The organism is Shinella sp. 838, from assembly GCF_029623935.1.
In the GTDB taxonomy this organism is placed as follows: Bacteria; Pseudomonadota; Alphaproteobacteria; order Rhizobiales; family Rhizobiaceae; genus Shinella.
Genome location: NZ_JARSBQ010000003.1, coordinates 108,200 through 331,478 on the forward strand (window position 1 = coordinate 108,200; position 223,279 = coordinate 331,478).

Below are 223,279 nucleotides of genomic sequence, written 5' to 3' on the forward strand. Positions count from 1 at the left end.
TCGCTCACGGAATTTTGCGAGCTTGCCGATGTGCTTGCCCCATACGAGGCTTGCCGCCTGCCGGAAGAGCGCGGAATCGCGCAGGATCGGCGGCAGCACGTCCTCGATGACGAAACGAATGCGGTTGGTGGTTTCCCTGTTCATGCTCGTCTTCCGTTCGATCAGGCCGCAAGATGCCGCGTGGCCTTGTCCGCCTTGCGGACGCTGCGGATATGCCGGCCTGCGGACTGGTTCATGTAGTGGATGCGCAACTGCTCGGCGCGGGCGCGGGCGAGGGAATCGAGGATGAGGCCGGCGGAGAAGACGAGGAACGAGATCATCATCAGGGCGAGCGAGAAAACCCAGGTCGGCATGCGCTCGACGAGGCCGGTGTGGAAATAGGCGGCCAGAACCGGCGCCATGAAGGTGAGGCTCGCCGCCATGAAGACGCCGCTGATGGCGCTGAAGAACAGGAAGGGTCGTGTCTCTTTCATCAGCATGGCGAACATCCAGAGGATCTTCGCGCCGTCCTTGAAGGTGGAGAGCTTGGAATGCGAGCCTTCCGGCCGGCGGCCGTAGTCGAGTTCCAGCTCGGCGATCGGCATGCGCAGCCGAGAGGCGTGCACGGACATTTCGGTCTCGATCTCGAAGCCGCCGGAAACGGCGGGAAAGCTCTTCGCGAAGCGACGCGAGAAGGCGCGGTAGCCGGAGAAGATATCGGAGAAATCGTTGCCGAAGAGCGAGCGGAATAGGGTGTTGAAGATACGGTTGCCGAAGGCGTGGCCCTGTCGGCCGGCATCCGCATGCACACCGCGGCGCGTGCCGACGACCATGTCGGCGCCTTCGGTGATCAGCGTGCGGATGAGTTCGGCCGCATCGGACGCGGCGTAGGTGCCGTCGCCGTCGGCCATGATGTAGATGTCGGCCTCGATGTCGGAGAACATGCGGCGCACCACGTTGCCCTTGCCCTGGCGGCGCTCGCGCACGACCGTCGCACCGGCCAGCGCCGCGCGCAATGCGGTCGAATCGGTGGAGTTGTTGTCGTAGACATAGATGCGGGCGGACGGCAGGGCGGCGCGAAAGCCGTGAACGACGTCGCCGATCGTCTGCGCCTCGTTGTAGCAGGGCAGCAGCACGGCGATCCCCAGGTCTTCCATCAGGTTTTCCGTCATGGCGGCGCGTTCTCCCGGCGCGGGCCCCTTCATGCGACCCACGGTTTTACTATTTCTTGAGAAGGTTAAGGCTAGGTTTCGGCAGGCTTCCAATGGTGGACGAAGGGGCGAAACGTGTCGAAATCCATGCCTGCTGCCCTGTCGTTTGCAACCCGGGATGCGTCCACGGGGCGCTTCGGGATGACATGGCATGTGCTTGCTCTCTACAGTCTCCTGACGATTGCGCTTCTGCTCGCACTGTCGCTGCCCTTCGCGACCGATTACGTCGGGGTCGACAACGACGACAGGATGCGCCTCGTCGTGGTGCGGGATCTCCTGGCCGGGCAGAGCTGGTTCGATACGACCCAGTATCGCCTTGGTCTTGCCGGCGGTACGCTCATGCACTGGTCGCGCTTCGTCGATCTGCCGATCGCCAACCTGATCAGCTTCTTCTCGCTCTTCGCCGGGCAGCGACAGGCCGAGGCGCTGGCGCTTGCCGTCTGGCCGTCGTTCCTCGTCCTGCCCGTGCTTTTCAGTGCGGGGCTTGCCGGTTACCGGCTCGGCGGCACCATGGCGATGCACACGACGCTGGTCCTGACGGTCATTCTTGTCGTCTCGCTCAACCGCTTCCAGCCCGGTTCGATCGACCACCACAACGTCCAGGTCGCGCTCATCGCCGGTATTGCCGCGATGCTGCTCGCCCCCGCCATGCGGGCGCGCGACCACGCCATTGCCGGCGTGCTTGCCGGTTTTGCCATTGCCATCGGCGTGGAGACGACGCCGCTCATCGGCGCGGTCTGCCTCGTCGTCGCCTTGCGCTGGGTCTGGCATGGCCGTGCCTTCCGTGATGCGGCCACCGCCTTCGGCCTTTCGCTCGCCCTGACGGTGACCGCCGCCTTCTTTGCCACCGTCGCGCCGTCGCGCTACACGCAGGTGACCTGCGACAGCCTCTCCTATGGCTTTTATGCCTTGGCGACGTTCGGCGGCGGCACGCTGTTTCTCACGGCTTCGCTGGCGAGCACCTGGTCTTTCCGCGGCCGATTGGCTGCCCTTGCGACTGCAGGGGGCATCGTTGCCGTCGCGGTGCTGCTGGTCGCGCCCGGGTGCCTCGCCAATCCGCTCGCCGCGCTTGATCCGTTGCTGAAGACCTTCTGGCTCGACATGGTCATCGAGGCCCAGTCGGCGCTGGCGCAATTCCGTCTCGATCCCACATCGATCGGCAGTTTCTACGCGACGGGTCTTCTCGCCATCGCCGTCTGCGTCGGAAGCGTCTATCGCCGCGAGGCCACCGAGGCGCATCTCATCCTGCTAGCGCTGCTGGCCGTCGCCTTTGCCGTTTCCCTCCTCCAGGTCCGTGGCTCGATCTTCGTCCATGTGCTCGCCGCCATTCCACTTGGCCGGATGATCGCCGAGCTGCGCACGGCCGCCAATGCGCAGCCGAAGAACCTGAGGCTGGGCCTTGCCTTCGCCGGTCTGACGCTTGCCTCGACGCCCGCAACCTGGGCGCTCGCCGGCGCCCTGGTGCCGGGCTATTCCGGCAATGTGTTGCGCGCCGAGCTTGCCGGCGGAGCGAAGCCGCCGGCCTGCACCGACGAGGCCGTTCTGGCGCCGCTCGCCCGCGAGCCGGCCGGTGTGGTGGCTGCCGTTTCGGATATCGGCACGTCGATCTTGCGTTTCAGCGGTCATCGCGTGCTCTCGGCGCCCTACCACCGCAATCAGGGCGGCATGCTGACGCAGCTGCATATCGGCCTGTCCAATCCCCGCCAGGCCGAGGCTTTCCTGCGCGGTGCCGGCGTGACGCTGCTTGCCTTCTGCCCCGGCAACACCGAAACGCTGCTTCTTGCGGATGCGGAGCCGGAAGGGCTCTATGCCGACCTTCTGAAAGGGGAGGTCCCGGCGTATCTCGAACCGGTCGAAGGGGCCGGAGGGGCTGTGCTGCGCCTCTACCGGGTGAAGCCGGAATAGGGTGGGAAAGCGCAAAGTGGGCTGGGGATGCTGGCGGCAGCACCCTGTCATCCGCCGGCAAACGCACTACACTTTGCCGCATGAGCTTTTTCCCCGAGACTGATTCGCCCAGCAATCTTGCCGAATATTCGGTGTCGGAGCTTTCCGGCTCCATCAAGCGCACGGTCGAACAGGCCTTCGACCAGGTGCGCGTGCGCGGCGAGATATCGGGTTATCGCGGCCCGCATTCTTCGGGCCATGCCTATTTCTCGCTGAAGGACGATCGCGCGCGCATCGATGCGGTGATCTGGAAGGGCAGCTTTTCGCGCCTGCGCTTCAAGCCGGAAGAGGGCATGGAGGTGATCGCGACCGGCAAGATCACCACCTTCCCGGGCTCCTCGAAATACCAGATCGTCATCGAGGCACTGGAGCCGGCCGGTGCCGGTGCGCTGATGGCATTGCTTGAGGAGCGTCGCCGCAAGCTCGCCGCTGAAGGCCTTTTCGATGCCGAACGCAAGAAGCCGCTGCCGTTCCTGCCCAAGGTGATCGGTGTCGTCACCTCGCCGACGGGCGCCGTCATCCGCGATATCCTGCACCGCATCGCCGACCGCTTCCCGGTCCATGTCGTCGTCTGGCCGGTCAAGGTCCAGGGCGAAGGGTCGGGGCAGGAGGTTGCCACGGCCATCGAGGGCTTCAACGCCTTCGAGCCGGCCGGCCCGATCCCGCGACCGGACGTGTTGATCGTTGCCCGGGGCGGCGGCAGTCTCGAAGACCTCTGGAGCTTCAACGACGAGATCGTCGTGCGCGCTGCCGCGGCTTCGAAAATCCCGCTGATCTCCGCCGTCGGCCACGAGACGGACTGGACGCTGATCGACCACGCCGCCGATCGCCGTGCCCCGACGCCGACGGGGGCGGCCGAAATGGCAGTGCCGGTCAAGGCCGATCTCGATGCGGAAATCGCTTCGCTCACCGCGCGCCTGCGCGGCGCCACGGCGCGCCAGATGGACAGCCGTCGGCAGGGCGTTCGCGCACTCGCTCGGGCGCTGCCCTCGCTCGACCAGCTTCTCGCCTTGCCGCGCCGCCGGTTCGACGAGGCGGCGGCGGGCCTTGGCCGCGGCCTGCAGATGAACACCGTGGGCAAGCGCCGCGCCTTCGAGCGTACGGCAGCGCATTTGCGGCCCGACATGCTGCTGACGCGCATCGCCGAGCGGCGCCAGCGTGTCGCCGACCGCCTGCAGCGCGCCGACCGCATCGTCGAGCGCCGGCTCGACCAGGTCCGTGCGCGCCTTTCCGCTTTCGATGTTTCGCTGCGCGCAACACCCGCCCGTATCGCCGCGCAAACCGGTCGCGCGCGTGACCGCCTGTCGGGTCTTGCGCTGCGTGCCGAAAGCGCGCTTGCCGGCGACCTTGCCCGCCGCCGCGCCCTTCTGCAGGCGCAGGACCGCATGCTGCAATCGCTTTCCTACCGGAATGTCCTGAAGCGTGGCTATGCGCTGGTGCGCGACGAGGAGGGGGTGCCGGTGAAGGGCGCCGCCAGCCTTGGCCCCGGCCGCGCCATTGCCATCGAGTTCGCCGACGGCACGGTGGATGCCGTCACCGGAGCCGGCGGCGGCGTGCCGCCACGCAAGAAGGGCATGAAGGGCGAGGTGGAGGAAAAGCCCGCGCCCCGCCAGGGCTCGCTGTTCTGAGGCCGGCATGCGCATCCTGCTCGTGCTCGCCCATCCGCTGGAAGAGAGTTTTGCCGCCGGCATCGCCGGAACGGTGCAGCGGAAGCTGGAGGCAAACGGCCATGTGGTCGATCTGCTCGACCTCTACCGCGAGGGCTTCGATCCGCGTCTGACGCCCTCCGAGCGGTCGCGCTATTTCGAACCGGGCTATGATCCGTCCGATGCCGAACCTTTCGTCTCCCGCCTGAAAGCGGCGGAAGGGCTCGTGCTCGTCTTTCCGCAATGGTGGTTCAATTTCCCGGCCATCCTGAAGGGGTTCTTCGACCGGGTGTTCGCCCCTGGCGTCGCCTTCGAGAACGATCCGGCCGGGGGGCGCATCCAGCCGCGGCTCGGCAACATCCGCCTCTTCTGGGCCTTCACCACGACCGGCTCACCCTGGTGGGTGGTGCATCTCTATATGGGCAACCCGGTGAAGCGGCTCCTGAAGCGCGGCATCGCCGCCTTCTGCGCCAAGGGCCTCGATTTCAGGATGGTGAGCCTGCACGACATGGACCGTGCGAGCGAGGAGAAACGCAAGGCGCATTTAGCACGCGTCGAGCGGCTCGCCGGCAGTCTCTGACCGGGAGAAATCCGGAAAAACCGCGAAACGGTTCCGCGTCGAGGAAAAGCGGAGATGCTCTACTCGAACGCGGCGAGGAACTTTCGCAAAAGGTCGTCCAGTGCCACGCGCTCGTCCGCGCTCAGCGTCTCCAGCAGGCGGTGCTGGTTTTCCACATGGGCCGTGACCGCCACATCGACCAGTGCAAATCCCGTCGGCGTCAGCGCAATGATGACGCTGCGCCGGTCTTCCGGGTTGTGCGAGCGTTCGATGAGGCCTGCCTTTTCAAGCTGGTCGAGCCGGTTGGTCATCGTGCCCGAGCTGACCATGGTGGTGGCGAGCAGATCGCCCGGCGAAAGCCGGTAGGGCGGGCCGGCGCGGCGCAGGGTCGCCAGCACGTCGAAGCTTGCCGAGTTCAGCCCGTGCGCAGCCATCGCCTTCTCGATTTCCCGCGCAAGATGGGTGCGCAGCCGCGCGAGGCGGCCGAGCAGGCCCATCGGCGCGATATCGAGGTCGGGCCGCTCCTGCCTCCATTGCATAAGAATTCTGTCGACGTGATCCATGGCCGGATTTAGCGGCCCCATCGTCTTGACGTCAAGATAAAATGATATATCTTGATTTCAAGATTCTTTGATTGGAGATAATCATGTCTCGCACCACCGATGTCCTCCTCACTGCAACCGCTCCGGCCATTTGGGGCAGTACCTATGTCGTGACGACAGAGCTTCTGCCGGCCGGCTATCCGCTCACCGTCGCCATGTTGCGCGCGCTGCCGGCGGGGCTCCTTCTTCTGCTCCTCGTTCGGCGCCTGCCGCAGGGTGTCTGGTGGCCGCGGACCTTCCTGCTCGGCGCGCTGAACTTCTCGTTCTTCTGGGCGATGCTGTTCGTCTCGGCCTATCGTCTGCCGGGCGGCGTTGCGGCAACGGTCGGCGCCATCCAGCCGCTGATCGTGCTCGGGCTTTCGCGCGCCGTCATCGGCACGACGGTGCGGCCACTCGCCGTCTTCGCCGGTCTTGCCGGTATCGGCGGGGTTGCGTTGCTGGTGCTGACGCCCTCGGCGGCCCTCGACCCGGTCGGTGTCGCCGCTGGTCTTGCCGGCGCGGTTGCCATGGCCTTTGGGACCGTGCTGTCGCACCACTGGAAACCACCGGTGCCACCGCTTACCTTCACTGCCTGGCAGCTCACCGCGGGCGGCCTGCTGCTCGTGCCTGTCGCGCTCTGGTTCGAGCCGGCCCTGCCGGTGCCGACGACGGAAAACCTGCTCGGTTTTCTCTATCTCGGCGTGATCGGCGCAGCGCTCACCTACATCGTCTGGTTCCGCGGCCTTGCACGGCTCGACCCGGCGACGATTTCGCCGCTCGGTTTCCTCAGCCCGCTCGTTGCCGTCGTGCTCGGCTGGGCGCTGCTCGGGCAGGATCTCGGCCTGTTGCAGATCGCAGGAATGCTCGTGGTGCTCGGGAGCGTCTGGCTTAGCCAGCGGGCGCAGGCTGCGCGTCCGGTATCCGACGGGATCAGTCCGCGCCGTCCTGCGCCCGCCGGCGTGCAGCCGTCAACCCGGTGAAGACCGCATGGGCGAGATCGGCGTCGATCATCGCGGAAAGGCCGGCCGCCGTGGTGCCATGGTATTCCATGAACAGTTCCACGATATCGGCCGGCGTATCGCTGACACTGGCCATCTGCGTGGCGGCGCCGAGGAAGAGCTGGCGGACCGCAAGGACCGCCGTCTCCGGGCCGATGCCCGCTTCGATCGCATGGCGGATCATCGCATCGGCCATCAGCGCCGGAAAGGCCGCGCCCGATCCTGTCAGTGCGGTGAAATAGTCGAGCTCGTGCTCGTCGGTGATGAAGTGCTGACGGCCCGAGGCTGCAAAGAAGCGCCGCGCGAAATCCGCTTCCGGGTTGCGCACGTCGTCGGTCATGCACCAGGGCGTGAAGGACAGCCGCTGCTCGGCGCAGGCATTCGGCATCGCCCGCACGATACGCCGCGCGCCGAAGCGGTCGCTGATCTCCTCCACCGTCACCCCCGCCATGACGGAGATGACGAACCGCCCGCGCAGGTCGATATCGATCTCGTCGAGATCGCCGGCTCGGACGGACAGGACGATGGTGTCGCAGGCATCGACGAGGATCGCGTTGTCCGTCGTCATATGCACGCCCGGCCAGGCTTCGTAGCCTGAAATGTTGCCCGAGCGGGAGGAAAGCACGAGGTCGGCCGGCTTGATGAGGCGGTCGGTCAGCACCGGCCGGAGCAAGGCCCCGGCCAGCCATCCGCCGCCGCCGATCACGCCGAGATGGTTCATGCCCACTCGCCGCCGCGCATGACGGGCGCGCGGCTGCCATCGGCGCGGATACCGTCGATGTCCACTTTGTCCGAGCCGATCATCCAGTCGATATGGATGAGGCTTTCATTGCCGCCCTGTGCGCGGATCTGATCCGGCGTCAGGCTCGCGCCGTCGAGGAAGCACTTCGAATAGCACTGGCCGAGCGCGATGTGGCAGGAGGCGTTCTCGTCGAACAGCGTGTTGTAGAACAGGATGCCGCTCGCCGAGATCGGCGAGGAATGCGGCACGAGGGCCACTTCGCCGAGCCGGCGCGCGCCCTCGTCGGTGTCCAGCACCTTGTTCAGCACTGCCTCGCCCTTCGACGCCTTCGCCTCGACGATCCGGCCGCCCTCGAAGCGTACCTGGATATCGTCGATCAGCGTGCCCTGGTGGGAGAGCGGCTTGGTGGAGGAGACATGGCCCTCGACGCGCAGCGCATGCGGCGTGGTGAAGACCTCTTCCGTCGGGATGTTCGGATTGCAGGTGATGCCGTTCTTGGCCATCGATGCGCCGCCGTGCCATTCGTGGCCGTCCGCCAGTCCCACGGTCAGGTCCGTGCCCGGCCCCTTGAAGTGCAGCGCGGCGAAGCGCTCGCCGTTCAACCAGGCCGAGCGCCTGGCAAGGCCCGCATTGTGCGCGGCCCAGGCGGCGACGGGGTCGGCGACATCGACGCGCGAGGCCGCGAAGATGGCATTGGCGAGCTTTTCGACCGCCACGTCTTCCGGGTCGTTCGGGAACACCTGCTTGGCCCAGGACGGGTTCGGATAGGAGACGATGTTCCAGTTGATGTCGAAATTGGCGATCTTTTCCAGCGCCGGCTTGTAGGCCATGGAATTCGCCTTGTTGGCGCGGGCGACCTTGCCCGGATCTTCACCAGAGAGCAGCATCGGATTGTCGCCGGCAATGGCAAGGCGTGCGGCGCCGTTGGCATAGGCCTTGGCCATGCCCTCATAGAGCCAGTCGCTCGCCCGGTCGAAGCTTTCGTCCGGCGCGTGGTGATAGCGGGCGAGCGTTGCCTCTTCGTCGGCATAGAAGGTGCTGACGAGACCGGCGCCGGCCATATAGGCGTGCTTGGTGATGAGCCGGGCAAGCGGCAGGGCGGCGACGGGCGCCGTCATCACGAGATCCTGCCCCTTCTGGAGCTGAAGGCCGACACGCACGGCGACTTCTGCGAGCTTGTCGAGCTTTTGCGGATCGACGGCGGAGGCGGAATTGGCGGGATAGGTCATGGCATGCCTGTCTGTTCTACTCGGATGAAGGAAACTTAGTGTGCCCGGCGCCGAAAGAGAAGGCGCAATCAGGCAATCACGGGCGCGGCGATCGCCTTCACCGCCACCAGAACGTCGCGCGGGGCAAGGCGCACCTGAAGGCCGCGCTGCCCGCCGTTCATATAGACCAGGTCATGGACCAGCGCCGCCTCCTCGATCGCGGTCGGTACCTGCTTCTTCTGGCCGAAGGGGCTGATGCCGCCGACGACGAAGCCCGTCAGCCGCTCGGCATCCGCCGGCTTCATCATGTTGGCCGACTTGCCGCTGAAGGCGCTCGCCAGCTTTTTCATGCTGACCTCCTGGTCCGAGGGCACGATGACGCAGACCGGTTTGCCGTCCACCTCCGCCATGAGCGTCTTCAGCACCCGGCCCGGATCCTCTCCCAGCGCCGCGGCTGCCTGGATGCCGACGCGGTCGGCATTCGGATCGTACTCGTAGGTATGGACGGTGAAGGAAACGCCGGCTTTGGCAAGGGCCTGGGTGGCGCGGGTGGTCTTGGACATGGCGGACCCGTCATCGATGCGAGAAGGATGACCCGCATGGGTGCAGGAGCGCGGGGGCGCTGTCAACGTTCGATTGCCGAGGGAGAGGCGGCGGCGGACTTTGCCAGCGCCAAAGCGCTGTGCCGACGGGATGCGACGATACTTCCGAGGCGCCGTTTTTGCGCGCAGCCCTTATCCGGTTTTCGCTACCTTCTCCCCGCGGGCGGGAAGAAGGGGATGTCGTAACGGCTTTCCTGCCAGTTTGCGGCGTGGGGCACATTCCCTCTCTCCGCTTGCAGGGAGAGGAGCAGGGCGAAGCCTCAGACGCGCTCGAGTGCCACCGCGATGCCTTGCCCGACGCCGATGCACATGGTGGAGAGCGAACGCTTCTTGCCGGTGAGCTGCAATTCGAGCGCCGCCGTGCCGGTGATGCGGGCGCCGGACATGCCGAGGGGATGGCCGAGTGCGATGGCGCCGCCGTTCGGATTGACGTGATCCGCATCGTCGGCGATGCCGAGCGCGCGCAGCGTCGCAAGGCCCTGCGAGGCGAAGGCCTCGTTGAGTTCGATCACGTCGAAATCGGCAGGCTTCAGGCCGAGCCGGGCGCACAGGCGCTGCGTGGCATAGACCGGGCCGATACCCATGATGCGCGGCGGAACGCCAGCCATGGCGCCGCCGAGAATGCGAGCGATGGGCGTCAGGCCGTATTTCTTGACCGCCGCCTCCGAGGCGATGACGAGCGCTGCGGCACCGTCGTTGACGCCGGAGGCATTGCCCGCCGTCACCGTGCCGCCGTCCTTCCTGAAGGGCGTGCCCAGCTTGGCGAGGGCTTCAAGCGTCGTGGCGCGCGGGTGCTCGTCCTTCTCCACCACGACCGGATCGCCCTTCCGCTGCGCGATGGTGACGGACGTGATCTCCTTCGCCAGCCGGCCGTTCGCCTGCGCCGCGGCGGCCTTGGCCTGCGAGCGCACGGCGAAGGCATCCTGATCCTCGCGGGAGACTTTGAAATCCTCGGCGACGTTTTCGCCGGTCTCCGGCATGGAATCGACACCGTACTGTTTCTTCATCAGCGGATTGACGAAGCGCCAGCCGATCGTCGTGTCGTGGATCTCCGCATGGCGGGAAAAGGCCGTCTCCGCCTTGGGCATCACGAAGGGCGCGCGGCTCATGCTCTCGACGCCGCCGGCGACGACAAGGTCCGCTTCGCCGGACTTGATGGCGCGGGCGGCGGCGATGACGGCATCCATGCCCGAGCCGCAGAGCCGGTTGATCGTCGTGCCGGACACGGCGACCGGCAGCCCGGCGAGAAGCGAGGACATGCGCGCGACATTGCGGTTGTCCTCGCCAGCCTGGTTGGCGCAGCCGAAGATCACGTCGTCGACCGCTTCCCAGTCGATGCCCGCATTCCTCGCCATCAGGGCTTTCAGCGGGATGGCGCCGAGATCGTCAGCGCGGACGGAGGAGAGCGAACCGCCGAAACGGCCGATGGGCGTGCGGATATAGTCGCAGATATAGGCGTCAGACATGATGTTCCTCTCAAGCATTCCCGGCCGAAACGGGTCGCCCTTCGGTGTTGGGCAATGCGTCAAAAACAGTATCCCGGGGCGAAACCGGCTTCGGGTTTTCCCTAGAGTTCCGGCACGACGAGATCGGCGACGGGGCCATTGACATGCAGCTTCGCGCCGGTCATCGCCTGCAGTTCGTCGATCGTCATGCCGGCAAGCCTTTCGCGCAGCACGAAGCGGCCGCCCGAAACGTCGATGACGGCATGGCTGGTATAGATGCGGGTGATGCAGCCGACGCCCGTCAGCGGAAAGGTGCAGCGCTCGACGAGCTTCGGCTCGCCGTTCTTGGTGACGTGCTCGGTGATGACGACGACCGATTTGGCCCCATGCACGAGGTCCATTGCCCCGCCGACCGCCGGCACGCCCTTGGAGCCGACACGCCAGTTGGCGAGGTCGCCGTTCTCGGCCACCTGGTAGGCGCCGAGGATCGCCACGTCGAGATGGCCGCCGCGCACCATGGCGAAGCTGTCGGCATGATGGAAGAAGGCCGAACCCGGCTTCAGCGTCACGGCCTTTTTGCCGGCGTTGATCAGGTCCCAGTCCTCTTCTCCGGCGGGTGGGGCCTCGCCGAAATCGAGGATGCCGTTCTCCGTATGGAAGATCGCCGCGCGGCCTTCCGGCTGGTAGCGGGCGACCATTTCGGGAAAGCCGATGCCGAGGTTCACATAAGCGCCGTCAAAGATGTCCTGCGCGGCGCGCCAGGCGATCTGGGCGTTGGAAAGCTTGATGTCTTCACGTGTATCGACGGTCATGCGTAGGCCACTCCTGCACGGATGAGATCTTCTTCCTGCTTCGGGTCGGAAACCTCGACGAGCTGGTCGACGAAGATGCCGGGCGTGATGACCTGTTCCGGATCGATGCCGCCGGGCTTGACCAGCTTGCTGACCTGCACGACGGTTTTTGTCGCCGCCATGCACATCAGCGGGCTGAAATTGCGGGCGGCTTTGTTGTAGGTGAGGTTGCCGTTGGTATCGCCGACATGCGCCTTGATCAGCGCGAAGTCCGCTTTCAGCCAGCGCTCCTGCACATACATGCGGCCGTCGAATTCGGCGACCGGCTTGCCCTTGGCAAGCTCCGTGCCGTAGCTCGTCGGTGTGTAGAAGGCGGGAATGCCGGCGCCGCCGGCCCGGATGCGCTCGGCGAGCGTGCCCTGCGGCACCAGCTCCAGCTCGATCTCGCCGGCGAGATAGCGGTCGGTGAAGGCGCGCGGATCGGTGGAGCGGGGGAAGGAGCAGATCATCTTCTTCACCATGCCGGCATCGATCATCGCGGCGATGCCGATGCGTCCGTTGCCGGCATTGTTGTTGATGACTGTCAGGCCCTTCGGGCCCTTGTCGATGAGTGCGTGGATCAGTTCGATCGGGGCGCCGGAGCCACCGAAGCCGCCGATCATCACAACCGCGCCGTCTCCGATGCCCGATACGGCCTCCGCAAGGCTGGGAATTGTCTTGTCCATGCAAAATCTCCCGTTGTCGCCAACAGAGGTAAATCCAAACCGGTAAACCGGCAATCCACTTTGTGCGATATTTGACATTTGTTCAATAATCGCACAAAGTGGATTGAACGCCGTGGTGGGATCAGCCGCGGCGCCGACCCCGCTCTCGACGTCATCCTCGGGCCAGACCCGAAGTGACAAAGGAGAGGGCGGAGACAGGAGGGGCAGGCGGCGGCACCCCTGCATGCTACAATGCCGTCCGGCCAGCCGATGAGGAGACAAAGGTGCGGGAAACGGATTTCATCGGCGGATTTGCCAAGGGGCTGATGGTCATCGAGGCCTTCGGTGAGGCAAAACCCCGCCTCACCATCACGGATGTTTCAAAGGAAACGGGCCTCGACCGGGCGACGGCGCGGCGCTGCCTGCTGACGCTGGCCGAACTTGGTTATGCCGCCTATGACGGCAAGTTCTTCGAACTGACGCCGAAGATTTTGCGCCTCGGTCATGCCTATCTCTCGGCGACACCCCTGCCGCGGCTGGTGCAGCCCTATCTCGACCAGCTCTCGGAAAGGGTCGGCCAGAGCGCGTCCGCTTCGGTACTGGACGGGGTCGAAATCGTCTATGTGGCGCGGGCTGCACAGAAGCGGGTGATGTCGATCAACCTCACGCCGGGTTCGCGCCTGCCGGCCTACTGCGCCTCGATGGGCCGCGTTCTCCTGGCCGCTCTCCCGGAAGCGGAGGCGCGGGCGATTGTGGAAGCTTCCGATCGCAAGGCGAACACCCCCTATACCAAGACGGCGCCGGAGGCGCTGATGGAGGAGTTGGCCGGCGTGCGGCGGAACGGTTTTGCCCTGATCGACCAGGAGCTGGAGATCGGGCTTCGCTCCATCGCCGTGCCGCTCGAAAACGCCCGCGGCCGCGTTGTCGCCGCGCTCAATATCGGTGCGCCGGCCGCCCTCGCCTCGGCGGAGGAGATGGTGACCCGCTACCTGCCGGCGATGCACGAGGTGCAGGCGGCACTGCGGCCGGTGCTCGCCTAAAGGCAATTCCGGCCCTGCCGGGTGCCGATCTTGACAGAAGCAAGGTCGCGGCCCCACCTTTTGCACCGCAGCAGGAGGCCGCCATGAGCGACGACGACAGCAAGCTCACCCGCACGAAACGCCGCTGGGCGGACGAGGGCAGGTTCCTCACGGGGCGCATTTCCCGGCCCGAGACCGACCGCCTGCCGCCCGGCCAGCATCTCGTAAAGAACTGGCCGGTGCTCGATCTCGGCCAGCAGCCGGCCATCCGCCGGGAAAGCTGGCGGCTTGACGTGAAGGGTGGCGCGGAAAACCCGCAATCCTTCAGCTGGACGGAGTTCCTGGCGCTGCCGCAGAGCCAAAGACTTTCGGATATCCATTGCGTGACCACCTGGTCGCGCTACGACAACCACTGGGAGGGTGTCGCTACCCGTGATCTGCTCGACCGTGTCATGCCGCGGTCGGAGGCGAGTTTCGTCATGTTGACGAGCTATGACGGCTATACGACAAACCTGCCGCTCGCCGATTTCGCTGTCGAGGACGCTATCCTCGCCACCCATTGGGCGGGCCAGCCGCTCTCGGCGGAACATGGCGGGCCGATGCGCCTCGTCGTGCCGCATCTCTATTTCTGGAAAAGCGCCAAATGGTTGACGCGCATCGATTTCCTGCCCGGCGATCAGGCGGGGTTCTGGGAGCGCAACGGCTATCATATGCGCGGGGACCCCTGGGCCGAGGAGCGCTATTCCGACGACTGAGCGGAAAGCCGCTCCCGTTCCCGCAGCCGCCAGGCGCGCGGTGTCTCGCCCGTCTGGCGCAGGAAGTAGCGGGAAAAATACGCGGGGTCGGCAAAACCGAAGCCAAGCGCGATCTCCTGCGCTGGCGCCTCGGTGAAGACGAGTTCGCGTTTCGCCTCGTCGATCAGCTTTCGACCGATATAGGCATGGGCCGTCAGGCCCGTCGCGGCCTTGACGATGCGGTTGAGATGCGTCGGCGAGATGCCGAGCTCGCCGGCGTAGAAGCCGGCCGGCTTCTGGCCGCGGAAATGCTGCTGGATCAGACCGTTGAGATGTTCCATGCGCCGTGCCGTCTCACCGGCGTCGCCTGCTGTTTCGTCCCGGCTCCAGAGCCGCGCGGAAAGCGTCAGGACCGAGACCAGATAGGCCTGCATCAGGTCGGTGCGTCCGCTTCGCCGCGTCGTCCATTCGGCGGCAAGCCGCCCGAGCGTCGAAAGCACGAAGGCGCCGTCCGCATCGCCGGGATCGAGCGGTGTCACGCGCGGCTCGGAAACGAAGCGTCCCGCCTCGCCGGCAAGGCGCAGATGTGAGGCGAGCAGGGTGAAAACATAGCCGTCGACATCGCGGGAAAACCGGAAGCCGTGCTCAAGCGCCGGCGGCACCGTGGCGATGGCGGGCGGGGTCAGCGTCAACCGCCGGTCTTCGAACAGCGCATCGCCCGAACCAGCGGAAATATACAGGATCTGGAAGAAGCTCTCGTGCCGATGCAGGCCGATCTCGTAGCGGTGCAGGCTGCTGCGCGAAGGGATCGTTTCGCAGTGCAGCCAGAAATCCGGACCGTTTCCGGCTCTTTCGCCGTAGAGATCGTAGGTCGGGGCCGGTCGCTTCATCGTTCTGCCACTGTCTCGCGATGTTCGATTTGTACAATTTTTTGGCCGATCCGTCCATTGCTCGGCACCACCCTTCCCGCCGACAATTTGCGAAATGCCAGTTCGGGAGGACACTATGCGCGTTCAGGTCGTCATCATCGGTTCGGGGCCTTCGGGCCTGCTGCTCGGCCAGCTGCTCGGCAATGCCGGCATCGAGACGGTGATCCTCGACCGGTCGAGCCGCGCGCATATCCTTGATCGCGTGCGGGCCGGGGTGCTGGAGGAGGGCACGACCGCACTGCTCGACCAGGCCGCCGTCGGCGCGCGCATGCATGCCGAAGGCTTGCCGCATGACGGTTTTTCGCTCGCCTTCGACGGCCGCGATCACCGCATCGACCTCTTCGATCTCACCGGCGGCAAGCGCGTCATGGTCTATGGCCAGACGGAGCTGACCCGTGATCTCATCGAACAGCGGGAAGCCGACGGCCGGCTGACGATCCACGAGGCGGTAAATGTCACGCCGCATGGCTTCGACGGCGCCACGCCCTACGTCACCTACGAGAAGGACGGTATCACGCACCGGATCGACTGCGATTTCATCGCCGGCTGCGACGGTTTCCACGGCGCCAGCCGCAAGGCCGTGCCGGAGAAGGCGATCCGCACCTTCGAAAAGGTCTATCCCTTCGGCTGGCTGGGCATTCTCGCAGAAGTGCCGCCGGTCAGCGACGAGCTGGTCTATGCCAACCATCCGCGCGGCTTTGCCCTCTGTTCCATGCGCTCGCGCACCCGCAGCCGGTATTATCTCCAGTGCGCGCTCGACGAGAAGATCGAAGCCTGGTCCGATGCGCGCTTCTGGGACGAGCTGCGCCGCCGCCTTCCCGCCCATCATGGCGAGGCACTGGTCACCGGACCGAGCTTCGAGAAATCGATCGCGCCGCTGCGTTCCTTCGTCGCCGAGCCGATGCGCTTCGGCCGGCTGTTCCTCGTCGGCGACGCCGCCCATATCGTGCCGCCGACGGGCGCCAAGGGGCTGAACCTTGCCGCAAGCGACGTACACTACCTTTTCTCCGGTCTCGTGGAACACTATCGGGAGCGCTCCGAGGCCGGCCTCGACGCCTATTCGGCAAGGGCGCTCGCCCGGGTCTGGAAGGCCGTGCGTTTCTCCTGGTCGATGACGAGCATGCTGCACCGTTTTCCCGGGGCCGGCGATTTCGACCAGAAGATCCAGGAAGCCGAGCTCGACTATCTCACCCATTCCCGCGCGGCCGAAATGGTGCTGGCGGAAAACTACGTCGGCCTGCCTTACTGACGCGCCGCCCAGGCGGCGATGGAGGCGATCATCGTCGCGTGGTGCTCCGACGCTTCGGCGAGGGCTGCAAGTTCCCAGAGCCGGTGCACGCCGGTCAGGAGATGGATGCGGGCACGATCGAGCGCCCGGCCCGTCAGCTGTTCATAGCTGTCCGCGACCCGCGCGGTGAGGTCGGGGCTGATGAAGTTCGTGTAGATGAAATCCTGGTGCAGCGGGCCGAAACCGGAATCGGCGAAATCGTAGATGCCATTGAGCCGCCCGGCGGCATGGTCGAAGGCCATGTTCCAGCCGTGGCCATCGAAGAACCCGTAGGTTTCGCCATGAGGATCCGGCGCCAGCGTGCGCCACCCGGAAAGGGTTTCGCTCGCAAAGCCGTGCAGGTCTTCCGGCAGCAGCGGCAGGGCCCTTGCCGCGATGCCATCGGCATCCAGCCAGCGCTCGACGGGCCGCGCGCCGGCGGCCTCCATCAACGGGCGGGGGAGGGCATGCAGCTGCGTGTAGAATCGGGCGAGCGTCTCACCCAACGCCCTTCGCGCCGGCTCCAGCAGCGTCTCGTAGTGAGCGGTTTCCAAGTGGTCGCCGGGGATGATTGCGTGTTCGGAAAAGAGCGGTGCGCCCTCGTGGAGGTGAAGGTCCGGAACGGGCATCGCAAGATGCGGGCGGATGGTCGCGAGGATGGAGGCTTCGCGGCGCAGCGCCTGTTCCGCCTCCTCGCCCTGCGGGAACTTGAAGACGCGACGTTCGTCCACCGCCACCGCATGCGAATGCCAACCGCCCGGCAGTAGCCGGAAGGCGGCATCTGCCAGATCGGGATGAAGCGCGACGATCGCGGTGCGGAAAGAGATACGTTCGCTTGTCATGCACCCTTCCTAGAGCAATTCCAGCAAAAGCGCGAAGCGGCTTTGCGCCCCAATTGTGGCGAACCCTCTGGCTGAGGGGCGAAGGGCTCAAGCCGCGGGCGATACCTTGCCTGCCACTTCGCGGATCGTCTGGATGAGGATCGACAGTGGCATGGACGGCACGGCGTCGGTGCGCATGGTGAGGCCGACGGGCCCCTTCGTGCCGCTCGTATCGATCGGCAGGGCCGCGAGCGCACCATCCGCGATATCCGCCGCCACCACCCCTTCGGAGATGATCCAGATCGCATCGCTTTCGCGCACGAAGGCGCGGCCGAAGGCGTCGGACACGGTCTCGATCTGGTTCGGAAGGCCGGCAATACCGTTGGTGATCAGGAAGCTTTCGACGAAGGGGCGGATGATCGAGGCGCGCGTCGGCATCAGCACGGGATAGGCGTCGAGCCCGGCAAAGGCCGATCCGCCGGCAAGCAGCGGGTGGCCGGCGCGTACGCAGAAGACCACCTTTTCCGAATAGAGGTGCTCGAAGGAGAAGCCCGTCATCTTCTCCGGTGCGGCAAGGCGCCCGACGACGAGATCGAGGTCGCCGACGCGCAGCTGCTCCAGCAGAACCGCGTTTTCGCCCGTGACGATCTTTAAGCGCGCGCCCGTCTCTTCCGCGAGAAACAGCGCCATCGCCTTCGGCATGATGCGCGTCGAGACGGTGGGCAATGCGCCGATTCGGATCGGCGGGGCATCGCCGGAAAGCGCCTGCGAGACCGAATCGAAGCCTTGCCGGAGCGCCGCCAGCACTGCGCCGGCATGCTTGAGGAAGACCTCGCCATGCCGGGTGATCTTGATGCCGCGCCCCTCGCGCTCGAAGACGGCGACGCCGAGAACCTCCTCCAGTTCACGGATCGTCTTCGTCACGGCAGGCTGGCTGACATGCAGGATTTCCGCTGCCTTCATCACGCTTCTCTGGCGGGCCACCTCGACAAAGGTCTGCAGATGGCGGAACTTGATACGGCTGTCGACCATGGTTTCCATAACCCTCAAGTTAACGAAACGGCATGAAATATCATTTTACCTAACCAGATCAAGGGGCCAATCTGAGGGTCCGGAGGAGACAGAAGTGCAGTTCGCAACCGTCAACGACGTCATCTTGCACCACCAGCTGATCGGCGGGCCGGCGGGCCGGCCGGTGATCGTCTTTGCCAATTCGCTCGGTACCGACTTCCGCATCTGGCGTGACGTCGTCGTGCGCCTTGCCGGCGACTTCCCCATCGTTACCTATGACAAGCGCGGCCATGGCCTGTCCGATCTCGGCCAGGTACCCTATTCGATCGACGACCATGTCCTCGATCTCGCCGCACTGCTCGACCGGCTGGATGTGAAGGGTGCCGTCATCTGCGGCCTTTCCGTCGGGGGCATGATCGCGCAGGGCCTTGCGGCGAAGCGGCCGGACCTCGTCCGGGCGCTGGTGCTCTGCGACACGGCGCACAAGATCGGCACGGCCGAGATGTGGAATGCGCGTATCGAAAGCGTCGAGACGAAGGGTATCGAAGGTCTCGTCGACGCCGTCATGGAGCGCTGGTTCACGCCGGCCTTCCGTCGTCCGGAGAACGCCGCCTATCACGGCTACCGCAACATGCTCACCCGCCAGTCCGCGGTCGGTTATGCCGCCACCTGCGCCGCGCTGCGCGACGCTGACCTCACCCGTTCGACGGAACGCCTTGCCGTACCGACGCTCTGCGTCGTCGGAGACCAGGACGGCTCGACCCCGCCGGATGTGGTGCTGTCCATGGCAAAGCTCATTGCCGGCGCCCGCTACGAGGTCATCAAGGATGCCGGGCACATTCCCTGCGTCGAGCAGCCGGAAATGCTGACGGAGATGATCCGCGCCTTCATCGCCACCCTACCTGCCGGAGACGAGCCCCATGGCTGATGCGCATACCTTTTCCGACCGCTACCGCCAGGGCATGGTGACCCGGCGCGCGGTGCTCGGCGACAGTCATGTCGACCGCGCCTCCTCCGGCGCCACCGCCTTCGACCAGCCCTTCCAGGAGCTGATCACCGAAGCGGCGTGGGGCACGGTCTGGTCGCGGCCCGGCTGGACGATGCGCGAGCGCTCGATGGTGACGATCGCGCTGCTCGCCGCGCTCGGTCACGATGAGGAGGTGGCGATGCATGTGCGTGCCACCGTCAACACCGGCGCCAGCCGCGAGGATATCGCCGAGGCGCTTCTGCATGTCGCGATCTATGCCGGCGTGCCGGCGGCCAACCGGGCGATCAAGATCGCCAAGCACGTCTTCGAGGACATGGACGCCGAAAAGGCGGCCTGAGGAAACCATGACGGACCTTTCCAATCGCAAGCCCGAAACAGGCGCCTTCTTCTCCCGTGATCGCCTGTGGCATCCGCCGGGCCTGACGCCAGGCTACAAGACCTCCGTGCTGCGCTCGCCGCAGAAGGCCCTTCTGTCGCTCGACGGCACGGTTTCGGAAATCACCGGCCCGGTCTTCGGTCACGCGATGCTGGGCGAGCTCGACAACGACCTGATTCACAATTTCGCAAAACCGGGCGAAAGCGCGATCGGCGAGCGCATCATCGTGCACGGCCGGGTGCTCGACGAGCGGGCGCGGCCGGTGGCGGGCGCGCTGCTTGAGTTCTGGCAGGCCAATGCCGGCGGGCGCTACCGCCACAAGAAGGAAAGCTATCTCGCGCCGCTTGATCCGAATTTCGGCGGCTGCGGGCGCACCATCACCGACGAGGATGGCTATTATGCCTTCCGCACCGTCAAGCCCGGGCCCTATCCCTGGCCAAACGGCGTCAACGACTGGCGCCCGGCGCATATTCATTTCTCCGTCTTTGGCCACGGTTTCGCCCAGCGGCTGATCACGCAGATGTATTTCGAGGGTGACCCGATGATCTGGAAATGTCCCATCGTGCAGACGATTCCGGACAAGGCGGCCATCGAGCAGCTGGTCGCCGCGCTCGATTGGGGCAACACGATCCCCATGGATGCGCGCGCCTACAAGTTCGACATCGTGCTGCGTGGCCGCCGCTCGACGCTCTTCGAAAACCGGATGGAGGGCAACTGATGGTGCAGCCGCTCGGTTATCTCAAGGAAAGCGCCTCGCAGACGGCAGGCCCCTATGTCCATATCGGTCTCACGCCGAATTTTTCCGGCATTGCCGGCGTCTATGAGAGCGATCTCGGTGCCACCATGGTGAACGACAGGACGCTCGGGCGGCGCATCACCATCACCGGGCGGGTGCTTGACGGCACCGGCACGCCACTGAAGGATGCGCTGATCGAGATCTGGCAGGCGGATGCGGCAGGTCTCTACAACAGCCCCTCGGAGCTGCGCGGCAGCGCCGATCCCAATTTTACCGGCTGGGGTCGTGCCGCCACCGACGGAGAGACCGGCGAGTACCGCTTCGAGACCATCAAGCCTGGCCGCGCCCCCTTCAAGGACGGCCGCCCGATGGCGCCGCACATTTCGTTCTGGATCGTCGCCCGCGGCATCAATCTCGGCCTCAACACGCGTCTCTACTTCGGCGATGAAGAGGCGGCCAATGCCGAGGACCCGGTGCTCGCCCGCATCGAACACCGGGTGCGCGTGTCGACGTTGATCGCAGCGGTGGACGGGGACAGCTACCGCTTCGACATTCATCTGCAGGGCGAGAAGGAAACGGTGTTCTTCGATATCTAGGCTGTGTGCTAAGCTCGGCACCGGCCGCGTGGATCCTCGGGTCAAGCCCGAGGGTGACGAAAGAAGCGAGGTTTGCAGTCAGATTGACGGCGCCGCATGCCGCATCGTTCATGAGGTCCGTGACCTCTCCTCCTCTCCGTCATTCTCGGGCTTGACCCGAGGATCCACGCGCTTCCCATCGGAAAAGAGCGACACATGACCGTTTCTCCCTTCGACCATCCCTATCTCTCCGGCCTGCTCGGCGACGCGGCGGTGGCAGCGCTGTTTTCCGTCGCTGCTGAGCTTGAGGCCATGCTCGCGTTCGAGGTGGCGCTGGCAAGGGCCGAAGCGGAGGCGGGCGTAATCCCGGCGGAAGCCGCCGGGGCGATCGAGGCTGCCGCGCACCGCTTCTCGCCGGATGTCGCAAGCCTCAGGGCCGCCACCGCCCGCGACGGTGTGGTGGTGCCCGATTTCGTTCGCCAACTCCGCGCCGCCGTCGGCGAGCCGCATGGCCGGCATGTACATGTCGGCGCGACCAGTCAGGATGTCGTCGACAGCGGGCTGATGCTGCGCCTCTCACGCGTCTTGCCTGTTCTTGAAAACCGGCTGGAAGCGCTGACCGGCGTGCTCGATGGTCTCGCCGTCACCTTCGGCGACCGGGCGTTGATGGGGCGCACCCGCATGCAGGCTGCCATCCCCATTACCGTGGCGGACCGCGTCGGCGCCTGGCGTGCGCCACTTGAGCGCCATCATACGCGCCTGAAGGGTCTGATGGAGGAGGGGCTTGTCGTGCAGTTCGGCGGCGCGGCGGGCACGCTGGAGAAACTGGGCGAGAAAGCACCGGCCGTGCGTGCCGCGCTTGCCCGCAATCTCGGTCTTGTGGATGTCCCGCAGTGGCATAGCCAGCGGGACCGCATCATGGACCTTGCCGCCCTCCTTTCCGGCATCACCGGCAGCCTTGGAAAGATCGGGCAGGATGTCGTCCTGATGGCCGACCGTGGCGACGAGATCGCGCTTGCCGGCGGCGGTTCTTCCTCCGCCATGCCGCACAAGCAGAACCCGGTCGCCGCCGAAGGGCTGGTCGCGCTCGCCCGGTTCAATGCGGCACAGCTCGGCGGTCTGGCGCAGGCGATGATGCATGAACAGGAGCGTTCCGGGGCGGCCTGGACGCTGGAATGGATGATCCTGCCACAGATGGTGGTCGCCACCGGCGCCGCCCTTTGCCTGGCCGATACGCTGCTGTCGTCCGTTCGGCATCTGGGTGCGGCCTGATGTTTTTTCATAATTCCTAAGTTATGAAATAGCCAGATTTTTTCATTTTACATTACCGTTTCATCTGTCAATCTGACAAAAATCCAGTTTTGGACAGGATCGAGCACCGGTGGGAGACCGGCCTTTCAGGGAGGAAAATATGAAACATGTCGCGATCGCCGCGCTGGCGGCTGTGCTGATGGGAAGTGCTGCCCATGCCGATGTAATCAAGGTCGGCGTCGTCGGGCCGTTCTCCGGCCCCTTCGCGCTCCAGGGCAAGAACTTCAAGGCAGGCATAGACGCCTATATGGCGCTGAACGGCAACACGGTTGGCGACGACACGATCGAGGTGATCTACCGCGACATCCCGACCGCCGATCCGGCCCAGTCCAAGGCGCTGTCGCAGGAGCTCGTCGTCAAGGAAGGCGTGCAGTACCTGGCCGGATTCTACTTCACGCCGGATGCGATGGCCGCGACCCCGCTGCTCGAACAGGCCAATGTGCCGATGGTGGTGATGAACGCGGCGACGTCAGCCATCGTCACCAAGAGCCCCTATGTGGTGCGCACCTCTTTCACCACCTGGCAGACTTCGACGCCGATCGCCAAGGTCGCCTTCGACGGTGGCACCAAGAAGGTCATTTCCGTCGTCAGCGACTATGGTCCGGGCGTCGATGCGGAAGCTGCCTTCAAGGCGGGCTTCGAGGCGGCGGGCGGCGAGATTGTCGAGGCGATCCGCATGCCGCTCCAGACCAACGACTTCTCGCCGATCATGCAGCGCATCAAGGATTCCGGCGCCGAAGGCGTCTTTGCCTTCCTGCCCTCGGGCCCGACGACGCTCGGCTTCGTCAAGGCCTTCAACGAGAACGGTCTGAAAGCCGGCGGCATCAAGTTCTTCGCGCCCGGCGACCTGACGCAGGAATCCGACCTGCCGGCGCTCGGCGAGGCGGCGCTGGGTCTCACGACCACCTTCCACTATGCCGTCTCACACGATTCAGCGGAGAACAAGACATTCGTCGAGGCCGCCGGCAAGGCGCTCGGCAATCCGGCGGAGCTCTCCTTCCCCGCGGTTGGCGCGTATGACGGCATGCATGTCATCTACAAGATGATCGAGGCAACGGGCGGCGCGCAGGATGCGGCCAAGGCGGTCGAGGCCGTGAAGGGTCTTTCCTGGGAAAGCCCGCGCGGACCGGTTTCGATCGATCCGGCAAGCCGTCATATCACGCAGAACATCTACCTGCGCGAAGTGGCCAAGGCCGATGACGGGACCTACTACAACAAGGAGGTGCAGACCTTCGAAAAGCAGGGCGACCCCGGCCTTGCGGCGGCGAAGTAACAATCGTTGCTGCCTGGCAAATGGCTTGTTCCTAACCCTCTCCCCGCAGACGGGGAGAGGGGACGTGCCCCGCACCACGGTGTAGATTTGAGGAAAACGGTGCGGCATGTCCCTTCGCCCCGCTCGCGGGGAGACGGTGACCGGCAGGCCGGATGAGGGGCTGTTCCTCCACCACAGCAGGATAGTTGGATGCAAACGGTCTTCAGCATCGGCGTCGACGCCCTCGCCTACGGCATGGTGCTCTTCGTCATCTCGATCGGCCTGTCGGTGACGATGGGGCTGATGCGGGTCGTCAACCTCGCGCATGGCGCCTTCGCGATGATCGGCGGCTACATCGCCTCCTATGCCGCGCGCGACCTCGGCCTTGCCTATGCCGTTGCCGTCATGCTTGCCGTCTTCGGCACCATCCTCATCGCCATTCCCGTCGAGCGCCTGCTCTATCGCCGCGTCTATGGCCAGCCGGAGCTGACGCAGGTGCTGATGACCATCGGCATCACCTTCTGCGTCATCGGCATCGCCAACTATGTCTTCGGGCCGACGCTGAAGACCATTCCGACGCCGGAAAGCCTGCGCGCGCCGGTCAGCCTCGGCTTCCGTACGGTTTCGGCGCATCGCCTCTTCGTCATTGCCTGCGGTGCCGCGGTCGCGCTCGGCCTCTGGTATTTCATCGAGCGCACGGCCTTCGGCGTGAAGTTGCGCGCGAGCGTCGACAACGCGGCCATGGCCGCCGCCCTCGGAGTGAAGACCGAGGTCGTCTATGCCGACAGCTTCGCCGTCGCGGTCGGCCTTGCCGCCTTCGGGGGCGTCGTCGGCGCCGAGCTGTTGCCGATCGAGCCCTACTATGCGCTGCGCTACATGGTGACCTTCCTCGTCGTCGTCTCGGTCGGTGGGGCGGGCTCCATTCCGGGTGCGCTCGCCGCCTGCCTGCTGCTTGGCGCCATCGATACGACGGGGCGCTACCTGATGCCGGAATTCGGCGAATTCTTCTTCTATCTCGCGGTCATCGCCATCGTCTGGATTTTCCCGCGCGGCCTTGCCGGAAGGATGAAGTGATGGCGCTCACCATGAACACCGACAACCTCTCCACCACCCACGACCGCCGCGCCCGCCTGACGCGCGATGCGATCGGGGTCCTCGTTATCCTTGTGGTCGCCGTCCTCGGCTATCTCCTCTTTCCCAACAACCTCGCGCTGCTGACACGCATCACGGCGATCGCGCTCTTGGTCCTCTCGCTCGATCTCGTCACCGGCTACTGCGGCGTGGCAACGCTCGGCCATGCCGCGCTGTTTGGTGCAGGGGCCTATGGGGCGGGCATCGCGGCGGCCCATTTCGGCATTACCGATCCGATCGCCATGCTCGCCGTCGGCGTGGTCGCGGGTGCGCTCGCCGGCCTTGTCTCCGGTGCCGTCGTTCTGCGGGCGCATGGCCTGCCGCAGCTTGTGCTGTCCATCGCCATCGTCCATCTGGCCCACGAGGCGGCCAACAAGGCGTCCGGCTGGACCGGCGGCAGTGATGGTCTTGCCGGCATCATGCCGGATGCCGTCTTCGGCCTCTGGCAATTCGACCTGTGGGGCCGCACGGCCTATGTCTTCGGCATCGTGCTGCTGGTCGCCGTCTTCGTCGTTCTGCGCCAGATCGTGCGCTCGCCCTTCGGCATGCTCTGCCGCGGCATCAAGCAGGACCCGCTGCGCGTGCGCGCCATGGGCGCCTCCGTGCACGGCACGCTGATCCGGATGTACGCCATATCCGGTGCCGTCGCCGGGGCGGGCGGGGCACTCAACGCCATCTCGACCCAGGTCGTCGGCCTCGACAGCCTGTCCTTCACGCTCTCGGCCGAAGCCCTCGTCATGCTCGTGCTCGGCGGCACCGGCTCGCTCTACGGCGCGCTGATCGGCACACTCTCCTTCCTGTGGTTCGAGGACGTCGTCTCGGCGGCCAATCCGTTCCACTGGCTCACCATCGTCGGCGCGCTGCTGATCGCCGTGGTGCTCTTCGCGCCGAAGGGGCTCTACGGCTCGCTCGCCGCCCTCCTCGAACGCCGCGGAAGGAAGGACCGATGAACGCGATTTTCGATGTCCGCAACCTGAAGCGGAGCTTCGGCGGCCTCGCCGTCACCAACGATGTGTCCCTGTCGATGGCACCGGGCGACCGGGTTGCGCTGATCGGCCCGAACGGCGCCGGCAAGACGACTTTCGTCAACCTCGTCACCGGCAATCTCCTGCCGAATTCCGGCACGGTCACGCTCGGCGGCGAGGATGTCACCCGCTTCGGGCCGACGGAGCGCGTGCGCCGCGGCCTCGTGCGGTCCTTCCAGGTGACGCGGCTCTTCTCCGAGATGACGTCGGAGGAACATGTCGCGCTCGCCATCCTGCAGCGCCAAGGCCGGTCCGGCCGCATGTTCGCCAGCCACCGCGCCATGCCTGACGTGATGGATGAGGTGCATGCGCTGCTTGCCCGGCTCGGCATCGCCCAGCTTGCCGGCCGCCGCGTCAGCGAGATCGCCTACGGCCAGCAACGATTGCTGGAACTCGCGCTTGCGCTTGCGCTCAAACCCAGGGTCCTGCTGCTCGACGAGCCCGCCGCCGGCGTGCCGCAGAGCGATACAGCGCGCATCGAGCAGGCGATTGCCGATCTGCCGGCGGATCTTGCCGTTCTGATGATCGAGCACGACATGGACCTTGTCTTCCGCTTCGCAAAGCGCGTCATCGTGCTGGCGGCGGGCGAGATCATCTTCGACGGATCGCCAGGCGCGGTGACGAAGGACGTTCGTGTTCGACAGGCCTATCTCGGGAGTTATGCCGATGCCCGCAGCGTCGCTTGAAATCGCCGGTCTTTCCGCTGGCTACGGCCCGACGCGGGTTCTGGAGGATATCTCCTTTGCCGCGGATGCTGGCCGCAGGCTCGCCGTGCTCGGCCGCAACGGCATGGGAAAATCCACGCTCTTCGCCACGCTCGCCGGCCAGACGAAGCGTTATGGTGGCGCTATCCGCCTCGGCGGAGAGGCGATCGAGGGTATGGGCAGCTCCGCCCGCGCGCTGAAGGGGCTCGGCTACGTGCCGCAGTCTCGCGACGTCTTCCCGACGCTGACGGTGGAGGAAAACCTCTTCGTCGGGCTGAAGGGCCGCCCGCGCACGGCTATCGATGAGGCCTATGCCATGTTCCCCCGGCTGAAGGAGCGGCGCAGAAACCTCGGCTCGCAGCTTTCCGGCGGCGAGCAGCAGATGCTCACGACGGCGCGCACCATTCTCGGCCAACCCTCCGTGCTGCTGCTCGACGAGCCGCTGGAGGGCCTTGCCCCTGTTATCTGCGAGGAACTGATGGCGGCGTTCGGTACGCTTGCGGCCTCCGGCGAGATGACCATCCTGCTTGTCGAACAGCGCATCCAGAGCGCGCTCGATTTCGCCGACGACGTGATCATCCTCGAGCGCGGCCGCATCGCCTGGACCGGTACTCCGGCGGCGCTCGCTGCCGACCGGCACACGGTTGAGGCGCTGCTCGGCGTCGGCGGGCTGCACTGAGAGCAATTCATACGGCTTTCGTTATGTATCGTGGCCGGCATTTCATTTTACATCACTGTCCTGCCTGTCAGAGTGCTGCCTGAGACCTGTGCCGTCCGGTTCGAGGAAACCGGCGGCCGCGGGCAGGCTGCCGCACGACGGGGAGGTTCCGATGGGCGAAGACGATCTTGCCGGGGCGCCGGCAATGACGGCGGGCGGTGCGCTGCTCGCCCGACTGAAGGCGGTCGGCATCGACTTTATCTTCGCCAATTCCGGCACGGATTTTCCGCCAATCATCGAGGGTCTGGCCGAGGCGGAGGCGAAGGGCATCGCCCTGCCGGAAGCGCTCGTCATGCCGCATGAATCGGCGGCGATGGGTATGGCGCACGGCTATTATCTCGCCACCGGCCGTGCCCAGGCGGTGATGGCGCATACCAATGTCGGCCTTGCCAATTGCGCCATCGGCGCCATCAACGCCGCGATGGAGCATATCCCGGTTCTCCTGTTCTCCGGCCGCACGCCGGTCACCGAGCGCGGAAGAAAGGGGTCACGCACCGTGCCGATCGGCTGGGGGCAGGAGATGCGCGACCAGGCGGCGCTGGTGCGCGAGGCCTGCAAGTGGGACGACGAGCTGCGCTTCCCCGAGCATATCCCGCAGATGGTCGACCGGGCGCATGCCATCGCCAATTCCACGCCGCGCGGGCCGGTCTATATGAGCCTGCCGCGCGAGGTGCTCTGCCAGCCTTGCCCGACAGAGGACCTTGCGGCGCCGGCAACCGTGATGCCTGCCGTCTCTACGCCATCGGCCGAAGCGGTTGCGGAGGCCGCGCGTCTTCTGGCAGCGGCGGAGAACCCGGTTATCTTCGCGCAGCACGGCGCCGGGTCGGCCGAGGGGTTTGCCGCCCTTGCGGCGCTGGCGGGTGACTGGGGCATTCCCGTCTGCCAGTACTGGGCGGTGCAGCTTGCCATGGCGACGGACCATCCGATGGCCGCACAGGCCGATCCGGGGCCTCTGCTAGAGGCAGCCGACGTGGTGCTCGTCCTCGATGCGCTGGCGCCCTGGTCGCCGGATGTCCATCTGCTCCGGCCCGGCTGCAAGGTCATCCAGCTCGCCCAGGATCCGCTCTGCCAGCGCCAGCCGGTACGCTACTTCCGCTCCGACGTGACGCTCGCCGGCGATGTCGATGCCGGCTTGCTGGCCCTGAAGGCGGCGATGGACCTGATGCTGCCCGCCCATCGCGCCACGGCGGAACGTCGTGCCACGGCGGTTGCGGAACGCAACCGCATGGCCCGCGCCGGCGTTCTTGATGCGGCCCGGCGCGGCGGCGGCTCGCCGATGACGAAGGATTTCGTCAGCCTGACGCTCTCCGAGGCGCTGGCGGGTCGGAATGCCACCGTGCTTTCCGAACTCGGCTGCCCGCTGGCACCGATGACGCTTTCTCATCATCAGGCCTGGTATCAGGAGCCGCATTCCGGCGGCCTCGGCTGGTCCTTTCCCGCCGCGCTCGGCATGCAGCTGGCGCGGCGAGAGCGGCTCATCGTCGCCACCATGGGCGACGGCTCGTACATGTTCGCCAATCCCGTCGCCTGCCATCAGATCGCCGAGGCGCTGGAACTGCCGATCCTTGTCCTTATCGTCAACAATGCCGAATGGGGTGCGGTGCGCCAGTCGGTGCTCGGCCTCTATCCGGACGGGTATGCGGCGAAGACCAACCGCATGCCGCTGACCGCGCTTTCGCCGGTGCCGGATTTCGTGAAGGTCGCCGAGGCGAGCCGGGCCTATGCAAGACGTGTCACCGACGGCGCCGCCCTTTCCGGTGCACTTGCCGAGGCGATCGACCATATCGAGACGAAGCGGACGCTCGCGCTGCTCGACATTGCCGTCCGCGCCTGAACCATCATACGAGGAGGAAATCCATGCCCGAGCTTGCAAAGAACGAATTCTGGAAGGATCTGAAGCCGATCGACACGGTGTTCCAGCCCGACGCCCAGCCGGAAGTCTATCTCCAGAATGCGCCGACCGACGACGAGCGCTATTACGTGCCCTTCACCGAGACCGTCTCCTCCCGTCCGCTGTGGATCTCCCCGACGCAGAACAAGTGGTGCGATATCCTGATGGCGAAGAAGGCGGGGCTGGTGAACCGCCACTACCACCCGCATGAGGTCTTCGCCTACACGATATCGGGCAAGTGGGGCTATCTGGAGCACGACTGGACGGCGACGGCCGGCGACTTCGTCTACGAGACGCCCGGCGAGGGCCACACGCTCGTCGCCTATGAGCACGAGCAACCGATGAAGGTGTTCTTCCAGGTCAAGGGGCCGCTGATCTGGCTCGACGACAAGGGAGAGCCCGACGGCTTCTTCGACGTGCACAACTACATTGCCCTCTGTCGTGACCACTATGAGAAGGTCGGGCTCGGGCGGGATTATGTGGAGCGGCTTTTTCGCTAGAGCCGTTCCAGCCGAAGCGAAATCGCTTCGGCGTCAGGTAAAAGGGCCTGTTTCCTGCGGAACAGCGGCGGGCGCGGCGATGTGCGACCTTCTGGTCACCGGATGAGAGAGGCTCATCCTTACCAGAGATCAGGAGAGACCCCATGCGCAAGATCATCGTTTCCGCTGCCATCGCCGCCGTCGCTGCCGTCTCCTTCGCCGCCCCCTCGCAGGCCGGCTACTACAGCTACGGCTACAAGCCGCATTGCTTCATCAAGAAGGTACAGTCCTACGACTACTACGGCAACGTCATCATCAAGAAGATCAAGGTCTGCAAGTAAGCACCTCCCCATTGACCTCCCCGAAGGCCCGGATGTTCCCTGCATCCGGGTCTTTTGCCGTGCTGCGGTCAGATGCTCATGCCGCCATCGACCATCAGCATCGTGCCGGTGACGAAGCTTGCCTGGTCAGAGGCGAGATAGAGCACCGAGCGGGCGATTTCCTCGGCGCTGGCATGGCGGCCCATCGGGATGAGCCTGTTGAAGAAATCCGTGCCGTCCATGCCGGTCGCGGCGCCGAGGCCCTGTTCCACGGCAAGCTGGAAGCCGTTGTCGACAGGCCCGGGATTGACCGTGTTGACGCGGATGCCACGTGGGGCAAGCTCCTTGGCAAGGCAGCGCATCAGGCCGGTCTGGGCGTGCTTGGCGGTGATATAGGCATAGACGCCGGGATCGCCGCGCGTCGCCGCCACGCTGGACGTGATGATGATGCTGCCGCCGTCGCGCATATGCGGCACGGCGTGTTTGGCGGCAAGGAAGGCGCCGCGCACATGCACCGCCTGCACGGCGTCGAAGATGTCGAGCGGATAGTCGGCGATGGGTGCGACCGTGCCGAAAGTGCCGGCATTGGAAAACAGCACGTCGATGCCGCCGAAGCGCTCGACGGCAAGGCCGATATAGGCCTGCGTCGAGATATTGTCGGTGACATCGGCTGCCGCGCAGGCCACACGCTCCTTCGGCAGGCCCGCAACGGCCCGTTCAAGCGCCGCGCGGTCGTTGTCGACGAGCACGATATTGGCACCCTCGGCAAGGAAAAGCCGGGCGGCGGCAAGGCCGATGCTGCCGGCCCCGCCTGTCACGATGGCGGTCTTGTTGTGGAGGAGCGCCATGGGTCAGATCGGATAATGGATGGCGCCGTCCTGCACGGTGATCCAGCGCAACTCGGTGAATTCGGCAATGCCGGCCTTGCCGCCGAAACGTCCGTAGCCGGATTCCTTGACGCCGCCGAAGGGCATCTGCGCCTCGTCGTGCACGGTCGGGCCGTTGATGTGGCAGATGCCGGATTCGATGCGGCGGGCGACCTGCATGGCGCGGTTGACGTCCCTGCCGAAGACGGCGGCGGAAAGGCCGTATTCCGTGTCGTTGGCGACGCGCACCGCCTCGTCGATCGAGCCGACGCGGATGACGCTGACGACCGGGCCGAAGCTCTCCTCGCCGTAGATGCGCATGGCGGGCGTCACCCGGTCAAGCAGGGTGGCGTCGACGATCGTGCCCCGCACGCTGCCGCCGGCCGAGAGCACCGCGCCCTTGCCGACGGCGTCGCGGATGAGCTGTTCCAGCCTCTGGGCCGCATGGGCATCGACGACCGAGCCAAGCGGTGTGTTGCCCTCGCGCGGATCGCCGGCAACCAGTGTGGCGGCTTTTTCCGCAAGGGCTGCAACGAAGCGGTCGGCGATCGTCTCATCGACGACGATGCGCTCGGTCGACATGCAGATCTGCCCCTGGTTCATATAGGCGCCGAAGGCTGCCGCGGCGACGGCTGCGTCGATATCGGCATCGTCGAGCACCACGAAGGGGGCCTTGCCGCCGAGTTCCAGCAGCGCCGGCTTCAGGTAGCGCCCGGCGGTCTCGGCGATGATACGGCCGACGCGGGTGGAGCCGGTGAAGTTGACGCGGCGCACGGCGGGATGGGCGATCATCGCCTCGACGATGGCGGCGGCATCGTCAGGCGCATTGGAGACGGCGTTGAGCACGCCTTCCGGCAGACCGGCCTCGTGCAGCGCGTCGACGATCAGCCGGTGGGTGCGCGGGCAGATTTCGGAAGTCTTCATGACCACCGTGTTGCCGCAGGCAAGCGGGGTGGCGAGCGAGCGCACGCCGAGGATGACCGGCGCGTTCCACGGCGCCATGGAGAGGACGACGCCGGCCGGCTGGCGCACGCCCATGGCGAGCGAGCCGGGGCGGTTGGAGGGGATGATCTCGCCGGTGATCTGCGTCGTCAGCGATGCGGCCTCGCGCAGCATGTCGGCGGCAAGGCCGACATTGAACATTGCCCAGCCGGCCGTCGCGCCCGTTTCGGCGGCCATGGCGGCGACGAAATCGGCGGTTCTCGCCTGCAGCTTGTCGGCGGCGGCAAGAAGCAGCTTTCGGCGCTGGCCGGGCCCGGTCGCCGCCCAGGCAGGGAAGGCCTTCGCCGCGGCATTGACGGCCTGGCGTGCATCCTCCAGCGAGGCGGCGGCGACCTCCGAGGCGACTTCGCCGGAAATCGGGTTGATGCGGGTGAAGGTGCGCCCGTCAGAGGCGGCCTGGTCGAGATTGTTGATCTTCAGTCCAAGGACGGACATGGTTTGCTCCCTGCTTGACATTCAGACGGTTGCGCCGAGGAACGCGCGTTTTACCGCGTCGTCGTTCATCAGTCCCGTTGCGGTATCCTCGCCGACGATGCGGCCTGCCTCCAGAAGGTAGCCGCGGTCGGCGATCGAAAGGCTCATCTTGACGTTCTGTTCGACGATCAAGAGCGCCAGCCCGTTCTCGCGCACCCGGCCGAGCGCGGCGAAGAGCTCGCCGACGACGACGGGGGCAAGGCCGAGGCTCGGCTCGTCGAGCATCAGGAGGTCGGGCTTCGACATCAGCGCGCGGCCGATCGCCACCATCTGCTGCTCGCCGCCCGACATGGTGTTGACGAACTGCCGGCGCCGGTCCGCGAGTTTCGGGAAGAGGCCGTAGACCAGCTCGCGGCTCGCCTTGCCATGGGCGCGGGCGCGCCTGGCATAGGCGCCGAGGGCAAGGTTCTCCTCGACCGTCAGGTCGCCGAAGACGCCGCGGCCCTCCGGCACCAGCGCGATGCCGGCTTCGAGCACCAGATGCGCGGGCCGGCCGGCAATGTCCGCGCCGACAAAGCGGATATTGGCGCCGGGATCGGGCCGGACGAGGCCGGCGGCGGCCTTGAGCAGCGATGACTTGCCCGCACCGTTGGCGCCGAGCATGACGACGGTTTCGCCTTTGCCGACGGTGACGGAGATCCGGTCGAGGGCAAGGTGCGGGCCGTAGTGGAGGGAGAGGTCGCGGATATCAAGCATGGCCGTCTCCGAGATAGGCGCGCACGACCTCCGGATCCCGCAACGTCTCGGCGGTCGGGCCGTCGGCGATCTTGCGGCCGGCATTCATCACGATGGCCCGCCCGCAGAGCGCCCGGATGGCATCCATGACATGCTCGACAAGGAGCACCGTGATGCCGCGCTCCCTCAGAGACAGGATGAGGTCGATGCCGGTGCGAAGCTCCGTCGGATTGAGGCCGGCGAGCCATTCGTCGAGCAAAAGCAGTTCCGGTTCGGCGGCGAGCGCCCGGGCAAGCTCCATGCGCTTCTGGTCGATATAGGTGAGAGAGCCGGCCGGCTGGTCGGCGCGTCCGGCAAGGCCGACGGCGGCAAGATGGGCCTGGGCTGCCTCGTGGGCTGCCTTGCCCCAGAGCTTCCGGCGGCCGAAGGCAAGCGCGGTCACGACGTTTTCGGCCACCGTCAGCGAGGGAAGCGCGCGCACCAGCTGGAAGGTGCGAGCGACACCTTTCCTCGCAATGCGGTTCGGGCCAAGGCCGGAAATCGCCTCGCCGTTGAGGGCGATCCGCCCGCCGGTCGGCGGCAGGAAGCCGGAGATCATGTTGAGCACCGTCGTCTTGCCGGAGCCGTTCGGGCCAAGCAGGCCGACGACCTCGCCGCGCTCCAGCGAGAAGGAGACGGCGTTGACGGCGGTAAGCCCGCCGAAGCGCTTGGTAAGGCCGCTCAGCGCAAGAAGTTCGCTCATCGCGCACCGCCTTTCCTTAGCCGGCTTTCAACGGCTGCCAGCACGCCCTTCGGCAGGAGGAACACGATGGCGATGAAGACAAGGCCAAGGATGATCGGATAATGGTTCGGAAAGTTGGCGGAAAGCCACTCGAAGAGCAGGAAGAGCGGAATGGTGCCGAGCAGCGGGCCCCACAGTCGGTCCGCCCCGCCGAGCAGCGCCATGATCAGCGTCAGGAAGGAGATGGTCGGGTTGAAGACGATGCTCGGCTCGATATAGGTCCAGCGCGGCGCCTGGATGGCCCCGACGAGCGTGATGATCACGGCACTGACGGCAAAGAGCGCGAGCTTGAGCTTGGTGATGTCGATGCCGCAATGGCTCGCCACCACCTCGTCGTCACCGATGACCTTCAAGGCTAGGCCCCAGCGCGTGCGGCCGATGCCCCAGGAGAAAAGGAAGGTGGCGGCGGCGAGCGCCAGCAGTTGCCAGTAGATCCCCTCCGGCGTCACGGGCAGGAAGATGTAGCGGCCAAGCGTGCCCGTCACGTTGACCTCGTACCAGGTGACGAGCTGGCGGATGAGCTCCGCAAGACCGAAGGTGAAGATCACGAAATAGACGCCGGCAAGGCGGAGCGTCGAGAGACCGACGACCAGCGCCACGGCAAGGCCGATCATCGCCGCGACGAAAAGGACGAGCGGATAGGGCAGGGTCTCGCTGAAGACGCCGACCGTATAGGCGCCGATACCGAAGAAAGCGACGGTGGCGAGCGAGACATAGCGCGTCGGGCCGGAGAACAGGCCCCAGGCGGTGGCGAGCACCACATAGCCGGTCATGCCGATCATCAATGTCACCGCATAGGGTCCGGCGAAGAAGGGCAGGGCGGCGAGCGCGGCGAGAACGAGGCCGGCGACGAGGAGGCCGAAAAGCGTGCGTGCCGTCATCGTGCGCTCCTCCCGAAGAGGCCGGCGGGGCGCCAGAGCAGGATGGCGAGGAAGATGAGGTAGGTGGCGGCGAGCGTCAGGCCCGGATCGACATAGGTCGCAACGAAGGTCTCGACGAGGCCGAGCAGCAGGCCGGAGAACAGCGCGCCGAGAATATTGCCGACCCCGCCCATGATGACGACGATCAGCGCCTTCATGGTGAAGACGACACCGGCCGTGGCGGTGAAGGTCTGGTACATGGAGATGACCACACCGCCGGCGGCCGCCAGCGCTCCGCCGATGGCGAAGGCCGTGCGGGCGGCACGCTCGACATCGATGCCGACGAGCGGCGCGGAGGTCGGCGAGGCGGCGACGGCGCGCAGCGCCGTGCCCCAGAGGGTGCGGGTGAGGAGCAGGTACAGCCCGCTGCCGAGGACGATGGCGAGCGCGAAGGCGATGAGGCGGTTGGCCGCGATGGTGGCCCCGAACACGCTGACGCCGATGTTGAGATAGCTGTAGCTCGTATAATTGCTGCCGAAGAGCACCAGCATGACGCCCTGGATGACGAAGAGCAGGCCGAAGGTGGCGAGGATGGAGTCGATCTCCAGCGTCTCCCGGTTCTTCGCACGGCGCACCAGCAGGCGCATCATCAGGCCGTAGACGAGATAGCCAAAGACAAAGCCGAGCGGCACGGCGGCTAGAAGACCGAGCACCGGATTGATGCCGAGACCGTTGAACAGCACATAGGCAAGGAAGGCCGCCGCGATGATCGTCTCGCCATAGGCAAGGTTCATGATGCGCGCGATGCCGTACTGGAGCGTCAGCCCCATCGCGACCAGCGCATAGGTTCCGCCGAGCACGAGCCCGGACAACAAGGCCGTGACGAGCATGGCCGCTCCTTACATTTGCCGGCCGATGGCATGCACCGCGCCGTTTTCAGTCGATGGCAGAATGCCCCTCATCCGGCCTGCCGGCCACCTTCTCCCCGTGAACGGGGGGAAGGAAACCTGGCTATACCGTTGCCATCCCCTCTCCCCGCTTGCGGGGAGAGGGCCGGGGTGAGGGGCAGTCGTGCCCGTTCCGGTCGTCAGCGAGGGAAAGCGCCGGTCCGCCAAAGCGCCCTTCGATCCCGCGTGACGAAGGCCGCTACTTCTTCCACGCTTGCCGCGGCAGGATCGGCTGGCTGGCGCCGGTACGGTCTGCAGGGGCGATGCCGACGAACTGGCCGTTCTGCCACTGGCCGGTCCACCAGAGCGTGCGAAGCTGGTTGTCTTCCATCTTCGTCTCGCCGAGCACGGTCTGGAATGTACCGGTCGACAGCTCCGCGGACACGGCCTCGCGGTCGAGGCCCTTGCGCTTGATCGCCTCCTGCAGCATCTGCAGCGAGGCATAGGTGATGACGCTGCCCCAATAGTCGGGACCTTGGCCGGTCACCTCCTCGTGGCGCTTGCGATAGGCGGCATTCGCCTCGTTCGCCGGATCGATGCCGCCCAGGCTCATGATGCCGGTGGCATTGTCGCCGTTGTTCTTGCCATAGACCGGAAAGCCCGTGCCGACGCCGAGATAGAGCAGCTTCGGATTGAAATCGGCGACCTGCGACTGCTGGGTCAGCGCGAACGTATCCGGCGGATAGGAGAAGGCGACGAAGCTGTCGGCGCCGCTCGCCTTCGCCTCGTTGATCATCGGCGAAAAGTCCGACGTGCCGACCGGATAGGTCTTGTCGTAGACGAGTTCGATGCCGGCTTCCGCGAAGGCCGGCCGTGCGGCGTTCACGAGATCGATGCCGAAGCCGTCGGCGACCGAGACCATGGCGACCTTGTTGTTGAGCGTGCCGTCGGTGACGGCCCTCTTGATGATGCCGGCGAGCGCGCCGGCATAGTCGTGGCCGCCGCCGAGCATCCAGAAGCTTTTCTTCCAGCGCTTGACGAAATCCGGCGCCTTGTCGGTAACGGAGGAGACGGCGAGTTGCGGGTAGCCGTAGCGGTCGAAGAGCGGCGCGGCGGCAAGGTTGAAGCCGGTGCCCCAGGGCGCGAGGATGAAGTCCGCCTCGTCCTGCGTCGCCAGGCGTTCGACGGCGCGTACCAGCTCTTCCGAGGTGGACCGGTCGTCATATTCGATTACCTCGATCGGCAGTTTCTTGCCGTCGGGCAGTTCGAGCCCGCCGGCGTCGTTCACGTCCTTCACCCAGAGCTGGTAGTTCGGCAGCGTCGTGATGCCGGCGCCGCCGGCATTGGGGCCGGTCTTGGAAATGGCGTAGCCGATCTTCACCGAGCTGCGGTCCTGTGCCAGCGCGCCCGGTGCGATGCCCGTCGCCAAGAGGGCGGAGGCAGCCGCCATCACGCGCAGGACGTGCCTGCGTTGCAGAGATTTCATCGTCGATTCCTCCCAAAAGGCCTGCTCTTCCGGCAGGCGTCGCGCCAAGGCGGGCAGCGGCCGCATTCTCCTCCGGGCCTTCTGTCGCCTCTTGACGGATGAAAGGTTAGCCGGACGCGGGGCGGGGCGGAATAGACTTTTACAAGAGATACTTGTACTTTTTACGGCAAGGAGACCGTCGCCATGCCCTTCCAGGATGCTCTTGCGCCGCAGCATCGCGCCGCCGGCAACACGCCGCCGCTGCCGACGGAGGCGCGGCTCTTCCGTGGTGCGCTGTCGCAGTCCGGCTGGACCTTCCGCGGCGGGCGCAACCGCGTCTTCCTGCTCCTCTCCGGCAGCGGGCGGGTGTCGCTCGGTCCGGCGGATCTCGGGCTTTCCGGCCCTTCCATCGTCTGGGCGCCGGCCGGCGAGCGCGGCACGGTGCTCTTCGATGCCGGCGCGGAGGGGGCGGCGCTGGCGATCCCGGAGCTGGCGCTCGGCCCCGCCATGCCGACGGGGGCGATCTTCGCCGAGGTGCGCGACGCCATCGCCCGGCCGATCCTCGGCGCCAAGCTGGCGCTGGCGGATGCGAGAAAGATGCTCCAGACGGTGGAGACGATCGAGGCGGAGCTGCGCGAGAACGCGGCGGGCATGCAGGAGGTGGTGCGTCATCACCTTGCCCTCTTGCTGATCGCCATCTGGCGCCGCGCCAATCCGGCGACGGAAAAGCCGAAACCCTCGCCGCGCGCCACCGTGCGCAGCTTCCTGCATCTCGTGGAGCTGCATATGCGCGAGCAATGGTCGCTCGCCGACTATGCCGCCGTCCTGGGCGTGACGCCGGACCGGCTGAACACGGCGGTGCGGCGCGCCACGGGGCGTTCGCCGATGGAGCTGATCCATGCCCGGCTGATGATGGAGGCGGAAATGCTGCTCGATGGGTCGAGCCTGCAGATCGCCGAGGTCGCCGAAGCGCTCGGTTTTCGCGATGCGGCCTATTTCAGCCGGTTCTTCAAGCGACTGGCCGGGGTCTCGCCGCGCGCGCGGCGGGCGGGGCTTGCCAGCCGGCAGGTGCGCGCGGAAATCTCCTATGCCGCCTGGCCGTAGATCTCAGAACAAGGTTTCGTAGATTTCCGGCTTGAAGCCCGCTGTCAGGGCGCCGTCGCGGTCGAGCATGGGGCGCTTGATCATCGAGGGCTGGGCGAGCATGAGTGCGATCGCCTTCCCGGCGTCAAGGGCCTGCTTGTCGGCATCCGGCAGAGCGCGGAAGGTGGTGCCGGCACGGTTCAGCACCGTCTCCCAGCCGAGCGCATCGACGAAGCGCGTCAGGCTTGCGGCATCGATGCCTTCCGCCTTGTAGTCGTGGAAGCGATAGGCGACGCCCTTGGTGTCGAGCCAGGTCCGGGCCTTCTTCATCGTGTCGCAGTTCTTGATGCCGTAGATCGTGACGGTCACGCCGGTCTCCTTCGTTTGATGGTCGCCGCCTTCATAGAGCGATTCCGGCAAAACTGCGCAGCGGTTTTGCGTCCGGACGTCACGTCACGCCGAGATAGCGGCCCGGACGATGGTTGATGGCGAGCGTCATGTTGACGACGACGGCACCGAGCACGGAGAGCGCGAGGCGATCGGGCGGGATGACGAAGGCGGCGGTGGCAAGGATGGCGAGATCCACGGCGAGCTGGAAGTAGCCGGCCCGGATGCCGAAACGGTCCTGCAGATAGATCGCCAGCACATTGATGCCGCCGAGGCCGGTGCGGTGGCGGAAGAGGATGAGCAGGCCTGTTCCGGACAGCGCTCCGCCCATGACGGCCGCATAGAGCGGGTCGAGGTGGGAGAAGGAAATGAGGTCAGAAGTTAGCCGGGTAAAGATCGAGACGAGCGTGACGGCCGCGAAGGTGCGCAGCGTGAAGGCCCAGCCGAGCTTTTTGACCGCAAGGACATAGAAGGGCAGGTTGATGGCGAAGAACAGCCACCAGAAGCCGACCCCGCTGGCATATTGCAGGAGCAGGGCGAGGCCCGCCGTGCTGCCGGCGAGCAGCACGGCCTTGGTATAAATCACCACGCCGAGCGCCATGAACATCGTGCCGACGACGATGGCGATGGCATCCTCGTAGGCGGAATGGCGCTCGGGCCGGGCTGCTGTTTCGACAGACATCGTTTCCTCAGAGGCTCAGGAACTTCTCGATCACCGCATCGACTTCGGCCGATTTGAGGCCGGCAATGTTGATGCGGCCAGAGGTCGGCATGTAGATCGCGTGTTCGGCGCGCAGCTTCAGGACGTCCGCCTCCTCCAGCGGCAGCAGGGAGAACATGCCCTCCTGCTCGCGGACGGCCGTCAGCACCTGCCAGCGGCCGGAGAGGCCGGCAGCGAGGCGTTCGCGGATCGCGGTGATGCGCAGCCGCATGGTCTCGATTTCCGCCATCCAGTCGGCCTTCAGCGCGTCGTCGCCGAGGATTGTCGCGACGATGGCTGCGCCGTGGTCCGGCGGCATGGAATAGCTGGTGCGGGCGAGGGCCGCGAGGTTGGTGCGCACGGACAGCGCCGTCTCCGCGCTGCCGCAGGCGGCATAGATCGCCCCGGTGCGCTCGCGGTAGAGGCCGAAGGACTTCGAGCAGGAGACTGCGACCAGCGCTTCCGGCACGGCGGCAAGCAGCGTGCGCAGCCCGGCGGCATCCTCGTCAAGGCCGCGGCCATAGCCCTGATAGGCGATGTCGACGAGCGGCAGCAGGCCGCGTGCGGCGACGAGCTCGGAGACGGCGCGCCACTGTTCCGCGGAAAGATTGGCGCCCGTCGGGTTGTGGCAGCTGGCATGCAGCAGCACCGCATCGCCCGGCGCGGCGCCCGAAAGCGCCTCCATCATACGGTCGAAGAGCACCGTCTGCGAGGGGATGTCGAAGAAGGGATAGGTGACGACCTCGAGGCCGGCCGCCTTGAAGATGCTGGCATGGTTCGGCCAGCTCGGCAGGCCGAGCCAGATGCCCTTGACGCCCATGCGGGCCATCAGGTCGGCGGCAAGGCGCAGCGCGCCGGACCCGCCCGGCGTCTGCAGCGCGGCGGTGGCGCGCCCGCGGCCGGCCTCGCCCGTCGTCAGTGCCCACAGGCGCTCCAGGAAGACCGGATCGCCCTCCGGGCCGACATAGGCCTTGGTCGGCTGCGCCTCGACGAGGCGCCGCTCCGCCGCCTTCACCGCGCGGAAGATCGGCGTCGCACCCGTTTCGTCGCGATAGACGCCGACGCCGAGGTCCACCTTGCCGGCGCGCTCGTCTGCCCGGAAAAGGCCGATCAGGGCAAGCAACGGGTCGTCGGGCTGGCGGGTGAGGGCGTCGAACATGGCCGGGTTCCTTGTGCGGTGGGTCTGCAAGCGGTGTAGGCCAAAGCTGCCGCAAAATCGACCATGATATTGCGGTGAAAGCGCAAGAAGCTTTTGTCTTCTTGCTTTCCGTTGCTAGATTGGTGCAGGTTTTTGCGTGGAGCGGGACATGGGCAGGAAGCCGGACGATGAGCTGACGCTGGACCAGACGGATCGGCGCATCATCCGCCTGCTCGTCGAGGATGCGGGGCTCTCCAACAACCAGCTTGCCGAGAAGGTCGGCCTCTCGCCGGCCCCGCTGTCGCGACGGCTGGCGCGGCTGGAGGCGAGCGGCGTCATCCGCCACACGGTGATCGTCGATCCGCGCGCCGCCGGCATCGGTTTTCAGGCCTTTCTGGAGGTGACGCTGGAGCGCACGGCCCCGCGCGTCGGCGAGCGCTTCATCGATCTCGTGCGGCGCATGCCTGAAGTGGTGGAGTGCCACACGGTCGCCGGCGATTTCGATTTCCTCCTGAAGATCGCCGTGAAGGACGTCGCCGACTATCGTCGGCTGCTTTGGAGCGAGTTCGAGCGGATCGGCGAGATCAAGACGCTGCGTTCGACCATCCTGCTCGACAGCCCGAAAATGCAGGTGAGTGCGCTTCCCTAGCCATTTTCACGGAACCTTCTTGGTCGTGAAAGGTTGCCGATCAGGGCAAAGCGCCCATATGATGGAGGCGCCACAAGGAAGGACACGTGGACAAGAAACTGAACGACAAGATGATGTCGACCGCATTGCTGTCGGCCATCCGCAACCGCCGCGGCCATCGGCCGCCGGAAAACAATCGCCCCGGCGATACCGTGATCGCGTCCTACAACGTGCACAAGTGCGTGGGCGTCGATCGGCGCTTCGATCCGGAGCGCACGGCAAGCGTGATCGCCGAGATCGACGCCGACATCATTGCCATCCAGGAGGCGGACAAGCGTTTTGGTGAGCGCTCCGGCCTGCTCAATCTCGATGTCCTCGAACGGGACTGTGGTCTCCTTCCGGTGCCGATCACGGCGCTGTCGTCGACCGGCCATGGCTGGCACGGCAACATGATCCTGATCCGCAAGGGCGCCGTTGGCGGGGTGCGTCAGCTGAAGCTGCCGGGCGTCGAGCCGCGCGGTGCGCTGGTCGTGACGCTCGACCTGCCGGTGGGCAAGCTGCGGTTGGTCGCCGCCCATTTCGGTCTCCTGAAACGCTCGCGCGAGCAGCAGGCCATGGCGATCCTCGCGTCCGTCGCAGAGGAGGAGGAGATGCCAACCCTGCTCGTCGGCGACCTGAATGAATGGCGCATCGGCCGTAGGTCCTCGCTCTCGCGCCTGCAGCCGACCTTCGACCCCGCGTCCGGCGCGGTGCCGAGCTTTCCTTCCCGTTTTCCGGTCCTCGCGCTCGACCGCGCGCTCGGCCATCCGCACGATCTCGTCACGTCCGTCGAGGTGCACGACACACCGCTTGCGCGCGTTGCGTCCGATCACCTGCCGATCAAGGCGCATATCGACCTCAAGGTCGTCTGGGAGCGCTCGTTCGACCCTACAGATAGGGTGAGCCAAGCCATGTGATGCGCTCGACGAGGCGCTGGGCGAAGGGACGCGCCCGGAGCTCATCGAGCTTGACCTCCTCGGCTTCGGACAGGGCGGCGGCGATGCGCTGGCCGATGAGATCGGCGAAGTCCGCATCGATCACCTCGATATCCACCTCGAAATTCAGCCGCAGCGAGCGCGGGTCGATGTTCGACGAGCCGATATAGGACCAGGCGCCGTCGATGACCGTGAGCTTGGAATGGTTGAACGCGCCGGAGGCCCGCCAGATTCGGCAGCCGTGTTTCAGCATCTGGTCGAATTGCGCCGTCATGGCGAGATCGACGAGCTTCAGGTTGTTGGCCGATGGTACGACGATGTCGATTTCCACACCGCGCCGCGCCGCCGTGACGATCGCGCTGATCAGCTCGCGGTCCGGCAGGAAATAGGGCGACATGATGCGGATGTGCCGCTTGGCGATAGAGAGCGCGCCCATCAGCATGCGGTGGTTGGTTTCAAGGCTCTTGTCCGGGCCTGACGGTACGACGCGGGCGAGCATGCCGCTTTCCGGTGCGTCCGGCGGCGGGGCGATCTGCCAGGCCTCGCCCGCCAGCTCGTCGCCGCCGGAAAAGCGCCAGTCCTCATAGGCGATGCGGAAAAGATCGCTGACGGCAGGGCCGGTCAGGCGGAAATGCGTGTCGAGCGCTGCCGCCTCGCCGGAGAATTCGGCGCAGAAGCCGGCGCGGATGTTGAGCCCGCCGGTAAAGGCGACGCTGCCGTCGACGATGAGGATCTTGCGGTGGGTGCGCAGGTTCGCATAGGGCAGCCGCAGGCCCATGACGATATTGCCGTTGAAAACGTCCACAGGCACGTTCGCCCGCTGCAGGTCGGAGACGATCGACGGGATCGAATAGCGCGCGCCGACCGCATCGATCAGCACGCGCACCTGTACGCCGCGCGCAACCGCGCCCGACAGTGCGGCAACGAAACGCTCGCCGGCGGGATCGCGGTCGAAGATGTAGGTTTCGAGCAGGATGGAGCGTTCGGCGGTGGCGATCGCGGCCAGCATGGCTGCATAGGCCTCGTCGCCGGTCGACAGCAGGTGGATGCGGTTGCCGGATGTCAGCTTGCAGCGGCCAACCGTATCGCCAAGGTGCTGCATGGCGGCGAGGGCCCGACCGTAGGCCACCTGCATATAGGCATTGGAAACGTCATATTCCGCCATATGGTGCCAGCCGGCGGCAAGCAGTCCCTCGCGGCTGAGATTCAGCGTCTTGCGCCGGATGCGGTTCACTCCGCCGATGGCGTAGATGAGCGGGCCGACGACCGGCGACAGCATGATGACACCGACCCAGCCGATCGCCGCACGTACCTCTTCCTTCGTCATCGTGGCATGGATGGCGGCGGGCACGCCGAGAACGATCGACAGGGCGACGAGGATGTGCGGCCAATAGGCGGAGAGCGTCTCAAACATGATGCGTGCGGATCATCCCAAGGCGGCTTCGTCTTCGCGTGTGCAGATGTCACACCCGCTTGCGGCGGTTGCGCGTCACGCTGGTCTCGCACCTATATATTGCTTCGGGTGAGGTGATTGCGAGGGGCGGGACCCGCCCTTCGCAGGTTTCTTTCCGGGCCTGCGGTTCAGTCCTCCAGCGTGCCAGGCTTGCGGTTCCTGCGGGTCGCCTCGTGGCAGGCGATCTTCATAAGGTCGTCGCCGCGCCGCGCATAGCGGGCGGAGCTGCGGGTGGCGATCAGCCCGTCGTGGCCGGCGGTCACCGCCAGCGTGCCATCCTGCGCGCCGGGCCGGGTAATCAGCGTCGCAACCAGATCGCCGGCTTTTACCGTCTCGCCGATATCGCGGTGGAAGAGCACGGTGCCGGGCTCCGGCGCCCGTACCATCTCGATATTGTCGAGCGGCACGGCGGAGCCGGCATAGGCTTCCGCTGCGTGGGTGGGATCTGCGACGACGCCGCGGCCGGCAAGGAAGCGCCACAGGCCAGCCGCATCCGCCTTCGCCATGTCGGGATAGACGTCGCGCTTGCCGCGCAGCTCCACGGTCACCGAGAGGCGGCCGGGCACGCTGCTCAGCTTTTCTCCGCCCTGGCGTTTGAAGGCGTAGCCGACCGCCTCCTCGAAGGCGGTGCTCTCGCCATCGGAAAGGAACACGGCTGCCATGTCGAGCGTCGCCGCGAGATCGGCTGCCTCCGGCCAGAAGGCCTCGTCGATATAGGCGTATTGCAGGGATTCGTCGTCGCAGTGCAGGTCCAGCACGAGGTCTGCGTCGAGCGCGGTGTGCAGCAGCGTACGCTTCAGGCGGTCGACGGCGCTGCGGCGGTCGATATCCTCGAGCAGCGTCTCCCGCTCGCCAAGCGCCACCAGCGGAAAGTCACGGTTGAAGTTGGTGCGCGTGCCGAGATCGAACCGGCCTTCCATCTCGCCGAAATGCGATTGCGCAAGACCGATCGGATTGGCCTGCGGGATGACGGTGATGTTGCCGCGGATCGCTCCGTCTTCCTCTGCCTTGCGCAGCCGCTCCAGGAGAAAGTGCAGGAGCGCGGTGCCCGGCAGTTCGTTGGCATGCAGGGCGGCCTGGATATAGACGGAGGGCGCCGCGGCATCGTTGCCCTTGAAGCGGTAAACGGGAATGCGCCATTCGATACCTGCCGTATCGCCGCCGATGATGATCTGCGAATGTTCCACGTCGTCTCCTCGCTGCTTCGCTTTTGGGAACGGGTTATGCGAATTGGCGCAGACGGGCGCAAGTCCCCGGTGACAAACCCGCCGTCGCGCAGGAAACGGGTTGAAAGCAGTCGGGCAAAGCCCGATCTTGTGACAAACGGGAACAGGAGCCGCATATGACCGGCAAAACCCACTATCTGATCTTCGACACCGCGGGTGGCCCCTGTGGTATTGCCTGGACCGCGTCCGGCGTCGTGCGCTTCCAGCTTCCGGGCGCGGATGCGGATACGACGCGCCGCTTGCTTCTGCGCCATCTGCCTGAGGCGGAAGCGGCCGAGCCGCCATCGGCCGTCGCCGGGGCGATTGCCGCCGCGCGGCACTATTTTGCCGGCGAGGAAGCGGATTTTTCCGACGTGCCGCTCGATCTTGCCGGCCAGAGCGATTTCTTCCTCGCGGTCTACGATGCCGCCCGCCGGGTGCATTGGGGCGAGACGACGACCTACGGCGCGCTTGCCCGCGAACTCGGCGCCGGGCCGGAAGCCGCGCGTGAGGTCGGTCAGGCCATGGCGAAGAACTCGGTCGCGCTCATCATCCCCTGCCACCGCGTTCTTGCCGCGGGCGGCAAGGTCGGTGGCTTTTCTGCACCGGGCGGTTCGGTGTCCAAGCTGAAGATGCTGGCGCTCGAAGGGGTTTCCTTTGCCCCACCGGAGCCGGCGCAGCAATCCTTCGGGTTCTGAGCACGGGCCAGCAACGCTCGCCCGTGCTCATTTCAGGCGTCAGGCCGCCCGGTTTTTCAAGCGGGCATGGACGCCAAGCGTGATCGTGGCCATTGAGGTGGCATAGCCGACCAGGGGCCAGGCCGTCGTGCCATCGAGCAGGATGACGAAGGCGGTGCCTGCGAGGCCGGTGATCAGGCTCTGGACGCAGAAATGCAGGGCAACCGCCGTGCCCGCCGTCTTGCCAAAGGCTCGGAGCGCACCATTGGCGGCGACCGAGGCCGTCAGCACGATACCGACGGCCATCACCCACACGGGCGGCAGGACGGTCCAGAAGGACGGTGCCGCCAGCATCTGCCCGAGCGCCAGCAGGCCGGCACCGGCCAGCAGCAAGGTCATGCCGCGCACCATGCAGCCGGGGATACCCCAGCGGCCGACAATACCCTCCGCAAACCGGGCCGTCGCGATCATCACCAGCGCCGCGCTGGCAAAGGCCAGGCTGAAGCCGAACTCGGAAAATCCGGCTTCATCCATCAGGATACGCGGCGCCGTCGAAAAGAAGACGAAGAACGTTCCCATGGCGGCGCTGAAGGCGAGCGTGTAAGTCCAGAAGGCGCCGCTTGCCAGCACGGGGCGGAAGGCGCGTGCCTGTGCCATCGCCGCGGCTGGCCGGGTTTCATGCCATTGCGGCAACGCCCAGAGCAGCATGATCACGGCGGGAATGCCGAGCGCGACGAAGAGTGCCCGCCAGCCGAAGGCACCCGCGATGAGGGCGCCGGCAATCGGCCCGAGGGCGGGAACGAAGGCTAGCATGGCGTTCATCAGGCCGTAGATGACGGCGTTTTCCGGCCGCTCGGCATAGACGTCGCGAATCGTGGCGAAGAGTGCCACCAGCGCCGCCGAAGCGCCCACCGCCTGCAGCAGCCTGAGCGACAGGAAGAGAGGCGCGGAGGTGGTTGCCGCAAGGCCGAAGGAGGCCGCAGCGAAGATTGCCGCCCCTGCAATCAGCACCGGCCGCCGGCCGATCCGGTCGGAAAGCGGGCCGAAGAGCACCTGCCCGACGCCGAGCACGATCATGTAGACCGTCAACGTCAGCTGCACCATTTCCGGCGTCGTGTGCAGGATCGCGGGCATGGCGGGCACCACCGGCAGGTAGATGTCCATGCCGAGCGAGGCAAGAATGTTGAAGGGGGCCAGCAGCAGGAGTGCCGCCGGAAGGCTTTTGGTCCACGGGCATGGATCTTGAATACGTATGACTGTTCATCCGCTAAATGAAAACATTCGGCGGCGTCTGCGCTGTCGAAAAAGATGCGTCAGCAGAACGCCGCAACAACCAGGGTGTCGTTGCGGCCTACTTCACTGCTGTCTTGGATCCCCGCATGCGGTCTCCTATTCCCACTCGATCGTGCCCGGCGGCTTCGACGTCACGTCGTAGACGACACGGTTGATGCCACGCACCTCGTTGATGATACGGGTGGCGGCGCGGCCGAGGAAGTTCATGTCGTAGTGGTAGAAATCGGCGGTCATGCCGTCGACCGACGTGACGGCGCGCAGCGCGCAGACGAACTCGTAGGTGCGCCCGTCGCCCATCACACCGACGGTCTGGACCGGAAGCAGAACGGCGAAGGCCTGCCAGATCTTGTCGTAGAGGCCTGCCTTGCGGATCTCGTCGAGATAGATGGCGTCGGCTTCGCGCAGGATCTCCAGCTTGTCGCGGGTGATGCCGCCCGGGCAACGGATGGCAAGGCCCGGCCCCGGGAAGGGGTGGCGGCCGATGAAGCTATCGGGCAGGCCCAGTTCGCGGCCGAGCACGCGCACCTCGTCCTTGAAGAGTTCGCGCAGCGGCTCGACGAGCTTCATGTTCATACGGTCGGGCAGGCCGCCGACATTGTGGTGCGACTTGATGGTGACCGAAGGACCGCCGGTGAAGGAGACGCTTTCGATGACGTCGGGGTAAAGCGTGCCCTGGGCGAGGAATTCCGCGCCGCCGAGCTTCTTGGCTTCGTCCTCGAACACTTCGATGAACAGGCGGCCGATGATCTTGCGCTTGGTCTCCGGGTCGGAAACGCCTTCCAGTTCGCCGACGAAGCGATCGACGGCGTCGACATGGATGAGGTGCAGATTGTAATGCTCGCGGAACATGGCGACAACGTCGGCCGCCTCGTTCTTGCGCATCAGGCCGTGGTCGACAAGGATGCAGGTGAGCTGCGCGCCGACGGCCTCATGGATGAGGAGCGCCGCGACGGAACTGTCGACGCCGCCCGAAAGCGCGCAGATGACGCGCTTGTCGCCGACCTGCTCGCGGATTGCCTCGACGGCTCGTGCGCGATAGGCGGACATCGACCAGTCGCCCTTGATGCCGGCGATCTTGTGCACGAAGTTGGAGAGCAGCTTCGCGCCGTCGGGCGTGTGCACCACTTCCGGATGGAACATCGTCGTGTAGTAGCGCTTCGCCTCGTCGACGCAGATGGCGAAGGGGGCGTTTTCGGAAACGCCGATGATCTCGAAACCCTCGGGCGCGACGGTGACGCGGTCGCCGTGGCTCATCCAGACCGGATATTTTTGGCCAACTTCCCAGAAACCCTCGAAAAGCGGGCTCGACTTCAGGATCTCGACATCGGCGCGGCCGAATTCGCGGGCGTGCCCGCCCTCGACGGTGCCGCCGAGCTGCGTGGCGAGCGTCTGCTGGCCATAGCAGATGCCGAGGATCGGCAGGCCCGAATCGAAGACGACCTGCGGTGCGCGCGGGCTGCCCTGGTCGAGGACCGATGCCGGGCCACCGGAGAAGATGATCGCCTTCGGCTGCATGCGGTGGAAGGCTTCTTCCGCCGACTGGAAGGGAATGATCTCGCAATAGACGCCTGCTTCGCGCACGCGCCGCCCGATGAGCTGGGTCACCTGGCTGCCGAAATCGATGATGAGAACGCTGTCGGGATGAGCTGTCTGGGTCATGGCGAGCCTTTAATGAAAATCCTGTCGCCGCGCAACGGGGAAATGCCGGATTTTCAGCCCTTCAGCACGACGGTCCCGTCGGCGATGGCCGCTTCCAGCCGGTCGACGGCCTCGGCGAGCTTCTCGTCGATGACGTGGAGATACTCCGTCCAGTCGCCGATATGGCTGAGTTCGGCCTTGCCGTCGGATATGCCGCGCAGGCCGACCAGCTTGACGCCGAAGGCCTGGCAGGCGCGCAGTTCCGCAAAGGTCTCCATCTCCACCATGTCCGCGTCGATATCGGCATAGGCGGTGCCGGAGACGATGTTGGCGCCGGTCGAAAGCCGTGCCTCGGATATGCCCGGAATGCGTACGGGAAGCTGCACTTCCACCGGCAGGTCGAGGAAGGGCGTCGCGCCGCGGGTGAAGCCCAGCGGCGAGGCATCCATGTCACGATAGGAGACGGAGGTCGCCTGGTAGACCCCGGTCTGCTCCAGCACCGCCGATCCGGCCGAGCCCAGCGAGACGACGAGATCAGGAAGATCGCCCTCCGCTTCCAGGTGGCAGAGCGCGAGCGTCAGCTGTACAGCGGCTTCCACCGGTCCGACACCCGTCATGAAGGGCGTGAAGCGGGTTTTCAGGTGGGGGCCGTATTCAGCATCGACGGCCATCACATAGAGGATGCGGTGCGGGCCGACGGTCTTGAGGGAAACGCTCATCCGGCAATGTCCTCGCGCCCGCGCACCACCATCATCGTGCCCGTCATCGAGGCGATGAGCTTTGCCGGGCCGTCCGAGATGGCATAGCCGCGCCCGTCGGCGACGATGATGTTGGAGCCCGGCTTGGTGACCTCGCCGCGGAAGAGGAAGCGCTCGCCGCGCCCCGGCGACATGAGGTTGACCTTGAACTCGATGGTGAGGATCGCGGCATCCGCGTCGATCACCGAATAGGCGGCATAGCCGCAGGCGGTGTCGAGCGCGGCGGAGATGACGCCGGCATGGAGAAAGCCGTGCTGCTGCGTCAGCTTCTCGTCGAAGGGCAGCTCGATTTCCACCGTGCCATGCTCGATACGGGTGAGCTCGGCGCCGATGAGCCGCATTGCCGGCTGCCGGGCGAAGCTTCGGGTGATGCGATCGGCGAAATCGGCCGGTGGAAAATCGGTCATGGTGCACACAGGTCTGCCGGCGTGCCGGCGGGATTGGCGAAGATGGCCGAACGTTTGCACGGGGCATGCTGCACTGCAAGCGCCTTTCCGTTCCCAGGGAAGATTGCGGCGCCCATGACCGCCCTGGGGCACGGTTAGCGGCGCGGCATCAGGCTGGCAATATGCTGGTCCCAGGCGACAGCCTCCCGGCTGCCTGCGAAGCGGCCGTCATAGGAGGAGACAGCAAAGCCCTGCGGCGCTGCGGCGATGCCCGCGGCGTCGGCGACCGTTTCCTCCCGCAGCACCTGGCCGCTTTTGGTCTCCAGAACGACAAAACGTCCGCCATTCGGCGAGGTGAGGCCGACAAGGCCTTCGCGCCGGTTGACGGCGATGGCGCCGACATAATTGGCAAGGCCGATCGTGGTTTCCTCCGGCAGCGAGAGGAAGGTCAGGTCTTCCCCTCGGCCGAAATGGCCGACGAGCGGCGGCAGGTCGTCGCGCGGCCCCTCATACTGGCAGGCGAACCAGATACGTCCCGTGACGTCGAGGTCGATATGGCGGGTGGAAAGCTGGCGCAGCTTTTCCGGCAGCGCATGACGCTCGACAAGCGCGCCCGACGTGGCGTCGATCAGGGCGAGCGAGGGCTCCATGTGGTCGAGGTTCAGCTTGGTGCGGCCGAAATCCGGATGGGTTTCGATACCGCCGTTCGCGGCGATCAGCAGGCGGCCGTCATCGCTGACGGAGAGATCGTGCGTGCCGATACCGTAGGTCGAATATTCTCCGATGCGGCGGTAGCCGTCGCCGGCATCATAGAGGCCGATCACGCCGCGATTGGCGTCGAAGTCGTTCTCGCTGGCATAAAGGATCCTGCCGTCCGGGGAAAAGCAGCCGTGGCCGAAGAAGTGCCGGTCCTCGGCAGCGGCGATGGTCACGGGTGCAGCCCGGCCGTTGCGGTCGGCGATCAGGGCGAAGGTTCCGGGGCGCCGCGCAAAGGCGACGAGATGGCCGGTTGTGGGTGAAAAGGCCATGCCGTGGCTGCGGGCCGGCAGCGGCGTCCTGTCGATGAGCGTGCCGTCTTCAGCCAGGACTGCGATGCCGAAGCTTCCATCGCGTTCCATATAGCCGGAGGCGAAAACGGCGTCGGTCTGCGACAGTGCGAAGGACGGTCGAGGTCCAAGCGCCGCAACCCAGGCGGCACCCGCCATGCGCAGGAAGGCGCGACGGTCGACAAGCGTGCTTGCGGCGCCCGCGGCCCGCATCAGTCGCCGTCCGCGAAGGAGAAGCCGGCGCCGAGCCCGATTGCCCCGCCATATTCGGTGTTGAGGCGCAGGATGAGGTCACGCGTGTTGACGAGGAGGAAAGCGATCTTCTCTTGTTCCTCCGGCGTCGAGACGGCCTTTTCGATGTCGGGATCGATGGTCGGTGCAACGCGGTGCAGTGATTTCAGCACGAAATCGATATTGCCGGCGATGGACATGAAATTGGGATCGATGAGGTCGGCCATGCCGGATGTGTCGAACAGCGCCTGCAGGCCTTCGATATTGGCGTTGATCGAGGTCCAGGTGTTGCCCGAGCGCCAGAAGACCGCCGATTTCGGCCGCGCCGTGCCGCCATTGCGGTAGAAGGTCTCGATGCGCTGGTCGCGCACCGCCTCCGCCCCGTGCACGAGAATGCCGAGGAGGGCGGTGACCGCCTCCTTGCCGGTGCGGAACACCGGGTTCTGCGGGCCGGGATGTTTCCAGTCCTGCTGCACACCGCCGGGGGCGTCCCACGCGGCAACGAGCTGGCCGGCCGTCGTCTCGATGTGGCGGGCGACGGCGGCGGCATAGCGGCAGCGGAAACCGTTCGGTGCTTGCATCAGGGTTTCCGCGCCGGTGCCGTAGAGCGCGAATTCGAGCGCGCCAAAACCCTGGATCGCAACGCTCTTGCCGGCCATGGCCGCTGCGTTCGTATCGGCTTCGTCGGCTTTTTGCAGCAGGGCCTGCACCTGTTTCAGGCCGGTGCTCTTGCGGTCGGGATAGAAGAGGATGCGCTCGAAGCGGTTGTCGTCGATGACGGGGCCGATACGGACGATTTCGATGCGGCCCCAGTCGGCGACCGCCTGCCGGAAGGCATCGTCGACGGCTGTCCGGCTGCCTTCGGAGGGCGCCTTGCAGAAGGCGGCGGTTGTTTCGGCGAGCATGCCGGCGGATGCCTGGAAACGACGGTAGCCAGGACGGATGACCTCGTCGACCGCGCGCGTCATGACGCCGACCACGCTCTCGTCCGTCAGCGCGGGCGGCACGGGCGCCTCGCCCTCCTGTGCCAGCGCCGGCAGGGTGGCGGAAAGCATCGCGAAGGCCGTGAGAACGGCGGGAAAGCGAAAGAAGGGACGGGGCCGGCTTGGCATCAGAGGCTCTCCAGGAAGGTCAGAAGGGCGTCGCGGTCCTGTTTTTCCAGCGCGGCGAAGCGGTCTCGGGCCGCCTGAGCCTCCCCGCCGTGCCACAGAATGGCCTCGGTGAGGTTGCGGGCGCGCCCGTCATGCAGGAAGAACGTATGACCGTTGACGGTTTTTGTAAGGCCGATACCCCACAGCGGTGGCGTGCGCCATTCCCGCCCGGTCGCCACGCCGACCGCCTGTCCGTCCGCAAGGCCTTCGCCCATGTCGTGCAGCAGGAAATCGGAATAGGGCCAGATGAGCTGGAAGGCATGGGCCTTGTTGCCGGCATCGCGCCGGGTGACGAATTTCGGCTGGTGGCAGCGTGTGCAGCCCGTCTCGTAGAAGACGCGCTTGCCGTTCAGCGTTTCGGCGAAACTTGCCTTGCGCCGGGCCGGCACGGCAAGGTTCTCCACGTAGAAGGTGACGAGGTCCATCACCGGTGGCGGTGCCTCGGCATCGCCAAGCCGCGTCTGCACGCCATTCGGACGTTCCAGGCAGGCGGTCTGGGCAGGCGTACAGTCGCCCTGGTGCAGTGGCACTTCCGGCGTCGAAAGGCCGATGTCGAAGGCGAAGGCGTCGGCGCTCTGCTGGCGCACGGTGGCCGATTGCGCCTTCCAGCCGAAGCGGCCGAGCGCCTTCTTGCCCGTTGCCGGATCGATGGCGACGGCGGCCTTGCCGCTGATGCCGTCGCCATCCGCGTCGTCGGGGTCGGCAAGGGCGAGGATGTCTGCTTCGTGGATTGCCTGGATAAGGCCAAGGCCGAGCATCGGCTGGGTGACGCGCGGAGAAAGCGTCGTCGTCGCGTCGAGATCGCCATATGCGAGACCGGCGACGGAATATCTTGGGCGGCGCAGCGTGACGACCTCACCTCCGGCAAGCGTTACCGGCTCCTCGGTATAGTCGATCACCATGCGGCCCTCGGCCTTGAGGCCGGGTATGGCGAGATCCTGGAGTTGCCGGCCATAGATCGGGTCCGGCAGGCTCATCTCGCGCAAATCTTTCAGCGCCGTCTCGTCCTCCGGCGTCCTGGCCGCACGGGCGAGCCGCAGGAACATCGATGTCGCCTCGGCGGCGCCTTCCGGCGGATGGCCACGGCCGTCCTTGATGTGGCAGGTCTGGCAGGAGCGCGCATTGTAGAGCGGCCCGAGCCCGTCGGAGGCCTGGGTGGAGGAGGGTGAGGAGACCCAGAGTTTCTGGAAGAGCGCGTTGCCGAGTTTGAACGTCTCTTCTTCCTCGAAGGTGATGTTCTCGGAAAAGTGGGAGAAGCTGTTGATGTTGACCGATGCGAGCGAGGTCGCCGCCCCGCCGGACATCGCCTCATATTGCTCGGCCTTGGAAAAATCCGTCGCGAGCGCCGTCACCGCGGCGACGCGCTTGCGATCCTTTTCGGAGAGATCGTCGCGCCCACGGTCGGTGGAATGCGCATTTCCCAGAACGAAAACGCCCGCCGCGACGGAAATCGCGGCAGAGACCGCGAGCAGGCGACGGGCGGGGCGTTCTGTCATTGCTGGGATCGGGCCGCCGTCTCGTGGGGAGGCGGCCCGCCTTCTATCATTGGAAGACAGCGTTAGGATTATCCAGGCTGTCTGAGCCTTCAAGCTCGATCTTGCCGAGGTCCAGCGACCCGATGACGCGCTCGATCGTCTTGGTCTGGTCGATCAGGCTGTCGACGGCGGTCTGGACGACCTTGTTGCCCTCCGCGTTGCCTTCGCCGATCATCTGGTCATAGGCTTCGCCACCTTCCGCACGGTCCACCAGCGCCTTGAAGGCGGTATGGCTGGCGTCGAGCTTGGCCTTCATCTCGGTGTCGAGCGCGGCGTCCTTCTCGGCGACGAGTTCGGAGAGCGACGGGCCGGTCAGCTTCGACCCGTCCGGGCGGGTATATTCGCCCGTATAGACCGTCTGGATGCCGACGACGTCGTAGTAGTGCGAGTTGTGCGTGTTGTCGGAGAAGCAATCGTGCTCTTCTTCCGGATCGTGCAGCAGGAGGCCGAGCTTCATGCGTTCGCCGGCCAGTTCGCCATAGGAAAGCGAGCCCATGCCGGTCAGCATGGCGGTGATGCCGGCCTTCGGATCTGACGTCACGTTCTTGGTGGCGTCGCCGTCGGCGGCCCAGGCCTTCACCATTTCTTCGAGGTCGGTGACCAGCAGCGAGGAGGCGGCCTTCAGGTAAGCGGCGCGGCGGTCGCAGTTGCCGTTGGTGCAGGCGGCCTTGTCATAGTCCGTCGCCGGGCGGTTGCCGGCCCCCTTGCCGGTCCCGTTGAGGTCCTGGCCCCACAGCAGGAATTCGATGGCGTGGTAACCGGTCGCGACGTTGGCTTCCACTTCGCCCGCCTCGTGCAGTTCCTGCAGGACCGCCGGCGTGATGGTGGCGGCGTCGATCGTCTTGCCGCCGATCTCCAGCTTCGGGTTGGCGATGACATTGCCGACGAAGAGTGCGTTCTCGTCGCTTTCCGTGCCGTAGCTGGCATCGACATAGTCGATCAGACCTTCGTCGAGCGGCCAGGCGTTGACCTTGCCTTCCCAGTCGTCGACCAGCGGGTTTCCGAAGCGGTAGGCTTCCGTCTGCTGGTAGGGCACGCGGGATTTCAGCCACGCCTCGCGCGCGGCCTTCAGCGTTTCGTCGCTCGGCTTGGCGATGAGGGCGTCGACCGCCGCGTCGAGTGCCTTTGCGGCGTCGAGCGAGTCGGAGAATTTGGCATGCGCGATTTCAGCATAGTGCTTGACGATCGCCGCCGGGTCGGCCGCCGCATGGGCGGAGCCAATGGCAAGCCCCGAAGTCGCGGCAGCGAGCGCAAAGGCGGCCGTGCGGAGGAAGAAAGTGGTCATGACGTCTCCTGGTGTCCTGTTCGATGTGTCCCCCGACACCGGACGTCACGGCTTGCCTCCCTTGGCCGCCGCCGCCCGGATGGTCCGGCGTACCGCCGGGCCCGGGATTATTCAGGCATTGCTGTCATGGACCAAATAAAAACTGGTGTCAAAGTGTATAGTTTAGAACGGTTTCAAGCTGTTCCGGCACATTTGACAGAGCGCAATCGCCTCAGGCCCTACGGCCCATCGCGCAGAAGAAGAAACCGTCCGTATCGGTCGAGGCCGGCGTCAGGGTGACGGTCTTGCCGTCGCGTGACCACGGCTGGGGCTTCTCAGCACCGAACAGCGCCTTCCAGGTGTCGGTCGCGGACAGGATCTCGAAATCCGGATTGGCTGCGCAGAAGCCGTGAACCTGCTCCTCGTTCTCTTGCGGCAGGATCGAACAGGTCACATAGAGCAGGAAGCCACCCGGACGCACGAAGGCGCTGGCATTGGCGAGCGCTTCCTGCTGCTGGGTGAGGCGCTCCTCGAGGTTCTTTTCGGTAAGGCGCCATTTGGTGTCCGGCCGGCGCCGCCAGGTGCCGGTGCCCGTGCAGGGGGCATCGACCAGCACGCGGTCGAAGCGGCCGTTCAGCGGCGAGAGGCTGGAAATGCTCTCGTGGACCTGCACGTTTCGGGTGCCGGCGCGCTTCAGCCGTTCGATGATCGGGGCGAGGCGCTTGCGGTCGGTGTCGTAGGCGTGGACCTGGCCCTTGTTATGCATGGCGGCCGCCATGGCGAGCGTCTTTCCGCCGCCGCCGGCGCAAAAGTCCAGTACCTGCTCGCCCTCCTGCGGGACGACGAGATCGGCGACGATCTGCGAACCTTCGTCCTGCACCTCGAACCAGCCCTTCTGGAAGGCGAGGTCCGCGGTGACGTTCGGCAGGCGCGAGGGGCCTTCGCCCGCGGGAATGCGGATGCCCTCGCGGGCGATAGTAGAGGCGACGGCGGCGTTGCGTTCCAGTGCCTTCAGCACCTTGTCGCGGCCGGCCTTCAGCGTGTTGGCGCGCAGGTCCAGCGTCGGCCGTCCGGCAAGCGCTTTCGCTTCCGCCAGCCATGCTTCGCCGAAATTGGCCTCGAAGGCGGGCTGGATCCATTCGGGAATGTCGCCCTGCACATGCGGCGCGGCGTCGTCGAGATTGCGGGTGCGCAAAGCGGCGAGCTTCTCGTCTGAAAAGGCTTCGGGCGCAAAGCGGTCGCCGTCGAACTCGGCGGCAAGCGCCTCGGGGGCGAGGCCCCACTGGCGCAGCAGTACAGCATAGCCGAGTGCGGCGGGGCTGTCATCGTCCATGAGATAGGCGTGCGACAGTTTCATGCGCAGCGCGTCATAGACGATATTGCCGATCGCGGCGCGGTCGCCGGAACCGGCGAACCGGTGGGAAAGGCCCCAGTCCTTGAGCGCATCGGCGACGGGGCGCCGCCGCGTCTCGATATCCGTCAGAACCTCGATGGCTCCCGAGAGCCGCCCACCCAATCGCATCCGCATACTCCGTTTTGCGTCGTGGTAGCGGCGGAATGCGCGAAGGGCAAGCCGGGAGCCGCAGAATAGCGGTCGTCAGCCGATGACTTCGTAACAGATCTTGGCGTGGCCGGAGCGGATCATGCCGATGTTGGAGGCGGCAGCCTTGGAGAGGTCGAGCACCCGGCCGCGGATGAACGGACCGCGATCATTGATGCGTACCACGACACTCTTGCCGTTGTTGGCGTTGGTGACCTTCACCTTGGTGCCGAAGCGCAGGCTGCGATGGGCGGCCGTCATGAGGTTCGGGTTCATGCGCTCACCGGAGGCGGTGCGCGAGTGCAGCGCATACCAGGAGGCGCGACCGCAACCGGCGGCCTGAGCCTCCGAGAACGTAACGAAGGATGAAGAGGCGGCAACGAGCGAAGCAAGCGCGAGGCTGGAGAGCTTGAGCATCATGTATCGGATGACCTTCCGGGAAAGTTGTGAATTTCCACTGTGTTGATCGCCGTATGAGGAAGCAAAAATGGCAAAAACGTGCCTCAACCCGCCGCAATTGCTGTCGGGGGCCGGCAGGATATACAGTCCATCGCCAGCGATGGAGTTTTAATCTTCGTTAACGTGACAGGAAAGAGTCTTGCGAATCAGTCACTAAACTGGATCGACTTGCGGACTGGAATAGTCATCCGGTAATCGCGCAAATTTTCGGAAAAAACTTTCAATATTAGCAATTTGTGCGCAGGAATTCGGCGGCAAAAATGAGGCAGATAAATTCAAGGTTGTGCAAAATCGCAAAAGCCGGCCGGCAAGGCACGACCTCTCAGCCTCGCCAGCGGCCAGACGCGTGGAGTTCGGCGAGCGACTGGCGGTAGTCCGGGAAGCGGAATTCGAAGCCGGCAGCGCGCAGCCTGGCATTCGAGACGCGCTTGTTCTCCCCATAGAAAGACCGTGCCATGGGGGAAAGTTCCGCCGCCTCGAAAGGAATATCCGGCGGCACCGGCAGGCCCATCAGCCGGGCAGCTTCCGCCACCACGTCCTGTGGCGGGCCGGGCTCGTTGTCGGTGATGTTCCAGACGCCGCCAAGGGATTTCTCCGCGAGGAAGAGAGCCGAGCGGCCGATATCCTCGACGCGGATGCGGTTGAACACCTGGTCCTTCTTGACGAGGCGCCGTGCGGTGCCCTCGTCCATGTTGCGCAGCGCGTTTCGGCCCGGGCCGTAGATGCCGGCAAGGCGCAATACGGCGACGGGCAGGTCCGAGATCCTGCCGAAGTCGAGCCAGTGGTTCTCCGCACTCACCCGCTCGATGGAGCGGGCGGAAACCGGGTTCAGCGCGGTGTCCTCGTCCACCCAGCCGCCCTTGTGGTCGCCGTAGACGCCGACGGTGGAAAGATAGCCGGCCCAGACAAGCTTCGGCATCAGGGCAGAGAGGGAGGGCATGCCCGCGCGGAACAGCGGATCGCCATCCTTGCCGGGCGCGATGGACTGCACGACATGGGTGGCGCGTGCCATATCGGCGGCGAGGGCTTCGGGAACCGGGCCACCGTCATAGAGGATCGGTGCGATGCCGAGCGCGCGAAGGTCGTCCGCCTTCTCCGCCGAGCGCGTCGTGCCGGAAACGGAAAAGCCGGCCGCCTTGAAGGTCTGGCCGATGGCCTTGCCGGAAAAACCGGCACCGAGGATCAGGAGGTGCGTCATCGACAGTCTGCCTTCGCTCTTTCATATTCCGCGCGCACATCCGCGTCCGCGTCGTCCGTCCTTCCTGCCGCAAATTTCCCGAATTCGGAAGCCGTCATCAGCCGGGAAAGCGCCCATGCGGCCATGCCACGCACCACGGCTGACGCATCGTCGGCAAGGCGGATGCATTCGGCAATCAGGCTGCGGTCGCCGGAATTGCCGGCGGCAATCAGCACGTTGCGGATGAAGCGGTCGCGGCCGATGCGCTTGACCGGCGAGCCGGAGAAATGCGCACGAAAGCCGGCATCGTCGAAGGTCAGAAGATCGGCAATCGCCGGGGCCTTCAAATCCTCGCGGGCGATGAGCTTCATCTGCGAAGCGGCAGCGGCGAACTTGTTCCAGGGGCAGGCGGCAAGACAATCGTCACAGCCATAGATGCGGTTGCCGATCCTTTCGCGGATGTCCGGGTCGATCGGTCCCTTGTGCTCGATGGTGAGGTAGGAGATGCAGCGCCGCGCATCGAGCTTGTACGGTGCCGGGAAGGCGTCGGTCGGACAGGCGTCGAGACAGGCGCGGCAGGAGCCACAATGGTCGCGCTCCGGTTCGTCGCGGACAAGCTCGGCCGTGGTGAAGAGGCTGCCGAGGAAGAGCCAGGAGCCGTGCGTGCGGCTGACGAGATTGGTGTGTTTTCCCTGCCAACCGAGCCCGGCGGCGGCCGCGAGCGGCTTTTCCATCACGGGAGCCGTATCGACGAAAACCTTCACATCCACCCCGCCGCGGGCGGCAAAGCGTGTCGCCACTTCCTTCAGCTTGCCCTTGATGAGGTCGTGATAGTCGCGGTTCTGTGCATAGACGGAGATCGCCGCCCGATCCGGCATGGCGAGCACGGCGCGCGGATCGTGCGCCGGGCCGTAGTTCATGCCGAAGAGAACGACGGAGCGCACTTCACTCCACAGGACGCGCGGATCGGCCCGTCGCGCCTCGGTCTCCGCCATCCAATCCATGGTGCCGTGATAGCCGGCGGCAAGGAAATCAGCGAGCCGGGGCGGCGCCTCCGGAATGGAATCGGGGCCGGTGATGCGGCAGAGGTCGAACCCCTTGTCCGCCGCTTCCGTCTTGAGGAAGTCGGTCAGGCGGCGCCGGATCCTGTCGTCGCCCGACATCGTCTCGTCCTCAGAAATCGAGGTCCGCGTAGTGCGAAACCGGGGTGACGCCGCGCACGCGCTCGGCGAGCAGCGGGCGGAAGGAGGGGCGGGATTTCAGCCGCTGGTACCATTCCTTGGCCTGCGGTGCATCCGTCCAGTTGATCTCGCCCATATAGTCGAGCACGGAAAGACAGGCCGCCGCGGCAAGGTCGGCATAGGAGAGGCGGTCGCCGGCAAGATAGGTGCGCGAGCCCGCGAGCCAGGAGAGATACTTCATGTGCTGGCGGATATTGGCGCGCGAATTGCGCAGGATCTTGCTGTCCGGCGGGCCGCCGCCCTGGTCCGGTGTCATCTGCAGCTTGAAGATGCGCTCGCGCACCAGCGGGCGCGTCACGTCCTGCTCCATCTTCTGCAGGAACCACTCCGTCAGGCGGCGGATTTCCGCGCGCTGGAACGGGTCTTCGGCGAGCAGCCGGCGGTCGCGCTTCAGAACGCCATGCGTCTCGTCGAGATATTCGGAGATGATGCTCGCGCCACAGAGCGCCCGCATGCTGTCGTCGACATAGACGGGCAGCGTACCGGCCGGGTTGAGGGCGAGGAAATCACGCCGGTTCTCCCAGGGCTGCTCCTCGGCAAGCTCCGTCTGAAACCCGTATTCCGCCAGGATGAGGCGGACGAAGCGGGAGGCGGCGGACATCGGGTGATGGTAGAGTGTGGGCATCAGGCTGCTTTGCTGGTCTTGCGGAAGGGGCTGTGGCCGGGTCGAGCGCGCATGCGGGCTGATTTGACCATGGCTGATTTGACGAACCTATAGAAATTTGGTGGTACAAACACAAGCGAATCGGGCTTTTTGCCGTATGTCCGCTTCATTTCGTGGCTTTCTTCCCCTTTTCCCCAAGGAACCTACATGGCAGACCAGTCCATTGTCAGCGCCCTCATTCTCGGATTGATCGAGGGCCTGACCGAATTCATCCCGGTATCCTCCACCGGTCATATCCTGCTTGCCGGGCACTTTCTTGGCTTCAAGTCGCCGGGCAACACCTTCGCCGTGCTCATTCAGCTGGGTGCGATCCTCGCCATCCTCTCGGTTTATGCGGCGAAGCTGCTGAAGATCGCCTTCGCGCTGCCGTCGAGCCCGGAGGCGCGCCGTTTCGTCATCAGCGTGCTCATTGCCTTCCTGCCGGCGGCCGTCATCGGCGCGCTGGCGCATGACTTCATCAAGACGGTGCTGTTCGAAACGCCCATGCTGATCTGCATCGTGCTGATCGTCGGCGGCGTCATCCTCTATGTAATCGACCGCCTGCCGCTGCAGCCGCGTTATACGGATGCCATGCAGTATCCGCCATCGCTGGCCTTCAAGATCGGCCTCTGCCAGTGCCTTGCCATGATCCCCGGCACCTCGCGCTCGGGCGCGACGATCGCCGGCGCCTTGCTGATGGGCACGGACAAGCGTTCGGCGGCAGAATTCTCGTTCTTCCTCGCCATGCCTACCATGGTCGGCGCCTTCACGCTGGACCTCTACAAGAACCGCGATGCGCTCTCGTCCGATGATCTTCTCGTCATCGGTGTCGGCTTTGCCGCAGCTTTCGTGGCGGGTCTCTTCGTCGTGCGCTCGCTGCTCGACTTCGTGTCGCGCCGCGGCTTCACGCTGTTCGCCATCTGGCGCATCGTCGTGGGAACACTGGGCCTGATCGGCCTTCTGATCTTTGGATGAATGTTCTTGGCCGGCTCTCGAGCCGGCCGGCCTTACTTGACCGAGGCGGTCGTGCAGGGATCGACGCCGTAGGCCGGCGAACAGCCATGCTTGCCGGCGGAGACCGTCGACGGCGCGGCAAAGGATCCGGCCACGATGATCAGAGCCGAAAATCCGAAGAAGATTGCAATTGCCTTGCCCATTGCGCCGAAAGCCTCTCAAAGTCCTGAAAATACGCCGCAGAACTGTCATCAGTACGACGCGACGGGGGCGGTGTTTATTCGCTGGCCCGAAGACAATCAATATCGCGACATGCTGAATCGCGCGTAAATGCCGCAGCGATTTTTTTAACCGCTGCATAAGTGCAACAGCCAGCCCAAAGCGCTTTCACAAAACGCGACCGGCCGCCGCGGGAAAGCCCCTGCGGCGGCCGGCTTCGTTCACGAAAAATGGCTCAGGCCGTACGGTCGATCCGCGTGAACTGGCCCTGCGGGCGGTAGCGCACGAGGTAGCTCGGCAGGATCGCTTCGGCAAGAATGGGCTCGATGCCGATCGCTTCCAGCGTGCGGCCTTCATTGCGGGCCGCATCCGAGACGATGTTGTCGGACCGCAGCAGCGTCACCTGGTCGGCCGTCAGCGGCGGCTTGATGAAGGGCACCAGCGACGCGACGGAGCCCATCAGCGAGGCGATGCCGAAGGGCAGCGAGACGAGCGGGTTCTTGCGGTCGACGATGCGCAGCATCAGCTCGAGACACTGGCGGAAGGTCAGCACTTCCGGGCCACCGAGTTCGTAGACGCGGCCGCGCTCGATCGTGCCGTCCACCGAGCGGGCGACGGCTTCCGCGACGTCGGCGACATAGACCGGCTGGAACTTCGTATGGCCGCCGCCGATCAGCGGCAGGACGGGTGCATAGCGCGCCATGGTGGCGAACTTGTTGAAGAAGCCGTCTTCCGGGCCAAAGACGATGGAGGGGCGCAGGATGACGGCGTCGGGAACGGTGCGCAGAACCGCCGCTTCGCCGCGGGCCTTGGTGCGGGCATAGGACGAGCCGGAAGCCTCGTCGGCGCCGATCGCGGAAATGTGCGTCAGCTTGGCGCCGATGGCGCGGGTCGCCTCGGCGACGGCGCGGGCGCCAAAATCCTGCACGGCGTCAAAGTTGTTGCGGCCGCTCTCGAAGAGGATGCCGACGCAGTTGATGACGTGGTCGGAGCCTTCGACGGCGCGATCGACCGACTGGCGATAGCGCAGGTTCGCCTGCACGAAGGAGATCTGGCCGACGCCGCCGATAGGCTGGAGGAAGCCGGCGAGATCCGGCCGGCGCACGGCGACGCGGATGCGGTAGCCGCGACGCGCCAGCGCGCGCACCACATGACGTCCGACGAAGCCCGAGCCGCCGAAAACGGTGACGAGCGGCGGAAGGTTGGACAAGGTCATGAGGCTGCTCCTGAAGAACATTGTAGGTAGGTAGCGCCTACATAGCCCAAACCGTTCGCAAGGTGAAGCGCGGCGAAGCGTCTCTAGCGCCGGGTTTTTCCGCGGTCTGGATCGGTCGGCTCAAAAGCCTTCGACAACCACCATTTCCGCATCCGCCACTTCCTGGCGGATGGCCGCGGCGATCTGGTATTCCGGCGAATTGTAACAGTCGACGGCCGCCTGCAGCGAGGGGAACTCGATGATCACGTTGCGCGCACGCACGCGACCTTCCAGCCGTTCGAAGGCGCCGCCGCGGGCAATGAAATTCGCGCCGTACTTTTCGAAGGCCGGCTTGGCGGCGGCAACGTAGTCCTTGTAGCGCTCGGTGTCGCGCACGTCGACCTGTGCGATCCAGTAGCCCTTGGGCATGTCTCTCTCCCTCTTTGGTGTTTATGCTGTGAGCGCGCCGTCCATTTCGGCAAGGATCGCCTTGGCTGCGGCGAGCGGATCGACCGCGTTGACGATCGGACGGGCGACGACGAGATGGCTGGAGCCGGCCTTCAGCGCATCGGAAGGCGTCATGACGCGCTTCTGGTCGCCCAGATCGGCCCCCGCCGGGCGGATGCCGGGCGTGACGATCGCCATGTCCGGGCCGACGATCTTGCGCACGGCTTTGGACTCTTCCGCAGAACAGACAATGCCGCCCATGCCGGCGATGCGGGCCTGTTCGGCGCGGCGCAGCACCAGCGTATGCGGATCGTATTCGTAGCCGGCATCGATGACATCCTTGGCGTCCATCGAGGTCAACACCGTGACGCCGAGGAGGCAGAGGTCGGAACCCTTCGCCGCGGAAACGGCGGCGGCCATAGCCTTCGGATAGGCGTGCAGCGTCAGCATGGACATGCCCATCTTCACGATGTTCTCGACGCCCTTGGCCACCGTGTTGTCGATGTCGAGCAGCTTCATGTCGAGGAAGACCTTCTTGCCGTCCTTGGCGAGGTCGCGGGCGAATTCCAGGCCGCCGGCGAAGACGAGCTGGTAGCCGATCTTGTAGAAGAGGGTGGTGCTGCCGAGTGTCCGGACCACCTTTTCCGCCTCCGCGATGGTCGGAACATCGAGGCCAACGATCAGGCGGTCGCGCGCGGACATGGTCAAAACCCTTTCCAAGATTCCATTGGCGTCCACTCGCATGCGACGGCCCGGTCCGCAAGCCGGAATGCGAAAAGATTGCCGCCGCCTGCCGGCTGGTCGCCATCCCGGCGGATGGGCGTGCCTTTGAGGTGGCATTTCAGCAGCGTGCCGACGCCGCCATGGCCGACAAAGGCGATGGGAACGTTCTGATCATGCCCAGCCAGCGCACGCTCGATGGCGCCAACGATGCGCGCCTGCGCATCCACCGCGCGCTCCCAGCCGCGAAAACTCGTCTCTGGATGGGCGAAGAACGCGTCTGCCGCCGCTTCGAAGGCATCGGGCGCGAGGTAGCCTGTGGCGGTACGGTCGTTCTCGCCCATGGCGTGGTCGGTCTCGATGGCAAGGCGGCCGCCGGCAAGAATCTCCGCCGTCTCGATCGCCTTGCGCTCGCCGCTTGCCACGAAGCGGCCGATCTGTCGCGCCCAGCCGGCGGAGGCTGCGAGCAGCGCTCGCTCGCGGCCGCGCTCGGACAAGCCCCAGTCGGGCACCGGCACGGCCGGGTCGATGGCGACCTGCGGATGGGTGATGTAGAGCGCGAACATTGCCGCCCCTCAATGGGTGCGGCGGTAGGTCCAGAGCTGCGCCGGCGGAATGTTGCGCACGACGAAATCGAGATGGGTGATCTGGTAGCGATCCGGCATGGCGACGACGGGGGAGAGCGGGCCGTAGGAGATCTGCACGACGGGGCGTCCGGCCGGAATGCGGGAGAGCAGGTCCTCGATCAGCGACACGCGCTTGTGCATCGGGAAATTGAGCAGCGGCACGGCGGAGACGACGCTGTCGAAGGTGGCATCGCGGAGGTCGCCAAGCGTCTTGTCGAGGTCGAAGGCATCGCCGTTGATGAAATTGACGCCGTCGAAACGGGCGACAAGGTGGTTGTAGAAATCCGTGGAGAATTCGACCGAGGTCAGTTTTTCCGGCGCAAGGCCGGTCTCGAGGATCGCCTTGGTGATGACGCCGGTGCCCGGACCGAGCTCCAGCACGGGAAGGCCGGAAGCAGGATTGACGACGCTCGCCATGCGGCGCGCGGTGATCGAGGAGGTGGGGATGATCGAGCCGACGGCCCGCGTATTGCTCATCCAGCCCTTGAAGAAGCGGATCTCGTCGTCGAATTTCTTGCCGAGCCGTTCCTTGACCTTCACACGCAACGTCATGCCATCCCCCTTCATGGTACGCTTCCGGCCGGCGGCAGGCTTCATTCCCGTCCGCTTCGTTCGGCCATGCCAAATATGTGACGCGGTTTGCGTCAAAAACAAGTCTGATTGCGCCGCCGCCCGCAAGTTTCCCCTGCCGGCGAAAGCACTTCCTAAAAAAGAACCCGCCGGCGGGCCGGCGGGTTCCAGAACAGTTTCCCCGATACGGGAGGCCTATACGCGCATCGGCATGAGCACGTAGAGCGCGTCGTCACCGGCGAGATCGCGCACCAGCGTCGGCGAACCGGGATCGGCCAGCATGAACACGGCTTCCGTGCCGGAAAGCTGCGACGTGATATCGAGAAGGTATTTTGCGTTGAAGCCGATTTCGAGCGGATCGCTGTCATACCCGACCGGCAGTTCTTCCGTCGCGCTGCCCGAATCCGGGTTGTTGACGGTCAGCGTCAGCTGGCCCTCGCCAAGCGCCAGCTTGACGGCGCGGCCGCGCTCGGAAGAGATGGTGGAGACGCGGTCGACGGCCTGGGCGAAAGACTGGCAGTCGATCTTCAGCTCCTTGTCGTTGTTGGTCGGGATCACACGCTGGTAATCCGGGAAGGTGCCGTCGATCAGCTTGGAGGTCAGAACGATCGAGCCGATGGTGAAGCGGATCTTTGCGTCCGAGACCTCGACGGTCACGGTCAGCTCCGGGTTGTCGACCAGCTTCTGCAGTTCCCCGACCGTCTTGCGCGGGATGATGATGCCGGGCATGCCCTCGGAACCCGAGGGCGCTTCCACGTCGGCGCGGGCAAGGCGGTGGCCGTCGGTGGCGACGGCGCGCAGCTTGAGCTGGCCGTTGCTTTCGATCGTGTGGATGAAGATGCCGTTGAGGTAGTAGCGGGTCTCCTCCGTCGAGATCGCGAACTGGGTGCGATCGATCAACATCTTGAGGTCCGTCGCCTTCAGGCGGAACGTGTGCGAGAAGCTGCCGGCGGTGAGATCCGGGAAATCGGACTGTGGCAGGCACTGCAGCGAGAATTTCGAACGGCCCGAGGTGACCGTCATCGAGGAACCGTCGGTGCTGGTGGCGAGCAGCACTTCCGAACCGTCCGAGAGCTTGCGCACGATGTCGTACAGCAGGTGTGCGGGAACGGTCGTCGCGCCGGCCTGCTCGATCTGGGCAGGCGTCGCTTCGGTGATTTCGAGGTCGAGGTCGGTCGCTTTCATGTCGAGGCTCGCGCCGTCCGCACGCAGCAGCACGTTCGAGAGGATCGGGATCGTGTTGCGCCGTTCGACCACGCGATGGACGTGGTTCAGCGACTTCAGAAGATTGGACCGCTCGAGAGTAATGCGCATGGAACTGTACCGCTTTCGACCGCTAGCACGCCGGAGGCCGGCGCGGCATTGCCTTGAAATCCCGGCGGGTGCCGGACGATGTGGACGGGCAAAATGGCAGAAACATGCGGAACTTTGCAAGTGCTAACGGAAGAGGACACAGGATAGTCAACGCCCGGACCTTGCGAGGGCCTGCCCGCTCGCCCATAAGGATGAGGACAGGCGGCCGCCCAGCGGCTGGAAAGGCGACGGGCGATGCGGGATGACGATGCGGCAAACGGCGGTGGCGGAGGCACGAAGACCTTTCGCCTGCACAATGCCGTGATACCCGCCCGGCCGCTGGAGCCGGCGCTTTATCTCGTCGCGACGCCGATCGGCAACCTCTCCGATATCACGCTGCGGGCGCTCGAGACCCTGGCGGGCGCTGATGTGCTGGCCTGTGAGGACACCCGCGTCACCCGCGTCCTGCTCGGCCGCTACGGTATTGTAAACCGGCCCTACGCCTATCACGAGCACAATGCAGACGAGGCGGGTCCGCGCCTCATCGCCGCGCTGGAGCAAGGCAAATCCGTTGCTCTCGTCTCCGATGCCGGCACGCCGCTTGTTTCCGATCCCGGATACCGGCTGGCATTGCTCGCCATTGCTGCGGGCCACCGTGTCGTGCCCATTCCCGGCGCCTCCGCCCCGCTTGCTGCGCTCGTCGGCTCGGGCCTCTCCAACGAGGCCTTCTTCTTTGCCGGCTTCCTGCCGTCCAAGGACAAGGCGCGGCGGGATCGTCTGGCCGAGCTTGCCGGCGTGCCGGCGACGTTGCTGTTCTTCGAATCCCCGCATCGCATCGCCGCGACGGTGGCGGCGGCGGCCGAGGTGCTCGGGGAGGAGCGGGCGGCCTGCGTCTGTCGTGAACTGACCAAGACCTTCGAGGAGTTTCGCCGCGGAACGCTCGGCGAGCTTTCGGTATTTTACGGCGACGGCCACACCGTCAAGGGCGAGATCGTCTTCGTCATCGGCCCGCCCGGTGAGGCCGCCGCACCGGAGGCGGAGGATGTCGACCGGTTGCTTGCCGCGCTCGTCAGGGACATGCCGGCCGGCAAGGCGGCGACCGAGGCCGCGCGGCAGACCGGCCTGCCGCGGCGCGATCTCTACCAGCGCCTCATCGACCTGAAGGGCGGCGATGGGCAATAGGCCGGCGGATCCGGGCCGGCTGAAGGCCTTTCGCCGCGGGCACGTCTCCGAATACATCGCCGCGCTCTACCTTGTCGCCAGGGGGTTTCGCATCCGTGCGATCCGCTACCGCACGAAGCTCGGCGAAATCGACATCATCGCGCGACGGGGCGATCTGGTCGTCTGTGTCGAGGTGAAGGCCCGCCGTGATGTCGACAGCGCTGTCTTTGCCGTCACAGGAACCGCGCAGCAGCGCATCCGTGCGGCAAGCGAAATCTGGTTGTCGCAGCAACCCGACGGCCACCGCCTTTCCCTCAGATATGACATCGTCGCCGTACGCCCCTGGCGGCTTCCCCGGCATCTGCCGGATGCGTTTTGATCAAAAGGAAAATGTAACGAAACTGACACGAAACCGTAACGCGCCCGTCACGGTGGCCCCTTAGTGCACCCCTCACACCAAATCCGGTGAAGAGGAGCAACCCATGTTCAAGCCGCTTTCCCTCGCAGGTTTCGCACTCGCGTTTTCCGCCTCGGCGTCGATGGCCGCCACCAATATCACCTGGTGGCACGGCATGGCCGGTCGCAACGGCGAAGTCATCAATGAAGTCGCCAAGAAGTTCAACGAGGCCCAGTCGGCCTGCGCGCTGACGCCGGTTTCGAAGGGCACCTATGAGGAAGCGCTCGCTTCCGGCATCGCCGCCTTCCGCTCGGGCGAGCAGCCGAACATCCTGCAGGTCTTCGACGCCGGCGCGGCGACGATCATCAACGCTCCGAACGCCGTCATCCCGGCCGAAGACCTGATCACCGGCGCCGGCCACAAGTTCGACCGCGAAGCCTTCATCGAGGGCGTGCGCTATTTCTACGCTGCGCCGGATGGCAAGTTCGTCGGCATGCCGTTCAACTCTTCAGCGCCGATCATGTACGTGAACACCGAAGCCCTGGAAAAGGTCGGTGTGGAAGCGCCGAAGACCTGGGAAGAGTTCGAGGCGATCGCGCCGAAGCTGAAGGAGGCCGGCTACCTGCCGCTCGTCCAGTCGCAGCTGACCTGGCAGTTCACCGAAAACTTCTTCTCGCGCCACAACATCCAGTTCGCAACGAACAACAACGGCTACGACTCGGTCGTTGACACCAAGATCAACATGACGGACCCGAACCTCGTCATGATGTTCACCAAGCTGAAGTCCTGGGCCGACGAGGGTTACTTCGGCTACTACGGCGCCGGCTGGAACGACAACCAGAAGCTTTTCGAAGAGGGCAAGGCCGCCTTCTGGATCGGCTCTTCGGGTTCCTTCGGTGGCCTGACGAAGACCGCGCAGAAGCCGTTCACCGCGACCTTCCTGCCCTATTGGCAGAGCGTCGAGGGCGCCGGCACCAACTCCTTCATCGGCGGTGCTGCGCTGTTTGCCATGTCTGGCAAGTCGGGCGAAGAGAACAAGTGCACGGCCGATTTCTTCCAGTTCCTGACCTCGCCGGAAGTGCAGAAGTTCTACCACCAGGCCACCGGCTACGTCGCCATCACCAAGGCGGCCTACGAGCTGGCGAAGTCCGAAGGCTACTATGAAAAGACCCCGGTCGCCGAAGTCGGCATCAAGCAGCTCATGCTGCCCTCGGGCGACTGGTCGAAGGGCTACCGCCTCGGCTTCTACCCGCAGATCCGCGAGATCATGGAGCGTGAATACGGTCGTATCTTCGCCGGCGAAACGTCGGTCGAAGACGCCCTGAAGACGATCGAGACCGAGGCGAACGACCTGCTCGCCCGCTTTGCCAAGACCGCCGGCTGATAGGTTCAGCTCCGGCCGGCCCCTCATCCGGCCTGCCGGCCACCTTCTCCCCGCAGGTGGGGAGAAGGGACCAAGCCGCGGCGTTTCCTCCCCCTCTCCCCGCTTGGCTAGGGAGAGGGTTGGGGTGAGGGGCAGTCGCCCGCCGCCTCCGCTCTTTCAAAGGCCACGACATGAAGCGCGTCCAGTTCTCGTCGCCCTACCTGCCCTATCTCTTTATCGCGCCGCAGATGGCGATCATCTTCGTTTTCTTCTACTGGCCGTCCGTCCAGGCGATCCAGTCGTCCTTCTATCTCGAGGATCCCTTCGGCTTCGGTTCTACCTTCGTCGGCCTGGCGAACTATTCGGATGCACTCGGCTCCACACAATACCAGGCGATTGCCCGCTTCACCGTGGTCTTCACCGCGCTCGTCACCTTCCTGTCGCTCGGCATCGGCATGCTGCTCGCCGTCAAGGCAGATGCGGTGCTGAAGGGAAGCGCGACGTACAAGACGCTGCTGATCTGGGTCTACGCCATCGCCCCGCCGGTCGCGGGCCTGATGGGCATGATGTTCTTCGACCAGCATATCGGCCCTCTGGTGAAATTCGCCGCCCTTTTCGGCTGGGACATGAAGGTCGGCCTCAATTACAACGATACCGCCATTGCCATGATCATCGTGTCGGTGTGGAAGCAGATCCCCTACAATTTCATCTTCATCCTCTCGGGGCTCCAGAGCATTCCGGCCTCCGTGCGCGAGGCGGCCGCCATCGACTGCCGCTCCGGCGTCCGGCGCTTCTGGACGATGACGCTGCCGCTGCTCGCACCCACTGCCTTCTTCCTGCTCATCATCAACATGACCTATGCCCTCTTCGACACCTTCGGCGTGATCGACGTGATGGTGAAGGACAAGGCTGCCAACAACCCGATCACGCTGGTCTACAAGGTTTACATGGACGGCTTTCGCGGCAACGACCTCGGCGGCTCCTCCGCCCAGTCCGTCATCCTGATGATCGTCGTCTTCGTGCTCACCATCTTCCAGTTCCGCTTCATCGAGCGGCGCGTGCACTACAATTGAGAGGCCGCCCGCCATGAACCGTACCCGTCTGTTCGATCATCTCATCCTCATGCTCGGCGTCTTCGTCATGGTCGCGCCCGTGGTGGTCGCCTTCATGACCTCCACGCACGATGCCGCCGACATCCACAGGAACGGCCTCTCCATCACCTGGGGCGGCAATTTCACCGAGACCTACAACACCGTTTTGACGCGCGAAGGCGGCTTTACCGGCGAGATCACCGGTGCGCGCATGATCTGGAATTCGCTGATCCTTGGTGTCGGTTTCGCCGCGGGCAAGATCATTCTGTCCATGCTCGCCGCCTATGCCATCGTCTATTTCCGCTTCAGGCTCGGCACGCTGTTCTTCTGGATGATCTTCACGACACTGCTGCTGCCGCTCGAAGTGCGCATCGTCCCCTCCTACGAGGTGATGAACAAGCTCTCGCTCACCAACACCTATACCGGTCTCATCGTGCCGCTCCTGGCATCGGCCACCGGCACCTTCTTCTTCCGCCAGTTCTTCAAGTCCGTGCCGGAGGAACTGCTGGAGGCCGCGCGCATCGACGGAGCGGGGCCGATAAAATTCTTCATCGACGTGCTCGTGCCGCTCTCGCGCACCATGATCGCCGCCATCTTCATCATCATGTTCGTCTATGGCTGGAACCAGTATCTCTGGCCGACGCTGATGACCACGGACGAGCGCTTCTTCACGCTGGTGCGTGGCATCAAGCAGATCCTGCTCGTCTGGGTCGGCTCCAACATCCCCGATTACAACGAGGCCTTTGCGCTGGCGATCCTCGCCATGCTGCCGCCGGTCATGATCGTGCTGATCTTCCAGCGGTGGTTCATCAAGGGCCTTACCGAAAGCGACAAATAGGAGGGTCGTCCCATGGCATCGATTGGTATCAAGGACGTGTCCAAGATCTACAATGGCGGCGTGACCGCCGTCAGCTCCGTCTCGATCGACATCGCCGACGGCGAGTTCATCGTGCTCGTCGGTCCCTCCGGCTGCGGAAAGTCGACGCTTTTGCGCATGGTCGCGGGGCTGGAGACGATCAGCGAGGGTGAGGTGACGATCGGCCCACGCGTCGTCAACGATGTCGATCCGGCCGACCGCGACATTGCCATGGTCTTTCAGAACTATGCGCTCTACCCGCATATGACGGTCTACGAAAACCTTGCCTACGGCCTCAAGAACCGCCGCACGCCGAAGGCCGAGATCGACGCGCGCGTGGCGGAAGCCGCCCGCATGCTCGAACTCCAACCCTATCTGGAGCGAAAGCCCCGCGCGCTCTCCGGCGGCCAGCGCCAGCGCGTCGCCATGGGCCGCGCCATCGTGCGCAAACCCTCCGCCTTCCTCTTCGACGAGCCGCTCTCCAACCTCGACGCGAAACTGCGCGTCTCCATGCGCGGCGAGATCAAGCGCCTGCAACGCCGCGTCGGCACGACCTCCATCTACGTCACTCACGATCAGCTCGAAGCCATGACGCTGGCAGACCGCCTCGTCGTGCTCTCCGGCGGCAGGATCGAGCAGATCGGTCGCCCGCTCGATGTCTATCATCGCCCGGCGACAACCTTCGTTGCCAGCTTCATTGGTTCGCCGGCTATGAATCTCGTTTCCGGCGAAATCCATGGCAACAAACTCGCCCTCGGCCCGGCCCTCATCGACCTCGGCGCCACGGTCCCGGCACAGGGCACTGTGACCGTCGGCCTGCGTGCCGAGGACCTGCGTCTCCATCCGGGCGGGGAGGGCAGCCTGCCTTTCCGGATCGATTATGTCGAGGAACTGGGCGCCCAGCGTCTTGTACATGGTTTCGTCGGCGACCAGCCGCTCGTCGCCGCGGTCTCCTCGGAAAATCTGCTGCCGGAAACCGCGTCGCTCTCCATCGCACCCTGCCGGCTGCATTTCTTCGACAGTGCCAGTGGTCGGCGGATCGACTGGTCGCGCGAGGAGCGGTCGGAAACCCATGTCGCCGGCATCCCGGCGCTGGAGCCCGCGTCATGATCCGCGCGGTCGTCGACAGGTTGACCGCTCCCACTCCGGCGGAGCGTGCGGCGATAGCCGATCTCGAAAAGTCCATTCCGGCGCACGATGCCCGGATGGCGGAGCTTGCCTGCATGAACGCCGTGGAGAAAGGCGGCCGTGCCGAGCGCGCCGAACCGTTGCCCTTTCCCTTCACCGTCGCCGCGTGGAACCTCGAGCGTTGCCTCTTTCCGCTCGAAAGCGCCGAGCATCTCGGCGCGACCGGTGCCGAGATCGTGCTGCTCTCCGAAATGGACGATGGCATGGCCCGCACGCGCCAGCGTCACACCACGGCCGAGGTCGCCGGCGATCTCGGCATGGCCTATCTCTACGGCGTCGAATTCATCGAACTCGGCCTCGGCTCCGACACGGAGCTGGAATTCTGCAAGGATCCGTTCAATCGTCGCGGTCTGCACGGCAACGGCCTCATGGCCACCGTGCCGCTGCACCAGCCTTTCCTGCTGCGGCTGGAAGGTGAGCGGTTGTGGTTCATGGGCGAGGTCGACCAGCCGCGTCTCGGCGAGCGCATGGCGATCGGCGCTGTCGTCAACACGGAGGCCGGCCCACTCGTCCTTGCCTCCACGCATTTCGAAAGCGCCACGACGGCCGCCTATCGCGAGCACCAGATGAACGGCCTGATCGACGCGCTCGACGCCGCTTTCCCCGGCCATCCCGTCCTCATCGGCGGTGACCTCAACACGGGCAACCACGCCGACGGCGATTTCGAGGCCGAGGGGCTTTTTGCCCGCGCGGCTGAACGGGGCTTCATTCGCCATGGCGGCCCGCTGGACGGGATGACGACACGCCCGAGCCTCATCACGCGCTGGCCCGAGCGGGCGATGAAGCTCGACTGGTTTCTTGCACGCGGCCTCGCCGTCTCGCAGACGCAGATCGTCTCCTCGCTCTGCCCCTCCGGACGCCCGCTTTCCGACCACGACCTCATCACCTGCCAAATCGATGGCTTAGCCTGACCCCGTGCGAGGCCCGTTGCCATCGCGCCGCCCGCACCCTAAATGTGTCGGGCATTCCTGAGGGGACTTTCCATGGCAAAGATCAAGAACGTCGCGGTCCAGATGGACCATGTGTCGACCATCAACATCGCCGGCGATTCCACGTTCGCCATGAGCCTTGAGGCGCAGAACCGCGGCTACAGGCTTTTTCACTATACGCCAGACCGTCTGAGCCTGCGCGACGGCAAGGTCTACGCCACCGCCGAGCCGATGGAATTGCGCGACGTCAAGGGCGACCACTATACGCTCGGTGACCCCGAGCGCATCGACCTCTCGACGATGGATGTGGTGCTGCTGCGCCAGGACCCGCCCTTCGACATGTCCTACATCACCTCGACGCATCTCCTGGAGCGCATCCACCCGAAGACGCTGGTCGTCAACGACCCGGCCTGGGTGCGCAACTCGCCGGAAAAGATCTTCGTCACCGAATTCGCCGACCTCATGCCGGCAACGCTCATCACCCGCGATCCCGCCGAAATCCGCCGTTTCCGTGAAGAGATGGGCGACATGATCCTGAAGCCGCTCTATGGCAATGGCGGCGCCGGCGTCTTCCATTCTACCAAGGACGACCGCAATCTCTCCTCGCTGCTCGAGATGTTCGGCCAGATGTTCCGCGAACCCTTCATCGCCCAGCAGTACCTGCCGGACGTACGCAAGGGCGACAAGCGCATCCTGCTCGTCGATGGCGAGCCGGTCGGTGCCATCAACCGCGTGCCTGCCGAACACGACGCCCGCTCCAACATGCATGCCGGCGGCCGGCCGGAGCCGACGGAGCTGACGGCGCGCGAAAAGGAGATCTGCGCCCGGATCGGCCCGGCGCTGCGCGAGCGCGGCTTCCTCTTCGTCGGCATCGACGTCATCGGCGACTATATGACAGAGATCAACGTGACCTCTCCGACAGGCATCCGGGAGGTGCGGAAGTTCGGCGGCGCAGACATCTCCGCCCTGCTTTGGGACGCCATCGAGAGCAAGCGCTGAGCCGCTTGCCACCCGCGGCAAGGACCGTTGCGGGGCGTTCCGTTCGCGAACGTCCCGCCTTCGTTCCGTCATTGCAACCGAGTACAACCGGTGCGCGGAAAATTCCCTCGCAAGTTCTGTAATTGTTCTTGTTTCATTCCGAATTCCATGCCAGATTTGCGCCTGCAACCAGAAGGGGTTGCGGCAATCGTTTTCGGCGAAAACGTGTCGCGGTGCCTTGCGCGAAATGAAGCGCGGCGCGGCGGGAGCGGGCGGGGGCAATCATGGTGGCGCGGGTCGGTACGATTGCATTTCAGGGCATCGAGGGTGTGCCCGTCGATGTGCAGGTCATGGTCGCACCCGGCAAGGTGGGCATGCAGATCGTCGGCCTGCCGGACAAGGCGGTTGCCGAAAGCCGCGAGCGGGTGCAGGCCGCCCTGCACGCGTCGGGCCTCTCCTTGCCGCCGAAGCGCGTGACGGTCAATCTCGCTCCGGCGGATCTGCCGAAGGAAGGCAGCCACTACGACCTTTCCATCGCGCTCGGCCTCATGATGGCGCTCGGTGCCGTGCCGGGGGATGCGCTGGAGGACTACGTCGTCATCGGCGAGCTGAACCTCGATGGCACGATCGCCGCGGTCGCCGGGGCGCTGCCGGCGGCCATGGGGGCGAATGCGCTCGGCAAGGGATTGATCTGCCCCGCGGAAAACGGTGCGGAAGCCGCCTGGGCCGGCGGCGATCTCGACATCCTGGCACCGCGCAGCCTTATTGCACTCGCCAACCATTTCAAGGGCACGCAGGTCCTGTCCCGGCCGGCGCCCGCCATCCGTACGGCAGCGGCGGGCCTGCCGGATCTTGCCGATATCCGTGGGCAGGAGAGTGCCAAGCGGGCGCTGGAGGTCGCGGCGGCGGGAAACCACAACCTCTTGATGGTCGGCCCGCCGGGCTCGGGAAAATCCATGCTCGCCGCGCGCCTTGCCGCCATCCTGCCGCCGCTCTCGCCGCGCGAGCTGCTGGAGGTCTCGATGATCCATTCCATCGCCGGCCAGCTTTCCGGCGGGCGGCTGTCGGATCGTCGGCCCTTTCGTGCACCGCACCATTCCGCCACCATGGCCGCGCTGGTCGGCGGCGGATCGCGGGCAAGGCCCGGCGAGGTGTCGCTCGCCCACAATGGTGTGCTCTTCCTCGACGAACTGCCGGAATTCTCGCCGCAGGCGCTCGATGCCCTGCGCCAGCCGCTTGAAACGGGGGAGTGCATCATTGCCCGGGCAAACCATCGGGTGAGCTACCCTGCCGCCATGCAGCTCGTCGCGGCGATGAACCCCTGCCGCTGTGGCATGGCGGGTGAACCCGGCCGCAGCTGCGCCCGCGGTCCGCGCTGCATGAGCGACTATCAGGCCCGCATTTCCGGTCCGCTGATGGACCGTATCGACATCCGCATCGACGTGCCGGCCGTTTCGGCGACGGACCTCATCCGCCCCATGGCTGCCGAGGCCAGCGAGACCGTCGCCCGCCGCGTTGCCCGTGCCCGCGCCCTGCAGGTCGATCGTTTTGCCCGGCTCGGCATGGCCTCCGTCACCAGCAATGCGCGTGCTTCGACCGCGCTCGTCGAAAAGGTGGCGGAGCCCGATCCCGGTGGCCTCCAGCTTCTGCGCGATGCCGCGGAAAAGATGCATTTTTCCGCGCGCGGCTATCACCGCGTCCTCAAGGTCGCCCGCACGCTCGCCGATCTCGACGAAACGCCCATCGTCGGGCGTATTCACCTTGCGGAGGCAATCTCCTACCGCATTGCGAGCGAACGGCTTTCCGCGGCGGCGTGATCCTGGAGCATTTCCAGCCGAAGCGGGATCGTTTCGGCGGCGGGCAATGCGGAAGAAACAAAGGAGATAGAGCATTTCCGGTGAACACGGATTTACCGGAAATGCTCCAGCGACATGGATACACCACAAAACCAAAGCCCCACCAGCCGAAGCGAAATCGCTTCGGTGCCGGATGGTGTTGAGAACAAGTTTTGCAGCCACTCCGGTGAGCCGGATTTCATCGGGATTGTTCTGACGGACGCGTAGACCTCCCGGTCGCCGGTGCCATTCGTCGCACCGTTGCCGATCAAGTGCCTCCCGCCTTAGAGGCCGAGGATTGTGTCGCGACCCGAGCCGTCCTTGATTTGGAGAGGATCGTGCCAGGTTGATCGGTGGCGGGCGAACGGTGCGCCTGCCGATAGAGGCTCAAACCGGGTCTTTGAAGACGGCTTCGATAGCGTGCCCGTCGGGATCGATCACGAAGGCCGCATAGTAGGCCGGACCGTAGTGGAGCCGAAGGCCGGGCGGGCCGTTGTCGCGTCCGCCGGCGGAAAGGGCGGCCTGATGGAAGGCGTCCACCGCGCTGCGGCTGGGTGCGGCGAAAGCGACGTGAAAGCCCGGTCCCGGCGGGGCGGCGACCATGCCGCGGTCCTTCAGGCAGAGCTTGTCGCCACTGCCCGGCGGCCCGTAGCCGACGGCCTGATCCGGTTCGCCGGGGCGGATATCCGACCACACCCGCCCGTAGCCGAGCGGCGCCAGGGCCGCGTCGTAGAACGCGGCTGCGCGGAGAATGTCGCGAACGCCGAGGGAGAGATGGTGGAGCATGAAGTGCCCGCCGGGAAATGGTGGCGGCCCGCCTTGCGCATGGCGCGACGGGCCGGGAGCCTCAGCCGCCGAGACCTTCGAAGAGCGCGGTGGAAAGGTAGCGCTCGGCAAAGGAGGGGATGATGACGACGATGGTCTTGCCGGCGTTTTCCGGGCGGCTGCCGACCTTGACGGCGGCGGTGAGCGCTGCGCCGGAGGAGATGCCGACCGGTACGCCTTCCAGCCGTGCCACGAGGCGGGCATTTTCGAAGGCCTCGTCGTTCGTGACGGTCACGACCTCGTCATAGACGGACGTATCAAGGACCGCCGGCGCGAAACCGGCGCCGATGCCCTGGATCTTGTGCGGGCCGGGAGTGCCGCCGGACAGGACCGGGCTGTCGGCCGGCTCGACGGCGACGACCTTGAAACCGGGCTTCCTTGCCTTGAGCACCTGGCCGGCGCCGGTGATCGTGCCGCCGGTGCCGATGCCGGAAACGAGGATATCGACCGCGCCGTCCGTGTCGTTCCAGATCTCTTCGGCGGTCGTCCGGCGGTGGATTTCGGGATTGGCCGGGTTCTCGAACTGCTGGGGGATGATCGCGCCGGGAATGGTGGCGGCCAGCTCCTCTGCCTTGGCAATCGCGCCCTTCATGCCCTTCGGGCCTTCGGTCAGCACAAGTTCGGCACCGAGCAGCGCCAGCATCTTGCGCCGCTCGATCGACATGGTCTCCGGCATGGTGAGAATGAGGCGGTAGCCCTTGGCGGCGGCAGCGAAGGCGAGGGCGATCCCCGTATTGCCCGAGGTCGGCTCCACCAGCGTCGAGCTGCCGGGCGTGATCCTGCCATCGGCTTCGAGCGCCTCGATCATCGCCACGCCGATACGGTCCTTTACCGAGGCGATCGGGTTGAAGAATTCGAGTTTTGCAAGAAGGGTGGCCGAAACGCCCTTTTCCTTCGCAAATTTGTCGAGCCGCACGATCGGCGTATCGCCGATCGTCTCGGTGATGGAGGCGTAGATACGGCCGCGGCCGGGTTTGCGGGTGTCGGTCATCGGGTGCTCCCTCGGTTCTCGTTCCGCAGAAGATAGGAGCGAATGGTGCCGGAGACGAGTCCGGATTTCGCGACAAAAGTGCCGAAAGCGGAATAATCCGTTTCCTGCCGGTGCAAAACCGGATGAACCTTCACGCCGCGCGGGTTGCGATGTAAGCGGCGGTTCCGGCGAGAATGCCGGCGGCGATCCGGTTCATCCGCTGCAGCGCCTTCGGCTGCTTCAGGAGAAGCCTCGCGCGCGAGGCAAGGGCGATATAGGGCACCAGCACGACGAGCAGCACCACGAAGGTCGCGGCAAGCAGCATGCCGTAGTCTTCAAGGCCGATCGCCTCAAGATCGATCAGCGTCGGCACCAGCGCGACATAGAAGAGCATGGTCTTCGGGTTGCCGAGCGTCACGAAGAGACCCGAGAGGAACGACATCGTCATGCTGCTCGAGGTCCGCGCCTCGATATCCTGCGGGATGAGGCCGCTCGTCCAGAGCTTCCAGGCGATATAGCCGAGATAGAGCGCGCCTGCGATCTTGATCAGCATGAAGGTCGTGGTGAAGGTCTGGGCGATGAAGGCAAGGCCCAGGATGACCGCCGTCAGATAGATCATGTCGCCGAGGATGAGGCCGAGCCCCATGAAGAAAGTGGGCCGGAACCCCGAGCCGAGCGCCCGCGCGACGATCGCCGTGATGCCGGGACCGGGAATGATGGCAGCGATGAACAAGGCGCCACAATAGGCAAGCAGGACAGCGACGGTCATGACGGAACTCCGAAGGATCCTGTTCTTCTAGCGCACTTCCAGCCCAGGAGCGAAGCGGTTTTGTAGCGCTCTAGACGGAACGGAAAACCGGGCTTTGGAAAACTGCGCTGCACACCTTTCACGCCTCCATGGCGTCGGGGGAGATGGGCACTTGCGGCGGGCTGGAAACGCGCGATATGTCTTGTTCCCGCCATGGAGGATCGTGGATGCCCGACGTCACCAGCCTTGCCGCCTTTGCCCTCATCGCGCTCGGCATGGTGCTGACGCCGGGCCCGAACATGATCTATCTCATCTCCCGCTCGATCTGTCAGGGGCCGGCAGCCGGTCTTGTCTCGCTTGGCGGCGTGGCGCTCGGTTTCGTGTTCTACCTCATCTCCGCAGCCCTTGGCATCACCGCGCTTCTGATGGCGGTGCCCTATGCCTATGATGCGCTGCGGTTTGCCGGCGCGCTCTATCTGGCCTGGCTTGCCTGGCAAGCGCTACGTCCTGGCGGGCGCTCCGCCTTCGAGGTGAAGGCGCTGCCGCGAGACAGCAACCGCAAGCTTTTTCTCATGGGCCTTTTGACAAACCTGCTGAACCCGAAGGTCGCGGTGCTCTATATCTCGCTGCTGCCGCAGTTCATCGACCCGGCAAAGGGCGATGTCTTCCTGCAGGCACTGGTCCTTGGCGGCACGCAGGTCGCCATCAGCATCAGCATCAACGCACTGATCGCTGTTTCCGCCGGCTCCGTTGCTGCCCTTTTCACGGCTCGTCCGCGCTGGATGCTGGTGCAGCGCTGGCTCATGGGCACCGTGCTCGCGGGGTTTGCGCTGCGCATGGCGATGGATGCGCGCCGCTGATCAGAACTCGGCCATCGGCGGCAGCGCGAAAGGTTGCTCCGGCGAAAGCCCATCCGACCCGCGCAGCATGAGCACCATGTCGTTTTCGTCCGGTAGACCCGCGCCCGCCCAGCCCAGATGATCGGGTGCAAAGTGCACGGTGACACGGGCAGGTGCGGTGTGCAGGCTCGCCAGGATGTCCGCAAGGCTTGGAATGCGCGCGCCGACGACATCGAGGAGATCGACGCCGCCATCCTCGCTCATCTGCCAGGCGATCGCGGTATTGGTCTCTTCCATCAGGTCGAGCCTGAGGTCTGGCATCAGCGCGGCATTGAAGAGGAACATCTCCTTCTGCCGCAGCGGCGCAAAGTGATCGGATACCGGTCGGCGTCCCTCAAGCAGGCGGCCGAGCAGCGTGACATCGGCCTCGCTGCCGATATCGAGCCGTCGAAGCGGCCCGGCCCGGCCGCCTGTCGGCGCCGGTCCTTCGAAACGATGCTGCGCCAGCACGCGAAAGCCATGGCGGCGGTAGAGATCCGGCGTATCGGTCAGAAGCATGACGGCCTCGAACCCTTCCGCATCGCAGTGCCGGAGCGCCGCTTCCATGACGTCGCGGTAGAGTCCCTTTCCACGGTATTCCGGCCGCACGGCGCCCGATTGCAGGCCCGCGGCGCGCACGAAGGTGCCGTTGACGACAAGCGGCAGGGAAAAGGCACTGATATTTGCGATGCAGCAGCCTTCGCCGTCGAACCAGGCAAAGGGGATACTGGTCGGGTCCGGTCCGCCGAGCCGGTCCATGACCGTCACATCGATGTCGAAGACATCCTCAAGCAGACCGGCGAGCGCCCGCCAGGCGGCGCTGTCGCCGAAATAGTCCGAACGGAAGGAAAGGTCTTCGCGGTGGGGCATCGACCTAGCGTACGCCAGTGGAGCCGAAACCGCCGGCTCCGCGTGTCGTCTCGCTCGCCGTCTCCGCCTCGCGCACGGCGACCTGCGTGACCGGGGCGATCACCATCTGCGCGATGCGCATGCCGCGCTCGATGACGAAAGGCTCATCGCCGAGATTGACGAGCAGCACCTTCACCTCGCCGCGATAGTCGCTGTCGATGGTGCCGGGCGTGTTGAGGCAGGTGACGCCGTTCTTGAAGGCAAGGCCGGAGCGGGGGCGGACTTGCCCCTCGTAACCGGACGGGATTTCGAAGACGAAGCCGGTCGGCACCAGGGTGCGCTTGCCGGGCAGCAGTGTCAGCGGCTGGTCTTGCGCCACGGCGGCACGCAGGTCCATGCCGGCGGCGCCGCCGGTCTCGTAGGCGGGAAGTTCTATGCCTGCGCCATGCGGCAGGCGGAGAAGGCTGAGCATGGACTGGGTGGAGGCGTGTGCGTTCATCCGCCCATAAGCCGGCCGCAGTCCCACCCCGTCAATTGCATCTTCCCGGCGGAGCCTGTAAAGACCGCGGCAACTCACAGGATATTGCAGAAAATGGCCGAAACCCTTGCAGAGGCGGTCTCCCGCCGCCGCACCTTTGCGATCATCGCGCACCCGGATGCCGGTAAGACCACCCTCACGGAAAAGCTCCTGCTTTTCGGCGGTGCCATCCAGCTCGCCGGCGAAGTGAAGGCGAAGAAGGACCGCATCCAGACCCGTTCGGACTGGATGAAGATCGAGCGTGAACGCGGCATCTCCGTCGTCACCTCGGTGATGACCTTCGAATATGGCGGCAACGTCTTCAACATTCTCGATACGCCCGGCCACGAGGACTTCGCCGACGACACCTATCGCACGCTGACGGCGGTGGATGCGGCGGTCATGGTCATCGACGCCGCCAAGGGCATCGAACCGCGCACGCTGAAGCTGTTCGAGGTCTGCCGCCTGCGCGACATCCCGATCATCACTTTCGTCAACAAGATGGACCGCGAGAGCCGCGACCCCTTCGAAATCCTCGACGAGGTGGAAGAGAAGCTGGCGCTCGACACCGCGCCCATCACCTGGCCAGTCGGCCGCTCGAAGACCTTCTGCGGCTCCTATCACCTGGCCGAGCGCACCTTCCGCGGCTCGGACACGCAGGTGCAGCCAACGAAGATCGACGACCCGGCCGTCGTGGCGAAGAACCTGCCGGAAAACGAGCGGGCCGCCTTCACCGAAGAGCTTGAACTCGCCCGCGAGGCCTGCCGGCCCTACGATCAGGAGGCCTTCCTTGAGGGGCACATGACGCCGGTCTTCTTCGGCTCGGCGCTGCGGAATTTCGGCGTGCGAGACCTCATCAACGCACTCGGCGCCTTCGCGCCGCCGCCGCGCGATCAGGTGGCGGATGTGCGCAAGGTCCACGCCTCGGAAGACAAGATGACGGCCTTCGTCTTCAAGATCCAGGCGAACATGGACCCGAACCATCGCGACCGCATCGCCTTTGCCCGCGTCTGCTCCGGCATGCTGGAGCGTGGCATGAAGGTGCGCCTTGCCCGCACGGGCAAGACGATCGGCCTTTCCGCCCCGCAGTTCTTCTTCGCCTCGCAGCGCCAGCTGGCCGATACGGCCTATGCCGGCGACGTGGTGGGTATCCCCAACCATGGCACGCTGCGCATCGGCGACACGCTGACGGAAGGCGAGGCGCTGGTCTTCGAAGGCGTGCCGAACTTCGCGCCGGAAATTCTGCGTCGCGTGCGGCTGGAAGACGCGATGAAAGCCAAGAAGCTGAAGGAGGCGCTCCAGCAGATGGCGGAGGAGGGCGTCGTGCAGCTCTTCTCGCCGGAAGACGGCTCGCCCGCCATCGTCGGCGTCGTCGGTGCGCTGCAGCTCGACGTGTTGAAGGAGCGGCTTTCGGCGGAATATGGCCTGCCGGTCTCCTTCGAAATGTCACGCTTTTCCGTCTGCCGCTGGATTTCCTCGGACAGCGCAGCGGAGCTGGACAAGTTCGTCACCCAGCGCCGCGGCGATATCGCCCGCGACCTTGACGGCGACCCGGTCTTCCTGGCGCAGGATGCCTTCTCGCTGCGCTACGAGGCAGAGCGGTATCCGGCAATCAAGATGGTTGCCATCAAGGAATACCACGTCACAAAGGCCTGATTGGGCGGGTTACCTGCCTGCGAATCCATCGGCCGCCTTCTCCCTGCGGACAGGGAGAAGGATGCATGGCGCCGGGGGCAAACGCTCCTGTACGCCACTTTCGGCGTGACAGGCGCCGCGTCATTTGCGAAAACTCGTTTAAGACAGGGGCGTCCGCCGGAAGGCGGGCTGAGAAGCACCCTTTGAACCTGAACCGGATCATGCCGGCGGAGGGAGTCGAACGGGTGCCGCATCGCAGCCACCCCGAGGCCACCCCTGCCGAAAGGAGGCGAGATGGCCGACACAATCGCAAACATTCTCTCGATCGCGGGCTCCGACCCCTCGGGCGGCGCGGGCATACAGGCGGATCTCAAGACGTTTGCCGCGCGCGGTGCTTACGGTATGGCGGCCCTGACGGCCCTGACGGCGCAGAATACGCAAGGCGTTTCCGGCGTGCATCTGGTGCCGCCCGGCTTCGTGGCGGCGCAGATCGCCGCGGTTTTCGCCGATATCCGGGTGGATGCGGTGAAGATCGGCATGATCGCCTCGGCAGAGATCGCCGAAGCCGTGGCCGCTGCCCTCTCGCCGCATCGTGATGTGCCCATCGTGCTCGACCCGGTCATGGTCGCCAAGGGCGGGGCTTCGCTCCTGGCGCAGGAGGCCGTCGCCGCACTGACGCGCCAGCTGCTGCCGCGCGCAAGCGTGCTGACGCCGAATCTGCCGGAGGCGGCTGCCCTCCTGGGCGAGGCGGAGGCCGTGGACCGGGCTGGTATGGAGGACCAGGCAAGGCGGCTGCTTGGCTTCGGGCCGAAGGCGGTGCTGCTGAAGGGCGGTCATCTGCCGGGCAGCGAGAGCCCCGACGTGCTCGCGACGCCAGACCGGCTGCACTGGTTCGAGGGTGTGCGGGTGCTGACACGCAACACGCATGGCACCGGTTGTTCCCTGTCGAGCGCAATCGCAGCCGAACTCGGCAAGGGACTGGCGCTCCCCGATGCCGTGGCGGCGGCCAAGCGCTTCATCGCCGGTGCCGTGCGCATGTCGGATGCGCTGACCGTCGGCTCCGGCCACGGCCCGCTGCATCATTTTCACGCTCTTTAGGACCGGTCGGCAGCCCGCTCAGGCCGTTACCGGTCGGCGAGTGCAAGCCTGAGGCCCATGAGGCCGAGGGCGGCGGCGAAGCTGCGCTGCATCCAGACGATGACCGCCGGCCGGCTCAGCACCTGCCGGCGCAGGCCGGCGGCAAGCGCTCCATAGCCGACGAAGACAAGGAAGGTGAGCGCCATGAAGATGCCGCCGAGGAAGAGCATCTGTCCGGTGGCATCGCCGGAAGTGCCCGCCGGGATGAACTGCGGCAGGAAGGCGAGAAAGAACAGCGAGAGCTTCGGATTGAAGATGTTGGTGAAGATGCCCTTGCGCACGATCCTTGCCGCGCCGCCGACCGGTGCCTGCTCCGGCCCGACATCCAGCGCATTGCTGTCCTTCAGCAGGCTCCAGGCGATGAACAGGAGATAGGCGACGCCGATATAGCGCAGCACCTCGAAGGCGAGCGCACTGGCATGCAGCACGGCGGCGAGGCCAACGACGCTGGCGAGGATATGCGGGATGATGCCGAGCGTGCAGCCGAAGGCGGCCAGAACAGCAGCGCGGAACCCGCCGCTGATGCCGAGCGCCAGCGTATAGATCACGCCGGTGCCGGGCAAAAGGATGACGACGAGCGAGGTAATGAGGAATTCGGAAGTCATGTCTGGTTCCATGCGGCTTGAAAGACGGCAGGGAATACCGGAAGGGCGGCGCGGGTCTTGAACGAAATTGCGGGATGCAGGCCGTTCAGGCGCGGGCGGCGAGATAGGTGCCGGGTGTGTAGCCGTAGCGGCGGGTGAAATTGCGCGTCATGTGGCTCTGGTCGGCAAAGCCGGACGCAATCGCTGCCTCGGCGAGCGGCGTGCCGGAAGCAATCAGCCGCCGGGCAAGCTCGGTGCGGCGCTGGAGCAGGTAGGCATGCGGTGTCAGGCCGGTGAGGCGGGCAAAATCGCGCACCAGCCGGAAGCGGCCGAGCCCACACTCGCTGGCAAGGTTTTCCAGCGTCACGGCCGAGGCCGGATCGCCGTCGAGCCGGTCACGGGCACGGCCGATCGCCGCGGGACCGTCCTGCCGCGGCGCCTGTTCGCGCAGCACGGCGGCAAGCAGCAGGAGAAGCTGTTCTTCGCGGCCGAGCGCGCCGGCGCTTGCGTCGAGAAGCAGGGTGAGCAGCCTCGAAACCAGGCCCGCAATGCGCCCGTCCTCCAGCACCGGCGCGTAGAATTCCTCGCGCGGTCGCCCTTCGAAAATATCTTCGGCGGCCGCTTGGACGAGCGCGGGCTGCAGGTAGAGCATGTGCCAGGCACGCGCGGCGCCGCCGATTGGCGCGCCGTCGTGCACCTCGCCCGGATTGACGGTAATCGTGTTGCCGGCCGCTGCCTCCACCAGCCCGCGCCCGCTCGCCGATTTCTGCGCGCCGCGTTCGATGAGGCCGATGCCGTAGGTCTCGTGCGTATGGCGCGCGAAGGTATGCCGGCTGTCGGCAAAGACCGCCTCGATACCGTCGAGGCCCGTTCGCACGATCTGGAAACGCTCCGTCGCCATGGTTCAATCCGTCGCGACGCCGGGAAGCGCCGTCGCTTCTCCGAACCAGTCGAGGGCCGAGCGGCACCAGATCTGGCTTTTCGGGGAAAGCGCGGCGCGCTGGTTGATGCTGCCCCAGCGGATGCCCCACGTTGCAGCATCGGTGTCCGTGCCTGTCGTGAACAGGGGCGAACCGCATTCGGGGCAGAAATACTGCAGGCGCTTGCGGCCGTTCTCGGCCGTCTTCGTGTAGAGTTTCGGCGGATTGCCGGTGAGGCGCAGGGCGTCCTTCGGAAGGCTCGCGGTGACGCGGTAGGGCGAGCCGGTCAGCCGCTGGCAATCCGTGCAATGACAGATGGAGACCGCCTCGGGGTCGATCTCGGCTTCGTAGGTGACGAAGCCGCAATGGCATTGGCCGTCGATCCGCATGGTCTATCCTTCCGCCGCGGGACAGGGCGGAAGGATAGGGTTTCGCGGCCGCGCGTCAATGCGCCGGCTTGATGAAGGTGCCGTTCTGCAGTTCGCGCATCGCCTGCTGCAGCTCCTCGCGCGTGTTCATCACGATCGGACCATGCCAAGCGACGGGCTCCTGGATCGGCTTGCCGGTAACGAGCAGGAAGCGGATGCCCTTCTCGCCAGCCTGAACCGTCACCTCGTCGCCCGTGTCGAAGACCACGAGCGTGCGGTTGCCGGAGAGATCGCGAATGTTCAGCTCCTCGCCCTGGTACTCCTTCTCCACCTTCACGCCGAACGGCTTGGAGGCATCGCGGAAGGTGCCCGAACCGGCGAAGATATAGGCGAAGGCGGAGCGGTAGGTGTCGACGGGCAGCACCTTGCGCTTGCCCGGCGGTACGGAAACGTCAAGATAGACCGGTTCGGCGGCGATGCCGTCAACCGGCCCGCTCCGGCCCCAGAAGCTGCCGCTGATGATACGCACCGCCGTGCCGTCGTCATCGACGACGACGGGGATGTCGGCGGACTTGATGTCCTGGTAGCGCGGCGCGGTCATTTTCAGCGAGGAGGGCAGGTTGGCCCACAGCTGGAAACCGTGCATCTTGCCGGCAAAGTCGCCGCGCGGCATTTCCTGATGCAGGATGCCGCTGCCAGCGGTCATCCACTGCACGTCGCCGGCACCCATGACGCCGTTGTTGCCGAGGCTGTCGCCGTGTTCCACGGTGCCGGCCAGCACATAGGTTATGGTCTCGATGCCGCGATGGGGATGCCAGGGGAAGCCGCGGATGTAGTCCGCAGGGTTGTCGTTGCGGAAATCGTCCATCATCAGGAAGGGATCGGTCATCGAGGGGTCTCCGAACCCGAAGACGCGGTGCAGCTTGACGCCGGCGCCTTCCATGGTCGGCTGGGCGATGCTTTCGTGCTTGACGGGGCGTATGGACATCGGGAGGTCCTTTCGGTCGGGTTGCTTGCAGCCCTTATACGCCCCGGTCATTGTTCACGAAATCCGGCGCCCGGGAAACGGACCGTTCACAAAACGCATGTTCCGCCGGAACTGCGCCCTTTGCTGCTGTCATCATAATGACACGCATGGTTTCGGCCCGTTTACATTCGTTAACGCAATTTTACCCATTTGCGTTGAAAATCCGGGCAGTGCCATGGTTAATGCGTCGAGTCCATCACCGGTTCGTGCCGGTCTTCGAAAGCGAGAGTAGCGTCATGTGCCGTTGGGCAGCCTATCGTGGAGAGCCGCTTTTCCTTGAGGAACTGGTGTCCTCGCCTGCCCATTCGCTGATCGAGCAATCCCACTGCGCCACCCGTGCCAAGACGGCGACCAATGGCGACGGTTTCGGCATCGCCTGGTATGGCGAGCGCGCGGAGCCCGGCCGCTACCGCGACATCCTGCCCGCCTGGTCGGATTGCAACCTGCGCAGCATTGCCAGCCAGGTGCGCTCGCCGCTGTTCCTTGCCCATGTGCGTGCCGCAACCGGCGGCGGAACGCGGCGCGACAATTGCCATCCCTTCGTCAACGGCATCTGGTCCTTCATGCACAATGGCCAGATCGCCGACTTCGAGCACCTGCGCCGGCCGCTCGAAACCATGCTCGACAACGACCTCTACATGGCCCGCACCGGCTCGACGGATTCCGAGCTGCTCTTCCTGCTCGCCCTGCAGTTCGGCCTTGCCCGCGACCCGCTCGGCGCGATGGCCGAGACGATCGCCTTCGTCGAGCGGCTCGCCGCCCATCTGGAGCGCCGCGTGCTCGTGCGCTTCACCGCCGCCTTCACCGATGGCGACCAGCTCTATGCGGTGCGGTATGCGACGGACTACGCCGCGCCGACGCTCTACGCCGCGCCAATGGGTGCGACGGGCGGCTATTGCCTGGTCTCCGAGCCGCTGAACGACGATACGGAAGCCTGGGTGGAAATCCCCGATGGCAGCGCCGTCGTGCTCGGCGAAAACGGCGTCGACGTGCGCATCTTCTCTCCCGCCGGCCGGCCGGCACAGGCGATGGAAGGGCGTCTCGCCCTCGTCAAGTAAGCCGTTCGGCAATCCAGCCGGCAAGGCGACCGGCGACGTCGTCCTTCGAAAGATCCGGCCATTGCTCGACGCCGCCGGCGGTGATCAGCTTCACGCTGTTGCGCGTGCCGCCCATGATGCCCGTTTCCGGCGAGACGTCGTTGGCGACGATGAGGTCGGCGCCCTTCTTTTGCAACTTCACGCGGCCGTTGCTCTCGACATCCTGCGTCTCGGCGGCAAAGCCGACGACGACCTTCGGGCGTTTGGCATGATGGCCGACGGTCTTCAGGATATCCGGGTTCTCGGCGAGCATCAGCGGGGGCGGCCCTTCGCCCAGCTGCTTCTTGATCTTCTCGCTGTTCGGTGTTGCCACGCGCCAGTCGGCGACGGCCGCGACCATGACGGCGATATCCGCGGGCAGTGCGCCGAGGACCGCCTGCAGCATCTCGTCCGCCCGCTCGACCTTCACCACCTTGACGCCCGGCGGATCGCTGAGCGTGACGGGGCCAGACACCAGCGTCACCTCGGCCCCGAGCCGGGCGAGCGCTGCGGCGATGGCGTGGCCCTGCCGGCCGGAGGAGCGGTTCGCGATGTAGCGCACGGGGTCGATAGGCTCATGGGTCGGCCCGGACGTAACGACGGCCTTGCGGCCGGCCAGCGGCCTTGCGCCGCCATCGAGCAGGCCTTCCACCGCTGCGACGATCTCGAGCGGTTCGGCCATGCGCCCAAGGCCGGCTTCGCCGCCCTCCGCCATCTCGCCGGCATTGGGGCCGACAAAGGCAAGCCCGTCCCCCCGCAGCGTCTCGACATTGCGCCGGGTCGCCGGATGCGACCACATTTTCGGGTTCATGGCAGGAGCCAGCAGCACCGGCCGGTCGGTGGCGAGCAGCACCGTGGAGGCAAGGTCGTCGGCGAGGCCGTTCGCCATCTTCGCCATGAGATCGGCCGTGGCGGGGGCGACGACGATGAGGTCGCAATCGCGCGCCAGCCGGATATGCCCGACATCCTGCTCGTCTTCGCGGGAAAAGAGGTCGGTATAGACATGGCCGGCCGAAAGCGCGCCGACGGCAAGCGGCGTGACGAATTGCTGCGCGCCCGCCGTCATGACCGGACGAACCTCGGCGCCGCGCTCGCGCAGCCGGCGGATCAGGTCAAGGCTCTTGTAGGCGGCGATGCCGCCGGACATGACGAGAAGGATGCGTTTTCCAGCAAGCGACATGGCGGGTCCCAAACAATTCCAGCAAAAGCGCTGAAGCGGTTTTGCGCCCGCAATCGTGTGAAAACAAGACGCTCGAGTGTTTTCGTGCTTCGAAGAAGCGCGGAAACCTCCAGCCGCCTGTAGCGCATGCCCCACGCTCGGAAGGACGACTGCTCCGTCCTGCCCGTTGCGGCAGTGTTTTCAGGTCCTGTCCGGCGGCGGTTCCCCGACCGTGGCCGGCAAGGCGCCTAGTGGCAGACCTTCACCTTCTTGATGACGAGGTTGCCGTAGTAGTCGTATTTCTTGATCTTCTTCCAGAAACACTTGGGCTTGTGCCCGTAGTAGTGCGTGGCAAGCTCGACGGCGCTTGCCGGCCGGATCGTCGCGGGGTCCGGCGTCATGCCGGCGAGCGACGGTGCGGCGGAAGCACCAAGGGACATGGCGGTAATGGCGATGGAAACAAGGATCTTGCGCATGGACGGCTCCCCTCTGGCCCTTTGGAGAATACGGTCTTGCAATGCGATATGCCGGTTATTCCGACTTTTCTAAAGTAGCATCTTTCCCGTCCTGCGGGAACAGGCGCGGCGGGCCAAGACAGGGTGATTCAGGCGTCGTCGTTCGGAATGTTCAGCACATGGCCGCAGGCCTTGCAGTGCACGGCATCGGTCTCGTGGCGCGAGAGGCCGCATTGCGGGCAAGGGAAGTTCACCTTGTAGGGCCGCACGATCGCCTGCGCGAGGCGGACGAAGAGCGAGATGCCGATGATCATCGTGACGATGGACGTGAGCTTTCCCAGCGTGCCGGGCAGGGTGATGTCGCCGAAGCCGGTGGTCGTGACGGTCGCGACGGAGAAATAGAGCGCGTCGACGAAGCCTTCGAAACCCTCGGCGCCGTAGAAGAAGTTGCTGTAGACGAAGCCGGTGACGAGGAAGAGGAAGACGAGGAAATTCACGCAGGCCTGGATGACCTCCTCCTTCTCGCCTTGCCCGATGCGGTGCAGCAGCAATGTCACCAGCTTGCTCTGGCTGATCGCCCAGATGCGCAGGACACGCAGGAAGGCGAAATTGTGCAGCTGATTGGGAAAGAGCAGTGTGCCGAGCACGACGATATCCACCCAGGTCATCGGCCGCGTTGCCCAGTAGCGCAGGTTCGGCGCGATCAGCGCCCGTGCGGCAAGCTCGAAGGCGATGATGGCGGCGATGACGTAATCGACGATGATGTAGGCCGGCCCGGTGCGCAGATACGGGCCGGCGATGAAGAAACCGAGGATCACGATGTCGACGAAGAGCATGGTGACCTGGAAACGGATCGCCTCCCGGTCGCGGCCGAAATAGAGCCCGCGCAACTGCCGCCGCACCCGTTCGAGAAAGGGCGGCGGTTCGGTCGCGATCAGAGGTTCGTCAGCCATGCCGAAAGACTAGCGTCCGCCAAAGACCGGTCAAGCGTTCCGTCAGAACCGTGCCTTCATCGTCGCGAGGAAGGTGCGGCCGGGTCCGGGCAGGCGATCTGCCATCTCGATGTCGTTGTCGAAGATGTTCAGCACGCTGAGGCCGGCCTCCAGGTGCCCGCTCTCCGATTTCCAGGTCAGTGCGACATCCGTCGTCCAGTAGCTGTCGAGCGTGCGGCCACCTGGTGCGCCGTCCTCCTCGTAATATTGCGAGCCGAGCCGCGGACCGACGAAGCTCTGGGCGAGCGTTGCCGTCCAGCGCGCGGGGTGCACATAGGTCAGGCCTGCCTGCGCCACATAGTCGGGCACCAGCGGCACGTCGAAGGAGGGGTCCCAGCCGGTCGTGGTGTCCTTGCTGGTGTTCCAGGTGAAGGAGCCGAAGGCGCCGAGACCGTCGGCGACCCAGTAGTTGGCGCTGATCTGCAGGCGGTCGATCTTGCCCGTGTCCGTCAGGAAGCTCGCCATGAAGTCTTCCGGTGTCAGCGTCAGGCCGTTGAAGCGCAGGTGCTGGTACTCGACCGCGGTGAAGAAGCGCTCGTTCCACTCGGCATCCCAGCGCACCGCTGTCGTCCGCGTCTGCCCGCCCCGGAAAAGCGGCAGCTCCATCGGGGCAAGCCCGACCGTCGTGACGGGCGAAAGCGTATAGTTGCTGGCGAATTGCGTATCCTGCCGATAGTAGGCGCGCAGCCAATGGTTGTCGTTCGGCGCGAAGGCGATGCCGAGCCGGTAGTCGACCGGTCCCCAGCGCGGGCTGTCGCCGTCGAAGCGGGATTGGAACGCGCCTGCCTGGATCTGCAGGCTATCAGAAAGTTCCAGATAGCCGTCGATATAGGCCTGTGTCGTCGAACTGCCGCCGTTGGCGACGCCGAGGTCCTCGATCTCGCCGGTCGTCAGGTTGGTCGAGGTCGCGGAAATCCGGAAATCGCTTTCTGCCGCTTCTATCCCGTAGCGCAGTGTCAGCGGCCCGATGCCCAGAAGATGACCGACGCCATAGGTGAAGATGTCCTCCCGCGACCTTTCATTGATGCGATAGACGACGGGTGGGACAACGCTGTTGTCGGTGGAGCGGGATCGGGTCAGGTCGTCCACCCGGCGGTTGACTGCGAAGGCTTGCACCACGTTGCGCTCGCCGATGACATGGCTCCACGCGACGCCAAGCTCGGTAGCATCCGTCACGCTGTCGTTGAAAGGGGCAGGATTGGAGGTCTGGCCGGGATAACCGACCTCCTGCCGGATCCTGTTGCCGAAGAGGTAGACGCTGTCGGTCAGCGTCGGCTTGATGCCGATGCGGAAAAGCCCGCCCAGAAGGTCGTTCTCGTCGTTCTCCCGGGCGCTCTCCGGTCGGAAGAGGCTACCCTGCAGATAGTAGCTGACCGGCATGGGCGTATAGCTCGTGCCCTGGAGGAGGATGTCGCTCGCCCAGCCGGTATCGGCGCCGTAGCCTGTGAGTGTTCCGCCCAGCGAGGCCTCGAAGAAGTTGCGGGTCTCGAGGCTGTTGCGCTTTTCCTCCGAAGCGATGGACAGGGGGGCGAAGAGCCGGGCCTGAAGTTCCGATGCGATGGAGGACCCGCCGGAGGCGGAACGGTCGAGGCCGGAAAGCGGCGTATTGACGAAGGGGCTGCCGCCACCCGCTGTCCCCTCGTCAATATAGGTCGTGGAGACGAAGGGGTCGTAGGACCGGTCGGCATAGAACTGGCCCCATTCGGTGAGGCCGATATTGTCGAGCGCCACGCCGAGATAGGAGGAGACCTGCCGGTTGGTGTCGTAGCCGGAGTAGTAGCCGCCGCGTGCCTGGCGGCGGCGCAACGCCTCACGGGCGTCGAGGATGGCGTCGTCGGCGCGGAACTCATCGATCGCGATGCCGGCGCGGATCAGCGCGATGCTCGGATTGTCCTTGTCGAAACGGTCGGCATTGTCGAGCGCCTGGGCGGTCTCGGCATCGGCGCCGCTCTGGTAGTTGGCGATGGCAAGGCCGATCAGCGCGTCGCCGGCCGTCGGATTGACGGCCGCGGCTTCCTGCAAGACCTTCTCGCCTTCCGCGGTCTCGCCCATGCGCAGCAGATAGCGACCCTTGGCGGCAAGCACGGCGTAGGAGGTGGGGTCGAGTGCTTCGGCGGCGTCGATCGCCGCCTTTGCCGCTGCCATCTGGTCGTTGTCCATCAGGAAACGGGCGTGGTTGGCATGCAGCGCAGCGTTTTCCGGGTTGAGGGCGATGGCGCGCCGATGGGCGGCATTGGCTTCGACGATGGCGTTGCGGTCGCTCTTGAGGATGCCGATCTCGTTCCACACCGCATCGTCGCCGGGGGCGGCCTTCACCGCCCGGTCGAGATCGGCAAGGGCACCGTCGACGTCGCTCGACACGGTGGCACGGAACCGAGCGCTGACAAGCAGGTGGGCAGGATCGTCCGGATCGATCGATCCGGCGCGGTCGAGCGCTGCGCGCACCTCGTCGCGATCGTCGAGTTCATAGGCAAGGCTGGCGCGCATGGCGGGCAGGGTCGCATCCTTCGGGAAACGCTGCTCGGCCTTGCGCAGGAACGCGATCGCCTCGACCTCGCCCTGCAGGTTGGCGATGACGGTGGCCTGGGCAAGGGCCTCGCCGGCCGATTTCGGCGTGCGGTTCAGCACGGGAGGGCGTGCGCTGGTGTCCGGATCCTCCAGCGAGAGGGCGATCCACGCGCCGTACTGCGCCATGGCGCGCCGTTCGCCAGCAAGATGCGGCATCGCCTTGCGGAAAAGCCGGATCGCTGCGTCATAGCGCGTGGCCTGGCCGGCGATCATCGCCTCGACCAGGTTGGCGCGGGCTTCCAGCGCGGCGGGAAGCGGGCGCGGCAGGCGCGCAAGGGCGGCTTCGGCTGCGGCCCTGCCGTCATAGGCGAGCGCCGTCTCGGCAAGCTTCAGCCAGTCCTCGCGGCTGCGGCCGGCTTCCGGCGTATCGAGGATGCGTCGCCGCTCGGCGCGGGCTTCGGTGCTTTGCGCACCGCTGATCGGCAGGCTCGAGAAGGTGCCGCGTACCTCGCTGTAGAGCAGGACCTGCTCGCGCTCCTTGAGATTGACGAGGATGTACTTGCGCGGTGCCTCGCCGATCCGCGCCACGGCGCCTTCACCCTGGCCGACCGTCACCGTGCCCTGCGCATTGGATAGCTCCACCGTGCCTTCGAGCACGGTCAGCGTCGTGCGGTCGCCCTCGGCACGCAGCGTCCAGTCCGTGCCGCGAATGGCCGCCGCCGCCGCGGGCGTGTCGACGGTGAGCCCGCTGCCGCCGCGGTCCGCCCGGCCCCAGATCGTGCCGCCTTCGAGATTGAGCAAACTGTCCGAGGCGCCGTCGATCTTGCGCACGCGCAAAACCGTCTCGCGCGCCATGCGCACCAGCGTGTTGTCGGCAAAGCGGATGGCAAGGCTGCCGATGGCATTGGTGCGAAGCGTATCGCCGGCAAGGAGGTCCTGGTTGACCTCGACGCCGCGCCAGTTGTCCACCGCAACGAAACGCACCTCCTCACCGGATTTGCGATCCACGACGGCGCCATCGACGGTTGCGCCGCGCGGCAGAATTTCGGCCGACGCCGGAAAAAAGCCCGCAACGATCGCGAGGGCCGAAACGCCCAGCTTCAACACACGCATGTTTCTTATTCGTCCACCCTCGAAGGCGACGATATGGATGCAATTTTTCGGTGTTGTCAACGCGCGGAGAGCAACCCGTCAGGTAAGCGTCCAGGCGATATAGATGAGTGTTGCAGCAATTATCCAGAGTGCCAGCCGGCCGGAGCGACTGTGGCGCGCCTCGGAGCGGCCGATCGCTTCGGCGGTCTCTGCATCGAAACGCAGGCCTTTTTCGGCCATGCTCGTGATATCCTGCGAAAGCTTTTCCGCCTTGGCCGCGATTTCCGGGGCCGCCTCGGCCAGCCGCAGGGCGGCATGGGCGCCGTCGCGCAGGTCCGTCAAAAGCCGCTTCGGCCCCAGATTGTCCCGGATCCAGTCCCCGACAACGCCCTCGGAGGCCTTCCACATGTTGAAGCGGGGGTTCAGCGTGCGCGAGACGCCTTCCACCACCACCATGGTCTTCTGCAGCATGACGAGTTCGGTGCGGGTCTCCATGTCGAAGAGTTCCGTCACCTCGAAAAGCAGGGTCAGGAGTTTTGCCATGGAGATGGTCTCGGCCGGTTGGCCGTGGATCGGCTCGCCGATGGCACGGATCGCCTGGGCAAAGCTGGCAGTATCATGATGCGAGGGCACGTAGCCCGCCTCGAAATGCACGTCGGCGACGCGCTGGTAGTCGCGCGTGATGAAGCCGTAGAGGATTTCGGCAAGGAAGCGGCGCTCCTTCTTGCCGAGCCGGCCGACGATGCCCATGTCGACGGCGACGATCACGCCTTCGGGATCGACGAAGAGATTGCCCTGGTGCATGTCGGCATGGAAAAAGCCGTCGCGCAGCGTGTGGCGCAGGAAGGACTGGATCAGCGTGTCGGCCAGCTTGTCGAGGTCATGGCCGGCGTTACGCAGCCCCTCGACATCGGACATCTTGATACCGTCGATCCACTCCATGGTGACGACGTCGCGCCCGGTGCGCTCCCAATCGACCTTGGGCACCCGGAAACCGGGGTCGTCCGTGGTGTTCTCGCCGAGTTCCGAAAGCGCGGCCGCTTCGAGGCGAAGATCCATCTCGACCTTCGTCGTCTGCTCCAATGTGCGCGTCACCTCGACCGGCTTCAGCCGGCGCGTGTTGGGCAGGATGCGTTCCTGGAGGTGCGCGGCCGCATACATCGCCTCGAGATCGCGGGCGAAACGCTGGCGCACGCCGGGGCGGATGACCTTGACGGCGACCTTGCGTTCGCCGGTCGCGTCGCGCACCGTCGCGGGATGGACCTGCGCGATGGAGGCAGCGGCGATCGGGTCGCCGAAATTCACATAGAGATCGTCGAGCGGCCGGCCGAGCGAGCCTTCGACAGTGGCAACGGCCGCTTCGCGCGGAAAAGTCGCCATGCGGTCCTGCAGGGCGGAGAGATCGACCGCGATCTCGGCGCCGACAACGTCGGGCCGGGTCGCCAGGAACTGGCCCATCTTCACATAGGAGGGGCCGAGACGCTCGATGGCGCGGGCGAGGCGGTCGCTGCGGTCCTCCTTCGAAGCCCGACGGCGTTCGAAGAGGCCGGCAAGCGTATGCGCGGTGCGGGCGAGCGGCGGCATGCCCTCGGTCGGCAGCGCCGAGACGACGCCCTCGCGCACGAGAACCCAGCCCACGCGGGCGAGCCGAAGATAGGCACCGAAAATACTCATGCGGAACGGTGCCGCTTGCAGGAGGACGGGGCCATGCTCAGAGCTTCCAGCCCGAATGCAGCGCCGCAATGCCGCCGGTATAGTTGGTGAAGGTGACACGGGAGAAGCCGGCGGTGCGGATCATCGCGGCAAAATCCTGCTGGTTCGGGAACTTGCGGATCGATTCCACGAGATACTGATAAGGCTCGGCATCCCCGGTGATCATCTTGCCGAACTGCGGGATCGCCTTGAACGACCAGGTCTCGTAGAACGTGTCGAGCAGCGGCATCTCCACTTCGGAGAATTCGAGCACGAGCAGGCGCCCGCCCCGTTTCAGGACGCGGTAGGCCTCCGACAGCGCCACATCGATGCGCGGCACGTTGCGGATACCGAAGGCGATCGTATAGGCATCGAAACTGCCGGTCTCGAATGGAAGCTCCTCCGCATTGGCCTCGACGAAATCGAGATTGGCGGAAAGGCCCTTCTTCGCCGCCCGGTCGGCGCCGACCGACAGCATCGAGCCGTTGATGTCGAGCACGGTGGCATGGGCCAGCTTGTCGGAAGCCTCCACGATGCGGAAGGCGATGTCGCCCGTGCCGCCGGCGACGTCCAGAACTCTGTAGGACGGATCCTTGCGCGGATTGAGGCTCGCGATCATCGCGTCCTTCCAGGCCCGGTGCAGGCCGGCGGACATGACGTCGTTCATGATGTCGTAGCGCTTGGCCACCTTGTGGAACACGTCGTTGACGAGCGCCTGCTTCTCGCCCTGCGGCACCTCGCGAAACCCGTAGGAGGTTTCCATGCCGCCGTCCGCGGATGTGCGCTGTTCCGTCATCGTCGTCTCCATGGGCCGGTCTGTCGCAGCCGGATTGCCGCAAAGACCATAGCGAATTGGCCGGGGCCGCGCTATCTCACGCACAGCACCCGTCGCTTCGCCGGGTATATAGGACATAGATTGCCGAGAGGGAAATGCCGCGCCGCGGCAAATGCGCTCAAGGTTAAATCGAAGGAGAACGTAATGCCGGAATTGCCGGAAGTGGAAACGGTGCGCCGCGGCCTTGCCCCGGTCATGGAGGGAGCGACGATCCGCCGGGCGGAGCTGCGCCGCCCAGACCTGCGCTTCCCCTTCCCGCCGGCCTTTTCCGAGGCGGTGTCCGGCCGCCGTGTCGTCTCGCTCGGCCGCCGCGCCAAGTATCTGCTCATCGATATCGACGGCGGAGACGTGGTGATCGCCCATCTTGGTATGTCCGGCTCCTTCCGGGTGGAGGGTGCCGAGCCACCCGGCGATTTCCACATTCCCCGCAGCAAGGACACGCGCCATGATCATGTCGTGTTTCATCTGGAGACGCCGGAAGGCGAGCGCCGCGTCATCTATAACGATCCCCGCCGTTTCGGCTTTATGGACCTTGCTCGGCGGGAAGATATCGCCGCCCACGCCTTCTTCCGCGATCTCGGCGCCGAGCCGACCGGCAATACATTGGATGCCGACTACATCGCCGCCAAGTTCCGCGGCCGCCAGACGCCGCTGAAGGCTGCTCTGCTCGATCAGAAGAATATTGCCGGCCTCGGCAACATCTATGTCTGCGAAGCCCTCTGGCGCGCGCATCTTTCGCCGGAAAGGCTGGCGGGCACGCTGGTAACGGCTGCGGGCAAGCCGAAGAAGGAACTCGTCTACCTGACCGAGGCGATCCGTCAGGTGATCGCCGATGCCATCGAGGCGGGTGGTTCGACCCTGCGCGACCATATCCGCGCCGACGGCTCGCTCGGCTATTTCCAGCATTCCTTTTCCGTCTATGACCGCGAGAAGGAGCCTTGCCGCACGCCGGGCTGCGCAGGCACGATTGGCCGCATCGTGCAGAGCGGCCGATCGACATTCCATTGCGCCGCCTGCCAGAAATAGAACAGAGGAGAGAACCATGACCTATGAAACCCTGCTGGTGGAGGCGCGCGGGCGCGTCGGTCTCGTCACGCTCAACCGGCCGCAGGCGCTGAACGCGCTGAACCGCAAGCTGCTCGACGAGCTGAAGGGCGTGCTTGCCGCCTTCGAGGCGGATGCCGGCATCGGCGCCATCGTCATCACCGGTTCGGAAAAGGCCTTTGCCGCCGGCGCCGACATCAAGGAGATGCAGCCCTATGGCTTCGCCGACGCCATGATGGAGGATCTTGCTGCCGGTTGGGACGATGTGGCGGCCTGCCGCAAGCCGATGATCGCCGCCGTCAGCGGCTTTGCGCTCGGCGGCGGCTGCGAGGTCGCCATGATGTGCGATTTCATCATCGCTTCGGAGACGGCGAAGTTCGGCCAGCCGGAAATCACGCTCGGCGTCATTCCCGGCATGGGCGGTACGCAGCGCCTGACACGCGCCATCGGCAAGGCCAAGGCGATGGACCTCATCCTTACCGGCCGCCTCATGGATGCGGCCGAAGCCGAACGCGCCGGCCTTGTCGCTCGTGTGGTGGCACCGGAAAAGCTGCTGGAAGAGGCGCTGGCCGCGGCGGAGAAGATCGCCGGCTACTCCCTGCCGGCCACCATGCTGGCGAAAGAGGCGGTGGGCCGCGCCTACGAGACCGTGCTGGCCGAGGGCATGCGCGCGGAGCGCCGCCTGTTCCACGCGCTGTTCGCCACGGAAGACCAGAAGGAGGGCATGGCGGCCTTCATCGAGAAGCGCAAGCCGGCCTTCCGGCATCGCTGAGACCGCGGTTGGCGTTTCTTGCAGAATCCGCGTTGACGTCGCCGTGGTTTCCCGCTATACGCCGCCCACAGTTTGGAAAGCCGAATTCCAAGGTTTTCCGATATTGCTCCCGAATTGCTTTGATGACAGGTCGCAGTGACCCGGCACGGCGAGGGTGGAGTTTGTGTCAGATTTCTGAAGAGAGGCATAAATGGCCAATACAACCTCGGCAAAGAAGGCGACCCGCAAGATCGCCGCGCGCACCGCAGTCAACAAGTCGCGCCGCTCGCGCGTCCGTAACTTCATCCGCAAGGTCGAAGAGGCCATCGCCTCCGGCGATCAGGCTTCCGCCGCTGCCGCTCTGAAGGCTGCCCAGCCGGAACTGATGCGCGCCGCCACGAAGGGTGTGCTCCATTCCAATACAGCATCCCGCAAGGTGTCGCGTCTGGCGAACCGCGTGAAGACGATGTCGGCCTGATAGTTCCATCGAGCTATGCAATATTAGAAAAAGCCCGGCGCTTGCGCCGGGCTTTTTCTTTGGTTTTTTGACCCGGCCATGGTGAATGTGCAAGGCTTGATCGTGTCAAAAGAGTGACGAAGAAAATCCTTTAAATTCAGTTACTTGCAGGAGGTTGGGTGGGGTTCTTCCGCCTTTCGTTGCGGGAGTTTGACAGCAATTTGAGTCAAGCGAATTTTTATTTTTTTCGTTTTTTGGGGGTTCCGAAAAGGACCCGAAAACAAAGCCATTGATTCCTAACAGATTCTCCTTTGGCCCCCCGATTCCGAGTCAGGAACGCGCTTGCGAGTCAACGGCTGCCCCTTAATTTTGCGTAAAATTCGTGATTGATCTTGGTGCCTGATCCTGCCTAAATGCTTTCCACAGGGGGCGCGGACACAGCCTTAAAATGATCGCTGACAAGACTGTCTCATGAAGACAGCGGTGATTGTTTGTCCCCTGTGACGGAGCGGCTCCGCTTCGTAAAATCATCCAATCGGCAACACTTGCCCCAGGTGCCTCACCGCACACTGGCGAGGGTTTTTGTGACTATTGGTTGCGCCGGTTGCAAGGGTCGTGAGGACGATCCGGATGGTGAGGGCATGCCCGCCGTACGCTCGACGAGGGAGTGAGCGGCGCGGCCACAGACGGGGCTTGATGATCCGGCATGACAACGGATCCGACGGACCCGAATTGTGTTTGGGAAACAGGTTCGTGCCGAATGTAGGGGGTCGGCATGATCGGGGCACCAGCTCCCGGACCGGGCGATGGCTCGGCACGGCCGGGGGGTGGCAAACATGAAAGGCGCCGGCAGGAATGCCGACGTGGCGAAGGACGCATGAAAGGCGGCAAGATGCAGATGAATACGGCCAGAACGGCTGGTGCATTCGCGAATGGGGAAAATGCACTGAAGGCGCTCCCGCAAGAAGGGGTGCAGGCGGCGGGGGTTCCATCCGATATGAAGCAGGACGCGATTTTCGAACGGGTCAGCGCGCGATTGAAGGCGCAGGTTGGTCCGGACGTCTTTGCGAGCTGGTTCGGGCGGTTGAAGGTCCACTCCGTTTCCAAGAGCGTCGTGCGCCTGTCGGTGCCGACGACGTTCCTCAAATCTTGGATCAACAATCGTTATCTCGATCTCATCACCAGTCTGTTCCAGCAGGAAGATGCCGAGATCCTCAAGGTCGAAATCCTGGTGCGCACTGCAACCCGCGGCGCCCGCACCGGACTTGCCGAGGATACGGCAGTCACCGAACCCGTCGCGCCCCAGGCGCAGCCGCGCCGCCCGGCAAGCGGCCCGCAGCCCGTCGCCAGCGCTGCGGTCTCTGTTGCCGCGGCCGCCCAGCCGCGCGCGCAGCAGTCCAGCCCGCTCTTCGGCTCGCCGCTCGACCAGCGTTATACGTTTGATGTCTTCGTCGAGGGCACTTCGAACCGCGTTGCCCTTGCCGCTGCCCGCACGATTGCGGAAGCAGGTGCCGGTGCCGTGCGCTTCAACCCGCTCTTCGTCCATTCCAGCGTCGGCCTCGGCAAGACGCATCTCCTGCAGGCGATCGCGCTCGGCGCCCTGTCGAGCGCCCGCAATCCGCGCGTCGTCTATCTGACGGCCGAATACTTCATGTGGCGCTTCGCAACCGCGATCCGCGACAATGATGCGCTTTCCCTGAAGGAGACGCTGCGCAATATCGATCTCCTGATCATCGACGACATGCAGTTCCTGCAGGGCAATTCGATCCAGAACGAGTTCTGCCACCTGCTCAACATGCTGCTGGATTCCGCCAAGCAGGTCGTGGTCGCTGCCGACCGCGCGCCGTGGGAGCTGGAATCGCTCGATCCGCGGGTTCGTTCCCGTCTCCAGGGCGGCGTCGCCATCGAAATGGAAGCGCCGGACTACGAAATGCGCCTCGAAATCCTCAAGCGCCGCCTCGCCGCCGCGCAGCAGGAAGATGGCTCGCTCGACATTCCGGTCGAGATCCTGAGCCACGTCGCGCGCAACATCACGGCAAGCGGCCGGGAACTGGAAGGCGCCTTCAACCAGCTGCTCTTCCGCCGTTCCTTCGAGCCGAACCTTACGATCGAGCGCGTCGACGAGCTGCTCGGCCATCTCGTCGCTGCCGGCGAGCCGCGCCGGGTGCGTATCGAGGACATCCAGCGCGTCGTGGCGAAACACTACAACGTCTCGCGCCAGGAACTGGTCTCGAACCGCCGCACGCGCGTCATCGTCAAGCCGCGGCAGATCGCCATGTATCTGTCGAAGACGCTGACGCCGCGCTCCTTCCCGGAGATCGGCCGTCGCTTCGGCGGACGCGACCACACGACCGTGCTGCACGCCGTGCGCAAGATCGAGGAGCTGATTTCGGGGGACACGAAGCTCAGCCACGAGATCGAACTCCTCAAGCGGCTGATCAACGAGTAGACCTGCTCCGCTTCGCCGTGCCAATGCCGTGCTTGCCGCTGGGTTGGCACGGCATTCTGCCTTTGAGGGGCCCGGCATGAGATTGCTTGTCACCTACATGGAACAGCGCGTTGCGCCGGCGGGCCAGCCCCTGCTGGCGCCCGTCGCGGGCCTGGAGCTTCGGCGGGAACGCATGTCCGTGCCGGATTACCTCGCCCTGTACCGGACAATCGGCACGCCGCTCGGTTGGGACTCCCGCCTGAACATGACCCGGGAGGACCTGGCGCTCTTCCTGTCTGCCGCCTCGACGGAAACCTTTGTCCTGCGGGAGGAGGGGCGGCCGATCGGTCTTTGTGAATTCGATGCCGTGGCCGCGCCCGATATCGAGCTCACCCATTTCGGTCTTGTTCCGGCGGCCTATGGCCGGCGCCTCGGCCCCTTCCTGCTGGACACTGCCCTGCGTGCCGTGTGGGCGCGCACGACGCGGCGGGTTTGGCTCCATACGGACACGAATGATCACCCGAAGGCGCAGGCGACCTACGTCCGGGCGGGTTTTGAGGCCTACAGGCAGCAAATGGAAGATTTCGACGACTGAACGGCCTTGTCTCAGTTTCCCTGCACCGCCCGGGCCTCCTCCGTCAGCCATTGCCGCAGCGCTGCGACAGCCGGCCGGTCCAGCGCGCCGGGCGGATAGACGATGTAGTAGGCAAGGCCCGTCGTCACGCCGCGTGAAAAGGGGGCGATGAGCCGGCGCTCCTGGACTTCGCGCGCCACCAGCGACAGCCGAGCCAGTGCCACGCCGTCGCCGGCCTTGGCGGCTTCGATTGCGCCATTGCTGTCGGTGAAGACCGGGCCGCGCTGCACGTCTATGCCGGCAACGCCCATTGCCTCCAGCCAGAGCCGCCAGTCCTGCCGGTGCACGTCATGTATCAGTACGTGGCCGGAGAGGTCCGCCGGCGTATCCAGCGGGGTCTTGTCCTTCAGAGCCGGCGCGATGACGGGCATCAGGTCGTCGTCGAGCAACCTTTCGCTGACAAGGCCTTCGTAGCGGCCGAAGCCGTGGCGGATCGCGATATCGACGCCGTCGCGGGCAAAATCGACGAGACGGTTCGAGGCGCTGATGCGGATGTCCGCGCCAGGCAGGCGTTCCTCGAATTTCGGCAGGCGCGGCACGAGCCACTGGGCGGCGAAGGTCGGCGTGCAGCTGATCGACAGCGTTGCCGGGGATCGTGCCCGGACCAGCAATTCGTCGGTCGCCTCGCGCATCATGCGGAAGGCCGAGCGCATCGCCTTGAAATATCCTTCGCCCTCCTCCGTCAGCCGGATTTGCCGCGGCCGCCGCTCGAAGAGTTGCACGCCAAGCGATTGCTCCAGCTCGCGGATCTGCAGGCTCACGGCACCGGGCGTGACATTGAGCTCGCCGGCGGCGAGCGTGACGCTCAGATGCCGTGCCGCCGCTTCGAAGGCGCGCAGGCCGGAGAGGGAGGGAAGGCGGCCGCTCATGATTTAGTTTTCCTCGCTGAAAAGCCGAAATATGATCGTTTGTACGGCACGGAAATCCGCGGAATTATAACGTGAAAACCGGATTTTGACATCCGGGCATCACGTTCGATTTAGAAAATTTCGCAAGGATGTTCCGATGGCCAATCGTAATATGACCGCAGGCGAATGGGGCCTGCTCGTCGCGCTCTCGCTTCTCTGGGGCGGCTCGTTCCTCTTCAACGGCATTCTCGTGCGCGAGCTGCCGACGCTCACCATCGTCACTGCCCGCGTCGGCCTTGCCGCCCTCGCGCTCTGGATGGTCGTGCGCCTCGCCGGCTATGCCATTCCGCGCAGCAGGGAGGTGTGGCTCGCCTTCCTCGGCATGGGCGTGCTCAACAATATCATTCCGTTTTCGCTGATCGTCTGGGGCCAGACGCATATTGCGAGTGGCCTTGCCTCCATCCTCAACGCCACCACACCGCTCTTTGCCGTTACCGCCGCCCATCTCCTGACGACGGACGAGAAGATGACGGGCGGGCGCCTCGTCGGTGTCATTGTCGGCTTTCTCGGCGTGGCGCTGATGATCGGCCCCTCGGTGCTCTCCGACCTCGGGGCCAATCTCCTGGCGCAGCTGGCCGTGCTCGGCGGCGCCGTCTCCTATTCGATTGCCGGTATCTTCGGTCGCCGCTTCCGCCGCATGGGCCTGCCGCCGCTGCTGCCGGCCGCAGGGCAGGTGACGGCTTCCGCCGTGCTGATGCTGCCGGTTGCGCTGATCGTCGACAAGCCATGGACGCTCGCCATGCCCTCGGCGGAGACCTGGATGGCCTTGTTCGGCCTTGCCTTCCTTGCCACCGCGCTCGCCTACGTCATCTTCTTCCGCATTCTCGCCACGGCAGGTGCGACGAACCTGATGCTCGTGACCTTCCTCATCCCCGTCAGCGCCATCCTGCTCGGCGCGCTGGTGCTCGGCGAGGTGCTGGCGCCGAAGCATTTTGCCGGCATGGCGCTGATCGCCGTCGGCCTTGCGGCCATCGACGGGCGTCTCCTGCGCATGATCACGGAAAAGCGCCGGCCGATCGGCTCTGACGCTTAGCGCATGGTTTTGCGGGGAGTACGAGTTCGGCGGACATGTGCCGAACCGGGCCTCCGGAACAATGTTGGAAAGACACTCCAGGAAGGCCGTTCCAGTGAGGGAGTTTCATTGGAACGGCCGAAGGGTCAGCAGGCGAGATCCGCCACGACGGCGTCGAGGATCAGCATGCCGGCCGGCGTGCAGCGTAGCCGCGAATTGCCAAGCCGCTCGATGAAACCGTGTTCGATGAGGAACTGTTCGCGATCCGGATCCGGATCGCGACCGGACAGCGCCTGCCAGCGGACGAGGTCGATGCCTTCCTTCAGGCGAAGCCCCATCAGCAAAAGTTCGTCCGCCTGTGCCTCGCGCTCCAAAAGCTCCTGATCGACCATGCCGTGGCCCTCCGCCTCGACAAGCTCCAGCCAGCCCTCCGGCCGCCGCTCCGTCGCGGTGGCGATTTTTGCGCCGCCTGTCGTAAGGCGACCATGTGCCCCGGGGCCGATGCCCACATAGTCTCCATAGCGCCAGTAGGTGAGGTTGTGGCGGCTTTCCGAACCGGGACGGGCATGGTTGGAGACCTCGTAGGCCGGCATGCCCTCGCGCTCGGTGATCTCCTGCGTCGCCTCGTAGAGCACGGCGGACTGCTCGCCGTCGGGGACGACCAGCTTGCCGGCCTTGTGCAGGCCATAGAAGGGTGTGCCTTCCTCGATGGTGAGCTGGTAGAGCGAGAGATGATCGACGGCGTAGGAGACGGCCTCCTTCAGCTCCCGGTCCCAGTCCTCGACGCTCTGGTTGGGGCGGGCGTAGATGAGGTCGAAGGACATGCGCGGAAAGATGTCGCGTGCCAGCCGGATCGCCTTCAGCGCATCGGCAACGTCATGCAGCCGGCCGAGAAACTTCAGGTCCCGGTCGTTCAGCGCCTGAACGCCGAGCGAGACGCGGTTGACGCCGGCCGCGCGGTAGCCGCGGAACCGATCGGCTTCGACGCTGGAGGGGTTTGCCTCCATGGTGATCTCAATGCCATCAGGCACATGCCAGTGGCGGGCGATGCCGTTGAGGATCGCATCCACCGTCTCCGGTGCCATCAGCGAGGGCGTGCCGCCGCCCATGAAGATGCTGGTGACGCTGCGCGAGCCGGTGAGGCGGCGCATCGTCGCCATCTCCTTCAGGAAGGCCTGCACGAAGCGCGGCTGATCGACCGGCTGGTGGCGTACATGGCTGTTAAAGTCGCAATAGGGGCATTTGGCGGCACAGAACGGCCAGTGCACATAAATGCCGAAGCCGGGGTCGGAAAGGTCCGCTCCCATGCTCGGCCGGATATCGAAGGGCACCGCCGTCATCGCGCCTCAAGCCTTCAGGCAGGTTTCGACGAAACGCTTGAAGGCACGGGCGCGGTGCGACAGTGCGGCCGCATCCCCCGGCTTCCAGCCGTGCTTTTCTTCTGCGCTCATCTCGCCGAAGGTCGTCTCATAGCCGTCCGGCCGGAAGACCGGATCGTAGCCGAAGCCTTGCGTTCCGCGTGGCGGCCAGACGACGTGGCCTTCCACTTCGCCGCGAAAGAGTTCGGTATGGCCATCGGGCCAGGCAAGGCACAGCACGGAAACGAAGCGCGCCGTGCGGCCCCTGGTTTCGGTGATGCCCTTGTCGGCAAGCGCCTTCTCCACCTTCTCCATAGCCATGGCGAAGTCGCGCGTGCCGTCTTCCTTTTCCGCCCAGTTTGCCGTGTAGACGCCCGGCGCGCCGTCGAGTGCGTCGATGACGAGACCGGAATCGTCCGACAGGGCGGGAAGGCCCGAGGCCTTTGCCGAGGCAAGCGCCTTGATCGTCGCGTTCTCCTCGAAGGTCGTGCCGGTTTCGTCCGGCTCCTCGAATTTCAGTTCGGCGGCGGATTTGGCAGAAAAGCCGAACGGGCCGATCAGGTCTTCGATCTCGCGGATCTTTCCGGCATTGTGGCTGGCGACGACGATCGTCTTGGTGTCGAGCTTGCGCATGAAAATCCTCAAGCGATGTTCCAGAGGCCCGGTTCGGCACATTCGAGGCTGTTGCCGGCAGGGTCGCGGAAATAGATGGAGCGGGCGCCGTTCGGCCAGCAGAAGTCCGCTTCGATGGCGATGCCGGCTTCTTCGAGCTTTTTTACCCAGAAATCAAGCGCCGGGCCGGGCACGCGGAAACAGGCATGGCCCGGGCCCTTCGCGCCATGCACCGGCACCGGAAAGGCGTGGGGCGGCGGCGGATGCACGGTTTCGGCAGGATTGAAGATCAGGAGCACACCGGCGCCGCAGCGGAAGAAGACGTGGCGGTTCGCCTGCCGCGTGATCGTTTCCAATCCCAGGATGCCGGCATAGAAGGCTTCCGCCGCGTCGAGGTCGTCCGCGTAGAGCGCGGTTTCGAGAATGCCTTCGATCGCGGCGGTCATGACGAAACCTGTCTCAGGCGACAGCCTGCTTCTGCAGGGTGACGAGATCGGCGATGCCGGCGCGGGCAAGCGCCATCAGGCTGGAGAACTCCTCTTCCGTGAACGGCTTGCCCTCGGCGGTGCCCTGGATTTCGACGATACCGCCCGAACCAGTCATGACGAAATTGGCGTCGGTCTCCGCGGCGGAATCCTCGAGATAGTCGAGGTCGATGACCGACTGGGCGGCGAAGATGCCACAGGAGATCGCGGCGACATGGTCCTTCAGGACCTTCTCCACCTTGATCATGTTGCGGGCTTCCATCCACTTCAGGCAGTCGTGAAGGGCGATCCAGGCGCCGGTAATGGACGCCGTACGCGTGCCGCCGTCAGCCTGGATGACGTCGCAGTCGACGGTGATCTGGCGCTCGCCGAGCGCTTCGAGATCGACGACGGCGCGCAGCGAGCGGCCGATGAGGCGCTGGATTTCCTGCGTGCGGCCGCCCTGTTTGCCGGCAGCGGCTTCACGCCTCATGCGGTCGCCGGTGGCGCGGGGCAGCATGCCGTATTCGGCGGTGACCCAGCCCTTGCCGCTGTTGCGCAGCCATGGCGGCGTCTTGTCTTCAAGGCTGGCCGTGACGAGCACATGCGTGTCGCCGAACTTGACGAGACAGGAGCCTTCGGCATGTTTGGAAATATTGCGCTCGAAGGAAACCTTGCGCATCTGGTCGGTTTTTCTGCCGGACGGCCGCATTGCGAACTCCTGTCTGAATTATCTGGGAAGCTGCTTTAGACCAGATCGCCGGGCGAGGGAATGGCAGCGCGGCGCAAGGCTTGTGTTTTGGCGCCTTGCGGCGGAAAATCGCGGCGGGAAAATCCGTTTTGCGCTCTCTTGCGAAATCACTATATTCCTGTCGGATAACAGGGTTTGCAGCGGAAAGATGGTTTTGAAGAAATCTCCGGGTCCTGACAGTCAGGCAGCGCTCGACGAGCGTTCGGGCGAAATCTTCCGCCGTATCGTCGAAAGCTATCTGGAAAGCGGCGAGCCTCTCGGCTCGCGCAACCTGTCGCGCATTCTGCCCATGTCGCTCTCGCCGGCCTCCGTGCGCAATGTGATGAGCGATCTTGAGGAACTCGGCCTTATCTATTCGCCCCATATCAGCGCCGGACGTCTTCCGACGCAGCTTGGCCTGCGCTTCTTCGTCGATGCCTTCATGCAGGTGGGCAACATTTCGTCGGAGGACCGCGCCTCGATCGAGCGTCATGTGCGCCCGCACGGCCAGAAGCACACGGCCGTCGAGACCATGATGAACGAGGCGAGCCAGGCGCTGTCGGGCATGTCGCGCGGGGCCGGCCTCGTCATCACCACAAAGAACGACGCCATCCTGAAACATGTCGAGTTCATCCGGCTGGAGCCGACCAAGGCGCTCGTCGTGCTGGTGGGCGATCACGACCTGGTGGAGAACCGCATCATCGAGCTTCCGGCGGGCGTCACGAGTTCGCAGCTCACCGAGGCCGCCAATTTTCTCAACGCCCACCTTGCCGGCAACACGCTGCTGGAGGCGCGCGCCCAGCTGGAGCGGTTGCGCGGAGAAATCAGCGGCGAGCTGGACAAGCTGTCGCAGGACCTCGTCGAGCGCGGGCTGATGGTCTGGTCCGGTGGTTTCGATGAGGGCAAGCCGACGCGGCTCATCGTGCGCGGCCGGGCGAACCTCCTGGAGGGGCTCGCCGGCGCCGAGGATATCGATCGCCTGCGCATGCTCTTCGACGACCTCGAGCGCAAGGACAGCCTGATCGAGCTCCTGAACCTGGCCGAGACGGGGCCGGGCGTGCGTATCTTCATCGGCTCGGAAAACAAGCTCTTCTCGTTGTCCGGTTCCTCGCTGATCGTCGCCCCCTATCGCGACGGTGACGACAAGATTGTCGGCGCCGTCGGCGTTATCGGGCCGACGCGGCTCAACTATTCCCGGATCGTGCCCATGGTGGACTACACCGCCCAGCTGATCTCGCGGCTTTCACGCTGACGGCCTGCAAACCGGGCATCAGCCCTTGATTTTTCGGGATCAAAGCTCGATATCGGGCCCAAACCCTTACAAGATGGAATTCGGAGTACGTCATGACCGACGAGAACAAGAACCATGGACCTGACGAAGCGGTAGAGAACATTCTTGCTGCCGACACGTTTGCGCCGGAAGAGGCGGGCGATCCGGCAGAGCCGGATCCGGTCGATGCGCTGCGCGCGGAAAATGCCGATCTCAGGGACAAGTACCTGCGTCTCGCCGCCGAGATGGATAACCTGCGTCGCCGCACCGAACGCGACGTGAAGGATGCCAAGTCCTACTCCGTCGCCGGCTTTGCCCGCGACATGCTGGCCGTGTCGGACAATCTGCGCCGCGCGCTGGACGCCATTCCGGCCGATGCCCAGACCACGGAAGATGCCGGTCTGAAGGCACTGGCCGAGGGCGTGGAGATGACCGAGCGTTCCATGCTCGCCGCCCTCGAACGCCACGGTGTGCGCAAGCTCGACCCGATCGGCGAGAAGTTCGACCCGAACTTCCATCAGGCCATGTTCGAAGTGCCGAACACTGATGTCGCCAACAACACGGTCGTGCAGGTCGTGCAGGACGGTTACGTCATCGGCGAACGCGTGCTGCGCCCGGCCATGGTCGGCGTTTCCAAGGGCGGCCCGAAGGCGCCTGCCGGTGATGCAAGCACCGCACAGGCCTGATCAGGACCGACAGGACAAAGAAAAACCGGCGGTCGCAAAACCGCCGGTTTTTTCGTGCCCATTCTAGAAAATGTCAGGCCGCGTTCGATGCCTGCTCCTCGCTGAGGCAGGCATAGATGGCGCTCTCGCTGTCGGAGGCGCGCAATTTGGCAACCATGGCCGGATCGCGCAGCACGCGGGCGATGCGCGAGAGGGCCTTGAGGTGATCCGCGCCGGCACCTTCCGGGGCCAGAAGCAGGAAGACGAGGTCGACCGGCTGGTCGTCCAATGCCTCGAAGTCGACGGGGGTTTCGAGCCTCGCGAAGAGGCCGGTGATCTGCGAAAGCTCCTTCAGCTTGCCGTGCGGTATGGCGATGCCATTGCCCACGCCGGTCGAACCGAGCCGCTCGCGCTGAAGGATGACGTCAAAAATCTCGCGTTCCGGAAGCCCGGTGATCTTTGCCGCTTTTGTCGCCAGTTCCTGAAGCAGCTGCTTCTTGGAGTTGGCCTTCATCGCCGGAATAATCGCACTCTGCTGCAGCAAACCTGCCAATGCCATGCTTTTGTCCTCGTGCGCTGGGTGAAGGTTTGAAGAGGCGTGGCGCCCGTCCCGGCGCCACGCTCCCGTCACTCAGCCTTTGATATTGGCTGGGTCGATCCAGCCAATATTGCCGTCGTTGCGTCGGTAGACGATATTGAGCTGCTCCGAGCCTGCGCTGCGGAAAAGAAGAACCGGATCGTCCGTCAAGTCGAGCGCCATGACGGCGCTGGCGACGGACATGGTCCGCAGTTTCTTCGTGCTTTCCGCAACGATGGTCGGCGCGTAGTCCTCGGGAAGCTCGTCGTCTTCCTCGGGGACCGAATCCATCACCGTGTATGCCACTTCTGCAAAGGCATCGTGACCATTGCCGTTGTGGTGATCCTTGAGCTTGCGCTTGTACCGACGCAGGCGCTTCTCGATCCGTTCCGAGGCCGATTGGAAGGCCGCCAGGGGATCGTTCGCTTCGCCGTTTGCCTGCAAGGCCATGCCGGTATCGAGGTGTACCTTGCAATCGGCACTGTACCGCGACCCCGCTTTTTCCACGGTAACCTGGCTCGAATATCCTCCGTCGAAATATTTGGTTACGGCCTCTCCGACCTGCTCTTCAATCCGCTGACGGAAAGTTTCGCCGATTTCCATATGTTTACCGGATACACGCACACTCATGGAGGTTTCCTCTCTTTCGTGATTTGCGTGCAACAGTCTATTCCAACCTTATCCACGTTCCAAGCGTTTCACGCATGCGCTGTTTTTTGCATCGCACACTCCAGAAAAGCGGGGATATATCTGGAATTCCGGTCTGCCTTCCCTTCGGAAGTGGGGCGCGCATTAGCCCGTCCCGTTAACGAAGTCAATTCCCGAGTTCACGCAATCTTAACGTCTGTCATACGCAAAGGCCTGATATCCCGGCTTTGCTTCACGACGCGGCGGCTTTGGCCAGCGCCCGCTTTTCCCGCCGCCGCTGCACGGAGGAGGGGATGTTCATCGCCTCGCGGTATTTTGCCACGGTGCGGCGGGCAAGGTCGACGCCGCCCTGACGCAGGACATCGACGATATCGTCGTCAGAGAGCACCGCGTCGGGCTGCTCCTGGGCGATCATGGTGCGGATGCGGTGGCGCACGCTCTCGGCCGAATGGGAATCACCGCCTTCCGCCGAGCCGATCGAGACAGTGAAGAAATATTTCAGCTCGAAGAGACCGCGCGGCGTCAGCATGTACTTGTTCGAGGTGACGCGGCTCACCGTCGATTCGTGCATCTTGATCGCCTCGGCGACCGTCTTCAGGTTCAGCGGGCGCAGGTGGTCGACCCCGTACATCAGGAAGGCATCCTGCTGGCGGACGATCTCGGCCGCCACCTTCATGATGGTGCGGGCGCGCTGGTCGAGGCTGCGCGTCAGCCAGTTGGCTGTCTGCAGGCATTCGTTGAGGAAGCCGGAATCTGCGCTGTCGCGGCGCGTACGGCTGGAGACGGAGGCGTAATAGTCGCGGTTGACGAGCACGCGCGGCAGTGTGTCGGCATTGAGCTCGACATGCCAGGTTCCGTCCGGTGCAGCGCGCACGACGATATCAGGCACCACGGCCTCCGAGGCGCTGTTCTCGTAGCGCGTGCCGGGTTTGGGATCGAGCTTGCGGATTTCCGCCAGCATGTCGATGAGGTCCTCCTCGCCGACGCCGCAGAGTTTCTTCAGTGTTGCGAAATCGCGTCGGGCGAGCAGTTCGAGGTTATCGACGAGCGCGGCCATGGCCGGATCGAGCCGGTCCTTCGCCTTCAGCTGGATGGCGAGGCATTCGCTGAGCGAGCGGGCAAAGACGCCGGGCGGATCGAGTTCCTGCAGGCGGTAGAGCACGCGGTCGATGTCAGCCACCGGTTTGCCGAGGCGCAACGCCGTCTCGGCCGTGCTGCCCTGGAGATAGCCGGCCTCGTCGAGCTGGTCGACGAGATGCTGGGCGACCAGTCGATCGACCGCATCGGGAAGGATGAAGGGAATCTGCTCGTTCAGCACATCGCGCAGCGTCTTGCGGGTCGCCACGAAGTCATCGAGGTCGTAACCTTCGCTGTCCTCGCCGCCGCCTGGCATGGATTTCCACTGGCCGATGAGCTCCGGCGCGTCGGCGGCGCGGGGGCCGGTATCGTCGGGAAAGACGTTTTCGAGGCCGCCGTCAAGCGTTTCGGGCGCGCTGCCGGCGCTGCCGCTGGTCGCGTTGTCATAAAGATCCGGCTGGAAGCCTTCTTCGCCGCTGCTGCCTTCTGCATGGCCGCGATCTTCGCTCGGCAGGGCATAATCCTCGCTGCCGCGTTCGTTTTCCCGCGCGCCCTCCTCACCGGAGCCGATCTCCAGGAGCGGATTCTTTTCGACTTCCTGCGCGATAAACTGGTTGAGCTCGACATGAGTCATTTGCAGAAGCTGGATGGACTGCATGAGCTGGGGGGTCATCACCAGCGACTGGTTCTGGCGCAGGAAAAGGCTGGCTGCGAGTGCCATGCGGACGCTCTACTCCCCGGAAAAGCAGCCTCCGACCGACAGGATCCAGGAGGCGAAATCCAACTGGCCCAAAAATTGCTTTTTTGATGGGTTTGGTCAAGCGCCAGCCGCCAACTTGGTGAAAATCGCAGCGATCACGCATGGGGTTTGCGTCAGAGGCTGAAATTATCGCCAAGATAGAGGCGGCGCACATCCGGATTGGCGACGATATCGTTCGCCCGGCCATGGGTCAGCACTTCGCCGGCATGGATGATATAGGCGCGGTCGATGAGGCCCAGCGTCTCGCGCACATTGTGGTCGGTGATGAGGACGCCGATGCCGCGCGAGGTAAGATGGCGCACCAGCGCCTGGATGTCGGCGACGGAAATCGGATCGACACCGGCAAAGGGTTCGTCGAGCAACATGAAGGTCGGGTCGGTCGCAAGAGCCCGGGCAATTTCGAGACGTCGCCGCTCGCCGCCCGACAGCGCGATGGCCGGCGACTTGCGCAGGTGCGAGATCGAGAATTCGGCAAGCAGGCTGTCGAGCTTCTGCTCACGCCGGGCCTTGTCCTTGTCGTGCACTTCCAGAACCGCCCGGATGTTCTCCTCCACCGTCAGCCCGCGAAAGATCGAGGCTTCCTGCGGCAGATAGCCGACGCCGAGACGCGCGCGCCGATACATCGGCATGGTCGTGACGTCGTTGCCGTTGATCTCGATTGAGCCTACATCGACAGGCACGAGACCGGTGATCATGTAGAAACAGGTCGTCTTGCCTGCACCGTTCGGGCCGAGCAGGCCGACGGCCTCGCCGCGGCGCACGACGAGCGACACGCCGTTGACGACACAGCGGTCGCGATAGCTCTTGGTCAGCCCGCGGGCAATGAGGGTCCCGTCGTAGCGCGAAAGATCGGCGCTGCGCTGGGGCTCCGGCGCAACCTTCCTTGGGCGGCGCGTCAGACGGGAGAGCAAAGAGGAGGACACGGTTCGGGCGCTATATCAGTTCGTGGTCTTGCGGGACTTGGGGTCGAGCTGGATCATGACACGGCCGCCGCAGGCGTCGAGCTTGGCCTCGCCCGTGCGCATGGTCACGGTCAGCTGGCAGCCGACGAAGACGTTCTTGCCCTCCGACAGAACGACCTTCTCGCCCTTGAGAAGCAGGGTCTCGTTGACGAGGTTGAACGTGCCGGTGTCGGCTGTCGCTTCCTGCGTGCCGGATTTCAGGTAGACCTTTTCCGAAACGTCGATCTTCTCGATGTCCGCATCGCCGCTGGCCACCGAACCGCCACCGCCGGCAGCGTAGTAAACGACCATCTTGCCCGCCTGCAGCGTGGTCGTACCCTGCACGACCTTCACATTGCCGGAAAACTCGGCCTTGTTCTCCTGGTCGCGGATCTCGAGCTTGTCGCTCTGGATCTGGATCGGCTTGTCGTTCGACAGCTGCATGCCCTTCATGCGGCTCGACGTCTGCTGGGCGCCCGCGGGAACCGAGATCAGCGCGAGGCTTGCGGCAAGAACGGAGATGCTGGCGGCCCGGAGCGGGGCGGAGAGAGTGGCGAACATGGCGCTCTTACTTTTCTCGGTTGCGGATGGCGGCGGGGTCGACGTCGACGACGACCTTGCCCTCGAAGACGACGATCCGGCCTTTATCCGTCATTCTCAGCGACTGCGCAACAATGGATGCTTCGCGCGAGCGGATGGAAACCGGCTCCTGCGTCGACATGTTGCCGCCGTCGATATCGAGATGGGCGGAGCGGAAGGCGGCTTCGAGGCCGGTGCTGAGGCTGATGGTGAAGGGGGCGATCATGTCGAGCAGGTTCTTGCCACGGTCGTAGACCCCGGTGGCGGCGACGACTTCGGCAATCGTGCTTTCGTTGACCGGCACCTTCGCCTTGATGTTTTCCAGCGTCAGCACGTCCGGCTGCTTCATGTCCTGAAGTGCGCGCTCGGCTTTCATGGAGTAGCTGACGCCATCCTTGTTGCGGCCGGAAATCGCCGGATTGCGCATCACGATCTTGCCGTCCTCGATGGTGGCGCTTTCCACCTGCAGGTTGGACGGAACATAGGTGCGCACGATGGAGACGATGACGAAGATGACGCCGATGACGATGGCGGCGACCGGCAGGGCGACCTTCAGGAAGCGCACGCGGGCAGAATGCCGCGTCGCGAGGCGGTAAGCCTCGGCAGAAGCGCCTATGCCCTGTGCACCCGACGGTGCTTCTGTCACGGTGTCCAGCATTGTGCCTGCAAGATAGAGTGCCGATATGGCCTTCGCTGCGAAACGAGGGGTCCTGTCGATAACGGCCCCCATATGGCGATTATTCCTCAACAAACAATGTCTGCCCAGGAAAGTTCAGCGACGAATTGCCATTTGCGTCTGGAATGCCATATCGATAGGGCCTTCGGCAAGCCACCCCGCAACCGGGCGGCCACCAGAATTAGGGACAGGGAATGGATCACTCCGCCATCGCCGACCGCCGGCAGCTCCGCCGCAAGCTGACCTTCTGGCGCATCGCCGCCATTGGGATTGCGCTTCTCGCCGTTTTCGCCGCGGCTGCGTGGCGCTGGCCGGATAGCGGCGCACGCGACCATATCGCCCGTGTCAGCATCACCGGCATCATCCAGGACGATGCCGAACTCCTGGAACGCCTCGACCGTATCGCCCGCAACGACCGGGCGAAGGCGCTGGTCGTGACGATCTCCTCGCCCGGCGGCACCACCTATGGCGGCGAGGTGATCTTCAAGGCGCTGCGCAAGGTGGCGGAAAAGAAGCCCGTCGTCTCCGACGTGCGCACGCTCGCTGCTTCCGCCGGTTACATGATCGCGACGGCCGGCGACACGATCATCGCGGGCGAAAGCTCGATCACCGGCTCGATCGGCGTGCTCTTCCAGTATCCGCAGATGAAGGAACTGATGGACAAGATCGGGGTCTCGCTCGAGGAGATCAAATCCGCACCTCTGAAGGCCGAACCCTCGCCGTTCCATCCGGCCAGCGAGGAGGCCAAGACGATGATCCGCGCCATGGTGATGGACAGCTACGACTGGTTCGTCGACCTCGTCGTCGAGCGCCGCAATTTGCCGCGCGCCGAGGTGCTGCGCCTTGCCGACGGCAGCATATTCACGGGTCGCCAGGCGCTTGCCGCCAAGCTCGTCGACCAGCTCGGTGGTCCTGAAGAGATTCGCGCCTATCTCGAAGAGCGCAAGGTATCGGCCGATCTTCCCTTCGTGGATTATCGATCGACGAACCGCTCGGGCTTCTCCTTCATGGGCGCCAGTCTGCGCGACTTTGCTCGCTCCATTCTCGGCCTGCCGCTCGACTTTCAGCCGACGATCGAAAAGCTGACCGGCGAAAAGTTGTTTCTTGACGGTCTGGTCTCGGTTTGGCAGGTTGATCGCGATTGAAAAACAAGAATTTTTGAGGGGGATACTGTGATCAAGTCGGAACTGGTTCAGATTGTCGCCGCGCGCAATCCCCACCTTTACCACCGCGACGTCGAGAACATCGTCAACGCGGTGCTCGATGAGATCACCGATGCGCTCGCCGGCGGAAACCGGGTGGAGCTGCGCGGCTTCGGCGCCTTCTCCGTCAAGAACCGCCCTTCTCGCTCGGGGCGCAACCCGCGCACGGGCGATGCGGTCTTCGTCGAGGAGAAGTGGGTTCCCTTCTTCAAGACTGGCAAGGAGCTGCGCGAGCGGCTGAACCCCGGCCAGGCCGACCAGGACGACTAAAGCGCGGGCGCCCGACCGGCGCCTTGCGCCAGAAAGGTGACGCCATGATCAAGAGAGTAGTCAACATCCTCGTGCTCATCCCGATCGGCATCGTGCTGATCGTGCTGTCGGTGGCGAACCGGCAATCGGTGACGCTGGCGCTCAATCCGTTCCGGCCGGAAGACAGCGTGCTCTCCGTCACCGCGCCGTTCTTCGTCTATCTCTTCCTCGCGGTGATCTTCGGCTTGGTGATCGGCTCGCTCGCCACCTGGTTCACCCAGGGCAAATACCGCAAGCGCGCCCGCATCGAGGCGAGCGAAGCCGTCAAGTGGCACGGCGAGGCGGAAAAGCACAAGACGCGCGCCGAGGCCATCGCCTCGCAGGCAATGCTGCCGGTTTCCGGGAAGTAGGCGCTTCCCGCGTCAGGCCGCGCCCCCGTTCAGCTTTGTGCCGAGATCGGCAAAGAATTGCGTCGCGAGCTTCTTCGACGTCGAATCGATGAGACGTGAGCCGAGCTGCGCGAGCTTGCCGCCGATCTGTGCCTTGACGTCATAGGCGAGAATCGTGCCGTCGCCGTCCTCGGTGAGCCGCACATCCGCGCCGCCCTTGGCAAAACCCGCAATGCCGCCCTTGCCTTCGCCGGAGATCGTGTAGCTCTCGGGCGGGTTAAGGTTCGACAGCGTCACTTCGCCGCTGAAGCTGGCAGAGACGGGGCCGATCTTGATCTTCACGGTGGCTTCCAGCTCGTTCGGTGATTTCATGGTGAGCGACTGACAGCCCGGGATACAGGCCCTCAGTACATCCGGATCGTTGAGTGCCGCCCAGACGGCCTCGCGCGGGGCAGCAATGCGTTCTTCGCCGGACATGTCCATGATCGATCCTCCTTCATTGAAGCAAAACTATCGCAATCGGAAAGCGCTTTGCCAAGTGGGGGAGGGATGGTATGGGGACCGCTTGTTTTCCGGCATTGCCGGCAAGAAATTCAACCGACGACGGACGATCGATCGTGAAGGACAGACACCGCCGGCCGAAGAGCGGCCCCGCCGCGCCCGCTAGGGCGCGCGTCGAGAAGGTCCCGGCCGCAAAGGCCTCCGCCCCGCCGAAGAGGGAGCCGCGCCCGGCTCCCGAGGCGCCGGCACGCCCGTTGATGCGCCGCGAAGGCGAAAAGCCGGCCGAACGCGTGCCGGTCATCCTGGAAACCGCAGGGTCCGACCAGTATCGCCTGATCGACAGCGGCGCCGGAGAAAAGCTCGAACAATACGGCCCTTACCGCATCGTGCGGCCGGAAGCGCAGGCGCTCTGGCAACGTAGCCTCCCGGGCATCTGGGACAAGGCTGACGCGCTTTTCACCGGCGATACGGACGAGGACGGCATGGGGCGCTGGAAATTCCCCAAGGCCGCGCTCGGCGAGACCTGGCCGATGCACTTGCTCGGCGTCGATTTCCACGGCCGCTTCACCGCCTTCCGCCATGTCGGCGTCTTCCCGGAACAGCTCGCCCACTGGAGCTGGATGAAGGAGAAGGTCGAAACGGCCGGCCGGCCTGTCAAGGTGCTCAACCTCTTCGGCTATACCGGCGTCGCCTCGCTGGTCGCCGCCAGCGCCGGTGCGGAAGTCACCCATGTCGATGCCTCCAAGAAGGCGATCGGCTGGGCGCGCGAGAATCAGACGCTCGGCCGCATGGAAAAGCTGCCGATCCGCTGGATCTGCGAGGATGCGATGAAGTTCATCCAGCGCGAGGAGCGCCGCGGCAGCAAATACGACATCATCCTGACCGATCCGCCGAAATTCGGCCGCGGCCCGAACGGCGAGGTCTGGCACCTCTTCGACCATCTGCCGCTGATGCTGGACGTCTGCCGGGAAATCCTGTCGCCCAAGGCGATCGGTCTCGTGCTGACGGCCTATTCGATCCGCGCGAGCTTCTACTCCATCCACGAACTGATGCGCGAGACCATGCGCGGTGCCGGCGGCACGGTGGAATCGGGCGAACTCGTCATCCGCGAGAGCGGCCCTGACGGCAGGGATGCCGGACGTGCGCTCTCCACCTCCCTCTTCAGCCGATGGGTCAGCGCATGAGCCACGATCATTCTCCCACGCGCCGTGTCGGTCAGGTGAAGGAGGTGACGAGCCTTTCGAACCCGATCGTCAAGGACATCAAGGCGCTCGCCAACAAGAAGGACCGCGACGAAACGAAGAGCTTCATGGCGGAAGGCCTGAAGCTGGTCATCGACGCGCTGGAGCTCGGCTTCGAGATCCGGACGCTGGTCTATGCCAAGAACGTCAAGGAAAAGCCCCAGGTCGTGCAGTGCGCGACGAAGACGGTGGCGCGCGGCGGACTGGTGCTGGAGGTCAGCGAGAAGGTGTTGGCCTCGATCACCAGACGAGACAATCCGCAGATGGTCGTCGGCATCTTCACCCAGCGCTGGACGCCTCTCCGGGACCTGAAGCCGCAGACCGGCGAAACCTATGTCGCGCTCGACCGGGTGCGCGATCCCGGCAATCTTGGAACGATCATCCGCACGGCAGATGCGGCGGGCGCGAGCGGCGTTATCCTCGTCGGCGAGGCGACCGATCCGTTCTCGATGGAGACCGTGCGCGCTACGATGGGCTCGGTCTTCGCCGTGCCGCTGGTCAAGACGAACGTTGCCGACTTCCTCGCCTGGAAGAAGGCGGCGGGTGTCGAGGTCGTCGCGACCCACCTTGCCGGCGCCGTCGATTACCGCATCATCGATTACAGGAAGAAACCCGTCGTTCTCCTGATGGGCAACGAGCAATCCGGCCTGCCGGACGAGCTGGCCCGGGCAGCGGATGCGCTTGCCCGCATCCCGCAGGCTGGCCGCGCCGATTCGCTCAATCTTGCCATCGCCACCGGCATCATGCTCTTCGAAGCCCGCCGTCACCTGCTGACGCTGGAAGCCCGCGCATGAGCGAACGCATTCCGCTGATGTCCCGGCCGATACCTGTCGTCGTCGTCATCCTCCTGGCGCTCGTCGTCGACCAGGTGGTGAAGTTCGCCGTCGAGATGTGGCTTCCCTTCCAGGAAGCGGTGCATGTGATGCCGATGCTGGCGCTCTACCGCACCTACAACTACGGCGTCGCCTTCTCGATGCTCTCGGGCATGGAGACCTGGTTCATCATCGCGCTGCGGCTCTTCGTCGTCGGCTTCGTCGTGTGGCTCTGGCGCCAGACGCCGAAGGCGCGGGGCGTCGCCCATGCCGGTTATGCCTTCATCATCGCAGGCGCCTTCGGCAACATCATCGACAAGGTCATCTTCGGCTACGTCATCGACTACGTGCTTTTCTATACGGAAACCTGGTCCTTCGCGGTGTTCAATCTCGCCGACACGTTCATCACCATCGGCGCCGCACTGGTCATCCTCGATGAACTCCTCCTGCTGCGCCGGCGCGATCGTTAAAATTCGAACGACTTGCTGAAGCCGATTTGAACGGTCCGCGTGTTATGCGGACGGTCATGAGCGAACCTGTGAAGCTACAAGACCGGCTCAAGGCCGAATTTGTCGAAGCGCCGCGCCCTTCCGGCCGTACACGCACACAGACGGATGCGGCGGCCGATCCGCAAGCCGTTGCGGCGACGGTGCCCGCCCCCAAGTCCGAGCCGGAAAGCCATGCGATGGTCCGCAGCATGGTCGCCGGCGTCGGCCTGCTGTTCGGTGCGCTCGTGCTGGCCACCGGCATTGCCGCCGGGTTCTACATCGCCGCTGTCGTGCTCGGCCTGGCCGGTATTGCCGGTGGGGTCTTCCTCTTGCGCGCGCATCGACCGGCATCCGGCATCGAGACGACACATGACCGCTCCTGGGAGCGTAGCGAGACCTCTGAAATCCTCTCCGCCATCCATGACGTGCTCGGCGACATCGTCGTCATGCGCGCGCTCGATGGCCGCATTCTCAGCGCCAATGCCGTTCTCAGCGACCTGACGGGTGCAAGCGAGGTCGTCGGGCGAACCTGCGAGGGGCTCGGCCTCACCTTCCGCTCACAGGCCATCGCCCATCGCTACGACGTCGATGTCGAGGGCCCGGCGGGCAAACGCATCTATTCCTGGCACGATGTCACGGTGCGCGATCCCGTATCCGGCGATCTCGTCGTGCATTCCATTGCCCGTGATGTCACCGAAGAGCGCCGTGCCGAGGGTGAGCGCGAGCGCGCCCGCCAGCGCGCCGAGGAGGCGAGCGCGGCAAAGTCCCGCCTGCTCGCCACCGTCAGCCATGAGATCCGCACGCCGTTGTCGGGCATCCTCGGCATGTCGCATCTCATCGGCCAGACACGGCTGACGGCCGAGCAGAAGAACTACCTTGCCGGCATGCGCCAGTCCGGCCACGCGCTCGTCCAGCTCGTCGATGATCTTCTCGACTTTTCCACCATCGAGGCTGGCCGCTTCCAGCTGCGCCCCTCGGAAGAGCCGGTCCGGCCGATGCTGGAAAGCGTCGTGGAAATGCTCTCCCATCGTGCCCATGAAAAGGGCATCGAGATCGGCTCCTACGTCTCGCCCGACGTGCCGGGCCTTCTCCTCTATGATGCGCCGCGCCTGCGCCAGGTGCTCTACAACGTCGTCGGCAATGCGGTGAAATTCACCCACACGGGTGGTGTCCTTCTGGAAACCACGCTCGATCGCGGCGCCGTTGTCATCCGCGTCACCGACAGCGGGCCCGGCATGAATGCCGAGGAGCAGGCACGCATCTTCCATGAGTTCGAGCAGACCGGAAGCGCCGCCCAGCGCAGTGGCGGCACCGGCCTTGGCCTTGCCATTTCTGCCCGCATCCTCAGTGAGGCCGGTGGTGCGCTGACGCTTGAAAGCACGCCCGGCAAGGGCAGTACCTTCACCATCCGCATGCCGGTCGATCGTCCGCACAAGGTCGCGGGTGCGGGCGGTGCGCGCAAGGGCGTTCTGAAGGGCAGCGTGGTCTTCCTTCTGGCGCCCGCCGGCCCGGCCTCCAGGGCGCTGGTGCGTACCATCGCTGCGCTCGGCGGCACTTGCCATCTGGCGACAGGTCTCGACGAGGCGCTCGACCTTGCCCAGGGCCTTGCCGGCAAGCGGGTCGAGTTGACCGACATCATCGTCGACAACCGCCTTGCCGGCGTCTTCCGCCGGGAGCTTGCCGACATTGCGATGTTCCGCGACAGCCGTGCGCGCCGGATCTATCTCGTCAATCCGGAGGAGCGCAGCGGCCGCGCGATCGGCAATGGCGAAGGCTACGATTCCTGGCTCATCCGACCGCTGCGCGAACGCTCGCTGGTCGAGGTGCTGCGCGGCCGCATGAAGGGCATCGAGGTGCGCGATGCGATCAACGACAATCGCCCGATCCTGAAGGATCTGCCGCCCGCCGCCGCCGAGCCGGTAGAGGCAGTCCCGACGGGTGCGCGCATCCTTCTCGCCGAAGACGATCCGGTCAATGCCATGCTGGTGCGCTCGGTGCTGGAACGGGCCGGCCATATCGTACGCCATGTGCCGGACTATCCGGCCCTTGTCTCCGCGCTTGCGGGGGCGACGGATGCAGGACCCTTTGCCGCCGATCTCATCCTCACCGATCTCGGCATGCCGGGCGGCGAGGGCAAGGAGATGATCACCCGCATCGTGCGGTGCGATTACGGCAATGCCCGCCTGCCGGTTGTCGTGCTGACTGCGGACAGCCGGACGGGGCTGCGCGAGGAGCTTCTGGCGACAGGCGCCGATGCCGTGCTGGCCAAGCCCGCCGATCCCGTTCAGTTGATTGCGGAAATCGCCCGCCTCGCCCGGCGCGCATCCGCCTGATCTTCGCCGGCTTACGGCTTTTCGCTATCCAAGCAGGCCTTGCGTCATTATCTTGTTGCAGAATCGTGGTTAAAACCGCGAAGTTTCGTTTGACGGGTACACTGCCATGACGCTCGACCTCGCCCAGACCATCGCACCGGCAGAGATTCTCCAGAAGGCGGCCCCGGCCGCGGGCCGCTCGGGTACGGATGTGCTCGGCCGCATCGGCAATCTCGAAACACGCATCGCCCGTTCGGTCACGGAAATCGACGCAGCCCAGGCCGTGCGCTACCGCGTTTTCGCCGAGGAGATGCAGGCGAAGCTTTCGCCGGACGCCGTTCGCCGCAAGCGCGATATCGATGCCTGGGACATGGTCTGCGACCATCTCCTCGTGCTCGACACCTCGATCGAGGGCGATGCGGAAGAGCAGATCGTCGGCACCTACCGCCTGCTGCGCCAGGACGTCGCCGCGGTCTCCGGCGGTTTCTATTCCCAGTCGGAATTCGACGTCGACGCGCTGATCGCGCGTCATCCGGAAAAGCGCTTCATGGAGCTCGGCCGGTCCTGCGTGCTGCCGGCCTACCGCACCAAGCGCACGGTGGAACTGCTCTGGCAAGGCAACTGGGCCTATTCGCTGAAGCACGGCATCGACGTGATGTTCGGCTGCGCCTCCTTCCACGGCATCGTGCCGGAGGAGCATGCGCTGGCGCTATCCTTCCTGCACCACAACGTGCTGGCGAAGGACGAATGGACCGTTTCGGCCCGGCCGGAACTCTTCCGCACCATGGACCTGATGCCGTCGGAAGGTATCGACACGCGCAAGGCGCTGTCGGCATTGCCGCCGCTCATCAAGGGCTATCTGCGCCTTGGCGCGACTGTCGGCAGCGGTGCCGTCGTCGATCACGGCTTCAACACGACGGACGTTCTGATCGTGCTGCCGATCGGCAAGATCTCGGGCCGCTACCTCAATTACTACGGCGCGGATGCCGGGCGTTTCGCCAGCTAAACAGTTTCATTGAAGGTCAGCATAGTCTGATTTGTCGCCCGTTCCCGACCTCCGGGACGGGCGGCTTTTTTGCGTTCGCGGCAGGGGCGAAGGCAAGGCGTTCCCGCAGCGGCGTGCGGGAACGCTCCGGCGTGTCAGACGCCGGAATTATAGGCGGCCAGCGCCGCCATGTTGACGATGTCGCTGTCCTTGGCGCCCATCGAGACGATCTGCACCGACTTGTCGAGACCGACGAGCAACGGGCCGATCACCGTCGAGCCGCCGAGTTCCTGCAGCATCTTCGTCGAGATCGATGCCGAGTGGAACGCCGGCATGACGAGCACGTTGCCCGGGGCGGAGAGGCGGCAGAACGGATACTGCTCCATGATGCGCGGGTTGAGCGCCACATCGGCCGCCATCTCGCCGTCATACTCGAAATCGACGCGGCGGCGGTCGAGGATCTTCACCGCTTCACGCACCCGTTCCGAGCGCTCGCCAGAGGGGTGGCCGAAGGTGGAGTAGGCAAGCATGGCGACGCGCGGCTCGTAACCGAGGCGGCGGGCGAGACCGGCCGCTTCCTCCGCGATGTCGGCCAGCTCCTCCGAGGAGGGCATGTCGTGCACCGCGGTGTCGGCGACCAGCACGGCACGGCCGCGGCAGAGCGCGAGAGACGCGCCGATGACCCGGTGGCCGGGCTTGGCGTCGATGCAGCGGCGCACGTCTTCCAGCGCGGTGGAATAGTTGCGGGTGAGGCCCGTCACCATGCCGTCCGCATCGCCGAGCGCCACCATGCAGGCCGCGAAATGGTTGCGGTCGTTGTGGATCAGGCGCTGGGCGTCGCGATAGAGGAAGCCCTTGCGCTGCAGGCGGGCATAGAGATAGTCGATATAGACGTTGTTGCGCTTGGAGATGCGGGCATTGACCAGCTCGATGCCGGGCCGGTCGAGATCGATGCCGGCACGTTCCGCCGTCTCGCGGATGTGTTCCTCGCGGCCGAGCAGGATGGCGGTGCCGAGCTGCTGGTTGGCATAGGACACGGCGGCGCGCATCATCTGCTCTTCCTCACCCTCCGCAAAGACGACACGCTTCGGCTGGCGGCGCACGCGGGCATAGATCTGCTGGAGCGTCGAGGCGATCGGGTCGCGGCGTGCCCTGAGGTCACGAGCGTAGGCGTCGAGGTCGGGGATGTTCTTGCGCGCGACGCCGGTTTCCATCGCGGCCTTGGCGACGGCGACGGGGATCGCCGAGATGAGGCGCGGGTCGAAGGGCACGGGAATGATGTACTGCGCGCCGAAACGCGGGCGCACGCCCTGATAGGCGGCGGCGACGTCATCCGGCACATCTTCCTTGGCGAGATGGGCAAGCGCCTCGGCCGCAGCGATCTTCATCGCGTCGTTGATCGTGGAGGCGCGCACGTCGAGCGCGCCGCGGAAGATGTAGGGGAAGCCGAGGACGTTGTTGACCTGGTTCGGGTAGTCCGAGCGGCCGGTCGCCACGATCGCGTCATCGCGGATGCGGGCGACCTCTTCCGGGGTGATTTCCGGGTCGGGATTGGCCATGGCAAAGATGATCGGCCGCGGCGCCATGGAGCGGATCATCTCCTCCGAAAGCGCGCCCTTGGCCGAAAGGCCGAAGACAACGTCGGCGCCTTCCATGGCTTCGGTGAGCGTACGGCGGTCGGTCTTGACCGCGTGGGCGGACTTCCACTGGTTCATGCCGTCTTCGCGGCCCTGGTAGATGACGCCCTTGGTGTCGCAGAGAATGACGTTTTCGGGCGAAAAGCCCATTGCCTTGATGAGTTCGATACAGGCGATGGCGGCTGCGCCCGCGCCGTTGCAGACGAGCTTCGTCGTCTTGAAGTCGCGGCCGGTCAGCGCCAGCGCGTTGATAAGGCCGGCGGCAGCGATGATGGCGGTGCCGTGCTGGTCGTCGTGGAAGACCGGGATGTCCATCAGTTCGCGCAGGCGCTGCTCGATGATGAAGCAGTCGGGTGCCTTGATGTCCTCGAGGTTGATACCGCCGAAGGAGGGGCCGAGGTAGCGCACGCAGTTGATGAACTCGTCGACATTTTCGGTATCGACCTCGAGGTCGATCGAATCGACATCGGCAAAGCGCTTGAAGAGCACCGACTTGCCTTCCATGACCGGCTTGGAGGCGAGAGCGCCGAGATTGCCGAGGCCGAGGATGGCGGTGCCGTTGGAGATGACAGCGACCATGTTGCCGCGTGTCGTATAGTCGTAGGCGGTCGCCGGATCCGCAGCGATGGCCTTCACCGGTACCGCGACGCCCGGCGAATAGGCCAGCGAAAGGTCGCGCTGTGTCGCCATCGGCTTGGTCGGCGTGATCTCGAGCTTTCCGGGGCGCCCGGACGAGTGGAAATCCAGTGCCTCCGTGTCGGTGACTGTTGCCCTCTGGCGGTCGGATTTGTCGGTTCCCGGCATGCTTCCCCCTTCACACTCCTGTGGGCGATAGGCCCATAACTCCTCGCAGGTGTTGTTTTCTATAGCGCCCCGTGGCTAGGGTGACACCTCTTTTTTAGGAAGAACTGACTCTCCGTGAACGATCAGATCGTGCGTCCGAACGATATACTGTCGACGGCAGACCTTGCCACTGACGAAAGCCGCGCATCGGCAACGCCGATGATGGAGCAGTATATCGAAATCAAGGCGGCCAACCCGGACAGCATGCTGTTCTACCGCATGGGTGATTTCTACGAGCTGTTCTTCCAGGACGCCGTGGACGCCGCCCGCGCGCTCGGTATCACACTGACGAAGCGCGGCCAGCATATGGGGCTCGATATCCCCATGTGCGGCGTGCCCGTCCACGCCGCGGACGACTATCTGCAGAGACTGATTTCGCTCGGCTTCCGTGTCGCCGTGTGCGAGCAGGTCGAAGACCCGGCGGAGGCGAAGAAGCGCGGTTCGAAATCCGTCGTGCGGCGCGATGTCGTGCGCCTCGTCACGCCGGGCACGCTGACCGAGGAGAAGCTGCTCTCGCCTTCCGACGCCAATTACCTGATGGCCGTCGCCCGCATTCGCGGTGGGGCTGAGCCCTCGATGGCTCTTGCCTGGATCGATATTTCGACCGGCATTTTCCGGCTTTCGGAAACCAGCCAGAGCCAGCTTCTTGCCGATATCCTGCGCATCGAGCCGCGCGAACTGATCGTGCCGGACACCGTGTTCTACGATCCGGAATTCCGCCCGGCACTCGACGTGCTCGGCCGCGTGGCCGTGCCGCAGCCGGCCGTGCTCTTCGACAGCGCGACGGCGGAAGGCCGCATCGCCCGCTATTTCGGCGTCTCTACGCTCGACGGTTTCGGGACCTTCTCTCGCGCGGAACTCGCCGCGGCGTCGGCGGCCGTCGCCTATGTGGAAAAGACGCAGATCGCCGAGCGCCCGCCGCTCGGCCGGCCGGAGCGGGAAAGCTCCGCCTCCACGCTCTTCATCGATCCGGCGACGCGCGCCAATCTCGAACTGGTGCGCACCCTGTCCGGCGAGCGTTCCGGCACGCTCCTGAAAGCGATCGACCGCACGGCGACAAGTGGCGGTGCGCGCCTTCTCGCCGAGCGGTTGATGTCGCCGCTGACCGATCCGGACACGATCAACGCGCGGCTCGATTCGATTGGGGCACTTGGTGACAGGCCCTCCTTCTCGGAGGATCTGCGCGCGGTGCTGAAGCGGCTGCCCGACATGCCGCGCGCCCTGTCGCGCATTGCGCTCGGCCGGGGCGGGCCGCGCGATCTCGGCGCGATCCTGCAGGGCCTTTCGATCTCCGGCGACGTCGCCCGGTTGATGGGGGGCGAGCAGCTGGACGGCGAGCTCGCCGAGGCAGCGCACGCTGTGGGTGCCCTGCCGCTCGACCTCTCACACAGGCTGGCGGTGATGCTCGCGGACGAGCTGCCGCTCCTCAAGCGCGACGGCGGGTTCATTCGCGAGGGGGCGGATGGTGAACTCGACGAGATGCGGGCACTGCGCGACCAGTCGCGCCGCGTCATTGCCGGGCTGCAGCTGCAATATGCCGAGGAAACGGGCGTCAAGTCGCTGAAGATCAAGCACAACAACGTGCTCGGCTACTTCATCGAGGTCTCCGCCGGCAATGCCTCGGCGCTGACGGACGGCGACGAGGCGAAAGCGCGCTTCATCCACCGCCAGACCATGGCGGGCGCCATGCGTTTCACCACGACGGTGCTGTCCGAGCTGGAAACGAAGATCGCCAACGCCGCCGACCGGGCGCTTGCCATCGAGCTTGCTGCGTTCAACGACCTCGTCGATGCGGTGGTGGCGGAAGCCGAGGCCATCAAGGCGGCCGCGCGGGCACTCGCCGTCGTCGATGTCTCCGCCGCGCTTGCGGCGCTTGCCGAGGAGCAGGCCTATTGCCGGCCCGTCGTCGATCGTTCCACCATGTTCGCCATCGTCGGCGGGCGGCACCCGGTCGTCGAGCAGGCGTTGCGCCGCCAGCAGGCCGCCGCCTTCGTCGCCAATTCCTGTGATCTTTCACCCTCTGATGGCAAGGGCCACGGCGCGATCTGGCTGCTCACCGGCCCGAACATGGGCGGTAAGTCGACCTTCCTGCGCCAGAACGCGCTCATTGCCATCCTTGCCCAGATGGGGGCCTATGTGCCGGCCGAAAGCGCCCATATCGGCGTCGTCGACCGGCTCTTCTCGCGCGTCGGCGCGTCGGACGACCTTGCCCGCGGCCGCTCTACCTTCATGGTGGAAATGGTCGAGACGGCGGCAATCCTCAACCAGGCGACCGACCGCTCGCTTGTCATCCTTGATGAGATCGGCCGCGGCACGGCGACCTTCGACGGTCTTTCGATCGCCTGGGCCGCCGTCGAGCACCTGCATGAAGCCAATCGCTGCCGTGGTCTCTTCGCCACGCATTTCCACGAGCTGACGGTGCTGTCGGAAAAGCTCGGCCGTCTTTCCAACGCCACAATGCGCGTCAAGGAATGGGACGGCGACGTGATCTTCCTGCACGAGGTCGGCCCGGGTGCGGCGGACCGCTCCTACGGCATCCAGGTGGCACGCCTTGCAGGCCTGCCGCCATCGGTGGTCTCGCGCGCCAAGGATGTGCTGGCCAAGCTGGAGGATGCGGACCGCAAGAATCCGGCAAGCCAGCTCATCGACGATCTGCCGCTGTTCCAGGTCGCGGTGCGCCGCGAGGAGATCCAGCGCAGCTCCGGCCCGTCGAAGGTGGAGACGCTGGTGAAGGACCTCAACCCGGACGACATGACGCCGCGCGAGGCGCTCGATGCCCTCTATGCGCTGAAGAAAGAACTTGGCAATCGCTAGCGCCTGAGGTCATTGTCCTCGCCTGCGGAAAGGGTCTATAGCGCATGCGAACCGAACGGGCGATCGACGAGAAGCGGGACGCAGGCCGGCATCCGATGGAAAAGAAGCTCCTGGCGCCGGCCGATTCCGGACTGATCGACGTGCCCGCGCTGCGCGCCAGATGCGAATTCATCGCCAGCACCAATGCCGACTACCGCGACCGCATGCGCCGCGAGTTGCTCGCCGAGTTCAAGAAGGTGAACACTGCCGGCCGCGAACGGGCGCGCGAACTGCTCTTTGCCGATGGCAGCGGCCTGCAATGTGCCGCACGCATTTCCTGGCTGCAGGACCAGCTGATCGCCGTCCTGCACGATTTTGCGCTCAACCACGTCTTCAGCGCCGGCCAGGCATCGCCCGCCGCGCGTATCACGGTGACGGCCGTCGGCGGCTACGGCCGTGGCACACTGGCGCCGGGCTCGGACATCGACCTGCTCTTTTTGCTGCCCGCAAAACCGGCCGCCTGGAGCGAGCCCGCCATCGAGTTCATGCTCTACATCCTTTGGGATCTCGGTTTCAAGGTCGGTCATGCGACGCGCAACCTGGAGGAATGCATCCAGCTTTCCAAGGGTGACATGACGATCCGAACAGCGATCCTCGAGGCGCGCTACATCTGCGGCTCGGTGGCCCTGTTCGAAGATCTCGCCGTTCGTTTCGACCGCGAGATCGTGCGGGGCACCGGCCCGGAGTTCATCGCCGCCAAGCTTGCAGAGCGCGACGAGCGCCATCGCAAGGCCGGCGATACGCGCTACCTCGTCGAACCGAACGTCAAGGAAGGCAAGGGCGGGCTGCGCGACCTGCACACGCTGTTCTGGATCGCCAAGTATTTCTATCATATCCGCGACCCCGCCGAGCTGGTGAAGCTCGGTGTCCTCTCGCGCCAGGAATACAAGCTCTTCCAGAAGGCCGACGACTTTCTCTGGGCGGTTCGCTGCCACATGCATTTCCTGACGGGAAAGGCGGAGGAGCGGCTTTCCTTCGATATCCAGCGCGAAATTGCCGAATGCCTCGGCTACCAGCCGCATCCCGGCCTTTCGGCGGTCGAGCGCTTCATGAAACACTATTTTCTGGTTGCGAAGGACGTCGGCGACCTGACGCGCATCTTCTGCGCCACGCTGGAGGACCAGCAGGCCAAGGAAGCACCCGGCATCACCGCCGTCATCAGCCGTTTCACCCGCCGCACGCGCAAGATCGCCGGCACGCTGGATTTCCTTGAGGATCGCGGGCGCATCACCATCGCCGACCCTGACGTTTTCAAGCGCGATCCCGTCAACCTGATCCGGCTCTTCCACATCGCCGACATCAACGGGCTGGAGTTCCACCCCGATGCGCTGAAGCAGGTCACGCGCTCGCTGAAACTCGTCAATGCGGCGCTACGGGAGAACGAGGAGGCCAACCGCCTCTTCCTGTCGATCCTCACCTCGCCGCGCGATCCCGCGCTCATCCTGCGCCGCATGAACGAGGCGGGCGTGCTCGGCCGGTTCATTCCAGATTTCGGCAAGATCGTCGCGATGATGCAGTTCAACATGTATCATCACTACACGGTCGACGAGCACCTGATCCGTGCCGTCGGCGTACTGGCGGATATCGACCAGGGGCGCGAGAAGGATGCCCATCCGCTGAGCTACCAGCTGATGCCCAGCATCGAGGACCGCATCTCGCTCTATGTCGCCGTGCTGCTGCACGACATCGCCAAGGGCCGGCCGGAGGACCATTCCGAGGCGGGCGCCAAGGTCGCGCGCAAGCTCTGCCCGCGCTTCGGGCTCTCGCCGAAGCAGACGGAACTCGTCGTCTGGCTGATCGAGGAGCACCTGACCATGTCGATGGTCGCGCAGACCCGCGACCTCAACGACCGCAAGACCATCGTCGACTTCGCCGAGAAGGTGCAATCGCTGGAACGGCTGAAGATGCTGCTCGTGCTGACGGTCTGCGACATCCGCGCCGTCGGCCCGGGCGTGTGGAACGGCTGGAAGGGCCAGCTGCTGCGCACGCTCTATTACGAGACCGAACTCCTGATCTCCGGCGGCTTTTCCGAGTTGTCGCGCAAGGAACGCGCCCATGCCGCGCGCGAAATCCTCTCCGGCGCGCTTCCGGCCGACTGGAGCCAGAAGGACCGGAAGACCTATACGCGCCTGCACTACGATCCCTATCTGCTGACGGTCTCGCTTGAAGATCAGGTGCGCCATGCCGCCTTCATCCGCGAGGCGGACAAGGCGGAGCAGCCACTGGCGACGACGGTGCGCACCCACTCCTTCCACGCCATCACGGAAATTACCGTGCTCTCGCCCGACCATCCGCGCCTCCTGACGGTGATCGCCGGAGCCTGCGCGGCGGCGGGGGCCAACATCGTCGATGCGCAGATCTTCACCACCTCCGATGGCCGGGCGCTCGACACGATCCTCGTCAACCGCGAGTTCCCGAACGATGCCGACGAGATGCGCCGGGCCGGCACGATCGGCCGGATGATCGAGGATGTGCTCTCCGGCCGCAAGCGCCTGCCCGAGGTGATCGCCACCCGCACGAAGAGCCGCAAGCGCAACCGGACCTTCACCGTCTCTCCGGCGGTGACAATCTCCAACACGCTGTCGAACAAGTTCACGGTTATCGAGATCGAGTGCCTTGACCGTCCCGGCCTCCTGTCCGAGGTGACGGCGGTGCTGTCGGACCTCTCGCTCGACATCGCCTCGGCCCATATCACCACCTTCGGCGAGAAGGTCATCGACACCTTCTACGTCACCGACCTCGTCGGCCAGAAGGTCACCAACGACAACCGGCAGGCCAACATCGCCGCGCGGCTGAAGGCCGTCATGGCGGACGAGGCGGACGAGCTGCGGGACCGCATGCCGCCCGGCATGATCGCACCCGTTGCCGCGACGCCGAAGAGGATCAGGACGGAACAATGAGTCTGGTGAAGAAATTCGCGACCGTGGGCGGCGCGACGCTGGGCAGCCGCGTGCTCGGCTTTGCGCGCGAAACCCTGATGGCGGCCGCGCTCGGCACCGGGCCGATGGCCGACGCCTTCTATGCCGCCTTCCGCTTCCCGAACCTCTTCCGGCGCCTCTTCGCCGAAGGCGCCTTCAACGCCGCCTTCGTGCCGCTCTTCGCCAAGGAGATCGAGGCCGGCGGCATCGACGGCGCGAAGCGCTTTTCCGAAGAAGTCTTCGGCGTCCTCTTTACCGTTCTCTTGATGCTGACCATTGCGATGGAGCTGCTGATGCCGCTCATCGTTGCCTGGATCATCGCGCCGGGCTTCGTGGGGGACGCGGAAAAATTCGACGTGACGGTGAAGCTCGCCGTCGTCATGTTCCCCTATCTCATGTGCATGTCGCTGACGGCGATGCTGTCGGGCATGCTGAATTCGCTGCATCACTATTTCGCCGCCGCCGTCGCGCCGGTCTTCCTCAACGTGGTGCTGATTGGCGCGCTTGGCTATGGGCTCTGGCAGGGCGCCTCGCCGCTGGAAACGGCCTGGTATCTCTCCTGGGGCGTGCTGGCTGCCGGTCTCCTGCAGATGGCCGTGCTCTATGCGGGCGTGCGCCATGCCGGCATGAAGATCGGCTTTCGCCGGCCGCGCATGACGCCGAACGTCAAGCGCCTGCTCTGGCTTGCCTTCCCGGCGGCCGTGACGGGCGGCATCACCCAGATCAACCAGCTGATCGGCCAGATGATCGCCTCCACCAAGGACGGTGCCATCGCCGCCTTGCAATATGCCGACCGCGTCTACCAGCTTCCGCTCGGCGTCGTCGGCATTGCCGTCGGCGTCGTGCTGCTGCCGGAACTGGCCCGCGCGCTGAAGGGCGGGCAGGAGCGGGAGGCGGGCAACCTGCAGAACCGTTCGCTGGAATTCGTGCTCTTCCTGACGCTGCCGGCCGCCGGTGCCATCTGGGTCATCTCCGACGAGATCGTGCGCGTGCTCTACGAGCGCGGTGCCTTCAGCCCAGAAACCACCTCCATCGTGGCGGGAACGCTCGCCATCTACGGGCTCGGCCTGCCGGGTTTCGTGATGATCAAGGCACTCAATCCCGGCTTCTTCGCCCGCGAGGATACCAAGACGCCGATGCGCATCACGCTGCTGTCGGTGGTCGTCAACTGCATCCTGGCAGTGTCGCTCTTTCCGCTGTTCTACGAGCGCGGCATCGCTACCGCCGAGGCGGTCTCCGGCTGGCTGACGGCGGTGCTTCTCTTCGTCACGCTGGTGCGGCGCGGCCACTGGCCACTGGAAAAGGCGCTGCTCTGGCGCGTCGCGCGCCTGCTTGCCGCGACCATCGTCATGGCCGTGGTGCTCGACTACGCTTCTCTCTATTTCGCTGATCGCCTTTCATCCGCCGCACCGCTCTACGAGCAGCTGATGGCGCTCGGCCTGCTGATCGCCCTTGCCATGGTGGTCTATTTCTCCGTTGCCTTCCTCATCGGCGGCGCGGATCTCGGCATGATCCGGCGCAATCTCAAGCGCAAGGCCAAGGCCACGCAGAGCGAGGAAAGCGCGGAATAGACGCCTCAGCGTGTCGCGAACCGGGCACGCCTGGCAAGGCGTGCCAACCCGCGACAATAGTGCCAGCTGCGTCTCGGCCCGACATCGACATGCACGATCCCGTTGCAGTAGGTGCCGATGCCGCCGATGGCCGGCGCGGATCTTGCGGCCGCGACGATCCGCTTCACCGATACGCCCGGCACGCGGATATCGGCGGCGAGGCATTTGCGATGCAGCGATCCCCTGCGCCCGGCAGAGCGATGGCCGGACGTGACGAGCGGTCTTCGACCGACCTGCCGGGCGATGTGGGACAGGATGCCCCGCAGCTTGCCGGGGAAACATCGGTGCCGCACGCGCGGCGTCTGGACGGTGTAGATCTTCGCCGCGCCCCTCTCGGTTCTTGCAGCATGTTTGTGCTTGCCACTTGCCGTGGCTTCGCTCGCGAAGAGCGAAGTCAGCGCCATCATGCAGGCAAGCAGGGTCGAACAGCTTTTTAGCATGGCACACTCCGGTTTGCGCCTTTGCGTCGAAACGCGGCTTGTCAAAACCTGTGTCCCTGATCCCCGCGGGGAGAGAAGGCCCGGAAAGTGTCATTTATGAGGAGCCTCTGATGGGCCGTTTCCCCGGCCGCGCAGGGGCGGTCTTGATCGCGGTCGCTCTGCCGTGCATAAGCGGCGCGTATTTTTTTATGCAGTTCCGGCCGGAAAGCCGCTTCGCCGTTTCCCGGAATTGCTTCACCAACGGAACCAGGCCTTCCACCCGCCTGAAGGATATCGCCATGAGCGCATTCAAGCCCCTCGTCTTCTCCGGCGTGCAGCCGACAGGAAACCTCCATCTCGGCAACTATCTCGGCGCGATCCGCAAGTTCGTCGCCCTGCAGGAAGACAACGACTGCATCTATTGCGTGGTCGACCTGCACGCGATCACCGCGCAGCTCGTGCATGAGGATATGCGCAGCCAGATCCGCTCGATTGCCGCGGCCTTCATCGCCTCCGGCATCGACCCGAAGAAGCACATCGTCTTCAACCAGTCGGCCGTGCCGCAGCACGCCGAGCTGGCCTGGATCTTCAATTGCGTGGCGCGCATCGGCTGGATGGAGCGCATGACCCAGTTCAAGGACAAGACGGGTGGCAAGAATGCCGAACAGGTCTCGCTCGGGCTGCTCGCCTATCCGAGTCTGATGGCCGCCGACATTCTCGTCTACCGTGCCACCCATGTGCCGGTCGGCGACGATCAGAAGCAGCACCTGGAGCTGACCCGCGATATCGCGCAGAAGTTCAACATCGATTTCGGCAGCCATATCCGCAAGGCCGGTACCGGTGTCGATATCGTCGTCGGCGAGGAACCCGTGCATGCCTATTTCCCGATGGTCGAGCCGCTGATCGGCGGCCCGGCACCGCGCGTCATGAGCCTGCGCGACGGCACCAAGAAGATGTCGAAGTCGGATGCATCCGATCTCTCGCGCATCAACCTCACCGATGATGCCGACACGATCTCCAAGAAGATCCGCAAGGCCAAGACGGATCCGGATGCCTTGCCGAGTGAAGCCGAGGGACTGAAGGGCCGCCCGGAAGCGGAGAACCTCGTCGGCATCTATGCCGCGCTCTCCGACAAGTCCAAGGCGGAGATTCTCGCCGAGTTCGGCGGCCAGCAGTTTTCTGTCTTCAAGCCGGCGCTTATCGACCTCGCGGTCAATGTTCTCTCGCCCATCACGGACGAAATGCGCCGCCTGATGGACGATACCAGCCATATCGACGGCATCCTGCGTGACGGTGGCGAAAGAGCGCGGGCGCGGGCCGAAAAAACCATGAAGGAAGTTCGCGACATCATCGGTTTTGTGCAGTAAGGTCGCCTCGAAACGTCCTTGAGAGAAGGGGGCCGTATGGTTTCTCGACGACTTTCCCGCCTTGAAGGCCACCGCCGGAAATTCCTGGCGGTCATCGACGACACGCCGGAATGCCAGCGCGCCGTCCACTATGCGGGAATGCGGGCGAAGAACTCCAACGGCGGCGTCGTTCTGCTCTATGTCATCGCCAACGGTGATTTCCAGCAATGGCTGGGTGTCGAGGAGATCATGCGGGCCGAAGCGCGCGAGGAGGCCGAATCCGTGCTGGCCAAGGCGGCACAGGCCCTGCGCGAATCGGTCGGCATCGAGTCGGAAACAGTGATCCGGGAAGGTGTTGCCAGCGAGCAGATCAACGCGCTGATCGAGGAAGACAGGGATGTTGCCATCCTCGTGCTCGCCGCCGGCTCCGCCAAGGAAGGGCCGGGGCCGCTGGTCTCCTCGCTCGCCAGCCGCGGCCAGGCCTTCCCGATTCCGGTGACGGTCATTCCGGATTCGCTTTCGGACGAGGAACTGGACGCGCTGAGCTGATCTCCAGCCTTGAAGAGCGGTACGGAAACGCCTATCTTCTTTTGAATAATTCTAAATATTCTGGCCGATCGGCGAGCGCCCGGCCGCACGGAGAGAAAGATGTTCATCCAGACCGAAGCGACGCCAAACCCGGCGACCCTGAAATTCCTGCCGGGCAAGGTGGTGCTGGAAACCGGCACCGCCGAATTCCGCGACGAGACGGAAGCGCGCGCGGCCTCGCCGCTGGCCGCCCGCCTGTTTGCCGTTCCCGGCGTCAAGAGCGTGTTCCTCGGCTATGACTTCATCACCGTCACCAAGGACAACGCCGACTGGCAGCACATGAAGCCGGCGATCCTCGGCAATATCATGGAACACTTCATGTCCGGCCAGCCGGTCATGGCAAGCGGCGCGCTCGGCGGCAATGAAGGCGATGAGGACGAATTCTTCGACGACGGCGACGAAACGATCGTCGCCACCATCAAGGAGCTGCTCGACAGCCGCGTGCGCCCGGCCGTGGCCCAGGACGGCGGCGACATCACCTTCAAGGGGTTCCGTGACGGCGTCGTCTATCTCAACATGAAGGGGGCCTGCTCGGGTTGCCCGTCCTCGACGGCGACGCTGAAGCACGGCGTGCAGAACCTTCTTCGTCATTTCGTACCGGAAGTGCAGGAAGTTGAAGCCGTCATGTAAGGCCTGCCCCGCAACGCGCCGGTGCCCGTCATGATCGTCCTTGCGATCGACACGGCGGGTACGGGTTGCCATGCGGCGCTCTATGACCCTGATGAAGACCGGATCCTCGGCGCCGCTGGCGCCGATATCGGCCGCGGCCACGCCGAGCGGCTGATGGAATTCGTCGACGCGGCGTTTGATGCCGCCGGCCTCACCTTCAAGGATATTGGTCGGATCGCGGTCGCCATCGGCCCCGGCTCCTTTACCGGCATCCGTGTCGGCGTGGCGGCGGCGCGCGGCCTTGCGCTGGCGCTCGGCGTCCCCGCCGTCGGTGTTTCCACCCTGTCGGCGCTTGCGGCCGACCATCGGGCCACCTCTCCACTGCTTATTGCGATGGATGCCAAACGGGGCGAGGTCTACTGGCAGCGTTTTGCCGCCGATGGTACCGCGCTGTCAGCACCGACAATCGCCGCTCTCGAAGAGGCGCGCACGCTTGCGGCAGGCCATGACGGTGTGATCGCCGGCTCGGCGTCATCGCTTCTGCGTGACGGTGCACAGCCGGGCAGCGACAGTGTCGCCATCGCCACCGTCGCCCGTCTCGGTGCCGGCCTTGACCCTGCGGATCACCCTCCGAAGCCGCTCTATCTGCGCGGTCCCGATGCCAAGCCGCAGGCGGGTTTCGCGATCAAGAGGGCATGACGGCATGTCCTTGAGCGATTACTTCACCCGCAAACCGGCCTTTGACATCTTCCCCCTGGAAACCGCTGATGCCAGCATTGCTGCGGCGCTGCATCGCGCACGTTTTCCCCAGCCTTGGAACGATGGCGAATTCCACTCGCTGCTGCTGCAGGAGCCGGTCTATGGTTTCCTGGCGCTGAAGGAAGGTGCGCTCGGCCGCATGGCCGGCGGCTTCGTGCTGGCCCGTGCCGCAGCGGGGGAGGCGGAGATCCTGACGATCGGCGTCGATGGGCGGTTTTCCCGTGCGGGCCTTGGCTGGCGGCTGATGCAGGCGGCCCTGCGCGAGGCGAAGATGCGCGGCGCCGAAGACATTTTTCTAGAGGTCGACGAAGGCAATGTCGCGGCCCGCGGGCTCTATGCCAAGCTCGGCTTTGCCAAGGTTGGCGAGCGCAAGGCCTATTATGTCGCTGCCGATGGTCACAGATCCACGGCGCTTGTCTTGCGGCGCGATCTTCGCTAGTCCCCTATCGGGGGGCCGAACGAAAGAGGGCAGGATCGCATGTCGGATGTCGAGAAATCGCTGGAAGAGCTTTGTGTCGAGCGCGGCATGCGCATGACCGAGCAGCGCCGCGTGATCGCGCGCGTGCTCGAGGCTTCGGCCGATCACCCGGATGTGGAAGAGCTTTATCGCCGTTCGTCGGCGGTCGATGCGCGCATTTCCATCTCCACCGTCTATCGCACGGTCAAGCTCTTCGAGGACGCCGGCATTATCGAGCGCCACGACTTTCGCGACGGGCGTTCGCGCTATGAGACCGTGCCGGACGAGCACCACGACCACCTCATCGACCTGAAGAGCGGCGAAGTCATCGAGTTCCACTCGCCGGAGATCGAAGCCTTGCAGGAGCGTATCGCCCGCGAACACGGCTTCAAGCTGGTCGATCACCGCCTCGAGCTCTATGGCATTCCGCTCAAGGAGGGCGAGTGAGGCGGATCCCGTTTCCCTTGACCCTCGGCCGGTGATCCCTTGATCGTCTGGCTGCGTCTTGCCTTCGCTTTTCTTGTTCTCGTCGCGGCGACAGTCATCCTGCTGCCCATCCAGCTTGTCGGCCTGCGCTTCAATCTGAAGATCCGCCGTCGCGTGCCGCGCCTCTGGCATCGCGTCGCTTGCTGGGGGCTCGGCCTCAGGGTGCGGGTGCATGGCACGCTGGAAACGAAGCGGCCCTTGCTGCTTGCCTCCAACCATGTCTCCTGGAAGGACATCATGGTGCTCGGCTCGGTGGCCGACGTCGTCTACATCGCCAAATCCGAGGTGCGCGGCTGGCCGGTCTTCGGCATTCTCGCCCGTCTCCAGGCGACGATCTTCGTCGAGCGCGAGCAGCGCCAGAAGACCGGCGACCAGGTGGACGAGATCGCGCGGCGCATGGCGGACGGCGAGATCGTCGTGCTTTTCCCGGAGGGAACCACGTCGGACGGCAACCGCCTGCTGGAGATCAAGACGTCGCTCTTCGGCGCTGCCGCGTCCGCCGTGCCTCATGCGCCTGAGGGTGTCGTGTTCATCCAGCCGGTCTCGATCGCCTATACCGGCGTGCACGGCATGGCCATGGGCCGCTTCCACCGCCCGCTTGCCGCCTGGCCGGGCGATATCGAGCTTCTGCCGCATCTCCTCGGCATTGCGCGGGAAGGAGCGGTGGATGTGGATGTCGATTTCGGCGAGCGGGTTGACTATTCCCGCAGCAGCAATCGCAAAGAGGTGAGTCGCACGGTCGAGGTGCGTATTCGCGCCATGCTGGGCGCGCGCCTGCGCGGGCGGTAGACCGGCGGGCGCAACGGGGCTTCATTTTCCGGGGCTTTTCCACTATGGAAGCGGCCATGAGCGAACAATCCGTCCTCCCGCCCGAAGCCAGCGCCACGCCGAGCGTGCGCCCGAACACCCGCAAGGTCTTCGTGAAGACCTATGGCTGTCAGATGAACGTCTATGACAGCGACCGCATGACGGATGCGCTGTCAAAGGACGGCTACCAGGCGACGGACGTGCTGGAAGAGGCCGACCTCGTCCTTCTCAACACCTGTCACATCCGCGAGAAGGCGGCGGAAAAGGTCTATTCCGAACTCGGGCGCCTGCGCGAGATGAAGAAGGCGCGCGCCAAGGACGGCCGCGAAATGGTGATTGGCGTCACCGGCTGCGTCGCCCAGGCCGAAGGCAAGGAAATCCTGCGCCGCGCACCGGCGGTGGACCTGGTGATCGGACCGCAGACCTACCATCGCCTGCCGGAGGCGCTGCGCCGCGCCGAGGGTGGCGAACGCGTCGTCGAGACGGACTATGCCATCGAGGACAAGTTCGAGCACCTTCCTGCGCCGGAAAAGGCAAGGACCCGCGCCCGTGGCGTCACAGCCTTTCTGACGGTGCAGGAAGGCTGCGACAAGTTCTGTACCTTCTGCGTGGTGCCCTATACGCGTGGTTCGGAAGTCTCCCGTCCGGTTTCGCAGATCGTCTCGGAGGCCGAGCGTCTCGTCGAAGGGGGCGTGCGGGAGATCACGCTGCTCGGCCAGAACGTCAATGCCTGGCACGGCCTCGGCCCGGATGGTGGCGAATGGGGCCTTGGCGACCTGCTTTACCGGCTGGCCGAGATCAAGGGCCTTGCGCGCCTGCGGTATACGACCAGCCATCCGCGTGACATGGACGATCGCCTGATCGAGGCCCACCGCGACCTGCCGGCGCTGATGCCTTACCTGCATCTGCCCGTCCAGTCCGGCTCCGACCGCATCCTGAAGGCGATGAATCGGCGCCACACGGCGGCCGAGTATATCGCCCTTATCGAGCGCATTCGCGCCGTCCAGCCGGAGCTGGCGATTTCCGGCGACTTCATCGTCGGCTTCCCCGGCGAGACCGATCAGGACTTCGAGGACACGATGCGCCTCATCGAGGCGGTCGGTTATGCACAGGCATTTTCGTTCAAGTATTCCATCCGCCCCGGTACGCCCGGCGCCGACATGGATGGCCATGTCGCGGAAGACGTTAAGTCGGAACGCCTTGAAAGATTGCAGGCTTTGCTGTTTCAACAGCAGCGCGAATTCGCCCGCGGCTGTGTCGGCAAGGAGATCGACCTGCTCCTGGAGAAGCCCGGCCGCATGCCCGGCCAGCTCGTCGGCCGCTCGCCCTGGCTGCAGCCTGTGAATGTTGATGCAAAACTGTCGGAAATCGGTGACATTATCCGGGTACGAATCACCGATACCGGGCCCAACAGCCTTTTCGCGGAAGCGATCGGTTGACGGGCGGATCGCAAGGAGCCTGACCGCTTGAACGGACACGAATTGACGACGTCATCGCCGCGCCAGTCGAAAAGCCAGACCGACGCCAACCAGTTCGTGCTGACCTTCGAGAACAATCGATACGCGAGCGAGCTCTTCGGTCAGTTCGACCAGAACCTGAAGCTCCTGGAGCAGCGCCTCAACATCGATGCGCGGGCGCGCGGCAATTCCGTTTCCATCTCCGGCGACGTGGTGGCCACAAACCAGGCCCGCCGGGCGCTGGATTATCTCTATGATCGTCTCCAGAAGGGCGGCTCGATCGAGCTTTCCGACGTGGAAGGCGCGATCCGCATGGCGATCGCCGCGGACGACCAGCTTTCGCTGCCGACAATGGAGCGCAAGGCCAAACTCACCATGTCGCAGATCTCCACCCGCAAGAAGACCATCGCCGCCCGCACGCCGACGCAGGATACCTATATCCGCGCGCTGGAGCGCTCCGAGCTCGTCTTCGGTGTCGGCCCGGCCGGCACGGGCAAGACCTATCTCGCCGTCGCCTATGCCGCCCAGCTTCTGGAGCGCGGCGCGGTCGACCGCATCATCCTGTCGCGTCCGGCCGTCGAGGCCGGCGAGCGCCTAGGCTTCCTGCCGGGCGACATGAAGGAGAAGGTCGATCCCTATCTGCGCCCGCTTTATGACGCGCTCTATGACATGATGCCGGGCGACAAGGTCGAACGCGCCATCACGGCCGGCGTCATCGAAATCGCGCCGCTCGCCTTCATGCGCGGCCGTACGCTCGCCAATGCCGCTGTCATCCTCGACGAGGCGCAGAACACGACTTCGATGCAGATGAAGATGTTCCTGACGCGTCTCGGCGAAAACGGCCGCATGATCGTCACGGGTGATCCAAGCCAGGTCGACCTGCCGCGCGGCGTCAAATCCGGCCTCGTCGAAGCCCTGCAGATCCTCAAGGGCGTCGAGGGCGTGTCGGTCGTGCGCTTCAAGGATGTCGACGTGGTCCGCCACCCGATGGTCGCCCGCATCGTGCGGGCCTATGAAGCCCAGACGGCAGTGCAGGACGAAAGCGAGCAGCTGGACCGCTGAGGCGGTCCTCGATCCTCATGAGCGAACTCGACATCCAGATTTCCATCGAAGAGGGCGCATGGCCCTCCGAAGAACGCTTGCTCGACATCAGCGGGCGGGTCCTTGGTGCGGCCGCAAAATTCCTTCGGCGGGAGGAAAAACAACCCTTCCCGAAGACCGGCGCACCGGAAGTCTCGCTCGTTTTCACCAACGACGAAGCCATCCGCGGCATCAATGCGGAATGGCGCAGCCAGGACAAGCCGACCAATGTCCTGTCCTTCCCGGCCTTTCCGCTGACGCCTGGAAAAGTGCCGGGCCCGATGCTCGGCGACATCATCTTCGCCGAGGAAACCCTGACCCGCGAGGCGGCCGATCTCGGCAAGTCCTTCGACGATCATCTCACACATCTGATGGTGCATGGATTTCTGCATCTCTTCGGCTATGATCATATGGACGATGAAGAAGCGGAAAAAATGGAGGGGCTGGAGACTCGCATTCTTGCCGAGCTTGGCCTATCTGACCCCTACGGGGATGACCCCGATGAATAGTTTGGACCAATGAGCGACTTTAGAAACCAGTCCGTAGCGACGGAAAAGAGCGAGGCGGAGGCCTCAAGTCAGGACGAGGCGGGCAGTAGTAGCAGCGCGCCGAAGCCGGAAAGCGGGGGCCGGACATCCTTCTGGTCCCGTGCAGCACGGCTTTGGCGCATGACAGGTGCCTCCAGTCTGCGCAAGGACCTCGCCGAGGCCCTGATGACGGAAGAGAGCGGCGGCGAGCCGACCTTCCTGCCCGAAGAGCGGGCGATGCTGCACAACATTCTTCGTTTCCGCGAGGTGCGGGTCGAGGATGTCATGGTGCCGCGGGCCGATATCGAGGCCGTCGATCAGGACATCACGATTGCCGAACTGATGGTGATCTTCGAGGATTCCGGCCGTTCGCGCATGCCGGTCTACAACGAAAGCCTCGATGATCCGCGAGGCATGGTCCATATCCGCGACCTGCTCGCCTATGTCACCAAGCAGGCTCGCAACAAGCGGCGTACCGGTGCAAAGGCCGCACCCGCCAGTGGCGAGAAGCCGGCCCGCACGCCAAAGGCCGAGTTCGACCTTGGCCGCGTCGATCTGTCGAAGACCGTCGCCGAAGCCGGTATCATCCGTCAGGTTCTTTTCGTGCCGCCTTCCATGCTTGCCGCCGACCTCATGGCACGCATGCAGGCCGACCGCACGCAGATGGCCCTCGTCATCGACGAGTACGGCGGCACGGACGGCCTTGCCTCGCTGGAAGACATCGTCGAGATGGTCGTCGGCGATATCGAGGATGAGCACGACGACGACGAAGCCATGATCCAGCGCGTGAGCGACGACGTCTTCATCGCCGATGCCCGTGTCGAACTCGAGGAACTGGCCGAGGCGATCGGCCCGGACTTCGACATCCGCGAACAACTGGAAGATGCCGATACGCTCGGCGGCCTGATCTTCGCTTCGCTTGGTCGCATTCCGGTGCGCGGCGAGGTGGTGCAGGCGGTGCCTGGTTTCGAATTCCATATCCTCGACGCCGACCCGCGTCGCGTCAAACGGGTGCGTGTCACCCGCAAGCGCGCCGGCTCCGTTCGCCGCCGCGAGCGCAAGCCCGAGGGTGAGGGACTGTCCCTTGCCGGCGAGCGGAAAAAAATGCCGGAACAGCAGAACGATGGGGCGAACGCCGAATAGTCGGGCGGCACCTTCGAAAAACGATCTGCGCCTTGTGCCGCCGTGACGCGGGACAAGGCGCTGGTTTTTTGGGAAACTGGCGCGGCTGATTCGGGGACATAAAAAGGGGACAGCATGGAGCGGCTTGCGGGCAGGGTCATGCTCCTGTCTGGGACAAGACGGGCGCTTTTGGCATTTCTTGCGGGCTTGATCGGGGTGCTGGCACTGCCATCCTTCGGCTTCTTTGCGGCGCTGTTCGTCTCCTTCACCTTGCTCGTCTGGTTGCTCGACGGTGCCAGCGCCGCGCCGGAGGCAGGCTTGCTGCGGCGCCTCGCGCCCGCCTTCCGTATCGGCTGGCTCTTCGGTTTCGGTTATTTCGTTGGCGGGCTCTGGTGGCTCGGCAACGCGCTGCTCGTCGAGGCGGACGCCTTCGCGTGGGCGTTGCCGCTCGCCGTATTTGGTCTGCCGGCCTTCCTTGCTCTCTACTACGGCTTTGCGGCGGCGCTCGCCCGCCTCCTCTGGTCGGACGGCATGGGGCGCATCGCGGCGCTCGGCTTCGCTTTCGGCATTGCGGAATGGCTGCGCGGCACGCTGTTCACCGGGTTCCCCTGGAATGCCGTCGGCTATGGAGCGATGCCCGTGCCGTTGCTCATGCAGTCGGCGGGCGTCGTCGGCATAGCCGGTATGAACGCGCTTGCCGTCTTCGTCTTCGCTGCGCCGGCACTGATCGGTACGCGGCGCGGCCGCGAGATCGGCCTGTCGCTCGCCGGTCTGCTGTTCGCTGCTCAGCTCGGTTATGGCTATTATGCCCTTTACCTCGTGCCGGCGCCCGAAGACGAGACGGCCGTCATCCGCCTCGTCCAGCCGGTCATCGACCAGGCGATGAAGCTCGACGACAGCGCGCGCGCGGAAATCTTCGAGCGGCATCTCGCCCTGAGTGTCGCCAAGCCGGCGGAGGGTGGCAAGCGACCTGACATCATCGTCTGGCCGGAGACGTCCATTCCCTTCATCCTGACGGACAATCCCGACGCGCTGGTGCGTATCGCAGCCGTGTTGGAGGATGACCAGATGCTGATCGCCGGTGCCGTGCGCACCGAAAGCGCCGGCTCCGGCAAGGCCCCGCGCTACTACAACTCCATCTATTCCATTGACGGCAAGGGACAGATAACCGGCGCAGCCGACAAGGTGCATCTCGTACCCTTCGGCGAATACATGCCCTTTGCGGAGATGTTCGAAGGTCTCGGCGTCGACGCCGTCGCAATGCCGGGCGGCTTTTCTGCCGCCCGCGAGCCGCAGCTGCTGAGCGCGCTCGGCAAGGGGTTTTATCCGCTGATCTGCTACGAGGCGATTTTCCCCTCGGAGATTACCGGGTCGGCCGATACGGCCGCTGCTCTTCTGAACGTCACCAACGATGCCTGGTTCGGAAGGACGCCCGGCCCCTACCAGCATTTCCAGCAGGCGCAGCTGCGCGCTGTCGAGCGCGGTCTCCCGCTGATTCGCGCCGCCAACAACGGCATTTCTGCCGTGGTGGATGCCAAGGGCAGGGTGGTTGCGGGTCTTGCTCATGACGTTCCGGGCTTTGTTGATGCAACCGTTCCGGGAAGGTTTGCGCCCGGTGAGTTGGCAAAGTGGCGGAATTGGTCGTTTCTGATTGTGCTTGCCGTTCTATTCGTGGCAGCAGGCATTTCTCGCATTGGTTTTGGAAACAGGACGAATTGACCGAAAACCCCTAAAATAGCATAGTGCACGCCGTCGGCGGTTTTCTTGTATTGTGGCGACCTTCAGGGTTTGCGCATACAACGTGACGTTAAGTCTCCTGAGGGCCGTCGGCAGGGTGGGGCCATTTCCGCGCGTTAGGACACATTGATGATGGAAAACAAAAAGAAGCCGAATCCGATTGATATTCACGTCGGCAGCCGGATCCGGCTTCGCAGGACCATGCTCGGCATGAGTCAGGAGAAGCTCGGCGAAAGCCTCGGCATCACCTTCCAGCAGATCCAGAAATACGAGAAGGGCACGAACCGCGTCGGCGCCAGCCGTCTGCAGAACATTTCGAGCATTCTCAACGTGCCCGTCTCCTTCTTCTTCGAGGATGCGCCGGGCGAGCAGGCGGATGCCCAGACGGGCTTTGCCGAAGCATCGAGTTCAAACTATGTGGTCGACTTCCTGTCGTCCTCCGAGGGTCTCCAGCTCAACCGGGCCTTCGTCAAGATCGGCGACCCCAAGGTGCGCCGCAAGCTCGTGGACCTCGTGAAGGCGCTCGCTGCCGAGGCCGAACTCGAGTGACCTCCCGGTGAGATTGGCAAAGAAAAGGCGGTCCTTCGGGGCCGCTTTTCGTTTGTACGGGAGCCTGCCACGTGGGCGTGACAAGCGTGCGGCAACACCTGGAATGCCGGGACATAAACATATTCTTATGTCCTTCTGTGCTTGTCTTTCCCCTGCGAACTGAATAACAACGTCGAAGTCCATTTTCTTTGAGGGGAATTCCCGCATGCGCAGCAGTTATCTCTTCACCAGCGAGTCCGTCGCCGAGGGCCACCCGGACAAGGTGTGCGACCGCATCTCCGACGAAATCGTCGATCTGGTCTACCGCGAAGCCGTGAAGTCGAAGGTCGATCCTTGGTCGGTCCGTATTGCCTGCGAAACGCTTGCGACGACCAACCGCGTCGTCATTGCTGGTGAAGTGCGCCTGCCGCCAAGCCTTCTGAAGAAGGACAAGGACGGCAACGACGTCATCAACCCCTCCAAGTTCAAGTCCGCCGCCCGCAAGGCGATCCGCGATATCGGCTACGAGCAGGACGGCTTCCACTGGAAGACGGCGAAGATCGACGTGCTCCTGCACTCGCAGTCCGCAGATATCGCCCAGGGCGTCGACAATGCCGCCGACAAGCAGGGCGACGAGGGTGCCGGCGACCAGGGCATCATGTTCGGCTACGCCTGCCGCGAAACCTCGGAGTTGATGCCGGCGCCGCTCTATTACTCGCACCGCATCCTCCAGCTTCTCGCCGACGCGCGCAAGAAGGGCGAGGGCGATGCGGGCAAGCTCGGCCCGGACGCCAAGAGCCAGGTGACCGTGCGCTATGTCGATGGCAAGCCCGCCGATGTCGCCTCGATCGTGCTTTCCACGCAGCATCTGGATGACAGCTGGGATTCCAAGAAGGTCCGTGAGGTCGTCGAGCCCTATATCCGCGAGGCGCTGCACGATATCGAGATCGCCGACGATTGCTCCTGGTACATCAACCCGACCGGCAAGTTCGTCATCGGCGGACCGGACGGCGACGCCGGCCTCACCGGCCGCAAGATCATCGTCGACACCTACGGCGGTGCAGCCCCGCATGGCGGCGGCGCCTTCTCCGGCAAGGACACCACCAAGGTCGACCGCTCCGCCGCCTATGCCGCGCGCTACCTCGCCAAGAACGTTGTTGCGGCCGGCCTTGCCGACCGCTGCACGATCCAGCTCTCCTACGCCATCGGCGTCGCCCAGCCGCTCTCGGTTTATGTCGACCTGCACGGCACCGGCAAGGTCAGCGAAGATGCTGTCGAGGAGGCGATCCGCAAGGTCATGGACCTTTCCCCGTCGGGCATTCGCCGTCACCTCGACCTCAACAAGCCGATCTACGCCAAGACGGCCGCCTATGGCCATTTCGGCCGCAAGGCCGGCCGTGACGGTTCGTTCGCCTGGGAGCGCCTCGACCTCGTCAAGGCTCTCAAGGAAGCCCTGAAGAACTGAGGCCAGCATGACGGATGCAGAGCGCCGCAGCCGCGCGAGCGAAGCCTTCTTCGGTCGTCGCAAGGGAAAACCGCTGCGGGAGCGGCAGGCGCAGCATCTTGAAACCGTGCTGCCGGTGCTGAAGGTCGACCTTTCGACCCCGGCACCGGCGGATATCACCACGCTTTACGATTTCTCCCCGAACCGGATGCGCCTCGAAATCGGATTCGGCGGCGGGGAACATCTCATCCACCGCGCGCAGGAAACGCCCGATACCGCCTTCATCGGCGTCGAGCCCTTCGTCAATTCGATGGCGAAGCTGATCGGCAGCATCGAGGAGACGGGCGCGAAGAACATCCGGCTTTATGATGACGATGCGACGGAGTTGCTGGACTGGCTTCCGGCAGCTTCGATCGATCAGATCGATCTGCTCTATCCGGATCCGTGGCCGAAAAAGAAGCACTGGAAGAGACGCTTTGTCTCGAAGGTCAATCTCGACCGCTTTGCCCGGGTGCTGAAGCCCGGCGGGCTCTTCTGCTTCGCGTCCGACATCGACACCTATGTCAACTGGACGCTTATGCACTGCGGTTCTCATCCCGCTTTCGTGTGGACCGCCGAAAACGCGGTCGACTGGCTGACGCCGTTTGCCGGCTGGCCGGGCACGCGCTACGAGGCCAAGGCCAAGCGCGAGGGCCGAAAGTCGGCCTATCTCACCTTCCGCCGTCTCTGACGGAAGGTTTTCGGGACATCAGTGCAGGCTGACGGTGCGCAGGTCGTCCTCGGCCGCCTTGTAGAAGGTGCTCGAGCGGTTGTCCGTCAGGAGGATCGGCGTGCCATCGGCGCCGAACAGGGCCCAGAGATCCAGGCTCGGGTCGATTTCCGGCGCTTCCGGGAAGACGCGCGAGACTTCATCGGCCTTCATCTTCCTGATGTAGCCGACTTCACCGGCGCCAAGATGCGCGAGGTCTGCCTTTGAAACGGTGGGGGTTACGCTCTTCAGTCCCATCTTTGCCTCCATGGCAATGCCGGCAGGGCCGGCCACCGGACGTCCACGGCCACCATGGCCCATCGGTACGTCAGGCGATCAGGTTACGCTTGAAACGTTCCGGCGGGTGTTCCCGCAGGAACGGCTCATGATCTAGTCTGATACGGAAATGTTAATTTTCTTTACCATTCGCACAGGCTCGGGCCGGATGAGGTCAACCGAGAGCAGGCCGTTCTTCAGCTCCGCTCCCGAAACGCGCATGCCGTCGGCAAGCACGAAGGTGCGTTGGAACTGACGGGCCGCAATGCCGCGGTAGAGATAATCCCGCTCGCTGCTGTCGACCTGGCGGCCGCGAATGACGAGCTGGTTTTCCTCCGTCGTCACATCGAGCTCCTCGTCGGAAAAACCTGCGACGGCAAGGGTGATGCGCAGCCGTTCCGGTGCGCCCGTCTCGCCGTTCGGCTGAAGCCGCTCGATATTGTACGGGGGGTAGCCATCATTGCCCTTGGCGATGCGCTCAAGGGTCTTTTCCATGGCGTCGAAGCCCAGGAGTAGCGGGCTCGTGAAAGGGGTCATGCGTGACATGCGTCTAGTCCTTGGCTTTCAAGCGACTTTGTGGCGGGACCCGGCCTCGGCATCCCGATGGTTGCAATATGGGGATTGCCGATGCAGGGCGCAAGACGCTTGCGAACGGCGATTTCGCAAATATAGTCGCCGCTTCGCCTGCGCAGCGCGGGCCAAGAACAGAACCAGTGAGGAAACGGAGACGGCATGTCTGAGCCACGGAAAATCATCATCGACACGGATCCCGGCCAGGACGATGCCGCCGCAATCATGCTGGCGCTCGGCAGCCCAGAACTCGATATCCTCGGTATCACCACCGTCGCCGGCAACGTGCCGCTGGCGCGCACGTCCTGCAACGCCCGCATCATCCTGGAATTCTGCTCCCGCACCGATGTGAAGGTCTATGCCGGCGCAGACAAGCCGATCGCCCGTCCGCTGATCACCGCCGAGCATGTCCATGGCAAGACCGGCCTCGATGGTCCGGAGCTGCACGAGCCTCGGATGCCGCTGGAGGCCCAGCACGCCGTGGACTTCATCATCGAGACACTCCGGCACGAACCGGCGGGCACGGTGACGCTCTGCACGCTCGGTCCGCTGACGAACATCGCGACGGCGCTGGAAAAGGCGCCGGACATTGCCGGCCGTGTGCGCGAACTGGTCATGATGGGTGGCGGCTTCTTCGAGGGCGGCAACATCACGCCGGCCGCCGAATTCAACATCTATGTCGATCCGGAAGCAGCCGCTGCCGTCTTCAAGTCCGGCATTCCGATCGTCATGATGCCGCTCGACGTCACGCACAAGGTTCTGACCCTGAAGAGCCGCGTCGCCGGGCTTCGTGCGATCGGCAGCCGCCCCGCCAAGGCCCTGGTCGAGATGCTGGATTTCTTCGAGCGTTTCGACGTTGAAAAATACGGCTCCGACGGCGGCCCGCTGCATGATCCGACCGTCATCGCCTATCTCCTGAAGCCGGAATTGTTCTCCGGCCGTAACTGCAACGTGGAGATCGAGACCGCTTCGCCGCTCACCATTGGCATGACCGTCGTCGACTGGTGGCAGGTTACCGACCGAAAGCACAATGCGCGGGTGATGAAGGATGTCGATGCCGACGGTTTCTTCGCTCTCCTCGCCGAGCGCGTCGGCCGTCTCTGATGCGTGGCCCCCGCAGCGCCGAACCGGGTGCCGAAGGCCGTTTCCACAAGGAGATGATGGCGCTCTACGATCGCTTCGCGACGCTTGGCTTCCGCCCGGTCCTGCTGCGCCGCTTCGTGCTGCTCAATGGCGGCGTGGGGGCCGCGAAGGAACTCGTGTTCAAACCCGGCACGACCGGGCTGGAGCGGCTGCTCGACGCGGGCAAGCCGGAGCTCTCCATGGAGGCGCTGATGCTGCGGCCTGAATACCGGGACCTCTTTTCCGAACTGGAGCTGAAGGAGGCCACGCAACGCCTTGCGAGCGCCAGCCGATCGCGCTCTCGCGGCCGGCTCCAGGCGCAGCCGACGGAGCGGAAGTAAGTCCCATAAACAAAAAGGCCGGCGGAGACGCCGGCCTTTTTCGTCATTCGGTCCGCCTCAGAACTCTTCCCAATCGTCCTGAGCAAGCGCCGTGTTGCCGGCGACCTGCGGCATGGCGCGGGCCGTCGTGCGCGGCGCCTGATAGGCGGTGCGCTGCGGCTGGACGTCGCGGCGGGTTGCCTGCTGTGCCGGCTGGGCGGCCATGGTGGCCGCGCCGGCGCGGAAGCGGGCGACGAGCGACTTCAGCGTCTGGGCCTCGTCGTTGAGCGCCATGGAGGCGGCGGTGGTCTCCTCGACCATCGCGGCGTTCTGCTGGGTCACCTGGTCCATCTGGTTGACGGCCGCGTTGATCTCCTTGAGGCCGACGGCCTGTTCGGAGGCGGACGAGGAGATCTGGCGGATGAGGCTGTTGATCTGGATGACCTGGTCGGCAATGTTTTCCAACGCGCTGCCGGCCTTGCCGACGAGATCGACACCCTCGCGGACCTGCACCTCGGAGGTGTTGATCAGCGTCTTGATCTCCTTGGCGGCGTTGGCCGAGCGCTGGGCGAGCTCGCGTACTTCCTGGGCGACGACGGCAAAGCCCTTGCCGGCTTCGCCCGCGCGCGCCGCTTCCACGCCGGCATTGAGCGCCAGAAGGTTTGTCTGGAAGGCGATGTCGTCGATGACCCCGATGATGTTGGAGATCTCGTGCGAGGAGTGCTCGATGCCGCGCATGGCGTCGATCGCCTTCTGCACCACTTCGCCGGACTTGCTGGCGTCGTTGCTGGCCGTTTCCACCGATTTGGCAGCGACGCGGGCATTGTCCGCGCTGGAGTTGACCTGCGAGGTGATCTGGTCGAGGGCGGCCGCCGTCTCTTCCAGGCTTGCCGCCTGCTGTTCGGTGCGGTGCGAGAGATCGGCCGCGCCCTTGGAAATCTCGCCGGTGCCACCGCCGATGTTACCGACCGAGGCATTGACCGTCTGGATCGTTTCCTCGAGGCTGGCGATCGCCGAGTTGAAATCGTTCTTGAGCTTGCCGTATTCGCCCGGGAAATCACCGGAGAGGCGGAAGGTCAGGTTGCCGGAGGAAAGCTGGGCAAGGCCGTCGCCGAGGCGGGCGACGATGTCGCGCTGGAGGGCACTCGATTCGGCGCGCTCGGCTTCCGATCGGTTGCGCTCGGTCTCGGTCAGCTGGCGCTGGTTGTCGGCTTCGGCTTCCAGGCGCTTGGTGTCTGCAAGCTGGTGGCGGAACCCTTCCAGAGCCTTGGCGACCGAGCCGGTTTCGTCCGAGCGCTCCTGGCCGGCGATCGGCTGGGTATAGACGCCGCTGCTGAGCGTTGCCACGCCGGAAACGAGGCCGGCAAGCGGCTTCTGTACGAAGACGCGAATGGCGGTGTAGAGGCCGGCAAGCACGGCGCCGAGAACGATCAGGCCACCGAGGATCATCATGCGGGTCTGGTCGTTGATCGGTGCGGCGATTGCTGCGCGCGGCACGTCGACCAGCACGATCCAGGACGTGTTGATGTCCGGCAGCGCAAAGGGGTAGACGACGCGGTCGAAGGCGGCCAGCTCGTCGAAGGAGAGGTTCTCGATGCGGCCAGTCTTGCCTGTGGCAAGGGCTTCCTTGACGATCTCGGCACCCTGGCCGTCATAATCCGTCATCAGGAGGTCGGCGTTCGGCGCAACGATCCACTTGCCGGTCTGCGACAGCAGCATGACGCGGCCCTCACCGAAGGGCTTCAGCTGGCTGAGTTTTTCGTTGAGCGTCTTCAGCGAGACATCGACGCCGGTGACGCCGATCAGCTTACCGCCCGGAGCGACCGGAAAGGCGATGGAGGCCATGGTGAAGCCTTCGCCGGTCGAGCTTTCCTTGTAGGGCTGGCTCATCGCACCCTTGCCGCTGCCGGCAGCCAGCGAATACCACTCGGCCTTGTAGTCGGATTCGAAGGTGGAAAGCGCGATGGAGCCGTCCTTGCGCTTCGTCCAGTAGGGGTTGAACGAGCCGTCCTTGAACGTGCCGGTTTCCAGCTGCTCGGCCGTCTCGCGCGATTTGCCGTCGAAGGCGTTCGGCTCTTCCGCAAACCAGCTGCCGAGCGCGAAACTGTTCTTTTCCGCATTCGCCTTGATGAGGTCGACCACTTCCTTGCGGTCGAAATGCCCGCCGGCCTGGCCTTGCTCGATCACGCCCGCCATGGAGCGCGCGGCGCTGGCCAGCTGGCCGATATCGGTCGCGATGTCGGCGGCGATCGCCTTCGCCTCGGTGTCGGCTTCGGAATAGACGAGATCGGCGACGCGGCTCTGCGTCTGGCCGATGAGTACGGTATTGGAGGCGAGCATCACCAGGGCGATCGTGCCGCCGGTAACCGCGATGAGCTTCGTCGCGAGCGACTTGGCCTGGAACTTGAACATAAAATCCTCACGATGAGAGACGTCCGCGGCGGCACCGCGGAGGAGCACATTCGTTTGCAGGGGGTCTCCATCATGGAGGTCGGGGCGCGCGACCAGCGCCGACGGCAGCCGACCGGAAGGGCCGCGCCTGAGGACTTCAGTAACCTATAAAATATTAATAAATAGCCAAATATCGCCACCACTTCTCGGCGCAACCAGCTGATTTTTCAGGCGCCGCAGCCAATGCGACGCCCGATGTGCCAATTGCGAAATCCGGCAGGCGGAGCCGCCGCATCGACGTCAGATTTCGGCGTCGACGGCGGGAGCGAAGGGGATGGAGGGCTGGGCGCCGGGCTTCAGGCAGGCGAGCGATCCGGCGACGGCTGCACGGCGCAGCGCCTCCTTGAAGCCGAGGCCGGCATCGAGCGAGGCGGCAAGATAGCCGCAGAACGTATCGCCCGCCCCCACCGTATCGATAGGCTCGATCTTGAGGCCGGCGGCGCGGAAGATCTCGTTCTTGCGGATCGCGACGACGCCATCGGCGCCAAGCGTGACGATGATCGTCTGGCCGCTGTCGGCATGCAGTGCGCGCATCGTCGTCTCGCGCGCCTCGTCGGAGAGCTCGCCCTTGCCGACGAAGAGGTCGAATTCCGTTTCATTGGCGACGAGGATATCGGCCATCGCGCCGAGGCGGCGGGCATCGGCGCTGAACGGCGCGATGTTGACGACCGAGATGGCGCCCTTCTGCTTGGCGCTGACGAGCGCGGCTTCGATGGCGGCATTGGGAATTTCGAACTGCAGCATCAGATAGTCGCCACGCGTCATGCCGCCGACGGTGCGCTTGGCGTCCTCCTCGCTGACGGTGCCGTTGGCGCCCGGTACGACGACGATGACGTTCTCACCCTCGTCGTCCACAAGGATATGGGCCGTGCCGGTCGCCTCGGCGGCGGAGCGTACGCCGTTGAGGTCCACGGCGGCGTCGGCGAGCAGGGCCAGCGCCTGGCTGCCGAGCCGATCGTCGCCGACGGCGCCGGCCATGCGTACGATCGCGCCGGCGCGACGGGCGGCGAGCGCCTGGTTGGCGCCCTTGCCGCCAGCGGCGGTGGTGAAGCTGCTGCCCATCACCGTCTCACCCGGCTTCGGCAGGCGTTCTGGCGTGGCGATGAGGTCCATGTTGATGGAGCCGAAGACGGTGATCATGAGAGGTGCCCCTTATGGTTTCCGCCGGACACTGCCCGAGGCGGTCAGTCTTCGTCAACCACCCTCAGGCGAAGCTGTCCAGTTCGGGTCTCGACAGCCGCCTCCGCCGGTGGAGAAAGCGGTGCGGTTGCCTCGAAATCCATGTCCCCGATGCGCGCGCCGCGCCGCGTGAGCTTCTCTGTCGAGGTCAGGATGAGGTCTACATCCTTCTGGGCTGCGGTGAAATGACCGGAAAGCTTGCGCACCCGGTCGTCGAGCCGCGTCAAATCGTCCATCAGCCTGGCGACCTCGCCCTGGATGACATGGGCCTGCTCGCGCATGCGCTGATCCTTCAGAAGCGCCTGCAATACCTGCACGGAGAGCATCAGCAGCGATGGCGAGACGATGACGATGCGTGCCCGGTGTGCCCGCTGCACGATAGCCTCGAAATTCTCGTGGATGCTGGCGAAGATCGATTCCGAGGGCACGAAGAGGAAGGCGGTGTCCTGCGTCTCGCCGGCCAGCAGGTACTTTTCGGCGATATCGCGGATATGGGTCTCCATGTCGCGGCGGAATTGTTGCGCGGCGAGCTTGGCGGCCTCGGGAGAACGTCCGTCCGACAGGGCATTCCATGCCTCGAGCGGAAATTTTGCATCGATGACGAGGGGCGGCTGGCCGTTCGGCATGCGGATCGTACAATCCGGTCTGACGCCGTTGGAAAGCTGCGCCTGGAACTGGTAGGCGCCCGATGGCATGGCATCGGCGATGATTGTCTCCATGCGCGACTGGCCGAAGGCGCCGCGCGTCTGCTTGTTCGACAGGATCGCCTGGAGGCCGACCACGTCTTTCGCCAGGGACTGGATGTTGCTCTGCGCATTGTCGATGACGGCAAGCCGTTCCTGCAGGCGGCGCAGGTTTTCGTGCGTCGAGCGGGTCTGTTCTGAGATCGACTGGCCGAGCCGCTGCGTCAGGCCGTCGAGCCTGGCATTGATCGCCTGGTTTGTTTCCGACTGCTTGGAGCCGAAGACCTCGGCCATGGCGGCGACGCGTCCCTGCATTTCCGTCTGCGCTTTCAGGAGTTCGGCAAAGTGCAACTCCGCCATGCCCGCAGCCTCGCGCTGGCGCGCCTGACTGCGGCGGGCCGAAAGGAGGCCGAAAACGGCGATCAGCGCGGCTGCGAGCAGCATGAGCGCCGGGCCGGGGCCGCCAAGTCGAGTGAGGAAGGAGGCAAGCAACATGTCAAAGGTCGGATCGATCATGCCGCGACCATAACACGAATTGCGGCGGAAACCAGATCATAACGTGAACAGAGATGCGCGCACTGCAGCGCCGGCGGCAGTCGAAGCCGATTGAAAGCGTCAAAAAACCGCGCTAAGGAGGCGCATGACCATCAAGCCGCTGATTATCCTTCCCGATCCGATCCTCCGCCAGGTTTCGAAGCCCATCGAGACCATCGACAGCGAGGTGAAGAAGCTCGCCGACGACATGCTGGAAACCATGTACGATGCGCCGGGCATCGGCCTTGCCGCCATCCAGATCGGTGTGGCGCGCCGCATGCTGGTGCTCGACGTCTCGAAGGAGGGCGAGGACAAGAAGCCACTCGTCTTCATCAATCCGGAAGTCGTCTCCGCTTCGGATACCCGCTCGGTCTACGAGGAGGGTTGCCTGTCGATCCCGGACTATTATGCCGAGGTCGAGCGTCCTGCCGTCATCACCGTCAAGCACCTCGACCGGGACGGCAAGGAGCAGCTGACGGAGGCCGACGGGCTGCTGGCGACCTGTCTTCAGCACGAGATCGATCACCTCAACGGCGTGCTGTTCATCGACCATATTTCGAAGCTGAAGCGCGAGATGGTGATCCGCAAATTCACCAAGGCGGCGAAGCTGCGCGGCAGCAAGGCGCTCTGAGGCGACAACCGCCCAGGTTTCCGTTTTCCCGCAATGCCGGAGGCAAAACGCTTCGCGCCTTTGCCGGTATTGCTTTCATGGAGGCTGACCGATGGCCCTTCGCATCATCTTCATGGGCACGCCGGATTTCTCCGTGCCGACGCTGGAGGCGTTGGTGAAAGCCGGCCACGAGATCGTCGCCGTCTATTCGCAGCCGCCCCGCCCGGCCGGCCGCCGTGGCCTCGAACTGGTGAAGTCGCCGGTGCACCAGGCGGCGGAAAAGCTTGGGCTTCCGGTCTTCACGCCGCTTAATTTCCGCGAGGAGGCCGATCGCGCGGCCTTTCACGCGCTGAAGGCGGACGTCGCCGTCGTCGTCGCCTATGGTCTCCTGCTGCCGGAGGCGATCCTGACCGGTACCCGGCTCGGCTGTTACAACGGCCATGCCTCGCTGCTGCCCCGCTGGCGCGGCGCGGCGCCCATCCAGCGGGCGATCATGGCGGGTGATGCGGAAACCGGCATGATGGTCATGCAGATGGAAAAGGGGCTTGATACCGGCCCGGTCGCGCTCACCCGTCGGGTGGCGATCGGCGACGGCATGACGGCCGGCGAGCTGCATGACGCCCTGATGCAGGCAGGTGGCGCCCTGATGACGGAGGCCATGGCAAAGCTGGAGGCCGGCGACCTGCCGTTGACCCCGCAAGCCGAGACGGGCGTGCTCTACGCCGCCAAGATCGACAAGGCCGAGACCCGCATCGATTTTTCCCGCCCGGCTGGCGATGTGCACAACCATATCCGCGGTCTCTCGCCCTTCCCCGGCGCCTGGTTCGAGCTGCCGGTCGGCGGCAAGCCGGAGCGGGTGAAGGTGCTGGCGAGTGCGCGGGCGAGTGAAACCACGGCGAAGGCTGCCGGCACGGTTCTCGACGACCGGCTCACGGTCGCCTGCGGTGATGGCGAAGCCGTGCGGCTCGTGCGCCTGCAGAAGGCGGGCGGCAAGCCGCTCGACGCAGCGGATTTCCTTCGCGGCACGCCGGTCGCGGCCGGCCAGGTCATCGGCTGATGCCGCGCTACCGCCTCCGCATCGAGTATGATGGCACGCCCTATGTCGGCTGGCAGAGGCAGGACAACGGGCACTCCGTGCAGGGGGCCATCGAGGCGGCCATCCTGTCGCTGACGGGCGAGACCGTCTCGATCCGCGGCGCGGGGCGCACGGATTCCGGCGTGCATGCCATGGGACAGGTGGCCCATGCGGATCTTTCACGGGTGTGGAAGGACCACACGCTGCGCAACGCGCTCAACGCCCATCTCGGCATGGCCCGCGAGCGGGTCGTGATCCTCGATGCCGCTGAGGTGCCCGATGATTTCGACGCCCGCTTCTCGGCGGTGAAGCGGCACTATCTCTATCGCATCATCTCACGCCCGGCGCCGTTGGCGCTGGAGGCGAACCGGGCATGGTTTGTCACCAGGACGCTCGACCACCAGATGATGCATGCCGCCGGGCAGTTGCTGGTCGGCAGGCATGATTTCACGACCTTCCGGGCTGCCCAATGCCAGGCGAACAGCCCGGTGCGCACCATCGACCGGCTGGACGTGACGCGCAGCGGCGACCTGATCGAGATGCGCGTTTCGGCGCAGAGCTTCCTGCACAACCAGATCCGCTCCTTCGCCGGCACGCTGAAGCTGGCGGGGGAGGGCAAGTGGACGCCGGAGGATGTGCGCAGCGCGCTTGAGGCACGCGACCGCAAGGCCTGCGGCCCCGTTGCGCCGCCGGACGGGCTCTACTTCATGGCCGTCGACTACTAACCGTTTCCGGACGCAGGAATGCCGGTCAGCCCGGCAGCGTGCCGAGAGCCTGTTGCAATTGCTGCCCGGCAATCATCGGCGGCAGCACGTAGATCGCCGTGATGGCGGAGGCGAGCAGCGTCTGCTTGCCGACACACATCCAGACGAGGCGGAATTGCAGCACGACGCTGGCGCCGAAGACCGCATAGAGCAGCAGGCCGGCAAAGGGCGCGCTCCCCGGCAGAACCAGCGTCAGCGCGAAGGGGATCGCCGCCGCATAGGCGAAGGGCACGGCGATCCAGTTGCTCGCCGTCACGACGGTTGCCAGATGCCTGCCGTAGCCGAGCGGGCGCGCAAGCGCCAGAAGCAGCACCAGCGGCAGCAGCCAGCCCGCCACGTCGATCACCAGGAGCTTGACGAAGAAGGGGAGGCCGGCAGGTGTTCCCGCCGGCATGCTGCCGAGAAAATAGAGCCGCCAGGATGCCCAGATGACGGCAAAGGCGGGAAGGCACCAGGCGAAGGCCCAGAAGGAACGGGCAAGCCCGCGCACTGTCAGGTCCAGCCAGCCGAAGCCTTCCTGCTTCTGCCGCACGAGCAGGAAGACGCCGGTGAGATAATACAGGACCTCGTCAAGCCTGGGCATCGCCGAACCAGCGCTGGATGAAGGTCTCGTAGATCACGGTCAGTGTCTCGAGATCGGCGACGGCCACGCGCTCGTCGACCATGTGCATGGTCTGTCCGACGAGGCCGAACTCCACGACCGGGCAATAGTCCTTGATGAAGCGGGCATCGGAGGTGCCCCCCGTCGTCGACAGTTTCGGCGCACGGCCGACCACGGTCTCTACGGCACCCGACAGCGAGGCGATCAGCCGGTCGTTGCGGGTGAGGAAGACGTGGCTCGGGCGTTCGGCCCAGGCGATGTCGTAGCGGAGTGGCGGGCGGCCCGGCCGCAGCCTTTCGTCGCGCGCTGCGGCATCGAGCCGGCGCACGATCTCGGCCATCACGGTCTCGGCTGTCCAGCTGTCGTTGAAGCGGATGTTGAAGCGGGCGATCGCCTGTGCCGGTACGACATTGGTCGCGGGGTTGCCGACGTCGATCGTCGTCACCTCGAGGTTCGACGGCTGGAAGTTCTCCGTTCCGGCGTCGAAGGGCGGGTGCATCAGGGCGTCGGTGAGCGCGATCACGCCGCGCACGGCGTTGTCGGCAAGATGCGGATAGGCGGCATGGCCCTGCACGCCATGCACCGTGATCGTGCCGGAGACGGAGCCACGCCGGCCGATCTTGATCATGTCGCCGAGCTGGTCCGGATTCGTCGGCTCGCCGACGAGGCAGGCATCCCAGCGTTCGCCACGCTCTGCGGCCCATTGCAGCAGCTTGATCGTGCCGTTGACGGCCGGGCCTTCCTCGTCACCGGTGATGAGGAAGGAGAGCGAACCCTTCGGCGGGCCGTTCTTTGCGATCTGGCGCGCGACGGCGGCGACGAAGCAGGCGATGCCGCCCTTCATGTCCACCGCACCGCGGCCGAACATCTCGCCGTCGGCGATCTCGGCGCCGAAGGGCGCATGCGTCCAGGCCGCCGCGTTGCCGACGGGTACGACATCCGTGTGGCCGGCGAACATCAGGTGCGGTTCCTCGGTGCCGATGCGGGCATAGAGGTTCTCGATGTCGGGCATGCCGGGCTCGCGCGCCGTCATGCGCTCCACCGTGAAGCCGAGCGGCTCCAGCATGGCGGCGAGCGCCGACAGCGCTCCGCCTTCGGCAGGGGTGACGGAGGGACAGCGGATGAGCGTTGCGAGATTGGCGATCGGATCGGCGGGGGTCATGGACATGCGGTCACGGCACGAAAGGGAGGAGTGAGAATCGAGATTTAGCCGATCGCCCGTGCGCTGTCACGCGCGCCAGAAGAGGGCCTGTCAGTCTTTCGGCCGATTGGGCAGGCTGCCATAGTCGTTCGGCCCGTTCGTTCCCGGCCAGACCATGAAGGCGAAGAGCGCGAAGAAGGAGATGGCCGGGATGAACAGGCAGATGATCAGCGGCAGCGGCAGGTTCATGTCGTGCAGCCGCTTGACCGTCAGGAGAACGGAGGAGACCGTGGAGACGAGCGCCATACCGACAAAGACGAAGGACCAGAGGAGGAAAGACGGATCCTCCTTCGGCACGATGATGATGCGGGCGAGCGCCGCCGAAAGCAGCATGAGCCAGAACGCCCAGCCGAGCGCGAAGGGCCCCCGGCTGACCCGGCCGGACCAGCCGAAGAAGAGCCAGGCGAGGCTCGGCCTCTGCTCTTCCACGACCGCCATGACTTAGTCCCGGAGCAGTTCGTTGATGCCGGTCTTCGAGCGGGTCTGCGCATCGACACGCTTGACGATGACGGCGCAGTAGAGGCTTGGCGCGGGCAGGCCGTTCGGCATGGTCTTGTCTGACGGCATGGAACCGGCGACGACGACGGAATAGGGCGGCACCTCGCCATAGGTCACTTCGCCCGTCGCGCGGTCGACGATCTTGGTCGACTTGCCGATGAAGACGCCCATGCCGAGCACGGAGCCCTCGCGCACGATGCAGCCCTCGACGACTTCCGAACGGGCGCCGATGAAGCAATTGTCCTCGATGATCGTCGGGCCGGCCTGCATCGGCTCCAGAACGCCGCCGATGCCGACGCCGCCCGAGAGGTGCACGTGCTTGCCGATCTGCGCGCAGGAGCCCACCGTCGCCCAGGTATCGACCATCGTGCCCTCGCCGACATAGGCGCCGAGATTGACGAAGGAAGGCATCAGGATGGCGTTCGGCGCGATATAGGCCGAGCGGCGCACCACGCAGTTCGGCACGGCACGGAAGCCGGCCTTCTCGAATTCGTTGACGCTCCAGCCGTCGAACTTGGAGGGCACCTTGTCCCACCAGGACGAATCGCCCGGGCCACCCTTGACGATCTCCATCGGGTTGAGGCGGAAGGAGAGCAGAACGGCCTTCTTGAGCCACTGGTTGACGGTCCAGGTGCCATCCTCGCTGCGCTGGGCAACGCGCACCTTGCCGGCGTCGAGAAGGTTGAGGGACGTCTCCACGGCATCGCGCACTTCACCGCGCGTGCCGGTGTTGATGCCGTCGCGTTCCTCGAAGGCGCGCTCGATGGTGGCGGAAAGGGTGGCGAGGTCGGACAGGCTCATCGGAATTCCTTAAACTTCGAGGCTTATTTTCGATTGTCGGGATGCCGGAAGGTTGATTTCATCGATCTGCAAAATGCTCTAGAGCAAGTGCCGGAAAAGATGAAGCCCCTTTCCGGCAGATACTGTCGCACGGGCGCAATGGTAATCCCGTGGGGCCGGAAAGCAGGCCAGCAAGCAGGAAAGTGACATGGCGAGACTGAAGAAGAAGAATCTGCGTCGCAAGGATGGCGTGTGGGATCCGTTGGCCGACAGCGCGCAGGACAAGCACCGCGCCGCGGTGGTGCCGCAGACGCCGCAGTCGGCCCATCCGGCCTATCGGCTTGCCTATGTGGATGACGATTTCCTCTGCCGCGAGGAGCTACGCCCGGTCCGCCTCCAGCTGGAACTTCTGAAGGTCGAGATGATGCTTGCCGAACGCGGCATCAAGTCGACGGTCGTGATGTTCGGCGGCGCGCGCATTCCCGCGCCCGGCCAGGAGGCTTGGGCAGCGCGCAACGAGACCCAGCGTATCAACCTCGAAGCCGCTTCGGTCTATTACGAGGAGGCGCGCAAGTTTGCGCGCATGTGCTCGGAAAAATCGGCCGAGCTCGACTTCAAGGAGTACGTCGTCGTCACCGGTGGTGGCCCAGGCGTCATGGAGGCGGGCAATCGCGGGGCGGCCGATATCGGCGCGCCGTCGATCGGCCTCAACATCGTGCTGCCGCACGAGCAGGCGCCGAACCCCTATGTCACGCCGGAGCTCAGCTTCAACTTCCACTATTTCGCGATCCGCAAGATGCACTTCCTGCTGCGCGCCAAGGCCGTGACGGTGTTTCCGGGCGGCTTCGGCACGCTGGACGAACTGTTCGAGACGGTGACGCTGATGCAGACGGGCCGCATGGCGCTGGTGCCGCTCATCCTGTTCGGCAAGGCGTTCTGGCACAAGATCATCGATTTCGAAGCGCTCGCGGCCTTTGGCACGATCGCGCCGGGTGATGTGGAGCTGATGCAGTTCGTCGAGACGGCCGACGAGGCCTGGGACATCATCGTGAAGTTTTACGAGAATCTGGAAGCCGAGCAGGCGGCTGCCGCTCAAGGCTGACACGCCGCAAGGCTGCTCCTCTGTCTTTCCCGCCCCGTATCGAGGCGAGGGAGTGGCTTCACCGACAGAAACGCCCCGGCATCGACCGGGGCGTTTTGTATCCGACGGGCTGATTACTTGTGGCGCTTGCCCATCTCGTCGGCGGTGATGAAGCCGTCGCCGTTGCGGTCGCGCTGCTTGAACATCGCCGCTGCGGCGGTTTCCATCTCCGTCTTGGTCAGCGCGCCGTTCTTGTCGGCATCGGCACGTTCGAACATGCGGCCGCCCATGCGGTCGAACCGGGCTTCGCTCAGCGCCTTGAGCGCGGCTTCCTTGGCCTCCCCATCGGTCGCCTTTACGGCGCGGTAGGCCTTGCGGGCATCACGAAAGGCTTCGCGCTTGGCATAGACCTCGGCCTTCGTCACCTCGCCGTTCTTGTCGGCGTCGAAACGCTGGAAGGTTTCTGCGGCGCGCTGTAGCAATTCGTCCTGCGAGACCTTGCCGTCGCTGTTGGCATCGAGGCGCTTCAGCATGCGCTCGGCACGCTCCTCGCCGCCCTTGCCCCCGCTTTTACCCTTGTGGGGGCGAGCATCCGCCGTGTCGATCGCGCCGTCCTTGTTGCTGTCGCGGCGTTCGAAGATCGTCTCGGCAGAGGCGAGCACCTCGGCTTCGGAGAGTGTGCCGTTCTTGTCGGTGTCGGCGCGGTCGAACATGCGGCCGGCACCGGGCAGCATGAAGGGACCGGCAGCCCGCAGCGCCTCGCGGGCTTTGTCCTTGTCGGCATCGGCAGCATCGCGCACGACCTTGCGGGCCTCGCGGAACGCGTCGTGGCGGGTCTTGATCTCGTCCTTCGTCACTTGGCCGTTGCCGTCGGCATCGAAGGTCTTGAAAGTGGCGGAGATGTTGGCCTTGAACTCGTCGAGCGAGACCTTGCCGTCCTTGTTGGTGTCGAGACGCTCGACCATCGCGGCATGGCGCGGTCCGTGCCAGCCCTCGCCCTTGGCGGCAAATGCGGGGGCGGCGGCGCCCGAAAGAAGAAGGCCGGCGGCGACGGCGCCGAGAAGAAGTTCCTTTTTGGTCATGGTCATTCCTTTCCATCCATCAGCGTCCCTTGGGAAGGCAGGATAGGGGGAATGCAGGCCGGCACCAGTTACAAATTGGTAATTCAAGCTTTTGACGGAAAAGGGTTTTTTCCGTGTCGGTAATATGTCGGGCTCTTGCCTAGAGCAGCGCGTTGAGGAAGGCCGTCAGGTTTGACGTCGCATAGTCGATATGCTTGTCGCCGTCCGTCCGCTTCTCCCAGGCATCGACGAATTCATGGTTCTCGTCGCGCGGGGTCAGCAGAACGGTCTTCATACCGAGCGTCTTCGGCACGATGAGATTGCGCGGCAGATCCTCGAACATCACGGCCTGTTTCGTGTCGACCCGGTGCAGCGCCATGAACTTGTCGTAGGTCGCGCCCGCCGGCTTCGGCACGTACTCCGCAGCCACGATATCGAAGACGTCGTCGAAATGGTGGAAGATACCGAGGGCCCTTGCCGCCATCTCGGCATGCTTGACGCTGCCGTTCGTGAAGATGAACTTGCGGCCCGGCAGCGCCTGGATCGCCTCGCCGAGCGGCAGGTCGGGTGACAGCACGTCGTAATTGATCGCATGCGCCTTTTCGAGGAAGTCCGCCGGATCGATGGCGTGATGGATCATCAGGCCCTTCAGCGTCGTGCCATGATCGAAATAATACTGCTTCTGCAGGGTGCGCGCGTCCTCACGCGACAGGCCGAGCAGGGCCGAGACGTAAGCCGTCATGTTCTTGTCGATCTGGGCGAAGAGATCGACATGATGCGGGTACAGCGTGTTGTCGAGGTCGAAGACCCAGTCACGCACATGGCTGAAATCGGCTTTGTTCGGAAGATCGCTCATGGGCGTCTTATGGCATGGGCCCGCGCCAAGGGAAATGGAATTTTCCATGCCTTTCGGATCCGGTGATGGATTCGGCAAGGCCCGCGTGTTAGCGGCAGGATATGGAAATCTGGGTTCTCATCACAGTCGCGGCGGCCTTCCTCCAGAACGTCCGTTCCGCCATGCAGAAACATCTCAAAGGCAGAATGGGGACGACGGGTGCGACTTTTGTGCGCTTCGGCTTCGGCGTGCCCTTTGCGCTCCTCTACATGGGCATCCTCGCCGTCGTGCTGGCAAGGCCGCTGCCGGTGCCGGGTGCGGCCTTCTTCCTCTGGGCCGTTCTCGGCGGGATCGGCCAGATCGCAGCGACCTTCCTCCTCGTCCACCTCTTCTCGTTCCGCAATTTCGCGGTCGGGACGGCCTATTCGCGCACGGAGCCGGCGCAAGCGGCCGTCTTCGCGCTGGTCTTCCTCGGCGAACGGGCTTCGGCCGGAACACTCGTCGCCATCGCCATCTCCGTTGCCGGCGTGATGATCATCTCGGTGGCCCGCAGCGTGGTGTCGCTGCGCACGCTCGTGACGTCGGTCTTTTCGCGGACGGCTGCGATCGGTCTGTTGTCGGGCACGTTCTTCGGCATCTCCGCCGTCGCCTACCGCTCTGCCTCGCTGGCGCTTGCACCGACACTGCCGGTGCCGGACTACATGATGCAGGCAAGCTATACGCTGGTCTTTGTGATCGTGTTGCAGACCGTGCTGATGCTCGGCTGGATCCTGCTGCGTGAGAGGAACGAACTGCCGCGCATCGCGGCCGCGTGGCGCCCAGCGCTTCTCGTCGGGTTTGTCGGCGCCACCGCCTCGTTCGGCTGGTTCATGGCGATGACGTTGCAGCAGGCTGCCGTCGTGAAGGCGCTCGCGCAGGTGGAGATGCTGTTCACCTTCGCCTCCACCGTCTTCATCTTCAAGGAGCGCATCAACCGCCTGGAAATCGCCGGTTGCGCGCTCATCGTCGTCGGGGTGCTGGCGCTGCTCGCCTACGGCTGAAGCAGCGCCGAAGCCGGATCAGGGCACGAGGAGCGTGCCGGCGCCATGCTCGGTGAAGATTTCGAGCAGCACGGAATGGGCGGTCTTGCCGTTCAGAATGACGACGCCCTGCACGCCGGCCTTGATGGCGTCGATACAGGTTTCTACCTTCGGGATCATGCCGCCGGAAATCGTGCCGTCCTTGATGAGGGCGCGGGCTTCGGCCACGGAAAGTTCCTTGATGAGCTGGCCGTTCTTGTCGAGCACGCCGGGTACGTCCGTCAGGAAGAGCAGGCGCGTCGCGTTCAGTGCGCCCGCGATGGCGCCGGCGAAGGTGTCGGCATTGATGTTGTAGGTATGGCCGTCGCGGCCTGGCGCGACGGGAGCGATGACCGGGATCATCTCGGATTTCGCAAGCAGGTCGATCAGGGTCCGGTCGACCTCCACCACCTCGCCGACGAAGCCGAGATCGAGAATACGCTCGATATTGCTGTCCGGATCGATGACGGTCTTCTTGGCCTTTTCGGCGAAGACCATGTTGCCATCCTTGCCGCAAAGGCCGATCGCCCATTCGCCGGTCTGGTTGATCAGCGCGACGATCTCCTTGTTGATCGAGCCGGCGAGCACCATCTCGACGATCTCGACCGTCTTCTGGTCGGTGACGCGCAGGCCCCCTTCGAATTTCGATTCGATGCCCATCTTGCTCAGCATCGCGCCGATCTGCGGGCCGCCGCCATGCACGACGATCGGGTTGACGCCCGACTGCTTGAGCAGTGCGATGTCGCTGGCGAAAGCCTTGCCCAGTTCCGCATTGCCCATGGCGTGGCCGCCATATTTCACCACGATGGTCTTGTTCTCGTAGCGCTGCATGAAGGGCAGGGCTTGCGCGAGAAGGCGGGCTTGGGTTTCGCTTTCGGATAGGGACATGGCGGCCTCTTGGGAACGGGTGGGCGCCTGTTTAACGCATGTTTCGTGACGATGGAATGATTTGGATACGAGATTGCGTATGGTCGGGGAAAAAGACTAGGGTTGCGGCGCGACAGGCAGGGAGCGGCGCGTGACCGGCAATGACATCTCCTACCTCATCGGCCGCGTTTCACTGAAGGACCGCAAGGCCTTCGCCGTGCTCTACGAGGCGAGTGCCCCGAAACTTTTTGCCATCTGCCTCCGTATCCTGCGCGACAGGAGCGAAGCGGAGGAGGCGTTGCAGGAGGTCTATGTCAAGATCTGGCAGCGTGCCGATCGCTACGTGGCCGGCAATGTGCACCCGATGGCCTGGCTCGCCGCGATCGCACGCAACCACGCCATTGACGTCATTCGTGCGCGAAGACCGGTGGCAACGGACATCGATGAGGCCTATGATATTGCCGACCCGCTCATGACGCCGGAGGAGGCCGTCGTGTTGCAGTCGGAGGGCCGTCGGATCGATACATGCATGGAGGAGCTGGAGCCCGGACGGGCATCGGCCGTCCGGCGTGCCTATATAGAGGGTCTGAGCTATGAAGAGCTTGCCGAAATCCACAATGTGCCACTGAACACGATGAGAACCTGGCTTCGCCGAAGCCTTCTGAAACTGAGAGAGTGCATGAGCCGATGACGGCGCCCGACAAAGACATGAGAGACCCCCGCCGCGACGAGGTGATCGCGGGCGAATACGTGCTCGGGGTGCTTTCCGCCGAAGACCGCCGCAAGGTGGAGGAGCGGCTTGCCGAGGATCGCCAGTTCGCCGCCATGGTGAACCGTTGGGAAGAAAACCTCTCCACCTTCAATGACGATTACGAGGTGCTGCAACCACCGCCCCGCACCTTCTCCGCCATCGAGCAGCGCATCCTTGGCACCTCGCCGCCGGACGCCGCCTTTTCCGGCAAGGTCTCCGGCGGCTTCTGGAATTCGCTGGCCCTCTGGCGTTCGCTTGCACTCGCCTCGCTTGCCGTTGCTGCCGGGCTTGCCTTCTCGATGAGCGCGCTTCTGGCGCCCCGCCCGCAGAGCGGCGGCCGGCTGGTCGCTGATCTTGCCGGCGAGGGAGCTGCGATCAATCTCGTTGCGCGCTACGACGAGGCGAACGGTGCGTTGCGCGTCACGCCCGTCGCAGCCGGAAAGGAAAAGGAAAAATCGCTGGAGCTTTGGCTCGTTGAGGACGGAAAATCGCCGGTCTCGCTTGGCGTCCTGCCGCAAACCGGCGAAGGTGAGCTGGCTGTGCCGGCGGTCATGCGTAGCCGCATCGTACAGGGTTCGGTCCTTGCCGTCAGCGTCGAGCCCTTTGGCGGATCGATGAGCGGTAGCGTGACTGGTCCGGTCATCGCATCAGGTGCAGCCCGCTTCGATTGATGGAACGAAGAAAACGAAGAGGGCCGCGCGTTTCGCGGCTTTTTCGTTTTCCGGACAATGGTTTGTAAGAAAGTTCGCCTGTCCTGAAACTCTTTTTTCAAGGCGCCCGTTGCTCCCAGTGATCGCCCCTCGGGCATCACAACCGGGAGGACCCGCATGCCGCGGGGCCGGAAAAAAGGACCCTATCCATGACCCGTTTCACGCTTCGCACCGCTGCCCTCGTCACGGTTTTCGCGCTTGGTGCCTTTGCGGCTCGCGCGGAAAACCCGATGGTTGGCGGCGCGCCGATGTACGACAACAAGACCATCGTCGAAAACGCCGTCAATTCGAAGGACCATACGACGCTGGTGGCTGCCGTGAAAGCCGCCGGGCTCGTCGAGACACTGTCGGGTGCCGGCCCCTTCACCGTCTTCGCGCCGACCAACGAGGCCTTCGCGGCGTTGCCGGCCGGTACGGTCGACACGCTGCTGAAGCCGGAAAACAAGGATCAGCTGGTCAAGGTGTTGACCTGCCATGTGGTGGCGGCAAATGCGCTGTCGGAAGCAATCGGCAAGATGATCGCCGATGATGGCGGCAATCACCCCGTGAAGACCGTCGGCGGTTGCATGCTTTCCGCCAAGATGGACGGCGACAAGATCACGTTGACGGATGAGACAGGCGGCACGGCGTCCGTGACCATCGCCGACGTCAAGCAGTCGAACGGCGTCATCCACGTCATCGACAAGGTTCTGCTGCCGAAGGCCTGACCTCGAAAATCCGGGCCCGCGTTCTTTCGGCTCGGATCAGCCTTCGTCAGCCCTGGGCCGCCGGTTCTGCCGGCGGCTCTTTTATCGCGTGATGGCCGTGATGATGGCGCTGCGCAATTCGTCCAGCCCGCGACCCTTTTCCGAGGAGGTGGCCAGCACCTCGGGATAGGCGGCCGGACGCTTGGCGATCTTCTGCAGCGTTTCTTCAACGAGGCGCGGCACGCCGGCATCCTTGATCTTGTCGGTCTTGGTCAGCACGATCTGGTAGGAGACGGCCGCCTTGTCAAGCAGGGCGAAAACCTCCTCGTCGTTCTTCTTGATACCGTGGCGGCTGTCGATCAGCACATAGACGCGCTTCAGCGTCGAGCGACCGCGCAGGTAGTCGAAGACGAGCTTGGTCCAGGCGTCGACCTGTTCCTTCGGCGCCTGGGCATAGCCGTAGCCGGGCATATCGACGAGCGCCATCGGCGGCAGGTCGTCCTCCGCGCCGGAAAAGCCATCCGGGACGAAGTAGTTGAGTTCCTGCGTTCGGCCGGGCGTGTTGGATGTGCGTGCCAAGCCCTTGTGGCCGACCAGTGCGTTGATCAGCGAGGATTTACCGACATTCGAGCGACCGGCGAAAGCGATCTCCGGCGGCCCCTCGGGCGGCAGGAATTTCATCGCCGGCACGCCGCGGATGAAGATCCACGGCCTGCCGAACAGCGGCTTGTCGTCCTGCGACGTCGTCTCGGTCATAAATCGTGCCCTTGTTGTCCGGCCCCCGGCTTCCGGGTTTTGGCTGCGAAAGTCAAGCGCGCCGCTGCCGCCAGAGTTCGACGCCGAGATAACACAGGAGTGCTGCCAGCACGATGATGCCGCCGACGATCGTGCGCGCACCGGGCACTTCTCCGTGGATGATCGCCACCCAGAGCGGCGCCAGCACCGTCTCGGCCGTGCCGAGCAGGGCGGCGAGCGCCGAGGGAACCAGGCGGGCGCCGGTGACGAAGAGCGCAAGGCCGAGGCCGAAATTGAGCGCGCCAAAAACGATGAGAACGGCGAGTTCCTGGCCGCTCACGGCAAAGCCGGAAGCCTGGCTTGCCGCCACCGCGCAGGCGACGAGCGTGCCGAAGAAGACGGCGGGCGTCATGCGCACATGGGCAAAGCGCCGGGTGATGATCGTTGCGGTGGCGAAGGCGAAGGCGATCAGCAGGGCGAGCGCATCGCCCATCATGGAAACGCTGCCGCCGAGCGATTCCGAGACCATGATGGCAACGCCGCCGATCACCGCCGCGATGGCGACCCAGGTGTGGACCGCGATCCTCTCGCGAAACAGCAGCCAGGCCATCAGCGCCGCGATCAGCGGCACGCCGGCCTGGATCAGCACGACATTGGCGACGGTCGTATAGGCCAGCGCGAGGATGAAGGACGTGGAGGCGGTGGCAAAGCAGAGGCCGACCGCGATGCCGGCAAGGCCCATGCCCCGGAACAGTTGCACGGTGCCGCGTGGGCCGTCCCGCAGCAGCATGAAACCGAGCAGGAAGAGGGCGGCAAAGAGTGAGCGCCAGAAGACGACAGTCCAGCCGTCCTCAATGGCGAGAAAGCGCGCCAGTGTGCCGCCGAAGCTCCAGACGACGGCCGAGCCGAGCACGAGGGCGGCGCCATAGCCTTGCCCCCTTCTGTCCGGAAGCGTGGGAGTGACCGGAAGCGTGGAGGCAGACATGATGATGCGCTCGCAAGGACAAGTCCGGCAAAAGGGCGGAAAGCGGTTCTGCGTTCGGAACGGTGTCGGGACAAAGGGATCGTCGCGAGCATGACAGGGATCCGCCCGCACCGCTTCCATGCCAGCGACGGGGCGATGTCGCAAGCGGGCCTTGCAGAAAAAACGGCAAAAGAAAACCCCGGCGCGAGGGCCGGGGTTTCCTGGAGTTCCGTTGTTCGGCCGTCAGGACGATCCGGCCTTCTTTCCGAACAATCCCTTGAGATTGTCGAAGAGCTCGATCTTCACGCCCTGGCGCTTCATGATGATCGCCTGCTGGATGATCGAGAGCGTGTTGTTCCAGGCCCAGTAGATGACGAGGCCGGCCGGGAAGGTTGCCAGCATGAAAGTGAAGATCAGCGGCATCCAGGTGAAGATCATCGCCTGGGTCGGGTCGGGCGGCGTCGGGTTCATGCGCATCTGCAGGAACATCGTGATGCCCATGATGATGGGCCAGACGCCGATCATCAGGAAGTGCGGCACGTCGTAGGGCAGAAGGCCGAACAGGTTGAACAGCGACGTCGGATCCGGCGCGGAAAGATCCTGGATCCAGCCGAAGAACGGTGCATGGCGCATTTCGATGGTGACGTAGATCACCTTGTAAAGCGCAAAGAACACCGGGATCTGCAGGAGGATCGGCCAGCAACCCGCGAGCGGATTGATCTTCTCCTCCTTGTAGAGCTGCATCATCGCCTGCTGCAGCGCCATGCGGTCGTCGCCGTGCTTGGCCTTCAGCTCCTCCATCTTCGGCTGCATCTTCTTCATGTTCGCCATGGAGGCGTACTGCTTGTTGGCAAGCGGGAAGAACAGGCCCTTGACGACGATCGTCGTGATGAGAATCGCGATGCCGAAATTGCCGAAGTAGCGGAAGAAGAAGTCCATCAGCTGGAACATCGGCTTGGTGAAGAACCAGAACCAGCCCCAGTCGATCATCAGGTCGAATTGCGGAATGGAGTAGGACGTCTCGTACTGGTCGATGATCGGCACTTCCTTGGCGCCGCCGAAGAACAGGTTCTTGACTTCGACGGACTGGCCCGGCGCAATCGAGATGTCGTCCTGGCGATAATCCGCCTGGTAGCGCGGACGGCCGTCCTTGAAATAGGAGAAGCGCGTCTCGTAGGGCGTCGTCTGCGGCGGCACGAGCGCGGTCGCCCAGTACTTGTCCGTGATGCCGAGCCAGCCGCCGGTCGCCTTGCCGGGCGAAACGGTCGTGTCGTCCTCGGTCTCGGTGTACTTCACCTCATGCAGGCCGAGTTCGCCGAGCACGCCGATAAAGCCTTCGTGCAGCACGTAGACGGACGGGTCCGTCGGCTTGAAGAAGCGCGTCGAGCGGCCGTAGGGCGAAAGCGCGATTGCCGCATCCGTCCGGTTCTCGATGCTGTCCGAGATCGTGAACATGTAGTGTTCATCGACCGAGATGGTGCGGGTGAAGGTGACGTTCTTGTCGTTGGTATAGGTGAGCTTGACCGGGGTGGTCTGCGTCAGCTTCCCGGTGCCGTCCTGCGTCCAGACGGTCTGCGGGCCCGGGACCTGGCCGGTCGCCTCGCTGCCGACATAGCCGATCTCGGCAAAGTAGCCGTGTTCGGTCTCGGCGGGGCTGAGCAGCGTGATGATCGGGCTCGTCTTGTCGACGGTCTCGTGGAAATCCTTCAGCTTCAGGTCGTCGAAGCGGGCGCCCGTCAGGCTGATGGAGCCGGAAAGCGAGGGCGTGTCGATCACGACGCGGGCGGATCGGGCCAGTGCCGTCTCGCGCGTCTCGGTCGCGGTGGTGGCTGCCGTGCCGCCGGGCAGCGTGCCGCTTGTGCCGGTCGCGGTCGTCGTGCCGCCGGAGGTGGTGGTCTGCTGGCTCTGGGCGGCCTGCTGCGCCTCGAGCGCGGCGCGGTCCTTCTCCAGCTTGGGGTTCACATAAAGGAACTGCCAGGCAACGAGGATCAGCACGGACAGCGCGATCGCCACGAAGTAATTGCGGTTTTTTTCCATCACTCTTTCCCGGGAGCAGCAGGGCGCTGCTGCTGCTTCTGTTTCTTGACCGTCGCGATCCTGTCGTTCAGACGGGCTTCAAGGGTTTTGAAGGGTGCGCTCAACACGTCCCGTCTGGCGACAACCACATAGTCGTGTCCGGGCTCCATTGCAAACCCGGCCGATAGCCGCACCGCCTCTTTCAGGCGCCGGCGCATGCGATTGCGTTCCACGGCGTTGCCGTGCTTCTTGGTGACGGTGAAGCCGACGCGGGGCGCTTCGTCCGGCATCTGCCGGTCGCGCACTTCGAGAAGGAACAGTGGTCCCTTGCGTTTCTCGCCCTCGCGCACAAAAAGAAACTGCGGACGGCTTTTCAGCCGCCCGACAGCAGATTTCTCAACAGTTTTCGTCATATGCCCGTCGCCTCTGTTCGGGCAGGCACGGCCTTAGGCCGAGAGACGTGCGCGGCCGCGGGCGCGACGTGCGGACAGGACCTTGCGGCCGCCCTTCGTTGCCATGCGGGCGCGGAAACCGTGACGACGCTTGCGAACAAGCTTGGAGGGTTGGTAGGTACGCTTCGACATTTATTTAATACCGCGGTGTGCGGCCCTTCTTGGGTTTGCGTTACGCAAGGAGCGTTGAAGTCCGGCATAGAATTGCCCTCGCGGGAAGCCATGCTTTCCGGACGTGCGCGGCTTATAGGGGCAAAAACGGTCGAAAGTCAATTGCGCAGTCGCTGGTGCGCGCGGCTGTCACAATCGTTAACGGAATAGCACTCAAAAGTTGCATGTAAATTGTGCTTTGTCATGTTTTTGTCACGTTACGTGAGGTAATTCCCCCCGGATTTCCCGGTTTCCTCTCTCGCATCAATGCATTAGCAGTTGTGAATACGCTCAATATTGGGGCGGTTGTATCAAAGTCTAATTAACCTTTAGCGTTTACCGTCCTTCGCGAAGGTGAGGTGGGTCGTGCCCTCTTGCCACCCACCGTTCTTTGGAGTGCGAACGTGAAGATACGCGGCAAGATCTATCTCATTGTGGGCTTGATGGGCCTCATCTCCGTCCTCATCGGCGGCATTGCCGTCCATGTGGTCTCGGAATACAGCAACAAGCTCCATGAATACGAGAATGCCGCAGACCGCGCCTTCCTCGGCGAGCACCTGAACCGGCAGGTCACTGCCGTCGTCATGGAAGCTCGCGGCATCTATGCCTCCAAGGACACCGACGGCGCCAAGAAATTTGCCGAAGGCATCGCCAAGGAACTCGACGGCATCGACAAGACGCTGAACGAATGGCGCCCGATCGTGCCGGAGACGCAGAAGGCCGCCTTTGACGCCGTCGTGGCGCGTGCAGCCGAATTCCGCACCTTCCGCATGGAAACGGCGAGCCTCGGCACAACGGTCTCGATCGTCGCGGCCAACGAACAGGGCAACAACGAGCTCAACCGTGCGAACCGCAAGGCCTTCCAGAAGGAGATCGACGCCGTCGTCCAGACGGACAACGAGAACCTCACCGCCATCAAGGCTGAGATCGCTGCCTTTGAAACTCTCATGCTGACTCTGGTGCTCGGCACTGTCGGCGTCGGCCTTGCTCTCGGTGGCGGTGTTGCCTTCTATATCGCGACCAACGAACTCAGCCGTCCGATCCAGAAGGTGACGGAGACGATGAACCGCCTTGCCGGCGGCGATCTCGACACGGAAGTGCCCTATGCCGGCCGCAAGGACGAGATCGGCGAAATGGCCGCAGCCGTCGCCATCTTCCGCCAGAACGCCATCACCGTGCGCGACCTCAACGCCCAGGAAGAGATCCTGCGCGAGAAGAGCGCCGACCTGCAGTCCTCGATCGCCACCGTCGTGCATGCCGCAGCGGCGGGCGATTTCTCCTCGCGCATCAGCAAGGACTACCAGAACGACGACCTCAACCGCTTTGCCCGCAGCGTCAACGAGCTGGTCGCCGGCGTGGAGGAGGGGATTGCCGAAACCCGCCGCGTCATCGGCGCGCTTGCCGAGGGCGACCTGACGCAGACCATGGACGGTTCCTTCCGCGGCGCCTTTGCCGAGTTGCAGCAGAACGTCAACGCCACGCTGGCCACCCTGCAGCGCACCATGCGCGAGGTGCGTGCCTCGACGGATGCGATCAACGCCAATTCCGGCGAGCTGCGCACGGCTTCCGACGATCTTTCCAAGCGCACCGAGCAGCAGGCCGCCGCGCTCGAGGAAACCTCCGCTGCCCTCGAAGAGATCACTGCTGCCGTCAAGAATTCGACGGAACGGGCGAACGAGGCGACATCGATGGTTGGCGAGGCGACGCAGAGCGCCAAGCAGTCGGGCGATATCGTGCGCAATGCCATCGGCGCGATGAGCCGCATCGAGCAGGCCTCGAACGAGATCAGCCAGATCATTTCCGTCATCGACGAGATCGCCTTCCAGACCAACCTTCTCGCGCTGAATGCCGGCGTCGAAGCTGCGCGTGCCGGCGAGGCGGGCAAGGGCTTCGCCGTCGTCGCGCAGGAAGTGCGCGAGCTTGCCCAACGTGCCGCCAGCGCCGCCAAGGACATCAAGGGCCTCATCACCAAGTCGGGCGACGAAGTGTCCGTTGGCGTCAGGTATGTGCAGGAGACGGGGGCGGCCCTCTCAGATATCGAAAGCCGCGTCGTCACCATCAACGACCGCATCCACGCGATCGCCACCGCCGCCCGCGAGCAGGCGACGGGCCTCCAGGAAATCAGCACCGCCATCAACCAGATGGATCAGGTCACTCAGCACAATGCCGCAATGGTCGAGGAAACCTCGGCTGCGACGCACAAGCTGAAGGGCGAAGCCGACAGCCTGGCCGACCTCGTTGCCCGCTTCCGCACGGGGGATGCCGTGCAGCGTGTGGCGGCCGTGCGCGCCGAGACCCGACCGGTCGAATCGCCCGCCCGCCGCATGATGGGCAATGTCGCCCGCGCCTTCGGTGGCAATCGCGGCGGCGCAGCGGCAGCGGTCGCACAGGAGAACTGGGAGGAGTTCTGATCGGTCATTCCCGGCGCGTTCGGGAGCGCTGCGGCATTTCGTAGCCGGATTCAGCCTTTCAACGCGGCGATCGCAGGATCGCCGCGTTTTTGTCGTTTCCGCGGCAACGTTGGAAAATTTGCCGCAATCTCCTATGATTGGCTGAAATACGTCGTCGACCTTCGGTCACGATGCGTTTGCCGCGCCGCGGCCTGCCTGGGAGTTGAAACATGGTGGACAGAGACGGGACACCGTCCTTGACCGAGAAGCCGGTGCCGGCGGTCGGCTTTCTGTCCGGTCTGTCGGGGCGGCTCCTCCTGGTCACGGCCATCTTCGTCCTGATCGCGGAAGTGCTGATCTTCGTGCCGTCGGTCGCCAACATGCGTCTTCAATGGCTGCGCGACCGCCTGAATACGGCTGCCGCCGCGAGCGTCGTCATCGAGGGCCTGCCGGATCACGAGCTGCCGCGCCCCGTGCAGGAAGAGGCGCTGATGGCGACCGGCACCAAGGCGATCATCCTGAGGCGCCAGGATGCCTCACGCATGGTTGCCGCCGTCGACATGCCGCCGAGCATCGACGCGCAATACGACCTCTCCGACGTCTCGACGCTCGCATCCGTCTATGATGCCTTTGAGACGCTGCTTTTCGGCGGCGAGCGCGTCATCCGCGTTTTCGGTCCGGTTGGGGAAACCAGCACGCGTATCGAACTCCTGCTTGACGAGCGGGCATTGCGCCGCGCCATGCTCGGGCATGCCCGCAATGTCCTGACCCTGTCGATGATCATCTCGCTGGTTACCGCAAGCCCCATCTTCTTCGCGCTCAATCGGCTGCTGATCCGCCCGATCCGCCGCATGACCGCGAACATCCAGGAGTTCGCCGCCGATCCCTCGAACCCGGCGCGTGTGCTGGAACCCTCCGGCGGTCGCGACGAGATCGCCGTTGCGGGCATCCATCTCGCGGCCATGCAGCAGACGCTGCAACGCACGCTGAAGGAGCAGAAGAACCTCGCCGATCTCGGTCTCGCCGTGTCGAAGATCAACCACGACATGCGCAACATCCTCTCCTCGGCCCAGCTGATGTCCGACCGCCTGTCCGATGTCGACGACCCTGTGGTCAAGCGCGTGGCGCCGAAGCTTCTGCGCAGCATCGACCGGGCGGTGGGCTATACCAACGAGGTGCTCTCCTACGGCCGCATGCGCGAGCCGGAGCCGCGCCGCCGCTTCGTCGCGCTGCGCCCGCTGGTGCAGGAGGTTTCCGAAGTGCTGGCGCTCGATTCGCGCAGTGACATCGATTTCGTGGCGCAGGTCGAGCCGGGCCTCCAGGTCGACGCCGACAGCGAGCAGCTCTTCCGCGTCATCCACAATCTGTGCCGCAACGCCGTCGAGGCGCTGTCGCAGGACAGCGGCGCAGAGCGGCGCACCGTGCTTGTCACAGGTCTGCGCACCGGAAGCGTCGTGTCCATCGCCATCGACGACAACGGCCCCGGCATGCCCGCAAAGGCCCGAGACAACCTCTTTGCCGCCTTCCGCGGCTCCGTGCGTTCAGGGGGCACGGGTCTTGGCCTTGCGATCGCCCGCGAGCTGGTGCTCGCCCATGGGGGGACGATCGCGCTGGTCGAAAAGCAGACGCCCGGCACGCTGTTCCGCATCGAACTGCCGGATCGTCCCGTCCCCCTCGATGCGTTCCGCCACCGCGCCTCATAATCCGGGGTTTTGCCGGTGCTGTGTGACGAGCCGATGAAAAAAGTACATTTTTTCTGCGAAAGACGCTTGCAATAGGCCGGAGGACCCTTTAGAGACCGCCTCGCAGCCGGGCAACACACCCGCAACTGCCAGCGCACCCGTAGCTCAGCTGGATAGAGCACCAGACTACGAATCTGGGGGTCAGGAGTTCGAATCTCTTCGGGTGCGCCATTCTTTTCCAAAGATCTAGATTAAGACGAAGTCTCCTCGCTTTGCAGGGGCATGTGGCTCGATGCTGTAAACTGGCACGGCGAACGAGGTTTTGTCGCGCCGCGGCCGAATGTCCGACATCATCCATGGCACTGTGATCGCGTTACGGCGGCAGGCCGATTTCGACCAGGTTGCTGCTGATTTTCCCGGCAGCGCGGAGATAAGCGTCGCTTGCATTGTCCTTGCGCAGGGCGATGTTGGTGGCCGTCGTTCCCGGTCGTAGCGCCAGTCCCTTCGCGAGCGCTTCCTTGGCCTCGGAATCCCGGCCAAGACGGTGGTAGGCGACGGCGAGAAGCATGTGAGCCCGCCCCGAGGCGGGCGTGATCGCGATCGAACGCTGCAGCCAGCCGAGCGCCTCCTCGTTGCGGTCCTGGACGATGCAGACGAGGCCCGCGCCCAGAAGCCACGTCCAGCGGGAAACATCCGGCGTATCGAAGCCGTCTGCCTCCAGGAAGGTCGCGAACGCATCCTCGAAACGGCCGAGCTGAAGTTGCGTCAGGCCGAGCTGAAAAAGGGCGGCGCCATCCCAGGGATTGAGCGAGAGGGTCTTCGTGCAGGCGACAAGGCTTTCGGCGAACTGGTTCGTCGCCGTCAGGAACCGGCAATAGGCGCCCATGGCCGATCCGGAAAGCGGCTGCGCCGCCACGGCCTCTTCAAGCAGCTTGCGTGCGTCATTCTCCGCTGCGTTGATCTGCGCAGGGCTGTACCAGGTCATCTGGATGCCGCGCAGATGCAGCGTCGCCAGTGCAACCTGCACGTCGACATTGTCCGGATCGCCGGCGAGATATGTCTCGAGTATCGTGCGCGCCGTTGCAAAGCGCTCCTTCGTCGTCTGGTTGATCGATGCGGCGGCCTGCTGGATCGCGATATCGGCCGTGCTGCTCCCAGGTGTAGGGCTGTCCTCACGCAGCCTTCCCAGCTTCAGGGCCAGCGTATATCCCACGCCGGCGGCAAGCCGGGATTGCACCCGTTGCGCATCGGGTTGCTGTGCATCGACCTTGGCCTCGACAACCGACAGGACCTCGCGGCTCGCCGTATCGATCAAGCGGGTCTGAAGAATCCAGGATTGGGCGCTCTTGCGCAGCTCGCCCTGGACCAGATGGGTCGGGGCGGTCCTGGCTGCTGTTGCCTGTCCCGCCGAGGCAATGAGCTGGAGGCCGTCGATGCGGGAGAGGCCGGCGATCAGCTGCGCCGACACACCGCGCGCGAGGGCTGCCTCGCGCGGCTCGGCCGTCGTATCGACGAACGACATGACCTCGACCACCGGGGCTGATCGATCGGAAAAAAGGCCGGATTTCACGATGGCAAAAGCCCCGAGCAGCAGGGCGGCGGTGGCGCCCCCTGCAATCATGCGTGCCGTGGTCCTGCGTGTCCGGAGAAACCGGGAGGATACGCCGGAGGCCTCGATCGGCAAGGCCTGGATGGCCGGCTTGGCGTCGGTCGCGGTGGAGACATCGACCGCGAACAGATACCCGCGGCCCGACACGAGCTTGACCATCTGCCGCTCGTGATCGCCAAGCGCAGCGCGAATTTCGCGAATGCATTGGAAGAGGCTGTCTTCCCCGACATGAACGCCGGGCCAGACCGTGTCCAGCAGGACCCGCTTGGGAAGAAGCTGGTGGCTGTGGGCCACGAGCAGCCGCAGGAGCTCGAAGGCCTTCGGGCGCAGCCGGATGACAGCGCCGTCTGGACCACGCAACTCGGCGCGGTCCGGATCCAGAACGAATCCCGAAAAAAACAACACCGGCTCCTCACGATCCCCAGTCGCGGTCCGGCGCAAAATAGAGAAGCGCCGGTGCCGCCGTCAACCGGTGGATGCCTCCGCCTGTCTGCTTGCCTGGGATTTGCATGCGTGGCGCCATCGGCCCCGTTTCAGAAAAAATCAGAAAATTTCAGAACTGCGCCCCCGCGCCGTCAGGACATTCGCGCGGCTTGAGACCTATCACACCGTGAAGGCCGGAAACCGAAGCGCCATGCGGGGGCCCGGGGAGACGTGATGCCAAGCCGTTGATGAGAGAAAACGATGAGCGGCCGGCTGTCCCGGCGGCAGGCCCACTTCGGTCTGCTCGGGCGGGAAGGCGGCCCACCATTCCGGTCCCCCTGGAGGTATCTGATATCTGCCTGCAGCCAGCAGTGCAGCAAGCGGGTTCCGCAGATAGGCTGATCGCGGAGCGGGCGTTCCCGCTGGCTCTCCGCTTCATGGCGCGGGGGTTCCTTGCCGCGCACGAGGCTGCGCCGCGTACGGCCGCGCTCTTCGCCACCCAGCAACGGTGGCTGCTCTGCCATGCAGGCCTGGCGCAGTATTTCCTGGCGGCCCGGCGCGGCGGTGCGGGGCTCACGCGGCGTGGCCTCGGCCTCCTGGCGCGCCAGCACGGCATTGCCAGCCGCAACACCGCCTACGCCTTTTTCGATGAGGCGCTGAAATACGAAGTTGTTCTCCCGGTGGGCACGGGAGAAGAGGTCGTCCCGTCCGCCCTGACCCTGTCGATCCTGACGCAGTGGTATGGCCTGCATCTTCATGTCCTCGATCTTATCGATGGCCGATGCCGGAGCGCGCGCTTCCTGGCCGAACCCGAGCGGCTGTTGACGCATCTTGCGCCACGCGTCGGGATGACCCTGGTTTCGGATGCTGATCTCTACAGGCCCGGCCCGTTCTACACCATCTTCACGTGGGCCGATGCGGGAGGGTTGCTGATGGACCGGTTCATCGCCGGTCTCGAAGAGGGGGCGGTTCCGGAAGCGGGAAACATGCTGACGGACGTGAGCCCCATCTCTTCCCTCGCGGAAGCCTTCGGTCTTTCGCGTGCCCATACCAGCCGGCAGGAGATCGCTAGCGTTTCGACCCGCTCTCGCATGGCGGCCGCCTCCGCCGTCACAGAATGAAGTCGGTTGCCTTGAGGTTGATCGTTCCGTCGAGCAGGATCGAGAAATCAGCATCCCCATCCCATCGCCGTCGAGATCGCTGAGGACCGTCGTCTTGCCGCCCTTGATCTCGTAGCGCAGTTCCCCGGCCTTGCCGGTGAATGCCCCCTTGCCGAGGAAGGTGAAGAACGGGTCTTCCCCGTTGCCGTTGCCGTTGTCGAGGCCGATCCTGCCGAGGTCGATCTTGTCGCCCAGAGAGGCTGTCGGAACCCTTGCCGTCATAGGCCTGGTCGTTTTCATCGCCGCCGCTCAGGCTGTCATTGCCCTCGCCGCCACACATCGTATCATTGCCGTTCATCGACCCGTCGATCCAGGTTGCACCGCCCTTGCGCGTTCCGTTTGCATTGAAGGCCTGCTGGTAAACATCAGTCCGCCCAGTGGACGTGTTCTCGGACGCCCAGGTAGCGACCCAGCCTCCGTCGCTGAGGCCGGCAACAGATGAGGCCCTCTCCAGAAAATCCGACTGCGTGTTTACACGCGTGATCGTGCCTCCGACCATTGCCATGAAAGCGCTCCTTGCCTGTCAATTTTTGAACAAGGTCCCTGTCCGTATCGCGGTCTCGGGCCCCGTCGTCCGGCGGCCGAATGGCCGCTCATCCCGGGTAGGCTAGGGCACGGACCTCCCGTGGTCTCCGTCCATTTTTGATCTGGGTACGATCGATTGTCGCCAGCAAGTCCATCCTCGGTCACCGGCAGGCGACGTGACCGATATGCCACGCCTTGCCGCCGTACGCCCTGCTGGGTGCTTGCCGCTCTTCAAAACCGCGCGCCGCTCGGCTAAGCAGGGGAAAGCGGTGCTGCCTGCACCGGCGAAACCAGAAAGCGGAAGGAAGCGGGGCATGATGAACCGCGAAATGCCGCGCGTATTGCGTCGCGTGATCTTCGCCGGACTGCTTGCCCTTGCGGGCTGCGCCGGCCGGCCGGAAGGTGTGCTCGTGCCGAGCGGCGAAGCGCCGGCGGGTGTCTCGACGGTCGATCTCCTCGTCGCCACCACGCGCGCGCCCTCGCACCAGCCGGGCGTGCTGTTCTCCGGCGAGCGCGGCTCCGAACTCGTGATGCGCGACATCAGGGTTTCCATTCCGCCGGATGACAAGCGCAAGGTCGGCCAGGTGCAATGGCCGGAAAAGCTGCCGGCCAATCCGCAAAAGGATTTTTCGACTGTCAGCGTGACGCCGGTCGACAGTGCCCAGAAGAGCCGTGCCTGGCTTGACGGGCACCTGCCGAAGAGCCGGCGCGTGCTCGTCTTCGTACACGGCTTCAACAATCGCTATGAGGATGCCGTTTATCGCTTCGCGCAGATCGTGCACGATTCGAAGACCGATGCCGCGCCCGTGATCTTCACCTGGCCCTCGCGCGCCAGCATTTTCGATTATTCCTACGACAAGGAAAGCACCAACTACTCACGTGACGCGCTGGAGGAACTGCTGCGCGCCGCGGTCAACTCGCCCGAGGTCGGCGAGATCACCATCATGGCGCATTCCATGGGCACCTGGCTTGCGGTGGAGACGCTGCGCCAGATGGCGATCCGCGACGGCCGCGTTCCGAAGAAGATCCAGCAGGTGATCCTTGCCTCGCCCGATCTTGATGTGGACGTCTTCGGCCAGCAGTTGCGCGCCATCGGCAAGGAGCGTCCGCAATTCACGCTGTTCGTCTCGCAAGATGATCGGGCACTGACGCTCTCGCGGCGCATTTCCGGCAATGTCGACCGGCTCGGCCAGATCGACCCCTCGCAGGAACCCTATCGCAGCATGCTGGAAAAGCAGGGCATCATCGTGCTCGACCTGACGGCGCTGAAATCGGGTGACAGCCTCAACCATGGAAAATTTGCCGAAAGCCCGGAAGTGGTGCGGCTGATCGGCAACCGCTTGATCGCCGGCCAGACCGTCACGGATTCCGAGGTCGGTCTCGGCGACCGGCTCGGTGCGGTGGCGCTCGGCACTGCCCAGACGGTGGGCAGCGTCGCCAGCATCGCCGTCTCCACGCCCATCGCGGTCTTCGATCCGGTGACGCGCAAGAACTACAACGACCAGTGGCTGCGCTTCGGCCAATCCGTGGAAGACACTGCGGTGACGGCGACCGGGCAATGAAAAGGCGGCTCTCGCAGGAGCCGCCCTCGCTTCGCAAATCCCGTGGGGTCAGCGGACCCAGATGACCTCACGGGTATTGCGGTCGACGAGAACCGGACGTTGATCGATATAGATGTAACCGTAGCTCGGGCTCTCAGGCACCTCGACGATCTCAACCGTATCCGGGATGAGCGCACCGGCCTCCACCGGGCCTTCCAGCACGACGGGCTCCAGCGGATGGCGCTCGACATAGGTGATCGTCGCTTCCGGAATGTCGGCGGAGATGCTGGCTGTCGTTTCGACCTCCGGTGCATAGATCACCTGGCGGCTATCGGTGCGCACGATCACCGGGCGATTGTCGATGTAGACATAGGCAAGGTCCGGGTGCTCGGGGATCGGCGTCAGCGTGACGGTGTCGTCAAAACGCGTGTCCGACGTCACCTGACCTTCCAGAATGACGGGCGGTGTCGGGTTTTCCAGCACGTAGACACGGGCATCGTCCGGCACGGCAGCCTCCGCGCCGATGGCAACGCCAACGGCACCGCCGACAATGGCGCCAACCGGGCCGCCGACGACGGCGCCGGCGGCCGCGCCCGCTGCGCCGCCGGCCGCACCGCCGAGGACTTCCTTGTCGCCGTCATCTGCATGGGCCGCGGTGGCGCCGATGAGCGCCAGTGCGGCGCCGGCCATCAGAAACTTACGCATGTCATTCTCCTTCGAATGTGGTTTTCCCACCCCTTCGGCAGAGACAACGTCACTTTCTGTCTTCGGTTCCGTGCAGGACGCGGTGGCGCATCACGATGTGTAACGCGCGTTAACCTGTCCCTCAGGCAATTTCCGAATCGCGCCGTGCGATTTCGTAGTCCTCGTTGTGTACCTGCAGGCCGTCTTCCGTGACGACGACGATGCCATAGGCCGCGGGCTCGTCGACCGAGAGCGACGCGTTCGGCGCGTCAAAGGGCATCGGCTGCTGGTGCACGGGGCTCTTGAGGATCGAAAATGGAATGCCGCGGTGCGAGCCACCGATCGTACGGTGCACGTGGCCGGCGAAGATGTGGCGCACATTGCCGTGTTTCAGCACGATTTCGTAGAAGGCGCCCTCGTTGGAAAGCCGGATTGCGTCCATCCCGGTAAAGCCGGTCTTGTGCGGCGGGTGGTGCATGAAGAGGAGGACGGGACGTCCGCCGGCACCGGAAAGCGTATTGTCGAGCCAGGTCAGGCGCGTTTCGCAGAGATAGCCGGCATGGCTGCGCGGATAATCGTAGGGTGGGGCGAAAAGCGTATCGAGCAGCACCACGCGGCAGTCGTCGAAATCGATCGCCTGCTGCACAAAGCCATTCTCGTCCGGCTTCACATAGGAGAAGCTTTCGAGAAAGCGCTCGCGATAATCGTGGTTGCCGATGGTGATGGCGGCCGGCGGCACGAGCAGTGACAGGAGATCGCGCAGGCGCTCGTAGGATTGCGTGTCCGCGCGGTGCGTCAGATCGCCGGTAAAGATAACCCGGTCGGCATCGGCATGGTAGCGGTTGACGTGTTCGATGCCGGCGAGCAGGCGCTTGTAGGGATCGAGGCCGATAATGGTCGACCCCTCGGGCACCATATGCAGGTCGGTAAAGACGATGAGCTTGGTCATGAAGAGGTCTCGCAGCAGGGATTATATCCGGCGATTGCCGGATGCCCTTTCGTAGCGTGTGAACCAGTCGCGTGAAAAGCTGTTGGAATGCACGGCAATCTGATATATCAGAGAGTAAACGGGGCCGAGCCTGGCCGAGACGGAGCAGACCGACATGAGATGGAAGCGCACGATCCAGTTGCTGGATGTTCATTGCGAAGGCGAAATCGGCAAGGTGGCGATCGGCGGCGTGCCGAAAATCCCCGGCAACACGATCGCCGAGCAGCTGAACCACATCAACACGGTTGACGACAGCCTGCGTCGTTTCCTCTGCCTGGAACCGCGCGCGGCGGCGACCGGCTCGGTAAACCTTCTGGTTCCCGCCAAGCGTCCGGAGGCAGATGCAGGCTTCATCATCCTCCAGGCCGACCAGGCGCATGCCTCCTCGGGCTCCAACTCGATCTGTGTCACCACGGCGCTTCTGGAATCCGGCATTGTCGAGATGAAGGAGCCGGAGACGGTGGTGGTGCTCGATACGGCCGCCGGTCTCGTCAAGGCCACGGCGACTTGCCGCGACGGGCGCTGCGAGAAGGTCAAGCTCACCATGGTGCCGTCCTTCGTCGAGGCGCTGGACGTGGAGATCGACACGCCGCACTGGGGCCGCGTGCGCTTCGACATCTCCTATGGCGGCATTTTCTATGCGCTGGTCGATGTCGACCAGATCGGCACCAAGATCGAGAAGGGCAATGCCCGTGCACTGGTCGATGCCGGCATGGCGCTGAAGGATCTGATCAACAAATCGATGACGGTCGTGCATCCCGAGATCCCCGAGATCAACGGCGTCGCCTATGTCATGTTCCGCGATCGTGATCCCGATGGCCTGGTGCGCACCGCGACAACCATGTGGCCCGGCCGTGTCGATCGCTCGCCTTGCGGCACGGGCAATTCCGCCAATCTTGCGGTCCTGCATGCCCGCGGTCTCGCCAAGGTCGGCGATACGTTCCGCTCGCGCTCGATCATCGGCTCCGAATTCGAGGTGGGGCTGGCGGCCGAAACCGTCGTTGCCGGCCGCACGGCGATCATCCCCACCATCACCGGCCGCGGCTGGACCTTTGGCCTGCACCAGATCGCGCTCGATCCGACCGATCCGCTCGCCAACGGTTTTGCCATGACGGACACCTGGGGTCCGCAGGCCGGCGAGATCGTCTGACCTCGCCGTTTACTTCGCGGCGTAGTGCTTCTCGATGGCGCCGAGGGTGATCGGGTCGATCTCGGCATTCTCGGCGCCGGCGATCAGCTTGCGCTCGGCGAGCACCTGCTTGATGGCGAGGCGGGCGTCGGCGCTGAGCTGCTCCGGTGTATCGCGCAGGATGACCTCCAGATCGACGTCGCGCATCTCGAAGGCCGCGACGAGGCTGTTCACCGCCTGCTCGACATTCTTGACGATGCCCTTGCCGCTTTGCTGCATCAGGCCGAATTTCAAGTTGCCGTAGCTGTCGCCAAGGTCGGCGGCCTGCTTGAAATAGCCGGCGGCGGATGCAAGATCCTGCGAAACGCCTTCGCCGGATTCCAGCATCAGGCCGAGATTGATCATGGCGTCGACGACGCCCTTTTCGGCGGCGAGGCGATAGAAGGCTGCGGCGCGTGCGTTGTCTTCGGCAATCAGGCTGCCGTCGTCGAAGAGCACGCCGAGATTGAAGGCGGCGGTCTCGTCGCCATTTGCCGCCGCCTTGTCGAACCAGCGCGCGGCTTCCTCGCCGTTGATGTCGGTGCCGATGCCGTCGCGATAGGCGACGCCGAGATTGTAGGCGCCGAGCATGTCGCCCATTTCGGCGGCCTTCTTGTAGTGGTTGAACTCGGCGACCGGATCGCCGCGCTTGCCGAGCATCGCGCCGTAGTTGACCATCGCCACGGTATGGCCGAGCGCGGCAGCCTCCGCATAGAGTTTCATGGCGTCGAGATCCTGGCCGGCGCGCTCCAGCGCCCGGCCGAGCTGGAAGGCCATGCGAGCGCCGCCGCCGGCATTATAGGCTTCGCGGCAGGCCGACAGCGCCGTGCCGATCCGGATGTCCTCACGGGCAACCGGCGCGAAGGCCGTGTTGCGCGTCATATCGTACTGGCTGCCGGCCGCCGCGTCGCACTGGGCTTCGATCGTGCTGGCCGACGCGCCGCCGGCGACGCCGGACAGAAGGACCGCGAAGAAAAGGGCGCGGCCAGCCGTCTTCATTCCATTGGATCGCATGAACATGATCCGTCTCCCTTCGTTGATGACCGCACCATAGAGGTCTGGCAAACCAAGGCTGTTTCCGCGGGAACAGAAAGCTGGAAGAGAGCGGAGCATAAGAATTGCAGGCGAGGTACATCCACCGCGCCCGCAAAATTCCTGTAGGACACCTTGCGGATTTGCCTTGGAAACTGCGTATAGAGAAGAGGGAGAGCATTTTCGCAGCCGGAAGGCGCAGCGGATGCTCAGGTTCAATTCCATGCCGCCGGGTTCGGCTGCGCGTGAAAGGCACGTCAATGGAAGCGCTCAAGGTTTTTCGTCCGGTCCGTCTCAGCCGCCGGCTCTTCATGGCCGGGGGCGCGCTCGCGCTGACGGGCATCGGTATCCGCGCCACCCAGGCGAACGCCGTGATCGGCAAGGCGGTGGAGATCACCGGCGAGGTCAACCGCAAGCAGGCAAACCTGCTGGAGGGTCTGAAGGCTGGCGCGAGCCTGATGGATCATGATTTCGTGACGACCGGCAAGAAGAGCTTTGCCGCGCTGGAGCTCGGCGAGGATACCAATCTTCTGCTCGGCAGCGAGACGGAGCTCCTGATCGACACCTTTATCGCCGGGCAGGGCGGCACGATCGAGCTCGGCACGGGGCAGATGATTTTCGACCGGCCGGAGGGCCTCGCCAAGATCGACCTTACCGTGCGCACCGCCTTCGGCATGATCGGCGTGCGCGGCACGAAGTTTTTCGCCGGTCCCAGCCGCGGTCCCTTCGCCGTGTTCGTCGAACACGGGCTCGTCGAGGTCTCCGGCGGCGGCGTCTCCAAGGAGGTCGGCCCCGGCCAGGGCGTCGAGATCGCTGCGCCGGGCGCAGCTCCCGGCGAGGTCACGCAATGGGGCGAGGCCCGCATCCGCGAGGCCTATGCGAGCGCCGGCGTCCGTTGATCGGGTATCAGGGAATGAGAGGGCTGCCGCATCTTCCCTTCTCTTCCCGGGGAAAAGGTGGCCCGAAGGTCGGGTAAGGGGGCGATGCAGCTGGAAACCTCGACTTCTCTAGCCTCCGGCATCCCCCTCCTCCGCCTGCCAGCCCCTTCTCCCTAAGGGGAGAAGGGGCTAAGCGGTAACGGCGTGCCATCCCTTCTGCGCTAATCCAATGTAAACAGCGCCATCGTGCCGAAGCCGCGGATCTCGTGTTCGCCGATGGCGCGTAGCGTGCGGCTGGTTTCCCCGGCCGCGCGCGGGCCGACGCAGATCTGCGTTCCCAGGAACTTGTTGGCGTCCTGAAGCCGCGCGGCAAGGTTCACCGCATCGCCATGGGCGGTATAGTCGAGCTTGCCGCCGGCGCCGACCTCGCCCAGCACAGCCATGCCCGTCTCGACGCCGATGCGCGTGCGCCCGAACTCCCGTTCGATAAAGAGGGGGCGGCGGCGCATCTCTTCGGTCAGGGCGCGGATCTCGTCGGCGCAGGCGAGCGCCTTGTCGACGTGGCGGTCAAGATCATCGGGTGCGTTGAAGAGCGCGTGCACCGCGTCGCCCACCACCTTGTCCACCATGCCGCCATGCTGCGCGACGAGCGCGTTCACCTCGGAAAAATAGATGTCGAGCAGTTTGACGAGGTCGTGCGGGCCGATTTTTTGCGCCAGCGTCGAAAACCCTTCGATATCGGTGAAGAGTGCCGTCACCTGCCGTTCCTCGCCGGCAACGCGGCCGAGGTCGGGATTGTCGATGTAGCGCGCCACGACGGATTGCGGCAGGTATTGCGCAAAGCGCTGCCGTGCCGTTGCTTCGGCGCGGCGCACATGGGCAAATTGCAGAAGGCCGGTGACCAGCGCCGCAGTAGCGACGACAAGCGCAACCCCGATCGCATCGGAGAGCAGCGCCGTGCGGGCATAAAGCAGAACCGAGGCCGTGAAGACGAGGCCGACCAGCGCGACACCGGCAAGAGCGGCGAAGAGCGGGCGGAGCCGTGCCGCCGCGAAGGCTGCCGCCGCACCGGCGAGGAAGGCGACGCCCGCCTCGAACGGCAGGAGCCCGAGATCGCGCGTCGGAATGTGGTCGGTGAGGATGGCGTTCGCGACATCCGCATGGATCTGCACGGACGGCTCGAGCGGCATGGAGGCGCTGGTCCTCAGCCCCCCGAGATTGGGCAGGCTGCTGCCAATCAGGACGACCCTGCCGGCGATCTTGTCTGCCGGCACCGCACCGGCCACGACATCACCGGCGGAAAAGGTGCGCGCGCGGATCGTCTCCGCATCGCTCGCCACAAAACGCAGGCTGCCGTCCTCGTCGAGCCGCAGGATACGGGCATCGTGCCGCAGCCAGACGGGATTGCCGCCGAGAACCGGCGTGCGCGCACCGGCCGCAAGCCGCGCTGCCTCCACGCCGAGTGCCGGATAGGCGGCATTGCCGACGATCGCGTAGGCCTGCACGCGACGCACCACGGCGTCCTCGTCGCCGACGAGGAAGGCCGCTGCCGCCGCTGACGACTTGTCCTGCAGGAAGGCGCAGGAGCTTTCCGTGCCGTCGATGAACCAGAGGTCGGGCACCGCGACAGGCCGTTGCAGCGCAAGCGCCGGCACGGGATGCGGCGCCCCGTCGGGCGTCTCGCCGATGAGGAAGCCGAGGATGGTCGGCGCCTTGGCGATTGCGCTGGCGAGCGCGGCATTTGCCGGTTCTTCCGGGGCGCAATCGGTGCTGAAGATGAAGTCGAAAGCGATGGCGGCGGGTTTGGCGGCGGCGAGGCGGTCGATGAGATCGGCCGTCTCGGTGCGCGTCCAGTCGCGGTTCGGCGCGGACTGAAACGCCTTTCGGTCGATGTCGACGACGACGATCCGGTCGCTCCCCTCAGGGGGTACGCCTTGCGTCAGCGCGTCGAAATAGAATTCACGTTGCCGCTCCAGCGCCGTCTCGCCGAGCGAAAACAGCGCCAGCGCTCCGGCAAGGCTCGCGATGAGGCCGGCGAGAAGGGGGCGGTATCGCTTGGCGATCATGATCGGCCGTTCCCGGCTGCTTAATCGTCATCCGGCTCGGCGATGTTTTGCAGCCGGCCGATATGGCAATGGATGATGCCGTCGTTGCGGCGGATGGCGCCGGCCTCCTGGAGCGCGAGGATCGAACGGTTGATCTTCGGCCGGCTGGCGCCGACGATGCTGGCGATCTCCGTCTGGCTCAGCGAAATCTGGAGATTTGCGCTTTCCGGCAGCTCCTCGCCATGGATGTTGCGCAGCGTCGCCAGGAAGAAGCGTGCGACGCGGGCGTCGAGATCGTAGAGCGCAATGGTCTCGAGCTGCTCCGTCGTCTCGCGCAGCTTGGTGCAGAGATAGTGGATGATCGCCTGCGCTGCCGTCGGGTTGCGCATCAGGATTTCCAGGAAATCCCGCTTGGAAATGACGTAGCCTTCCGTCGCGACGACGGCGGTGGCATCGGCCGAGCGTGGCTGGCCGTCGAGGATCGCCATTTCGCCGAGCACCGAGCCCGGTTCAAGCTGGCGCAGCGACAGTTCCTTGCCCTGCGGGGTGATCAGCGAAAGCTTGATGCGGCCGGTGACGAGCACGATGAGATAGGTGCCTTCATCGCCCCGCTGGAAGATCACCGTGCCGGCCGACCATTTGCGATAGGTGGCGATGCCGGCGATCTCGCCGAGCGTTTCCTTGCTGAACCCTTCGAAAATCGCAAAGGAACGCCAGAACGCGGCGCTTTTGTTGATCTCGTTCATATCCTGATGCCCCCGACCGCGCTGATGCAAAACGAAACGCGCCGCCTTGCCGAAATCTTCGCCCAGCCGCCGGACGCTTGCAACAGAAAAGAACGGAGAGTTCCGGGCAGGTCCTTGGGATTGCTGGGAGAGCGCCTACTGGCAGATACGGACGCGTTTGGTGATGGTCTTGCCATATGGGTTTTCCATGCGGATGCGCTTGGTGATGCAGGTCTGCTGATAGTGCCCGTAGTAGCCCTCACCATAGGACGTGCCGGCATGGCCGGGGGCGGTGAAAACGAAAGAGGCGGCGGCGATGGCGAGGGCGGCAAGATAGGGGCGCATGAAGGCTCCGGAAGGAGAGAGGCAGGATGTGACGCCCCCTTGTCGCATGGCGGGCGCCGCCTCTCTGTTTCGCCGGGAACAGGCACATCGTTCACAAAAAGAGAACGATCTGTAGTCTGATCGCCTGACTAGTTTGACGACCGAAAGCTGATATCTCTTTGCCAACGCAAACGCCAAGCCTCAGGAGCTTACCATGCAACAGAACGTCGTCGTCCTCGTCGGACGTATCCTTCTCGCCCTCATGTTCATCACGGCGGGCTATCCCAAGCTGATCGATCCCTCGGGCACCGCGGGCATGATCGCCGGCGCCGGCTTGCCGGCCGCGACCGCGCTCGCCTATCTCGCCGGCCTCTTCGAGCTTGTCGCCGGCCTCTTCATTCTCGTCGGTTTCCAGACTCGGATCTCTGCCTATCTTCTCGCCGCCTTCAGCGTGTTCACGGCACTCGTGTTCCACAGCGGCGCGATCAACGTTCCGGACTTTCCGGAAGGCGCAAACGGTCTTCTGACCCTCTTCAACGGCCTGATGATGTGGAAGAACATCACGATCGCCGGCGGCTTCCTCGTGCTCGCCGCCTTCGGCCCGGGCGCCTACTCGATCGACGCCCGCTCCGGCGCTGCCAGGACCGTCGCTGCTTAAGCGGAATACACCGATCCTCCAAAAGCCCTCTCCGGTTTCCGGGGAGGGTTTTTTGTTGCCGGGCTACGGGGAAAAATCCCGAACCGCTGGAAAGCGGAGGCTCTTGCTGCTATGCGCACGGGCGAACAGCCATGTGGGGAGATGCCGATGTTTTCCAATTCCTATCCGGACAAGAGCGTGATGGCGGAGCTGATGGCCCGCATGCTGTGGGAGATCAAGGCGGTGCATTTTCGCCCGGAGGAGCCCTACAAGCTCGCTTCCGGCATGGCCTCGCCGGTCTATATGGATTGCCGCAAACTGCTCTCCTATCCGCGCATCCGCTCCGCGATCATGGATTTCGCCGCCGCCACCCTCACGCGCGAGGTCGGCTTCGAGCGGATCGACGTGATTGCCGGCGGTGAGACGGCAGGTATTCCCTTCGCCGCGCTGCTCGCCGATCGCCTCGCTCTGCCGATGGTCTATGTGCGCAAGAAGCCGAAGGGCCACGGCCGCAATGCACAGATCGAAGGCGTGATGCCGGAGGGCGCCCGCGTGCTCGTCATCGAGGACCTGGTGACTGTCGGCGGCTCCATGTTCACCTTCATCGATGCGATCCGTGCCGCCGGCGGCGTGGTCGATCACGGCATGTCGCTGTTCTACTACGGCATCTTCAAGGAAGCCGAAGCGCGCTACGCCAATGGCGGCGTCAAGCTGCACCGCATCGCCACCTGGCAGGATGTACTCGCCGTGGCGCGCGCGGAAAAACTCTTCGACGACGCAACGCTCGCCTCCGTCGCCGCATTTTTCGATGCGCCGCTCGCCTGGTCCGCCGCCCATGGCGGTGTCGCGGAACTGCCGACGTCGTAAAAGCCTCTGGCGCTTTTCGCCGGGATCGTTTAAATCGATTGAAAATCTCCTGGGAGGACCGGTATGATCCTGTGTTGTGGTGAAGCGCTGATCGACATGCTGCCGCGGACGACGACGCTGGGCGAGGACGCCTATGCGCCCTATGCCGGCGGGGCGATCTTCAACACGGCGATCGCGCTCGGCCGTCTCGGCGTGCCGACGGGCTTCTTCACCGGCCTTTCCGACGACATGATGGGCGACATCCTGCGCAAGACGCTGGCGGAAAGCGGCGTGGACTACAGCTATTGCGCAACGCTGTCGCGCCCGACCACGGTCGCCTTCGTCAAGCTCGTGCATGGCCACGCTTCCTATGCCTTCTACGACGAGGGCACTGCCGGTCGCATGATCACCGAGGCCGAGCTACCGGCGCTTGGCGACGATTGCGAGGCCCTGCATTTCGGCGCGATCAGCCTGATCCCGGAACCTTGCGGCTCGACCTACGAGGCACTGCTTGCCCGTGAGCACGAAAAGCGCGTCATCTCGCTCGATCCGAACATCCGCCCCGGCTTCATCAAGGACAAGGACGCCCATATGGGGCGTATCCGCCGCATGGCTGGTATGGCCGATATCGTAAAGTTCTCCGACGAAGATCTTGCCTGGTTCGGGCTTGAAGGGGACGAGGATGCGCTGGCTCGCCATTGGCTGCACCATGGCGCAAGGCTGGTCGTTGTGACGCGTGGCGCGGAAGGCGCGGTCGGTTACACCGCCGACCACAAGGTCGTCGTGCCGAGCGAGCGCGTCACGGTGGTCGATACGGTCGGTGCGGGCGATACGTTCGATGCCGGCGTGCTGGCCTCGCTGAAGATGCAGAACCTCCTCACCAAGGATCAGGTGGCGAAGCTTTCCGAAGACCAGATCGCCAAGGTGCTGGCGCTCGGCGCGAAGGCGGCGGCTGTCACGGTGTCGCGCGCCGGGGCGAACCCGCCCTGGGCGAAGGAAATCGGGCTCGCCTGAGCCTTCATTCACCTGTCATCGCAGCATGGTCAAAGGGGCCATGCTCGACCATACCGCTCCAGATTCTCTCCCTCTTGCCCGCTCCGATGGACGGGCTCCGACCATCCTCGTCGTTACGGATGCCTGGCGGCCGCAATTGAACGGTGTGGTGCACACGCTCGAAGAGCTGGCCCGCTCGATGGCGGAAGAGGGCGTCGATGTCGTCTTCCTGACCCCGCAGGAATTCACGACGGTGCCGTTGCCGTCCTATCCGGAGATCCGGCTGGCGATCACCTCCAGGCGCCGCGTGCTCGCCGAGATGGAGAAGGTTGCGCCCGACTATATCCACATCGCCACCGAGGGGCCGCTCGGCATGGCGGCGCGTGCCGCCTGCCTCGAACGTCAGCTACCCTTCACCACGGCCTATCACACGCGTTTTCCCGAGTTCATCAGTGCACGCCTGCCCATTCCCGAAAGCGTCAGCTACTGGTGGCTGCGCCGCTTCCACAATGCCGGTGACGGCATGATGGTGGCGACCAAATCGCTCGCCGCGGAAATGGCCGCACGCGGCTTCGTGCGCATCAAGCGCTGGTCGCGCGGTGTGGATACGAAACTGTTCGATCCGGCCAAGCGCCGCGACCTCGGCCTGCCGCGGCCGATCTTCCTGAATGTCGGGCGGGTTGCGGTGGAGAAGAACCTGCCGGCCTTCCTCGGTCTCGACCTGCCGGGCAGCAAGGTCGTCGTCGGCGACGGGCCGGATCTCGCAACGCTGCGCCAGCGCTATCCGGATGTGCATTTCCTCGGCCGCAAGACCGGCGAGGACCTGGCATCGGTCTATGCCTCGGCCGACGTCTTCGTCTTCCCGAGTCGCACCGATACGTTCGGCAACGTCATGCTGGAGGCGCTGGCAAGCGGCGTTCCCGTCGCCGCCTTCCCGGTGACGGCGCCGCGCGACGTTCTGGGCGAGGGCGGCGCCCTGTCGGAAAATCTTCGCGAAGCCGCCCTCGCCGCCCTTGATGTCCCGAAGGACGCCGCGCGCGGCCGTGCCATGACCTACAGCTGGCGCGCCTGCGGTCGTGAATTTTTCAGCAATCTCACCCGCGTGCCGCGCGATGCATTCGCGGCACGCCGTCTCAGCCTTCGTTAGTTCGCCGCTTTCAGGAGCGCGGCGACGAGGCCAGCCGTCGACGAATCGTGGCCGGCAGCACTTTCCTTGCCCTCCACGACCGGCAGCAGCCCGGTCGCCAGTTCCTTGCCGAGCTCCACGCCCCACTGGTCGAAGGAGTTGATGTTGAAGAGCGCGCCTTCGACGAAGACGCGGTGCTCGTAGAGCGCGATCAGGCGGCCGAGCGCGAAGGGCGTCAGGCTGTCGTGCACCATGGTGATCGACGGCCGGTTGCCGTCGAAGACGCGGTGCGGCGCGATCCTGTCCGCCTTCGCCTCGTCCATGCCCTTGGAGGTGAGCTGCGCCTTGGCCTCCTCGAGCGTGCGGCCCTTCATCAGCGCTTCGGACTGCGCCAGGCAATTGGCGATGAGGAGCTGGTGCTGGTGGCGCAGGTTCTTTTCATGGCCGTTGGCGGCGATCATGAATTCGGCCGGGATGATCGAGGTGCCCTGATGGATGAGCTGGTAGAAGGCGTGCTGGCCATTGGTGCCGGGTTCGCCCCAGACGACCGGACCGGTCTTGTACTTGACCGGTTCGCTGTCGAGGGTCACGGACTTGCCGTTCGATTCCATGTCGAGTTGCTGGAGATAGGCCGGGAAGCGCGACAGGCGCTGGTCGTAGGGCAGAATGGCGCGCGAGGGATAGTTCAGCACATTGCGGTTGTAGAAGCCGATGAGCCCGAGCAGCATCGGAATGTTCTCGCGGATCGGCGCCTCGCGGAAATGCGTGTCGATGACATGGGCACCGGCGAGGAATTCGGCAAAGTTCTCCTTGCCGATGGCGATCATCAGCGGCAGGCCGATGGCCGACCAGATCGAATAGCGCCCGCCGACCCAGTCCCAGAAGCCAAAGACGCGGTCGGCGCCGATGCCGAAGGCCGAGACCTTGTCGAGCGCCGTGGAGACCGCGCAGAAATGGTGGCCGACAGCAGCGTCGCCGAGCGCATCGACGATGAATTTGCGGGCCGTCGCGGCATTGGTCATCGTCTCGATCGTCGTGAACGTCTTGGAGGCGACGATGAACAGCGTCGTTTCCGCGTCCAAAAGCTTCAGCGTATCGGCGATATGCGCGCCGTCGATGTTGGAAACGAAGTGCAGCCGCGGGCCGTCGTGGTAGGGCGCCAGCGCCAGCGTCGCCATGACGGGGCCGAGGTCCGAGCCGCCGATGCCGATATTGACGACGTCGGTGATCGTCTTGCCCGTCGCACCCTTCAGCGCGCCGGAACGGATGCCGTCGGCGAAAGCGCCCATGGCGTCGAGCACGGCGTTGACGTCCGGCATGACGTCCGTGCCGTCGACGAGGACGGGTGTGTTCGAACGGTTGCGCAGCGCGGTGTGCAGCACGGCGCGCTCTTCCGTGATGTTAATGATCTCACCGGAGAACATGGCGTCGCGCTTCTTTTCGACGCCGGCATCCTTCGCCAGCGCCTCCAGCGCGTCGAGCACGGCGTCGTTCACCGCGCATTTGGAATAGTCGAAGAGGAAGTCGCCGAGTGTGGTGCTGTAGCGCGAGAAGCGCTGCGGGTCGGCCGCGAAGGCGGCGCGGATGTCTGTGGCGTTGGTGTCGCGGACGATGGATTTCAGCTTTTCGACAAGCGCGTTCATCGGCGTGGTCCTTGGCTTTTGACGATGCCGCTAGCTAGTCGCTTTGTCCTATCCAAATCAAGACCGCAAAGGTCACTCTCCCGAAAAAATTAAATCGGTTTAACTCTCGCTCGATCAGCCCCGCAAATCCTTGCGCAATATCTTGCCAACATTGGATTTCGGCAGTTCGGTGCGGAACTCGATGAACTTCGGTCGCTTGTAATTGGTAAGGTTTGCCGCGCAATGGGCCTTCACGTCTGCCGCCGTCAGTGCCGGGTCCCTCTTCACGACGAAGAGTTTCACTGCTTCGCCAGAGTGCTCGTCCGGCACGCCGATCGCTGCGCATTCGAGGATGCCCGGAAGCGACATTGCGACTTCCTCCACCTCGTTGGGGAAGACGTTGAAACCAGAGACGAGGATCATGTCCTTCTTGCGGTCGACGATCTTGGTGAAGCCTTCCGGCGTCATGAAGCCGATATCGCCGGAACGGAAGAAACCATCCGGCGTCATCACCTTGGCCGTCTCGTCCGGCCGCTGCCAGTAGCCGGCCATGACCTGCGGGCCGCGAATGCAGATTTCACCGACCTCTCCGAGGCCGAGTGTCCTGCCATCGTCGTCGCGGATCTCGATGTCGGTGGAGGGGAGGGGCAGGCCGATCGTTCCCGTGAATTCCGGCTTGTCGAAGCGGTTGGCGGTCGCGACAGGCGAGGTTTCCGAAAGGCCGTAACCCTCGGTGATCGCGCAGCCCGTCATCGCCTGCCAGCGTTCGGCGACCGGCCGTTGCACCGCCATGCCGCCGCCGAGCGTCAGCACCAGTTCGGAAAAGTCGGCTTTCGAAAAATCCGGATTGTTCATCAGCGCGTTGAACAGCGTATTGAGGCCCGGGAAGATGTGCACCCGGATCTTGGCCAGCTCCTTGATGAAGGCCGGGATGTCGCGTGGATTGGCGATCAGCACGTTGTGGCCGCCGAGCGCGATGCCCATCAGCCCGTTCACCGTCAGCGCGAAGATGTGGTAGAGCGGCAGCGCGCAGATGAAGACGAGCTGGTCCGGCCGCTTCTTGGTGCGGAAGGTCGGCTCGATCCACACTTTGATCTGCTCCATGTTGGAGAGCAGGTTGGAGTGGGTCAGCGTCGCCCCCTTGGAGACGCCAGTCGTGCCGCCGGTATATTGCAGGAAGGCGGTATCGTCAGGCCCGATGCTGACCGGTTTGATGCGGCCACGCGCACCTTCCGCCATCACCTGGGTAAAGGGGATATGTCCCGGCAGCGACCAGGCCGGCACCAGCTTCTTCACCCGGCGCACGACGAGGTTGACGATCAGTCCCTTCAGCCCGAGCATGTCGCCCATCGTGGTGACGACGACGTGTTTGACCGCCGTCCGCGCGACGACCTGTGCGACGGTACTAGCGAAATTCTCCAGCACGAACAGTGCTTTGGCGCCGGCATCCTTGAGCTGGTGCTCGAGCTCGCGTGGCGTATAGAGCGGATTGACGTTCACCACCACGAGGCCGGCGCGCAGAATGCCGAAGATGATGACGGGATTTTGCAGGATGTTGGGCATCATCACCGCGACCCGGTCGCCCTTTTCCAGCCCTCGTGCCTGCAGCCAGACGGCGATCTTCGCCGAGGCCAGTTCGAAGTCCCGGAAGGTCAGTGTCTTGCCCATGCTGGTGAAGGCCGGGCGGTCGGCGTATTGCGCGCAGCAGCTTTCGACAAGCGCGCCGATGGAGGTGTGGCCGAGCGGCGCGATCTGCCCTGCCATGCCCTCCGGATAGGAGGCCAGCCAGAACCGGCCGGAGGGCTCAGTGGAAGGGGCTTCGATCGTGGCGGTCATGCATGCTCCTCCTCGTTGCGCGCAGGGCGTCATCCGTCCCGTCGGCGCGAACGGTCCTCCAACCATTCGTAGGGACAAGATGATGCTTTTGAAAGGCGCCATCAAGAGACATCGCTATATTACATTGACGTAAACGTCAATAAATGCAGGCAGCTTCCCGCTGCGCTCCCCACGATTCTGCTGTGCCTGCGGCGTCTCAGCGCGCCTTCGCCGAAAAAACCGCGTATATGTTTAACATTCTTGGGCTACACATTATCTAGGTTGCCCGGCCCCAAGCGTGGGCCTCATGGGAGTAGACGCGTTTGCTGCATCAGGAACATCGCAGAAGTGAGCCTCGGTTTCTCGGCGCGGCGCGCCCGAGCAGCGTCGCGCTCATATCGCCCATCTCGGCGGCGCGCTGGCTCCTCGTGCTCATCGTCTTCGCCGGCATCTATTTCTTCCACGGCTTTGTGGTGCCGGTGCTCGCAGCCCTCGTCATCGCCTTTGCGAGCTGGCCGCTCTATTCGCGCCTGCTCGCCCAGGTGAACGGCAACCGCACGCTCGCCGCTTCCATCGCCATCCTCCTGATCCTCGCCTTCATCGTCGGGCCGATCATGTTCGCTGCGACTTACGCTTTCCACGAGGTTCGCGAGTGGATCGGCTGGGCCGTCGAGACGAACAGCACCGGCGCGCCGACGCCGGACTGGATTCGCGCGCTGCCGGTCGTCGGCGGCTGGCTCGACATGCAGTGGACACGTTTCCTCGATCATCCCGGCGCGATCGGCGAACTGACGCAGATCGTCAGCGGCGCCAATATCGGCAATATCTACCGGGTGGCACTTGCCGCCGGCGGCAAGGCCTTCGGCCTGCTGCTCGCCATGCTCTTCATGCTGATCGCACTCTTCTTCATATATCGCGATGGCCAGTCCTTCGCCGGCCAGGTGGATCGCCTCGGCGAGCGTATCCTGCCGATGCGCTGGGAGCGCATCTCACGCATCGTGCCGGCGACGATCAGCTCCACCGTGACAGGCATGACGCTGATCGCCATCGGCGAGGGCATCGTGCTCGGCATCGCCTATTGGGTTGCCGGCGTGCCTTCGGCCGTCACGCTCGGCGTCCTGACCGGCATCATGGCGCTCTTTCCCGGCGGCGCGCCGCTCTCCTTCACGCTGGTCTCGGTCTATCTCGTCTCCAGCGGCTCGCCTGTCGCGGGCCTTGCGCTCTTCGTCTGGGGGTCGGTCGAACTCTTCATCGTCGACAAGACGCTGCGTCCTCGCCTTGTCGGCGGCCCGATCAAGCTGCCGTTCCTGCCCACCTTCTTCGGCCTCATCGGCGGGGTGAAGACCATGGGCTTCCTCGGCCTCTTCATCGGCCCGGTCCTCATGGCTCTCCTCGTCGCCATCTGGCGCGAGTGGATTCGCGAGGTCGACGCGACGGAGCCGCCCTCCGCGATCATCCTCGACCCCCATGCGGAGGTGCCGCCACGGTCCGACCCGGAGCGCAATGTCGGCTGATGCGGGCAAGGAGCCCTGCGCGCCAACGCCGCCAGATTTGTTTTGGGATTAGAAACGCCGGCGTGAAATGACGGGACGCTTGCCGCGTATTCGCTTGCAAGTTTCCCCGCCGCGGCCATAGTCTTCCTCCGCGCATATCGCGCAACTTGGGGGACTTCCACATGACATCCATGAAGCGGACAGGGCTTGCGGCCCTGGTCCTTGCGACGGCTCTTGCCGTATCCCACAGCTCGGCACTTGCCTGGGGCTGCATTGCCGTATCCGAAGAGGGGACCTACGGCTACAGCTACGACTACGACAACGAGGGCGCCGCGCGCGAACGGGCCTTGAACGAATGCGCGAACCGCACGACGGAGGAATCCGTCTGCGAAATCACCGAATGCAACGAGAGCGACTGAAGGTCTGCATCGGGGTGCAGTTCTGCAGTTCCGCCTTTCTTCCGCCCGCAAACCCATCGTGCCGATGGGTTTGCGGATGCGGTCAAAGCCCGGGCCGTCGTCTGCCGTGCGGGAATATGCTAGCCTCGCCACATGAACAAACCTTCCAGCGAAACGTTCTTCAATACGCTTCCCGTCTTCGTCGATTTCGCCGGCGTGGCGGATGGCAGGAACTATCGGCCGTTGCCATCCGACTGGGCGCTTGCGACGGCCGATATCGTCGATTCCACCGGTGCCATCGAGGCGGGGCGCTACAAGGCGGTCAACATGGCCGGCGCCAGCGTCATCTCGGCCATTCTCAACGCGGTGGGCAGCAATGACCTCCCCTTCGTCTTCGGCGGAGACGGCGCGGTCGTCGCCGTTCCGCCTTCGGGCGTGGAGAAGGCCCGCAGCGCCCTCTCGGCGGTGCAGAGCTGGGTCGGCGAAGAACTGCAGCTGACGCTGCGCGCTGCGCTCGTTCCCGTTACCGATATCGCGGCGGCGGGTGTCGAAGCCCGCGTCGCCCGTTTCCAGGTCACGCCCGACCTCTCCTATGCGATGTTTGCCGGTGGCGGATCGAGCTGGGCCGAGGCCCGCATGAGGGAGGGCCTTTATGCCGTTCCCCCGGCCTCGCCTGGCGCCCGTCCGGACCTTGCGGGGCTCTCCTGCCGCTGGAATCCGATCCGCTCCCGGCACGGTTCCATCGTCTCGATCATCGCCGTTCCCGTCGGCTCGGCCAGCGTGCCGGCCTTTCAGGCGATGGTGCTCGACATCGTCGCGCTCGCATCCGGTGAGGAAAGGGAGGGCCATCCCGTGCCGCCGGAGGGCCCGGAGATCGGCCTGTCGGCGGTGGGCCTGTCGGTGGAGACGAAAACCGCGCCGAAGGATCGGCGCATCCGGCACCGGCTTTTCATCCTCGGGCAATATTTTCTCACGGTCGGTCTGTTTCGCCTCGGCCTGACGCTCGGCCGCTTCGACCCGAAAATCTACAAGCAGGACATTGCCCGCAACGCTGATTTCCGCAAGTTCGACGACGGCCTCAAGATGACCATCGACGTTGATCCGGACCGGCTTCGCCAGATCGAAACGCGGCTGGAGCAAGCCGCAGATGCCGGCATCTGCCGGTTCGGCCTGCATCGCCAGGATTCCGCGCTGATGACCTGTTTCGTGCCGACGGCGATGCGGCGCGACCATATGCATTTCATCGACGGCGCGGCCGGCGGTTATGCCATGGCCGCCAGCCGCCTGAAGAAGCAGGGAAGCGGCACGACGCTGACGCAGGCCGAGATGTGAGCACACGATGCCGGCGAAGCGCCGCCGCTCCGTCTGCAACGCCGGCCGGCCCCGGAAAGACCAGCAACCCCTTCCCGGAGCCAGCCGGCTCCCGCCGCGATCAAAGGAGGAAATCGGCCTTGGTGAAGTCGATGGCGCTGTCGATGCGGATCGAGAAATCCGCCTTTCCATCGCCGTTCACGTCGCCATAGACATAGGTGCCGCCGTCCTTCCTCTCGTAGCGCAGTTCTCCAGCCGTCTTGCTGAACGTATCCGCGCCGATGAAGCTGAAGGCCTGGTTGCCGCCGGCTGTCGTGCTGGCGTCGATGCCCTTCAGGTCGATCCTGTCGCCTTCCTTGCGGCTGAAATCGAAGATCGTGTCACGGCCGGCTGCGGCGACGGTGCTGTCCTTGAGGGACGTGAAGATGAACATGTCGGCCCCACCGCCGCCGTGGAGCTTGTCGGCCCCGGCCCCGCCGCTCAGCTTGTCCCTGCCGCTTCCGCCGGAAAGCGCATCGCTGCCGGCCCCGCCATAGAGCGCATCGCCCCCATTGCCACCGGCCAGCACGTCGTTGCCGCTGCCGCCGAAAAGCGCATCGTCGCCATCGTTGCCAAGGAGCTTGTCGTCGCCCGCGCCGCCGGAGAGCGTATTGCTTGCGGCATTGCCGGTGATCGTGTTGGCAAGCTCGTTGCCGGTTCCGTCGATCGATGCCGTGCCGGTGAGCTTCAGGTTCTCGACATGGGCGCCGAGCGTGGAATCGACGGAGGCCTTGACGAGATCCGTGCCTTCCCCGCTCTTTTCCTCCACATAGTCATCGGCATTGTCGGCGATGTAGATATCGTCGCCGCCGTAGCCGTAGAGCGCGTCTTTCTGGCTGCCGCCGAGAAGCGTGTCATCGTCGGAGGTTCCCTTGATCGTCTTGGCCGGCGGGGTCTCCTTCTCGACGGTGAGGGTGAAGCTGGAAACAGCGGTCTCGCCCTCCATATCCGTTGCCGTCACGCGAATGCCGATCGCGCCGATATTGGTGTAGCCAGGCGTGCCGGAAAACGTGCGGGTCGCCGCATTGAAGACCAGCCAGGACGGCAGCGGGTCGCCGTTTGCGAGCGTCGCGGTGATGGTGATCTTGTCCATGGCATTGGGATCGACAAACGTGTTCGCCGCATAGGTGAATTTGAACGGCCGGGCTTCCGTCGCCGTTTGGGCGGCTATGGTCTGCACTATGGGCGCTTCATTGATCCAGAACGCCCGCTGGTGGATCTCGGCGCTGCTGGTGTTCTGCTGAGAGGCCACCCACGTGACGACCCAGCCGCCGTCCGCCAATGCCGAAATCTGGGCGTGGTTCTGTTCGCCGACGGTTTCCGTATTGACGCGGCTTTCAGCGCCGCGTGTCGTGCCATCGGCATTGTAAGCCTGCTGGTAGATGCCTGAAAGGTAACCGTCCTGCCTATCGGACCTCCAGGTGACAACCCAGCCGCCATCTGACAGCGCGACCGCCTGCTGGCAATCCTGCGTTCTAAAAGTGTAGGTGTTGACCTGTGTTTCCGCGCTGCTTGAAATGATCATAGCGTGTCCCTCTTGGCTCGCCCGGACCTGATGCGTCTGTTCTGGCGGCAGAGGTTACGAGGGCACGCTGAAGGCGTCTCCGTCCATTTTTGATCTGGACGGGCGGATCGGCCCTTCACTTGCAGCGGGTTATGGCACGCAGATGCCGGGTGATGCCCCGAGAGGAGGCTGCTCGCGGCGCAATGCAGATGAACGGCCTTCCGACCGCAGAGCGTCGATTAATACGTGCCCGTGTTATGACGGAAAGATCGGGGGGGAGAAGAAAAATGGTGCCGCTTACGTGACTCGAACACGTGACCCCGTCATTACGAATGACGTGCTCTACCAACTGAGCTAAAGCGGCCTTGCCGGGTCCCGAAGCGTGTCGGGACCGGAATGGGTGCGCTGATAACCGCAATGGGAAGAGATTTCAAGCGGGGAGTTTCAACTTCCGCATTTTTCCCGTGCAATATAGCAAAATCAGGGGGCTGAGGCCGCAAGGATGCGGTTTTTGGCGGCGCGGTACTCGTGTTCCAGCCGCGTGACGAGATCCTCGACGGGGGCGACCGCCTTGACGGCGCTGATTCCCTGGCCGCAGCCCCAGATGTCCTTCCAGGCCTTTGCGCCCGTCGTTGCCTTGTCGAAATCCATCTTGGAGGGGTCGGCTTCGGGCAGATGGTCGGGGTCGAGACCTGCCGCGATGATCGAAGGTTTCAGGTAGTTGCCGTGGATGCCGGTGAAATAGTTGGAATAGACGATGTCGGCTGCGGCGCTGTCGACGATCATCTGCTTGTAGGCTTCACTGGCGCGGGCCTCGCTCGTTGCGATGAAGGGCGAACCGATATAGGCCATGTCGGCGCCCATCGCTTCGGCCGCGAGGATCGCGCCACCCGTCGCGATCGCGCCGGACAGCAGGAGAGGGCCGTCGAACCATTCGCGGATTTCCTGGATCAGGGCGAAGGGCGAGAGCGTGCCGGCATGGCCGCCAGCGCCGGCGGCAACCGCGATGAGCCCGTCCGCACCTTTTCGGATCGCCGATTGGGCATGGCGGTTGTTGATGACGTCGTGCAGCACGATGCCGCCATAGGAATGGATCGCTGCATTCACCTCCGGCACGGCGCCGAGCGAGGAAATGACGACAGGCACCTTGTATTTGACGCACATGGCAAGGTCATGCTCGAGCCGCGTGTTGGAGCGATGGACGATCTGGTTGACGGCAAAGGGGGCGGCGGGGCGATCGGGGTTCTTCGCGTCGTGCGCGGCAAGGCCTTCCGTGATCTCTGCAAGCCACTCGTCGAGCTGGGATTCCGGGCGGGCATTCAAGGCCGGAAAGGCGCCGATGACACCGGCCTTGCATTGTGCGAGGGTCAGCGCGGGATGCGAGACGATGAAGAGCGGTGCGCCGACGACGGGCAGGCGCAGCTTGTCCTTGAGAATCGCGGGCAGGGCCATGAGGGATGTCCTGTATTTTTGACGTTTACGGAAACGTCAAAACCATAGCAGCGGGATGGTGTTCTGAAAAGGGGCGATGGCTGCCTCCCTGCCGGCGGCGACACACATGTGCGGACGGGTGCTGGAATCCCCCGGAAAGAAAAAAGGGGGCGGGGTCTCCGGCCGGGACGGCGGAAAGGTCCGGCTCGGCGGAGTGCGTGGCGTCCCGCCATCGCTTTTCCCCGGTGAAGGGCGGGCAGTTTCCGCGGGAAGGCTTGCGCAAATTCCCGGCAAACGTTACGCAAAAGCTAACGAAAGCCGGAAAGTAGGGCTCTTTCCACAGGTGTATCTTCGCCGCGTGTTGGGCGGTTCCCGCAGAAGGGTCGGATGTGAGCGGACTGGAAACGGCAATCAGAAACGCGCTGGCGCGCTCCGAGCGCGCCAATGCCGAGGTTCGGGCGCGCATCTACCAGTCGGCGCGCAATGCGCTTGAGGCGGGCCTGCGCAAGCAGGAGATCAGTGATCCCGAGACGATCACCGCCCAGCGCCACCGGCTGGAAGCGACCATTCACCAGATCGAGGCGGAAGAACGCGCCGGGCTTGCCGCCATTCCCAATCATGACGTTCACGTGGATCCGGTCGTCGAGACGCGGCCGGAGCCGGTGATGCGCGTCGAACGTGAGATAAGGCCTGAGCCGGTGCTCGATACCGGGCCGCGTGTCGAGACGGAACGGCGCGTGGAGGCCGAACAGCCCGCGACCAGCGATATCGGTGCCATCCGGCCGGAACGTGCGGATGGCTTTGGCAAGGGCGGCAAGGCGGCGAGCGCCGGCGACGTTGCGGCTGCGGCGGAAGCCACGGACTTCAAGCCTGAACGCGCCGCCAAGCCGCGCAAGCGCCGCGGTCGGCTGTTCTCCTTCCTGCTGGTGGTCGCCACACTGATTGCCGCCTTCGGCGCCCTGGCCTGGTGGGTGCAGACGAGCGGTCTGCTCGAGGAGTTGCAGAACGGCGCGGACAATTCCACGCCGCCGGCGACGGTCTCGGGCGAGGATTTTGCGGGGGAGGACCCGATCAAGAAGGCGCTCGACACGCAGAGCCGCTTTACCGCCGACTGGCGCGCGGTCTTCGCGCCGGCCGAGACGGAAAAGCTCTCGGCGGGGCCGGCCGGCCGTTTCGAGGCGGTGAGCACGAGCGAAGGTCCGGCGGTGCGCGTCACGTCCACCAATCCCGAGCGTGACGGCGCGGTCGAGATCGCGGTATCACCGGATGTTCTCGGTGAAATGGGCGGCAAGACATCGACGATCGCCATGACGCTGCAGGCGGTCGGTGACAAGCCGGTCCAGGTGACCGTCGAATGCGACTTCGGCACGATGGGGGGCTGCGGGCGCCACCGTTTCACGGTGTCGGAGCGTACCGACGTCCTGTTTCAGGTGGAGTTCGAAGGCTCGCTCTCGCCGAGCGAGCCAGGCCAGCTGCTGCTCAACAGCGACATTACCGGCGGGGATGCGAGCGTGAACCTCTATGCCGTCCGCATCCTGCCGGGCGAATGAGCCGGCTGCTGTCTATTTGACGAAGCCCGGCCCCGCGCCGACGATCTTCTTGTCGATCTCGCCGATCGCCTTCTCGTCCTTGCCCTCGTAATCGAGCGTTGTGAGGATGTGGCGGATGAGGTTGAGGCGAGCCCGGCGCTTGTCGTTGCCGCGCACCACCGTCCAGGGTGCCTGGTCCGTATGGGTTTCCTTCAGCATACGGTCGCGCTTTTCGGTGTAGTCATCCCACTTGTTGAGCGCGGCGATGTCCATCGGCGAGAGCTTCCAGACCTTGAGCGGATCGTGCCGGCGGTCGTGGAAGCGCTTCAGCTGCATTTCTCGGCCGATATTGAGCCAGAACTTGAAGAGCTGGATATCGTCGGAGACGATCATCTTCTCGAAGCGCGGTGTCGCCTTGAGGAATTTTTCGTACTGCTCCGGCGTGCAGAAGCCCATGACCGGCTCGACGCCGGCGCGGTTGTACCAGGAGCGGTCGAACAGCACGAACTCGCCCGCCGTCGGGAAGGTCGCGACATAGCGCTGGAAATACCATTGGCCACGCTCGGTTTCGGTCGGCTTGGTCAGCGCGACGATGCGGGCCGAACGCGGGTTCATGTTGGACATGGTGGCATGGATTGCGCCGCCCTTGCCCGCCGCGTCGCGTCCCTCGAAGACCGCCATGATGCGTTTGCCGGTCTTCTGCTGCCAGAACTGTACCTTGACCAGCTCGATCTGGAGCTGTTCGAGTGTTTCCTCGTATTCGTCGTCGTCGAGCTTCTTTTCGTAAGGGTAGTCGTCGGAGCCGAAGGCCTTTTTGTCGATCCATTCAGGAAGGTTCGGGTCGTCGATATCGAAGATCCGCTTCTTGCCGTCGATATCCAGTTCCACGGCCCGGCTTTCGGCATTTTCCGCCATCGTCCACTCCTTCAAATCGGGGTGCGGCGCATGCCGCGTCGCAGAAGGTGGTCACAACCGGATTGCGAATTCAAGCGCACCGTGAAAAACATGTCATGAAGCCGCGCTATCCATGGAGAATCGATGGAGGCCGCGGAGGATAGGATGCTTGCGAGGGAATGGGTGGCGGTGACGGATCAGCGGACGGGTCTCGGCTGGCTGGCGGCGCAACTGTGGGGCGAACGGGTGCTGATCGCCTCGGCCGTCTTCGTCGGCTTCATGATGTGGCTTGCGGGCCTGCATCTCGGCTGGGTGTCCTTCGCCGTGCTCCTGCTCGTCATCGCCGGCCTGCTGCGCACGGAGCGGCGCATGGTGGAGACCGGTGGCCGGACCATGGCGGCCTCCACGGTACCGGTGCCGGAGGTTCAGGTCGTCGTACCGCCCGCGGACGATCTTTCCGCCATCGCAGCGGTCCTTGGTGCGCTCGATGCGCCCGCCCTGCTGCTTTCGGGTCGGGAGACCGTCAAGCTGCAGAACCGCGCGGCCGAGGCGATCTTCGGCGCCATTCCGCTGGGTAGCGACCTCGCCGGCCGCATCCGCGCCCCCGGTATTCTCGACATGGTGCGTGACGCGATCGCCAGCGGCCAACCGCGCGAGACCGAGCACGCCGAGCGCCTGCCGTCGGAGACCGTCTATGTCGTGCGCATTGCGCCGCTTGCCGAACGGATGAGCGAACCCCTCTGGCTGCTGACCTTTCGGGATGTCTCGCAGGCGCGTCGCATCGATCGCATGCGTTCCGATTTCGTCGCCAATGCCAGCCACGAGTTGCGCACGCCGCTCGCCTCGCTGCGCGGCTTCATCGAGACCCTGCAGGGGCCGGCCAAGAACGACGTGAAGGCGCATGAACGCTTCCTCGGCATCATGCACGAACAGGCGACGCGCATGAGCCGCCTTGTCGACGATCTGCTGTCGCTCTCCCGCCTTGAACTGCGCTCGAACCTGACGCCGGACCAGACCGTCGATCTCGTGCCGCTGCTCGGCCATGTGCGCGACAGCCTGCAGCCGCTCGCCTCCGACCTCGGCGTGGAGGTCGTGCTGGACCTGCCCAAACATCCCGTCACTGTGCCGGGTGAGCGCGACGAGCTGGTCGAGGTTTTTGAAAACCTCATCGAGAATGCCTGCAAGTACGGCCAGGAAGGCAAGCGGGTCGACGTGGTTCTGTCCGGTGGCGGCGTTGTCCCGGTCGAGCTCTCCGTCACCGACTACGGCCCCGGCATACCCCCGGAACACGTGCCGCGCATCACCGAACGTTTCTACCGGGTTAACGTGGAAGCGAGCCGGTCCAAGAAGGGTACAGGCCTCGGTCTGGCCATCGTCAAGCACATCCTCACCCGCCACCGGGCACGTCTCGTGGTGAAGTCCGAGGTGGGCAAGGGCACGGTCTTTACCGTCAAGTTCTGACACAAAGGGCGACGCTTTCGTCGTGTCGATAAAAATAGACAAGCAATTTCAATTGCTTGATGTGTCACAAATGTTTCGTCAAACTGACATAAAAGAGAGGGCGAACGGGGGCTAGAGAAGAGCCGCCGGTCAACGGCAGAGAGCGCAGAACAGCGCACCACACATGTCCTCTTCGGGAGAACCCAGATGAAATCTCTTAAGCTCACTGTTGCGGCGCTTGTTGCCTCCGCCGCATTCGCAGGCGTTGCCGTCGCGCGCGACCAGGTCCAGATCGCCGGCTCCTCCACCGTTCTTCCCTATGCCAAGATTGTCGCCGAGACGTTCGGCGAGACCTTCCCCGACTTCAAGACCCCGATCGTCGAATCCGGCGGCTCCTCGGGCGGTCTGAAGGAATTCTGCAAGGGCGTCGGCCCGAACACTATCGACATCGCCAACTCCTCGCGCCCGATCAAGGACAGCGAAGTTGAGGCCTGCAAGGCGGCCGGCGTGACCGAGATCCAGGAAGTCAAGATCGGCTATGACGGCATCGTCTTCGCCACCGACAGCGGCAATGCCGACCTGAAGCTCGAGCCGAAGGATCTCTACCAGGCGCTCGCCGCCGAAGTCGTCGTCGATGGCAAGCTTGTTGCCAACCCCTACAAGAAGTGGTCGGAAGTCAACAAGGACCTGCCGGACGCCGAAATCGCCGCCTACATCCCGGGCGAAAAGCACGGCACCCGCGAAGTCTTCGAAGAGAAGATCCTCGCCAAGGGCTGCAAGGACTCGGGCGCCCAGGACGTCATCAAGGCTGCCGTTGCCGATGAAAAGGAACAGCATTCCAAGTGCGTCGCCGTTCGCAAGGACGGTCTGGCTGTCGACATCGACGGCGACTACACGGAAACGCTCGCCCGTATCGCCGCCAACAAGTCCGGTATCGGCGTGTTCGGCCTGTCCTTCTACGAAAACAACGCCGACAAGCTGAAGGTTGCCACCGTCAGCGGCATCGTTCCGTCGACCGAGACGATCGCTTCCGGCGAATACCCGGTTTCCCGTCCGCTGTTCTTCTACGTCAAGAAGGCGCATCTCGGCGTCATCCCGGGCCTGAAGGAATATGTCGAGTTCTTCACGAGCGACGACATGATCGGCCCGGACTCCCCGCTGGCTGAATACGGCCTCGTCGCCGCTCCTGATGCCGAGCGCGAAGAGATCCGCAAGGCCTTCGTCGACGGCAAGATCATGTAACTGGCTTCGGCCGGCGCGGTTTCTCCCAGGAGAGGTCGCGCCGGCCGCTCTCTTTCGGGCGGTTTTGCCCGCGTCTGTCGAAAGGTCGGGGCGGGTGGTCTCGCCGGGAGAATTTCCTCAATGAGTATTTCCCTTCTTCTGCTCGTCGTCGCCGTGATCGGCGTGGTGGGCTATCTTATTGGCAGCTGGCGCGCCAACGCGCTTGCCGGCGGCAAGCTTTCCAATCTTCATTCCCGGCCGGGTTACTACGGCTCCTTCGTCGCCATCTGGTCCATGCTTCCGGCCATCGCCCTCCTGTTGGTCTGGATCATTGCGAGCCCGATCTATATCGGCTCGACGGTTCGCGCCGGCTTTCCCGATGAGGTGAAGGCCGAGCCGCAGGCGACGCAGAACCTCAACTACAACATGATCGGCGCCATCGCCCGCGGCTTCAAGTTGCTCTCCGCCGAGGAGCGCGATGCGCTGTTCAAGGACGGTGCCGCCGCCCGCCAGGTGCTCGGCAGCAAGGGCGTGCCGCTCGCCGCGGATCCTGCGCCCTACATGCTGACGGCTGCCGACGATCTCAACCGCATGACGACGGCAAGCAGCACCTTCCTGTCGATCCTGGTCGTGGTTGCCGCACTTGCCGGCGGCGCTTTCGCCTACCGCGCGATCGCGCCGAAGTTCCGCGCCCGCAACCGCGTCGAAGGCGTCATGCTGGTCGGCCTCATCGTTGCTTCGTCGATCGCGATCCTGACGACAGTCGGCATCGTTGCCTCGATGGCGACGGAGGCGATCAGCTTCTTCAACATGGTCCCGGCCTGGGAATTCTTCTTCGGCACGACCTGGGATCCGCGTTTCGCTGCTGCCGGTGCCACGGATTCCTCCGGTCAGTTCGGCCTGATCCCGCTGCTTGCCGGCACGCTTTACATCGGCTTCGTCGCCATGCTCGTCGCCGTGCCGGTCGGTCTCTTCGCCGCCATCTACATGTCGGAATATGCCTCGCGCACGGTCCGCTCGATCGCCAAGCCGCTGCTCGAAGTGCTCGCCGGCATCCCGACCATCGTGTACGGCTTCTTTGCCCTCATCACGGTCGGCCCGTTCCTGCGCGACATCTCCGCCCAGCTGAACGGCCTCGTCACCGGCAACTATGCCAACTTCATCCAGGCGCAGAGCGTGCTGACCGCCGGCATCGTCATGGGCATCATGCTGATCCCCTATGTCTCCTCGCTGTCGGACGATATCATCACCGCCGTTCCGCGCGCCCTGCGTGACGGTTCGCTCGGCCTCGGCGCGACGCGGTCGGAGACCATCAAGCGCGTCATCCTGCCGGCCGCCCTGCCGGGCATCGTCGGCGCGCTGCTGATGACCGCCTCGCGTGCCGTCGGCGAAACCATGATCGTGGTGCTTGCCGCCGGTGTTGCCGCCCGCATGCAGCTCAACCCCTTCGAACCGATGACGACGGTGACGGTCAAGATCGTCAACCAGCTGACGGGCGACCTCGAATTCACCTCGCCTCAGACGCTGGTGGCCTTCGCGCTCGGCATCACGCTCTTCGTCATCACGCTCTGCCTTAACATCTATGCCCTCTACATCGTGCGCAAATACCGGGAGCAGTACGAATGAGCCAGGTCTCCACGAGCCCTTCGATGGCCGCCCTCGGCGTTGCCGCCAAACCCGAACGCCGCGATATCGGCCTTGGTCGCCGCTATGCCGCCGAACGCCGCTTCCGCCTCTACGGCATGGCTGCGATTGCCTTCGGTCTGCTCTTCCTGTTCCTCCTGCTGTTTTCGGTCGTCTCCAAGGGCTACACCGCGTTTCAGCAGACGATGATCACCATTCCGGTCGAGTTCTCCGAACAGGTCATCGACAAGAACAACGAGCGTGCCACCAACCCGCAGAAGCTGGTTACGGCGAACTACCCGATCGTTGCCCGCAATGCGCTCGCCAAGGTGCTGGGCGTCGACGAAAAGGACCGGGCCGGCCTGAAGGCGGTCAACGGCATGATTTCGGACAGCGTGCGCGTGCAGTTGCGCGATCTCGTCACCGCCGATCCCGCGATCATCGGCACGACGAAGACCGTGACGTTCCTTGCCCATGGTGACCTCGACTCCGCCTTCAAGGGCCAGATCGACCTCGCCGTGCCGGAAACGAACCGCAAGGTCTCCGACAAGCAGGTCGGCTGGATGAACACGCTCGCCGAAAGCGGCGCGCTCGCCAAACATTTCAACACCGGCCTCTTCACCAATGGCGCATCGAGCCGTCCGGAGGCTGCCGGCGTTGGTGTCGCAGCGATCGGCTCGCTCTACATGATGCTGATCGTGCTCGTGCTCTCCCTGCCGATCGGTGTCGCTGCCTCGATCTATCTGGAGGAGTTCGCTCCGAAGAACCGGTTCACGGACCTTATCGAGGTGAACATCAACAACCTCGCCGCCGTACCGTCCATCGTCTACGGTCTTCTCGGCCTTGCTGTCTTTGTCAACTTCGCGGGCTTCCCGCGCTCGGCGGCCCTCGTCGGCGGCCTGGTGCTGACCCTCATGACGCTGCCGACGATCATCATCGCGACCCGTGCCGCGCTGAAAGCCGTGCCGCCATCGATCCGCTCGGCTGCGCTTGGCCTCGGTGCCTCGAAGATGCAGACCGTGTTCCACCATGTCCTGCCGCTCGCGATGCCCGGCATCCTGACGGGCACGATCATCGGTCTTGCTCACGCACTCGGTGAAACTGCCCCGCTGCTTCTCATCGGCATGGTCGCCTTCGTCGCCGATGTTCCGGCAACGCCGATGGACCCTGCGACGGCGCTTCCGGTGCAGATCTACATGTGGGCCAACGAGGCGGAACGCGCCTTCGTCGAGCGCACCTCCGGAGCCATCATCGTGCTCCTCATCTTCCTCATCCTCATGAATGTTGGCGCCATCCTGTTGCGCCGCCGTTTCGAACGGCGCTGGTAGAAGGACCGGTCATATGAACATGATGTCAGAAGCAGCAGTCGAGAAAGCGCTGGACAAGAAAATGAACGACATTTCCTACAAGATGATCGGCAAGGACGTCTCGGTCTATTACGGCGAGAAGCGCGCCCTCTACGATGTGAACCTCAATGTTCGCGAAAACACGGTGACCGCCCTTATCGGCCCGTCGGGCTGCGGCAAGTCGACCTTCCTGCGCACGCTGAACCGCATGAACGACACGATCGACGGTTGCCGCGTCACCGGCCGCATCACGCTCGATACGGACGATATCTACGATCCGAACATCGACGTCGTGGAGCTGCGTGCCCGCGTCGGCATGGTCTTCCAGAAGCCGAACCCGTTCCCGAAGTCGATCTACGAGAATGTCGCTTATGGCCCGCGTATCCACGGTCTCGCCAAGGGGAAGGCCGATATGGACGCCATCGTCGAGCAGAGCCTTCAGAAGGCCGGCCTGTGGAACGAGGTGAAGGATCGCCTGCATGAAGGCGGCACGGGCCTTTCCGGCGGCCAGCAGCAGCGCCTGTGCATCGCCCGCGCCGTCGCCGTCAGCCCGGAAGTCATCCTCATGGACGAGCCCTGCTCGGCGCTCGACCCGATCGCGACCGCCAAGGTCGAGGAACTGATCCATGAACTGCGCGCGAACTTCACCATCGTCATCGTGACGCACTCGATGCAGCAGGCGGCCCGCGTCTCGCAGCGCACCGCCATGTTCCACCTCGGCAACCTCGTCGAGGAGAACGACACCGACAAGATGTTCACCAACCCGGATGACCAGCGCACGCAGGACTACATCATGGGCCGCTTCGGCTGACGCCTTCGTCGCCGAGCATCCCTGGAACCCGAGCGCATTAAGGACTGAGCCATGTCATCGAGCCACATCGTCTCCATCTACGACGAAGAACTGAAATACCTGTCCCGCCGCATCTCCGAAATGGGCGGCACCGCCGAGCAGATGGTCGCCGATTCCGTCCGCGCCCTCGTCACGACCGACGCGGCGCTGGCCCAGAAGGTGATCTCCGAGGACGTCATCCTCGATACGGCAGAGCGCCAGATCAACGACAAGGCGATCGTCACCATCGCCAAGCGCCAGCCGATGGCGGCGGACCTGCGCGAAATCATGGGCGCGATCCGTATCGCGGCCGAACTGGAGCGCGTCGGCGATCTCGGAAAGAACACCGCCAAGCGCGTCATCGCCGTCCAGAGCTCGGGCATGCCCCGCAAGCTCGCCCGCGGCCTGGAGCATCTTGCCGAGCTCGCGCTGATGCAGCTCAAGGAAGTGCTCGACGTCTATGCCACCCGCTCAATCGAGAAGGCCAAGGCGATCCGCGAGCGCGACGACGAGATCGACGCGATCTATACCTCGCTGTTCCGCGAACTCCTGACCTACATGATGGAAGACCCGCGCAACATCACGCCCTGCACGCATCTCCTGTTCTGCGCCAAGAACATCGAGCGCATCGGCGACCACGCGACCAACATCGCCGAAACCATCTACTACATGGCAACAGGCTCGCAGCCGGAAGGTGAGCGTCCGAAGGACGATACCTCGACCTCCGTCGTCGCGGCCGATGTCGCCGACGCGTCCGAGTAAAGAGCAAGGTTCAACTCCATGGTGCCCAGAATTGCCGTCGTGGAAGACGAGGAGGCCCTGAGCGTTCTCCTCCGTTACAATCTGGAAGCGGAAGGTTTCGAGGTCGATACGATCCTGAACGGTGACGAGGCCGAGATGCGCTTGCAGGAGCGCATGCCGGATCTCCTCATCCTCGACTGGATGCTTCCGGGCGTTTCCGGCATCGAGCTGTGCCGACGCCTGCGCCAGCGCCCGGAAACCGAACGCCTGCCGATCATCATGCTGACGGCGCGCGGCGAGGAGAGCGAGCGCGTGCGCGGGCTTGCCACCGGTGCGGACGACTATGTCGTCAAGCCCTTCTCGACGCCGGAACTGGTTGCCCGCGTGCGGGCGATGCTGCGCCGTGCCAAGCCCGAGGTTGTCTCGACGGTGCTGCGCTGCGGCGACATCGAGCTCGACCGCGAGACGCACCGCGTCCATCGTCGCACCCGCGAGGTCCGCCTTGGCCCGACGGAGTTCCGCCTTCTGGAGTTCCTGATGACCTCGCCCGGCCGCGTCTTCTCACGCTCGCAGCTTCTCGACGGGGTCTGGGGCCATGACATTTATGTCGACGAGCGCACCGTCGACGTGCATGTCGGGCGCCTACGGAAGGCGCTCAACTTCGCCAACATGCAGGACGTCATCCGCACGGTCCGCGGCGCCGGCTATTCGCTGGAAACCTGAGCGAACGGAATTCCTCCCAAGGACGGAAATGGGCCCTCAAGGGCCTGTTTGCGTTTTGGGGGAATAGCAGAGGCACCACCATCTCAAACGAAAACGGACCCTCTCGGGTCCGCATCGCATTTTCTGCCGTGGTAGATGTTATCGCATCCGGCGGCGCTCGGCCGAGGGCTGGTAGGCGAGGCGCTGGTGGTAGGTGCAGTAGGGCGAATTGTCGGGGGACTCGTTGCCGCAGAAGTGGAAGTCGTCGTTGAGCGGGTCTCCGATCGGCCACTTGCAGGTGCGCTCGGTGAGCTGGGTCAGCTCGAGACGACGCGACATCGGTACGACCACGTTGTTGCGGTTGGCCGGAACCGGAAGGGTCTCTGCCTGCATTTCGAAATCGGCGTCGATCTCTTCCTTGACAATGGCGTTGCCGGCCGGACGGGCGACCGGGCGGGCGGCGACGGGACGGGCAGCGAAGTTCGACGGACGCGGCGTCGCCGGAGCCGGACGCTTGGCGCGTGTCGCGGTCTGGGTGCCGCCGGCCTTGGCGCGACCGGGCAGATTCAGCCGGTGCACCTTGCCGATGACGGCATTGCGGCTGACGCCGCCGAGCTGCGCCGCGATCTGGCTCGCGCTCAGGCCCTCGCTCCAGAGCTTCTTGAGTTTCTCGACGCGCTCGTCTGTCCAGTTCATGTTTTTGTCTCCGCTCGGCGTTCAGGATGCGGGAATCCCTCGTCGTGCTCCGGACGGGTCCGGAACCTGAACGCCCTAACTCTCTTGCTGACTAGTTCCGCCGCATGCAGTCTAGTAATTGGTCTTTAACCTAGAGACCGGTGGACTCTGTGACAAGAGTCGCCGGAATCCGGGCGAATCGATTTCGGAGTTTTCCCCAACTTGCTGGTCGGGTGTGACTCGATAGAGACACCTTCCATGCGCGTCGCGAATCCTCACCTTGCGGGATGTTCAGCGCCATTTCGGGTGCGATTTTGTTGACATCCCAATATGAAATGCTGATAGTGCGGCATGCCGCCGAAAGGCGGCTTTTGGTTTTTCTGAGGCTTGGAAAAGTCAAGCTGCATTTCTGTTTTTCCGCATCTCTTTTCGGAGGGTCCACGCATGGCCGATGTCGCGCCGCTCTATGAAACCTACATGCGTGCGCCGCTCCGGTTCACGCGCGGGGAGGGCGTGTGGCTGACCACCGAAGATGGCGAGCGATATCTCGATTTTGCCGCCGGTGTTGCCGTCAACTCGCTCGGCCATGCGCATCCTCATCTCGTCGCCGCGCTGAAGGAGCAGGCCGACAAGGTCTGGCACCTGTCGAACCTCTATGAGGTTCCGGGCCAGGAAAGCCTTGGCAGCCGGCTGACGCAGGCCACGTTCGCCGACAAGGTGTTCTTCACCAATTCAGGTGCAGAGGCGCTGGAATGTGCGATCAAGACCGCCCGGCGCTACCATTTTGCCAAGGGCCATCCCGGCAAGTACCACATCATCACCTTCGAGGGTGCCTTCCACGGGCGCACGATCGCGACGATCGCCGCCGGCGGTCAGGAAAAATACATCGAGGGCTTCGGCCCCAAGGCGCCGGGCTTTCTCAAGGTCCCCTTCGGCGACATCACGGCCGTCAAGGACGCGATCACCGAGGAAACGGCCGGTATCCTGATCGAGCCGGTGCAGGGCGAGGGCGGGCTGCGCCCGGTGTCGAAGGAGTTCATGCAGGAACTGCGCCAGCTCTGTGACGAATACGGCCTGCTGCTCATCCTCGATGAGGTGCAGACCGGCGTCGGTCGCACGGGGCGGCTCTTCGCTCACGAATGGGCAGGGGTCGCGCCTGACATCATGGCGATTGCCAAGGGTATCGGCGGCGGTTTCCCGCTCGGTGCCTGCCTTGCCACGAACGAGGCGGCGGCCGGCATGGTTGCCGGTACGCACGGCTCTACCTATGGCGGCAACCCGCTTGCCATGGCCGTCGGCAACGCCGTGTTGGACGTGGTGCTGGAAGACGGCTTCCTCGAGCATGTGCGTGATGTCGCGCTCGTCTTCCGCCAGGGGCTGGCCGCGCTGAAGGATCGCTTCCCCGATGTCATCGAGGATGTCCGCGGCGAGGGACTGATGCTCGGCATCAAGGCAAAAATCCCGGTCGCCGATCTCCTGAAGGGCGTGCGGGCGGAAAACCTGCTTGCCGTGCCGGCCGGCGACAATGTGCTGCGACTGCTGCCGCCGTTGACCGTGACCGCGGAGGAAGCGCGCGAGGGGCTTGCCCGCATCGAGCGCGCTGCGGAAAAACTCACGGCTGCCAAGGCCGCATAGGCCTGCAGCGCCGTGCGTCGTGATGGCGCGCCAGGGGCGCTGCAGCCACAAAAGGATCCCGGGACAGACAGGACATATCATGGCCAAGCATTTTCTCGATCTTTCCGCCGTTTCGGAAAGCGATCTTCGCGTCATCATGGACGATGCGCACACGCGCAAGGCTGCCAGCAAGGCTGGCACGGAAGCCAAGCCGCTTGCCGGCAAGATGCTTGCGATGATCTTCGAGAAGCCCTCCACGCGAACCCGCGTCTCCTTCGACGTCGGCATGCGTCAGCTCGGCGGCGAGACGCTGTTCCTGTCTGGTACGGAAATGCAGCTTGGCCGCGCCGAGACGATCGGCGACACGGCGAAGGTCCTGTCGCGCTATGTCGATGCCATCATGATCCGCACGACGGACCATGCACGCATGCTGGAGCTTGCAGAACACGCCACCGTGCCCGTCATCAACGCGCTGACGGACATGACGCATCCCTGCCAGATCATGGCCGACATCATGACCTTCGAGGAGCATCGCGGCTCCACCAAGGGCAAGACCTTCGCCTGGACGGGCGACGGCAACAATGTGCTGCATTCCTTTGTCGAGGGTTCTGCCCGCTTCGGCTACAAGATGAAGATGGCCGTGCCGATGGGCTCCGAGCCGGACGACAAGATCCTGAACTGGGCGCGCGACAATGGCGGCGACATCCTGCTCGGCCATGATCCCGAGGCGATCGTCGACGGCGTCGACCTCGTCGTCACCGACTGCTGGGTGTCGATGAACCAGGAGCATCGCGCCCGTGGCCACAACATCTTCCAGCCCTACCAGGTCAACAAGCAGCTGATGGAGCGCGCCGGCAAGGATGCGCTCTTCATGCACTGCCTGCCCGCCCATCGCGGCGAAGAGGTGACCGACGAGGTGATCGACGGCCCGCAGTCCGTGGTCTTCGACGAGGCGGAAAACCGCCTCCATGCGCAGAAGTCGATCCTCGCCTGGTGCTTCGGCGTCGTCTGACGCTCATCTTGAAAAATGCCGCCAGCGGCACGATCTAGGGGCCATCACGGAGCGTCGCGAGGCGCTTTCTCTGGCGCATGCCTGCCCGGTGTGGAATGATCGGGCAAGAGCGAGCGCGATATCACGGTAGAACGCCTGTCGGCAGCAGGCCGGGCCCATGGCCTCGGCGGGGCCGAAGCGTGCAAGGAGCAGAATGATGATGATGGCTGAAAATGCCCTGAAACTCGGTGAGCCCGGTTTTACCGGCGATGACCATGTCCTGCCGTTCCAGGTGGATGGCCTTGATGTGCGCGGCCGCGCCGTGCAGCTTGGCCCGATGCTCGACGGCATTCTCGGTCGGCACGACTATCCCGCGCCCGTCGCCCGGCTGCTTGCCGAGGCGATCACGCTCACCGTGCTGCTCGGCACCTCGCTGAAATTCGAGGGCAAGCTGATCGTCCAGACGAAGGGCGACGGCCCTGTCGATCTGCTGGTGGCCGATTTCTCTGCTCCGGAAAATGTCCGCGCCTACGCCCGCTTCGACCAGGCGGCGCTTGATGCTGCGATTGCCGCCGGTGCAACGGAGCCGCACGAGCTTCTCGGCAAGGGTATTCTCGCCTTCACCATCGACCAGGGCGCGCATACCCAGCGCTACCAGGGCATCGTGCCGCTCGACGGACATACGCTGGAGGAGATCGCCGGCGTCTATTTCCGCCAGTCGGAGCAGATTCCGACCAAGGTGCGCCTCGGCGTTGCCGAACTCTACGACCGCGATGCCGCTGGCAAGGCGCGCCATCGCTGGCGAGCGGGCGGCATGGTCGCGCAGTTCCTGCCTCAGGCGCCGGAGCGCATGCGCCAGGCCGATCTTCCGGGCGGCGACGGCGAGGAGGCCGGGCACAAGATCGCCGATGACGACAACTGGGCCGAAGCCAAGGCCATGGTCGAAACGATCGACGCAGACGAGCTGACAGATCCCAATGTCGGCACCGAACGGCTGCTGTTCCGCCTTTTCCACGAGCGGGGCGTGCGCGTCTACCAGCCGCAGCAGGTCTTCGACCGCTGCTCCTGTTCGCGCGAGAAGCTGAAGGGTGTTCTGGCCGGTCTCAGTGCCGAGGAAATCGCGCATACCGCCGACGACAAGGGCGAGATCGCGGTCACCTGTGAGTTCTGCTCGACGACCTACCGCTTCGAGGCGGCGGAAGTCCTGCCGCAGTAGGGGGATTTTCTCCGCCCTCAGTTGAGGGTACGCGCCTGCCCGGGCGTATCCAGTGAAAAGGCGGGAATGGCGACGTCGAAGGCTTCGCCGTTCTCCGCTTCCATGCGGTAGCGGCCGAACATGATGCCCGAGGGTGTTTCGAGCGGGCAGCCGGAAGAGTACTCGTAAGTGTCGCCGGGGCGCAGCACCGGCTGCTCGCCGATGACGCCGGGGCCGTTCACTTCATCGACCTGGCCGTTCTGGTCGGTAATGTGCCAGTAGCGTGTCATCAGCCTGACGGCGACGTCGGAATGGTTTGCGATGACCACCCGGTATCCCCACACATAGCGGCTGTCGTCGGGGTCGGACTGGTCGGCCAGGTAATACGGCTCTACGGTCACTTCGATGTCGCGGGTCAGCGCACGATACATAGGCAAGCCTTGAACTGATTAGCTTCTGCTATTCTACACGAATGTGGTTTCGTCAAGGATAAGCAGAGAAAGCACCGGCCTCCTCGGCCGGTGCTTCCGTATTTGTCCATCGCTCTGGCGAAGGGCTCAGGCCTTGACCCTGGAAAGTGCCCGCGTGAAATCCTCGAGCAGGTCTTCGCTGTCCTCGATACCCGCCGAAAGGCGCACCGTGCCGGCCGAAATGCCGAGCTCGGCGCGCGCCTCGTCGGTGAGGTTCTTGTGCGTCGTCGTCGCCGGATGGGTGATGAGGCTCTTGGCGTCGCCAAGATTGTTGGAGATCTTTACGACCTCCAGCGCGTCCTGCAGTGCGAAGGCCGCGTCCTTGCCGCCCTTCAACTCGAAGCAGACGAGCGTCGAGCCGCCCGTCATCTGCTTGGCGATGATGTCGGCCTGCGGATGGTCCTTGCGGCCCGGATAGATCACGCGGGCGACCTGGCTCTGGTCGGCGAGGAAGTCCGCGATGCGGCTCGCATTCTCGGTTTGCTGCTTGACGCGAAGCGGCAGCGTTTCGATGCCCTTCAGAAGCGTCCAGGCATTGAACGGCGACATGGCCGGGCCCGTGTGGCGGAAGTAGTCGTGCAGGTTCTCGTCGATCCACTGCTTGTCCGAAAGCACCACGCCGCCAAGGCAGCGGCCCTGGCCGTCGATATGCTTGGTGGCCGAATAGACGACGACATGCGCGCCGAGCTCCAGCGGCTTCTGGAAGAGCGGTGTCGCAAAGACGTTGTCGACCACGACCTTGGCGCCGATCTGGTTGGCGAGTTTGGCGACGCCCGCAATGTCGATCACTTCGAGCGTCGGGTTGGTCGGGCTTTCGAGGAAGAACACCTTGGTGTTCTTCTGGATGGCCTTTTCCCAGTTGGAAAGGTCGCGGCCGTCGACCAGCGTGCATTCGATGCCGTATTTCGGCGCGAGCGTCTCGACCACCCAGCGGCAGGAACCGAAGAGCGCACGGGCGGCCACGATATGGTCACCGGCCTTGAGCTGGCAGAGGATTGCGGCGGTAACGGCGGCCATGCCTGACGCGGTGGCGCGCGCATCTTCGGCGCCTTCCAGCATGCACATGCGCTTTTCGAACATGTCGTTGGTCGGGCTGCCGTAGCGGGCGTAGATGAAACCGTCGGTTTCGCCCTTGAAGCGGGCTTCGGCCGCCGCCGAGGTGTCGTAGACGAAGCCTTGCGTTAGGAAGATTGCTTCTGCGGTTTCACCGTGCTGGGAACGGGTGGTTCCGCCGTGAACGAGTTGGGTGGCCGGGCGCCAGGACTTGCTCATGTGATCGTCGCCTTCAAACAAAAAAACCGGCCGCAAAAGCAGGCCGGTTTCGAACCCGGCCTTTTTAGCTACTTGTTTTACGTGGCTGCAAGCCGGCCGGCCAAATCACCACGGGATAATCTGCTAATACTGCGCCCCCGCGCTTGCGTCAATTGGCGGCATTTGGTTTTGTGCGGGCCTTCCGGGTATTGTTCCGAAACGTGGGCATCGGCTTTCGGAAGAAACGATACGAAAAGCAGGCGGCCGGAGCATCTGGCCCGCTGCTGTGACGGGACGGTATGACGATGAGTGGTTCTGCAACGCGCAGCACGGGCATTCTGGCGGACAGCGCCATTCGCGGCTTGTTCGAAAGTGGCCGGCTGAAGAGCGAGGCTGCGCTGGATGACGACCAGATCCAGCCTGCAAGTCTCGACCTGCGGCTCGGCGCAAAGGCTTTTCGCGTCCGGGCGAGTTTCCTGCCGGGGCCGTCCCACCTCGTTGCCGACAAGCTCGACCGGCTGAAGCTGCACGTCATCGACCTCACCGACGGCGCGGTGCTGGAGACGGGTTGCGTCTATATCGTGCCGCTGATGGAAAGCCTCGACCTGCCGGCGGAACTGGCGGCTTCCGCCAATCCGAAGAGCTCCACCGGCCGCCTCGACATCTTCACCCGCGTCATCACCGATCGCGCGCAGGAATTCGACAAGATTCCAGCCGGCTATTCCGGCCCGCTCTATCTCGAGATCTCGCCACGCACCTTCCCCATCGTCGTGCGTCGCGGTTCGCGTCTGTCGCAGGTACGCTTTCGCAAGGGCAATGCCCTGCTCGGTGAAAGCGAGCTGCTCGCCCTCCACGGCACGGACACGCTTGTCGCCAGCGAGACGCCGAACGTCTCCGGCGGCGGCATCGCGCTTTCCATCGACCTCAAGGGCACCGGCCCGGACGGGCTCATCGGCTATCGCGGCAAGCACCACACGTCCGTCGTCGATGTCGACCGCAAGAACCAGCATGACATCTTCGATTTCTGGGAGCCGCTGTTCAGCCGCGGCCGCAACGAACTGATCCTCGATCCCGACGAGTTCTATATCCTCGTCTCCCGCGAGGCCGTTCACGTCCCGCCGCTCTATGCCGCCGAAATGACCCCCTTCGATCCACTCGTCGGCGAATTCCGCGTCCATTATGCCGGCTTCTTCGATCCCGGCTTCGGTCATGCCCCGGCGGGCGGCTCCGGCAGCCGCGCCGTCTTGGAAGTGCGCAGCCATGAAGTGCCCTTCATCCTGGAGCACGGTCAGATCGTCGGCCGCCTCGTCTACGAGCACATGCTCGGTGCACCGGAAGGCCTCTACGGTTCCGGCCTCGGCTCAAACTATCAGGCGCAGGGCCTGAAGCTGTCGAAGCATTTCCGCGTCGGATAACGCCGCTTTCACAAGAGCTTGCGCCGGTCGTATTGTGGCCGGCCCCCTGCCGTGACCATCGGTCCGGCAGGGTGTTTCTCGCATTTCATTTTCTGCTTTACAAATTAAATTAAACGTTTTTATTATGATATAAACGTTTAACAAGGGCTGAGGAGCCCGGACGTTTCGCCGACAGGGAGGACGCCGTTGGCATCGATCCGCATCGAAAATCTCCGAAAAGGTTTTGGCGCTCTGGAGGTGCTGAAGGGTATCGACCTTGAAATCGCCGATGGTGAATTCGTCTGTTTCCTCGGCCCCTCGGGCTGCGGCAAGAGCACGTTGCTGCGCTCCATTGCCGGTCTCGAGGAGCTGGATGGCGGCGCCATCCGCCTCGGCGAGCGCGATATCACCCATGTGCCTTCCGCCAAGCGCGACATCGCCATGGTTTTCCAGAATTATGCGCTCTACCCGCATATGAACGTGCGGAAAAACCTCTCCTTCGGTCTCGCGCTGAACGGCATGAAGCGTGACGAGATCGACCGCCGCGTCGAAGGCGCCGCGGATATCCTTCGCATCAAGGAGCTGCTGGCCCGCAAGCCGCGCCAGCTCTCCGGCGGTCAGCGCCAGCGTGTCGCCATCGGTCGCGCCATCGTGCGCGAGCCGAAACTCTTCCTGCTCGACGAGCCGCTGTCGAACCTCGATGCGGGCCTGCGCGTCACCATGCGCGTCGAGCTTGCCGCGCTGCATGCCCGTCTCGGCGCAACGATGATCTATGTGACGCATGACCAGGTCGAGGCGATGACGCTCTCCGATCGTGTCGTCGTGCTCGACAAGGGCAAGGTCAGCCAGTTCGGCACGCCTCTGGAGCTGTTCTACCAGCCCGCCAACCTCTTCGTCGCCGGCTTCATCGGCTCGCCGCGCATGAATTTCGTGGAGGCGGAGGTCGCGAGGCAGGAAGGCACGCACATCACACTGTCGGGCGGCGGCCTGAAGCAGCCGGTCGTCTTCGAAGCCGACGCCACCCCGGCGATTGCCGGCAAGGTCACGCTCGGCATCCGGCCGGACAGGATCGAGATCGTCCCGGCCAGTGAAGGGGAGCTTGCCGGCACTGTGCGCCTCGTCGAGCGGCTCGGTACGGAAAGCCACGTCCATCTGAGCCTCGAGGACGGCCGCGACATGACGGCGGTGGTGCGCGGCACGCATCCGGTCGCCAACGGCGAAACGGTCCATCTCTGCCTGCCGCCGCAGCATTGCTACCTGTTCGACGCGGAAGGCCGGGCAGTGCACCGCCGCCTCGACGCGGAGACCGAGGCGCTCATCGTCAAAGAAAAAGGGGAAGCGGGTCGCCTGACCCGGTAAAGGAGGAAATGGAATGAGGAAGAACACGACAGTCATCGCCGGTTCGCTGGCTGCCTTCCTGCTGGCGGGCAGCGTGTCGGCGCATGCCGAAGACGTGCTGCGCTTCGCGACCTGGGATTCCGACGAGAGCCTTGCCATCCAGCAGGCCATCGCGAAGAAATTCGAGGAGAAGCATCCGGGCGTGAAGGTGCAGGTTGAGCCCTATGCCGATGGCTACGACCAGAAGCTCGTCGCCGCCTTCGGCGCGGGCAGCCCGCCCGACGTCATGTATATGTGGAACTTCCCGCAATACTACACGTCGCTGATGCCGCTCGACGATCTGATCGCCAGGGACGCCGCCGAGATCAAGCCGGACGACATTCCGCAAGGTCTGATGAACACGACCCGCGTCGAGGGCAAGACCTATGGCATGCCGGCGGGTTTCACGACCCAGGTCGTGTTCTACAACAAGGACATGTTCAAGGCGGCGGGTGTCGAGGAGCCGAAGGACGGCTGGACCTGGGACGATCTGCGCGCCAAGGCGGCGAAATTCCGCAACAAGGAGAACAAGGTCTACGGCTTTGCGGTCGACGCGAAGCCGGATCCCTATGATTTCGAACAGTTCCTCTGGTCGAACGGCACGAAGTACATCTCTGACGACGGCAAGACGATCGATGGCAACATGAACAGCGAAGCGGCGGTTCAGGTGCTCGACATGTTCGGCGACATGGCGAAGAAGGAAGAAGCTGCCACGCTGCATGTCGGTGACGACACGTCCGGCGATACGCTCTTCAAGGGTGGCAAGATCGCTATGTTCCAGAGTGCCATGTGGTCGAAGTCGGGTATCGATTCCGCCGGCTTCAGCTACGGTGTCGCGCCGTTGCCAAAATTCGGCGACAAGCCGGCCCATTCGGCGCTCGGTGTTTCGGCCATGTCGATCGCGAAGGATGCCAAGCAGCCGGATCTTGCCTGGGAGTTCGTCAAGTTCTTCTCCTCGCCGGAGGCGGTCGCCATGCGCACCAATGACCTTCCGGTCCGCACCAGCGTGGCGGAAGGGAAGGGCATGACCAAGGACCCGGTCTACAAGCCGTTCTTCGATATCCTCGCGACTTCCAACACCGAGACACACGCCTTCCTGAAGAACCGGAACTGGGGCAAGGTGCAGGACAACCTCGCCCGCGCCATCGAGGCGACGATGATCGACCAGGGCAACGCCAAGGCGCATCTCGACGACGCCGTGAAGCGCTCGCAACGTTTCCTGAAGTAATCCCGCCTCCTTGCTGTCCCCTTCTCTCTACCGGGAGAAGGGGCAGAAGGCGCCCTTTTCGTTCCAAAGCGAAGTCCCGGGGGAGTGAAACGTGACCATTGCTACAACCGTACCCGAGGTCGTGCAGAAACGGCGATCCGCCTTCTCGCGCCATCTGACGGCCTATTTGTTCATTTCCCCGTGGATCCTGGGTTTTTTGTTTTTCACCCTCGGTCCGCTGCTCTTCTCGCTCACCATGAGTTTTCATGACTGGCCGGTCGTCGGCGAGCGCACCTTCATCGGCTTCGACAACTACCGGACGATGCTGTTCGACGACCCGCAATTCTGGGAAAGCCTCTGGATCACGGTGAAGTTTGCCGCGATCTACGTGCCCTTCAACATCGTCATGTCCTTCCTCATCGCGCTGATGCTGCATCACGCGACCTTTGCCAGCGGCTTCTTCCGCACGGCCTTTTATCTCCCGAGCGTCATTTCCGGCGTCGCGCTGGTGACGATCTGGAGCTGGATCTACAGTCGCGAATATGGTCTCCTCAACTTCATGCTGTCGCTCGTCGGCGTGGACGGGCCGAACTGGCTCGGCGAACCCGGCCTTGCCATCGTCGCCATCATCATCGCCAGCCTCTGGGGGTTCGGCGGCACCATGCTGATCCTGCTGACGGGCCTGAAGGCCATTCCCAAGGAGCTTTACGAGGCGGCGACCGTCTCCGGCGTGCCGGGCTGGGCACAGATGCTGTTCATCACTTTGCCGATGCTCGGTCCCATGCTGCTCTTCACCTTCATCACCTCGATCATCGCCGCCTTCCAGCAACTGACGATCGCGCTTTTGATGACCAAGGGCGGCCCGCTCGGCTCCACCTATTTCTTCGCCATGTATATCTACGACAACGCCTTCAAGTATTTCGACATGGGCTATGCCGCCGCCGGCTCCTGGGTGATGTTCCTCATCGTGCTGGTGCTGAGCCTGCTCGTCATGCGCTGGTCCTCGGCCTGGGTCTATTACGAGGGCGAAGTGAAGGGAGGCGACCGCGATGCGTAAGACGCTGCTCTACTCCGCGCTGATCCTGCTGTCGGCGCTGTTCATCGCGCCCTTCTACTGGACCTTCATGACGGCCGTCAAAAGTCAGGCGGACCTTTACCAGTTCCCTCCGGTCTTCTGGCCCTCCGAATGGCACTTTGAAAACTTCTTCATCGCCTGGAACAAGCAGCCCTTTGGCACGTACCTCACGAACTCGCTGATCGTCGTCACCTTCTCCACCATCGGCCAGCTCATCTCGTCGTCGCTCGTCGCCTACGGTTTCGCGCGCTTCCGGTTCCCCGGCCGTGATCCGCTGTTCATCCTGCTGCTCGCCACCATGATGATCCCGTGGGATGTGAAGATGATCCCGCTCTACATGGAGTTCAACCTGCTCGGCTGGATCAACACGTTGAAGCCGCTCATCGTGCCCGCCTATTTCGCCGATGCCTTCTTCGTCTTCCTGCTGCGCCAGTACATCATGACGGTGCCGGTTGAAATCGACGAGGCCGCGCGCATGGACGGGGCCAATGCCTTCGATATCTATTGGCGCATTCACCTGCCGCTGATGATGCCGGCGCTGGTGTTGGTCGGCACGTTCCACTTCATGAATGCCTGGAACGACTATCTCGGCCCGCTGATCTTCCTAAACGACCAGTCCATGTACACGCTCACCCTCGGCCTCTCCATGTTCAAGGGCCTGCATGAGGTGGACGTGACATCGATCGCGGCGATCACCGTCGTGCTCTGCCTGCCGCCGCTCGCCCTGTTCTTCCTGGCGCAGCGCTACATCATGGACGGCGCCGTCGGCTCCTCGGTCAAGGGGTGACGATGCTCTTCGACATCGACCATATCCCGTTCAGCCGAAAGGGCCGTTTCCTCGCCCTGTCGATGATGGCGGTGCCGGGTGGCGAGGGTGAACGTGCCCTACACCTCCGCTTTGTCGCTGGCGGCGACGAGCGTCCCTCGCTCGGCCGCCTCTGCCGGGTGGCGTTTTTCGATGCGGCCGGCAACCCGGCGACGCCGATCTTCGAACTCGCGCCTGAAAAGCTTGTCGCGCGGATCGGCAAAGGCGAAGTCGCCTTCGTCATCGGTGAGGGCGAGCGGCTACACGTCGCCGGCGTCGCGGCCGGTGTGCGCTTCCACCTCGAAGGCTCGCGTTACGATTACGTCTACCGCACGCCGCAGGGCGAACAGTGCCTCGTCGCGGCCGTCGAAAACGTCAAATTCATCCCGCGCACCGTCACGGGTACGCTCGACGTCACCGGCGCCTGGCAGCGCGACCATTCGGAAAAGGTGAGCTTTTCCTTCTCCGGCAAAACCTTCGAGGCCAGCGTCGATTTCTTCCGCACGGTGCCGTGCACGGAGCATCCGGGACGCTATGGGGATGCGCTGGCGGGCGCATCGGCGGATTTTGCCGGCTGGCGCACGCGCATGCCAATAGCCCTCGCCGGGCAGGGGGAGGCGCACCGTCTCGCCAGTTACCTGCTCTGGGCGAATGGCGTGCCGGCCGGCGGCGTGCTGACGCGGCCGGCGATCTACATGTCCAAGAACCACATGATCAACATCTGGAGCTGGGACAACGCCTTTTCCGCGCTCGGCGTCGCGGGAGCCGATGCAAGCCTCGCCTTTGACCAGCTCGCCGTCATCTTCGACCATCAGGATGCCTCCGGCTTGCTGCCCGATTACATCAACGACCGTGACGTGCTCTTCGCCTTCACCAAGCCGCCGGTGCACGGCTGGGCCGTCTCGCTGATCGAGGCCGAACATCCCGGCTTCCTGACGCCCGAACGCAAAACCTATCTCAGGGACAAAATCGGAAAACAGGTCGACTACTGGCTCACCCACGCCCGCGCCGGCGAAGGAAACCTGCCGGGCTATTTCCACGGCAACGATAGCGGCTGGGACAACGCCACCTTCTTCACCGAGGGCGGCCCCGTCGTCTCTCCCGATCTGCCGACCTTTCTGATCCTCGCCTGCGACACGCTCTCCACCCTTCTGGAAGACGAGCCTGTCCGCGCCGCCGCCTGGCGGGCGAAGGCGGAAGGTTTGAAAAACCTGCTGATCAAAACCCTCTGGACCGGCGAAACGTTTTGCGCCCGGCTCGCCGACGATCCGCAGCGCGTGCTGCCCGACCAGAACCTCATCCAGTTCATGCCGCTTCTCCTCGGCGACCGCCT

219 protein-coding genes, 2 tRNA genes and 2 riboswitches (2 of these 223 cut by a window edge) are annotated in these 223,279 nt (G+C 64.5%); of the genes, 114 read left to right on the forward strand and 107 right to left on the reverse strand.

What is annotated here, in order from left to right; all coding sequences use genetic code 11:
- Together P9A16_RS12040 and P9A16_RS12045 are read right to left on the reverse strand one after the other, a co-directional pair.
- Positions 1-144 carry the beginning of a class I SAM-dependent methyltransferase gene (locus P9A16_RS12040; protein WP_023512451.1) on the reverse strand. It extends 564 nt beyond the left edge of the window, so 144 of the gene's 708 nt are visible here — the first part of the coding sequence; its start codon is at positions 142-144; the stop codon falls past the left edge of the window.
- 17 nt (positions 145-161) lie between these two features.
- Positions 162-1,151 carry a glycosyltransferase gene (locus tag P9A16_RS12045; protein WP_278025707.1) on the reverse strand — a complete coding sequence of 330 codons (990 nt, stop codon included), beginning with the start codon at positions 1,149-1,151 and terminating at the stop codon, positions 162-164.
- Between the two features lie 180 nt (positions 1,152-1,331).
- On the opposite strand from P9A16_RS12045, the gene P9A16_RS12050 reads away from it, so the two are divergent.
- The 3 genes from P9A16_RS12050 (at position 1,332) to P9A16_RS12060 (ending at position 5,360) form a co-directional block, all read left to right on the forward strand.
- The gene (locus P9A16_RS12050; protein WP_051758597.1) at positions 1,332-3,095 is read left to right on the forward strand and encodes a hypothetical protein; all 1,764 of its coding nucleotides are present in this window, start codon (positions 1,332-1,334) and stop codon (positions 3,093-3,095) included.
- A gap of 80 nt (positions 3,096-3,175) precedes the next feature.
- Positions 3,176-4,762, forward strand: a complete 1,587-nt coding sequence (xseA, locus tag P9A16_RS12055; RefSeq protein ID WP_024270150.1) for an exodeoxyribonuclease VII large subunit — start codon at positions 3,176-3,178, stop codon at positions 4,760-4,762.
- Positions 4,763-4,769: 7 nt separating this feature from the next.
- Positions 4,770-5,360 (forward strand): NAD(P)H-dependent oxidoreductase, encoded by a 591-nt coding sequence (locus P9A16_RS12060; protein ID WP_023512531.1) that lies wholly within the window; start codon positions 4,770-4,772, stop codon positions 5,358-5,360.
- A gap of 59 nt (positions 5,361-5,419) precedes the next feature.
- On the opposite strand, the gene P9A16_RS12065 is transcribed toward P9A16_RS12060, so the two are convergent.
- Complete coding sequence (locus P9A16_RS12065; RefSeq protein ID WP_037405637.1) at positions 5,420-5,902, reverse strand: MarR family winged helix-turn-helix transcriptional regulator; 483 nt, start codon at positions 5,900-5,902, stop codon at positions 5,420-5,422.
- An 83-nt stretch (positions 5,903-5,985) separates the two neighbouring features.
- Here P9A16_RS12065 and P9A16_RS12070 point away from each other — a divergent pair, with 83 nt between their 5' ends.
- Positions 5,986-6,900, forward strand: coding sequence for an EamA family transporter (locus P9A16_RS12070; RefSeq protein ID WP_023512533.1), 915 nt, complete (start codon positions 5,986-5,988; stop codon positions 6,898-6,900).
- Here P9A16_RS12070 and P9A16_RS12075 read toward each other — a convergent pair.
- From P9A16_RS12075 to P9A16_RS12100, 6 genes are all read right to left on the reverse strand, one after another.
- The gene (locus P9A16_RS12075) at positions 6,851-7,639 is read right to left on the reverse strand and encodes a pyrroline-5-carboxylate reductase family protein (RefSeq protein WP_023512534.1); all 789 of its coding nucleotides are present in this window, start codon (positions 7,637-7,639) and stop codon (positions 6,851-6,853) included. The two genes, P9A16_RS12070 and P9A16_RS12075, sit on opposite strands and share 50 nt — an antisense overlap.
- Positions 7,636-8,889 carry an aminopeptidase gene (locus P9A16_RS12080; protein WP_023512535.1) on the reverse strand — a complete coding sequence of 418 codons (1,254 nt, stop codon included), beginning with the start codon at positions 8,887-8,889 and terminating at the stop codon, positions 7,636-7,638. The genes P9A16_RS12075 and P9A16_RS12080 overlap by 4 nt, the downstream gene beginning before the upstream one ends.
- Positions 8,890-8,957: 68 nt before the next feature.
- Positions 8,958-9,431: a Cys-tRNA(Pro) deacylase gene (gene ybaK / locus P9A16_RS12085; RefSeq protein ID WP_023512536.1), complete on the reverse strand. Its 474-nt coding sequence runs from the start codon at positions 9,429-9,431 to the stop codon at positions 8,958-8,960.
- A gap of 299 nt (positions 9,432-9,730) precedes the next feature.
- The gene (gene pcaF / locus P9A16_RS12090; RefSeq protein ID WP_023512537.1) at positions 9,731-10,936 is read right to left on the reverse strand and encodes a 3-oxoadipyl-CoA thiolase; all 1,206 of its coding nucleotides are present in this window, start codon (positions 10,934-10,936) and stop codon (positions 9,731-9,733) included.
- 101 nt (positions 10,937-11,037) lie between these two features.
- Entirely contained in the window at positions 11,038-11,727 is a 690-nt protein-coding gene (locus P9A16_RS12095; RefSeq protein WP_278025708.1) for a CoA transferase subunit B, read from the reverse strand.
- The gene (locus P9A16_RS12100) at positions 11,724-12,431 is read right to left on the reverse strand and encodes a 3-oxoacid CoA-transferase subunit A (RefSeq protein WP_023512539.1); all 708 of its coding nucleotides are present in this window, start codon (positions 12,429-12,431) and stop codon (positions 11,724-11,726) included. The genes P9A16_RS12095 and P9A16_RS12100 overlap by 4 nt, the downstream gene beginning before the upstream one ends.
- Before the next feature lie 263 nt (positions 12,432-12,694).
- Here P9A16_RS12100 and P9A16_RS12105 point away from each other — a divergent pair, with 263 nt between their 5' ends.
- Complete coding sequence (locus P9A16_RS12105; RefSeq protein WP_023512540.1) at positions 12,695-13,450, forward strand: IclR family transcriptional regulator; 756 nt, start codon at positions 12,695-12,697, stop codon at positions 13,448-13,450.
- Positions 13,451-13,533: 83 nt separating this feature from the next.
- Positions 13,534-14,184, forward strand: a complete 651-nt coding sequence (locus tag P9A16_RS12110; protein ID WP_278025709.1) for a sulfite oxidase-like oxidoreductase — start codon at positions 13,534-13,536, stop codon at positions 14,182-14,184.
- On the opposite strand, the gene P9A16_RS12115 is transcribed toward P9A16_RS12110, so the two are convergent.
- Positions 14,169-15,053, reverse strand: coding sequence for a helix-turn-helix domain-containing protein (locus P9A16_RS12115; protein WP_023512542.1), 885 nt, complete (start codon positions 15,051-15,053; stop codon positions 14,169-14,171). The genes P9A16_RS12110 and P9A16_RS12115 overlap by 16 nt on opposite strands.
- A 115-nt stretch (positions 15,054-15,168) precedes the next feature.
- On the opposite strand from P9A16_RS12115, the gene pobA reads away from it, so the two are divergent.
- The gene (gene pobA / locus P9A16_RS12120; RefSeq protein ID WP_023512543.1) at positions 15,169-16,341 is read left to right on the forward strand and encodes a 4-hydroxybenzoate 3-monooxygenase; all 1,173 of its coding nucleotides are present in this window, start codon (positions 15,169-15,171) and stop codon (positions 16,339-16,341) included.
- On the opposite strand, the gene P9A16_RS12125 is transcribed toward pobA, so the two are convergent.
- On the reverse strand, positions 16,335-17,201 hold the full coding sequence (locus tag P9A16_RS12125; RefSeq protein ID WP_023512544.1) for a phosphotransferase family protein: 867 nt from the start codon (positions 17,199-17,201) through the stop codon (positions 16,335-16,337). The genes pobA and P9A16_RS12125 overlap by 7 nt on opposite strands.
- Before the next feature lie 87 nt (positions 17,202-17,288).
- The gene (gene pcaQ / locus P9A16_RS12130) at positions 17,289-18,212 is read right to left on the reverse strand and encodes a pca operon transcription factor PcaQ (RefSeq protein WP_023512545.1); all 924 of its coding nucleotides are present in this window, start codon (positions 18,210-18,212) and stop codon (positions 17,289-17,291) included.
- Between the two features lie 94 nt (positions 18,213-18,306).
- Between pcaQ and pcaD the strand changes: the two genes are divergently transcribed.
- From pcaD to P9A16_RS12195, 13 genes are all read left to right on the forward strand, one after another.
- Positions 18,307-19,119 (forward strand): 3-oxoadipate enol-lactonase, encoded by an 813-nt coding sequence (gene pcaD, locus P9A16_RS12135; RefSeq protein WP_023516210.1) that lies wholly within the window; start codon positions 18,307-18,309, stop codon positions 19,117-19,119.
- Positions 19,112-19,516, forward strand: coding sequence for a 4-carboxymuconolactone decarboxylase (gene pcaC, locus P9A16_RS12140; RefSeq protein WP_023516211.1), 405 nt, complete (start codon positions 19,112-19,114; stop codon positions 19,514-19,516). Before pcaD ends, pcaC begins: the two co-directional genes overlap by 8 nt.
- A gap of 7 nt (positions 19,517-19,523) precedes the next feature.
- Positions 19,524-20,273 (forward strand): protocatechuate 3,4-dioxygenase subunit beta, encoded by a 750-nt coding sequence (gene pcaH / locus P9A16_RS12145; RefSeq protein WP_023516212.1) that lies wholly within the window; start codon positions 19,524-19,526, stop codon positions 20,271-20,273.
- Positions 20,273-20,887 (forward strand): protocatechuate 3,4-dioxygenase subunit alpha, encoded by a 615-nt coding sequence (gene pcaG, locus P9A16_RS12150; protein ID WP_023516213.1) that lies wholly within the window; start codon positions 20,273-20,275, stop codon positions 20,885-20,887. The genes pcaH and pcaG overlap by 1 nt, the downstream gene beginning before the upstream one ends.
- 195 nt (positions 20,888-21,082) lie before the next feature.
- Positions 21,083-22,138: a 3-carboxy-cis,cis-muconate cycloisomerase gene (locus P9A16_RS12155; protein WP_023516214.1), complete on the forward strand. Its 1,056-nt coding sequence runs from the start codon at positions 21,083-21,085 to the stop codon at positions 22,136-22,138.
- Between the two features lie 139 nt (positions 22,139-22,277).
- Entirely contained in the window at positions 22,278-23,450 is a 1,173-nt protein-coding gene (locus P9A16_RS12160) for an ABC transporter substrate-binding protein (protein ID WP_023516215.1), read from the forward strand.
- A gap of 189 nt (positions 23,451-23,639) precedes the next feature.
- Positions 23,640-24,503: a branched-chain amino acid ABC transporter permease gene (locus P9A16_RS12165; protein ID WP_278025710.1), complete on the forward strand. Its 864-nt coding sequence runs from the start codon at positions 23,640-23,642 to the stop codon at positions 24,501-24,503.
- A complete protein-coding gene (locus tag P9A16_RS12170) occupies positions 24,503-25,510 on the forward strand; it encodes a branched-chain amino acid ABC transporter permease (RefSeq protein ID WP_023516217.1) in 1,008 nt (335 codons plus the stop codon). The genes P9A16_RS12165 and P9A16_RS12170 overlap by 1 nt, the downstream gene beginning before the upstream one ends.
- Positions 25,507-26,271 carry an ABC transporter ATP-binding protein gene (locus P9A16_RS12175; RefSeq protein WP_023516218.1) on the forward strand — a complete coding sequence of 255 codons (765 nt, stop codon included), beginning with the start codon at positions 25,507-25,509 and terminating at the stop codon, positions 26,269-26,271. Before P9A16_RS12170 ends, P9A16_RS12175 begins: the two co-directional genes overlap by 4 nt.
- Complete coding sequence (locus P9A16_RS12180) at positions 26,252-26,968, forward strand: ABC transporter ATP-binding protein (protein WP_023516219.1); 717 nt, start codon at positions 26,252-26,254, stop codon at positions 26,966-26,968. The genes P9A16_RS12175 and P9A16_RS12180 overlap by 20 nt, the downstream gene beginning before the upstream one ends.
- A 151-nt stretch (positions 26,969-27,119) precedes the next feature.
- Positions 27,120-28,841 (forward strand): thiamine pyrophosphate-requiring protein, encoded by a 1,722-nt coding sequence (locus tag P9A16_RS12185; RefSeq protein ID WP_278025711.1) that lies wholly within the window; start codon positions 27,120-27,122, stop codon positions 28,839-28,841.
- A 23-nt stretch (positions 28,842-28,864) separates the two neighbouring features.
- Entirely contained in the window at positions 28,865-29,398 is a 534-nt protein-coding gene (locus P9A16_RS12190; RefSeq protein ID WP_023516221.1) for a 2,4'-dihydroxyacetophenone dioxygenase family protein, read from the forward strand.
- Positions 29,399-29,541: 143 nt separating this feature from the next.
- Positions 29,542-29,718: a hypothetical protein gene (locus P9A16_RS12195; protein WP_023516222.1), complete on the forward strand. Its 177-nt coding sequence runs from the start codon at positions 29,542-29,544 to the stop codon at positions 29,716-29,718.
- 68 nt (positions 29,719-29,786) lie between these two features.
- Here the strand turns inward: P9A16_RS12195 and P9A16_RS12200 are convergent, their stop codons facing one another.
- The 7 genes from P9A16_RS12200 to P9A16_RS12230 all read right to left on the reverse strand — a co-directional run bounded on the left by P9A16_RS12200 (position 29,787) and on the right by P9A16_RS12230 (position 36,728).
- Positions 29,787-30,545: an SDR family NAD(P)-dependent oxidoreductase gene (locus P9A16_RS12200; protein WP_023516223.1), complete on the reverse strand. Its 759-nt coding sequence runs from the start codon at positions 30,543-30,545 to the stop codon at positions 29,787-29,789.
- Positions 30,546-30,548: 3 nt separating this feature from the next.
- A complete protein-coding gene (locus tag P9A16_RS12205; RefSeq protein ID WP_024270149.1) occupies positions 30,549-32,000 on the reverse strand; it encodes an aldehyde dehydrogenase in 1,452 nt (483 codons plus the stop codon).
- 21 nt (positions 32,001-32,021) lie between these two features.
- Positions 32,022-32,735 carry an ABC transporter ATP-binding protein gene (locus tag P9A16_RS12210; RefSeq protein WP_024270148.1) on the reverse strand — a complete coding sequence of 238 codons (714 nt, stop codon included), beginning with the start codon at positions 32,733-32,735 and terminating at the stop codon, positions 32,022-32,024.
- Positions 32,728-33,456, reverse strand: coding sequence for an ABC transporter ATP-binding protein (locus P9A16_RS12215; protein ID WP_023517471.1), 729 nt, complete (start codon positions 33,454-33,456; stop codon positions 32,728-32,730). The genes P9A16_RS12210 and P9A16_RS12215 overlap by 8 nt, the downstream gene beginning before the upstream one ends.
- A complete protein-coding gene (locus P9A16_RS12220; RefSeq protein WP_023517472.1) occupies positions 33,453-34,376 on the reverse strand; it encodes a branched-chain amino acid ABC transporter permease in 924 nt (307 codons plus the stop codon). Before P9A16_RS12220 ends, P9A16_RS12215 begins: the two co-directional genes overlap by 4 nt.
- Complete coding sequence (locus P9A16_RS12225) at positions 34,373-35,245, reverse strand: branched-chain amino acid ABC transporter permease (RefSeq protein ID WP_024270147.1); 873 nt, start codon at positions 35,243-35,245, stop codon at positions 34,373-34,375. The genes P9A16_RS12220 and P9A16_RS12225 overlap by 4 nt, the downstream gene beginning before the upstream one ends.
- 256 nt (positions 35,246-35,501) lie before the next feature.
- Positions 35,502-36,728: an amino acid ABC transporter substrate-binding protein gene (locus tag P9A16_RS12230; protein ID WP_023513940.1), complete on the reverse strand. Its 1,227-nt coding sequence runs from the start codon at positions 36,726-36,728 to the stop codon at positions 35,502-35,504.
- Between the two features lie 183 nt (positions 36,729-36,911).
- Between P9A16_RS12230 and P9A16_RS12235 the strand changes: the two genes are divergently transcribed.
- Positions 36,912-37,811 (forward strand): helix-turn-helix domain-containing protein, encoded by a 900-nt coding sequence (locus tag P9A16_RS12235; protein ID WP_023513941.1) that lies wholly within the window; start codon positions 36,912-36,914, stop codon positions 37,809-37,811.
- A gap of 3 nt (positions 37,812-37,814) precedes the next feature.
- On the opposite strand, the gene P9A16_RS12240 is transcribed toward P9A16_RS12235, so the two are convergent.
- The 3 genes from P9A16_RS12240 to P9A16_RS12250 form a co-directional block, all read right to left on the reverse strand.
- A complete protein-coding gene (locus tag P9A16_RS12240) occupies positions 37,815-38,159 on the reverse strand; it encodes an ArsC family reductase (RefSeq protein WP_023513942.1) in 345 nt (114 codons plus the stop codon).
- A 79-nt stretch (positions 38,160-38,238) separates the two neighbouring features.
- Positions 38,239-38,859 carry a YitT family protein gene (locus P9A16_RS12245; RefSeq protein WP_023513943.1) on the reverse strand — a complete coding sequence of 207 codons (621 nt, stop codon included), beginning with the start codon at positions 38,857-38,859 and terminating at the stop codon, positions 38,239-38,241.
- A gap of 7 nt (positions 38,860-38,866) precedes the next feature.
- A complete protein-coding gene (locus P9A16_RS12250) occupies positions 38,867-40,036 on the reverse strand; it encodes an amino acid aminotransferase (RefSeq protein WP_023513944.1) in 1,170 nt (389 codons plus the stop codon).
- 148 nt (positions 40,037-40,184) lie between these two features.
- Between P9A16_RS12250 and P9A16_RS12255 the strand changes: the two genes are divergently transcribed.
- The gene (locus P9A16_RS12255; protein ID WP_023513945.1) at positions 40,185-40,664 is read left to right on the forward strand and encodes an Lrp/AsnC family transcriptional regulator; all 480 of its coding nucleotides are present in this window, start codon (positions 40,185-40,187) and stop codon (positions 40,662-40,664) included.
- Positions 40,665-40,774: 110 nt separating this feature from the next.
- Positions 40,775-41,599: an endonuclease/exonuclease/phosphatase family protein gene (locus tag P9A16_RS12260; RefSeq protein ID WP_037405651.1), complete on the forward strand. Its 825-nt coding sequence runs from the start codon at positions 40,775-40,777 to the stop codon at positions 41,597-41,599.
- Here the strand turns inward: P9A16_RS12260 and P9A16_RS12265 are convergent.
- Complete coding sequence (locus P9A16_RS12265) at positions 41,571-43,031, reverse strand: phospholipase D-like domain-containing protein (protein WP_023513947.1); 1,461 nt, start codon at positions 43,029-43,031, stop codon at positions 41,571-41,573. The genes P9A16_RS12260 and P9A16_RS12265 overlap by 29 nt on opposite strands.
- Before the next feature lie 167 nt (positions 43,032-43,198).
- Entirely contained in the window at positions 43,199-44,257 is a 1,059-nt protein-coding gene (locus P9A16_RS12270; protein WP_023513948.1) for a succinylglutamate desuccinylase/aspartoacylase domain-containing protein, read from the reverse strand.
- 155 nt (positions 44,258-44,412) lie between these two features.
- Between P9A16_RS12270 and P9A16_RS12275 the strand changes: the two genes are divergently transcribed.
- The gene (locus P9A16_RS12275) at positions 44,413-44,973 is read left to right on the forward strand and encodes a methylated-DNA--[protein]-cysteine S-methyltransferase (protein WP_278025712.1); all 561 of its coding nucleotides are present in this window, start codon (positions 44,413-44,415) and stop codon (positions 44,971-44,973) included.
- A gap of 39 nt (positions 44,974-45,012) precedes the next feature.
- On the opposite strand, the gene cml is transcribed toward P9A16_RS12275, so the two are convergent.
- The 13 genes from cml to P9A16_RS12340 all read right to left on the reverse strand — a co-directional run bounded on the left by cml (position 45,013) and on the right by P9A16_RS12340 (position 59,296).
- Entirely contained in the window at positions 45,013-46,200 is a 1,188-nt protein-coding gene (gene cml, locus P9A16_RS12280) for a CmlA/FloR family chloramphenicol efflux MFS transporter (RefSeq protein WP_278025734.1), read from the reverse strand.
- A 141-nt stretch (positions 46,201-46,341) separates the two neighbouring features.
- Positions 46,342-47,904 (reverse strand): glutamine-hydrolyzing GMP synthase, encoded by a 1,563-nt coding sequence (guaA, locus tag P9A16_RS12285; protein WP_023512219.1) that lies wholly within the window; start codon positions 47,902-47,904, stop codon positions 46,342-46,344.
- A gap of 53 nt (positions 47,905-47,957) precedes the next feature.
- Positions 47,958-48,602 carry a 5'-methylthioadenosine/S-adenosylhomocysteine nucleosidase gene (locus P9A16_RS12290; RefSeq protein WP_023512218.1) on the reverse strand — a complete coding sequence of 215 codons (645 nt, stop codon included), beginning with the start codon at positions 48,600-48,602 and terminating at the stop codon, positions 47,958-47,960.
- The gene (locus P9A16_RS12295; protein ID WP_023512217.1) at positions 48,599-49,048 is read right to left on the reverse strand and encodes a PaaI family thioesterase; all 450 of its coding nucleotides are present in this window, start codon (positions 49,046-49,048) and stop codon (positions 48,599-48,601) included. Before P9A16_RS12295 ends, P9A16_RS12290 begins: the two co-directional genes overlap by 4 nt.
- Positions 49,049-49,182: 134 nt before the next feature.
- Positions 49,183-50,286 (reverse strand): DUF1513 domain-containing protein, encoded by a 1,104-nt coding sequence (locus P9A16_RS12300; RefSeq protein ID WP_023512216.1) that lies wholly within the window; start codon positions 50,284-50,286, stop codon positions 49,183-49,185.
- The gene (locus tag P9A16_RS12305) at positions 50,286-51,416 is read right to left on the reverse strand and encodes an imelysin family protein (protein ID WP_023512215.1); all 1,131 of its coding nucleotides are present in this window, start codon (positions 51,414-51,416) and stop codon (positions 50,286-50,288) included. Before P9A16_RS12305 ends, P9A16_RS12300 begins: the two co-directional genes overlap by 1 nt.
- The gene (locus P9A16_RS12310) at positions 51,416-52,951 is read right to left on the reverse strand and encodes a di-heme oxidoreductase family protein (protein WP_023512214.1); all 1,536 of its coding nucleotides are present in this window, start codon (positions 52,949-52,951) and stop codon (positions 51,416-51,418) included. The genes P9A16_RS12305 and P9A16_RS12310 overlap by 1 nt, the downstream gene beginning before the upstream one ends.
- A gap of 46 nt (positions 52,952-52,997) precedes the next feature.
- Positions 52,998-54,275 (reverse strand): imelysin family protein, encoded by a 1,278-nt coding sequence (locus P9A16_RS12315; RefSeq protein WP_023512213.1) that lies wholly within the window; start codon positions 54,273-54,275, stop codon positions 52,998-53,000.
- 211 nt (positions 54,276-54,486) lie between these two features.
- Positions 54,487-55,776 (reverse strand): RsmB/NOP family class I SAM-dependent RNA methyltransferase, encoded by a 1,290-nt coding sequence (locus P9A16_RS12320; RefSeq protein WP_024270236.1) that lies wholly within the window; start codon positions 55,774-55,776, stop codon positions 54,487-54,489.
- Between the two features lie 75 nt (positions 55,777-55,851).
- Positions 55,852-56,211, reverse strand: a complete 360-nt coding sequence (locus P9A16_RS12325) for a septal ring lytic transglycosylase RlpA family protein (protein WP_037405988.1) — start codon at positions 56,209-56,211, stop codon at positions 55,852-55,854.
- A gap of 364 nt (positions 56,212-56,575) precedes the next feature.
- Positions 56,576-57,451, reverse strand: coding sequence for an SDR family NAD(P)-dependent oxidoreductase (locus tag P9A16_RS12330; protein ID WP_023516758.1), 876 nt, complete (start codon positions 57,449-57,451; stop codon positions 56,576-56,578).
- Entirely contained in the window at positions 57,448-58,593 is a 1,146-nt protein-coding gene (queG, locus tag P9A16_RS12335; RefSeq protein WP_023516759.1) for a tRNA epoxyqueuosine(34) reductase QueG, read from the reverse strand. Before queG ends, P9A16_RS12330 begins: the two co-directional genes overlap by 4 nt.
- A 10-nt stretch (positions 58,594-58,603) precedes the next feature.
- Positions 58,604-59,296, reverse strand: coding sequence for a glutathione S-transferase family protein (locus P9A16_RS12340; protein ID WP_023516760.1), 693 nt, complete (start codon positions 59,294-59,296; stop codon positions 58,604-58,606).
- 186 nt (positions 59,297-59,482) lie between these two features.
- Here P9A16_RS12340 and P9A16_RS12345 point away from each other — a divergent pair, with 186 nt between their 5' ends.
- Both P9A16_RS12345 and P9A16_RS12350 read left to right on the forward strand, forming a co-directional pair.
- Positions 59,483-60,289 (forward strand): undecaprenyl-diphosphate phosphatase, encoded by an 807-nt coding sequence (locus tag P9A16_RS12345; RefSeq protein WP_023515689.1) that lies wholly within the window; start codon positions 59,483-59,485, stop codon positions 60,287-60,289.
- Between the two features lie 90 nt (positions 60,290-60,379).
- On the forward strand, positions 60,380-60,598 hold the full coding sequence (locus tag P9A16_RS12350; protein WP_157255817.1) for a hypothetical protein: 219 nt from the start codon (positions 60,380-60,382) through the stop codon (positions 60,596-60,598).
- Positions 60,599-60,722: 124 nt separating this feature from the next.
- Here P9A16_RS12350 and P9A16_RS12355 read toward each other — a convergent pair whose 3' ends face one another.
- The 6 genes from P9A16_RS12355 to dnaN all read right to left on the reverse strand — a co-directional run bounded on the left by P9A16_RS12355 (position 60,723) and on the right by dnaN (position 65,359).
- Positions 60,723-61,703 carry a complex I NDUFA9 subunit family protein gene (locus tag P9A16_RS12355; protein ID WP_023512751.1) on the reverse strand — a complete coding sequence of 327 codons (981 nt, stop codon included), beginning with the start codon at positions 61,701-61,703 and terminating at the stop codon, positions 60,723-60,725.
- A 120-nt stretch (positions 61,704-61,823) separates the two neighbouring features.
- On the reverse strand, positions 61,824-62,111 hold the full coding sequence (locus P9A16_RS12360; protein WP_023512752.1) for a DUF1330 domain-containing protein: 288 nt from the start codon (positions 62,109-62,111) through the stop codon (positions 61,824-61,826).
- A 21-nt stretch (positions 62,112-62,132) separates the two neighbouring features.
- Positions 62,133-62,831, reverse strand: a complete 699-nt coding sequence (gene pyrF, locus P9A16_RS12365; RefSeq protein WP_023512753.1) for an orotidine-5'-phosphate decarboxylase — start codon at positions 62,829-62,831, stop codon at positions 62,133-62,135.
- 2 nt (positions 62,832-62,833) lie between these two features.
- Positions 62,834-63,415, reverse strand: coding sequence for a histidine phosphatase family protein (locus P9A16_RS12370; protein ID WP_023512754.1), 582 nt, complete (start codon positions 63,413-63,415; stop codon positions 62,834-62,836).
- 9 nt (positions 63,416-63,424) lie between these two features.
- Entirely contained in the window at positions 63,425-64,027 is a 603-nt protein-coding gene (gene pmtA, locus P9A16_RS12375; protein ID WP_037405986.1) for a phospholipid N-methyltransferase PmtA, read from the reverse strand.
- 213 nt (positions 64,028-64,240) lie between these two features.
- Positions 64,241-65,359, reverse strand: coding sequence for a DNA polymerase III subunit beta (dnaN, locus tag P9A16_RS12380; RefSeq protein ID WP_023512756.1), 1,119 nt, complete (start codon positions 65,357-65,359; stop codon positions 64,241-64,243).
- Positions 65,360-65,593: 234 nt separating this feature from the next.
- Here dnaN and rsmI point away from each other — a divergent pair, with 234 nt between their 5' ends.
- The 9 genes from rsmI to P9A16_RS12425 all read left to right on the forward strand — a co-directional run bounded on the left by rsmI (position 65,594) and on the right by P9A16_RS12425 (position 75,118).
- Positions 65,594-66,520, forward strand: a complete 927-nt coding sequence (gene rsmI, locus P9A16_RS12385; RefSeq protein WP_278025713.1) for a 16S rRNA (cytidine(1402)-2'-O)-methyltransferase — start codon at positions 65,594-65,596, stop codon at positions 66,518-66,520.
- Entirely contained in the window at positions 66,510-66,878 is a 369-nt protein-coding gene (locus P9A16_RS12390) for a YraN family protein (RefSeq protein WP_023512758.1), read from the forward strand. Before rsmI ends, P9A16_RS12390 begins: the two co-directional genes overlap by 11 nt.
- A 103-nt stretch (positions 66,879-66,981) precedes the next feature.
- Entirely contained in the window at positions 66,982-68,280 is a 1,299-nt protein-coding gene (locus P9A16_RS12395; protein WP_023512759.1) for an extracellular solute-binding protein, read from the forward strand.
- A 170-nt stretch (positions 68,281-68,450) separates the two neighbouring features.
- Positions 68,451-69,332 (forward strand): ABC transporter permease subunit, encoded by an 882-nt coding sequence (locus tag P9A16_RS12400; RefSeq protein ID WP_024270235.1) that lies wholly within the window; start codon positions 68,451-68,453, stop codon positions 69,330-69,332.
- A 13-nt stretch (positions 69,333-69,345) separates the two neighbouring features.
- On the forward strand, positions 69,346-70,188 hold the full coding sequence (gene ugpE, locus P9A16_RS12405) for a sn-glycerol-3-phosphate ABC transporter permease UgpE (RefSeq protein ID WP_023514973.1): 843 nt from the start codon (positions 69,346-69,348) through the stop codon (positions 70,186-70,188).
- A gap of 12 nt (positions 70,189-70,200) precedes the next feature.
- Positions 70,201-71,316 (forward strand): sn-glycerol-3-phosphate import ATP-binding protein UgpC, encoded by a 1,116-nt coding sequence (locus P9A16_RS12410; protein ID WP_023511935.1) that lies wholly within the window; start codon positions 70,201-70,203, stop codon positions 71,314-71,316.
- Positions 71,313-72,305, forward strand: a complete 993-nt coding sequence (locus P9A16_RS12415) for an endonuclease/exonuclease/phosphatase family protein (RefSeq protein ID WP_023511936.1) — start codon at positions 71,313-71,315, stop codon at positions 72,303-72,305. Before P9A16_RS12410 ends, P9A16_RS12415 begins: the two co-directional genes overlap by 4 nt.
- A 72-nt stretch (positions 72,306-72,377) precedes the next feature.
- On the forward strand, positions 72,378-73,322 hold the full coding sequence (gene gshB, locus P9A16_RS12420) for a glutathione synthase (protein ID WP_023511937.1): 945 nt from the start codon (positions 72,378-72,380) through the stop codon (positions 73,320-73,322).
- A gap of 263 nt (positions 73,323-73,585) precedes the next feature.
- Positions 73,586-75,118, forward strand: a complete 1,533-nt coding sequence (locus P9A16_RS12425; RefSeq protein ID WP_278025714.1) for a YifB family Mg chelatase-like AAA ATPase — start codon at positions 73,586-73,588, stop codon at positions 75,116-75,118.
- A gap of 92 nt (positions 75,119-75,210) precedes the next feature.
- Here P9A16_RS12425 and P9A16_RS12430 read toward each other — a convergent pair whose 3' ends face one another.
- The 4 genes from P9A16_RS12430 to P9A16_RS12445 all read right to left on the reverse strand — a co-directional run bounded on the left by P9A16_RS12430 (position 75,211) and on the right by P9A16_RS12445 (position 77,700).
- On the reverse strand, positions 75,211-75,408 hold the full coding sequence (locus tag P9A16_RS12430; RefSeq protein ID WP_278025715.1) for a hypothetical protein: 198 nt from the start codon (positions 75,406-75,408) through the stop codon (positions 75,211-75,213).
- A gap of 115 nt (positions 75,409-75,523) precedes the next feature.
- Positions 75,524-75,922 (reverse strand): VOC family protein, encoded by a 399-nt coding sequence (locus tag P9A16_RS12435; protein ID WP_130516581.1) that lies wholly within the window; start codon positions 75,920-75,922, stop codon positions 75,524-75,526.
- A gap of 61 nt (positions 75,923-75,983) precedes the next feature.
- The gene (cysK, locus tag P9A16_RS12440; RefSeq protein ID WP_023511940.1) at positions 75,984-76,952 is read right to left on the reverse strand and encodes a cysteine synthase A; all 969 of its coding nucleotides are present in this window, start codon (positions 76,950-76,952) and stop codon (positions 75,984-75,986) included.
- A gap of 130 nt (positions 76,953-77,082) precedes the next feature.
- Positions 77,083-77,700: a LysE family translocator gene (locus P9A16_RS12445; RefSeq protein WP_278025716.1), complete on the reverse strand. Its 618-nt coding sequence runs from the start codon at positions 77,698-77,700 to the stop codon at positions 77,083-77,085.
- Between the two features lie 206 nt (positions 77,701-77,906).
- Between P9A16_RS12445 and P9A16_RS12450 the strand changes: the two genes are divergently transcribed.
- Positions 77,907-78,539 (forward strand): LysE family translocator, encoded by a 633-nt coding sequence (locus tag P9A16_RS12450; protein ID WP_278025717.1) that lies wholly within the window; start codon positions 77,907-77,909, stop codon positions 78,537-78,539.
- Here P9A16_RS12450 and P9A16_RS12455 read toward each other — a convergent pair whose 3' ends face one another.
- Both P9A16_RS12455 and dut read right to left on the reverse strand, forming a co-directional pair.
- Positions 78,540-79,427, reverse strand: coding sequence for a GNAT family N-acetyltransferase (locus P9A16_RS12455; protein ID WP_278025718.1), 888 nt, complete (start codon positions 79,425-79,427; stop codon positions 78,540-78,542).
- Positions 79,428-79,431: 4 nt separating this feature from the next.
- A complete protein-coding gene (gene dut, locus P9A16_RS12460) occupies positions 79,432-79,905 on the reverse strand; it encodes a dUTP diphosphatase (protein WP_278025719.1) in 474 nt (157 codons plus the stop codon).
- Positions 79,906-79,998: 93 nt separating this feature from the next.
- On the opposite strand from dut, the gene P9A16_RS12465 reads away from it, so the two are divergent.
- Positions 79,999-81,579 carry a peptide chain release factor 3 gene (locus P9A16_RS12465; protein WP_278025720.1) on the forward strand — a complete coding sequence of 527 codons (1,581 nt, stop codon included), beginning with the start codon at positions 79,999-80,001 and terminating at the stop codon, positions 81,577-81,579.
- Between the two features lie 135 nt (positions 81,580-81,714).
- Positions 81,715-81,811: riboswitch (TPP riboswitch) on the forward strand.
- Between the two features lie 41 nt (positions 81,812-81,852).
- Positions 81,853-82,656, forward strand: coding sequence for a bifunctional hydroxymethylpyrimidine kinase/phosphomethylpyrimidine kinase (thiD, locus tag P9A16_RS12470; protein WP_023511946.1), 804 nt, complete (start codon positions 81,853-81,855; stop codon positions 82,654-82,656).
- 26 nt (positions 82,657-82,682) lie between these two features.
- Here thiD and P9A16_RS12475 read toward each other — a convergent pair whose 3' ends face one another.
- From P9A16_RS12475 to P9A16_RS12490, 4 genes are all read right to left on the reverse strand, one after another.
- A complete protein-coding gene (locus tag P9A16_RS12475) occupies positions 82,683-83,300 on the reverse strand; it encodes a LysE family translocator (protein ID WP_023511947.1) in 618 nt (205 codons plus the stop codon).
- 85 nt (positions 83,301-83,385) lie between these two features.
- Positions 83,386-84,180, reverse strand: coding sequence for a helix-turn-helix transcriptional regulator (locus tag P9A16_RS12480; protein WP_024270234.1), 795 nt, complete (start codon positions 84,178-84,180; stop codon positions 83,386-83,388).
- A gap of 3 nt (positions 84,181-84,183) precedes the next feature.
- On the reverse strand, positions 84,184-84,588 hold the full coding sequence (locus tag P9A16_RS12485) for a GFA family protein (protein ID WP_023515492.1): 405 nt from the start codon (positions 84,586-84,588) through the stop codon (positions 84,184-84,186).
- A 55-nt stretch (positions 84,589-84,643) separates the two neighbouring features.
- Positions 84,644-85,555 (reverse strand): pirin family protein, encoded by a 912-nt coding sequence (locus tag P9A16_RS12490; protein ID WP_024270233.1) that lies wholly within the window; start codon positions 85,553-85,555, stop codon positions 84,644-84,646.
- A 275-nt stretch (positions 85,556-85,830) separates the two neighbouring features.
- Here P9A16_RS12490 and P9A16_RS12495 point away from each other — a divergent pair, with 275 nt between their 5' ends.
- Entirely contained in the window at positions 85,831-86,652 is an 822-nt protein-coding gene (locus P9A16_RS12495) for a class II glutamine amidotransferase (protein WP_023516246.1), read from the forward strand.
- On the opposite strand, the gene coaBC is transcribed toward P9A16_RS12495, so the two are convergent.
- From coaBC to ubiE, 6 genes are all read right to left on the reverse strand, one after another.
- Entirely contained in the window at positions 86,645-87,850 is a 1,206-nt protein-coding gene (gene coaBC, locus P9A16_RS12500) for a bifunctional phosphopantothenoylcysteine decarboxylase/phosphopantothenate--cysteine ligase CoaBC (RefSeq protein ID WP_023516245.1), read from the reverse strand. The genes P9A16_RS12495 and coaBC overlap by 8 nt on opposite strands.
- 227 nt (positions 87,851-88,077) lie before the next feature.
- Positions 88,078-88,305 carry a hypothetical protein gene (locus P9A16_RS12505; RefSeq protein WP_023516244.1) on the reverse strand — a complete coding sequence of 76 codons (228 nt, stop codon included), beginning with the start codon at positions 88,303-88,305 and terminating at the stop codon, positions 88,078-88,080.
- A gap of 128 nt (positions 88,306-88,433) precedes the next feature.
- Positions 88,434-89,237, reverse strand: a complete 804-nt coding sequence (locus tag P9A16_RS12510; protein WP_024270232.1) for a potassium channel family protein — start codon at positions 89,235-89,237, stop codon at positions 88,434-88,436.
- 42 nt (positions 89,238-89,279) lie between these two features.
- Complete coding sequence (locus P9A16_RS12515) at positions 89,280-92,897, reverse strand: FecR domain-containing protein (protein WP_278025721.1); 3,618 nt, start codon at positions 92,895-92,897, stop codon at positions 89,280-89,282.
- Between the two features lie 78 nt (positions 92,898-92,975).
- Positions 92,976-94,550, reverse strand: a complete 1,575-nt coding sequence (gene ubiB, locus P9A16_RS12520; protein ID WP_023514014.1) for a 2-polyprenylphenol 6-hydroxylase — start codon at positions 94,548-94,550, stop codon at positions 92,976-92,978.
- Between the two features lie 37 nt (positions 94,551-94,587).
- The gene (ubiE, locus tag P9A16_RS12525; RefSeq protein ID WP_023514013.1) at positions 94,588-95,364 is read right to left on the reverse strand and encodes a bifunctional demethylmenaquinone methyltransferase/2-methoxy-6-polyprenyl-1,4-benzoquinol methylase UbiE; all 777 of its coding nucleotides are present in this window, start codon (positions 95,362-95,364) and stop codon (positions 94,588-94,590) included.
- A 183-nt stretch (positions 95,365-95,547) separates the two neighbouring features.
- On the opposite strand from ubiE, the gene mutM reads away from it, so the two are divergent.
- The 5 genes from mutM (at position 95,548) to P9A16_RS12550 (ending at position 100,678) form a co-directional block, all read left to right on the forward strand.
- Complete coding sequence (mutM, locus tag P9A16_RS12530) at positions 95,548-96,429, forward strand: bifunctional DNA-formamidopyrimidine glycosylase/DNA-(apurinic or apyrimidinic site) lyase (protein WP_023514012.1); 882 nt, start codon at positions 95,548-95,550, stop codon at positions 96,427-96,429.
- Between the two features lie 16 nt (positions 96,430-96,445).
- Positions 96,446-97,219: an enoyl-CoA hydratase gene (locus P9A16_RS12535; protein WP_023514011.1), complete on the forward strand. Its 774-nt coding sequence runs from the start codon at positions 96,446-96,448 to the stop codon at positions 97,217-97,219.
- Between the two features lie 190 nt (positions 97,220-97,409).
- Positions 97,410-97,676 carry a 30S ribosomal protein S20 gene (gene rpsT, locus P9A16_RS12540; RefSeq protein ID WP_023514010.1) on the forward strand — a complete coding sequence of 89 codons (267 nt, stop codon included), beginning with the start codon at positions 97,410-97,412 and terminating at the stop codon, positions 97,674-97,676.
- A 976-nt stretch (positions 97,677-98,652) separates the two neighbouring features.
- Positions 98,653-100,104 carry a chromosomal replication initiator protein DnaA gene (dnaA, locus tag P9A16_RS12545; RefSeq protein ID WP_037405983.1) on the forward strand — a complete coding sequence of 484 codons (1,452 nt, stop codon included), beginning with the start codon at positions 98,653-98,655 and terminating at the stop codon, positions 100,102-100,104.
- 76 nt (positions 100,105-100,180) lie between these two features.
- Positions 100,181-100,678 (forward strand): GNAT family N-acetyltransferase, encoded by a 498-nt coding sequence (locus P9A16_RS12550; protein ID WP_023512381.1) that lies wholly within the window; start codon positions 100,181-100,183, stop codon positions 100,676-100,678.
- Positions 100,679-100,689: 11 nt separating this feature from the next.
- On the opposite strand, the gene gcvA is transcribed toward P9A16_RS12550, so the two are convergent.
- Positions 100,690-101,586: a transcriptional regulator GcvA gene (gcvA, locus tag P9A16_RS12555; protein ID WP_023512382.1), complete on the reverse strand. Its 897-nt coding sequence runs from the start codon at positions 101,584-101,586 to the stop codon at positions 100,690-100,692.
- Between the two features lie 136 nt (positions 101,587-101,722).
- Here gcvA and P9A16_RS12560 point away from each other — a divergent pair, with 136 nt between their 5' ends.
- Positions 101,723-102,658, forward strand: coding sequence for a DMT family transporter (locus tag P9A16_RS12560; protein WP_023512383.1), 936 nt, complete (start codon positions 101,723-101,725; stop codon positions 102,656-102,658).
- Positions 102,659-102,783: 125 nt separating this feature from the next.
- Here P9A16_RS12560 and hemW read toward each other — a convergent pair whose 3' ends face one another.
- From hemW to rph, 4 genes are read right to left on the reverse strand one after another with little or no spacing between them, the layout of a single operon-like run.
- Positions 102,784-103,977 (reverse strand): radical SAM family heme chaperone HemW, encoded by a 1,194-nt coding sequence (hemW, locus tag P9A16_RS12565; protein ID WP_023512384.1) that lies wholly within the window; start codon positions 103,975-103,977, stop codon positions 102,784-102,786.
- Between the two features lie 6 nt (positions 103,978-103,983).
- Positions 103,984-104,628 carry an RdgB/HAM1 family non-canonical purine NTP pyrophosphatase gene (rdgB, locus tag P9A16_RS12570; RefSeq protein ID WP_023512385.1) on the reverse strand — a complete coding sequence of 215 codons (645 nt, stop codon included), beginning with the start codon at positions 104,626-104,628 and terminating at the stop codon, positions 103,984-103,986.
- Between the two features lie 8 nt (positions 104,629-104,636).
- Positions 104,637-105,053, reverse strand: a complete 417-nt coding sequence (locus P9A16_RS12575; protein ID WP_023512386.1) for a VOC family protein — start codon at positions 105,051-105,053, stop codon at positions 104,637-104,639.
- Positions 105,054-105,066: 13 nt separating this feature from the next.
- On the reverse strand, positions 105,067-105,783 hold the full coding sequence (gene rph, locus P9A16_RS12580; protein ID WP_023512387.1) for a ribonuclease PH: 717 nt from the start codon (positions 105,781-105,783) through the stop codon (positions 105,067-105,069).
- A 193-nt stretch (positions 105,784-105,976) separates the two neighbouring features.
- On the opposite strand from rph, the gene hrcA reads away from it, so the two are divergent.
- Both hrcA and grpE read left to right on the forward strand, forming a co-directional pair.
- Positions 105,977-107,053, forward strand: a complete 1,077-nt coding sequence (hrcA, locus tag P9A16_RS12585; protein ID WP_245290111.1) for a heat-inducible transcriptional repressor HrcA — start codon at positions 105,977-105,979, stop codon at positions 107,051-107,053.
- 92 nt (positions 107,054-107,145) lie between these two features.
- Entirely contained in the window at positions 107,146-107,757 is a 612-nt protein-coding gene (gene grpE / locus P9A16_RS12590) for a nucleotide exchange factor GrpE (RefSeq protein ID WP_023516845.1), read from the forward strand.
- A 73-nt stretch (positions 107,758-107,830) separates the two neighbouring features.
- Here grpE and ptsN read toward each other — a convergent pair whose 3' ends face one another.
- The 6 genes from ptsN to lptC form a co-directional block, all read right to left on the reverse strand.
- On the reverse strand, positions 107,831-108,295 hold the full coding sequence (gene ptsN / locus P9A16_RS12595) for a PTS IIA-like nitrogen regulatory protein PtsN (protein ID WP_023516844.1): 465 nt from the start codon (positions 108,293-108,295) through the stop codon (positions 107,831-107,833).
- Positions 108,296-108,367: 72 nt separating this feature from the next.
- The gene (gene hpf / locus P9A16_RS12600; RefSeq protein WP_024270231.1) at positions 108,368-108,943 is read right to left on the reverse strand and encodes a ribosome hibernation-promoting factor, HPF/YfiA family; all 576 of its coding nucleotides are present in this window, start codon (positions 108,941-108,943) and stop codon (positions 108,368-108,370) included.
- Positions 108,944-109,193: 250 nt separating this feature from the next.
- Entirely contained in the window at positions 109,194-110,759 is a 1,566-nt protein-coding gene (gene rpoN, locus P9A16_RS12605; protein ID WP_278025722.1) for an RNA polymerase factor sigma-54, read from the reverse strand.
- Between the two features lie 152 nt (positions 110,760-110,911).
- Complete coding sequence (gene lptB, locus P9A16_RS12610; protein WP_371260032.1) at positions 110,912-111,709, reverse strand: LPS export ABC transporter ATP-binding protein; 798 nt, start codon at positions 111,707-111,709, stop codon at positions 110,912-110,914.
- Between the two features lie 27 nt (positions 111,710-111,736).
- Positions 111,737-112,300, reverse strand: coding sequence for an LptA/OstA family protein (locus P9A16_RS12615; RefSeq protein WP_023515898.1), 564 nt, complete (start codon positions 112,298-112,300; stop codon positions 111,737-111,739).
- Between the two features lie 7 nt (positions 112,301-112,307).
- Positions 112,308-112,976 carry an LPS export ABC transporter periplasmic protein LptC gene (lptC, locus tag P9A16_RS12620; protein WP_037405977.1) on the reverse strand — a complete coding sequence of 223 codons (669 nt, stop codon included), beginning with the start codon at positions 112,974-112,976 and terminating at the stop codon, positions 112,308-112,310.
- 212 nt (positions 112,977-113,188) lie between these two features.
- On the opposite strand from lptC, the gene sppA reads away from it, so the two are divergent.
- From sppA to P9A16_RS12635, 3 genes are read left to right on the forward strand one after another with little or no spacing between them, the layout of a single operon-like run.
- Positions 113,189-114,139, forward strand: a complete 951-nt coding sequence (gene sppA / locus P9A16_RS12625; RefSeq protein WP_023513228.1) for a signal peptide peptidase SppA — start codon at positions 113,189-113,191, stop codon at positions 114,137-114,139.
- A 9-nt stretch (positions 114,140-114,148) separates the two neighbouring features.
- A complete protein-coding gene (locus P9A16_RS12630; protein ID WP_160858077.1) occupies positions 114,149-114,466 on the forward strand; it encodes an integration host factor subunit beta in 318 nt (105 codons plus the stop codon).
- Positions 114,467-114,510: 44 nt separating this feature from the next.
- Complete coding sequence (locus P9A16_RS12635) at positions 114,511-114,855, forward strand: LapA family protein (RefSeq protein WP_023513226.1); 345 nt, start codon at positions 114,511-114,513, stop codon at positions 114,853-114,855.
- 12 nt (positions 114,856-114,867) lie between these two features.
- Here P9A16_RS12635 and P9A16_RS12640 read toward each other — a convergent pair whose 3' ends face one another.
- Positions 114,868-115,317 (reverse strand): SRPBCC family protein, encoded by a 450-nt coding sequence (locus P9A16_RS12640; protein ID WP_023513225.1) that lies wholly within the window; start codon positions 115,315-115,317, stop codon positions 114,868-114,870.
- A gap of 134 nt (positions 115,318-115,451) precedes the next feature.
- Between P9A16_RS12640 and P9A16_RS12645 the strand changes: the two genes are divergently transcribed.
- From P9A16_RS12645 to P9A16_RS12665, 5 genes are all read left to right on the forward strand, one after another.
- On the forward strand, positions 115,452-116,519 hold the full coding sequence (locus P9A16_RS12645; RefSeq protein WP_050742647.1) for a class I SAM-dependent rRNA methyltransferase: 1,068 nt from the start codon (positions 115,452-115,454) through the stop codon (positions 116,517-116,519).
- Positions 116,516-117,370, forward strand: coding sequence for a TrmH family RNA methyltransferase (locus P9A16_RS12650; RefSeq protein ID WP_023513223.1), 855 nt, complete (start codon positions 116,516-116,518; stop codon positions 117,368-117,370). The genes P9A16_RS12645 and P9A16_RS12650 overlap by 4 nt, the downstream gene beginning before the upstream one ends.
- Positions 117,367-117,858, forward strand: a complete 492-nt coding sequence (gene lspA / locus P9A16_RS12655; RefSeq protein WP_023513222.1) for a signal peptidase II — start codon at positions 117,367-117,369, stop codon at positions 117,856-117,858. Before P9A16_RS12650 ends, lspA begins: the two co-directional genes overlap by 4 nt.
- 56 nt (positions 117,859-117,914) lie before the next feature.
- Positions 117,915-120,209: a hybrid sensor histidine kinase/response regulator gene (locus P9A16_RS12660; protein ID WP_023513221.1), complete on the forward strand. Its 2,295-nt coding sequence runs from the start codon at positions 117,915-117,917 to the stop codon at positions 120,207-120,209.
- 106 nt (positions 120,210-120,315) lie between these two features.
- A complete protein-coding gene (locus tag P9A16_RS12665; RefSeq protein ID WP_023513220.1) occupies positions 120,316-121,194 on the forward strand; it encodes a GNAT family N-acetyltransferase in 879 nt (292 codons plus the stop codon).
- 134 nt (positions 121,195-121,328) lie between these two features.
- On the opposite strand, the gene P9A16_RS12670 is transcribed toward P9A16_RS12665, so the two are convergent.
- A complete protein-coding gene (locus tag P9A16_RS12670) occupies positions 121,329-123,614 on the reverse strand; it encodes an NADP-dependent malic enzyme (RefSeq protein WP_024270229.1) in 2,286 nt (761 codons plus the stop codon).
- 114 nt (positions 123,615-123,728) lie between these two features.
- Here P9A16_RS12670 and mutS point away from each other — a divergent pair, with 114 nt between their 5' ends.
- The 3 genes from mutS to murJ all read left to right on the forward strand — a co-directional run bounded on the left by mutS (position 123,729) and on the right by murJ (position 130,995).
- Positions 123,729-126,467, forward strand: coding sequence for a DNA mismatch repair protein MutS (gene mutS / locus P9A16_RS12675; protein ID WP_023513843.1), 2,739 nt, complete (start codon positions 123,729-123,731; stop codon positions 126,465-126,467).
- A 95-nt stretch (positions 126,468-126,562) separates the two neighbouring features.
- A complete protein-coding gene (locus P9A16_RS12680) occupies positions 126,563-129,406 on the forward strand; it encodes a [protein-PII] uridylyltransferase (RefSeq protein ID WP_023513842.1) in 2,844 nt (947 codons plus the stop codon).
- Positions 129,403-130,995, forward strand: a complete 1,593-nt coding sequence (gene murJ, locus P9A16_RS12685; RefSeq protein ID WP_023513841.1) for a murein biosynthesis integral membrane protein MurJ — start codon at positions 129,403-129,405, stop codon at positions 130,993-130,995. Before P9A16_RS12680 ends, murJ begins: the two co-directional genes overlap by 4 nt.
- Before the next feature lie 5 nt (positions 130,996-131,000).
- On the opposite strand, the gene P9A16_RS12690 is transcribed toward murJ, so the two are convergent.
- Positions 131,001-131,474 (reverse strand): YcbK family protein, encoded by a 474-nt coding sequence (locus P9A16_RS12690; RefSeq protein WP_023513840.1) that lies wholly within the window; start codon positions 131,472-131,474, stop codon positions 131,001-131,003.
- Positions 131,475-131,752: 278 nt separating this feature from the next.
- On the opposite strand from P9A16_RS12690, the gene trpS reads away from it, so the two are divergent.
- The 15 genes from trpS (at position 131,753) to trmB (ending at position 145,130) form a co-directional block, all read left to right on the forward strand.
- Entirely contained in the window at positions 131,753-132,820 is a 1,068-nt protein-coding gene (trpS, locus tag P9A16_RS12695) for a tryptophan--tRNA ligase (protein WP_037405969.1), read from the forward strand.
- Positions 132,821-132,856: 36 nt separating this feature from the next.
- The gene (locus tag P9A16_RS12700) at positions 132,857-133,348 is read left to right on the forward strand and encodes a universal stress protein (protein ID WP_023515881.1); all 492 of its coding nucleotides are present in this window, start codon (positions 132,857-132,859) and stop codon (positions 133,346-133,348) included.
- A 99-nt stretch (positions 133,349-133,447) separates the two neighbouring features.
- A complete protein-coding gene (locus P9A16_RS12705) occupies positions 133,448-134,017 on the forward strand; it encodes a NifU family protein (RefSeq protein ID WP_023515882.1) in 570 nt (189 codons plus the stop codon).
- Positions 134,018-134,047: 30 nt separating this feature from the next.
- Entirely contained in the window at positions 134,048-134,695 is a 648-nt protein-coding gene (gene tsaB, locus P9A16_RS12710) for a tRNA (adenosine(37)-N6)-threonylcarbamoyltransferase complex dimerization subunit type 1 TsaB (RefSeq protein WP_023515883.1), read from the forward strand.
- 4 nt (positions 134,696-134,699) lie between these two features.
- On the forward strand, positions 134,700-135,194 hold the full coding sequence (locus P9A16_RS12715; protein WP_023515884.1) for a GNAT family N-acetyltransferase: 495 nt from the start codon (positions 134,700-134,702) through the stop codon (positions 135,192-135,194).
- A gap of 39 nt (positions 135,195-135,233) precedes the next feature.
- A complete protein-coding gene (locus P9A16_RS12720) occupies positions 135,234-135,659 on the forward strand; it encodes a Fur family transcriptional regulator (RefSeq protein ID WP_023515885.1) in 426 nt (141 codons plus the stop codon).
- A gap of 96 nt (positions 135,660-135,755) precedes the next feature.
- Positions 135,756-136,487, forward strand: coding sequence for a lysophospholipid acyltransferase family protein (locus P9A16_RS12725; RefSeq protein WP_439604466.1), 732 nt, complete (start codon positions 135,756-135,758; stop codon positions 136,485-136,487).
- Between the two features lie 56 nt (positions 136,488-136,543).
- On the forward strand, positions 136,544-137,944 hold the full coding sequence (miaB, locus tag P9A16_RS12730; RefSeq protein ID WP_023515887.1) for a tRNA (N6-isopentenyl adenosine(37)-C2)-methylthiotransferase MiaB: 1,401 nt from the start codon (positions 136,544-136,546) through the stop codon (positions 137,942-137,944).
- 27 nt (positions 137,945-137,971) lie between these two features.
- Entirely contained in the window at positions 137,972-139,024 is a 1,053-nt protein-coding gene (locus P9A16_RS12735) for a PhoH family protein (protein ID WP_023515888.1), read from the forward strand.
- Positions 139,025-139,041: 17 nt separating this feature from the next.
- Positions 139,042-139,551: an rRNA maturation RNase YbeY gene (gene ybeY, locus P9A16_RS12740; RefSeq protein WP_024270227.1), complete on the forward strand. Its 510-nt coding sequence runs from the start codon at positions 139,042-139,044 to the stop codon at positions 139,549-139,551.
- A gap of 9 nt (positions 139,552-139,560) precedes the next feature.
- Positions 139,561-140,712 (forward strand): hemolysin family protein, encoded by a 1,152-nt coding sequence (locus tag P9A16_RS12745; RefSeq protein ID WP_024270226.1) that lies wholly within the window; start codon positions 139,561-139,563, stop codon positions 140,710-140,712.
- Positions 140,713-140,826: 114 nt separating this feature from the next.
- Entirely contained in the window at positions 140,827-142,410 is a 1,584-nt protein-coding gene (lnt, locus tag P9A16_RS12750; RefSeq protein ID WP_024270225.1) for an apolipoprotein N-acyltransferase, read from the forward strand.
- 147 nt (positions 142,411-142,557) lie between these two features.
- Positions 142,558-142,977 carry a helix-turn-helix domain-containing protein gene (locus P9A16_RS12755; protein WP_024270224.1) on the forward strand — a complete coding sequence of 140 codons (420 nt, stop codon included), beginning with the start codon at positions 142,558-142,560 and terminating at the stop codon, positions 142,975-142,977.
- A gap of 205 nt (positions 142,978-143,182) precedes the next feature.
- The gene (gene metK, locus P9A16_RS12760; protein WP_023516952.1) at positions 143,183-144,421 is read left to right on the forward strand and encodes a methionine adenosyltransferase; all 1,239 of its coding nucleotides are present in this window, start codon (positions 143,183-143,185) and stop codon (positions 144,419-144,421) included.
- A gap of 7 nt (positions 144,422-144,428) precedes the next feature.
- A complete protein-coding gene (gene trmB, locus P9A16_RS12765) occupies positions 144,429-145,130 on the forward strand; it encodes a tRNA (guanosine(46)-N7)-methyltransferase TrmB (protein WP_024270223.1) in 702 nt (233 codons plus the stop codon).
- A gap of 18 nt (positions 145,131-145,148) precedes the next feature.
- Here trmB and P9A16_RS12770 read toward each other — a convergent pair whose 3' ends face one another.
- On the reverse strand, positions 145,149-145,406 hold the full coding sequence (locus tag P9A16_RS12770) for a DUF1150 family protein (RefSeq protein ID WP_024270222.1): 258 nt from the start codon (positions 145,404-145,406) through the stop codon (positions 145,149-145,151).
- A gap of 132 nt (positions 145,407-145,538) precedes the next feature.
- Positions 145,539-145,970 (reverse strand): Hsp20 family protein, encoded by a 432-nt coding sequence (locus tag P9A16_RS12775; protein ID WP_024270221.1) that lies wholly within the window; start codon positions 145,968-145,970, stop codon positions 145,539-145,541.
- A gap of 186 nt (positions 145,971-146,156) precedes the next feature.
- On the opposite strand from P9A16_RS12775, the gene P9A16_RS12780 reads away from it, so the two are divergent.
- On the forward strand, positions 146,157-147,098 hold the full coding sequence (locus P9A16_RS12780) for a nucleoside hydrolase (protein WP_023512917.1): 942 nt from the start codon (positions 146,157-146,159) through the stop codon (positions 147,096-147,098).
- Positions 147,098-147,457, forward strand: a complete 360-nt coding sequence (locus P9A16_RS12785) for a hypothetical protein (RefSeq protein WP_023512916.1) — start codon at positions 147,098-147,100, stop codon at positions 147,455-147,457. Before P9A16_RS12780 ends, P9A16_RS12785 begins: the two co-directional genes overlap by 1 nt.
- Before the next feature lie 57 nt (positions 147,458-147,514).
- On the opposite strand, the gene P9A16_RS12790 is transcribed toward P9A16_RS12785, so the two are convergent.
- From P9A16_RS12790 to P9A16_RS12800, 3 genes are all read right to left on the reverse strand, one after another.
- A complete protein-coding gene (locus tag P9A16_RS12790) occupies positions 147,515-149,848 on the reverse strand; it encodes a methyl-accepting chemotaxis protein (RefSeq protein ID WP_023512915.1) in 2,334 nt (777 codons plus the stop codon).
- A gap of 279 nt (positions 149,849-150,127) precedes the next feature.
- Positions 150,128-151,027, reverse strand: a complete 900-nt coding sequence (locus P9A16_RS12795; RefSeq protein ID WP_023512914.1) for a ribokinase — start codon at positions 151,025-151,027, stop codon at positions 150,128-150,130.
- Positions 151,028-151,071: 44 nt separating this feature from the next.
- Entirely contained in the window at positions 151,072-152,244 is a 1,173-nt protein-coding gene (locus tag P9A16_RS12800) for a DNA recombination protein RmuC (RefSeq protein WP_037405966.1), read from the reverse strand.
- 145 nt (positions 152,245-152,389) lie between these two features.
- Here P9A16_RS12800 and def point away from each other — a divergent pair, with 145 nt between their 5' ends.
- The 3 genes from def (at position 152,390) to truA (ending at position 154,693) form a co-directional block, all read left to right on the forward strand.
- Entirely contained in the window at positions 152,390-152,914 is a 525-nt protein-coding gene (gene def / locus P9A16_RS12805) for a peptide deformylase (RefSeq protein WP_023512912.1), read from the forward strand.
- Between the two features lie 91 nt (positions 152,915-153,005).
- On the forward strand, positions 153,006-153,950 hold the full coding sequence (gene fmt / locus P9A16_RS12810) for a methionyl-tRNA formyltransferase (protein WP_023512911.1): 945 nt from the start codon (positions 153,006-153,008) through the stop codon (positions 153,948-153,950).
- Positions 153,950-154,693, forward strand: a complete 744-nt coding sequence (gene truA, locus P9A16_RS12815) for a tRNA pseudouridine(38-40) synthase TruA (protein ID WP_023512910.1) — start codon at positions 153,950-153,952, stop codon at positions 154,691-154,693. Before fmt ends, truA begins: the two co-directional genes overlap by 1 nt.
- Before the next feature lie 25 nt (positions 154,694-154,718).
- Here the strand turns inward: truA and P9A16_RS12820 are convergent, their stop codons facing one another.
- From P9A16_RS12820 to dapD, 4 genes are all read right to left on the reverse strand, one after another.
- Entirely contained in the window at positions 154,719-155,315 is a 597-nt protein-coding gene (locus P9A16_RS12820) for a hypothetical protein (RefSeq protein WP_023512909.1), read from the reverse strand.
- Positions 155,302-156,495, reverse strand: a complete 1,194-nt coding sequence (dapE, locus tag P9A16_RS12825) for a succinyl-diaminopimelate desuccinylase (RefSeq protein WP_037405964.1) — start codon at positions 156,493-156,495, stop codon at positions 155,302-155,304. The genes P9A16_RS12820 and dapE overlap by 14 nt, the downstream gene beginning before the upstream one ends.
- Before the next feature lie 90 nt (positions 156,496-156,585).
- On the reverse strand, positions 156,586-156,972 hold the full coding sequence (locus tag P9A16_RS12830; RefSeq protein WP_023512907.1) for a DUF805 domain-containing protein: 387 nt from the start codon (positions 156,970-156,972) through the stop codon (positions 156,586-156,588).
- A gap of 3 nt (positions 156,973-156,975) precedes the next feature.
- Entirely contained in the window at positions 156,976-157,833 is an 858-nt protein-coding gene (dapD, locus tag P9A16_RS12835) for a 2,3,4,5-tetrahydropyridine-2,6-dicarboxylate N-succinyltransferase (RefSeq protein WP_023512906.1), read from the reverse strand.
- Positions 157,834-158,020: 187 nt separating this feature from the next.
- On the opposite strand from dapD, the gene P9A16_RS12840 reads away from it, so the two are divergent.
- Positions 158,021-158,914, forward strand: coding sequence for an LOG family protein (locus P9A16_RS12840; RefSeq protein WP_023512905.1), 894 nt, complete (start codon positions 158,021-158,023; stop codon positions 158,912-158,914).
- Between the two features lie 113 nt (positions 158,915-159,027).
- Here P9A16_RS12840 and P9A16_RS12845 read toward each other — a convergent pair whose 3' ends face one another.
- Positions 159,028-159,981 (reverse strand): EF-hand domain-containing protein, encoded by a 954-nt coding sequence (locus P9A16_RS12845; protein ID WP_037405886.1) that lies wholly within the window; start codon positions 159,979-159,981, stop codon positions 159,028-159,030.
- Between the two features lie 133 nt (positions 159,982-160,114).
- Positions 160,115-160,810 carry a pyrimidine 5'-nucleotidase gene (locus tag P9A16_RS12850; protein ID WP_037405961.1) on the reverse strand — a complete coding sequence of 232 codons (696 nt, stop codon included), beginning with the start codon at positions 160,808-160,810 and terminating at the stop codon, positions 160,115-160,117.
- A gap of 101 nt (positions 160,811-160,911) precedes the next feature.
- Here P9A16_RS12850 and P9A16_RS12855 point away from each other — a divergent pair, with 101 nt between their 5' ends.
- On the forward strand, positions 160,912-161,829 hold the full coding sequence (locus P9A16_RS12855; protein WP_023515235.1) for a DMT family transporter: 918 nt from the start codon (positions 160,912-160,914) through the stop codon (positions 161,827-161,829).
- An 18-nt stretch (positions 161,830-161,847) separates the two neighbouring features.
- Here the strand turns inward: P9A16_RS12855 and argB are convergent, their stop codons facing one another.
- Positions 161,848-162,735: an acetylglutamate kinase gene (gene argB / locus P9A16_RS12860; protein ID WP_023515234.1), complete on the reverse strand. Its 888-nt coding sequence runs from the start codon at positions 162,733-162,735 to the stop codon at positions 161,848-161,850.
- Between the two features lie 130 nt (positions 162,736-162,865).
- On the opposite strand from argB, the gene P9A16_RS12865 reads away from it, so the two are divergent.
- The 3 genes from P9A16_RS12865 to P9A16_RS12875 all read left to right on the forward strand — a co-directional run bounded on the left by P9A16_RS12865 (position 162,866) and on the right by P9A16_RS12875 (position 164,882).
- Entirely contained in the window at positions 162,866-163,405 is a 540-nt protein-coding gene (locus P9A16_RS12865) for a sigma-70 family RNA polymerase sigma factor (protein WP_024270219.1), read from the forward strand.
- Positions 163,402-164,136, forward strand: coding sequence for an anti-sigma factor (locus tag P9A16_RS12870; RefSeq protein ID WP_023513932.1), 735 nt, complete (start codon positions 163,402-163,404; stop codon positions 164,134-164,136). The genes P9A16_RS12865 and P9A16_RS12870 overlap by 4 nt, the downstream gene beginning before the upstream one ends.
- A 188-nt stretch (positions 164,137-164,324) precedes the next feature.
- Complete coding sequence (locus P9A16_RS12875; RefSeq protein ID WP_023513933.1) at positions 164,325-164,882, forward strand: fasciclin domain-containing protein; 558 nt, start codon at positions 164,325-164,327, stop codon at positions 164,880-164,882.
- An 81-nt stretch (positions 164,883-164,963) separates the two neighbouring features.
- Here P9A16_RS12875 and yihA read toward each other — a convergent pair whose 3' ends face one another.
- From yihA to rpmH, 5 genes are all read right to left on the reverse strand, one after another.
- A complete protein-coding gene (gene yihA / locus P9A16_RS12880) occupies positions 164,964-165,617 on the reverse strand; it encodes a ribosome biogenesis GTP-binding protein YihA/YsxC (protein WP_023513934.1) in 654 nt (217 codons plus the stop codon).
- A gap of 52 nt (positions 165,618-165,669) precedes the next feature.
- A complete protein-coding gene (locus P9A16_RS12885; RefSeq protein ID WP_023513935.1) occupies positions 165,670-166,581 on the reverse strand; it encodes a DMT family transporter in 912 nt (303 codons plus the stop codon).
- A 222-nt stretch (positions 166,582-166,803) separates the two neighbouring features.
- The gene (gene yidC / locus P9A16_RS12890) at positions 166,804-168,597 is read right to left on the reverse strand and encodes a membrane protein insertase YidC (protein ID WP_024270218.1); all 1,794 of its coding nucleotides are present in this window, start codon (positions 168,595-168,597) and stop codon (positions 166,804-166,806) included.
- Positions 168,597-168,989 carry a ribonuclease P protein component gene (gene rnpA, locus P9A16_RS12895; RefSeq protein ID WP_023515341.1) on the reverse strand — a complete coding sequence of 131 codons (393 nt, stop codon included), beginning with the start codon at positions 168,987-168,989 and terminating at the stop codon, positions 168,597-168,599. Before rnpA ends, yidC begins: the two co-directional genes overlap by 1 nt.
- Before the next feature lie 33 nt (positions 168,990-169,022).
- Complete coding sequence (rpmH, locus tag P9A16_RS12900; protein ID WP_037405882.1) at positions 169,023-169,160, reverse strand: 50S ribosomal protein L34; 138 nt, start codon at positions 169,158-169,160, stop codon at positions 169,023-169,025.
- Positions 169,161-169,582: 422 nt separating this feature from the next.
- On the opposite strand from rpmH, the gene P9A16_RS12905 reads away from it, so the two are divergent.
- The 3 genes from P9A16_RS12905 (at position 169,583) to P9A16_RS12915 (ending at position 173,481) form a co-directional block, all read left to right on the forward strand.
- Complete coding sequence (locus P9A16_RS12905; RefSeq protein ID WP_024270217.1) at positions 169,583-171,589, forward strand: methyl-accepting chemotaxis protein; 2,007 nt, start codon at positions 169,583-169,585, stop codon at positions 171,587-171,589.
- Between the two features lie 209 nt (positions 171,590-171,798).
- Entirely contained in the window at positions 171,799-173,271 is a 1,473-nt protein-coding gene (locus P9A16_RS12910) for a sensor histidine kinase (protein ID WP_050742621.1), read from the forward strand.
- A gap of 133 nt (positions 173,272-173,404) precedes the next feature.
- Positions 173,405-173,481: transfer RNA gene (locus P9A16_RS12915), tRNA-Arg, on the forward strand.
- A gap of 142 nt (positions 173,482-173,623) precedes the next feature.
- On the opposite strand, the gene P9A16_RS12920 is transcribed toward P9A16_RS12915, so the two are convergent.
- Positions 173,624-175,264, reverse strand: coding sequence for a winged helix-turn-helix domain-containing protein (locus tag P9A16_RS12920; RefSeq protein WP_037405878.1), 1,641 nt, complete (start codon positions 175,262-175,264; stop codon positions 173,624-173,626).
- A 389-nt stretch (positions 175,265-175,653) separates the two neighbouring features.
- On the opposite strand from P9A16_RS12920, the gene P9A16_RS12925 reads away from it, so the two are divergent.
- The gene (locus P9A16_RS12925; protein ID WP_156031892.1) at positions 175,654-176,403 is read left to right on the forward strand and encodes a hypothetical protein; all 750 of its coding nucleotides are present in this window, start codon (positions 175,654-175,656) and stop codon (positions 176,401-176,403) included.
- On the opposite strand, the gene P9A16_RS12930 is transcribed toward P9A16_RS12925, so the two are convergent.
- Entirely contained in the window at positions 176,393-176,947 is a 555-nt protein-coding gene (locus P9A16_RS12930; RefSeq protein ID WP_278025723.1) for a hypothetical protein, read from the reverse strand. The genes P9A16_RS12925 and P9A16_RS12930 overlap by 11 nt on opposite strands.
- A 334-nt stretch (positions 176,948-177,281) precedes the next feature.
- On the opposite strand from P9A16_RS12930, the gene P9A16_RS12935 reads away from it, so the two are divergent.
- Complete coding sequence (locus P9A16_RS12935) at positions 177,282-178,529, forward strand: alpha/beta hydrolase (protein WP_023516031.1); 1,248 nt, start codon at positions 177,282-177,284, stop codon at positions 178,527-178,529.
- Positions 178,530-178,577: 48 nt separating this feature from the next.
- Here the strand turns inward: P9A16_RS12935 and P9A16_RS12940 are convergent, their stop codons facing one another.
- Together P9A16_RS12940 and spdA are read right to left on the reverse strand one after the other, a co-directional pair.
- Positions 178,578-179,213: a DUF1236 domain-containing protein gene (locus tag P9A16_RS12940; RefSeq protein WP_023516030.1), complete on the reverse strand. Its 636-nt coding sequence runs from the start codon at positions 179,211-179,213 to the stop codon at positions 178,578-178,580.
- Between the two features lie 121 nt (positions 179,214-179,334).
- Positions 179,335-180,141: a 2', 3'cyclic nucleotide phosphodiesterase SpdA gene (gene spdA, locus P9A16_RS12945; RefSeq protein ID WP_024270216.1), complete on the reverse strand. Its 807-nt coding sequence runs from the start codon at positions 180,139-180,141 to the stop codon at positions 179,335-179,337.
- A 154-nt stretch (positions 180,142-180,295) separates the two neighbouring features.
- On the opposite strand from spdA, the gene P9A16_RS12950 reads away from it, so the two are divergent.
- A complete protein-coding gene (locus P9A16_RS12950; RefSeq protein WP_023516362.1) occupies positions 180,296-181,330 on the forward strand; it encodes a proline racemase family protein in 1,035 nt (344 codons plus the stop codon).
- A 9-nt stretch (positions 181,331-181,339) separates the two neighbouring features.
- On the opposite strand, the gene P9A16_RS12955 is transcribed toward P9A16_RS12950, so the two are convergent.
- The gene (locus tag P9A16_RS12955; RefSeq protein ID WP_023516361.1) at positions 181,340-182,368 is read right to left on the reverse strand and encodes a tetratricopeptide repeat protein; all 1,029 of its coding nucleotides are present in this window, start codon (positions 182,366-182,368) and stop codon (positions 181,340-181,342) included.
- A 272-nt stretch (positions 182,369-182,640) separates the two neighbouring features.
- On the opposite strand from P9A16_RS12955, the gene P9A16_RS12960 reads away from it, so the two are divergent.
- A complete protein-coding gene (locus tag P9A16_RS12960) occupies positions 182,641-183,279 on the forward strand; it encodes a FecR family protein (RefSeq protein WP_023516360.1) in 639 nt (212 codons plus the stop codon).
- Positions 183,280-183,479: 200 nt separating this feature from the next.
- Here the strand turns inward: P9A16_RS12960 and P9A16_RS12965 are convergent, their stop codons facing one another.
- The 3 genes from P9A16_RS12965 to P9A16_RS12975 form a co-directional block, all read right to left on the reverse strand.
- Positions 183,480-185,321, reverse strand: coding sequence for a CHASE2 domain-containing protein (locus P9A16_RS12965; RefSeq protein ID WP_371260030.1), 1,842 nt, complete (start codon positions 185,319-185,321; stop codon positions 183,480-183,482).
- Between the two features lie 23 nt (positions 185,322-185,344).
- Positions 185,345-186,049 carry a Crp/Fnr family transcriptional regulator gene (locus tag P9A16_RS12970; protein WP_023516358.1) on the reverse strand — a complete coding sequence of 235 codons (705 nt, stop codon included), beginning with the start codon at positions 186,047-186,049 and terminating at the stop codon, positions 185,345-185,347.
- A 135-nt stretch (positions 186,050-186,184) separates the two neighbouring features.
- On the reverse strand, positions 186,185-186,373 hold the full coding sequence (locus tag P9A16_RS12975; protein WP_023516357.1) for a hypothetical protein: 189 nt from the start codon (positions 186,371-186,373) through the stop codon (positions 186,185-186,187).
- 193 nt (positions 186,374-186,566) lie between these two features.
- Here P9A16_RS12975 and P9A16_RS12980 point away from each other — a divergent pair, with 193 nt between their 5' ends.
- From P9A16_RS12980 to P9A16_RS12995, 4 genes are all read left to right on the forward strand, one after another.
- Positions 186,567-187,010: a DoxX family protein gene (locus P9A16_RS12980; protein WP_024270215.1), complete on the forward strand. Its 444-nt coding sequence runs from the start codon at positions 186,567-186,569 to the stop codon at positions 187,008-187,010.
- A gap of 147 nt (positions 187,011-187,157) precedes the next feature.
- Positions 187,158-187,856: an orotate phosphoribosyltransferase gene (locus P9A16_RS12985; RefSeq protein WP_024270214.1), complete on the forward strand. Its 699-nt coding sequence runs from the start codon at positions 187,158-187,160 to the stop codon at positions 187,854-187,856.
- A gap of 63 nt (positions 187,857-187,919) precedes the next feature.
- A complete protein-coding gene (locus P9A16_RS12990; protein ID WP_023516728.1) occupies positions 187,920-188,849 on the forward strand; it encodes a carbohydrate kinase family protein in 930 nt (309 codons plus the stop codon).
- Positions 188,850-188,889: 40 nt separating this feature from the next.
- On the forward strand, positions 188,890-189,975 hold the full coding sequence (locus tag P9A16_RS12995) for a glycosyltransferase family 4 protein (RefSeq protein ID WP_023516727.1): 1,086 nt from the start codon (positions 188,890-188,892) through the stop codon (positions 189,973-189,975).
- Here P9A16_RS12995 and pgi read toward each other — a convergent pair.
- Entirely contained in the window at positions 189,972-191,597 is a 1,626-nt protein-coding gene (gene pgi, locus P9A16_RS13000; protein ID WP_024270213.1) for a glucose-6-phosphate isomerase, read from the reverse strand. The two genes, P9A16_RS12995 and pgi, sit on opposite strands and share 4 nt — an antisense overlap.
- 114 nt (positions 191,598-191,711) lie before the next feature.
- Positions 191,712-193,412: a long-chain-fatty-acid--CoA ligase gene (locus P9A16_RS13005; protein WP_024270212.1), complete on the reverse strand. Its 1,701-nt coding sequence runs from the start codon at positions 193,410-193,412 to the stop codon at positions 191,712-191,714.
- 374 nt (positions 193,413-193,786) lie between these two features.
- Here P9A16_RS13005 and P9A16_RS13010 point away from each other — a divergent pair, with 374 nt between their 5' ends.
- The 3 genes from P9A16_RS13010 to P9A16_RS13020 all read left to right on the forward strand — a co-directional run bounded on the left by P9A16_RS13010 (position 193,787) and on the right by P9A16_RS13020 (position 196,614).
- Positions 193,787-194,905 (forward strand): AI-2E family transporter, encoded by a 1,119-nt coding sequence (locus tag P9A16_RS13010; RefSeq protein ID WP_245290354.1) that lies wholly within the window; start codon positions 193,787-193,789, stop codon positions 194,903-194,905.
- A 161-nt stretch (positions 194,906-195,066) separates the two neighbouring features.
- Positions 195,067-195,303 (forward strand): DUF4189 domain-containing protein, encoded by a 237-nt coding sequence (locus P9A16_RS13015; RefSeq protein WP_023512275.1) that lies wholly within the window; start codon positions 195,067-195,069, stop codon positions 195,301-195,303.
- Between the two features lie 132 nt (positions 195,304-195,435).
- On the forward strand, positions 195,436-196,614 hold the full coding sequence (locus P9A16_RS13020; protein WP_023512274.1) for a DUF3095 domain-containing protein: 1,179 nt from the start codon (positions 195,436-195,438) through the stop codon (positions 196,612-196,614).
- Between the two features lie 100 nt (positions 196,615-196,714).
- Here the strand turns inward: P9A16_RS13020 and P9A16_RS13025 are convergent, their stop codons facing one another.
- The 3 genes from P9A16_RS13025 to P9A16_RS13035 all read right to left on the reverse strand — a co-directional run bounded on the left by P9A16_RS13025 (position 196,715) and on the right by P9A16_RS13035 (position 199,588).
- Positions 196,715-198,157 (reverse strand): putative Ig domain-containing protein, encoded by a 1,443-nt coding sequence (locus tag P9A16_RS13025; RefSeq protein ID WP_278025724.1) that lies wholly within the window; start codon positions 198,155-198,157, stop codon positions 196,715-196,717.
- A 267-nt stretch (positions 198,158-198,424) separates the two neighbouring features.
- Positions 198,425-198,500, reverse strand: a tRNA-Thr gene (locus tag P9A16_RS13030).
- A gap of 116 nt (positions 198,501-198,616) precedes the next feature.
- The gene (locus tag P9A16_RS13035; RefSeq protein ID WP_023512176.1) at positions 198,617-199,588 is read right to left on the reverse strand and encodes an NAD(P)H-dependent flavin oxidoreductase; all 972 of its coding nucleotides are present in this window, start codon (positions 199,586-199,588) and stop codon (positions 198,617-198,619) included.
- A gap of 368 nt (positions 199,589-199,956) precedes the next feature.
- On the opposite strand from P9A16_RS13035, the gene P9A16_RS13040 reads away from it, so the two are divergent.
- Complete coding sequence (locus tag P9A16_RS13040; RefSeq protein WP_023512175.1) at positions 199,957-201,117, forward strand: hypothetical protein; 1,161 nt, start codon at positions 199,957-199,959, stop codon at positions 201,115-201,117.
- 12 nt (positions 201,118-201,129) lie between these two features.
- Here P9A16_RS13040 and ppk2 read toward each other — a convergent pair whose 3' ends face one another.
- Positions 201,130-202,011, reverse strand: a complete 882-nt coding sequence (gene ppk2 / locus P9A16_RS13045; RefSeq protein ID WP_278025725.1) for a polyphosphate kinase 2 — start codon at positions 202,009-202,011, stop codon at positions 201,130-201,132.
- Positions 202,012-202,155: 144 nt separating this feature from the next.
- On the opposite strand from ppk2, the gene phoR reads away from it, so the two are divergent.
- The 7 genes from phoR (at position 202,156) to phoB (ending at position 209,913) form a co-directional block, all read left to right on the forward strand.
- A complete protein-coding gene (phoR, locus tag P9A16_RS13050; RefSeq protein ID WP_023512173.1) occupies positions 202,156-203,451 on the forward strand; it encodes a phosphate regulon sensor histidine kinase PhoR in 1,296 nt (431 codons plus the stop codon).
- 186 nt (positions 203,452-203,637) lie between these two features.
- Positions 203,638-204,672 carry a substrate-binding domain-containing protein gene (locus P9A16_RS13055; RefSeq protein ID WP_023512172.1) on the forward strand — a complete coding sequence of 345 codons (1,035 nt, stop codon included), beginning with the start codon at positions 203,638-203,640 and terminating at the stop codon, positions 204,670-204,672.
- A gap of 120 nt (positions 204,673-204,792) precedes the next feature.
- The gene (gene pstC / locus P9A16_RS13060; protein WP_023512171.1) at positions 204,793-206,277 is read left to right on the forward strand and encodes a phosphate ABC transporter permease subunit PstC; all 1,485 of its coding nucleotides are present in this window, start codon (positions 204,793-204,795) and stop codon (positions 206,275-206,277) included.
- Entirely contained in the window at positions 206,274-207,602 is a 1,329-nt protein-coding gene (gene pstA / locus P9A16_RS13065; protein ID WP_023512170.1) for a phosphate ABC transporter permease PstA, read from the forward strand. The genes pstC and pstA overlap by 4 nt, the downstream gene beginning before the upstream one ends.
- Positions 207,603-207,615: 13 nt before the next feature.
- Positions 207,616-208,431, forward strand: a complete 816-nt coding sequence (gene pstB / locus P9A16_RS13070; RefSeq protein ID WP_024270209.1) for a phosphate ABC transporter ATP-binding protein PstB — start codon at positions 207,616-207,618, stop codon at positions 208,429-208,431.
- A gap of 51 nt (positions 208,432-208,482) precedes the next feature.
- Positions 208,483-209,211 (forward strand): phosphate signaling complex protein PhoU, encoded by a 729-nt coding sequence (gene phoU / locus P9A16_RS13075; protein ID WP_024270208.1) that lies wholly within the window; start codon positions 208,483-208,485, stop codon positions 209,209-209,211.
- Positions 209,212-209,229: 18 nt separating this feature from the next.
- Positions 209,230-209,913: a phosphate regulon transcriptional regulator PhoB gene (phoB, locus tag P9A16_RS13080; protein WP_023511852.1), complete on the forward strand. Its 684-nt coding sequence runs from the start codon at positions 209,230-209,232 to the stop codon at positions 209,911-209,913.
- A gap of 138 nt (positions 209,914-210,051) precedes the next feature.
- Here the strand turns inward: phoB and P9A16_RS13085 are convergent, their stop codons facing one another.
- The gene (locus P9A16_RS13085; protein WP_023511853.1) at positions 210,052-210,588 is read right to left on the reverse strand and encodes a GcrA family cell cycle regulator; all 537 of its coding nucleotides are present in this window, start codon (positions 210,586-210,588) and stop codon (positions 210,052-210,054) included.
- Between the two features lie 423 nt (positions 210,589-211,011).
- On the opposite strand from P9A16_RS13085, the gene P9A16_RS13090 reads away from it, so the two are divergent.
- From P9A16_RS13090 to P9A16_RS13100, 3 genes are all read left to right on the forward strand, one after another.
- Positions 211,012-212,202, forward strand: a complete 1,191-nt coding sequence (locus tag P9A16_RS13090; protein WP_023517494.1) for an aspartate aminotransferase family protein — start codon at positions 211,012-211,014, stop codon at positions 212,200-212,202.
- A 79-nt stretch (positions 212,203-212,281) separates the two neighbouring features.
- Entirely contained in the window at positions 212,282-213,193 is a 912-nt protein-coding gene (gene argF, locus P9A16_RS13095) for an ornithine carbamoyltransferase (RefSeq protein ID WP_024270207.1), read from the forward strand.
- Positions 213,194-213,395: 202 nt separating this feature from the next.
- Complete coding sequence (locus tag P9A16_RS13100; RefSeq protein WP_037405932.1) at positions 213,396-214,388, forward strand: Hsp33 family molecular chaperone; 993 nt, start codon at positions 213,396-213,398, stop codon at positions 214,386-214,388.
- 17 nt (positions 214,389-214,405) lie between these two features.
- On the opposite strand, the gene apaG is transcribed toward P9A16_RS13100, so the two are convergent.
- Positions 214,406-214,798 carry a Co2+/Mg2+ efflux protein ApaG gene (apaG, locus tag P9A16_RS13105; RefSeq protein ID WP_023516605.1) on the reverse strand — a complete coding sequence of 131 codons (393 nt, stop codon included), beginning with the start codon at positions 214,796-214,798 and terminating at the stop codon, positions 214,406-214,408.
- Between the two features lie 126 nt (positions 214,799-214,924).
- Entirely contained in the window at positions 214,925-216,109 is a 1,185-nt protein-coding gene (locus tag P9A16_RS13110) for an O-succinylhomoserine sulfhydrylase (protein ID WP_023513314.1), read from the reverse strand.
- A gap of 43 nt (positions 216,110-216,152) precedes the next feature.
- A riboswitch (SAM riboswitch) is annotated at positions 216,153-216,231 on the reverse strand.
- Between the two features lie 162 nt (positions 216,232-216,393).
- On the opposite strand from P9A16_RS13110, the gene P9A16_RS13115 reads away from it, so the two are divergent.
- The 6 genes from P9A16_RS13115 to P9A16_RS13140 form a co-directional block, all read left to right on the forward strand.
- Positions 216,394-217,503 carry a 2'-deoxycytidine 5'-triphosphate deaminase gene (locus P9A16_RS13115; protein WP_023513315.1) on the forward strand — a complete coding sequence of 370 codons (1,110 nt, stop codon included), beginning with the start codon at positions 216,394-216,396 and terminating at the stop codon, positions 217,501-217,503.
- A 186-nt stretch (positions 217,504-217,689) separates the two neighbouring features.
- Positions 217,690-218,841: an ABC transporter ATP-binding protein gene (locus tag P9A16_RS13120; RefSeq protein WP_023516786.1), complete on the forward strand. Its 1,152-nt coding sequence runs from the start codon at positions 217,690-217,692 to the stop codon at positions 218,839-218,841.
- Between the two features lie 13 nt (positions 218,842-218,854).
- A complete protein-coding gene (locus tag P9A16_RS13125) occupies positions 218,855-220,087 on the forward strand; it encodes an ABC transporter substrate-binding protein (protein WP_024270206.1) in 1,233 nt (410 codons plus the stop codon).
- Positions 220,088-220,178: 91 nt separating this feature from the next.
- Positions 220,179-221,123, forward strand: a complete 945-nt coding sequence (locus tag P9A16_RS13130) for a carbohydrate ABC transporter permease (RefSeq protein WP_024270205.1) — start codon at positions 220,179-220,181, stop codon at positions 221,121-221,123.
- Positions 221,116-221,928 carry a carbohydrate ABC transporter permease gene (locus tag P9A16_RS13135; RefSeq protein WP_024270204.1) on the forward strand — a complete coding sequence of 271 codons (813 nt, stop codon included), beginning with the start codon at positions 221,116-221,118 and terminating at the stop codon, positions 221,926-221,928. Before P9A16_RS13130 ends, P9A16_RS13135 begins: the two co-directional genes overlap by 8 nt.
- 2 nt (positions 221,929-221,930) lie before the next feature.
- Positions 221,931-223,279 carry the 5' portion of an amylo-alpha-1,6-glucosidase gene (locus P9A16_RS13140; protein WP_023512722.1) on the forward strand. Its footprint extends 352 nt past the window's final position, so the window shows 1,349 of its 1,701 coding nt (coding positions 1-1,349); the start codon lies at positions 221,931-221,933; its stop codon lies beyond the right edge, outside the window.

Excerpts from the sequence above, each read along its gene's own strand:
- P9A16_RS12045 (WP_278025707.1), bottom strand. The coding sequence starts at position 1,151 with ATGACGGAAAACCTGATGGAAGACCTGGGGATCGCCGTGCTGCTGCCC.
- P9A16_RS12050 (WP_051758597.1), top strand. The coding sequence starts at position 1,332 with ATGACATGGCATGTGCTTGCTCTCTACAGTCTCCTGACGATTGCGCTT.
- xseA (WP_024270150.1), top strand. The coding sequence starts at position 3,176 with ATGAGCTTTTTCCCCGAGACTGATTCGCCCAGCAATCTTGCCGAATAT.
- P9A16_RS12060 (WP_023512531.1), top strand. The coding sequence starts at position 4,770 with ATGCGCATCCTGCTCGTGCTCGCCCATCCGCTGGAAGAGAGTTTTGCC.
- P9A16_RS12065 (WP_037405637.1), bottom strand. The coding sequence starts at position 5,902 with ATGGATCACGTCGACAGAATTCTTATGCAATGGAGGCAGGAGCGGCCC.
- P9A16_RS12070 (WP_023512533.1), top strand. The coding sequence starts at position 5,986 with ATGTCTCGCACCACCGATGTCCTCCTCACTGCAACCGCTCCGGCCATT.
- P9A16_RS12075 (WP_023512534.1), bottom strand. The coding sequence starts at position 7,639 with ATGAACCATCTCGGCGTGATCGGCGGCGGCGGATGGCTGGCCGGGGCC.
- P9A16_RS12080 (WP_023512535.1), bottom strand. The coding sequence starts at position 8,889 with ATGACCTATCCCGCCAATTCCGCCTCCGCCGTCGATCCGCAAAAGCTC.
- ybaK (WP_023512536.1), bottom strand. The coding sequence starts at position 9,431 with ATGTCCAAGACCACCCGCGCCACCCAGGCCCTTGCCAAAGCCGGCGTT.
- pcaF (WP_023512537.1), bottom strand. The coding sequence starts at position 10,936 with ATGTCTGACGCCTATATCTGCGACTATATCCGCACGCCCATCGGCCGT.
- P9A16_RS12095 (WP_278025708.1), bottom strand. The coding sequence starts at position 11,727 with ATGACCGTCGATACACGTGAAGACATCAAGCTTTCCAACGCCCAGATC.
- P9A16_RS12100 (WP_023512539.1), bottom strand. The coding sequence starts at position 12,431 with ATGGACAAGACAATTCCCAGCCTTGCGGAGGCCGTATCGGGCATCGGA.
- P9A16_RS12110 (WP_278025709.1), top strand. The coding sequence starts at position 13,534 with ATGAGCGACGACGACAGCAAGCTCACCCGCACGAAACGCCGCTGGGCG.
- P9A16_RS12115 (WP_023512542.1), bottom strand. The coding sequence starts at position 15,053 with ATGAAGCGACCGGCCCCGACCTACGATCTCTACGGCGAAAGAGCCGGA.
- pobA (WP_023512543.1), top strand. The coding sequence starts at position 15,169 with ATGCGCGTTCAGGTCGTCATCATCGGTTCGGGGCCTTCGGGCCTGCTG.
- P9A16_RS12125 (WP_023512544.1), bottom strand. The coding sequence starts at position 17,201 with ATGACAAGCGAACGTATCTCTTTCCGCACCGCGATCGTCGCGCTTCAT.
- pcaQ (WP_023512545.1), bottom strand. The coding sequence starts at position 18,212 with ATGGTCGACAGCCGTATCAAGTTCCGCCATCTGCAGACCTTTGTCGAG.
- pcaC (WP_023516211.1), top strand. The coding sequence starts at position 19,112 with ATGGCTGATGCGCATACCTTTTCCGACCGCTACCGCCAGGGCATGGTG.
- pcaH (WP_023516212.1), top strand. The coding sequence starts at position 19,524 with ATGACGGACCTTTCCAATCGCAAGCCCGAAACAGGCGCCTTCTTCTCC.
- pcaG (WP_023516213.1), top strand. The coding sequence starts at position 20,273 with ATGGTGCAGCCGCTCGGTTATCTCAAGGAAAGCGCCTCGCAGACGGCA.
- P9A16_RS12155 (WP_023516214.1), top strand. The coding sequence starts at position 21,083 with ATGACCGTTTCTCCCTTCGACCATCCCTATCTCTCCGGCCTGCTCGGC.
- P9A16_RS12160 (WP_023516215.1), top strand. The coding sequence starts at position 22,278 with ATGAAACATGTCGCGATCGCCGCGCTGGCGGCTGTGCTGATGGGAAGT.
- P9A16_RS12165 (WP_278025710.1), top strand. The coding sequence starts at position 23,640 with ATGCAAACGGTCTTCAGCATCGGCGTCGACGCCCTCGCCTACGGCATG.
- P9A16_RS12170 (WP_023516217.1), top strand. The coding sequence starts at position 24,503 with ATGGCGCTCACCATGAACACCGACAACCTCTCCACCACCCACGACCGC.
- P9A16_RS12175 (WP_023516218.1), top strand. The coding sequence starts at position 25,507 with ATGAACGCGATTTTCGATGTCCGCAACCTGAAGCGGAGCTTCGGCGGC.
- P9A16_RS12180 (WP_023516219.1), top strand. The coding sequence starts at position 26,252 with ATGCCCGCAGCGTCGCTTGAAATCGCCGGTCTTTCCGCTGGCTACGGC.
- P9A16_RS12185 (WP_278025711.1), top strand. The coding sequence starts at position 27,120 with ATGGGCGAAGACGATCTTGCCGGGGCGCCGGCAATGACGGCGGGCGGT.
- P9A16_RS12190 (WP_023516221.1), top strand. The coding sequence starts at position 28,865 with ATGCCCGAGCTTGCAAAGAACGAATTCTGGAAGGATCTGAAGCCGATC.
- P9A16_RS12195 (WP_023516222.1), top strand. The coding sequence starts at position 29,542 with ATGCGCAAGATCATCGTTTCCGCTGCCATCGCCGCCGTCGCTGCCGTC.
- P9A16_RS12200 (WP_023516223.1), bottom strand. The coding sequence starts at position 30,545 with ATGGCGCTCCTCCACAACAAGACCGCCATCGTGACAGGCGGGGCCGGC.
- P9A16_RS12205 (WP_024270149.1), bottom strand. The coding sequence starts at position 32,000 with ATGTCCGTCCTTGGACTGAAGATCAACAATCTCGACCAGGCCGCCTCT.
- P9A16_RS12210 (WP_024270148.1), bottom strand. The coding sequence starts at position 32,735 with ATGCTTGATATCCGCGACCTCTCCCTCCACTACGGCCCGCACCTTGCC.
- P9A16_RS12215 (WP_023517471.1), bottom strand. The coding sequence starts at position 33,456 with ATGAGCGAACTTCTTGCGCTGAGCGGCCTTACCAAGCGCTTCGGCGGG.
- P9A16_RS12220 (WP_023517472.1), bottom strand. The coding sequence starts at position 34,376 with ATGACGGCACGCACGCTTTTCGGCCTCCTCGTCGCCGGCCTCGTTCTC.
- P9A16_RS12225 (WP_024270147.1), bottom strand. The coding sequence starts at position 35,245 with ATGCTCGTCACGGCCTTGTTGTCCGGGCTCGTGCTCGGCGGAACCTAT.
- P9A16_RS12230 (WP_023513940.1), bottom strand. The coding sequence starts at position 36,728 with ATGAAATCTCTGCAACGCAGGCACGTCCTGCGCGTGATGGCGGCTGCC.
- P9A16_RS12235 (WP_023513941.1), top strand. The coding sequence starts at position 36,912 with ATGCCCTTCCAGGATGCTCTTGCGCCGCAGCATCGCGCCGCCGGCAAC.
- P9A16_RS12245 (WP_023513943.1), bottom strand. The coding sequence starts at position 38,859 with ATGTCTGTCGAAACAGCAGCCCGGCCCGAGCGCCATTCCGCCTACGAG.
- P9A16_RS12250 (WP_023513944.1), bottom strand. The coding sequence starts at position 40,036 with ATGTTCGACGCCCTCACCCGCCAGCCCGACGACCCGTTGCTTGCCCTG.
- P9A16_RS12255 (WP_023513945.1), top strand. The coding sequence starts at position 40,185 with ATGGGCAGGAAGCCGGACGATGAGCTGACGCTGGACCAGACGGATCGG.
- P9A16_RS12260 (WP_037405651.1), top strand. The coding sequence starts at position 40,775 with ATGATGTCGACCGCATTGCTGTCGGCCATCCGCAACCGCCGCGGCCAT.
- P9A16_RS12265 (WP_023513947.1), bottom strand. The coding sequence starts at position 43,031 with ATGTTTGAGACGCTCTCCGCCTATTGGCCGCACATCCTCGTCGCCCTG.
- P9A16_RS12275 (WP_278025712.1), top strand. The coding sequence starts at position 44,413 with ATGACCGGCAAAACCCACTATCTGATCTTCGACACCGCGGGTGGCCCC.
- guaA (WP_023512219.1), bottom strand. The coding sequence starts at position 47,904 with ATGACCCAGACAGCTCATCCCGACAGCGTTCTCATCATCGATTTCGGC.
- P9A16_RS12290 (WP_023512218.1), bottom strand. The coding sequence starts at position 48,602 with ATGAGCGTTTCCCTCAAGACCGTCGGCCCGCACCGCATCCTCTATGTG.
- P9A16_RS12295 (WP_023512217.1), bottom strand. The coding sequence starts at position 49,048 with ATGACCGATTTTCCACCGGCCGATTTCGCCGATCGCATCACCCGAAGC.
- P9A16_RS12300 (WP_023512216.1), bottom strand. The coding sequence starts at position 50,286 with ATGCGGGCCGCGGGCGCCGCAAGCACGCTTGTCGACCGTCGCGCCTTC.
- P9A16_RS12305 (WP_023512215.1), bottom strand. The coding sequence starts at position 51,416 with ATGCCAAGCCGGCCCCGTCCCTTCTTTCGCTTTCCCGCCGTTCTCACG.
- P9A16_RS12310 (WP_023512214.1), bottom strand. The coding sequence starts at position 52,951 with ATGACAGAACGCCCCGCCCGTCGCCTGCTCGCGGTCTCTGCCGCGATT.
- P9A16_RS12315 (WP_023512213.1), bottom strand. The coding sequence starts at position 54,275 with ATGACCACTTTCTTCCTCCGCACGGCCGCCTTTGCGCTCGCTGCCGCG.
- P9A16_RS12320 (WP_024270236.1), bottom strand. The coding sequence starts at position 55,776 with ATGCGATTGGGTGGGCGGCTCTCGGGAGCCATCGAGGTTCTGACGGAT.
- P9A16_RS12325 (WP_037405988.1), bottom strand. The coding sequence starts at position 56,211 with ATGCTCAAGCTCTCCAGCCTCGCGCTTGCTTCGCTCGTTGCCGCCTCT.
- P9A16_RS12330 (WP_023516758.1), bottom strand. The coding sequence starts at position 57,451 with ATGACGCACCTCCTGATCCTCGGTGCCGGTTTTTCCGGCAAGGCCATC.
- queG (WP_023516759.1), bottom strand. The coding sequence starts at position 58,593 with ATGTCGGGCGACGACAGGATCCGGCGCCGCCTGACCGACTTCCTCAAG.
- P9A16_RS12340 (WP_023516760.1), bottom strand. The coding sequence starts at position 59,296 with ATGCCCACACTCTACCATCACCCGATGTCCGCCGCCTCCCGCTTCGTC.
- P9A16_RS12345 (WP_023515689.1), top strand. The coding sequence starts at position 59,483 with ATGGCAGACCAGTCCATTGTCAGCGCCCTCATTCTCGGATTGATCGAG.
- P9A16_RS12355 (WP_023512751.1), bottom strand. The coding sequence starts at position 61,703 with ATGACCTTGTCCAACCTTCCGCCGCTCGTCACCGTTTTCGGCGGCTCG.
- P9A16_RS12360 (WP_023512752.1), bottom strand. The coding sequence starts at position 62,111 with ATGCCCAAGGGCTACTGGATCGCACAGGTCGACGTGCGCGACACCGAG.
- pyrF (WP_023512753.1), bottom strand. The coding sequence starts at position 62,831 with ATGTCCGCGCGCGACCGCCTGATCGTTGGCCTCGATGTTCCGACCATC.
- P9A16_RS12370 (WP_023512754.1), bottom strand. The coding sequence starts at position 63,415 with ATGTTCGCGCTCTACATCACCCATCCGCAGGTCGCCATCGACCCGGCC.
- pmtA (WP_037405986.1), bottom strand. The coding sequence starts at position 64,027 with ATGACGTTGCGTGTGAAGGTCAAGGAACGGCTCGGCAAGAAATTCGAC.
- dnaN (WP_023512756.1), bottom strand. The coding sequence starts at position 65,359 with ATGCGCATTACTCTCGAGCGGTCCAATCTTCTGAAGTCGCTGAACCAC.
- rsmI (WP_278025713.1), top strand. The coding sequence starts at position 65,594 with ATGCGGGATGACGATGCGGCAAACGGCGGTGGCGGAGGCACGAAGACC.
- P9A16_RS12390 (WP_023512758.1), top strand. The coding sequence starts at position 66,510 with ATGGGCAATAGGCCGGCGGATCCGGGCCGGCTGAAGGCCTTTCGCCGC.
- P9A16_RS12395 (WP_023512759.1), top strand. The coding sequence starts at position 66,982 with ATGTTCAAGCCGCTTTCCCTCGCAGGTTTCGCACTCGCGTTTTCCGCC.
- P9A16_RS12400 (WP_024270235.1), top strand. The coding sequence starts at position 68,451 with ATGAAGCGCGTCCAGTTCTCGTCGCCCTACCTGCCCTATCTCTTTATC.
- ugpE (WP_023514973.1), top strand. The coding sequence starts at position 69,346 with ATGAACCGTACCCGTCTGTTCGATCATCTCATCCTCATGCTCGGCGTC.
- P9A16_RS12410 (WP_023511935.1), top strand. The coding sequence starts at position 70,201 with ATGGCATCGATTGGTATCAAGGACGTGTCCAAGATCTACAATGGCGGC.
- P9A16_RS12415 (WP_023511936.1), top strand. The coding sequence starts at position 71,313 with ATGATCCGCGCGGTCGTCGACAGGTTGACCGCTCCCACTCCGGCGGAG.
- gshB (WP_023511937.1), top strand. The coding sequence starts at position 72,378 with ATGGCAAAGATCAAGAACGTCGCGGTCCAGATGGACCATGTGTCGACC.
- P9A16_RS12425 (WP_278025714.1), top strand. The coding sequence starts at position 73,586 with ATGGTGGCGCGGGTCGGTACGATTGCATTTCAGGGCATCGAGGGTGTG.
- P9A16_RS12435 (WP_130516581.1), bottom strand. The coding sequence starts at position 75,922 with ATGCTCCACCATCTCTCCCTCGGCGTTCGCGACATTCTCCGCGCAGCC.
- cysK (WP_023511940.1), bottom strand. The coding sequence starts at position 76,952 with ATGACCGACACCCGCAAACCCGGCCGCGGCCGTATCTACGCCTCCATC.
- P9A16_RS12445 (WP_278025716.1), bottom strand. The coding sequence starts at position 77,700 with ATGACCGTCGCTGTCCTGCTTGCCTATTGTGGCGCCTTGTTCATCGCT.
- P9A16_RS12450 (WP_278025717.1), top strand. The coding sequence starts at position 77,907 with ATGCCCGACGTCACCAGCCTTGCCGCCTTTGCCCTCATCGCGCTCGGC.
- P9A16_RS12455 (WP_278025718.1), bottom strand. The coding sequence starts at position 79,427 with ATGCCCCACCGCGAAGACCTTTCCTTCCGTTCGGACTATTTCGGCGAC.
- dut (WP_278025719.1), bottom strand. The coding sequence starts at position 79,905 with ATGAACGCACACGCCTCCACCCAGTCCATGCTCAGCCTTCTCCGCCTG.
- P9A16_RS12465 (WP_278025720.1), top strand. The coding sequence starts at position 79,999 with ATGGCCGAAACCCTTGCAGAGGCGGTCTCCCGCCGCCGCACCTTTGCG.
- thiD (WP_023511946.1), top strand. The coding sequence starts at position 81,853 with ATGGCCGACACAATCGCAAACATTCTCTCGATCGCGGGCTCCGACCCC.
- P9A16_RS12475 (WP_023511947.1), bottom strand. The coding sequence starts at position 83,300 with ATGACTTCCGAATTCCTCATTACCTCGCTCGTCGTCATCCTTTTGCCC.
- P9A16_RS12480 (WP_024270234.1), bottom strand. The coding sequence starts at position 84,180 with ATGGCGACGGAGCGTTTCCAGATCGTGCGAACGGGCCTCGACGGTATC.
- P9A16_RS12485 (WP_023515492.1), bottom strand. The coding sequence starts at position 84,588 with ATGCGGATCGACGGCCAATGCCATTGCGGCTTCGTCACCTACGAAGCC.
- P9A16_RS12490 (WP_024270233.1), bottom strand. The coding sequence starts at position 85,555 with ATGTCCATACGCCCCGTCAAGCACGAAAGCATCGCCCAGCCGACCATG.
- P9A16_RS12495 (WP_023516246.1), top strand. The coding sequence starts at position 85,831 with ATGTGCCGTTGGGCAGCCTATCGTGGAGAGCCGCTTTTCCTTGAGGAA.
- coaBC (WP_023516245.1), bottom strand. The coding sequence starts at position 87,850 with ATGTCGCTTGCTGGAAAACGCATCCTTCTCGTCATGTCCGGCGGCATC.
- P9A16_RS12505 (WP_023516244.1), bottom strand. The coding sequence starts at position 88,305 with ATGCGCAAGATCCTTGTTTCCATCGCCATTACCGCCATGTCCCTTGGT.
- P9A16_RS12510 (WP_024270232.1), bottom strand. The coding sequence starts at position 89,237 with ATGGCTGACGAACCTCTGATCGCGACCGAACCGCCGCCCTTTCTCGAA.
- P9A16_RS12515 (WP_278025721.1), bottom strand. The coding sequence starts at position 92,897 with ATGCGTGTGTTGAAGCTGGGCGTTTCGGCCCTCGCGATCGTTGCGGGC.
- ubiB (WP_023514014.1), bottom strand. The coding sequence starts at position 94,550 with ATGAGTATTTTCGGTGCCTATCTTCGGCTCGCCCGCGTGGGCTGGGTT.
- ubiE (WP_023514013.1), bottom strand. The coding sequence starts at position 95,364 with ATGACGGAACAGCGCACATCCGCGGACGGCGGCATGGAAACCTCCTAC.
- mutM (WP_023514012.1), top strand. The coding sequence starts at position 95,548 with ATGCCGGAATTGCCGGAAGTGGAAACGGTGCGCCGCGGCCTTGCCCCG.
- P9A16_RS12535 (WP_023514011.1), top strand. The coding sequence starts at position 96,446 with ATGACCTATGAAACCCTGCTGGTGGAGGCGCGCGGGCGCGTCGGTCTC.
- rpsT (WP_023514010.1), top strand. The coding sequence starts at position 97,410 with ATGGCCAATACAACCTCGGCAAAGAAGGCGACCCGCAAGATCGCCGCG.
- dnaA (WP_037405983.1), top strand. The coding sequence starts at position 98,653 with ATGAAGCAGGACGCGATTTTCGAACGGGTCAGCGCGCGATTGAAGGCG.
- P9A16_RS12550 (WP_023512381.1), top strand. The coding sequence starts at position 100,181 with ATGAGATTGCTTGTCACCTACATGGAACAGCGCGTTGCGCCGGCGGGC.
- gcvA (WP_023512382.1), bottom strand. The coding sequence starts at position 101,586 with ATGAGCGGCCGCCTTCCCTCCCTCTCCGGCCTGCGCGCCTTCGAAGCG.
- P9A16_RS12560 (WP_023512383.1), top strand. The coding sequence starts at position 101,723 with ATGGCCAATCGTAATATGACCGCAGGCGAATGGGGCCTGCTCGTCGCG.
- hemW (WP_023512384.1), bottom strand. The coding sequence starts at position 103,977 with ATGACGGCGGTGCCCTTCGATATCCGGCCGAGCATGGGAGCGGACCTT.
- rdgB (WP_023512385.1), bottom strand. The coding sequence starts at position 104,628 with ATGCGCAAGCTCGACACCAAGACGATCGTCGTCGCCAGCCACAATGCC.
- P9A16_RS12575 (WP_023512386.1), bottom strand. The coding sequence starts at position 105,053 with ATGACCGCCGCGATCGAAGGCATTCTCGAAACCGCGCTCTACGCGGAC.
- rph (WP_023512387.1), bottom strand. The coding sequence starts at position 105,783 with ATGCGGCCGTCCGGCAGAAAAACCGACCAGATGCGCAAGGTTTCCTTC.
- grpE (WP_023516845.1), top strand. The coding sequence starts at position 107,146 with ATGACCGACGAGAACAAGAACCATGGACCTGACGAAGCGGTAGAGAAC.
- ptsN (WP_023516844.1), bottom strand. The coding sequence starts at position 108,295 with ATGGCATTGGCAGGTTTGCTGCAGCAGAGTGCGATTATTCCGGCGATG.
- hpf (WP_024270231.1), bottom strand. The coding sequence starts at position 108,943 with ATGAGTGTGCGTGTATCCGGTAAACATATGGAAATCGGCGAAACTTTC.
- rpoN (WP_278025722.1), bottom strand. The coding sequence starts at position 110,759 with ATGGCACTCGCAGCCAGCCTTTTCCTGCGCCAGAACCAGTCGCTGGTG.
- P9A16_RS12615 (WP_023515898.1), bottom strand. The coding sequence starts at position 112,300 with ATGTTCGCCACTCTCTCCGCCCCGCTCCGGGCCGCCAGCATCTCCGTT.
- lptC (WP_037405977.1), bottom strand. The coding sequence starts at position 112,976 with ATGCTGGACACCGTGACAGAAGCACCGTCGGGTGCACAGGGCATAGGC.
- sppA (WP_023513228.1), top strand. The coding sequence starts at position 113,189 with ATGGATCACTCCGCCATCGCCGACCGCCGGCAGCTCCGCCGCAAGCTG.
- P9A16_RS12635 (WP_023513226.1), top strand. The coding sequence starts at position 114,511 with ATGATCAAGAGAGTAGTCAACATCCTCGTGCTCATCCCGATCGGCATC.
- P9A16_RS12640 (WP_023513225.1), bottom strand. The coding sequence starts at position 115,317 with ATGGACATGTCCGGCGAAGAACGCATTGCTGCCCCGCGCGAGGCCGTC.
- P9A16_RS12650 (WP_023513223.1), top strand. The coding sequence starts at position 116,516 with ATGAGCCACGATCATTCTCCCACGCGCCGTGTCGGTCAGGTGAAGGAG.
- lspA (WP_023513222.1), top strand. The coding sequence starts at position 117,367 with ATGAGCGAACGCATTCCGCTGATGTCCCGGCCGATACCTGTCGTCGTC.
- P9A16_RS12660 (WP_023513221.1), top strand. The coding sequence starts at position 117,915 with ATGAGCGAACCTGTGAAGCTACAAGACCGGCTCAAGGCCGAATTTGTC.
- P9A16_RS12665 (WP_023513220.1), top strand. The coding sequence starts at position 120,316 with ATGACGCTCGACCTCGCCCAGACCATCGCACCGGCAGAGATTCTCCAG.
- P9A16_RS12670 (WP_024270229.1), bottom strand. The coding sequence starts at position 123,614 with ATGCCGGGAACCGACAAATCCGACCGCCAGAGGGCAACAGTCACCGAC.
- P9A16_RS12680 (WP_023513842.1), top strand. The coding sequence starts at position 126,563 with ATGGAAAAGAAGCTCCTGGCGCCGGCCGATTCCGGACTGATCGACGTG.
- murJ (WP_023513841.1), top strand. The coding sequence starts at position 129,403 with ATGAGTCTGGTGAAGAAATTCGCGACCGTGGGCGGCGCGACGCTGGGC.
- P9A16_RS12690 (WP_023513840.1), bottom strand. The coding sequence starts at position 131,474 with ATGCTAAAAAGCTGTTCGACCCTGCTTGCCTGCATGATGGCGCTGACT.
- trpS (WP_037405969.1), top strand. The coding sequence starts at position 131,753 with ATGAGCGCATTCAAGCCCCTCGTCTTCTCCGGCGTGCAGCCGACAGGA.
- P9A16_RS12700 (WP_023515881.1), top strand. The coding sequence starts at position 132,857 with ATGGTTTCTCGACGACTTTCCCGCCTTGAAGGCCACCGCCGGAAATTC.
- P9A16_RS12705 (WP_023515882.1), top strand. The coding sequence starts at position 133,448 with ATGTTCATCCAGACCGAAGCGACGCCAAACCCGGCGACCCTGAAATTC.
- tsaB (WP_023515883.1), top strand. The coding sequence starts at position 134,048 with ATGATCGTCCTTGCGATCGACACGGCGGGTACGGGTTGCCATGCGGCG.
- P9A16_RS12715 (WP_023515884.1), top strand. The coding sequence starts at position 134,700 with ATGTCCTTGAGCGATTACTTCACCCGCAAACCGGCCTTTGACATCTTC.
- P9A16_RS12720 (WP_023515885.1), top strand. The coding sequence starts at position 135,234 with ATGTCGGATGTCGAGAAATCGCTGGAAGAGCTTTGTGTCGAGCGCGGC.
- miaB (WP_023515887.1), top strand. The coding sequence starts at position 136,544 with ATGAGCGAACAATCCGTCCTCCCGCCCGAAGCCAGCGCCACGCCGAGC.
- ybeY (WP_024270227.1), top strand. The coding sequence starts at position 139,042 with ATGAGCGAACTCGACATCCAGATTTCCATCGAAGAGGGCGCATGGCCC.
- P9A16_RS12745 (WP_024270226.1), top strand. The coding sequence starts at position 139,561 with ATGAGCGACTTTAGAAACCAGTCCGTAGCGACGGAAAAGAGCGAGGCG.
- lnt (WP_024270225.1), top strand. The coding sequence starts at position 140,827 with ATGGAGCGGCTTGCGGGCAGGGTCATGCTCCTGTCTGGGACAAGACGG.
- P9A16_RS12755 (WP_024270224.1), top strand. The coding sequence starts at position 142,558 with ATGATGGAAAACAAAAAGAAGCCGAATCCGATTGATATTCACGTCGGC.
- metK (WP_023516952.1), top strand. The coding sequence starts at position 143,183 with ATGCGCAGCAGTTATCTCTTCACCAGCGAGTCCGTCGCCGAGGGCCAC.
- trmB (WP_024270223.1), top strand. The coding sequence starts at position 144,429 with ATGACGGATGCAGAGCGCCGCAGCCGCGCGAGCGAAGCCTTCTTCGGT.
- P9A16_RS12770 (WP_024270222.1), bottom strand. The coding sequence starts at position 145,406 with ATGGGACTGAAGAGCGTAACCCCCACCGTTTCAAAGGCAGACCTCGCG.
- P9A16_RS12775 (WP_024270221.1), bottom strand. The coding sequence starts at position 145,970 with ATGTCACGCATGACCCCTTTCACGAGCCCGCTACTCCTGGGCTTCGAC.
- P9A16_RS12780 (WP_023512917.1), top strand. The coding sequence starts at position 146,157 with ATGTCTGAGCCACGGAAAATCATCATCGACACGGATCCCGGCCAGGAC.
- P9A16_RS12785 (WP_023512916.1), top strand. The coding sequence starts at position 147,098 with ATGCGTGGCCCCCGCAGCGCCGAACCGGGTGCCGAAGGCCGTTTCCAC.
- P9A16_RS12790 (WP_023512915.1), bottom strand. The coding sequence starts at position 149,848 with ATGTTCAAGTTCCAGGCCAAGTCGCTCGCGACGAAGCTCATCGCGGTT.
- P9A16_RS12795 (WP_023512914.1), bottom strand. The coding sequence starts at position 151,027 with ATGATCACCGTCTTCGGCTCCATCAACATGGACCTCATCGCCACGCCA.
- P9A16_RS12800 (WP_037405966.1), bottom strand. The coding sequence starts at position 152,244 with ATGTTGCTTGCCTCCTTCCTCACTCGACTTGGCGGCCCCGGCCCGGCG.
- def (WP_023512912.1), top strand. The coding sequence starts at position 152,390 with ATGACCATCAAGCCGCTGATTATCCTTCCCGATCCGATCCTCCGCCAG.
- fmt (WP_023512911.1), top strand. The coding sequence starts at position 153,006 with ATGGCCCTTCGCATCATCTTCATGGGCACGCCGGATTTCTCCGTGCCG.
- truA (WP_023512910.1), top strand. The coding sequence starts at position 153,950 with ATGCCGCGCTACCGCCTCCGCATCGAGTATGATGGCACGCCCTATGTC.
- P9A16_RS12820 (WP_023512909.1), bottom strand. The coding sequence starts at position 155,315 with ATGCCCAGGCTTGACGAGGTCCTGTATTATCTCACCGGCGTCTTCCTG.
- dapE (WP_037405964.1), bottom strand. The coding sequence starts at position 156,495 with ATGACCCCCGCCGATCCGATCGCCAATCTCGCAACGCTCATCCGCTGT.
- P9A16_RS12830 (WP_023512907.1), bottom strand. The coding sequence starts at position 156,972 with ATGGCGGTCGTGGAAGAGCAGAGGCCGAGCCTCGCCTGGCTCTTCTTC.
- dapD (WP_023512906.1), bottom strand. The coding sequence starts at position 157,833 with ATGAGCCTGTCCGACCTCGCCACCCTTTCCGCCACCATCGAGCGCGCC.
- P9A16_RS12840 (WP_023512905.1), top strand. The coding sequence starts at position 158,021 with ATGGCGAGACTGAAGAAGAAGAATCTGCGTCGCAAGGATGGCGTGTGG.
- P9A16_RS12845 (WP_037405886.1), bottom strand. The coding sequence starts at position 159,981 with ATGACCATGACCAAAAAGGAACTTCTTCTCGGCGCCGTCGCCGCCGGC.
- P9A16_RS12850 (WP_037405961.1), bottom strand. The coding sequence starts at position 160,810 with ATGAGCGATCTTCCGAACAAAGCCGATTTCAGCCATGTGCGTGACTGG.
- P9A16_RS12855 (WP_023515235.1), top strand. The coding sequence starts at position 160,912 with ATGGAAATCTGGGTTCTCATCACAGTCGCGGCGGCCTTCCTCCAGAAC.
- argB (WP_023515234.1), bottom strand. The coding sequence starts at position 162,735 with ATGTCCCTATCCGAAAGCGAAACCCAAGCCCGCCTTCTCGCGCAAGCC.
- P9A16_RS12870 (WP_023513932.1), top strand. The coding sequence starts at position 163,402 with ATGACGGCGCCCGACAAAGACATGAGAGACCCCCGCCGCGACGAGGTG.
- P9A16_RS12875 (WP_023513933.1), top strand. The coding sequence starts at position 164,325 with ATGACCCGTTTCACGCTTCGCACCGCTGCCCTCGTCACGGTTTTCGCG.
- yihA (WP_023513934.1), bottom strand. The coding sequence starts at position 165,617 with ATGACCGAGACGACGTCGCAGGACGACAAGCCGCTGTTCGGCAGGCCG.
- P9A16_RS12885 (WP_023513935.1), bottom strand. The coding sequence starts at position 166,581 with ATGTCTGCCTCCACGCTTCCGGTCACTCCCACGCTTCCGGACAGAAGG.
- yidC (WP_024270218.1), bottom strand. The coding sequence starts at position 168,597 with ATGGAAAAAAACCGCAATTACTTCGTGGCGATCGCGCTGTCCGTGCTG.
- rnpA (WP_023515341.1), bottom strand. The coding sequence starts at position 168,989 with ATGACGAAAACTGTTGAGAAATCTGCTGTCGGGCGGCTGAAAAGCCGT.
- rpmH (WP_037405882.1), bottom strand. The coding sequence starts at position 169,160 with ATGTCGAAGCGTACCTACCAACCCTCCAAGCTTGTTCGCAAGCGTCGT.
- P9A16_RS12910 (WP_050742621.1), top strand. The coding sequence starts at position 171,799 with ATGGTGGACAGAGACGGGACACCGTCCTTGACCGAGAAGCCGGTGCCG.
- P9A16_RS12930 (WP_278025723.1), bottom strand. The coding sequence starts at position 176,947 with ATGGCAATGGTCGGAGGCACGATCACGCGTGTAAACACGCAGTCGGAT.
- P9A16_RS12935 (WP_023516031.1), top strand. The coding sequence starts at position 177,282 with ATGATGAACCGCGAAATGCCGCGCGTATTGCGTCGCGTGATCTTCGCC.
- P9A16_RS12940 (WP_023516030.1), bottom strand. The coding sequence starts at position 179,213 with ATGCGTAAGTTTCTGATGGCCGGCGCCGCACTGGCGCTCATCGGCGCC.
- spdA (WP_024270216.1), bottom strand. The coding sequence starts at position 180,141 with ATGACCAAGCTCATCGTCTTTACCGACCTGCATATGGTGCCCGAGGGG.
- P9A16_RS12950 (WP_023516362.1), top strand. The coding sequence starts at position 180,296 with ATGAGATGGAAGCGCACGATCCAGTTGCTGGATGTTCATTGCGAAGGC.
- P9A16_RS12955 (WP_023516361.1), bottom strand. The coding sequence starts at position 182,368 with ATGTTCATGCGATCCAATGGAATGAAGACGGCTGGCCGCGCCCTTTTC.
- P9A16_RS12960 (WP_023516360.1), top strand. The coding sequence starts at position 182,641 with ATGGAAGCGCTCAAGGTTTTTCGTCCGGTCCGTCTCAGCCGCCGGCTC.
- P9A16_RS12970 (WP_023516358.1), bottom strand. The coding sequence starts at position 186,049 with ATGAACGAGATCAACAAAAGCGCCGCGTTCTGGCGTTCCTTTGCGATT.
- P9A16_RS12975 (WP_023516357.1), bottom strand. The coding sequence starts at position 186,373 with ATGCGCCCCTATCTTGCCGCCCTCGCCATCGCCGCCGCCTCTTTCGTT.
- P9A16_RS12980 (WP_024270215.1), top strand. The coding sequence starts at position 186,567 with ATGCAACAGAACGTCGTCGTCCTCGTCGGACGTATCCTTCTCGCCCTC.
- P9A16_RS12985 (WP_024270214.1), top strand. The coding sequence starts at position 187,158 with ATGTTTTCCAATTCCTATCCGGACAAGAGCGTGATGGCGGAGCTGATG.
- P9A16_RS12990 (WP_023516728.1), top strand. The coding sequence starts at position 187,920 with ATGATCCTGTGTTGTGGTGAAGCGCTGATCGACATGCTGCCGCGGACG.
- P9A16_RS12995 (WP_023516727.1), top strand. The coding sequence starts at position 188,890 with ATGCTCGACCATACCGCTCCAGATTCTCTCCCTCTTGCCCGCTCCGAT.
- pgi (WP_024270213.1), bottom strand. The coding sequence starts at position 191,597 with ATGAACGCGCTTGTCGAAAAGCTGAAATCCATCGTCCGCGACACCAAC.
- P9A16_RS13005 (WP_024270212.1), bottom strand. The coding sequence starts at position 193,412 with ATGACCGCCACGATCGAAGCCCCTTCCACTGAGCCCTCCGGCCGGTTC.
- P9A16_RS13015 (WP_023512275.1), top strand. The coding sequence starts at position 195,067 with ATGACATCCATGAAGCGGACAGGGCTTGCGGCCCTGGTCCTTGCGACG.
- P9A16_RS13020 (WP_023512274.1), top strand. The coding sequence starts at position 195,436 with ATGAACAAACCTTCCAGCGAAACGTTCTTCAATACGCTTCCCGTCTTC.
- P9A16_RS13025 (WP_278025724.1), bottom strand. The coding sequence starts at position 198,157 with ATGATCATTTCAAGCAGCGCGGAAACACAGGTCAACACCTACACTTTT.
- P9A16_RS13035 (WP_023512176.1), bottom strand. The coding sequence starts at position 199,588 with ATGGCCCTGCCCGCGATTCTCAAGGACAAGCTGCGCCTGCCCGTCGTC.
- ppk2 (WP_278025725.1), bottom strand. The coding sequence starts at position 202,011 with ATGGCGGAAAATGCCGAAAGCCGGGCCGTGGAACTGGATATCGACGGC.
- phoR (WP_023512173.1), top strand. The coding sequence starts at position 202,156 with ATGCTTGCGAGGGAATGGGTGGCGGTGACGGATCAGCGGACGGGTCTC.
- P9A16_RS13055 (WP_023512172.1), top strand. The coding sequence starts at position 203,638 with ATGAAATCTCTTAAGCTCACTGTTGCGGCGCTTGTTGCCTCCGCCGCA.
- pstC (WP_023512171.1), top strand. The coding sequence starts at position 204,793 with ATGAGTATTTCCCTTCTTCTGCTCGTCGTCGCCGTGATCGGCGTGGTG.
- pstA (WP_023512170.1), top strand. The coding sequence starts at position 206,274 with ATGAGCCAGGTCTCCACGAGCCCTTCGATGGCCGCCCTCGGCGTTGCC.
- pstB (WP_024270209.1), top strand. The coding sequence starts at position 207,616 with ATGAACATGATGTCAGAAGCAGCAGTCGAGAAAGCGCTGGACAAGAAA.
- phoU (WP_024270208.1), top strand. The coding sequence starts at position 208,483 with ATGTCATCGAGCCACATCGTCTCCATCTACGACGAAGAACTGAAATAC.
- phoB (WP_023511852.1), top strand. The coding sequence starts at position 209,230 with ATGGTGCCCAGAATTGCCGTCGTGGAAGACGAGGAGGCCCTGAGCGTT.
- P9A16_RS13085 (WP_023511853.1), bottom strand. The coding sequence starts at position 210,588 with ATGAACTGGACAGACGAGCGCGTCGAGAAACTCAAGAAGCTCTGGAGC.
- P9A16_RS13090 (WP_023517494.1), top strand. The coding sequence starts at position 211,012 with ATGGCCGATGTCGCGCCGCTCTATGAAACCTACATGCGTGCGCCGCTC.
- argF (WP_024270207.1), top strand. The coding sequence starts at position 212,282 with ATGGCCAAGCATTTTCTCGATCTTTCCGCCGTTTCGGAAAGCGATCTT.
- P9A16_RS13100 (WP_037405932.1), top strand. The coding sequence starts at position 213,396 with ATGGCTGAAAATGCCCTGAAACTCGGTGAGCCCGGTTTTACCGGCGAT.
- apaG (WP_023516605.1), bottom strand. The coding sequence starts at position 214,798 with ATGTATCGTGCGCTGACCCGCGACATCGAAGTGACCGTAGAGCCGTAT.
- P9A16_RS13110 (WP_023513314.1), bottom strand. The coding sequence starts at position 216,109 with ATGAGCAAGTCCTGGCGCCCGGCCACCCAACTCGTTCACGGCGGAACC.
- P9A16_RS13115 (WP_023513315.1), top strand. The coding sequence starts at position 216,394 with ATGAGTGGTTCTGCAACGCGCAGCACGGGCATTCTGGCGGACAGCGCC.
- P9A16_RS13125 (WP_024270206.1), top strand. The coding sequence starts at position 218,855 with ATGAGGAAGAACACGACAGTCATCGCCGGTTCGCTGGCTGCCTTCCTG.
- P9A16_RS13135 (WP_024270204.1), top strand. The coding sequence starts at position 221,116 with ATGCGTAAGACGCTGCTCTACTCCGCGCTGATCCTGCTGTCGGCGCTG.